196 protein-coding genes, 1 tRNA gene, 4 pseudogenes, 1 riboswitch and 1 other annotated feature (1 of these 203 cut by a window edge) are annotated in these 230,686 nt (G+C 49.8%); of the genes and pseudogenes, 82 read left to right on the forward strand and 119 right to left on the reverse strand.

The genetic code is table 11. The features are described 5' to 3' along the window. The first annotated feature begins 53 nt into the window (after positions 1-53). Positions 54-1,487 carry an aldehyde dehydrogenase gene (gene aldA, locus NYE92_RS06310; protein ID WP_014605480.1) on the forward strand — a complete coding sequence of 478 codons (1,434 nt, stop codon included), beginning with the start codon at positions 54-56 and terminating at the stop codon, positions 1,485-1,487. 219 nt (positions 1,488-1,706) lie between these two features. Here aldA and NYE92_RS06315 read toward each other — a convergent pair whose 3' ends face one another. From NYE92_RS06315 to NYE92_RS06335, 5 genes are all read right to left on the reverse strand, one after another. After that, entirely contained in the window at positions 1,707-1,928 is a 222-nt protein-coding gene (locus NYE92_RS06315; RefSeq protein WP_013026323.1) for a SymE family type I addiction module toxin, read from the reverse strand. Positions 1,929-2,230: 302 nt separating this feature from the next. Further along, on the reverse strand, positions 2,231-3,061 hold the full coding sequence (locus tag NYE92_RS06320; RefSeq protein WP_013026324.1) for a hypothetical protein: 831 nt from the start codon (positions 3,059-3,061) through the stop codon (positions 2,231-2,233). Positions 3,062-3,096: 35 nt separating this feature from the next. Next, a complete protein-coding gene (locus NYE92_RS06325; protein WP_013026325.1) occupies positions 3,097-3,579 on the reverse strand; it encodes a type VI secretion system tube protein Hcp in 483 nt (160 codons plus the stop codon). 30 nt (positions 3,580-3,609) lie between these two features. Further along, the gene (locus NYE92_RS06330) at positions 3,610-4,092 is read right to left on the reverse strand and encodes a type VI secretion system tube protein Hcp (RefSeq protein ID WP_013026326.1); all 483 of its coding nucleotides are present in this window, start codon (positions 4,090-4,092) and stop codon (positions 3,610-3,612) included. Positions 4,093-4,572: 480 nt separating this feature from the next. Further along, complete coding sequence (locus tag NYE92_RS06335) at positions 4,573-5,595, reverse strand: LLM class flavin-dependent oxidoreductase (protein WP_014594042.1); 1,023 nt, start codon at positions 5,593-5,595, stop codon at positions 4,573-4,575. A 269-nt stretch (positions 5,596-5,864) separates the two neighbouring features. Between NYE92_RS06335 and NYE92_RS06340 the strand changes: the two genes are divergently transcribed. Together NYE92_RS06340 and NYE92_RS06345 are read left to right on the forward strand one after the other, a co-directional pair. Then, on the forward strand, positions 5,865-6,779 hold the full coding sequence (locus NYE92_RS06340; protein WP_259018757.1) for a ketopantoate reductase family protein: 915 nt from the start codon (positions 5,865-5,867) through the stop codon (positions 6,777-6,779). A gap of 92 nt (positions 6,780-6,871) precedes the next feature. After that, positions 6,872-7,930, forward strand: a complete 1,059-nt coding sequence (locus NYE92_RS06345; protein ID WP_014594044.1) for a LacI family DNA-binding transcriptional regulator — start codon at positions 6,872-6,874, stop codon at positions 7,928-7,930. A 100-nt stretch (positions 7,931-8,030) separates the two neighbouring features. Here the strand turns inward: NYE92_RS06345 and tmaR are convergent, their stop codons facing one another. The 3 genes from tmaR to dacD form a co-directional block, all read right to left on the reverse strand. Continuing rightward, entirely contained in the window at positions 8,031-8,357 is a 327-nt protein-coding gene (gene tmaR / locus NYE92_RS06350; RefSeq protein WP_013026330.1) for a PTS system regulator TmaR, read from the reverse strand. Positions 8,358-8,517: 160 nt separating this feature from the next. Beyond that, positions 8,518-9,573, reverse strand: a complete 1,056-nt coding sequence (locus NYE92_RS06355) for an FUSC family protein (protein WP_024471873.1) — start codon at positions 9,571-9,573, stop codon at positions 8,518-8,520. A gap of 213 nt (positions 9,574-9,786) precedes the next feature. After that, on the reverse strand, positions 9,787-10,944 hold the full coding sequence (gene dacD / locus NYE92_RS06360) for a serine-type D-Ala-D-Ala carboxypeptidase DacD (RefSeq protein WP_014605477.1): 1,158 nt from the start codon (positions 10,942-10,944) through the stop codon (positions 9,787-9,789). A gap of 198 nt (positions 10,945-11,142) precedes the next feature. On the opposite strand from dacD, the gene sbcB reads away from it, so the two are divergent. After that, complete coding sequence (gene sbcB / locus NYE92_RS06365) at positions 11,143-12,564, forward strand: exodeoxyribonuclease I (RefSeq protein ID WP_013026333.1); 1,422 nt, start codon at positions 11,143-11,145, stop codon at positions 12,562-12,564. Positions 12,565-12,611: 47 nt separating this feature from the next. On the opposite strand, the gene NYE92_RS06370 is transcribed toward sbcB, so the two are convergent. From NYE92_RS06370 to ltnD, 5 genes are all read right to left on the reverse strand, one after another. Continuing rightward, positions 12,612-13,967, reverse strand: coding sequence for a GntP family transporter (locus tag NYE92_RS06370; protein WP_014594048.1), 1,356 nt, complete (start codon positions 13,965-13,967; stop codon positions 12,612-12,614). 128 nt (positions 13,968-14,095) lie between these two features. Then, positions 14,096-14,881 (reverse strand): HPr family phosphocarrier protein, encoded by a 786-nt coding sequence (locus NYE92_RS06375; protein WP_110015408.1) that lies wholly within the window; start codon positions 14,879-14,881, stop codon positions 14,096-14,098. Beyond that, positions 14,881-15,507 (reverse strand): aldolase, encoded by a 627-nt coding sequence (locus tag NYE92_RS06380; RefSeq protein ID WP_014605475.1) that lies wholly within the window; start codon positions 15,505-15,507, stop codon positions 14,881-14,883. Before NYE92_RS06380 ends, NYE92_RS06375 begins: the two co-directional genes overlap by 1 nt. Beyond that, positions 15,500-16,762: a 3-oxo-tetronate kinase gene (gene otnK / locus NYE92_RS06385; protein WP_013026337.1), complete on the reverse strand. Its 1,263-nt coding sequence runs from the start codon at positions 16,760-16,762 to the stop codon at positions 15,500-15,502. The genes NYE92_RS06380 and otnK overlap by 8 nt, the downstream gene beginning before the upstream one ends. After that, positions 16,762-17,667, reverse strand: coding sequence for an L-threonate dehydrogenase (ltnD, locus tag NYE92_RS06390; RefSeq protein WP_013026338.1), 906 nt, complete (start codon positions 17,665-17,667; stop codon positions 16,762-16,764). The genes otnK and ltnD overlap by 1 nt, the downstream gene beginning before the upstream one ends. Before the next feature lie 264 nt (positions 17,668-17,931). Between ltnD and ygbI the strand changes: the two genes are divergently transcribed. After that, positions 17,932-18,702: a DNA-binding transcriptional repressor YgbI gene (gene ygbI, locus NYE92_RS06395; protein WP_022623379.1), complete on the forward strand. Its 771-nt coding sequence runs from the start codon at positions 17,932-17,934 to the stop codon at positions 18,700-18,702. Between the two features lie 50 nt (positions 18,703-18,752). On the opposite strand, the gene NYE92_RS06400 is transcribed toward ygbI, so the two are convergent. Both NYE92_RS06400 and NYE92_RS06405 read right to left on the reverse strand, forming a co-directional pair. Further along, the gene (locus tag NYE92_RS06400) at positions 18,753-20,111 is read right to left on the reverse strand and encodes an APC family permease (protein WP_013026340.1); all 1,359 of its coding nucleotides are present in this window, start codon (positions 20,109-20,111) and stop codon (positions 18,753-18,755) included. Positions 20,112-20,483: 372 nt separating this feature from the next. Then, positions 20,484-21,899 (reverse strand): glutamine synthetase family protein, encoded by a 1,416-nt coding sequence (locus NYE92_RS06405; RefSeq protein WP_015699960.1) that lies wholly within the window; start codon positions 21,897-21,899, stop codon positions 20,484-20,486. Between the two features lie 212 nt (positions 21,900-22,111). Between NYE92_RS06405 and puuD the strand changes: the two genes are divergently transcribed. From puuD to NYE92_RS06420, 3 genes are read left to right on the forward strand one after another with little or no spacing between them, the layout of a single operon-like run. Continuing rightward, a complete protein-coding gene (gene puuD / locus NYE92_RS06410) occupies positions 22,112-22,873 on the forward strand; it encodes a gamma-glutamyl-gamma-aminobutyrate hydrolase (RefSeq protein ID WP_013026342.1) in 762 nt (253 codons plus the stop codon). Next, positions 22,870-23,427, forward strand: a complete 558-nt coding sequence (puuR, locus tag NYE92_RS06415; RefSeq protein WP_110015410.1) for an HTH-type transcriptional regulator PuuR — start codon at positions 22,870-22,872, stop codon at positions 23,425-23,427. Before puuD ends, puuR begins: the two co-directional genes overlap by 4 nt. Positions 23,428-23,454: 27 nt before the next feature. Continuing rightward, positions 23,455-24,732 (forward strand): FAD-binding oxidoreductase, encoded by a 1,278-nt coding sequence (locus NYE92_RS06420; protein WP_013026344.1) that lies wholly within the window; start codon positions 23,455-23,457, stop codon positions 24,730-24,732. A 33-nt stretch (positions 24,733-24,765) separates the two neighbouring features. On the opposite strand, the gene NYE92_RS06425 is transcribed toward NYE92_RS06420, so the two are convergent. Then, positions 24,766-25,593, reverse strand: coding sequence for an SDR family oxidoreductase (locus NYE92_RS06425; protein WP_110015411.1), 828 nt, complete (start codon positions 25,591-25,593; stop codon positions 24,766-24,768). A gap of 179 nt (positions 25,594-25,772) precedes the next feature. On the opposite strand from NYE92_RS06425, the gene hisL reads away from it, so the two are divergent. From hisL to NYE92_RS06495, 14 genes are all read left to right on the forward strand, one after another. Beyond that, on the forward strand, positions 25,773-25,820 hold the full coding sequence (gene hisL / locus NYE92_RS06430) for a his operon leader peptide (RefSeq protein WP_100396937.1): 48 nt from the start codon (positions 25,773-25,775) through the stop codon (positions 25,818-25,820). Continuing rightward, positions 25,796-25,916, forward strand: a sequence feature (His leader region). It overlaps the preceding gene by 25 nt. A gap of 52 nt (positions 25,917-25,968) precedes the next feature. Further along, positions 25,969-26,868, forward strand: coding sequence for an ATP phosphoribosyltransferase (gene hisG / locus NYE92_RS06435; RefSeq protein WP_013026346.1), 900 nt, complete (start codon positions 25,969-25,971; stop codon positions 26,866-26,868). A 3-nt stretch (positions 26,869-26,871) separates the two neighbouring features. Next, positions 26,872-28,179 (forward strand): histidinol dehydrogenase, encoded by a 1,308-nt coding sequence (gene hisD, locus NYE92_RS06440; RefSeq protein WP_110015412.1) that lies wholly within the window; start codon positions 26,872-26,874, stop codon positions 28,177-28,179. Further along, entirely contained in the window at positions 28,176-29,246 is a 1,071-nt protein-coding gene (hisC, locus tag NYE92_RS06445) for a histidinol-phosphate transaminase (protein ID WP_013026348.1), read from the forward strand. Before hisD ends, hisC begins: the two co-directional genes overlap by 4 nt. Positions 29,247-29,248: 2 nt before the next feature. Continuing rightward, a complete protein-coding gene (hisB, locus tag NYE92_RS06450) occupies positions 29,249-30,316 on the forward strand; it encodes a bifunctional histidinol-phosphatase/imidazoleglycerol-phosphate dehydratase HisB (protein WP_014594058.1) in 1,068 nt (355 codons plus the stop codon). Further along, a complete protein-coding gene (hisH, locus tag NYE92_RS06455; RefSeq protein ID WP_014594059.1) occupies positions 30,316-30,906 on the forward strand; it encodes an imidazole glycerol phosphate synthase subunit HisH in 591 nt (196 codons plus the stop codon). Before hisB ends, hisH begins: the two co-directional genes overlap by 1 nt. After that, positions 30,906-31,643: a 1-(5-phosphoribosyl)-5-[(5-phosphoribosylamino)methylideneamino]imidazole-4-carboxamide isomerase gene (gene hisA, locus NYE92_RS06460; RefSeq protein ID WP_014594060.1), complete on the forward strand. Its 738-nt coding sequence runs from the start codon at positions 30,906-30,908 to the stop codon at positions 31,641-31,643. The genes hisH and hisA overlap by 1 nt, the downstream gene beginning before the upstream one ends. Beyond that, positions 31,625-32,401 (forward strand): imidazole glycerol phosphate synthase subunit HisF, encoded by a 777-nt coding sequence (hisF, locus tag NYE92_RS06465; protein ID WP_259018761.1) that lies wholly within the window; start codon positions 31,625-31,627, stop codon positions 32,399-32,401. Before hisA ends, hisF begins: the two co-directional genes overlap by 19 nt. Beyond that, positions 32,395-33,006, forward strand: a complete 612-nt coding sequence (gene hisIE, locus NYE92_RS06470; RefSeq protein ID WP_013026354.1) for a bifunctional phosphoribosyl-AMP cyclohydrolase/phosphoribosyl-ATP diphosphatase HisIE — start codon at positions 32,395-32,397, stop codon at positions 33,004-33,006. The genes hisF and hisIE overlap by 7 nt, the downstream gene beginning before the upstream one ends. Positions 33,007-33,119: 113 nt before the next feature. Next, entirely contained in the window at positions 33,120-34,436 is a 1,317-nt protein-coding gene (locus NYE92_RS06475) for a type II toxin-antitoxin system HipA family toxin (RefSeq protein ID WP_014605470.1), read from the forward strand. Further along, complete coding sequence (locus NYE92_RS06480; RefSeq protein WP_014594063.1) at positions 34,433-34,768, forward strand: helix-turn-helix domain-containing protein; 336 nt, start codon at positions 34,433-34,435, stop codon at positions 34,766-34,768. Before NYE92_RS06475 ends, NYE92_RS06480 begins: the two co-directional genes overlap by 4 nt. Continuing rightward, a complete protein-coding gene (locus tag NYE92_RS06485; protein ID WP_014605469.1) occupies positions 34,755-35,231 on the forward strand; it encodes a YbaK/prolyl-tRNA synthetase associated domain-containing protein in 477 nt (158 codons plus the stop codon). The genes NYE92_RS06480 and NYE92_RS06485 overlap by 14 nt, the downstream gene beginning before the upstream one ends. Before the next feature lie 66 nt (positions 35,232-35,297). After that, on the forward strand, positions 35,298-36,095 hold the full coding sequence (locus NYE92_RS06490) for an ABC transporter substrate-binding protein (RefSeq protein WP_014605468.1): 798 nt from the start codon (positions 35,298-35,300) through the stop codon (positions 36,093-36,095). 104 nt (positions 36,096-36,199) lie between these two features. After that, positions 36,200-37,495, forward strand: coding sequence for a succinylglutamate desuccinylase/aspartoacylase family protein (locus tag NYE92_RS06495; RefSeq protein ID WP_259018762.1), 1,296 nt, complete (start codon positions 36,200-36,202; stop codon positions 37,493-37,495). Positions 37,496-37,629: 134 nt separating this feature from the next. Here NYE92_RS06495 and wzzB read toward each other — a convergent pair whose 3' ends face one another. The 28 genes from wzzB to wbaP form a co-directional block, all read right to left on the reverse strand. Further along, entirely contained in the window at positions 37,630-38,592 is a 963-nt protein-coding gene (gene wzzB / locus NYE92_RS06500) for an LPS O-antigen chain length determinant protein WzzB (RefSeq protein ID WP_259018763.1), read from the reverse strand. A gap of 154 nt (positions 38,593-38,746) precedes the next feature. Continuing rightward, positions 38,747-40,156 (reverse strand): NADP-dependent phosphogluconate dehydrogenase, encoded by a 1,410-nt coding sequence (gene gndA, locus NYE92_RS06505; protein ID WP_064374036.1) that lies wholly within the window; start codon positions 40,154-40,156, stop codon positions 38,747-38,749. A 135-nt stretch (positions 40,157-40,291) separates the two neighbouring features. Then, positions 40,292-41,959 carry an LTA synthase family protein gene (locus NYE92_RS06510; protein ID WP_146206688.1) on the reverse strand — a complete coding sequence of 556 codons (1,668 nt, stop codon included), beginning with the start codon at positions 41,957-41,959 and terminating at the stop codon, positions 40,292-40,294. After that, entirely contained in the window at positions 41,922-43,019 is a 1,098-nt protein-coding gene (locus NYE92_RS06515; RefSeq protein WP_259018764.1) for a glycosyltransferase family 4 protein, read from the reverse strand. Before NYE92_RS06515 ends, NYE92_RS06510 begins: the two co-directional genes overlap by 38 nt. After that, positions 43,019-43,771 (reverse strand): glycosyltransferase, encoded by a 753-nt coding sequence (locus NYE92_RS06520; protein ID WP_078828791.1) that lies wholly within the window; start codon positions 43,769-43,771, stop codon positions 43,019-43,021. Before NYE92_RS06520 ends, NYE92_RS06515 begins: the two co-directional genes overlap by 1 nt. Next, a complete protein-coding gene (locus NYE92_RS06525) occupies positions 43,768-44,616 on the reverse strand; it encodes a glycosyltransferase (RefSeq protein ID WP_064374044.1) in 849 nt (282 codons plus the stop codon). The genes NYE92_RS06520 and NYE92_RS06525 overlap by 4 nt, the downstream gene beginning before the upstream one ends. Beyond that, entirely contained in the window at positions 44,617-45,657 is a 1,041-nt protein-coding gene (locus tag NYE92_RS06530) for an EpsG family protein (protein WP_064374045.1), read from the reverse strand. Between the two features lie 10 nt (positions 45,658-45,667). Beyond that, positions 45,668-46,534: a glycosyltransferase family 2 protein gene (locus NYE92_RS06535; RefSeq protein WP_064374047.1), complete on the reverse strand. Its 867-nt coding sequence runs from the start codon at positions 46,532-46,534 to the stop codon at positions 45,668-45,670. Next, the gene (locus NYE92_RS06540) at positions 46,524-48,050 is read right to left on the reverse strand and encodes a lipopolysaccharide biosynthesis protein (protein ID WP_064374048.1); all 1,527 of its coding nucleotides are present in this window, start codon (positions 48,048-48,050) and stop codon (positions 46,524-46,526) included. The genes NYE92_RS06535 and NYE92_RS06540 overlap by 11 nt, the downstream gene beginning before the upstream one ends. A gap of 68 nt (positions 48,051-48,118) precedes the next feature. Then, on the reverse strand, positions 48,119-48,667 hold the full coding sequence (gene rfbC, locus NYE92_RS06545) for a dTDP-4-dehydrorhamnose 3,5-epimerase (RefSeq protein WP_064374050.1): 549 nt from the start codon (positions 48,665-48,667) through the stop codon (positions 48,119-48,121). A gap of 3 nt (positions 48,668-48,670) precedes the next feature. After that, positions 48,671-49,549 carry a glucose-1-phosphate thymidylyltransferase RfbA gene (rfbA, locus tag NYE92_RS06550; RefSeq protein WP_064374051.1) on the reverse strand — a complete coding sequence of 293 codons (879 nt, stop codon included), beginning with the start codon at positions 49,547-49,549 and terminating at the stop codon, positions 48,671-48,673. A 45-nt stretch (positions 49,550-49,594) separates the two neighbouring features. After that, the gene (gene rfbD / locus NYE92_RS06555) at positions 49,595-50,491 is read right to left on the reverse strand and encodes a dTDP-4-dehydrorhamnose reductase (protein ID WP_064374053.1); all 897 of its coding nucleotides are present in this window, start codon (positions 50,489-50,491) and stop codon (positions 49,595-49,597) included. Next, entirely contained in the window at positions 50,491-51,576 is a 1,086-nt protein-coding gene (rfbB, locus tag NYE92_RS06560) for a dTDP-glucose 4,6-dehydratase (RefSeq protein ID WP_064374055.1), read from the reverse strand. Before rfbB ends, rfbD begins: the two co-directional genes overlap by 1 nt. Before the next feature lie 142 nt (positions 51,577-51,718). Further along, positions 51,719-52,795, reverse strand: coding sequence for a UDP-N-acetylglucosamine--undecaprenyl-phosphate N-acetylglucosaminephosphotransferase (gene wecA / locus NYE92_RS06565; protein ID WP_064374057.1), 1,077 nt, complete (start codon positions 52,793-52,795; stop codon positions 51,719-51,721). A gap of 510 nt (positions 52,796-53,305) precedes the next feature. Beyond that, positions 53,306-54,319, reverse strand: coding sequence for a UDP-glucose 4-epimerase GalE (galE, locus tag NYE92_RS06570; protein WP_022623396.1), 1,014 nt, complete (start codon positions 54,317-54,319; stop codon positions 53,306-53,308). A gap of 45 nt (positions 54,320-54,364) precedes the next feature. Continuing rightward, positions 54,365-55,261: a UTP--glucose-1-phosphate uridylyltransferase GalF gene (gene galF / locus NYE92_RS06575; protein WP_014594076.1), complete on the reverse strand. Its 897-nt coding sequence runs from the start codon at positions 55,259-55,261 to the stop codon at positions 54,365-54,367. A gap of 267 nt (positions 55,262-55,528) precedes the next feature. Then, positions 55,529-56,869, reverse strand: coding sequence for a lipopolysaccharide biosynthesis protein (locus tag NYE92_RS06580; RefSeq protein WP_013026374.1), 1,341 nt, complete (start codon positions 56,867-56,869; stop codon positions 55,529-55,531). Next, positions 56,866-58,089 (reverse strand): glycosyltransferase, encoded by a 1,224-nt coding sequence (locus NYE92_RS06585; protein WP_014594078.1) that lies wholly within the window; start codon positions 58,087-58,089, stop codon positions 56,866-56,868. Before NYE92_RS06585 ends, NYE92_RS06580 begins: the two co-directional genes overlap by 4 nt. 4 nt (positions 58,090-58,093) lie before the next feature. Beyond that, entirely contained in the window at positions 58,094-59,356 is a 1,263-nt protein-coding gene (gene wcaK, locus NYE92_RS06590; RefSeq protein WP_013026376.1) for a colanic acid biosynthesis pyruvyl transferase WcaK, read from the reverse strand. Positions 59,357-59,506: 150 nt separating this feature from the next. After that, a complete protein-coding gene (locus tag NYE92_RS06595; protein ID WP_029570273.1) occupies positions 59,507-61,717 on the reverse strand; it encodes a phage tailspike protein in 2,211 nt (736 codons plus the stop codon). Positions 61,718-61,803: 86 nt separating this feature from the next. Next, positions 61,804-62,838: a glycosyltransferase family 4 protein gene (locus NYE92_RS06600; protein WP_014605451.1), complete on the reverse strand. Its 1,035-nt coding sequence runs from the start codon at positions 62,836-62,838 to the stop codon at positions 61,804-61,806. Positions 62,839-62,883: 45 nt separating this feature from the next. Then, the gene (locus NYE92_RS06605; protein ID WP_014605450.1) at positions 62,884-63,636 is read right to left on the reverse strand and encodes a glycosyltransferase family 2 protein; all 753 of its coding nucleotides are present in this window, start codon (positions 63,634-63,636) and stop codon (positions 62,884-62,886) included. A gap of 81 nt (positions 63,637-63,717) precedes the next feature. Next, entirely contained in the window at positions 63,718-64,635 is a 918-nt protein-coding gene (locus NYE92_RS06610; protein WP_014605449.1) for a glycosyltransferase family 2 protein, read from the reverse strand. A 129-nt stretch (positions 64,636-64,764) separates the two neighbouring features. Next, positions 64,765-65,901, reverse strand: coding sequence for an EpsG family protein (locus NYE92_RS06615; protein WP_014594082.1), 1,137 nt, complete (start codon positions 65,899-65,901; stop codon positions 64,765-64,767). Between the two features lie 255 nt (positions 65,902-66,156). Further along, the gene (gene wzc, locus NYE92_RS06620) at positions 66,157-68,334 is read right to left on the reverse strand and encodes a tyrosine-protein kinase Wzc (RefSeq protein WP_014594083.1); all 2,178 of its coding nucleotides are present in this window, start codon (positions 68,332-68,334) and stop codon (positions 66,157-66,159) included. Positions 68,335-68,346: 12 nt separating this feature from the next. Beyond that, positions 68,347-68,781 carry a protein-tyrosine-phosphatase gene (locus NYE92_RS06625; RefSeq protein ID WP_013026383.1) on the reverse strand — a complete coding sequence of 145 codons (435 nt, stop codon included), beginning with the start codon at positions 68,779-68,781 and terminating at the stop codon, positions 68,347-68,349. A gap of 9 nt (positions 68,782-68,790) precedes the next feature. Then, a complete protein-coding gene (locus tag NYE92_RS06630) occupies positions 68,791-69,930 on the reverse strand; it encodes a polysaccharide export protein (RefSeq protein ID WP_013026384.1) in 1,140 nt (379 codons plus the stop codon). 274 nt (positions 69,931-70,204) lie between these two features. Beyond that, the gene (gene wbaP / locus NYE92_RS06635) at positions 70,205-71,638 is read right to left on the reverse strand and encodes an undecaprenyl-phosphate galactose phosphotransferase WbaP (protein WP_013026385.1); all 1,434 of its coding nucleotides are present in this window, start codon (positions 71,636-71,638) and stop codon (positions 70,205-70,207) included. A 777-nt stretch (positions 71,639-72,415) separates the two neighbouring features. On the opposite strand from wbaP, the gene NYE92_RS06640 reads away from it, so the two are divergent. Next, positions 72,416-73,993 carry a TerC family protein gene (locus NYE92_RS06640; protein ID WP_014605448.1) on the forward strand — a complete coding sequence of 526 codons (1,578 nt, stop codon included), beginning with the start codon at positions 72,416-72,418 and terminating at the stop codon, positions 73,991-73,993. Here the strand turns inward: NYE92_RS06640 and asmA are convergent. The 3 genes from asmA to udk form a co-directional block, all read right to left on the reverse strand. After that, the gene (gene asmA, locus NYE92_RS06645) at positions 73,990-75,813 is read right to left on the reverse strand and encodes an outer membrane assembly protein AsmA (RefSeq protein ID WP_259018767.1); all 1,824 of its coding nucleotides are present in this window, start codon (positions 75,811-75,813) and stop codon (positions 73,990-73,992) included. The two genes, NYE92_RS06640 and asmA, sit on opposite strands and share 4 nt — an antisense overlap. 14 nt (positions 75,814-75,827) lie before the next feature. Then, complete coding sequence (dcd, locus tag NYE92_RS06650) at positions 75,828-76,409, reverse strand: dCTP deaminase (protein ID WP_013026388.1); 582 nt, start codon at positions 76,407-76,409, stop codon at positions 75,828-75,830. An 84-nt stretch (positions 76,410-76,493) separates the two neighbouring features. Beyond that, positions 76,494-77,135, reverse strand: coding sequence for a uridine kinase (gene udk / locus NYE92_RS06655; RefSeq protein WP_013026389.1), 642 nt, complete (start codon positions 77,133-77,135; stop codon positions 76,494-76,496). 280 nt (positions 77,136-77,415) lie between these two features. Between udk and NYE92_RS06660 the strand changes: the two genes are divergently transcribed. From NYE92_RS06660 to yegQ, 10 genes are all read left to right on the forward strand, one after another. Next, entirely contained in the window at positions 77,416-78,030 is a 615-nt protein-coding gene (locus NYE92_RS06660) for a phosphatase PAP2 family protein (RefSeq protein ID WP_013026390.1), read from the forward strand. 163 nt (positions 78,031-78,193) lie between these two features. Further along, the gene (locus NYE92_RS06665) at positions 78,194-81,532 is read left to right on the forward strand and encodes a diguanylate cyclase (RefSeq protein ID WP_259018768.1); all 3,339 of its coding nucleotides are present in this window, start codon (positions 78,194-78,196) and stop codon (positions 81,530-81,532) included. A 76-nt stretch (positions 81,533-81,608) separates the two neighbouring features. Beyond that, the gene (gene yegD / locus NYE92_RS06670) at positions 81,609-82,961 is read left to right on the forward strand and encodes a molecular chaperone (RefSeq protein WP_029568990.1); all 1,353 of its coding nucleotides are present in this window, start codon (positions 81,609-81,611) and stop codon (positions 82,959-82,961) included. A gap of 401 nt (positions 82,962-83,362) precedes the next feature. Continuing rightward, on the forward strand, positions 83,363-84,595 hold the full coding sequence (locus tag NYE92_RS06675; protein WP_013026394.1) for an MdtA/MuxA family multidrug efflux RND transporter periplasmic adaptor subunit: 1,233 nt from the start codon (positions 83,363-83,365) through the stop codon (positions 84,593-84,595). Continuing rightward, entirely contained in the window at positions 84,595-87,717 is a 3,123-nt protein-coding gene (locus NYE92_RS06680; protein WP_029568992.1) for an MdtB/MuxB family multidrug efflux RND transporter permease subunit, read from the forward strand. Before NYE92_RS06675 ends, NYE92_RS06680 begins: the two co-directional genes overlap by 1 nt. Continuing rightward, positions 87,714-90,791, forward strand: coding sequence for a multidrug efflux RND transporter permease subunit MdtC (mdtC, locus tag NYE92_RS06685; protein WP_013026396.1), 3,078 nt, complete (start codon positions 87,714-87,716; stop codon positions 90,789-90,791). Before NYE92_RS06680 ends, mdtC begins: the two co-directional genes overlap by 4 nt. A 12-nt stretch (positions 90,792-90,803) precedes the next feature. Continuing rightward, a complete protein-coding gene (locus NYE92_RS06690) occupies positions 90,804-92,204 on the forward strand; it encodes an MFS transporter (RefSeq protein ID WP_013026397.1) in 1,401 nt (466 codons plus the stop codon). Further along, on the forward strand, positions 92,201-93,589 hold the full coding sequence (baeS, locus tag NYE92_RS06695) for a two-component system sensor histidine kinase BaeS (protein WP_014594091.1): 1,389 nt from the start codon (positions 92,201-92,203) through the stop codon (positions 93,587-93,589). Before NYE92_RS06690 ends, baeS begins: the two co-directional genes overlap by 4 nt. 6 nt (positions 93,590-93,595) lie before the next feature. Continuing rightward, positions 93,596-94,303, forward strand: coding sequence for a two-component system response regulator BaeR (gene baeR / locus NYE92_RS06700; RefSeq protein WP_013026399.1), 708 nt, complete (start codon positions 93,596-93,598; stop codon positions 94,301-94,303). Between the two features lie 116 nt (positions 94,304-94,419). Further along, on the forward strand, positions 94,420-95,796 hold the full coding sequence (gene yegQ, locus NYE92_RS06705) for a tRNA 5-hydroxyuridine modification protein YegQ (RefSeq protein WP_029568993.1): 1,377 nt from the start codon (positions 94,420-94,422) through the stop codon (positions 95,794-95,796). 38 nt (positions 95,797-95,834) lie between these two features. Here yegQ and NYE92_RS06710 read toward each other — a convergent pair whose 3' ends face one another. Then, positions 95,835-95,966, reverse strand: a complete 132-nt coding sequence (locus tag NYE92_RS06710) for a hypothetical protein (RefSeq protein ID WP_019106532.1) — start codon at positions 95,964-95,966, stop codon at positions 95,835-95,837. A 60-nt stretch (positions 95,967-96,026) separates the two neighbouring features. Here NYE92_RS06710 and yegS point away from each other — a divergent pair, with 60 nt between their 5' ends. From yegS to NYE92_RS06725, 3 genes are all read left to right on the forward strand, one after another. Next, complete coding sequence (gene yegS / locus NYE92_RS06715; RefSeq protein WP_029568994.1) at positions 96,027-96,929, forward strand: lipid kinase YegS; 903 nt, start codon at positions 96,027-96,029, stop codon at positions 96,927-96,929. A 156-nt stretch (positions 96,930-97,085) separates the two neighbouring features. Beyond that, complete coding sequence (locus NYE92_RS06720) at positions 97,086-98,552, forward strand: mannitol dehydrogenase family protein (RefSeq protein WP_029568995.1); 1,467 nt, start codon at positions 97,086-97,088, stop codon at positions 98,550-98,552. A 43-nt stretch (positions 98,553-98,595) separates the two neighbouring features. Further along, on the forward strand, positions 98,596-99,282 hold the full coding sequence (locus tag NYE92_RS06725; RefSeq protein ID WP_013026403.1) for a GntR family transcriptional regulator: 687 nt from the start codon (positions 98,596-98,598) through the stop codon (positions 99,280-99,282). A gap of 34 nt (positions 99,283-99,316) precedes the next feature. On the opposite strand, the gene thiD is transcribed toward NYE92_RS06725, so the two are convergent. After that, a complete protein-coding gene (thiD, locus tag NYE92_RS06730; RefSeq protein ID WP_210449607.1) occupies positions 99,317-100,117 on the reverse strand; it encodes a bifunctional hydroxymethylpyrimidine kinase/phosphomethylpyrimidine kinase in 801 nt (266 codons plus the stop codon). Beyond that, positions 100,104-100,904, reverse strand: coding sequence for a hydroxyethylthiazole kinase (gene thiM / locus NYE92_RS06735; RefSeq protein ID WP_259018770.1), 801 nt, complete (start codon positions 100,902-100,904; stop codon positions 100,104-100,106). The genes thiD and thiM overlap by 14 nt, the downstream gene beginning before the upstream one ends. A gap of 31 nt (positions 100,905-100,935) precedes the next feature. Continuing rightward, positions 100,936-101,032, reverse strand: a riboswitch (TPP riboswitch). Between the two features lie 151 nt (positions 101,033-101,183). On the opposite strand from thiM, the gene NYE92_RS06740 reads away from it, so the two are divergent. The 4 genes from NYE92_RS06740 (at position 101,184) to NYE92_RS06755 (ending at position 104,361) form a co-directional block, all read left to right on the forward strand. Then, positions 101,184-102,254 (forward strand): lysozyme inhibitor LprI family protein, encoded by a 1,071-nt coding sequence (locus NYE92_RS06740; RefSeq protein ID WP_029568998.1) that lies wholly within the window; start codon positions 101,184-101,186, stop codon positions 102,252-102,254. An 89-nt stretch (positions 102,255-102,343) separates the two neighbouring features. Next, on the forward strand, positions 102,344-102,799 hold the full coding sequence (locus NYE92_RS06745; RefSeq protein ID WP_237734433.1) for a hypothetical protein: 456 nt from the start codon (positions 102,344-102,346) through the stop codon (positions 102,797-102,799). A 312-nt stretch (positions 102,800-103,111) separates the two neighbouring features. Beyond that, complete coding sequence (locus NYE92_RS06750; protein WP_014605434.1) at positions 103,112-103,309, forward strand: hypothetical protein; 198 nt, start codon at positions 103,112-103,114, stop codon at positions 103,307-103,309. 92 nt (positions 103,310-103,401) lie between these two features. Further along, a complete protein-coding gene (locus NYE92_RS06755) occupies positions 103,402-104,361 on the forward strand; it encodes an AEC family transporter (RefSeq protein ID WP_029568999.1) in 960 nt (319 codons plus the stop codon). Between the two features lie 47 nt (positions 104,362-104,408). Here NYE92_RS06755 and ahpF read toward each other — a convergent pair whose 3' ends face one another. Further along, positions 104,409-105,977 carry an alkyl hydroperoxide reductase subunit F gene (ahpF, locus tag NYE92_RS06760; RefSeq protein ID WP_013026407.1) on the reverse strand — a complete coding sequence of 523 codons (1,569 nt, stop codon included), beginning with the start codon at positions 105,975-105,977 and terminating at the stop codon, positions 104,409-104,411. Positions 105,978-106,048: 71 nt separating this feature from the next. Continuing rightward, positions 106,049-106,612, reverse strand: coding sequence for an alkyl hydroperoxide reductase subunit C (ahpC, locus tag NYE92_RS06765; protein ID WP_013026408.1), 564 nt, complete (start codon positions 106,610-106,612; stop codon positions 106,049-106,051). A gap of 322 nt (positions 106,613-106,934) precedes the next feature. Between ahpC and NYE92_RS06770 the strand changes: the two genes are divergently transcribed. Then, complete coding sequence (locus NYE92_RS06770) at positions 106,935-107,402, forward strand: GNAT family N-acetyltransferase (protein ID WP_409035017.1); 468 nt, start codon at positions 106,935-106,937, stop codon at positions 107,400-107,402. Here NYE92_RS06770 and apbC read toward each other — a convergent pair. Then, positions 107,399-108,511 (reverse strand): iron-sulfur cluster carrier protein ApbC, encoded by a 1,113-nt coding sequence (gene apbC, locus NYE92_RS06775; protein ID WP_014605431.1) that lies wholly within the window; start codon positions 108,509-108,511, stop codon positions 107,399-107,401. The two genes, NYE92_RS06770 and apbC, sit on opposite strands and share 4 nt — an antisense overlap. A 176-nt stretch (positions 108,512-108,687) precedes the next feature. On the opposite strand from apbC, the gene metG reads away from it, so the two are divergent. The 6 genes from metG (at position 108,688) to sanA (ending at position 115,646) form a co-directional block, all read left to right on the forward strand. Then, a complete protein-coding gene (gene metG, locus NYE92_RS06780; protein ID WP_013026412.1) occupies positions 108,688-110,721 on the forward strand; it encodes a methionine--tRNA ligase in 2,034 nt (677 codons plus the stop codon). A gap of 118 nt (positions 110,722-110,839) precedes the next feature. Then, the gene (locus tag NYE92_RS06785; protein WP_015699913.1) at positions 110,840-111,232 is read left to right on the forward strand and encodes a CidA/LrgA family protein; all 393 of its coding nucleotides are present in this window, start codon (positions 110,840-110,842) and stop codon (positions 111,230-111,232) included. Then, complete coding sequence (locus NYE92_RS06790; RefSeq protein ID WP_014594105.1) at positions 111,225-111,917, forward strand: CidB/LrgB family autolysis modulator; 693 nt, start codon at positions 111,225-111,227, stop codon at positions 111,915-111,917. Before NYE92_RS06785 ends, NYE92_RS06790 begins: the two co-directional genes overlap by 8 nt. 119 nt (positions 111,918-112,036) lie before the next feature. Beyond that, positions 112,037-112,927 carry a cytidine deaminase gene (cdd, locus tag NYE92_RS06795; RefSeq protein ID WP_029569001.1) on the forward strand — a complete coding sequence of 297 codons (891 nt, stop codon included), beginning with the start codon at positions 112,037-112,039 and terminating at the stop codon, positions 112,925-112,927. Between the two features lie 168 nt (positions 112,928-113,095). Then, positions 113,096-114,793, forward strand: coding sequence for an NAD-dependent malic enzyme (locus NYE92_RS06800; RefSeq protein ID WP_014594107.1), 1,698 nt, complete (start codon positions 113,096-113,098; stop codon positions 114,791-114,793). A gap of 133 nt (positions 114,794-114,926) precedes the next feature. Further along, entirely contained in the window at positions 114,927-115,646 is a 720-nt protein-coding gene (sanA, locus tag NYE92_RS06805) for an outer membrane permeability protein SanA (protein ID WP_014594108.1), read from the forward strand. Between the two features lie 262 nt (positions 115,647-115,908). Here the strand turns inward: sanA and mglC are convergent, their stop codons facing one another. From mglC to NYE92_RS06840, 7 genes are all read right to left on the reverse strand, one after another. Next, positions 115,909-116,919 carry a galactose/methyl galactoside ABC transporter permease MglC gene (mglC, locus tag NYE92_RS06810; RefSeq protein WP_013026418.1) on the reverse strand — a complete coding sequence of 337 codons (1,011 nt, stop codon included), beginning with the start codon at positions 116,917-116,919 and terminating at the stop codon, positions 115,909-115,911. A 19-nt stretch (positions 116,920-116,938) separates the two neighbouring features. Continuing rightward, positions 116,939-118,459, reverse strand: coding sequence for a galactose/methyl galactoside ABC transporter ATP-binding protein MglA (mglA, locus tag NYE92_RS06815; RefSeq protein WP_014605428.1), 1,521 nt, complete (start codon positions 118,457-118,459; stop codon positions 116,939-116,941). A gap of 70 nt (positions 118,460-118,529) precedes the next feature. Then, a complete protein-coding gene (gene mglB / locus NYE92_RS06820) occupies positions 118,530-119,525 on the reverse strand; it encodes a galactose/glucose ABC transporter substrate-binding protein MglB (RefSeq protein ID WP_013026420.1) in 996 nt (331 codons plus the stop codon). A 320-nt stretch (positions 119,526-119,845) separates the two neighbouring features. Beyond that, entirely contained in the window at positions 119,846-120,886 is a 1,041-nt protein-coding gene (gene galS / locus NYE92_RS06825) for an HTH-type transcriptional regulator GalS (protein ID WP_013026421.1), read from the reverse strand. 142 nt (positions 120,887-121,028) lie between these two features. Then, entirely contained in the window at positions 121,029-122,189 is a 1,161-nt protein-coding gene (gene yeiB / locus NYE92_RS06830) for a DUF418 domain-containing protein YeiB (protein WP_019106544.1), read from the reverse strand. Positions 122,190-122,239: 50 nt separating this feature from the next. Next, positions 122,240-122,905, reverse strand: a complete 666-nt coding sequence (gene folE, locus NYE92_RS06835) for a GTP cyclohydrolase I FolE (protein ID WP_259018773.1) — start codon at positions 122,903-122,905, stop codon at positions 122,240-122,242. Positions 122,906-123,030: 125 nt separating this feature from the next. After that, positions 123,031-124,158 (reverse strand): YbfB/YjiJ family MFS transporter, encoded by a 1,128-nt coding sequence (locus NYE92_RS06840; protein WP_022623415.1) that lies wholly within the window; start codon positions 124,156-124,158, stop codon positions 123,031-123,033. Positions 124,159-124,264: 106 nt separating this feature from the next. Between NYE92_RS06840 and ptrR the strand changes: the two genes are divergently transcribed. From ptrR to fghA, 3 genes are all read left to right on the forward strand, one after another. After that, the gene (ptrR, locus tag NYE92_RS06845; protein WP_013026425.1) at positions 124,265-125,176 is read left to right on the forward strand and encodes a putrescine utilization regulator PtrR; all 912 of its coding nucleotides are present in this window, start codon (positions 124,265-124,267) and stop codon (positions 125,174-125,176) included. 78 nt (positions 125,177-125,254) lie between these two features. Then, positions 125,255-126,379 carry an S-(hydroxymethyl)glutathione dehydrogenase/class III alcohol dehydrogenase gene (locus tag NYE92_RS06850; RefSeq protein WP_015699906.1) on the forward strand — a complete coding sequence of 375 codons (1,125 nt, stop codon included), beginning with the start codon at positions 125,255-125,257 and terminating at the stop codon, positions 126,377-126,379. Between the two features lie 15 nt (positions 126,380-126,394). Then, complete coding sequence (gene fghA, locus NYE92_RS06855) at positions 126,395-127,240, forward strand: S-formylglutathione hydrolase (RefSeq protein WP_078828798.1); 846 nt, start codon at positions 126,395-126,397, stop codon at positions 127,238-127,240. A 36-nt stretch (positions 127,241-127,276) separates the two neighbouring features. Here fghA and NYE92_RS06860 read toward each other — a convergent pair whose 3' ends face one another. The 5 genes from NYE92_RS06860 to NYE92_RS06880 form a co-directional block, all read right to left on the reverse strand. Further along, the gene (locus tag NYE92_RS06860; RefSeq protein WP_014605425.1) at positions 127,277-128,068 is read right to left on the reverse strand and encodes an ABC transporter ATP-binding protein; all 792 of its coding nucleotides are present in this window, start codon (positions 128,066-128,068) and stop codon (positions 127,277-127,279) included. Then, positions 128,065-129,141 carry an iron ABC transporter permease gene (locus tag NYE92_RS06865; RefSeq protein WP_259018774.1) on the reverse strand — a complete coding sequence of 359 codons (1,077 nt, stop codon included), beginning with the start codon at positions 129,139-129,141 and terminating at the stop codon, positions 128,065-128,067. The genes NYE92_RS06860 and NYE92_RS06865 overlap by 4 nt, the downstream gene beginning before the upstream one ends. Before the next feature lie 142 nt (positions 129,142-129,283). Continuing rightward, positions 129,284-130,750, reverse strand: a complete 1,467-nt coding sequence (locus tag NYE92_RS06870) for an amino acid permease (protein WP_014605424.1) — start codon at positions 130,748-130,750, stop codon at positions 129,284-129,286. A 183-nt stretch (positions 130,751-130,933) separates the two neighbouring features. Further along, a complete protein-coding gene (gene yieE / locus NYE92_RS06875) occupies positions 130,934-131,800 on the reverse strand; it encodes a DNA-binding transcriptional regulator YeiE (protein ID WP_014594115.1) in 867 nt (288 codons plus the stop codon). 14 nt (positions 131,801-131,814) lie between these two features. Then, entirely contained in the window at positions 131,815-132,180 is a 366-nt protein-coding gene (locus NYE92_RS06880; protein WP_013026432.1) for a YkvA family protein, read from the reverse strand. Positions 132,181-132,282: 102 nt separating this feature from the next. Here NYE92_RS06880 and NYE92_RS06885 point away from each other — a divergent pair, with 102 nt between their 5' ends. From NYE92_RS06885 to nfo, 3 genes are all read left to right on the forward strand, one after another. After that, positions 132,283-133,335 (forward strand): YeiH family protein, encoded by a 1,053-nt coding sequence (locus NYE92_RS06885; protein WP_013026433.1) that lies wholly within the window; start codon positions 132,283-132,285, stop codon positions 133,333-133,335. Positions 133,336-133,513: 178 nt separating this feature from the next. Beyond that, on the forward strand, positions 133,514-134,407 hold the full coding sequence (locus NYE92_RS06890) for an Rpn family recombination-promoting nuclease/putative transposase (protein WP_078828800.1): 894 nt from the start codon (positions 133,514-133,516) through the stop codon (positions 134,405-134,407). 247 nt (positions 134,408-134,654) lie between these two features. Beyond that, a complete protein-coding gene (nfo, locus tag NYE92_RS06895) occupies positions 134,655-135,497 on the forward strand; it encodes a deoxyribonuclease IV (protein WP_078828801.1) in 843 nt (280 codons plus the stop codon). Positions 135,498-135,542: 45 nt separating this feature from the next. Here the strand turns inward: nfo and fruA are convergent, their stop codons facing one another. From fruA to NYE92_RS06925, 6 genes are all read right to left on the reverse strand, one after another. Then, the gene (fruA, locus tag NYE92_RS06900; RefSeq protein WP_064374081.1) at positions 135,543-137,237 is read right to left on the reverse strand and encodes a PTS fructose transporter subunit IIBC; all 1,695 of its coding nucleotides are present in this window, start codon (positions 137,235-137,237) and stop codon (positions 135,543-135,545) included. Between the two features lie 16 nt (positions 137,238-137,253). Continuing rightward, the gene (fruK, locus tag NYE92_RS06905; protein ID WP_013026437.1) at positions 137,254-138,192 is read right to left on the reverse strand and encodes a 1-phosphofructokinase; all 939 of its coding nucleotides are present in this window, start codon (positions 138,190-138,192) and stop codon (positions 137,254-137,256) included. Continuing rightward, on the reverse strand, positions 138,189-139,319 hold the full coding sequence (fruB, locus tag NYE92_RS06910) for a fused PTS fructose transporter subunit IIA/HPr protein (RefSeq protein WP_078828802.1): 1,131 nt from the start codon (positions 139,317-139,319) through the stop codon (positions 138,189-138,191). The genes fruK and fruB overlap by 4 nt, the downstream gene beginning before the upstream one ends. Positions 139,320-139,713: 394 nt before the next feature. After that, on the reverse strand, positions 139,714-141,000 hold the full coding sequence (locus tag NYE92_RS06915) for an anaerobic C4-dicarboxylate transporter family protein (protein WP_028715355.1): 1,287 nt from the start codon (positions 140,998-141,000) through the stop codon (positions 139,714-139,716). Between the two features lie 315 nt (positions 141,001-141,315). After that, positions 141,316-142,245 carry a dihydrodipicolinate synthase family protein gene (locus tag NYE92_RS06920; protein WP_013026440.1) on the reverse strand — a complete coding sequence of 310 codons (930 nt, stop codon included), beginning with the start codon at positions 142,243-142,245 and terminating at the stop codon, positions 141,316-141,318. Positions 142,246-142,492: 247 nt separating this feature from the next. Beyond that, positions 142,493-143,524 carry a LacI family DNA-binding transcriptional regulator gene (locus tag NYE92_RS06925; RefSeq protein ID WP_028715356.1) on the reverse strand — a complete coding sequence of 344 codons (1,032 nt, stop codon included), beginning with the start codon at positions 143,522-143,524 and terminating at the stop codon, positions 142,493-142,495. A gap of 474 nt (positions 143,525-143,998) precedes the next feature. On the opposite strand from NYE92_RS06925, the gene NYE92_RS06930 reads away from it, so the two are divergent. Next, a complete protein-coding gene (locus NYE92_RS06930; protein ID WP_028715357.1) occupies positions 143,999-145,381 on the forward strand; it encodes an MFS transporter in 1,383 nt (460 codons plus the stop codon). Positions 145,382-145,551: 170 nt separating this feature from the next. Here NYE92_RS06930 and NYE92_RS06935 read toward each other — a convergent pair whose 3' ends face one another. Then, positions 145,552-145,806: a YkgJ family cysteine cluster protein gene (locus NYE92_RS06935; RefSeq protein ID WP_014605415.1), complete on the reverse strand. Its 255-nt coding sequence runs from the start codon at positions 145,804-145,806 to the stop codon at positions 145,552-145,554. A gap of 284 nt (positions 145,807-146,090) precedes the next feature. Here NYE92_RS06935 and yeiP point away from each other — a divergent pair, with 284 nt between their 5' ends. The 9 genes from yeiP (at position 146,091) to yejF (ending at position 156,923) form a co-directional block, all read left to right on the forward strand. Further along, a complete protein-coding gene (gene yeiP / locus NYE92_RS06940) occupies positions 146,091-146,663 on the forward strand; it encodes an elongation factor P-like protein YeiP (protein ID WP_014594125.1) in 573 nt (190 codons plus the stop codon). Positions 146,664-146,740: 77 nt separating this feature from the next. Continuing rightward, the gene (locus NYE92_RS06945) at positions 146,741-147,718 is read left to right on the forward strand and encodes a GTP-binding protein (RefSeq protein ID WP_259018777.1); all 978 of its coding nucleotides are present in this window, start codon (positions 146,741-146,743) and stop codon (positions 147,716-147,718) included. Between the two features lie 41 nt (positions 147,719-147,759). Next, complete coding sequence (locus tag NYE92_RS06950) at positions 147,760-148,461, forward strand: phosphatase PAP2 family protein (protein WP_014594127.1); 702 nt, start codon at positions 147,760-147,762, stop codon at positions 148,459-148,461. Between the two features lie 516 nt (positions 148,462-148,977). Continuing rightward, entirely contained in the window at positions 148,978-149,547 is a 570-nt protein-coding gene (gene mepS, locus NYE92_RS06955; protein ID WP_013026447.1) for a bifunctional murein DD-endopeptidase/murein LD-carboxypeptidase, read from the forward strand. 206 nt (positions 149,548-149,753) lie between these two features. Continuing rightward, positions 149,754-151,316, forward strand: a complete 1,563-nt coding sequence (locus NYE92_RS06960) for a cyclic di-GMP phosphodiesterase (RefSeq protein ID WP_014605412.1) — start codon at positions 149,754-149,756, stop codon at positions 151,314-151,316. Positions 151,317-151,381: 65 nt separating this feature from the next. Then, a complete protein-coding gene (locus NYE92_RS06965; RefSeq protein ID WP_028715361.1) occupies positions 151,382-153,190 on the forward strand; it encodes an extracellular solute-binding protein in 1,809 nt (602 codons plus the stop codon). Positions 153,191-153,201: 11 nt separating this feature from the next. Then, positions 153,202-154,296: a microcin C ABC transporter permease YejB gene (locus NYE92_RS06970; RefSeq protein WP_015699894.1), complete on the forward strand. Its 1,095-nt coding sequence runs from the start codon at positions 153,202-153,204 to the stop codon at positions 154,294-154,296. Continuing rightward, a complete protein-coding gene (locus NYE92_RS06975) occupies positions 154,296-155,318 on the forward strand; it encodes an ABC transporter permease (protein ID WP_014605409.1) in 1,023 nt (340 codons plus the stop codon). The genes NYE92_RS06970 and NYE92_RS06975 overlap by 1 nt, the downstream gene beginning before the upstream one ends. Continuing rightward, positions 155,319-156,923 (forward strand): microcin C ABC transporter ATP-binding protein YejF, encoded by a 1,605-nt coding sequence (gene yejF, locus NYE92_RS06980; protein ID WP_064374095.1) that lies wholly within the window; start codon positions 155,319-155,321, stop codon positions 156,921-156,923. It abuts the gene before it with no gap. Here yejF and NYE92_RS06985 read toward each other — a convergent pair. From NYE92_RS06985 to rsuA, 3 genes are all read right to left on the reverse strand, one after another. Further along, positions 156,910-157,230 carry a hypothetical protein gene (locus NYE92_RS06985; RefSeq protein WP_013026453.1) on the reverse strand — a complete coding sequence of 107 codons (321 nt, stop codon included), beginning with the start codon at positions 157,228-157,230 and terminating at the stop codon, positions 156,910-156,912. The two genes, yejF and NYE92_RS06985, sit on opposite strands and share 14 nt — an antisense overlap. 265 nt (positions 157,231-157,495) lie before the next feature. Beyond that, positions 157,496-158,692, reverse strand: a complete 1,197-nt coding sequence (locus tag NYE92_RS06990) for a Bcr/CflA family multidrug efflux MFS transporter (protein WP_013026454.1) — start codon at positions 158,690-158,692, stop codon at positions 157,496-157,498. An 11-nt stretch (positions 158,693-158,703) separates the two neighbouring features. Further along, the gene (gene rsuA / locus NYE92_RS06995) at positions 158,704-159,423 is read right to left on the reverse strand and encodes a 16S rRNA pseudouridine(516) synthase RsuA (RefSeq protein WP_013026455.1); all 720 of its coding nucleotides are present in this window, start codon (positions 159,421-159,423) and stop codon (positions 158,704-158,706) included. Positions 159,424-159,578: 155 nt separating this feature from the next. On the opposite strand from rsuA, the gene NYE92_RS07000 reads away from it, so the two are divergent. Further along, positions 159,579-161,333 (forward strand): DEAD/DEAH box helicase, encoded by a 1,755-nt coding sequence (locus NYE92_RS07000; RefSeq protein ID WP_028715363.1) that lies wholly within the window; start codon positions 159,579-159,581, stop codon positions 161,331-161,333. Positions 161,334-161,464: 131 nt separating this feature from the next. Beyond that, a complete protein-coding gene (gene rplY / locus NYE92_RS07005) occupies positions 161,465-161,749 on the forward strand; it encodes a 50S ribosomal protein L25 (protein WP_013026457.1) in 285 nt (94 codons plus the stop codon). Positions 161,750-161,841: 92 nt separating this feature from the next. Here the strand turns inward: rplY and yejK are convergent, their stop codons facing one another. Beyond that, positions 161,842-162,846: a nucleoid-associated protein YejK gene (gene yejK, locus NYE92_RS07010; RefSeq protein ID WP_014594136.1), complete on the reverse strand. Its 1,005-nt coding sequence runs from the start codon at positions 162,844-162,846 to the stop codon at positions 161,842-161,844. A gap of 158 nt (positions 162,847-163,004) precedes the next feature. On the opposite strand from yejK, the gene NYE92_RS07015 reads away from it, so the two are divergent. The 6 genes and pseudogenes from NYE92_RS07015 to NYE92_RS07040 form a co-directional block, all read left to right on the forward strand. Beyond that, complete coding sequence (locus NYE92_RS07015) at positions 163,005-163,229, forward strand: YejL family protein (RefSeq protein WP_013026459.1); 225 nt, start codon at positions 163,005-163,007, stop codon at positions 163,227-163,229. Positions 163,230-163,251: 22 nt separating this feature from the next. Further along, a complete protein-coding gene (gene yejM, locus NYE92_RS07020) occupies positions 163,252-165,006 on the forward strand; it encodes an LPS biosynthesis-modulating metalloenzyme YejM (protein WP_028715364.1) in 1,755 nt (584 codons plus the stop codon). A gap of 73 nt (positions 165,007-165,079) precedes the next feature. Continuing rightward, positions 165,080-165,156 (forward strand) — tRNA-Pro (locus NYE92_RS07025). Positions 165,157-165,370: 214 nt separating this feature from the next. Beyond that, a complete protein-coding gene (locus NYE92_RS07030; RefSeq protein WP_089528696.1) occupies positions 165,371-166,603 on the forward strand; it encodes an integrase domain-containing protein in 1,233 nt (410 codons plus the stop codon). Positions 166,604-166,660: 57 nt separating this feature from the next. After that, a complete protein-coding gene (locus NYE92_RS07035; RefSeq protein WP_089528695.1) occupies positions 166,661-167,071 on the forward strand; it encodes a hypothetical protein in 411 nt (136 codons plus the stop codon). Between the two features lie 193 nt (positions 167,072-167,264). Further along, positions 167,265-167,398, forward strand: a pseudogene (locus tag NYE92_RS07040) (integrase); the annotation flags it as partial. A gap of 275 nt (positions 167,399-167,673) precedes the next feature. Here NYE92_RS07040 and NYE92_RS07045 read toward each other — a convergent pair. Further along, on the reverse strand, positions 167,674-168,393 hold the full coding sequence (locus tag NYE92_RS07045; RefSeq protein ID WP_259018778.1) for a hypothetical protein: 720 nt from the start codon (positions 168,391-168,393) through the stop codon (positions 167,674-167,676). A gap of 1,450 nt (positions 168,394-169,843) precedes the next feature. Between NYE92_RS07045 and NYE92_RS07050 the strand changes: the two genes are divergently transcribed. The 5 genes from NYE92_RS07050 to NYE92_RS07070 all read left to right on the forward strand — a co-directional run bounded on the left by NYE92_RS07050 (position 169,844) and on the right by NYE92_RS07070 (position 178,881). Next, positions 169,844-175,366 (forward strand): DUF3320 domain-containing protein, encoded by a 5,523-nt coding sequence (locus tag NYE92_RS07050; RefSeq protein ID WP_259018779.1) that lies wholly within the window; start codon positions 169,844-169,846, stop codon positions 175,364-175,366. Positions 175,367-175,440: 74 nt separating this feature from the next. Continuing rightward, complete coding sequence (locus tag NYE92_RS07055; protein ID WP_089528693.1) at positions 175,441-175,986, forward strand: hypothetical protein; 546 nt, start codon at positions 175,441-175,443, stop codon at positions 175,984-175,986. A gap of 434 nt (positions 175,987-176,420) precedes the next feature. Further along, the gene (locus tag NYE92_RS07060; RefSeq protein WP_116219785.1) at positions 176,421-176,807 is read left to right on the forward strand and encodes a hypothetical protein; all 387 of its coding nucleotides are present in this window, start codon (positions 176,421-176,423) and stop codon (positions 176,805-176,807) included. Then, positions 176,776-178,017, forward strand: coding sequence for a relaxase/mobilization nuclease domain-containing protein (locus tag NYE92_RS07065; RefSeq protein ID WP_246874091.1), 1,242 nt, complete (start codon positions 176,776-176,778; stop codon positions 178,015-178,017). The genes NYE92_RS07060 and NYE92_RS07065 overlap by 32 nt, the downstream gene beginning before the upstream one ends. Before the next feature lie 222 nt (positions 178,018-178,239). Continuing rightward, entirely contained in the window at positions 178,240-178,881 is a 642-nt protein-coding gene (locus NYE92_RS07070; RefSeq protein WP_158151133.1) for a DUF4755 domain-containing protein, read from the forward strand. Between the two features lie 164 nt (positions 178,882-179,045). Here the strand turns inward: NYE92_RS07070 and NYE92_RS07075 are convergent. The 25 genes and pseudogenes from NYE92_RS07075 to NYE92_RS07195 form a co-directional block, all read right to left on the reverse strand. Next, positions 179,046-180,250: pseudogene (locus tag NYE92_RS07075) on the reverse strand (IS3 family transposase). Between the two features lie 172 nt (positions 180,251-180,422). Continuing rightward, positions 180,423-180,680 (reverse strand): annotated as a pseudogene (locus tag NYE92_RS07080) (transposase); the annotation flags it as partial. Between the two features lie 145 nt (positions 180,681-180,825). After that, positions 180,826-181,740 carry an acetyl-CoA carboxylase, carboxyltransferase subunit beta gene (accD, locus tag NYE92_RS07085; protein ID WP_116219623.1) on the reverse strand — a complete coding sequence of 305 codons (915 nt, stop codon included), beginning with the start codon at positions 181,738-181,740 and terminating at the stop codon, positions 180,826-180,828. Positions 181,741-182,024: 284 nt separating this feature from the next. Beyond that, positions 182,025-182,906, reverse strand: a complete 882-nt coding sequence (locus tag NYE92_RS07090) for a hypothetical protein (RefSeq protein ID WP_147301580.1) — start codon at positions 182,904-182,906, stop codon at positions 182,025-182,027. Between the two features lie 169 nt (positions 182,907-183,075). Next, entirely contained in the window at positions 183,076-183,795 is a 720-nt protein-coding gene (locus tag NYE92_RS07095) for a 4'-phosphopantetheinyl transferase (RefSeq protein WP_158151130.1), read from the reverse strand. Between the two features lie 79 nt (positions 183,796-183,874). Further along, the gene (locus NYE92_RS07100; RefSeq protein WP_116219620.1) at positions 183,875-185,083 is read right to left on the reverse strand and encodes an MFS transporter; all 1,209 of its coding nucleotides are present in this window, start codon (positions 185,081-185,083) and stop codon (positions 183,875-183,877) included. A gap of 71 nt (positions 185,084-185,154) precedes the next feature. After that, positions 185,155-186,879, reverse strand: a complete 1,725-nt coding sequence (locus NYE92_RS07105; RefSeq protein WP_116219619.1) for an AMP-binding protein — start codon at positions 186,877-186,879, stop codon at positions 185,155-185,157. 22 nt (positions 186,880-186,901) lie between these two features. Continuing rightward, a complete protein-coding gene (locus tag NYE92_RS07110) occupies positions 186,902-189,799 on the reverse strand; it encodes a beta-ketoacyl synthase N-terminal-like domain-containing protein (protein ID WP_116219618.1) in 2,898 nt (965 codons plus the stop codon). Continuing rightward, the gene (locus NYE92_RS07115) at positions 189,796-190,110 is read right to left on the reverse strand and encodes a Dabb family protein (RefSeq protein WP_116219617.1); all 315 of its coding nucleotides are present in this window, start codon (positions 190,108-190,110) and stop codon (positions 189,796-189,798) included. Before NYE92_RS07115 ends, NYE92_RS07110 begins: the two co-directional genes overlap by 4 nt. After that, positions 190,103-192,736, reverse strand: a complete 2,634-nt coding sequence (locus NYE92_RS07120) for a beta-ketoacyl synthase N-terminal-like domain-containing protein (protein ID WP_116219616.1) — start codon at positions 192,734-192,736, stop codon at positions 190,103-190,105. Before NYE92_RS07120 ends, NYE92_RS07115 begins: the two co-directional genes overlap by 8 nt. A gap of 57 nt (positions 192,737-192,793) precedes the next feature. Further along, the gene (locus NYE92_RS07125) at positions 192,794-193,201 is read right to left on the reverse strand and encodes an ester cyclase (RefSeq protein WP_116219615.1); all 408 of its coding nucleotides are present in this window, start codon (positions 193,199-193,201) and stop codon (positions 192,794-192,796) included. Positions 193,202-193,399: 198 nt separating this feature from the next. Beyond that, positions 193,400-195,088 carry a non-ribosomal peptide synthetase gene (locus NYE92_RS07130; protein ID WP_181901410.1) on the reverse strand — a complete coding sequence of 563 codons (1,689 nt, stop codon included), beginning with the start codon at positions 195,086-195,088 and terminating at the stop codon, positions 193,400-193,402. A gap of 201 nt (positions 195,089-195,289) precedes the next feature. Further along, on the reverse strand, positions 195,290-196,858 hold the full coding sequence (locus tag NYE92_RS07135) for an AMP-binding protein (protein ID WP_210483653.1): 1,569 nt from the start codon (positions 196,856-196,858) through the stop codon (positions 195,290-195,292). After that, positions 196,851-197,114: a hypothetical protein gene (locus NYE92_RS07140; protein WP_116219612.1), complete on the reverse strand. Its 264-nt coding sequence runs from the start codon at positions 197,112-197,114 to the stop codon at positions 196,851-196,853. Before NYE92_RS07140 ends, NYE92_RS07135 begins: the two co-directional genes overlap by 8 nt. A 99-nt stretch (positions 197,115-197,213) precedes the next feature. Then, a complete protein-coding gene (locus NYE92_RS07145) occupies positions 197,214-198,839 on the reverse strand; it encodes a phenylalanine aminomutase (D-beta-phenylalanine forming) (RefSeq protein ID WP_116219611.1) in 1,626 nt (541 codons plus the stop codon). Between the two features lie 277 nt (positions 198,840-199,116). Continuing rightward, a complete protein-coding gene (locus NYE92_RS07150; protein ID WP_116219610.1) occupies positions 199,117-199,512 on the reverse strand; it encodes a hypothetical protein in 396 nt (131 codons plus the stop codon). Next, entirely contained in the window at positions 199,497-200,339 is an 843-nt protein-coding gene (locus tag NYE92_RS07155; RefSeq protein ID WP_158151120.1) for a transglutaminase domain-containing protein, read from the reverse strand. Before NYE92_RS07155 ends, NYE92_RS07150 begins: the two co-directional genes overlap by 16 nt. A gap of 1 nt (position 200,340) precedes the next feature. Beyond that, positions 200,341-200,673, reverse strand: a complete 333-nt coding sequence (locus NYE92_RS07160; protein WP_259018785.1) for a hypothetical protein — start codon at positions 200,671-200,673, stop codon at positions 200,341-200,343. A 129-nt stretch (positions 200,674-200,802) separates the two neighbouring features. After that, positions 200,803-203,007, reverse strand: coding sequence for a beta-ketoacyl-[acyl-carrier-protein] synthase family protein (locus tag NYE92_RS07165; protein ID WP_259018786.1), 2,205 nt, complete (start codon positions 203,005-203,007; stop codon positions 200,803-200,805). A gap of 18 nt (positions 203,008-203,025) precedes the next feature. Then, positions 203,026-203,775 carry an SDR family oxidoreductase gene (locus tag NYE92_RS07170; RefSeq protein WP_158151116.1) on the reverse strand — a complete coding sequence of 250 codons (750 nt, stop codon included), beginning with the start codon at positions 203,773-203,775 and terminating at the stop codon, positions 203,026-203,028. Continuing rightward, on the reverse strand, positions 203,768-204,436 hold the full coding sequence (locus NYE92_RS07175; RefSeq protein WP_210483647.1) for a hypothetical protein: 669 nt from the start codon (positions 204,434-204,436) through the stop codon (positions 203,768-203,770). Before NYE92_RS07175 ends, NYE92_RS07170 begins: the two co-directional genes overlap by 8 nt. A 106-nt stretch (positions 204,437-204,542) precedes the next feature. Then, positions 204,543-204,827 carry an acyl carrier protein gene (locus tag NYE92_RS07180; RefSeq protein ID WP_116219604.1) on the reverse strand — a complete coding sequence of 95 codons (285 nt, stop codon included), beginning with the start codon at positions 204,825-204,827 and terminating at the stop codon, positions 204,543-204,545. A gap of 1,221 nt (positions 204,828-206,048) precedes the next feature. Next, positions 206,049-206,267, reverse strand: a complete 219-nt coding sequence (locus NYE92_RS07185) for a hypothetical protein (protein WP_116219603.1) — start codon at positions 206,265-206,267, stop codon at positions 206,049-206,051. A gap of 51 nt (positions 206,268-206,318) precedes the next feature. Continuing rightward, positions 206,319-206,456 (reverse strand): hypothetical protein, encoded by a 138-nt coding sequence (locus NYE92_RS07190; protein WP_158151111.1) that lies wholly within the window; start codon positions 206,454-206,456, stop codon positions 206,319-206,321. Positions 206,457-206,514: 58 nt separating this feature from the next. Next, complete coding sequence (locus NYE92_RS07195) at positions 206,515-207,420, reverse strand: LysR family transcriptional regulator (RefSeq protein WP_116219602.1); 906 nt, start codon at positions 207,418-207,420, stop codon at positions 206,515-206,517. 159 nt (positions 207,421-207,579) lie between these two features. On the opposite strand from NYE92_RS07195, the pseudogene NYE92_RS07200 reads away from it, so the two are divergent. Beyond that, positions 207,580-208,307 (forward strand): annotated as a pseudogene (locus tag NYE92_RS07200) (transposase); the annotation flags it as partial. 549 nt (positions 208,308-208,856) lie between these two features. Here NYE92_RS07200 and NYE92_RS07205 read toward each other — a convergent pair. Beyond that, positions 208,857-209,120: a hypothetical protein gene (locus NYE92_RS07205; RefSeq protein ID WP_116219601.1), complete on the reverse strand. Its 264-nt coding sequence runs from the start codon at positions 209,118-209,120 to the stop codon at positions 208,857-208,859. Between the two features lie 86 nt (positions 209,121-209,206). Then, on the reverse strand, positions 209,207-210,022 hold the full coding sequence (locus NYE92_RS07210) for a serine protease (protein ID WP_116219600.1): 816 nt from the start codon (positions 210,020-210,022) through the stop codon (positions 209,207-209,209). Between the two features lie 88 nt (positions 210,023-210,110). Here NYE92_RS07210 and NYE92_RS07215 point away from each other — a divergent pair, with 88 nt between their 5' ends. After that, positions 210,111-210,425, forward strand: a complete 315-nt coding sequence (locus NYE92_RS07215; protein WP_116219599.1) for a hypothetical protein — start codon at positions 210,111-210,113, stop codon at positions 210,423-210,425. 1 nt (position 210,426) lies between these two features. Here NYE92_RS07215 and NYE92_RS07220 read toward each other — a convergent pair whose 3' ends face one another. Then, a complete protein-coding gene (locus NYE92_RS07220; RefSeq protein WP_116219598.1) occupies positions 210,427-211,215 on the reverse strand; it encodes a DUF4225 domain-containing protein in 789 nt (262 codons plus the stop codon). An 82-nt stretch (positions 211,216-211,297) separates the two neighbouring features. On the opposite strand from NYE92_RS07220, the gene NYE92_RS07225 reads away from it, so the two are divergent. From NYE92_RS07225 to NYE92_RS07235, 3 genes are all read left to right on the forward strand, one after another. Further along, entirely contained in the window at positions 211,298-211,780 is a 483-nt protein-coding gene (locus tag NYE92_RS07225; RefSeq protein ID WP_259018788.1) for a type VI secretion system tube protein Hcp, read from the forward strand. Positions 211,781-211,867: 87 nt separating this feature from the next. Beyond that, entirely contained in the window at positions 211,868-212,674 is an 807-nt protein-coding gene (locus NYE92_RS07230; protein ID WP_259018790.1) for a hypothetical protein, read from the forward strand. A 10-nt stretch (positions 212,675-212,684) separates the two neighbouring features. After that, positions 212,685-213,143, forward strand: coding sequence for a hypothetical protein (locus tag NYE92_RS07235; RefSeq protein ID WP_259018792.1), 459 nt, complete (start codon positions 212,685-212,687; stop codon positions 213,141-213,143). 74 nt (positions 213,144-213,217) lie between these two features. Here the strand turns inward: NYE92_RS07235 and NYE92_RS07240 are convergent, their stop codons facing one another. From NYE92_RS07240 to NYE92_RS07280, 9 genes are all read right to left on the reverse strand, one after another. Then, positions 213,218-216,385, reverse strand: a complete 3,168-nt coding sequence (locus tag NYE92_RS07240) for an SIR2 family protein (RefSeq protein ID WP_259018793.1) — start codon at positions 216,383-216,385, stop codon at positions 213,218-213,220. Positions 216,386-216,724: 339 nt separating this feature from the next. After that, positions 216,725-217,144, reverse strand: a complete 420-nt coding sequence (locus NYE92_RS07245) for a hypothetical protein (protein ID WP_259018795.1) — start codon at positions 217,142-217,144, stop codon at positions 216,725-216,727. Between the two features lie 95 nt (positions 217,145-217,239). Further along, the gene (locus NYE92_RS07250) at positions 217,240-217,659 is read right to left on the reverse strand and encodes a hypothetical protein (RefSeq protein ID WP_083069128.1); all 420 of its coding nucleotides are present in this window, start codon (positions 217,657-217,659) and stop codon (positions 217,240-217,242) included. Positions 217,660-217,671: 12 nt separating this feature from the next. After that, the gene (locus tag NYE92_RS07255; protein WP_259018797.1) at positions 217,672-219,501 is read right to left on the reverse strand and encodes an integrase; all 1,830 of its coding nucleotides are present in this window, start codon (positions 219,499-219,501) and stop codon (positions 217,672-217,674) included. Then, complete coding sequence (locus tag NYE92_RS07260) at positions 219,494-221,014, reverse strand: site-specific integrase (RefSeq protein WP_259018798.1); 1,521 nt, start codon at positions 221,012-221,014, stop codon at positions 219,494-219,496. Before NYE92_RS07260 ends, NYE92_RS07255 begins: the two co-directional genes overlap by 8 nt. After that, complete coding sequence (locus tag NYE92_RS07265) at positions 221,007-222,224, reverse strand: site-specific integrase (RefSeq protein WP_259018799.1); 1,218 nt, start codon at positions 222,222-222,224, stop codon at positions 221,007-221,009. Before NYE92_RS07265 ends, NYE92_RS07260 begins: the two co-directional genes overlap by 8 nt. 906 nt (positions 222,225-223,130) lie before the next feature. Then, positions 223,131-223,454 carry a hypothetical protein gene (locus NYE92_RS07270; RefSeq protein WP_161610883.1) on the reverse strand — a complete coding sequence of 108 codons (324 nt, stop codon included), beginning with the start codon at positions 223,452-223,454 and terminating at the stop codon, positions 223,131-223,133. Between the two features lie 12 nt (positions 223,455-223,466). Continuing rightward, positions 223,467-223,673 (reverse strand): AlpA family transcriptional regulator, encoded by a 207-nt coding sequence (locus tag NYE92_RS07275; protein ID WP_090959286.1) that lies wholly within the window; start codon positions 223,671-223,673, stop codon positions 223,467-223,469. Positions 223,674-223,772: 99 nt separating this feature from the next. Continuing rightward, on the reverse strand, positions 223,773-224,627 hold the full coding sequence (locus NYE92_RS07280; protein WP_259018800.1) for a DUF6387 family protein: 855 nt from the start codon (positions 224,625-224,627) through the stop codon (positions 223,773-223,775). Between the two features lie 78 nt (positions 224,628-224,705). On the opposite strand from NYE92_RS07280, the gene NYE92_RS07285 reads away from it, so the two are divergent. Beyond that, positions 224,706-225,830: a DUF4062 domain-containing protein gene (locus NYE92_RS07285; RefSeq protein ID WP_089528009.1), complete on the forward strand. Its 1,125-nt coding sequence runs from the start codon at positions 224,706-224,708 to the stop codon at positions 225,828-225,830. A gap of 201 nt (positions 225,831-226,031) precedes the next feature. Here the strand turns inward: NYE92_RS07285 and NYE92_RS07290 are convergent, their stop codons facing one another. The 5 genes from NYE92_RS07290 to NYE92_RS07310 form a co-directional block, all read right to left on the reverse strand. Beyond that, positions 226,032-226,238 (reverse strand): hypothetical protein, encoded by a 207-nt coding sequence (locus NYE92_RS07290; protein WP_029570305.1) that lies wholly within the window; start codon positions 226,236-226,238, stop codon positions 226,032-226,034. 96 nt (positions 226,239-226,334) lie between these two features. Continuing rightward, positions 226,335-227,363, reverse strand: a complete 1,029-nt coding sequence (locus tag NYE92_RS07295) for a DUF2891 domain-containing protein (protein ID WP_042678205.1) — start codon at positions 227,361-227,363, stop codon at positions 226,335-226,337. 222 nt (positions 227,364-227,585) lie between these two features. Beyond that, entirely contained in the window at positions 227,586-229,043 is a 1,458-nt protein-coding gene (tldD, locus tag NYE92_RS07300; protein ID WP_013026463.1) for a metalloprotease TldD, read from the reverse strand. 17 nt (positions 229,044-229,060) lie between these two features. Continuing rightward, positions 229,061-230,410: a TldD/PmbA family protein gene (locus NYE92_RS07305; RefSeq protein ID WP_259018802.1), complete on the reverse strand. Its 1,350-nt coding sequence runs from the start codon at positions 230,408-230,410 to the stop codon at positions 229,061-229,063. Between the two features lie 26 nt (positions 230,411-230,436). Further along, positions 230,437-230,686, reverse strand: the end of a protein-coding gene (locus NYE92_RS07310; protein ID WP_259018803.1) for a co-chaperone YbbN. Its footprint extends 1,007 nt past the window's final position; 250 of the gene's 1,257 nt are visible here — the last part of the coding sequence; its start codon lies off the right edge, out of view — the gene reads right to left on this strand; it ends in the stop codon at positions 230,437-230,439.

A 230,686-nucleotide genomic window follows, 5' to 3' on the forward strand; every position in this document is an offset into this window, starting at 1 on the left:
TGTTTCACTCTGTTTTCACATAACGTTAACGAGTTAAAAGCGGAGCCCTGCATATGACAACACATCATCAACATTTCATTAATGGTGTTTTTGTGCCTAATCACAGCGATAAGTGGATTGAAGTGATTAATCCTGCTACCGAAGCGCTACTGTCACGCATTCCTCAAGGCACGCGTCAGGACGCCGCAGACGCTATCGCCGCTGCCGATGCCGCGCAGCCGGGCTGGGAAGCCTTACCGGCCGTGGAGCGCGGCAGCTGGCTGCGTAAAATTGCCACAGCCATTCGTCAGCGTGAACCCGAACTCAGCGCCACTATCGTGGCAGAAGGCGGTAAAACCCAGGGGCTGGCAAAAACCGAAGTGCTGTTTACCGCTGATTACCTGGACTACATGTCCGAATGGGCGCGACGCTACGAAGGTGAGATTGTGAACAGCGATCGTCCTAATGAAAATATTTTCGTCTTTAAAAAAGCGATTGGCGTTACTACCGGCATCTTACCGTGGAACTTCCCGTTTTTTTTGATTGCGCGTAAAGCGGCGCCGGCACTGATTACCGGCAATACGATTGCGATAAAACCGAGTGAGTTGACGCCCAATAACGCGGCCCTGTTTGCACAGATCGTTGCGGATATCGGCCTGCCAAAAGGTGTGTTCAATGTTGTTTACGGCTACGGCCCTGAGATCGGTCAGGAGCTGGCTGGCAACGAAAAAGTGGGGTTGGTAAGCCTGACGGGCAGCGTTAATGCCGGGATTGCCGCCATGGAAGCGGCAGCAAAAAACGTTACCAAAGTCTCTCTGGAGCTGGGGGGTAAAGCGCCGGCCATTGTGATGGATGACGCCGACCTCGATCTGGCTGTGAAGGCGATTGTCAGCTCACGCGTCATTAATACGGGTCAGGTCTGCAACTGCGCAGAGCGGGTTTATGTGCAGGAAGGGATTTATGACCGCTTTATCAGCGCACTGACAGAGGCGATGCAACACGTGACGTTTGGCAATCCGGCTGAAAAAAACGATATCGATATGGGGCCGCTGATCACCGCCGCCGCGCTGGCGCGGGTTGAGCAAAAAGTTGCCAGGGCAGTAGAAGAAGGCGGCAGGGTTGTGTTGGGCGGTAAACGGGCGGGTCGCGAGGGCTTTTACTTCGAGCCCACGATTATTACCGGCGTGCGCCAAGAGATGGAGATTATGCGTGAGGAAATTTTTGGCCCGGTGCTTCCTGTAATGACCTTTAAAACGCTCGAAGAAGCTATCGCACTGGCCAATGACTGTGAGTACGGCCTGACTTCCTCAATCTACACTCAGAACCTGACCACCACAATGACCGCCCTGCGTCAGCTGAAGTTTGGTGAAACCTACGTTAACCGTGAGAATTTTGAAGCCATGCAGGGATTCCATGCCGGCTGGCGTAAATCTGGCATCGGCGGTGCTGATGGTCGTCATGGGCTCGAGGAATATCTGCAAACGCATGTTGTGTATTTGCAGTGTTAACGACGGCGGTTTGCGGCCCTGCCGGGTCGCACCCTGAGGAGGTTAAACGGATGGCATTTCCTTATTGGCAACTGAATTCACGCGGTGAAGGAAACCGCGTTATCTGCTTGTTCTGCCAATAAAGTAGGCCAGGCGGTTTTATGCTCACCTGACCTGAATTCAAGGGGCAACCCGCAACGCTGCCTTTGAGAAGTGAGCAATCAATCACACCTTTCCGTTTTATGACTTATCGACCCGCAGCACAATGCATCCTTCGCTAATTTCTGCCGAGACCCGCGTGCCGGTATCAAATCCGGCTTCACGCAACCATTTGCCGCTGATATTCAGCGCAGGCGTGCTGGTGTCGCCAAAATTAGGTACGTAGCCGACTTTGTACCGGCGCTGAGTTTTTGAAATCGCGGAAGACGGTTTCTGAACAAGATTAAGCGTGGTAACAGACATTGAATAATCTCCCTTATTTGATGATGGTGTATTTACACAATGCGCCAGCCATGGCTGTAAAAAATTAAAAGCATATCTGTTAAAAATTTATGCTGGCTGTCTGGCCAGTAGCGTTTTTAGCGTCCCGTTATCTGCTTTTACAAAGCAGATAAAACATAGCGCCTAAAGTAGATGATAACAAGCCAGGTGCTGGAACCCGGCTCGCACAATTTGACTTATGCCCCTTTTATCAAGGATCATTCATCCGGGTTGCCGAAGCGTTAAAATGCACCATCTGGAGGTTTAGATTGACGGGCGCGGAATTAGGGAATATCCATCGCAGTCAGGTAGCCATATTCAATCTTTGTTAAAGTCAATTGCTCATTCTGATTAAAAAACAGCTTCACAAAATTCGCACTATCACCAATGAGCTCGACGCGCTGATACTCTGTAAAAGTAAATTGATTTAAAATATACGACATTCTTTCACGGTGTGCTGCTGGAATAGGGTTTTTAGATATGACCTCCCCTGCAAAAGTCGGCTCTGTGTCTTTGGAGGGTTTAAAATTATGTTTTTTCAACTTTGCCTTCTGAGAAAAAGCAACGAGCGCATCATGCGCGCTGTTAAAATTGTCTGCCAGATTTTTCAAATGCGCAGCTAATTGATTAATTGACAGGGTGCGGTTATTTGAATGGTACGATAAACCAATTCCGCCAAGACTCGCCACAGCAGGGACGATACTTCGTCCAACGATGCTAAATAAACCTGCAGTTGAGGTCCAAAAGATTGCCAATAAGGTGGCTGAACTTAACGCAACGGCTCCCATTGAAGTGGTATTATAATGCTGTACAGGAATGCCGAGTATGCGATTGTTAATATGCTTTATCTCACCATTCGGCCGCCGCCCTGTAGCCTGCTCTGTGGGAGGATTTTTAAAACGACTGTTACTGTTATTTTTATAATCGTTCAACGCACTGGCAATAACACTGGTTTCTCTTTTAGAAAGACTGGCAATTTCCATCGGCTCAAGCGAACTCATCAGAATCAATGATTCTTTGAGAATTTCAGAGGGTAAAAAGCTGCCTGAAGTATCAGAATTTAAACTGGGATTCGTCGTGAGTCCCTCAATCACATGTATGCCTGGAAATGCCATAATAACCTCTTTTTAAGATGTAACAGTTCCTTTGATTAGCTTTCTTTATTTTGCTTGATATCCCAACCCATCTGCACAGAAGCGGCTTTCGTTCCCTGAGAAGCCTGTTCCCAGTATTCCAGCGCAACCTTGCTGGCTTGAAAGGAATACTGCATACCCAGCGTGGACGCGTGACCAATGCCGGTAAAGTCAGTCTGCGTAACCAGCACATCTTCAAGCGTGATGCGAGTATATTCCACTTCCTGCCCGCCTGCCTTGCAAACAGACAGCTGAATTTTTGGCAGATGTTTACCACTTGCACAATATTTCACTAACGCCGGTGTGGCCTTATCGATCAATGCCTCAACGCTTAAATCGCGATAATTCACTTTTCCCGCACCGCCACCACCGCCAACGGACATATTACCTGGTTGCTGCGCGCCCCAGTTAAATGACAGAACATCTATCCATTTTTTATGGTTTGCATTTTGCGACTCACCTTCAATTCCATCTATTTTCAAAAAGATATCAATAGCCATTTTTCACCTTTATTTTAAGGGCGGATTAACTCAGCTCTCTTTATTTTGTTTAATATCCCAACCAGCTTTGCTTTCCGCCCCTTTGGTACCGCTGGCACTTTGTTCCCAGTAGCTGGTAGACACTTTGGATGCCTGAAAGGCGTAGTCCACCACAATGGTGTCACCTTGCCCTACTCCGTTAAAATCCGTTGCCGTAACCAGTACATCTTCCAGCACAATCTTCGTGTACTCAATTTGGTTGCCACCGGCTTTGCAAACCGACAGTTCTACCTTTGAAACATGCTTTCCGCTGGAGCAGTATTTAAGAATGGCAGCAGTGGATTTGTCGATTAACGCTTTAACACGCAGATCGTTGAAATTCACTTTTCCTGAGCCGCCACCGCCACCTACCGCCATATTACCGGGTTGCGAAGCCCCCCAGTTAAATGAGAGCACGTCGGTCCATCCTTTATGATTGCTGTCCTGTGATTCTCCAGTAGTCCCTTCAACTTTCAAATAAATATCAATCGCCATTAATTTTTTCCGATTACGCTGTGATAATGATGAAACGGGTGTTGCAATCCGTTATATTCGGCAGGTTCAGACAGAATTTAGAGCCATTTGCATTAAGAAACAGGCAGCAGCATATCAATGCTGTTGCATCGTGCTAACAGAAATAGTAACGCCTGAGAATTTTCTCAGTAAATATGAATATGTCAGGTAACCAGAATACAGTTAACCTTGAAGGTCTTTATACATTAATAAAATTAACACAACTTCATGTCAATTAATTTACAACTAACAATGTATTATTGAGATAAATCTGAAATCTGATGTTTTCAGCGGCTGATAGTTTCAGAGGTTAATAACACTAAACATCTCGCTGCACTGGCCAGCAATATTATCGGCGGGGAATGTGAGAAATATTACAGTAGAAGAGGCATTATTATTTTAGTAAAAACCCCACGCAGCGATGACTGTGTGGGGTTGTTAATCTGGCAAGATCAAGCAGGCTTAACGCCAGCCCAGCTCCGGCGCCACGTACTTCAGAATCGATTCAATGACGTGTGCGTTGTAGTCCACGCCCAACTGATTCGGTACAGTGAGCAGCAGTGTATCCGCTTCAGCAATCGCCTCATCCTCTGCCAACAGTTTGATCAGTTTTTCCGGCTCGGCGGCATAGCTGCGACCAAAGATGGCACGGGTTTTCTCATCCAGAAAACCGACTGAATCCTGATCCTGTCCACTGCGGCCAAAGTAAGCCCGATCCATATCGTTCACCAGCGCAAAAATACTGCGACTGACGGATACCCGTGGCTTACGCGAGTGCCCCGCCGCTTTCCATGCTTCACGGTAGGCGCGGATCTGTTTTGCCTGCTGGATGTGGAACGGCTCGCCGGTTTCGTCATCTTTCAGCGTCGAGCTTTGCAGGTTCATGCCCATCTTCGCCGCCCATACTGACGTGGCGTTGGAGCCCGAACCCCACCAGATGCGATCGCGCAGGCCTTCAGACAGCGGCTCAAGACGCAGCAGGCCCGGTGGATTCGGGAACATCGGCTGTGGATTCGGTTTGGCAAAACCTTCGCCACGCAGCGCATCCAGGAAAACTTCTGTGTGGCGACGGCCCATGTCCGCATCCGTCTCGCCTTCCTGCGGCGCATAACCAAAGTACCGCCAGCCCTCAATCACCTGCTCTGGCGAGCCGCGGCTCAGGCCCAACTGCAGGCGACCGTTGGAAATCAGATCGGCAGCGCTGGCATCCTCCACCATATAGAGCGGATTTTCATAGCGCATATCGATAACGCCAGTACCTATTTCAATTTTTTTGGTGCGAGCGCCGACCGCTGCCAGCAGTGGAAACGGCGAGCTAAGTTGGCGGGCGAAGTGATGCACACGGAAATAGGCACCATCGGCCCCGAGTTCTTCTGCCGCTACCGCTAAATCTATAGACTGCAGCAACACGTCCTGAGCAGAACGCGTGGCGGACTGCGATGATGGCGTCCAGTGGCCGAATGAGAGAAAACCAATCTTTTTCATCTGTAACGTCTCCTGACGAAAGAACAATGCTTTCGCGTGATAAACCTCAATGAAATAAGGTTACGCCAGCCGCGCCGTGACGGATAGTGAATATCCTTAAGCGCTACATTCAAGAATTTTGACATAGCTTGCGCTGACCTGACTGCGGTCAGTGCACTATTCTGTGTGGGTGCAGATTGTAATAATGCTTGCGGGCAGATTGGGTTTTAACACATAACGTAAATCACTGCCCTGCATCTGGGCAGATGCGTTCAATGGAGGAAGAAGGGATGCGTATTTTGATTGTAGGTGCGGGGGCAACCGGCGGCTATTTTGGCGCGCGGCTGATACAGGCCGGGCAGAATGTGACCTTCCTGGTCCGTGAAGGCCGTTTTAATCAGTTACAACAAACCGGCCTGGTGTTGCAAACCCGCTCAGGGCATGAAACGCTTGAACCCCAGTTGGTTACCGCCGCCAGGCTTGACGCGCATTATGACTTAATCATCTTAACGGTTAAAAGTACCGGCCTGGCGCAGGCGATTCACGACATCCAGCCGGCTGTTGGGCCACAAACCCTGATCATGCCGATTCTGAATGGCATGCGACATATTGACACCTTGCTCACCCACTTCGGTGCCGATCGGGTGATCGGTGGCTTGTGCAAAATCAACGCCACGTTGAACGATAAAGGCCATGTGGTGCAGTTGACGCCCTTACACCAGATCTATTACGGCGCACTGGATGGCAACAACGATGACCGACTGCAGCAGGTCGATGCCGCGCTACGTGGTAGTGCCGTGGAAACGTTTTTTTCCGACAATATTATCGGTGAGTTATGGGAAAAATGGCTGCTGTTAAGCACGCTCGGCGCGGTGTGTTGTCTGGCGCGGGGGAACACGCAACAGATACTGGCCCAGGCCGGTGGCGAGATGCTGCTTCAGGGCATTTACAGCGAGGTGCTTCAGGTTATCTGCGCGGAGGGCTATCAGCCCCGCCCTGCCGTTACCGCAAAAATTTATGAATTGCTGAACGATCCGTCGACGCCGATGACCTCCTCCATGTATCGTGATTTGACCCAGGGTTTTGCTATTGAAGCCGATACGATCATTGGCGACCTGCTACGACGAGCCAGCCATCATAGTATGACTGTGCCACTGTTGAATGCGGTGAATGTTAACCTGCAAATCTATCAACAGAACCGTTAAACACGGATGTGATGGGAAAGCAGCCGCGTCGTCGCAGGACGCGCGAGTAACGGAATTTTGTTACACTCGCTGCCTCATCTTTTGGAGGAATAATGACGTCCCGCTCTGTGACCCTTGATGATGTTGCCCAACTGGCTGGCGTTTCCTATCAAACGGTTTCTCGCGTGCTTAACCGCTCTGAGCAGGTTTCCCCCCGCACCCGTGAAAAAGTTGAAGCGGCGATGCAGCAGCTTAACTATGTGCCCAATCGGGTCGCACAGCAGCTGGCGGGAAAAGCGACCCGAACCTTAGGCCTTGCAACCAGTAACCTGGCCCTGATGGCCCCGGCGCAGATTGCTTCGGCCATTCAGCAGCGCGCCGCCAGCGCCGGTTATCACCTGGTGATCGCGATGGACAGTGAGGATAATGCGGAAGCGACAGTGAATGAACTGATGGCCCAGCGCGTGGATGCGGTGCTGATCAATATGCCGTTAGAGGCGGCCGAGGCGGAAAAAATCCGCGTGATGTGCGGTAAAAAGCCGGTACTGTTTCTGGATGCCGATCCCCATGCTCTCGTATCTCATTGCCAGTATTCAAACGAACAAGGGGCGCGTGCCGCCGTTGCACATCTGATTGCGCTCGGGCACCGGCAAATTGGCCTGCTGAATGGCCCGGTGCGCTCAGTGTCGGCTCGTCAGCGCGAAGCGGTCTGGCGTCAGGCGCTGGCAGAGCATCAGTTATCTCCCTGCTGCGTCCTGCGCGGCGACTGGAGCGCCAAATCCGGCTATCAGGCGATGCTGGCGCAACTCCCGAATGCCCTGCCCCAGGCGCTTTTAGTGGCGAATGATGAGATGGCGCTGGGCGCGATGCGGGCGCTACATCAGCACGGCGTGGCGATTCCGGGCGATATTTCTCTTGTCGGCTACGATGACACGGCAGAAAGCGCCTGGTACCAGCCGCCACTGACCACCATTCGCCAGGATCTTCAGCAGCTCGGCACCCATAGCGTGGATCAGGTGCTGGCCGAACTGCGGGGTGAAGCGGTGGCGTCACGTACCCTGGAGCCGATGCTGGTGATCAGAGAAACCACCGCAGCGCCCGCCAGCCAAAACCTGGACTTATCGGATCTGGCGCGTCAACTCCAGCAGATTGCACGTAAGCTGACCCGCTAAGTCTTCACCGACGTCTCTCAGCCATAAAAAAAGCCCGCCCAACCTGAAGGTTGCGCGGGCCGGTTATCAGCAGCGAAGGGTTTCCGTTATTCGCGCACCCTTACGGCGCTTTGGTTTCACCCACGCCCATGGTCTTGAGCTTTTTAGACAGCTCACGGCGCTCTTTCGAGAGGTCGGCGTTTTTGATGATGTATTCATCCACGCGATCTTCATAGTCCGCACGCATGCTGGCGATGATTTCCTGAATCGCTTCCACGCTCATGCCGGGTTTAATGTATTCGCTCAGGTTGTCCAGCAGCAGAACACGCTTTTGGTTGTCACGAATTTTCTTCTCATTATCGACAATTTCACGCTGCAGTTTGTTCTTGCGGCGAAACGTACGGACAAACTCAAGTACGTCCTGAAATGATTGCTTGGCATTTTCCATGATGGCACCTTTCTTTAAGCCTGCTAAAGCAGGGAGAGAGTCAAAACGATCAGCTTAGCGGCTAGCCAGCCTTAAGGGCAATTCTCACAGCTAAATTCGGACTGGCTCTTATCTTAGCGCAAAAAAACCGGGTTTCGCATTAAGTCATTGTCTGAGGTGATTATTTACGCAGCGCCAGACGCAGTAAGTCCGTCATGCGCTCCAGCTGCTTCGCCAGCTCCAGACTCAACCAGACATAGCCATAAATTGGCGTTTCCTCCAGACGGTCACTGCCGCTGGCGATCAACTGCTTAAGTTCATTGACGATTTCCGTTAACTCATGGTTGGCCGCGATGATGTCATAGGTTTCCCCTTTCACCGCCATCTCCGACAACGTTCGTAGCGCGTTTTCCGTCATCTGCTGGGTACGGCGCAGCGTCGGCGCATTCAGCATAATCAAATGGCTTTCCCGCGATGCCCACCAGGCATTAATTTGCATCTCAATGGTGTACACCATATTACGGTTTATGGTCTGAATCGCTTCAAATACCGATTTAGGAATACGCGTTTCTTTGCTGGACGGCTCCAGCAGCGCGCGCATTTTGATGACGCTGGAGAGCAACTTCCCAAAGGGCTTATTCAGTCGCGGCTTTTCCACCAGGTTAGCGGAAAACCCTGCATGATAGATTTTTGCCATCTCGCCCAGCGTATCCGAAAGCTGTATACGCCAGTGAATGTAGGCGCGCTGTGCCCAGACAGCGGTAAATATCAGCGCCAGCAGCGAGCCTAAAATCACATCGCCGCCACGCCACATGGCGACGGTGAAATCCCCCATTGGTGCGCCGACCACTACGCAGAGCGTGATGCCAATCAACAGCGCCATATAGGGATGCTTTCCCAGGGTCAGATAGCCGCTGATAAACATAATCAGCGCGCACCAGGCCAGCATGCCCGGTAGCGAAATCATCTCCAGCTTGAGCGCAATCAATCCCGAAATTGACCCGGCAATCGTGCCGCCAATGCGCTGAATGGCGCGGGGAAACACATTGCCCCACGTGGAAATCGGCCCCATCACCACCACCAGCGTAATCAGCGGCCAGGTGCCTTCGGGAATGCCGGTCATCCGCACAAACAAAAAGGCAAAAAGAAACGCCACCGCGATGCGCAAGCCGTGCACGCTACGGTAATGGCGATATAACCAGAATTCCAGATTAGAGATGGGCTTATCAGAGCGCAAGATAGCTGTCCGCGGGTAAAGAGGTGATTCTACGCGATGCACCGTGTGAGTCCTGGCGCGCCGTCAATATTTTAGTCAATACGTGACACATTGGGCCATTATCACCAACCTGTGGCGGTAAATCAGCAAAATAAAACGTTCAGGTGGCAATAGGGTCCTGCGATGCGAGCCCTCGCGGCACCTGCCCGGCAGGCAGGTGCGCGTGGCCTGAGATTAAAACTTACGTTTCAGATAGTCGGAGAGGCGGCTAAACATGCCGGCTTCGTTAACGGCACTGAGCGCCACCAGCGGATAACTGGCAATCTGCTTGTCTTTATCCATAACCTGAATCTCACCAATGTTCTCATTGGCTTTCAGCGGTGCTTCCAGATCGCTACGGTTAATCACGTATTTGGCTTTCACGTTCGGAATTTCACTGCGCGGGAGCGACAGGTAAACATCATTTGCCGTGCCCACCTCAACCTGATGCGGATTGCCGTACCACACGTGTTCGCTGCCGATCTTCTTGCCCGCATGGAACAGTTGGACCGTGTCGAACGTATTCTGGCCCCAGACCAGCAGTTTACGCGCCTGCTCTTCGCGCCCTTTCGCGCTTTTACCGCCCATCACCACGGCAATCAGGCGATGCTGACCGACCACATTTGAGGCGATGATATTAAATCCTGCGGTTTCGGTATGACCTGTTTTCAGACCATCCACGTGAAGACTGTTATCCCACAGCAGACCATTGCGGTTGTTCTGAGTGATGCCATTCCAGGTCAGGGTTTTCTCACGGTACATGGCATAGAAATCCGGCTCGCCGTCGATGATGGCGCGAGACAGCTTTGCCATGTCCAGCGCACTGGAGAACTGTCCTGGCGCATCCAGACCGTGGACGGTTTCGAAATGGGTATTGGTCAGGCCCAGTTTCTCTACGTAATGATTCATCAACTTCACAAAGTTGTCCTGGCTGCCCGCGACATAATCGGCCAGCGCCACGCAGGCATCGTTACCCGAATCGATAATGACACCGCGGCTTAAGTCGCGCACGCTCAGCTTATCGCCCGGTTTCAGGAACATGAGCGATGAACCTTTAAAGACCGGATTGCCTGCGGCCCAGGCGTCTTTCCCCACGGTGACCATATCGTCGCGCGTAATTTTCTTTTGATCGATGGCGCGGTCAACGACATAGCCCGTCATTAACTTGGTCAGGCTGGCCGGATTGCGGCGTTCGTCGGGATTGCCCGCCGTAAGCACCTGCCCCGTGGTGGCATCCATTAGCACCCATGATGCGGCATCGATCGCTGGTGGCGTCACGGGAAACGGCATATCGTCGGCCTGTGCCAGCGAAGCCCAAAAAACAGTTACGGTAATTAACAGACGCCTTTTCAACACTTCATCCTTAGTTGCACAAATAAAACAGACGGGAACAGCCGGACGTTTTACGGCAAAAGCCTTAAGAAGGTTTAATTAAATTGAAAAAAAATATGAACTGCCGGGTGCCACCACGCAGCTTTGGTCAGTACGGTTGTGCTGGCGAGCGCAGAAGACTATCCTGAACGTTGATTTTTTTGCAGACAGGACAGCGACGTGCCCGCCTCTGAATTCACTTTCTTATTCCATGATTACGAAACCTTCGGCACCAGTCCGTCACGGGATCGTCCGGCGCAGTTTGCCGGGTTACGTACCGACAGCAACTTTAATCCGGTTGGCGAGCCAGAGGTGTTTTACTGCCGTCCGCCGGACGACTATCTGCCCCAGCCTGAAGCGGTAATGATTACCGGTATTACGCCGCAAATTGCCGCCTCGCGGGGCGTCAGCGAGGCCGAGTTTGCCGCCCGCATTCATGCCCTGTTCACCGCCGAACAAACCTGCGTGGTGGGCTACAACAACGTGCGCTTCGACGATGAAGTGACACGCAATATTTTCTACCGCAACTTCTACGATCCCTATGGCTGGAGCTGGCAAAACGGTAACTCTCGCTGGGATTTGCTGGACGTGATGCGTGCCTGCTATGCGCTGCGGCCCGAAGGCATCAACTGGCCCGAAAATGAAGACGGTTTTCCCAGCTTCCGGCTGGAGCACCTGACCAAAGCCAACGGCGTAGCCCATGAAAACGCCCACGATGCGATGTCGGATGTCTATGCCACACTCGCCATGGCGAAACTGGTGAAAGAGAAACAGCCTAAGCTGTTCGAGTTTTTGTTTACGCATCGCAACAAAAACAAACTCATGACCCTGATCGATATTCCACAGATGAAGCCGCTGGTGCACGTTTCCGGCATGTTTGGCGCAGCACGCGGCAATACCAGTTGGGTGGTGCCGCTTGCCTGGCATCCGGATAACCGCAATGCGCTAATCGTGGTCGACCTGGCCGGGGATATGACGCCGCTTTTGACACTGGATGCCGACAGCCTGCGCGAACGTCTCTACACGCGCAAAAGCGAGTTGGGCGATCAATCAGCCATTCCCGTTAAGCTGGTGCACATCAATAAGTGCCCCGTGCTGGCTCCGGCGAATACCCTGCGGCCTGAAGATGCCGGGCGGTTGGGCATCGATCGCAAGTCTTGTCTGGATAATCTGGCGACGCTGCGTCAGCATCCTGAAATACGTGAAAAGCTGGTGGCGATATTTGCCGATGCGGAACCCTTTACGCCGTCGGATGATGTGGATACCCAGCTCTACGATGGCTTCTTTAGCGATGCCGATCGGGCGGGCATGAACATTATTCGCCAGACGGCGCCGGCTAACCTGCCCGCGCTGGATCTGACGTTTGACAGTCCGCGCGTGGCGAAGCTGCTGTTTCGTTATCGGGCGCGGAACTTCCCCGGCACCCTGGATGATGCTGAACAACAGCGCTGGCTGCAGCACCGTCGCGAAGTACTGAATCCGGATAAGGTGCAGTCGTTTTTGATGGAGCTGGAATCGCTGGCCAGCCTGCATGAAAGCGATCAGGAAAAGCTGGCCCAGTTAAAAGCGCTGTATCTGTATGCGCAGGAACTGGTGTCCTGACGCTCAGACTGGCCGGGAAACGCGAATCGCCTTTCCCGGCCAACATATCAAATCACAAACCACAGCGCCCACGTCAGAACAAAACCGGTCATCCCCATCAGGGTTGTCAGTACCGTCCAGGTTTTTAATCCATCCGCTACCGACAGGCCCAGATAGCGCGTCACCACCCAGAAGCCCGCATCGTTGACATGAGACAGTCCTAGCCCGCCGAAGCACACTGCCAGCGTGACCAGAACACGGTGCATATCATCAATGCCGGTCACGGCCTGCGTCAGTAGTCCGCTGGTGGTAAGAATCGCGACGGTAGCCGACCCCTGCGAGGCGCGCAGCGCCAGCGACAGAATAAAGGCCGCGGGGATTAATGGCAGGTGCAGCGTTTCCAGCGCTAGCGCCAGCGCTTTACCGACGCCGGACTCCACCAGCACCTTCCCAAAGGCCCCACCCGCGCCCGCCACCAGAATCACGCTCGCCGATCCGGGGATGGCCCGGCCGGTCAGATCTTCCAGCTTATCTTTGCTCCAGCCACGGCGGATGCCCAGTAGCCAGGCGGCCAGGCCCAACGCAATCAGCAGCGCTATGGGCGGTGTGCCAATCACCGTCATGATTTTACCTGGCAGGCTGTCCTGCGCCAGCAGCGAGTGAGACAGCGTACCTAATACAATCAGCACAATTGGCACCACGATCAAACCGCTGATGGTCAGCGCACCCGGCGGTGCAGGTTCATTTTTCTTCTGCGCGCCTTCCGGCTTCGCCATCTGCAGCTGCTCCAGCACCTCGACCGACAGATGATACTGGCGACGGTTCATCACCTTTGCGACGTAATAACCTAAAATGCCGACCGGCACCGAGACCAGAATCCCCAACATCATCAGCCAGCCCATATCGGTGTGCAAAATGGCCGCAGCGGCCGCGGCACCCGGATGGGTAGGCAGCGCCACGTGTACCGTTAACATCACACCGGCCATTGGCAGGCCAAACTTCAGGGGAGAAACCCGCGCCACTTTGGTAAAGCCGTAGATCAGCGGGATAACAATGATAAAACCCACTTCAAAAAACACCGGGATGCCCAGAATAAAGGCGGCCATGGTCAGTGCAGCAACAGTGCGTTTCAGGCCCAGCGTTTTGCTGAAGCGCTGGGCCAGCGACTCGGCGCCGCCCGAAGCTTCGATAATCGCCCCGAGCATGGCTCCCAGCACGATAATGATGGTGATGTGCCCCAGCAGTCCACCCATACCGCTGATGATGGTTTCCATGATTTTTTCAGCCGGAATACCGGTGGCGATCGCCACCAGCAGGCTGACAATCAACAGGGCGACAAAGGGATGGACTTTGGCTTTAATGACCAGCAACAGCAAAATCACAATGCTGGCGGTCGCAATGGCTAACAGCAACGCAGTCGTCATAGTAAACCTCTGGAATAGTTATCTTTTTTAGCGTTTTTTGGCTACAGCTCTACCTGGTGCTGGTCCGTTTTAAAGACGACCAGAACTGCACCGCTGCCGCAGCACCGGTGTGATTTTTTAACCTTAACTCAGCGGTGTTTCGCCCAGGGCGCCAGCCAGCTCAGCCCTTCCACGGTGTCCCCGCGCGGGAAATATTCGCAGCCGATCCAGCCCTCGTAACCCACCTCATCAAGCAGGCTGAACAGCCAGGGATAGTTGATCTCGCCCTCGTCAGGTTCATGACGACTGGGCGCGGCGGCGATTTGCACATGCTGATAACGCCCGGCGTAGTGGCGAATGAGGTGGCTGAGATTGCCGTCCACCATCTGGGCATGGAACAGATCCAGTTGGGTAAAGACGTTGGGACGATCGATGAGCTCAACCATCTCCAGCGTCTGATACTGGCTGGCATAGAGATAATGGGGTTTAGTGGTGGGATTTAACGCTTCGATTAACAACCGGATGTTGTGTGGGGCGAAGCGTTCTGCTGCATAACGCATATTACCGATGAACGTCTCAACATACTGCTGGCGATCGGCACCGGAAGGGACGGTTGCCGCCATGATGTGCACCTGTGGGCAATCCAGCGCCAGCGCGTAGTCCAGTGCCCTGTCGATATCGGCTCTTGCGTCCGCTTCCCGGCCGGGAATGGCTGAAACCCCCCATTCCCCTGCAGCCACGTTGCCCGGTGCGGTATTGAACAGCACCAGTTTAAGCCCGTTGTCATCGAGCAGCGTTTTCAGTTGCTCAGCCGGATAGTCGTAAGGAAACAGAAATTCAACCGCGTCAAAGCCCGCCTGTGCAGCGGCGGCAAAGCGCTGCAGGAAAGGCACCTCATTGAACTGGGTGGACAGGTTAGCTGCAAACGTTGGCATTATCGGCTCCTGAGTTCGGCGACTTCGTCGGCGGTAAGATAGCGAATGGCCCGGTCGCCCAGGGTAAACATCAGGCGTGCGGTTTCTTCCAACTCTTCGGTATTGTCCGCGGCTTCCTGCAGGGATTTGCCCACCACCACCGGACCATGGTTCGCCAGCAGGAAAGCACGGTAGCGCGGCGCCAGAAGAGCCAGATCTTCCGCCAGTCGCGCGTCGCCGGGTTTATAGTAGGGCACCACCGGCACATCGCCCACCCGCATTACCACGTAGGGCGTAAACGGGCGGATGCAGTTCTGGCTGTCCAGATTTTGCAGGCATGAGAGCGCGGTCAGGTAGTGACTGTGCAGGTGAACCACCGCCCGGCAGTCGGGGTTATTCAGGTAGAGCGCCCGGTGAAAGGCGATCTCTTTTGAGGGTTTATCCCCGGCTATCCACTCCCCCTGTAGCGTCACTTTAGACAGGCGCTGGGCATCCAGTTCGCCCAGGCAGGAGCCGGTGGGCGTCGCCAGCAGAGTGCCATCGTCCAGCAGCAGCGACAGATTACCGGCCGATCCGGTGGCATAACCGCGCTGGAAGAAAGATGCGCCCAGCCTGACCATCTCTTCACGGGCCTGTTGTTCAGTCATGGGAAAACTCCGTTTGTGCGCGGCGGAAAAACTGTTCATCACCAAAATTGCCTGACTTCAGCGCGAGTGACAACGGCTGCCCGATATCTCTCACCCAGGGCACGCCGGGCGAAATCACCGGACCAATATGGAATGCAGTCACGCCCAGGCTTTGGGCGACCACGCCAGAGGTTTCGCCGCCTGCGACGATAAAGCGCTGCCAGCCCCGGGACTTCAGCGTGCGAGCTATCTGGGCAAACAGCTGCTCCACCGCCTCACTGCTGCGCTGTGCGCCATAGTGCTGTTGAATCGACTGCAGCTGTTGCGCATCCGCGGTGGCATAGAGCATGGGTGCGAGGGGCTCATCAGCATGCTCTGCGACCCAGTCGCATAACGCCTCGGCGTACTTTTCGTCGCTGAGGCAGCGCGACACGCTGATCTCCTGGGCGGATGCCTGCTGGCGATAGGCATTGACCTGGCGGTTGGTCATTTGTGAGCAGGAGCCCGAGAGCACTACCGCCCGTTGGCCCTGTGGGTAACCCGCGCGCTGTGCTTGCGGGTCATCGCGGTGGGTCGTTGACCACTGGCGCGCCAGGCCAATCGCCAGCCCGGAGCCGCCCGTGACCAGCCGCATCGAGGTGAGTGCTTCGCCCTGGTTCAGCAGATGTTGCTCAGTAAGCGTATCAAGCACCGCGTAATTCACCCCCTGAGCACGCAGCTGCTCAAGTTGCCGTGATATCGCGCCTGCACCCTGCTCTATCGTGGTCGCAGAGATGAGCCCGGCTTTTCCCGTGCTCTGGCTCTCCATCAGCCGTAGCAGGTTACTGTCGGTCATTGGCGTGACCGGATGATGGCGCATGCCGGAATCCGACAGCAGCTGTTCACCCACAAACAGATAACCCTGATAAACGGTGCGCCCGTTCACCGGCAACGCCGGGCAGATCACCGTCAGCGTCTCATCCAGTGCGGCCATGAGCGCATCCGTCACCGGACCGATATTGCCCGCGGAGGTGCTGTCGAACGTGGAGCAGTATTTAAAATAAAAGCGCTCACAACCTTGCGCCTGCAGCCAGCGCAGCGCGTCAAGCGACTGGCTGACGGCCTGCGCGGGCGGGCAGGATCGCGATTTCAGGCTGACCACAATGGCCTGTGCATCCGGCACAGCGGCCTGTTTCGGGATGCCGTTAAACTGAAGGGTAGAAAGCCCGTTCTGTACCAGAAAGCTGGCAATGTCGGTTGCGCCGGTAAAATCGTCGGCAATGACCCCTAACCGCATCAGATTTCCCCCTCGCGTTGAGGCAGCGTAATGCCGCTGAAGATTTTAATGACCGCACTGTCATCCTCACGGCCATAACCGGCATTGCTGGCCTCGGTGAACATATTCAGTGCGGTGGAGGCCAGCGGCAGCGGGAAATGCAGGGCTTTCGCCGTCTCGGCGACCAGGTTGAGATCTTTGACAAAGATATCTACCGCGGATGTCGGTCGGTAGTCGCCATCGACGACATGGCGCATACGGTTTTCGAACATCCACGAGTTGCCGGCCGCATTGGTCACCACCTCATACATCGTCTCCAGCGGGATCCCGGCGCGGGCGGCCAGCGCCATGGCTTCGGCCCCGACGGCAATGTGCACGCCAGCCAGCAGCTGATGAATAATCTTGACCGTCGATCCCTGACCGATTTCCGTGCCGACGCGATAAACCTTCGCGGCCACCGCATCCAGTACCGGTTGCAGGGCAGCAAACGCCTCGTCGCTGCCGGACGCCATCACGGTCATCTCGCCGCTGGCGGCTTTGGCCGCCCCGCCGGATACCGGTGCATCCAGCATCAGGAGGTGATAGTCCGCCAGTTTTGCGGCGATCTGCTGTGCATCCTGCGCGGACAAGGTGGAAGAAACCATTACCGCCGTGCCTGGCTTCAGCCTGGCGGCCAGCCCCTGCTCGCCAAACAGGATCGTGTTAACCTGTTTGGCATTCACCACGAGCAGCAGCACAGCATCAAGCTGGCTGGCAAAGGCATGCGCCGACGTCTGAGCATCGCGCGCGCCCGCCTGACGCAGCGCATCCAGCGCCTGCGGATTCAGATCCACGCCCCAGGTTGACAGCCCGGCACGAATGCAGGACTGCGCGGCGCCCATTCCCATTGAGCCTAAGCCTATGACACAAATATGTGAAACTGGCATCGCTGGCCTCCATTGTTAATTTAAGTGAATTTTTGATTTCTGTTGTTAATAGTGCCAATAAACGACGCGCAAAAACGTGTCCTTATTCACATAAATTAACTCAAAGAGGCCACTGTAAAACATTTTTTCACATCACTCACCGCTTGCTATTCCCCCACCCGGGCAGTGAATGCGCGGTTTTTCAGGAAAAATAGAGTCAAAATTTCCATGTTTCTTCACATGACGATGCTCTACAATGTGAAAAAATGATAAAACGAGGTGGTTATGATTCCGGTTGAGCGTCATCAACAGATTCTGGCTCTGGTGGCAGAGCGCGGCGTAATGAGCATTAACGAGCTTACGGAGCGTTTTGGCGTGTCACATATGACCATTCGCCGGGATGTGCAAAAGCTGGAAGAACAGGGCGCGGTACTCTCGGTGTCGGGCGGTGTTCGTTCCGCTAACAGGCTGGCGAGCGAGCCCTCACATCTGACCAAAACGGCCCTGTTCAATGAAGAAAAAAAAGCCATTGGCAAGTTAGCCGCTCAGCTTATTCCGCCTGACAGCTGCATCTATCTGGATGCCGGCACCACCACGCTGGCGCTGGCGCGGGAAATTGCCGATCGGGAGGATCTGCTGGTCGTCACTAATGATTTTATGGTGACCAATCTGCTGATGGAGGCGAGTCGTTGTCGGGTGATTCACACCGGCGGTACGGTGTGCCGGGATAACCGCTCCTGCATTGGCGATGCGGCGGCACGCCACCTGCGTCAACTTGCGATAGATATCGCTTTTGTGTCCACCTCAAGCTGGGGGCTGCGCGGATTGTTTACACCGGATGAAGACAAGGTGGCGGTTAAACAGGCCGTGTGCGAGGTCAGCAGCAAACGCATCCTGCTCAGCGACAGCTCTAAGTACGATAAAATCGCGACGTGGCTGGCCTTACCATTGGAGAAGTTTGATGTGATCGTGACGGATGATCAATTGAATACCGCAGGACGAAATGCGTTACAGGCAGGAAGTTGGGAACTGATGATGGCCGGAAAAAACGAATAAGAACAGCCCTGCTCTGTCCCGTTATTGGGCACAGAGCAGGACCAGGGGGATTACACTTCTTCGCTAAACTGGGGAACCGGATTGCGGAAACTGCGGGTCACAAAGGCCAGGTAGAGAATACCAATGGCGGCCCAGATCAAGCCCAGAACCATCGAGCTCTGCTCCAGGTTAACCCACAGCGCACCAACGGTCAGCGCGCCCAGCATCGGCAGAACCAGATACTGGAAGTGATCTTTCAGGGTTTTGTTACGTTTTTCACGTACCCAGTACTGCGCAATCACCGACAGGTTAACGAAGGTAAACGCCACCAGCGCACCAAAGTTAATCAGCGCAGTCGCGGTAACCAGATCGAAGTTGATGGCCATCAGCGCGACGGCACCGACCAGAATCACGTTCAGTGACGGCGTGCGCCATTTCGGATGGATATAGCCGAAGAAACGCTCCGGGAATACGCCATCACGGCCCATTACGTACATCAGACGCGATACGCCCGCGTGCGCCGCCATGCCGGAAGCCAGTACGGTGACCACGGAGAAGATCAGGATACCGACCTGCAACGCTTTGCCCGCGACGTAGAGCATGATCTCCGGCTGTGAGGAGTCCGGCTCTTTAAAGCGCGAGATGTCTGGGAAGTACAGCTGCAGGAAGTAGGAGGCCACGATAAACATCAGGCCACCAATCAGCGCGGTCAGGAAAATCGCACGCGGAATGGTACGTTCTGCATCTTTCGTTTCTTCCGACAGCGAACTGATGCCGTCAAAACCCAGGAAAGAGAAACACAGGATGGTCGCTCCCGTAATCATCGGCACCACGTGGGCGTTTTCCGACCAGAACGGTTTGCTGCTTACCACTGTTCCTGCACCTTCACCGTGCGCCACACCGTAGATCACCATGGCAGTAATACCGACCATCACCACAACCTGCAGGATCACGATCACGCTGTTGAAGTTGGCGACGGTTTTGATTCCCTTAAGGTTGGAGAGCGTCATAAAGCCCACCAGCAGCACCACGAAAATCCACGAGGGGATACCTGGTACCAGGGTTTCAAAATAGTTTTTTGCCAGCAGGATGTTGATCATCGGCATGAACAGGTAGTCCAGCAGCGATGACCAGCCCACCATAAAACCGACGTGCGGACTGATTGCCTTTTGAGCGTAGGTATAAGCGGAGCCCGCAGATGGGAAGCGGCGTACCAGCTTACCGTAACTCACGGCAGTGAACAGAATCGCAATCAGGGCGAAAGCATAGGCGGTGGCAACGTGACCATCGGTCAGGCCCGACACAATACCAAAGGTATCGAACAGGGTCATAGGCTGCATGTAGGCTAAGCCCATCATGACGACCGGAAGTAAAGTCAGCGTTTTTTTCAGTTGGGCACGTTGTGGTGCAGCAGAGGTATTAAGCGACATGCTTCAGTCCTCCTTGCGCAGCAACCTGACTGGGTTGATTCACAAGGATACTGCGCATTAAGCGACAGGGAGTAAGGTTTGCGGCAGCGGCGCCGTAGTCATCACGAAAACGTGTACCAGCCTGCGCTGGCAGTGTGTTAAACAACCCCATCTTTACATCCTCAATCTCACGCGGGTGCGTGTTTTCAGTGTTTATCTATCCGGGTACGCGCCCGGCCTCGTTTGTGTCAGTGAAAATTCACTCTGTTGTAACATGCAAAAAAATAACCGACGCGGTGAGCGTCGGTTATGTTCTGAATTTGCAGGAGGCGTATTTTGCCCCAACCCAACGCATTATTTCAAGACGTTGTCGCAGAGAATGCAAAAAATTAATCAGGCATTCTTTAACATCCAGTCGATTTCTGTGGCAGTGATTAACCTTTCAAACTGCATTAGCTCATAATTTTTACAGCTAAACCACACTTTGGCAAATTTCTCACCCAGTAATTTTTGTAAAGGATAGCTGCTTTCAAACTCGGTAAGGGCATCACTTTGACGGATGGGTAACGCTAACCCTTCCGCCTCGTGACCATTGCCTTTAACCGGCTGCGGCAAAGGCAGTTGCGTATCCAGACCGTGCAACATGCCAGCTAAAATCGCGGACATCACCAGATAGGGGTTAGCATCCGCTCCCGCCACTCGATACTCGATTCGGCGGCTTTCAAGATCCCCACAGGGAATGCGCAACGCCACCGTGCGGTTGTTATGGCCCCACGAGGCCTGCAACGGCACGTACGCCTCCGGGACAAAACGGCGGAAGGCATTGACGTTAGGGGCTAGCAACGCCATGGAGGCCGGCATTAAATCGATCATACCGGCCAGGGTTCGCTTCAGCAGCGGAGAGTCGCTGCCGTCGTCGCAGGCAAAGGCGTTGTGATCGGCCGCGTCCAGCATACTGATGTGTACGTGCATCCCACTGCCCGCATAGTCTTCATAGGGCTTCGCCATAAAGGTAGCGGTCATACCGTGATTCTCAGCCACCTGCCGGATAAGGCGCTTAAGCTGAATGGCATGATCGCAGGCGCTCAGGACATCCCGGGTGTGATGCAGGTTAATTTCAAACTGCCCCGGTGACGCTTCCGCCAGCGCGCCGTCGGCAGGAATGCCCTGCAGGCGGGCCAGGGTATCGATATCCCGTAAGACTTCAGAGAAGTGATCAAGATTGTCCAGGGAATAGACCTGGCTCTGCATATTGCGATCGTCGCTGCCCGGTGCGCAGGGCGGCTGAATAAAACCTTCCGCGTCGCGCTTTTTATCGACCAGATAGAACTCCAGCTCTACCGCTACCACCGGAAACAGTCCACGGTTACGCAGCTGTTGCCACAGCCGGTTCAGGACATTTCGGGGTTCAACGTCAAAGGGAGTGCCATCTTGGTTGCACATGGTTAGCAGCAGTTGTGCAATGTGTTGCGGATCGGCGGCGGAGGGAACGAGCGTGCCGGGAACAGGAAGGCAAAGATTATCGGGCTCACCGAGGGATTGTCCCAGTCCGGCCTCTTCAACGGTGTTGCCAAGAATATCCATGGCAAAGACCGAGGCGGGAAAGTAGCAGCCCTTTTCCAGCTTAGCCAGCGCGGAGACGGGAATACGCTTACCGCGAAAAACACCATTTAAATCATTAAGTAAAATATCAACGTACTGGGTTTCAGGGTGGCGCTCCAGCCAGTTTTTAACCTCTTGCTGGAACGCGCTGGTTCGTCTCTCTTCACTGTGCAACGTGAAGTCTTCTACTTCTACCAGGTTAGTCATGATTTCATCCGCCTTTAACCACAAAATGGGAGTGCGTAATGCTCAAAAAAACCGCCACACCTCTAACATAGCGCTAACACAAAAAGTGTGCAAATGTAACAAATCTGTTTGAAGATCCGGCAGTGGGTTGCTAGATTGACAAAATATTGCACACTTAACCATCAGATATGCCCTTTTCGTCAAATATTTCGAACAGCTGTTGAGGGGGAAAGATGGGCATTATTTTTGACAAGCCGTTGATCGGCGTAGTGATGTGTCAGACGCATCATCACGGGCATCCGGTTCAGTCGGTGCACAATAAATATCTTGATGCCGTCGTTACCGCCGGTGGCGTGCCGCTTGCGCTGCCTCATCAGCTTATGGCTGCCCCTCATCTATCAGAAAACGCTATGGCTGCGCTGGACGGAATTTTACTGACCGGCAGCCCCAGCAACCTTGAACCCTGGCTGTATGGTGAAGCAGGCGAAGAACCCGACGCGGATGTCGGACGGGACAGGCTGGCCTTTAATCTGATCACACACGCCGTGGGTAAGCAACTCCCGCTCTTTGGCATCTGCCGCGGCATGCAGGAGCTGGTGGTAGCCAACGGCGGCGCACTTTACCGTCATCTTAATCAGCATCCACAGTTTCAGCGCCATCACGACGATGACGCTGCCCCGCTGTCGCAACAGTACGCACCTGCCCATGATGTGAATATTGAACCCGGAGGGCTACTGGCCGCGCTGCTCGGCCCGGCGCCGTTAATCGTGAATTCCGTTCATCATCAGGGGATACGCGAAACCGGGCCACAGCTGCGCATTGAAGCCCGGGCGCCAGATGGCCTGATTGAGGCGGTCAGCCTCAGCCGGCATCCTTTTGCGTTGGCAGTACAGTGGCATCCCGAGTGGCAGTTGAAACCCGCAACGCCGTCCTTTGCGCTGTTTAACGGCTTTATTCAGGCCGCGCGTCATTATCAACGGGAAAAGCAGCAATGAATGATGCGAATCAGGCTCCCGGACGTCGGCTGTCGCAAATTCGCCAGGCGATGGGATTATCTCAACGGCGCGTCGCTGAACTGGCTGGCCTGACGCACAGTGCCATCAGCACCATTGAGCAGGACAAGGTCAGCCCGGCGGTCAGCACGCTACAAAAACTGTTGAAAGTTTATGGTCTGTCACTGTCGGAATTTTTCTCCGAACCTCACAGCCAGGATGCGCCCAACGTGGTTGTCCGGCCCGAGGATCTGCTGGAGATCGGCAGCCGGGGCGTTTCACTGAAGCTGATTGATAACGGCACCCCAAAGCGCGCCCTGGGCATGCTGCTGGAGACCTATCTTCCCGGTGCCAGTACCGGGGAAAAACTGCACCACGCGGGCGAAGAAACCGGTACGCTGCTGGAAGGTCAGATCGTTCTGGAGATAAACGGCCAGCAATTTCACCTGTCTGCCGGTGAGAGTTACGTCATTGATACGGGCCTGCCGCACAGCTTTACCAACTTTGCCGATGTGCCCTGCCGCATCGTCAGTGCCCATACGCCCGCCAATTTTTGATGGGGGCCGTCTGCCAAGGAGCTAAATATGAATTATGTGGAAAATTACTACACCGCAACAATGAATCCACATGCGCCCTGGCCAGTATTACAGGAAAGCATTCAGTGTGACGTCTGCATTATCGGCGCGGGCTTTACTGGCCTGTCAGCCGGTTTGTTTTTAACCGAGGCGGGCTATGATGTGGTACTGCTTGAAGCCGCACGGGTCGGTTTTGGTGCCAGCGGTCGCAACGGCGGACAGGCAGTGAACTCCTACAGCCGGGATGTAGATGTGATTGAACAGCGTTATGGCAAAGACACCGCGAAAATGCTGGGCAGCATGATGTTTGAAGGCGGGGATATTATCCGCGATCGTATCGATCGTTATGCGATCGCCTGCGACTACCGCCCGGGTGGCATTTTTGCCGCCTTTAATTCTCGTCAGATGGCGCATCTGGCGAAACAAAAAGCTGCCTGGGCGCGCTATGGCAATCATGAGCTGGAACTGCTGGACGAACGGGGCATTCGGCGGGAAGTCGCGACAGAACGCTATGTCGGCGGATTACTCGACAAACGTGGTGCGCATCTGCATCCACTGAATCTGGCGCTGGGCGAAGCCGAAGCGATTCGTCGTCACGGCGGACGCATTTATGAGCATTCTGCTGCGTTAAGCGTTGACTATGGTGCGCCAAACCGGGTGAAAACAGCACAAGGTGAAGTGCGTGCCACTTTTCTGATCTTCGCGGGTAACGCCTATTTACCTTCGGAGCTGGAACCACGCCTGAGCCGGAAAAGCATGCCGTGCGGCTCGCAGATTATCGCGACCGAACCGCTGTCGCGCGATCGGGCGCTTGCGCTGTTACCCAATAACTATTCGGTCGAGGACTGTAACTATCTGCTGGATTATTTCCGCCTGACCGCAGATAACCGCCTGCTATACGGCGGCGGCGTCGTTTACGGCGCGCGGGAACCTGGCGACGTGGAGAAAATGATCCGTCCCAAGATGCTGCGCACCTTTCCGCAGTTGCACAACGTAAAAATTGATTTCGCCTGGAGCGGCAATTTTTTGCTGACGCTGTCGCGCATGCCGCAGTTTGGTCGGCTGGAAAACAACGTTTATTTTATGCAGGGCGACAGCGGTCACGGCGTCACCTGTACTCACCTTTCCGGCAAGCTTATCAGCGAAGTGCTGCGCGGCGATGCGGAGCGCTTCGACGCCTTTGCGAAGCTTCCGCATCTGCCCTTCCCTGGCGGACGGCGGTTTAAAGTGCCACTGACGGCGATGGGCGCCGCATGGTATGCGCTGCGCGACAGGCTCGGCGTGTAAATACCGGGTTGCGCGTGCAGGGCAGCGCCAGCGTTATTCCAGCGGCATTTTTTGGGGATCGTCGTAGCGGTACTCAAAACCCAGCTCATGACAGATACGCGAACCGTCTATCAGCTTACCGCTGTCGTCACTCGCCTCGGCGGCGAAAGTCGGCGGCGTCATGCCGAGCTGGCGTGACACGCCGGGATAAAAGTGCGCGCGGGACGGATGTTTCAGAGAGCACAGGTTAAAGGTCCGGCCGCCCCTGGGCGTTTGCAGCAGCAGCATGATCGCTTCCACCACATCATCAAGGTGAACCAGATTGACCCCGTGGGAACCGTTGGGTAGCGCCTGCTTACCGGCCAAAAAACGTCCCGGATGACGCTTAGGCCCCACCAGCCCCGCCAGACGCAGAACATCCACGCTGGTACCGGGCAGATCGTGCAGCCAGTTTTCCAGATCCACCAGCGTTTTGCCCGCTGTAGTTTCCGGCTGCAGCAGGCTTTTTTCCGTTTTGATCCCCGAACTGCCGCCGTACACGGAGGTTGAGCTGGTGAAAATAATGCGCGGTACGCTATGGGCCAACGCCGTGTCTACCACGTTTTGTACCCCCTGGACGTAGGCGTCCCCGCCCTCTGCCGTGCGACTGGCGGGTAAGGTAACGACCAGGGCGTCAACGTCGAACAGCACATCCAGATCTTCAGCATCGCAGATAAGGTCGGGCGTCAGTTCCAGTTGAAACGCGTCTAACCCGCAGCGACGGGCCGCTTCAACGCCATCCGGCGTGGTTTTGCTGCCGGTCACCTGCCAGCCTCGGGCGCTCAACGCCATGGCTAACGGCATGCCCAGCCAACCCAGTCCTACTATTGCGACCTTTTTCATGTTGTCTCCTGCTGCAGACTCAAAGATTCTTCCATCTTAAGCTCCCCCTGAGTTGCAAACCAGTTCAAAGTGTTTCGGCGCTTTGCGAATATCAACATTAAAAAAGAGTTGCCAATTTCAACTATCTTCGTTAGGTTAATTCCACACAAATGAATAAGATTTCATTAATCGAGAATTTTATGACACGCGTTCAGTTCAACCATCATCACCACCATCACCCTGACTAGTCTTTCAGGCGATGTGTGCTGGAAGACGTCTAGGATCTTCCAGTGGTGCGAACGCAAGAGAACCCCCGGAAGATCGTCTTCCGGGGGTTTTTTTATGGGCTGACGCAAATCAATCATTCAGGACAGGTCAATCAAGGGGACAGGAACAATGTTAGACAATAGCCGTTTACGCATAGCTATGCAGAAATCAGGTCGATTAAGCGATGATTCACGCGAGCTCCTGGCGCGCTGTGGTATCAAAATTAATCTTCAGCAACAGCGTCTGATCGCCTTTGCGGAAAATATGCCTATTGATATCCTGCGGGTGCGCGATGACGATATTCCGGGACTGGTGATGGACGGCGTAGTGGATCTGGGCATTATCGGCGAGAACGTGCTGGAAGAAGAGATGCTGGACCGCCGCGCGCAGGGCGAAGACCCGCGTTACTTCACGCTACGTCGCCTGGATTTTGGCGGCTGCCGCCTGTCGCTGGCAATGCCGGTTGATGACGAATATACCGGCCCACAGTGCCTGAATAACGCCCGTATCGCCACCTCCTATCCTCACCTGTTAAAGCAGTACCTCGACAAGCAAGGCATCAATTTTAAATCCTGTTTATTAAACGGCTCGGTCGAAGTGGCCCCGCGTGCCGGTCTGGCCGACGCCATCTGTGATCTGGTGTCCACCGGCGCGACGCTGGAAGCGAACGGCCTGCGCGAAGTCGAAGTCATCTATCGCTCGAAAGCCGTGCTGATTCAGCGCGACGGCGAGATGCCAGCGGCCAAGCAGGAGCTGATTGATAAAATGATGACCCGTATTCAGGGCGTGATTAAAGCGCGCGAATCCAAATACATCATGCTGCACGCGCCGAGTGAGCGTCTGGAAGACGTGATCAGCCTGTTGCCTGGCGCCGAGCGCCCTACCGTTCTGCCGCTGGCGGGCGATGTCAGCCGCGTGGCGATGCACATGGTAAGCAGTGAAACGCTGTTCTGGGAAACCATGGAAAAACTCAAAGCGCTGGGTGCCAGTTCAATTCTGGTGTTGCCAATCGAAAAAATGCTGGAGTAAACGATGAGCAGAATCATGACGCCCGTGAACTGGGAAGCCTGCAGCAGCGAGGCGCAGCAGGCGCTGTTGGCACGCCCTGCGCTCGCCTCGTCTGAGAGCATCAGCCAGATCGTGCGCGATGTGTTGGTCAGAGTGAAAGAGGAAGGCGATGCGGCTTTACGAGAATTCAGCGCGCGCTTTGACAAGATTGAAACAGACGACCTGCGCGTTACGCCACAGCAGATGCAGGCGGCCAGCGATCGCCTTGGTGACGAGCTGAAACAGGCGATGGCCGTGGCCATTGGCAATATTGAAACCTTTCACCGTGCGCAGATCCTGCCGCCGGTGGATGTGGAAACGCAGCCCGGCGTGCGCTGTCAGCAAATTACGCGCCCGATGAAATCGGTGGGCTTGTATATTCCGGGCGGTTCTGCCCCGCTGTTTTCTACCGTTCTAATGCTGGCTACCCCGGCGCGGATTGCGGGCTGTGGTCGCGTGGTACTGTGCTCGCCCCCGCCGATTGCTGATGAAATTCTCTACGCGGCCAAACTTTGCGGTGTGGAAGAAGTGTTCCAGGTGGGTGGATCACAGGCGATTGCCGCCCTGGCCTTTGGCACCGAAAGCATCCCTAAGGTAGATAAAATTTTTGGTCCGGGCAACGCGTGGGTTACCGAAGCCAAACGTCAGGTCAGCCAGTGCCTTGATGGCGCGGCGATTGATATGCCCGCTGGCCCGTCGGAAGTGCTGGTGATTGCCGATGAAGGTGCCACACCGGCCTTCGTTGCCTCTGATCTGCTGTCGCAGGCGGAACACGGCCCTGACTCGCAGGTGATTTTACTGACGCCTTCGCTGGCGCTGGCCGAGCGCGTCGCCGAGGCGGTGGAGGATCAGCTGGCCCAGTTGCCACGTGCGGCGACAGCCCGCCAGGCACTGGAAAGCAGCCGCCTGATCGTCGCCCGGGATATGCAGCAATGCATTGCGATCTCCAACCGCTATGGTCCGGAGCACCTGATTCTGCAAACCCGCACGCCACGGGATCTGGTGGAACAGATTACCAGCGCCGGTTCGGTTTTCCTGGGCGACTGGTCACCGGAATCCGCAGGAGATTATGCTTCGGGCACCAACCACGTGCTGCCGACCTATGGCTACACCGCGACATGCTCCAGCCTGGGCCTGGCCGACTTTCAGAAACGCATGACGGTACAGGAGCTGACGCCGCAGGGCTTCCTGAACCTGGCGGCGACCATCGAAACCCTGGCGGCCGCTGAACAGCTGCACGCCCACAAAAATGCCGTCACGTTGCGCGTTGCCGCACTCAAGGAGCAAGCATGAGTCAGGAAATTGAACAGCTGGCACGCGCCAACGTGCGTGCGCTGACGCCCTATCAGTCAGCTCGCCGCCTGGGGGGCAATGGCGATGTCTGGCTGAATGCCAACGAATTCCCGCTGCCGGTGCCCTTCGAGCTGTCGCAGCAAACCCTGAATCGCTACCCGGAGTGCCAGCCGAAACAGGTTATCACCCGCTATGCGGCCTATGCCGGGCTTACGCCAGAGCAGGTACTGGTCAGCCGTGGCGCAGATGAAGGCATTGAGCTGCTGATGCGTGCCTTCTGCGAGCCGGGCAAAGATGCCATTCTTTTCTGCCCGCCGACCTACGGCATGTACAGCGTCAGTGCCGAAACCATCGGCATTGAATACCGTACCGTTCCGGCGCGGGAAGACTGGCAGTTAAACCTGCCCGCCATCGCCGAACAGCTGGACGGCGTGAAAGTCGTTTATATGTGCAGCCCGAATAATCCCACCGGTAATCTGATCGACCAGGACGCTATCCGTCAGCTGCTGGCTATGACCGCCGGAAAAGCCCTGGTGGTGGCGGATGAAGCCTATATTGAATTCTGTCCCGAGGCGACGCTGGCGGGCTGGTTAAAGGATTACCCGCACCTGGTGATCCTGCGTACGTTATCAAAAGCCTTCGCGCTAGCGGGCCTGCGCTGTGGCTTTACGCTGGCCAATAAGACGGTTATCGATCTGCTGATGAAAGTTATTGCGCCCTATCCGCTTGCCACCCCGGTCGCCGACGTGGCAGGCCAGGCACTGAGCGAAGAAGGCATTGCCCTGATGCGTCAGCACGTAGCCGAGCTGAATGCCAATCGCAGCTGGCTGTTTGAACAGTTACCGCGGATTCGCGCGGTCGAGCAGGTATTTCCCAGCGAAACCAACTATATTTTGGTGCGCTTTACTGACTCGCCCAGGGTATTTAAAACCTTGTGGGATCAGGGCATTATTTTGCGTGACCAAAACAAGAACCCCGGCCTTGCAGGCTGTCTGCGTATCTCTGTAGGAACCCGAACAGAGTGCGAGCGCCTGATCGCCGCGCTGCAAGCCTTATCTCTGGAGTAAGCATGAGTCAGAAGACCCTTTTTATTGACCGCGACGGCACGATTATCTCTGAACCTCCGCAGGATTTTCAGGTAGATCGGATGGATAAGCTGGCGTTCGAACCTGATGTTGTCCCCGCCTTACTGGCATTACAGGACGCGGGCTATCAGCTGGTCATGATCACCAATCAGGACGGCCTGGGCACGGACAGTTTTCCTCAGGCCGATTTTGATGGCCCGCATAATCTGATGATGCAGATTCTGGCTTCCCAGGGCATTCGCTTTAGCGATATTTTGATCTGTCCCCATAAGCCAGAAGATGACTGCGACTGCCGCAAGCCAAAAACCAAAATGGTGGAAGCCTGGCTGGCAGAGGGCGCTCTCGACACGGCTCAGAGCTATGTGATTGGCGACCGTCAGACCGATATTCAGCTGGCCGAGAATATGGGCATTCAGGGTATTCGCTATGGTGCAGAAGGTCAGGACTGGAAGGCCATTCAGCAGCAGCTGACGCAACGCGATCGTTACGCACTGGTGCAGCGCAACACCAAAGAAACCCAGGTTCGCGTTGAACTGTGGCTGGATCGCGAAGGCGGCAGCAAGATTAACACCGGTGTGGGCTTCTTTGACCACATGCTGGATCAGATTGCGGTGCACGGCGGCTTTCGCATGAATATCGAAGTGAAAGGCGATCTGTATATCGACGACCACCACACGGTTGAAGATACCGGTCTGGCGCTGGGCGAGGCATTGCTGAAAGCCCTGGGCGACAAGCGCGGCATTGGCCGTTTTGGTTTTGTGCTGCCAATGGACGAGTGCCTGGCGCGCTGCGCGCTGGATATCTCTGGTCGTCCACATATCGAATTCAAAGCCGAATTCAGCTACCAGCGCGTGGGCGACCTCAGCACGGAGATGGTGGAACATTTCTTCAGTTCGCTGTCCTACGCCATGATGAGTACCCTGCATCTCAAGACGAAAGGTAAAAACGACCATCACCGCGTAGAGAGCTTGTTCAAAGCCTTTGGCCGCACGCTGCGCCAGGCCATTCGCGTTGAGGGAAATACCCTGCCGAGCTCGAAAGGAGTGCTCTGATGAACGTGGTGATCCTGGATACGGGCTGTGCCAACCTGTCGTCGGTAAAATGGGCTGTTGAGCGTCTGGGCTACGCGCCGGAAGTCAGCCGTCATCCTGACGTGGTGCTGCGCGCCGATAAGCTGTTTTTGCCGGGCGTGGGCACCGCGCAGGCCGCGATGAACCAGCTGCAGGAGCGCGAGCTGATTGAGCTGGTCAAGGCCTGTACGCAACCGGTATTGGGTATTTGTCTGGGTATGCAACTGCTGGGCAGCCACAGTGAAGAGAACGGTGGCGTGCCGACGCTGGGCATTATCGACCATCCTGTCTCGCTGATGGATACACAGGGATTACCGCTTCCCCACATGGGCTGGAACCAGATTACCGCTCAGGCGGGCAATCATCTGTTTCGCGGCATCGACGAAGGCAGCTATTTCTATTTCGTCCACAGCTATGCCATGCCGGTGAATGCCAGCACGATTGCCCAGTGCCACTATGGCCAGGCCTTTACCGCCGCAGTGCAGAAAGATAACTTCTTTGGCGTGCAGTTCCACCCGGAACGCTCTGGCAAAGTGGGCGCACAGTTGCTGAAAAACTTCCTGGAGATGTGATGATTATCCCCGCTTTAGATTTAATCGATGGCAAGGTCGTGCGCCTCCATCAGGGTGATTATGCGCAACAGCGTGATTACGGCAGCGATCCGCTGCCCCGGTTGCAGGACTACGCCGGCCAGGGGGCAACGGTATTGCACCTTGTTGATCTGACCGGTGCCAAAGATCCGGCTAAACGCCAGATTGCCTTACTGAAGAAGCTGCTCAACGGCGTTGAGGCGGTCGTGCAGGTTGGCGGCGGTATCCGTAACCGGGATGACGTAAAAGCGTTGCTGGATGCCGGTGCCAGCCGGGTGGTGGTCGGTTCGACTGCCGTCAAACAGCCTGAGGAAGTCAAAGCCTGGTTTAACGAATTTGGTCCGGACGCCATCGTGCTGGCGCTGGACGTCCGCATTGATGCGGCGAACCGCAAAGAGGTCGCCATCAGCGGCTGGCAGGAAGCGTCCGGTATCACGCTGGAAGAGGTCATCGAACAGTTTCAGCCCGTTGGCCTGAAGCATGTTCTGTGCACAGATATTTCCCGTGACGGTACGCTCAGCGGTTCTAACGTCGACCTGTATAAAGAAGTGACCGCACGTTTTCCGCAGATCGCGTTTCAGTCTTCGGGCGGTATTGGTGAACTCAGTGATATTGCCGCCTTACGCGGTAGCGGCGTTCAGGGCGTGATTGTCGGACGTGCGCTGCTGGAAGGCAAATTTACAGTTTCGGAGGCAATAGCATGCTGGCAAAACGGATAATTCCCTGTCTTGATGTACGCGATGGTCAGGTGGTTAAGGGCGTTCAGTTTCGCAACCATGAAATTATTGGCGACATCGTGCCGCTGGCGCAGCGATATGCGGAAGAAGGTGCCGATGAACTGGTGTTTTATGATATCACCGCCTCTTCGGACGACCGCGTCGTAGACAAAAGCTGGGTTTCACGCGTGGCGGAGGTTATCGACATTCCTTTCTGTGTGGCCGGCGGCATTAAAACCCCGGAAGATGCGGCCCAGATTCTGGAGTTTGGCGCGGATAAAATCTCCATTAACTCCCCTGCTCTGGCCGATCCTTCGTTGATTACCCGCCTGGCTGACCGCTTTGGCGTGCAGTGCATTGTGGTGGGCATTGATACCTGGTTCGATGATGCCAGCGGTAAATATCACGTTAACCAGTATACGGGCGATGAATCCCGGACGCGCGTCACCCAATGGGAAACGCTGGACTGGGTACAGGAAGTGCAAAAGCTGGGCGCAGGCGAAATTGTCCTGAATATGATGAATCAGGACGGCGTACGCAACGGCTATGACCTGGTGCAGCTCAAGAAAGTCCGTGACGTGTGCAAGGTGCCGCTGATTGCTTCTGGCGGAGCCGGTACCATGGCCCACTTCCTTGAGGCCTTTGAGCAGGCCAACGTTGACGGAGCCCTTGCGGCCTCGGTGTTTCACAAACAGATTATTAATATCGGCGAGCTGAAACGCTTTCTGATCGACAACGGTGTGGAGATTCGCGCGTGTTAACTGAACAACAGCTGTCCCGGTTAGACTGGGAAAAGACCCAAGGCATGATGCCGGTTATCGTCCAGCACAACGTGTCGGGTGAAGTTCTGATGCACGGTTATATGAATCAGGATGCGCTGAATAAAACCCTGCAGGACGGTAACGTGACGTTTTTCTCACGCACCAAAAACCGCTTGTGGACCAAGGGGGAAACCTCAGGCCACTTTTTGCAGGTCGTCAGCATCACGCCGGACTGCGACAACGACACGTTGCTGGTGCTGGCGAACCCGATTGGCCCAACCTGCCACTTAGGCACCTCCAGCTGCTTCTCGCCTGCTGCACCGGACTGGACGTTCCTTTATCAGCTGGAACAACTGCTGGCCTCGCGCAAAAGTGCCGATCCGGACAGCTCTTACACCGCGAAACTCTATGCCAGCGGCACCAAGCGCATCGCGCAGAAAGTCGGTGAAGAAGGCGTTGAAACCGCACTGGCGGCGACGGTGAACGATCGCGAAGAGCTGACTAACGAAGCCTCGGATCTGATCTATCATCTGCTGGTTCTGCTACAGGACCAGGATTTAGATCTCAGCACGATCATCAGTAATCTGCGCGCCCGTCATAAATAACGGTGCAATATACTGCTCAGAATTCCACTTTTATGCGGATTCTGAGCAGTATCCTTCTCAAAAAATTAATTAAACGCTATTATTGAGCATAATGTTGCTCAACAGGAGTTGTCATGCTCACACTCCAGCTGTTTATTAAGGGCCGCTGGCATGATGCTGCCCAGCTCAATATCCAACATCCCCACCAGGGACGTGAAAGTCCCGCTTTACTCGCCTATAACTTTGACTACGCTGTTGAATATCTTGATCGGAATGATTATGCCAGCTGCAGTCTGAATTACCCGGTCATGCTTATTGGCAGCTATGCGGCTCGTCCGTGGTTTACCTTTCTGGATGACATTATGCCTGCAGGTGCCAGTAGACGTTACTGGATTCAGCAGCTTGGGTTACAGGGAAAGTCTGCCGCTGAGCAGGATTTCTGGTTGCTGAAATCTGGCACAATTGCACCAGTGGGAAACCAGCGCATCAAAGAGTCGATACCCGCGTTACCCGCGCAAAGTCAGCTACGTGACCGACGTTTTCCGTCTGAATGGGCCATCGAACGTGACAGTGATTTTCTGGCGTACGCTCAGCAAATGGGTGCAGCCAGCGGTGGAGCGACCGGGGCTGGCGGTGAAGCGCCAAAACTCTTATTGCGCTATACGCCACAGGATGAGGTATGGATAGATACTTGGCAGGATGATGTACACAATCAGGATGTGCATTATCTGGTGAAGTATCCGCGCGGTGCGCGCAGCGCGATCGATTGCGACATACTTCGCGCCGAATACCACTACTATCATGAATTAGCGTCGATGGGTTTCGACACCATTCCCTGTGAAAAAATGAAGTTGTGTGAAGGTAGCCGTTATCCTTCCTTATGGTTACCCCGCTTTGATGTGTCTTACATCGCGGGCGAAAAAGTGATGTATGGTCTGGAATCTGTCTATTCAATAATGCGAAAACCGCCAGGCAGCTATCTCAATCATTTTGAGGTAATTAGCACGCTGATTACACACCTTAATCCTGACAGACGCGCGCAAGAGGCGTTCGTCATTGAGTGGGTAAAACGTGACATGCTGAATATTGCGTTTGGCAATTCTGATAATCATGGTCGTAACAGCGCGATTCTGAAAAAGGATACCGGCATGTGGCTTGCACCCATCTATGATTTTGCGCCGATGAAAGCGGATCCTGAAGGCGTGGTACGCACGACGCAATGGGGGGCGCCTTTTGAGGAGGGGGGACAATATCAATGGCAACAGATTGCTGCCGCATTGGATGACCTGGTGCCATCGGACAGATTACTGGCTGAGCTGGCCGTACTGGCCCGACAGCTTATCGGACTCAAAGAGCGTCTGCTTCAGCGAGGTATACCAGCATCAATTCTGACTATGCCGGCTCTTGGCTTTGATTATCTGGATCAGCGTATTGAAGGCTGGCAACTATGAAGAAAACGCTGTCACCGTTTGAACGTGAGGCAATGCTGCTAAACCTTCTTCAGCAGTTTCTTGAAGAAAAATTGTCACAGGGTGAACTCCTGATGCAGCTTCGCAAAAACGTGCTGGGATTTTCACAGGAACGCTATGCAGCGCTGGCAGGGATTAGCCGCCGGACACTATCAGATATCGAGCAGGACAGAGAAAATACGACCCTGAGTACGCTCAACCGGGCCTTAAGACCGCTGGGTCTGAAAACTGGCGTGCTACCGCGTCAACCACATATGCTGCAGACACTGATGCTGCAACTCACTGCTCAGGAAGAGAACCGTGACTACTCATGAAAAATTAATTGCCCTACTCGACCAAAATCGCGCACGTTATCGCCTGATGCAGCACGAAGCGACCGGCAAATGTGAAGCGGTGGCAACGATTCGTGGCACGGAAATCGGTCAGGGTGCAAAGGCGTTGGTGTGCCATGTGAAAGGCAATGGGATCAAACAGCATGTTCTGGCGGTACTGCCCGCCGACCAGCAGGCCGATCTCAGTAAAGTGGCCTTAGCGGTGGGAGGACGTCGGGCATCCCTTGCCTCGCCTGCGGAGGTCGATGCGCTGACGGGCTGTGTATTTGGTGCGATTCCCCCGTTCAGTTTTCATCCTGATTTGCTGCCGATAGTCGATCCGCTGCTGTTTGAACGTTACGATGAGATTGCGTTTAATGCGGGCGTGCTGGACCACTCAGTGATCCTGAACATCAAGGATTACCGTGCACTTTGTGGGGCTAACACTGTGAAAATCATCCTCTAATTGCCATCATCCCGGTCGAAAGGTACTCTGCGTAATACAACATTACGACAACAGAAGATCTGAACTATGGCAACGAAAACCCTCAAAATTCGCCTGCGCGCTGCGCTGGCACTGGCCGTGCTTGCTGGTTGCGCATTCGGCGCACAGGCAAAAATCGAACAGGTCCGCTTCGCCGTCGATCCCACCTATCCGCCTTTCGAATCAAAAACCCCGCAGGGCAAACTGGTAGGGTTCGATATCGACTTAGGCAACGCCCTGTGTGCACAAATGCAGGCGAAGTGCGTGTGGGTGGAAAGTCAGTTCGACGGCATGATCCCGGCACTTAAAGCCCGTAAATTCGATGCCATCCTGTCTGACATGGGCATTACAGAAGAGCGTTTGAAGCAAATAGACTTTACCCAGCCGCTTTACGATACCCACGCTCAGCTTATCGCACGCAAAGGGTCTGGCCTGTTACCGACGCCAGAGTCGCTGAAAGGGAAAACGGTGGGTGTTGAACAGGGCACGGTGCAGGAACGTTATGCCCGCGCAAAATGGCAGCCGCATGGCGTGACTGTGGTGCCTTACGGCGATCAGGCTCAGGTGGAAAGCGATTTAGTGGCCGGACGCCTTGACGCGGTCTTTACCGACGCGGCGCAGGCCGCCAATGGTTTTCTGAAACAGCCGCAGGGCAAAGATTTTGCGCTGGCAGGCCCGATTGTTCAGGATCCGATTATTGGACCGGGCACGGCGATTGGTCTGCGTAAAGGGGATGCCGAGCTGAAGACCGCGCTGGATACAGCCTTTGATGAAATTAAGAAAAATGGCACCTTTGATAAGATTCAGAAGCGCTATTTCTCAACCGATATTTCGATTCAGAAGTAACGTCATGGCGGGCTTTTTCGCTCTCCTGCCTGTGCAGGGCTATACTCAATGACTTTATGGGCGGCCCTTGTCGCCCTGAACCGACAAAAGGACATTAACACGGTATGTACCAACAACATCACCCCTTGTTAAGCGCCTCTCTCGGCACCCAGCGTGAAATTATCAGTTTTCATTTTGGCGATGACGCTACGCGACAGGTTTATATCCAGGCTGCCTTACATGGCGATGAAATACCTGGCATGGCGGTTGCGTGGTACCTGAAACAACGTCTGCAAACGCTGGAGTCAGCCGGACGGTTAAAAGCCTCTTTCACCCTGATCCCGGTTTCAAATCCTCTTGCGCTAGGCCAGTACTGGCATGGCACCCATTTGGGACGCTTCCATACGCAGACTGGACAAGACTTTAACCGTAAGTTTCCATCACTCGGCACCACGCTGGCTAACGATCTGGCTGGCGTACTGACGCCAAACGAAACCCAAAACAAGCGACTGATTCGTGATGCAATCGATCGCTACTACCGCGATACCGTACCGAAAACGGAGCTGGAAGCGCAGCGGTTCACGCTCATGCGCATGGCGAGCCAGGCGGATTTAATGATCGATCTACACTGCGACTGGGAAGCCCTGCCGCACCTCTATACCACACCGCACGCATGGCCTGCGGTCGAACCGCTGGCACGCTGGTTAGGTAGTGAAGTTCAGTTGCTGGCACAAGTTTCCGGCGGGGAGCCATTTGATGAAGCCTGTTGTGAGCCCTGGCTGACGCTGGCAGAGCGTTTTGCCGAACAGTTCCCCATGCCGCAGGGTTTATTACCCGTAACCCTTGAACTCCGTGGCGTACGTGACGTGTCGCCAGAGCAAGCGGAACAGGATGCCGATGCGATTATCAGCGCGCTACAGGAATCGGGCTACATTACAGCCGATGAGGCGGCCGTTTCTGTCGAGGTCGCGGCACCGGTGATTGGCGGCGATGAGCTGGTATCCGTCGCCAGCGGAGGCGAAGATTTAGTCGGCGTTGATGAGAGCGGTACAGGACTCGGTGCTCCAGGTCTTGCTCAGGTTGCCGATGAAAGCAGGATTATTAAGCAGCGTCACACCGAGGGTACATCCGCCTCATCACCTGCGCTGAAAAATCCGCCCACCCCGCTTGCCGGTTGCGAATACGTTCACTCGCCCGTCTCGGGACTGATTCTGCATCGCAAACCGCTGGGTGCGCTTATCAGGCCAGGTGAAGTGGTCGCGGAGATTGTCGATCCGGTAACAGACCATATCACGCCACTGGTGGCGGAGTTCGGTGGGATACTTTATGCCCGGCATTGGGCCAGGTTTGCCACGGCAGGGATGCTGGTGTTGAGGCTGGCGGGAGAGAAGTCGGTGCGGAGTGGGGATTTGTTGGTTTAAAATGGCATTTAATCATAATAGAATGCGTAATTATCTTCTTTTAGATTAGATCATTGATAAACGAAGTTATATGGCTCAAGCCTGAGCACAGAAAATAAAAGGTTGGTCAAAATACAGGCCAACCTTTCAAATTTCTACAGGCCCCGATTACGATAAATAATGAGTGAATTACGCCCAATAACTATAAATGATCCTAGAAGCGCGCCAATTATAAATGCAAGAATCAAAGCTAAGCCTTTTTTAGGACTAACGCGTTTAAGTGGTAAGTCAGGCTGCGAGATGTAACGAAAAGACTGTAGGTTATCAACCTCAATTTTTAAATGCGTGACAGCAAGTAAAGCACGTTGCGCGTCATAATATTCTTTGCTGAAATCTAATGGTTTGGAGTTTTCATTCTCTACCATAGCTTTAAGTGCATCACTCCCCAATAAATATAAAGTATCATCAGAAAGAAACTCTGCCTGATTAACTTGTAACTTACCTACATTAGATGCATCGGCGATTTTCAAAGCCTGTTTTATGACATCAAGACGGTGCTCTTTTTGGTTCAATGCAACTTGCTTATAAGTATCTAAGGTATTGGTGAGCTCACGTGTTTTAACGCTTAAATTTCTTTTAATATCATCGCCATAGTCTTTAACAACCTCATCGTTGACCTGGGAAATATATTGAGTCAGTTGCATTTGGGCTTCTCTTGCGCTTTGTCCGACAAATGAAATGCTTACCGCGTCGTCACTACCCTTGACGGGCGTTAAAGTCAACGTTAGAGGCTTTTCAAGGTTAGCGAGAGCCCCAGCTAACGCGCTCATTGAAGCAGTAAAACGATTAAACATTTGAGTTTGGAGCCCAGTGAGCGAAGGTTTATCCTGCGGAGAGTCAGCATAAACGATACTCAATGCAGCATTGTAATTCGCGACCTGCCCAGCGGCAGGAAGAGTTACCGTCGATGTAGAAACCCACTTTTCTTTCACGACGTTGATGTAAACCAAACCAATTAAAACAGAAATAATAACGGTAACAATGATTACAACCTTACCGCGCCATAGCTGTAAGACTAAATCAAATAAATCAATATCGGAATCAGGCTGCTCTTTCACGTACCCACCATGTAAGGATGAATGCTCGTCGTTTGTATTGCTTTTATTAGTCATAAATTCATTAATTCAGCTCGAATTACCTTTAATTGTGAGTCAAAGAGCCAGAGTGACAATAATTAAAAAGCCTCCCTTAGAAAAGAGGCTTTATTATATTTTATTCGAGCCACTCCGTATGGAACACACCTTCTTTATCGATGCGTTTATAAGTATGCGCACCAAAGAAGTCGCGTTGTGCCTGAATTAAATTAGCAGGCAGAACTGCTGAGCGATAGCTGTCATAATACGCAACTGCTGACGAGAAGGTTGGTGTCGGGATTCCGTTCTGAACGGCAAAAGCAACAACATCACGTAGTGCCTGTTGATATTCATCAGCAATTTTCTTGAAGTAAGGCGCTAAAAGTAAATTAGCAATATTCACATCCGCGGAATAAGCATCAGTAATTTTCTGAAGGAATTGAGCGCGGATAATACAACCTGCACGGAAAATTTTGGCAATTTCACCATACTGCAGATCCCAGTTATATTGATCTGATGCAGCCTTTAGTTGAGAGAAGCCTTGTGCATAAGAAACAATTTTACCCAAATACAAAGCTTGACGAACTTTTTCAATAAATTCAGCTTTATCTCCGGTGAAGTTTTTGGCTACTGGCCCACTTAAAACTTTAGAAGCAGCGACACGTTGAGATTTAAGAGAAGAAAGGTAACGAGCAAATACAGATTCTGTGATTAATGATAACGGCTCACCGAGGTCGAGAGAACTCTGGCTCGTCCACTTGCCTGTCCCCTTATTAGCTGCTTCATCTAAAATGACATCAACTAAATAATTACCATCTTCATCTTTTTTGGTGAAAATATCTTTAGTAATGTCTATGAGATAGCTGCTTAACTCACCATTATTCCATTCCGTAAAGGTATAGGCTAACTCTTCATTTGTTAAGTTGAGTGCACCTTTTAACAGAGAGTAGGCTTCTGCGATTAACTGCATATCACCATATTCAATGCCATTATGAACCATTTTAACGTAATGGCCTGCGCCATCAGAACCAATATAAGTCACACAGGCTTCACCATCTTCGGCACGCGCTGCGATTTTATTAAGAATAGGCGCAACAAGTTCGTAAGCTTCTTTTTGACCACCGGGCATAATCGAGGGACCTTTAAGCGCCCCCTCTTCTCCACCAGATACACCTGTACCAATAAAATTAAATCCTTTATCGGAGAGTTCTTTATTTCTACGAATAGTATCTTTATAGAAAGTATTGCCACCATCTATTAAAATATCACCTTTATCAAGATGTGGTGTCAGAGATGCAATAGTCTTATCAGTAGCTTCTCCAGCTTGCACCATTAATAAGATACGACGAGGCTTCTCAAGAGAATCGACGAAATCCTCAACAGAATAAAATGGAGCTAATTTTTTGCCTGGATTTTCAGCAATTACTTCATCAGTTTTTTCACGCGAACGATTGAAAACTGAAACAGTATAACCGCGGCTCTCAATATTGAGAGCCAAATTACGGCCCATGACAGCCATACCTACAACACCGATTTGTTGTTTGGACATTTTTTACTCCTTTCAGATTTATCGTTGCGACTCAATATGCATAAGCACAGATTAGCATATTCTCGTAGAAAAAAACGACTAAATTTAGTGTAGCACAGCACGCAAAAACTTTAGATTCAAATAACTGTTAAAAATTTAACCACTAATAGTATAATATTCAGAGATATCTTTATTTATCGATTCTGGATTAACCTCATAAATACCATCAGGATTTTTATTAATTATATAAATATCGTCGCCAATAGCAGATATATGCTGAAAAGGGGTATGACAATTATTATCAAATAATGAGCAGCCAATAAAATAATTTGCGTGATTTTTGATACCAAGCATGTTCAGAATCGTTGGGGTTAAAGAAAGACTATTTTTACCGGTACCATCTATTACAGTACGTTGCAAACCAGCGCCAATAATAATCAAGGGGATTTTATCCACAAAATAGTTTGTATCAACGTCAAAACTTTTTTTAAATTCTGGTGCAGGAAAAGAAGCATGATCAGCAGTAATAACTAATATCGTATCATTGTAATATTTAGACTTTTTAAAGTAATTAATAAACTCTCCAAGCTGATAATCATAATTATAAAATTTATTATAGATTTTATTGTTTCCATCTTTATAGCGTACATCTGGACTATCCATTCCGTGATGAGTTCCTGATGGATATACGCCAATAAAAAAAGGTGTGTCTGTGCTATAATTCTCAAGAAGTTGCTTTAATGATTCAAAGACTTTTTTATCAGACATCCTGTCTCCCTGCTTCCATCCAAAATCTTCCATTCCATAAACTTTTCGAAAAGGCATCGATTTTAGCAAGGCATTAAGATTGCTATCGTTTTCTGTCGAAGCGAGGAAAAAAGTATTGAAATCATTTTCGTTTAGAATAGAGGGTAGAGAAATAAGCCTTCCGAAATAGTTTGTTTCTACCTCTTTATGACTGATCTGAAAAAAACCACCAACTTTATTATTTGTTCCATCTCTGTATTGATATGCGGATGTGAGCTGACCACGCAGCCCACGGAATGTAGCAGCAGTATGATTATAATAATTTTTTACTATAACGCCTTCATCATAGAGTTTATCGATATTTGGAGTAAGATGGAGATCTAAAGTGTTCTCACGATCAATAACACGTGAAGAAAAGCCTTCTGTAAAAATAATAATAACATTTTTAGGTTTACTTTCGATAAAACTAATATGATGCGAGCTCTCATAAACATTAAATTTTAAATACTTCTTTGCAATATCAGGGTAATTATATGATGGTTTGTAGGTTAATTGCTTATAAAAACCATGCAAAGCTGAAGAAAAATTAGAGATAGCACCATCAGTAAAGAACAATGGGATGAAGAGGATAATAAAATGAACTGAAAATTTTGTTTTTCGTGGAATCAAACAGGTCAATGAAACAAGACAATACGTAAATGTAACAAGAAGCGTTTCAATAAACTGAGATTGCCCTATCGCCCTGAACTCCGATAGATTATCCAACGTCAGTGTTGAAACAAAATCCCCAGTCGATCTCAAGGAGGACACCTGAAGACCCAATGTTAAGCCATAAAAAAGACTGATAACAACACGAACAGGGCTGCCTAAAGCTCTGCAGGCAAAACTAAATAAAAGAATTTCGAAATAAATATTTAATTCTACATCTGTATCAAGATTAATTTTGTTTAGTAATAGGTAAGTTAATATTATTAGACCAATGGAATGTAAAAATAAAAAAAATTTATTTTTATTCATTTTCTTTATATTATCTATAAAATTATTTTCTTTCGAAGTAAACTTTGGAATATTCTGCAACCATTCGCTCTTTAGTGAAAGTATCAAGAGTATGTTTTCTTGCCTGATTGCCTAATCTTTTTACTTCATCTGGATGATTGATTAAATACAGCATCTTTTCAGCAAGTTCTTCAGGTCCGTTTTTATAAAGCTGACCTGTAATGTTGTCGAGCACCACTTCTGGTATACCCTCAACGCCATGCGCAATAGAGGGTATTTGAAAAAGTGCAGCTTCAGTAAAAACTAAACCAAAAGCTTCCCACAGCGAAGGCTGGCAAAGTACATCAACGTCATTAAAAAAAACACTTTTGTTAGTAATCCATCCCGGCATCAAAATTTTATCTTCAAGATTGTAATTAGTAATTAATGTTTTGCACTCAGAAAAAAGTTCACCATTACCTGCCAATGTGAATCTAATGTTATTATTGACATGAAATTTATTAACGAGAAGGTTAACTGCTTCAATAAATTCTAATGGGTTTTTCTGTGTGTCCAGGCGGCCTAAAAATGCAAAATGCAAACCACATTCGTTATGAAAATATTTTGTCTCACATTGATAATCTTGGATACTTACGCCATTGTAAATTAAATGACTCTTAACTAAAGGATAGTATGATATGTATTTCTTATTAACGGTAATATTTACATCACCGAATAATGTAGAAAAGTTTTCTAATAAATAATAAAAAATACGTTTAGGTAATACTTCATATTTATGAAACGCCACCCCATGAACCGTATGAATTATTTTATTGATTCCCGCAAATTTTGCAGCTATTCGAGCTACAATTCCAGGTTTAGTTGAATTGGTGTGTACAATATCAAAATTGTATTTCTTAAAGACTTTGTAGAGCGCAATAAAACTTTTTAAATCATCCAGCCCAATATTTCTCTTTATTGAAGGAACAATGATTATTTCTACGCCAGCATTTCTGAACGACTCCACAAACTGTTCTGTTGGATTTTCGCCGCAAATAACATACTTTTCTAAACCACTTTTTTCTAAGCCACAAAGAATATCTAAAGAAATTTGTTGAACACCAGACATTTTTGGTATTACTTGAACATGAGCTATCTTCATCAATTATTCTCATTAACTCTTTTAAAAATTTTTCTAAGAATTGCTTTAATCGTCCTGATTCGATAGCTAACTTTGAAGGATAAACTTGCGCCACTTTTAAAACCCGTCGTTGTCACTGTCGCACTGTGCCTGCGATAGTGAATGAGTGGTTTATCGGTAAATTCGATTTTTCCATATAAAATAGCCGTTAAACCAATCCAAAGGTCATGACCGAGACTTTCAAAGGGAAATGGAAAGGCCTTTTCAACTAATTTTCTGTTAAATGACATACAGCAACCATGGAAAGAACTTTTAAATAATGTTCTAAAAAAACTCGAGCTCGGCTTTATGTATTTAAAATAAGAATCAGCAATTATTTTTTTTTGTTCATCAATAATTTTGCAATTGCAAACCACTAGTCTAGGTTCATTGGCTTTTAAGAACTCGATCGTATTCTCTATGCGCCCTTCAATCCAGATATCATCCTGATCTGACAAATAAATATAGTCACCTTTGGCATTTTTTAACGCATTTTGCACATTTAATGAAACTTTATAAAGTGTATCACGCTGATCATCGCGTTTACTTCTGTAATTTTGAAAAATTTTAATACGTTTATCTCCGATGCTATTAATTTTACTAATTGTCGAATCAGTAGAATTATCATCTGAGATAACTATTTCATCATTGATGTCTAGTTGAGCCAAGATACTCCTGACCTGTTCCTCAATAAATGCTTCACCATTGAACGTTGGGATGCAAACAGAAATCATTTTTGGCCTCGAACATAAAAGCGGGAAAAATAGAGAATAAATTGTCTTTCTTTCGTTCTCAAAGTAAGTTTGATCGCTCTATTCAAAACCATAAAAAAATAAATAGCATCATCAATAAAATTATTTCTATGGCAATTTCTTGCACACTTACAATAGATTTTGAATCTATTTAATAAAGAATTAGTATCAGGTTCATCATTGGAAAGATCCTGTATAACTAATAAAGGCATGACATAGAAACAGTCTACATTTCTTTTTAACTTTTCGATAAATTGAAAATCGCTAAAGTCTAGAAATACTTTTTCTACATATCCACCACATTGAATGGCAGATGATGTATTCAGCATCATGCCACTGTTAATAGGAGAATAGCGATCAAGTGGATAAATTCCCGGTTCAATTTCTTTTAGAACAAATCCCCGATGTAGTGAATATCTTAATGGTGAACATAGTTCACCTTTTGAAGTTTTAAGCCTTGGGGCAACTAGTTTAATATGCGGATTATTCTTTATAGCTTTAACGTATTCCACAACTGATTCTGGAGGGAATTTCGTGTCTTGATCGAGTAGTAATACATACTCATAATTAAGCTCTTTAGCTTTTGATAGTCCTTTATTATAAGCTGCGCTCACACCTGAATTAGAATAATCGGTGATATAATATACTTTCCTGCCACGATAGCTTTCTATTACTTCATTGTTGCCTTCGCGTGCAGGGGAATTGTCATATACAAAGAGCTCAGAAATTAATCCCTCTACATCAGAGTCAAGTATACTATTAATACTGTCTGAATGACTCAAGCCTATTTTATAAAGAACGACAATTGGGAGGAATTTTATGTCCATTTAAAATTGATATCCAGAAATAATTTGATTGTGATATAAGTTTAAAGAAAGAATACAAGCGCTGTATAAGATCACTAAAAGCTTTGCAAGATTCTTTTGCTGACATCTGTAAACGATCATTGGTAGTAATACTATTTCAGCCACGGCAAATATTTCACTCATTCTTATCGCAAAGGCTGGAATAGCTGAAAATAAAACTAAGCAAATGGGTGACAAAGCATATATTTTCAGAAACAAAACAAATCTTTCATCTCCGCTAAACTTTTTATAAGAAGCAAAAACAAAAATAAGAATAAATATACGGAGCAATTGCATTATCGAAAAAACGTTAACTGGTTGTATCATTCCCTGCTGCGTTTGATAATTATATATTCTCAACTTCTCCTGAATAACAGGCACAGGTAAATATCCTAGCAACTCAACGGGGTTAATTTTCCATAGTATCGAGAAATAGCAAAGCCCTATTGAACACAGAATAATATAAATGTATTTGCTACTGATTTTTTTACTATTAAATTTTAGTGCGATAAGCATTACAACCATAGAAAAATGAAAACAACAGGCTGCAATGATGTAATAAATGAACTTTCTTTTATTACCTTCCACCAAAAACTTTAGCGCAAAGAAGCCTATTGCCACTCCAACGCCAATTCTTATTTGTGTCATCTCATGTAAAAAATAAAAATTACTGTAATACACAAGTAATGACAAGAATATATAAGGTGAAAACTGCTTTATATATTTCACTTTATAAAAAAGCGCTGCGAAACAGAATACTATAAAAATCAATTCATATGAATTTGTCAATAAATATGAGACCCAACTCATCAAATAAAACGTTGGTTCTATAGTATAAGGCTCACCATCTATAATGTACTCGTAAATGCTTATATAGGTTTTATAATCTCGGTCGACATCAACACCACGAAAAGCCGCCAATATAAAAAGAGTGGTAATGAAAAAAAAATAAATTTTTTTATTTTGATTATTTAATAGACTAAATAATGCCAACCCAAAAAAAATACATAAATATATTGCCATTATCAACCTGCTAATGATTATCGAATTTTCTTTGGCCTTTACAGAATAGATATTTTGCCAGATAAAATCTTCGCCTGATGCCCCAGAAAACTTTCATCGGTTTTGCCAAAATTTTATTATATAGCCTGACATTAAAACCAACACTTTCAATTTGGTTTTTCTTAATATCAGCGCCCATTAACGTGAAGCATTTAATTTTATCTTCCACATTTTTACTGCTATTCTCTTTATAAGTCTTCCACCCGTGGTGTACGGCTCTTAGCGTACGTGGCGTTCGACAAGAATAGAGTTCTGGTCTGAGATATCGTATATGGTCAGGATAAAGCCCAAAACTATTTATTGACCAATCCCATCGATATAATGCTGCAGTAGTATCAACCGGAGAAATAAATAATTCGCCGATTTTTCGTTTCTCATCGTAAAGCGCTTTCTCTTGTGAAAGGATATTTTCAAAATACATATCGTTTTCAATATCAGCCCAGTCCAGCGACATTCCTAGCTTGCCAATACATTTGTATTGTTCCATATATTTCACCAGAACTGTAAGCCAGCACTCTTTATTTTCATTCAATGATGGGAATTCAATGTCACCATCAGTTAACAAAAAATAGTTTGAACTATGGCTGTCTTTTATTTTTTTCAGGTGCTCGTTAACACCCAAAACCCATAGATTGTTTTTGTTTTTGAGAGTTTTTATATTCTTGTATGCAGCATATTTGTCAAGCAGCGCATTTTGAATAGGTGAATTCGAACTGTTATCAATTACATAAATAAAATAAGGGTATAAGGTATTATTGATTATACTTTCAATACATAACTCAAGAAACTCATCATCATTCCTGGTCATGATTACTATCGGTAAGGCATTATCGTCCATATCGCGCTCTTAACTGGCTTTTGATTAGCCCTCTTAAATCGGGACTCAAAACTGCAAATAATAACGTACATGGGGCGCCTATTATTACAGTGAAAACACAACATTTAAAGAGTAAACTTATGACTCCCTCGACTGGAATGGGATAAACTTTTGCGTAAGATACAAATATGCAACAGAAAAAAACAGCAGTAATTGCTGGCACCCATGAGAGAAAGTAGTCTTTGAAAAACGTATTTAAATCTAACTTGAACCCGTACTTATATAAATAGTACGGCCTGACAATCATTATAATTAGTACATTTGAAAATATGGTGCCTATTATTACTCCATTAATCCCCATGTATTTAATTAAGATTAAAGAGATTATTAGGTTTGCCACACCTTCTATTAGTGGTAAGTGTATATCTGACATGTATCCATACGAAACCTTAAAAATATCAACTGCACTTCTGGATATCAGGAAAAAACAATTTACACTTATTAAAAGGACAGTTCCATTAGCGAGTAAAACTGACTTTCCTAGCCAAAGTGTTATGACATCATTGACCACAAAATAAAATACAATACTCACTACCGAAGCACATAAGAAAAAAAACACATTTACTTGAAGAAATTTTTTGTAAGTTGCTTCTCCCCCTTTATCATGTAAATAATTACCCAATGCCGTACTCAATGGTGCACTCACTGTCGTGATAAGAAACGATAACGCCTGGATAATCATGATATACGAGGAATAAGATGTTACATACTTCAGTCCTAGAAAAAATGAAACCAAAAGGTAGTCAGTATTAAAAATCAACACACCGGAAATTTTATGGATAAATGTTTTTTTCAGTTCTGTAAAAACTTCTTTTCTAAAAATTGTTGTTTCTTCTTTATTTTTTATGGGTTTTAAATGATATTGTTTTTTTACGATGCTTTTAAAGAGAAGTAATTGCAGGATATTAGAAGTTAATTCAATAATACTAAAAACGATTATCCCATACCCTAGTTTTAGAGACAGAATTTGAAGAGAAAAACTTATTACCCTTCCTAAGCCATTGATAACTCTTACATAATGTAATTTTTGGTCGGCTGAAAGTAATATTGATTCCGAACTGTAGCTATAAGATAGCGTCGTTGCTAATACAAAAAGCACCCAAGGTATATAAAGCTCAAGATACTGTAACTTATCTTTGACTATTAATGGGAGGAAAAAGGCTATAGCGAAGCCAATTATCAATACAAGAAGCTGTATTTTTTTATAGAGATCTCGGATGGTTGAAATAATTATTGAAAGTTCCGTATTGTCTTTCTTGTGTAAAGGTTTAAATAAAAGATACGTTGATGCAGTCCCAAGTCCTAGTTCAGCTAAATTTATAAAGCCTAACAATTGGTTGATTAGCAAATAAAAACCTGTAAGTTCACTTCCTAACTCATCAAGAAATACTTTCCTCACAAAAAAAGTCATGACCATTATGAGCACTGAAAAGAAAAGCCCATATTTGAATGATTTTATTACGTTTTCTCTTCTCATTATATGCTCATTGAAAAAGCCAGTTTTTAACTGGCTTTTTGCTTCGCTATTATCAATCTTTTATAAAGTTAGTTATTAAATATTTCGCGAAATGACTTCGCTTTTTCGTCTTTTACAGAAAGTTTGTAATGACAATCAATTACCGGCCATTCTATGTTTAGATCTGTATCGTTATAAAGAATACTGTTTTCTGCTTCTGGATGATAATAATTTGTTGTTTTGTAAAGAAACTCAGCATGGTCACTCATTACGGCAAAACCGTGAGCAAAGCCTTCAGGAATCCAGAGCTGCCGTTTATTTTCAGCTGACAAGATAATGCCGAACCACTGCCCGAATGTTGTCGATCCTTTTCTGATATCAACAGCTACATCAAAAACTTCACCTGCAACACACCGCACCAGTTTTCCTTGAGCATAAGGAGCATTTTGAAAATGTAGGCCGCGGAGAACACCTTTCGTCGATTTTGAATGGTTATCCTGTACAAAGTTTATTTTTTTGCCTACAGCCTCTTCAAATGAGCGTTGATTAAAACTCTCAAAGAAAAAACCACGTTCATCACCAAACACTTTTGGCTCAACAATAAGTACATCTGGTAAGGATGTTGTTGCAATCTTCATCAATCAATTACCTTTGATCATATTAAGCAAATATTTACCATATTTGTTTTTTGCGAGTGGCTCAGCTAAATTTTTAACCTGTGCAGCATCAATAAATCCTTTTCTGTAAGCTATTTCTTCTGGGCAGGAAACTTTTAAACCCTGTCGCTCTTCAATAGTTTGAATGAAATTGCTGGCTTCAATTAAACTTTGATGAGTACCCGTATCAAGCCATGCAAACCCTCTTCCCATCATCGCTACAGATAATGTTCCTTTTTCAAGGTACAGTCGGTTGATATCGGTAATTTCCAACTCTCCACGTGAGGAGGGTTTAAGGTTTTTGGCCATCTGGACAACATCATTATCATAAAAATACAAACCTGTTACAGCATAGTTGCTCTTTGGCACCTCAGGCTTTTCTTCCAGACTAATGGCTTTACCGTTTTTATCAAACTCTATAACGCCATATCGCTCAGGATCATTAACATGATAAGCAAAAACTGTTGCACCACTCTCTTGTCCGATTGCCGTTTCCATTAATTTGGGTAAATCATGCCCATAAAAAATATTATCACCCAGAATCAAAGCACAGCTATCGCCACCAATAAATTCTTCCCCAAGTATAAACGCTTGTGCTAACCCATCCGGGCTGGGTTGGACTTTATACTCCAGTTTAATTCCCCATTGGCTCCCATCACCCAGAAGCTGTTCAAAACGAGGCGTATCTTGTGGCGTGCTAATAATTAATATATCGCGAATGCCCGCTAACATTAATGTTGAAAGTGGGTAATAAATCATCGGCTTGTCATAAATAGGTAAAAGTTGCTTACTGACAGCCATTGTGACCGGATACAGACGGGTACCTGATCCGCCCGCAAGAATAATTCCTTTACGCTTCGCCATTCATTTATCTCTTTAAGCAAAAATGCCTGTTACAGGCATTACTTTTTAACGTTCTGAGGTTAATATTTCCGTAAGCATACGCCTGACACCAACATGCCATTCAGGAAGTGTCAATTTAAAAACAGTTTGAAATAATGTATTTTCTAAACGTGAATTTTGAGGCCGTTTTGCAGGTGTTGGATATGCACTTGTAGGAACAGCATTAACTTTTTCAACCTTCAGTGGGATACCAAGCCGACGAGCTTCGTCAAATACATATGTAGCATATAGATACCAGTTCGTGGTACCACTAGCTGAAAGGTGATAAATACCTGCAACCTGGGGTTTTTCCAGTGCTACGCGCAATGCATGTGCTGTACAATCTGCCAGAAGCTCTGCACCTGTAGGTGCCCCGAACTGGTCGTCAATAACAGATAGCACACTTTTCTCTTTAGCCATTTCCAGCATTTTTTTGGCAAAGTTACTACCTTTTGCTGCATAGACCCAGCTTGTTCTAAAAATCAAATGCCTGGTACACTCAGATATCAGATTTTTTTCACCTAGAAGCTTACTTTTACCATAGGTATTTACAGGTTCGGCAATATCCGACTCAGACCATGGCTTTTCACCTAGACCCGAAAACACATAGTCTGTTGAATAGTGCACTACCCATGCTTTGAGCTTCTGCGCTTCTCTTGCTATTACTTCTATACTCTGGGCGTTTAAAAGATAAGCCTCTTCTTTTTGAGATTCAGCTTTATCCACTGCAGTGTAAGCAGCAGCATTGACGATTATAGCGGGCTTTATTTGACGAATGGTCTCAGCAATTTTGTCAAGTTTACTTAAATCCCCACAATAATCTTCAGCATGCCGGTCGAGCGCAATTACATTGCCGAGTGGTGCTAATGAACGTTGCAGTTCCCATCCAAGCTGACCTGACTTACCAAAAAGCAGGATGTTCATTACTGACGTTCTCCATAATTTTCATCAATCCAGCTTTTATAGGCACCGCTTTTGACATTTTCAATCCAAAGACTATTTGTCAAATACCAGTTGACCGTTTTTCTAATACCACTCTCGAATGTTTCTTGCGGCTTCCAGCCCAGTTCTCTAGCAATTTTAGTAGAATCAATAGCATAACGACGGTCATGTCCGGGCCGGTCTTTTACATAAGTAATTTGTTCACGGTAGGAAACATCTTTAGGCACTATTTCATCTAATAAATCACAAATAGTTAGCACCACATCGAGATTTTTTTTCTCATTATGACCACCAATATTGTAGGTTTCTCCAATTTTTCCGGTTGTGACAACCGTGTAGAGTGCCCTTGCGTGATCTTCAACATACAGCCAGTCACGAATCTGATCACCTTTGCCATAAACAGGTAATGATTTACCTTCAAGCGCATTAAGTATGACAAGAGGGATGAGTTTTTCTGGGAAATGATAGGGACCGTAATTGTTTGAACAATTTGTAATGAGCGAGGGCAAACCATAGGTACGTGACCATGCTCTGACTAAGTGATCGCTGGATGCTTTTGATGCAGAGTAAGGGCTGCTTGGCGCATAAGAGGTGTCTTCTGTAAATAAAGACAGCGATGACGACTCTTCTACTTCATCTGGATGAGGCAGGTCACCATACACTTCATCCGTTGAAATATGGTGAAAGCGAAAAGCATTTTTCTTCGACTCATCAAGCTTGAGCCAATATTGACGTGTTGCTTCCAGTAAAGTGTATGTACCTACAATATTGGTTTCTATGAATGCTGCAGGTCCAGATATTGAACGATCAACATGACTCTCTGCAGCCAAGTGCATAATTGCATCGGGTTGATGACGTTCCAGTACAGAAGCTATTTGGCCTGAATTACAGATGTTTGCATGTTCAAAGCTGTAACGTTCACTGTTCTCAACATCTTTAAGTGACTCAAGATTACCTGCGTAGGTCAGTGCGTCAACGTTTACAACGCTATCTTTCGTATTTTCGATTATATGACGAACTACCGCGGATCCAATAAAACCTGCACCACCAGTCACTAAAATTTTCACAATTGCTGTCCAGAATAGTATTTCACATTTCGCATTCAAACCCGACGCCGGAACGGGAGAGTCATAATGCAATTCAATTTGGGTGTAAAATTTACCTTTGCTTCAGCACGCACTGATGCAACCAGCCAGAATAAACGCAGCGTCAGAATTTATCCGCCAACGCTTCGTTTTCATTCTGATTTGAGAGCTTAATTGAGTTTATTCTATGAAACCTTGCTGACTTATTGATGGCCGCATTAAAGGTGAAGAACAGACCAATGAATGCCAGCAATTGCCAACAATCACCTATTCCCATGCTTTCCGATACAATCCCAATCATTGCAAGCATAGTGGCACAGGAGACCATGACAGTAAGTGCACCACGGCCGGTCAGACCTCCTCTCATCAACAAATGGTGAAGGTGCTCTCTGTCAGGCCTGAAAGGGCTGCAACCACGTCGGATACGTGAACTCATTACTCGGACCATGTCCATCAAAGGAACCGCTATTAGCCAGAGCGCTGTTACAGGCCGCATCACTGCCTCACTTCCCTGAGTCGCGATCATAAGTAACCAAATTACTGTAAATCCAATAAGTGTACTTCCTGCATCCCCCATGAAGACTTTAAATTTCTTACCCCATGGAATACCTAGATTCAATAAAATATAAGGCAGGCAGGCCGCCATCAGGCATGTGCACCATAATGCAAGCTTAGGATTACCTCCCAGTTCAAAGACGATACCAAGCGCGCCAAATGTCACACATGACAAAGCTCCTAACAGGCCATCAATACCATCAACCATGTTAAACGCATTAATGGCCCCGATGACGGCAAAGAGTGTAAATGCATAACCAAACATACCCAGCACTAACTGAAATCCAAATAAAATATTACCGAGTGAGTACAGGTAGTAGCCATTCCACATCATGATGCACGCCATCAAAGCCTGAATCAGTATACGAGGAATAACAGGCAGATCGAAACGGTCGTCAATCACACCAACAGTTAACAGCACGGTGGCACAGAACATATAAATGGTAAAGTCAGGTAGCCAGCCAGGCTGCATGACATAAAGTATCCATAGTGATAAGTAGACCGAAACGCCGCCAACTAAGGGAATGTGTCCTTTATGCTGCTTTCGGTCGTTAGGCTTATCGACCAGTCCGACCTTGCGAGCGACCTTGCGCGCAATGAAGAGCAACGCAAATGCACTTAGAAAAACACAAACGATCTCTTGCATGTATGCACCACTGCTAAGTTGTCATATTTTAACCACGCTACCGCCCCTGGCTATCGCAACCACCTGCGTAAACGTAGCTTTAGCCATCGTTAAGCATAGACTGCATTACATAATGGCGTTGTCTTGCCGGGTTAATAATTTCGGAACCCGGGCTAACTGATAAAAAACCTTACGATTCTCGTACTATCCTGGCTTCTAGACAAGGTTTAAAAGGCCACTTTTTGACAATTTTGTAATTACTCCCGCTCCGAGGTTACAAATTTGTGCATTTAATCTACAAAGTTGCTTTTTCAGTTATAAAGTGAGTGAAACGTGAAACCCGTAGCCCATTGATTAAATGTATAGATAACGTCCAATCATCATAAATTTTCACTTAACTTTATGTGATTATTTTTTAGACAAATATCATTCAGACAGATGTTACTTTGGGGGCACAAAAAAACCCCATATTTTCAATTGCTTCTTCAGCGATTGAACGATACGAGGCTTTTTTTGGTAATCGTTCGGTTTTTAACGAAACCCTTCCGGATTCTTCGACTGCCAGTTCCACGTATCGCGCATCATCGCATCGATACCACGCGAAACCCGCCAGTCCAGTTCCTGGTTGGCCAGCGACGCATCCGCCCAGAATGCCGGAAGATCACCGTCACGACGCGGCTTGATTTCAAACGGAATGGGCTTGCCTGAGGCTTGCTCAAACGCCTTGATCATTTCCAGCACAGAGAAGCCTTTCCCACCACCCAGGTTATAGGCTTTATAGCCTTCAATTTTATCGAGGTGGTCCAGCGCTTTCAAGTGGCCTTCAGCAAGGTCAACGACATGGATGTAGTCACGCAGACAGGTGCCGTCTGGCGTATCGTAGTCACCACCAAACACGCCGAGTTTATCCAGACGACCTATAGCGACCTGGGCAATGTAAGGCAGCAGATTGTTAGGGATACCGGTTGGGTCTTCGCCAATCTCGCCCGACTCATGCGCACCGACCGGGTTAAAATAACGCAGCGCAATGGTTTTGAACTTCGGCTCAGCTTTGGCGAAATCCCGAATGATAAATTCGACCATTAGCTTAGAGGTGCCATATGGGCTGGTTGTGCCGCCAATCGGTGTGGTTTCCACGTAAGGCACCGGGGCATTGGCACCATAAACGGTAGCGGAAGAACTAAAAATGAAGTTCCAGACGCCCGCGTTGCGCATCTCTTCAAGCAGTACGACCGTACCGGATACGTTATTTTCGTAGTATTCCAGAGGCATACGCGTGGATTCACCCACCGCTTTAAGAGCGGCGAAGTGAATCACGGCAGAAATGCTGTGGGAGGCAAACAGGTCACGCAGGCAGGCGCGGTCAAGAACGTCGCCTTCGATAAACGTTGCTTTCTTGCCGGCGAGTTTCTCAACCCGATTGATGGCCTCACGCGAGGCATTGCACAGATTATCCAGTACCACCACATCATCACCGCGCTCAAGCAGTGCCAGCACTGTGTGGGAGCCGATATAACCTGCCCCGCCCGTTACCAAAATAGCCATCTCTTCTCCCTTTCTGCCGCGTTAGCCGCGGCGAATGATAGTTGATTACTTCGCCAGAATTTTCTCGATCGCTTCGCGGAAGTCGCGGCCCTGTGCGTTATTGCGCAGACCGTAGGAGACAAATGCCTGCATGTAACCCATTTTACGTCCGCAGTCGAAACTGTGACCCGTCATGAGTGAGACATCGACCGTTTTTTTCTTACTCAGGCTGGCGATAGCATCCGTTAACTGAATACGGCCCCATGCGCCCGGTTCGGTACGCTCCAGCTCAGCCCAGATATCGGCTGAAAGCACGTAGCGTCCCACCGCTGCCAGGTCTGAGTTTAACTCGGCCGGGTGCTCAGGTTTCTCAACGAAGTCAGTAATCGTGCTGACATCACCTGGGTTTTCCAGCGGCTGCTCAGTCGTGATCACTGAGTATTCAGACAGATCGTAGTCGGTGAGGTGTTTTGCCAGCACCTGGCTGTGACCGGTCTCTTCAAAACGCGCAACCATCGCCGCCAGATTATATCGTAAATGGTCAGCGGTGGAATCGTCCAACAGCACGTCAGGCAGGACAACCACAAAAGGATTGTCGCCGATCATAGGACGCGCGCAGAGAATAGAATGCCCCAGGCCCAGTGGCTGCGCCTGACGTACGTTCATGATGGTCACGCCCGGCGGGCAGATTGACTGGACTTCACTCAGCAGTTGGCGTTTAACGCGTGCTTCCAGCAGGGCTTCGAGTTCATAGGTGGTATCGAAGTGGTTTTCTACCGCATTCTTGGACGCATGGGTGACCAGCACAATCTCTTTGATCCCTGCTGCAACACACTCATCAATGATGTATTGAATCATTGGCTTGTCCACGACAGGCAGCATCTCTTTCGGAATGGCTTTAGTCGCCGGAAGCATATGCATACCGAGACCCGCAACCGGGATTACTGCTTTAAGCTTGGTCATAGTTATTCCATCTAATGAAGTGAAGACATGCGTCAATTATGCCGGATGGACCGGAAAAGGAAGTATAATCTTTATCTGAAAAGCCGACACTAACTCGCTGTGAAATCTTACAAATTCGGGATTTTACCTAGAGTAAACATCCCCATAAACTGAGTTAACACAAACAGTAAAGGCCGACCACATGAGCGGCAGAGAAATTGACGTCGCCGTTTTTGGTGCCAGCCATAAAAAGAAACGGGCGACCTGAGTCGCCCGTTGTTATTGGCATCACAGCCACTGTTCAAACCATTCTGGCATCACGAAAAGGTCAAAGTGATTTACCAGCAGCATCAGCCCCACAAACAGGACCGATACAGATACCCACTGTCGGGCATAAGGGATGAAGCGAATACCAATGACTGGCTTGATAAAGAACGGATGCGCCAGCGCTGAAATCAGCACCTGTGAGATCGACAACGTCAGCGCGACGTAGAGCACGTTTGGCCAGATAAAGGTGGTCGCAAGCACGGCCATGACGACCAGGCTGGCCACGATGTTCCAGTAGAACTCCACGTTGGTTCGGCCATTCGCCTGTGAAATGGCGCCGGTCAGTCCACCCATCGGACGCAGCATGCCAAACAGCAGCATCAGCGGGATAAGATGATAAACCTGCTCGTGAGACGCACCATACAGGATGCGTACGATGACCGGAGACAAGATACCGATAGCAAGGTACATGGCACTGCTGAAGAGCATAATCACCAGCGTGCCTTTCAGGAACAGCTTCTTCAACTGCTCGGGATCCTGCTGTTTTTCCGCGAAGCGCGGTAGCGCCAGACGGTTAATCACCGGCGAAACCAACTTCAGGGGCTGTAGCACCAGCTCTTTCGCCAGAGAATAGACGCCGAGCATTTCTGCCCCCATCACTTTACCTACCACCAGCGCATCGGCCTGAGTACGAAGCTGGTTAATGGTCTGCGAACCCAGTTGATAGATACCGTAACGAATCGCACTAAAGAAAGTCTGTTTATCGAACTCCCATGTGGGACGCCATGACTTCTCACCCAGCGCGATCATGCACAGGATGCGGGTAAAGGCGTTAATAAACAGCCCCAGAATCGCGGCGGCCACCGTCAGCGAGGTAAACTCCAGCATCGCCACCACGCACAGGAAGGCAAACAGTTTGGTGCCCATTTCGATCTTCGCCAGCGACACCATGCGTTTGGTTTTAATGTAGTGGGCCTGATATTGCGAAAGATGCCCCAGCACCAGAAAGTTCAGGCTGGTCAGCATAATCAACCCTACCAGTTCCGGCAGATGATAGAACCAGGCAACAGGCCAGGCAATCAGCAGCATGACAACGCCGGTACATAAGCTGAGCGAGACGTTGACCCAATAGATGGTGCTCTGTTCGCGTCGGGTAATATTCTGGCGATGGACCAGATAACTGCTCATGCCCATGTCCTGCAGCACGCCCGCCACCGCTAAAATAGCGTTGATGATCGCCAACAGCCCCAGCTCATGGGTTTCGAGTTTACGGGCGAGAATACTCAGTTGAGCAACCTGTAATACCGCAGAGAAACAGGTACTGCCAAACAACCAAATCGCCTGTGACTTTATTCCACTCAAACCATTTGCTCCAGAATCTGTGCCAGCTCGCGATACGCGATGTGCTGATTAAACTCGGTTTCAACTTTATGTCTGGCTGCGGCAACAACCGGTGCCACGTCCACCGCGCCTTCTGACAATTTCAGCAGCGTCTCGGCCAGCGCCTCGGCGTCATCTTCCTTCACTAACCAGCCAGAAACGTTATTTTCGATCAGTTCCGGAATGCCGCTGTGGAAGGTGGAGACCACTGGCAGCCCTACCGCCATCGCCTCCATCAGCGCAACCGGAATGCCTTCCATGTCGCCATCTGCGGCCGTTTTAGAGGGCAGCAGAAAGATATCGGCTTCGTTGAGGGCCTGACGGATCTCTTCCTGAGGTTTGAAACCCGGCATCGTTACGCAGTCGTCCATCTCTTCGCGCGCAATAAAGTCACGCATCATCTGATCCTGATCGCCATTGCCAATGATGGTGTACTGGAACTGGCCACCGCGCTGTTTCAGAATGGCGCTGGCTTTCACCGCCACATCCAGTCCTTTCTTTTCGGTCAAACGGGCAACGGAAACAATGCGCAACGGCGTATGGAAGGCATCACGCGGCTGGAAATTGAATTTTTCAGGTTCAATTCCCATGCGGGTAACGTGAATTTTTTCAGGCGGGCAGCCCATTTCAATCAGCTTGTTCTGCCAAAGATGGCTGATGGGCAACATCAGCTCACTCTGCTGAAACAGATTACGGTAATCCTGCTTATGCTCGTCGAGGATGTGACGACGAGAGATATCCGCCCCGTGAAACACCGTTGCCTGTTTGCCTTTCAGGATACCCAGTTCACGCAGTTTATTCGCCAGCGCCCCGGCATAGCCGAAATGCACCAGGAAAACATCCGCGACATAGGTCTGACGCGCATTGGCAACGATCGCCGGCAGCAGCAGCTTACTGGACTGTGCGCCATAGCGGCGCACGTTTAGGGAACGGAGTAACGACACTTTGGTGATTTTGGGCAGAACCAGTTTCAGCCGCTGTCCCAGCTTGTCCGTCAGGGAAATTTTTTCTTCGGGTAACAGGTAATGCGTCTTTGCCGCCAGACCATATTCGTCAAATGCGCCGTGGCGGTTGACCAGGTCTCCCGGAAATACCGAGATAATCTCAACGTCGTAACCGGCATCAATAAAATGAGTGACCTGGTTGAGAACAAAGGTTTCAGAGGCAACCGGGAAACGCATCGTGAAAAAAGTCAGTTTCATCACATCATCCTATTACGTTTAGAATCTCTTCAGTGATTCTGTTACCTACTTCCCTTTCATGCGCCACGGCGGTTTCGACGTTTTGCTTGATCGTGTCGTAGTCGGCCAGGATAGCCTGAACTTTATCAATCAGCGAACCGTCCATCAGGCTCTGAACATCGGTAGCCATTTGCGGCAGACCTAGCTGATTCATGACGCCCATGGATTTGTGTTCATAGTTGATGGCGACCGCTGGCGTACCAAAGTTCATTGAGATGATGGCAGAGTGCAGACGGGTTCCGATGGTCAGGTGACACTCGCTGAGGAGGACACCTAATTCGAGGTCATTAAATTCATCCATTACAACGTGGTAGTGCTCTGGCTGCTCAACGCGATCGCGCAAAGTGAGCGCCACCATACGGTCATCTTTGGCGTAGCTGTCGATGCCCGTACAGGTAGATAAGGCGACGACCTGATAACCGCTGGCGATCATGGCGTTGATCACGCGACCAAAGGCGGCTTCGTATTCCTGCTGCGTGACGCCCAGACGCTTATCAAACGGCGCCAGTTCACGGACCGTAATCGCGATGGTTTTGCGGGTGCGAATCACGCTCTGCCAGTGCTGCAGACTGTGGCTGGGGTTTTCAACGTGACGGGCACGTACCAGGAAGGCCGTATCCACACCGGGCATCACCTTTGAGCTGGTCACGCCATCGCGCTTCATCAGGTCAAGGCTAACGGACTCACGCAAGATAAGGCGGTCAACCCGGTCAAACACGAAGTTGGCCAGTTGATTAGTGCGGGCGTTCTGGAAAGGTCCAACGGAGTGGCCAATCAGGTAAAGCGGCTTCTTAGCCAGCAGCGCGCAGAGCGCATGGTCAAACTGAGTCACGCCATACAGATCGACAAAGAATGAACCGCCCACCTGAATGACCGCATCGTACTGCGCCAGACTTTCCGTGAAGGCTTTGAGGTGTGGCGGCACGGAGAAGGATTTGTAGGGTCCACCCTTGCCCAGATGCGCCATCATGATATTCGGCATCAGTCGGTTAGCGACTTTGCGTTTAACAGAGCCAATCAGGCCCTTACCCGAGGAGTTGTTGTGCAGGAATAGCTTATCCTGCTGAATATGTTGCTGAAGCAGATAACCGGAGCTGGTTGGATAACGGCTTATCACATCAATATCCACATCGTTGCGCGCGGCCTGAATTGAATCAATCAGTCCACGCAGAATCGCGCCATCCCCACGATTCCCACAGGTATGGTTACCCACCAATAAAATCTTCATAAAAACTCCGAATAATTTTTTCTAATTCTACCAACCGCCCAGTTCCGAAACGGGCAAAATGAATAGGGAGAAAAACAGCAAATAAAAATCCTGCACCAACATCCCAGATGCTGTTGGTGTTGGCTGCCGTATCAGGGCAGCCCTCTCTGACTACGATTTAATCGCAAAATACGGTAAGGCGACCTGCTTACCGTTAATAACGACAGACACGAATCCTTCAGGTTTGCTGGTATCCACCTTGTCATCAGACAACGCGCGTGAGGCCAGCAATAAATCCCCCTGCTCATTCGCGCCCACGCCCGCTTTACCGTTATGCAGGCTAAAGCGCTGCGGCGCGGCATGACTGCCGCTGTCCGGCGCAGCCTGGGTCATTTTGGCATCGACCCGCGCACAGCGGCCGGTGACAAAGCGATCTTTCGCCGTGCTCTTGATCATCACCGCTGCCGAAGGCGTCCAGCCTGCCAGCCTGATGAAAACCTGCGTGTCGGTATCGGTTTTAGCGACGTAGCGCACATCCACCACCGGGCTGCTGCCTTCCGCCGACCAGCTGGCTTCAGCATGGTCTTTCTTGCGTTGAACGTGAATAACCGCCCGGCCGCCGGTGTTTTTCCCACTGATGAGGTTCATCAGCGGCTCACCGTCCGTGCCGTTATTGAACTGCGACTGTCCAAAAATTTCGATTTCCCACGAGTCGCCAACGGTGGGGGAATACAGATTGCCCAGTTCAAACCACACGGCCTGATTGGTGTTGTTTTCCAACAGCCAGCGTGAGGTCAGATAGTTATATTTCAGGCTGCCATCGATCGCGACGCCGTAGGACTCAACGCGGGTCGATCCCATTTCCCAGGCGCTTAGCCAACGATCGCCCTGCTCTGAGTTGTCAATCCAGCTGCCGGATTGCAGGTTGGTCTGACGCGTATTCAGGCGGGAGTGCCAGGCAATCAGCGGGTTCTTGCAGTCCTCAAGGCTTAAGGCATCGATAATCCATTGACCGTTTGAGATATCGCCGGGATTATCACAGTGCTCAATCCAGCCGTTGTGAATCAGCGACTGGCTGCAGCGCGGCAGGTTGAGAACTTTGCCGCCTTTACAGTGCTGGGCGTTAAAGTTTGACAGCTCAATCGCGGTACTGTGGTCCCAGTTCCCCTTTTTCTGACCAGACCAGCCGGCCTGAATCACGTCGCCCGTACAGGCTGAGGCGTACCACTGATCAATCTTACAATCCAGCGTATCCAGCAGGCTGAGCGCGGTGCCGCCAACCTGGTTGAAGCGCAGGCAGGCCCCACGGAAAAACTGTCCGCCCGGGCAGGTATTACGGAACAATCCCTGCTTATTGGGATGCGTATCCGTATTGCCATTAAAAATCAGGTTAGAGATTTCCACCCAGCGGGCGCTGACCTCGAAAACAAACGGCGATTTGCCGTCGGAGACGATGCTGGTCGCCGGGAAATACCCAAAGTTGACCATCGCACCGGAGATGCGGAAGAAACGGCGCTGCTCCTCACCGAAGTTACAGGCGGAAACGAAGAACGTGCCCGCAGGGAACTGTACGCAGATAGGCTGATCGCTCTGCTGCGACCACTGGTACATCGCTTTAATCGCGGGCGCACTGTCGGTTTTGCCGTCGGCGATAGCGCCAAAGTCAAACAGCGAGAGTCGGTTATAGTCATCGACTACGCGACGCCAGTGAAAGCCGTCGCCGCTGAAAATCACCCCCTGATCGTCCTGCGCCGGCTGGAAACTGCCGACGAATTCGCCGCCCCCCACTTCCAGGCCGGGGTGCCAGCTTTTGAGCTTGATCTTCGCGCCTTCAAACAGCGGTCGCGTCTTACGCAGATCGTCCACCGAGGGAATCTCACCGATTAGCTGATAACCCGCAGGCTGTGCCAGACGCTGACTAAAGGCAGCCTGGCCCGGCTGGCTGACATCCGGGATGTTAAAGACCATCTGCCCGTTGCTGTCTTCCAGCGCCATAGAGTGAGACGGATTCGCGATCAGCGCCGCATTATCCTTTACAAACTGGTCAAAATTTCCCTTATTCAGAGTAATCGGCTGGGTGATTTGTGCCAGCTTGCCGCTGGCATCGCGCAGGAACACGGGGATCTGGTTACCCGCCTGGCTGGCATCACTTCCCGACTTACCGATCCACAGTTTTCCCTGGAAGTTTTGCCAGAACTGCGGCGGCATCGCGTAGACATTTTCAGGCGTCAGAATCGGAACATCGCCTTTGGGTACCGCGCTTGCATCAACCGACTTGAGCGCCAGGCCAGTGTTTTTGGCCGCGTAGCTGGAAAAGGTGCTCACGGAGAGCGCGCCGACAAGGGCGGAGGCTGCGGTTTGCAAGACTTCTCTTCTTTTCATGCAATTAATCCCGTCGTCATGAAGGCCGTAAACTCAGCCATAAAAGGTGTCCCATGAGGCACATCAAAAGTGAGCGTCTTCAGCCCTTACACCAACGCCAGCCAGCTTTGTTTAATCTGTTTACCGTCAAACTTCAGCGCGGTTTGCTGGGTTTTTTCGCTCATGGCATAGAACAGTGCATCGTCGCTGGCCAGTTGTTCCATCCGCGCCAGAAATTCGCTTTTCTTGTTCATCGGCACCAGGAAACCGTCTTCGCCGTGATTAATAATCTCCTGTGGACCTGTCGGACAGTCATAGGCCACCACCGGCAGTGACCAGGATTTGGCTTCCAGCAGCACCAGCGGCAAACCTTCGTAACGGGAGGTCATCAGCGCCATATCGCTGTCGCGGTAGTAATCGTTGATATTGCTGACCTTACCGACGAACTTCACGCTGGAGGTAATGCCCAGCACGGCTGCCTGATCCTGTAATTGCTGGCGCAGTTCACCGTCGCCGGCAATCACCAGCGTCCAGTCAGGATGTGCTCTGGAAAAGTCACGCCAGATATCCAGTAACAGGTCGAACCCTTTCTGATTGTCCAGACGTCCCACCGCCAGCGCCTGACGATGGCGCGTGGTACGGTGCCAGGATTTGTACACCACCGGATTAGGAATGGCCTGACTGGGGATGTGCCAGCGCTGAAAGACCTGATGATCTTTATCCGTCAGGACAATGACGCGGTCGTAGAAGCGCAGTAGCAGGAACTTGAGAAACTTAATGGGTTTACTGAAGGAGTTGATGGCAACGTGCTCACAGGCATAGGCCTTGAAGCGCTTCTTTTTCAGCGTCATCAGGTTCCAGAAAGCAAACATCACGCTCAGACGGCCCATGCTGATTAAAAACACGGTGTCGAAGCCTTCCTGCTGAATACGCGCCACGGCACGTTTGATGGGGTTACTTTCACCTTCGAAGCTGACGATCTGCTTGACCTTGTCGAAAGGGTAAAAGGGTTCGCCGTGCCCCTCCAGTGAGTAGATGGTGACCTCATGCGCATCACCAAGACATTCCGACATAAAGTTACAGATATTTTCGGTGCCCGCATACGAGTAAGCGTCTTTGATCACCAGGACGATTTTTTTCATGAAACGTTATCCACCTCAAATTTATACACAATCCTGCCGATCGGCTTAACGGTGTTTCAGGCTAAACAGCACACCATTCACCATATACCAGGCGTAATAGTAATAGATTTTTAACGGATTGTTTTTATAGATAATTCTTAATAGTTCGAGGTGCCATTTGGCGGCTTTGTTTTTATTACGCGATAGGGAGTTCCCTAACTCGTAATAATTCACCAGAATACTCTGAATTACGCGGGCCTGTTTGTAGCGATTAAAGAGTTCGTAGAGGAAAAGGAAGTCTTCGTGACCTTTTCGCTCAAATAAAATCCCGCCTGGCGGACGGCGGAAACAGACGGATGAGAAGCACACCCGATACTGCTTTTTGACATAGCTGTCCTGCTTAAGGTAAGGCTTTGTATAGCGAATATCGTGGTCAGCTTTGCGGGTTTTGTAATGGTATTCCGTGATGACCAGATTGTCCCCATCAGCGATAGCCTGCATCTGCTGGCGAAGCTTATCGCTGTGCCATTCGTCATCGCTGTCAAGAAAAGCGATCACCTCTTCTTGCGAAGCACGTAATCCCACATTGCGGGTTTCGGCCGCGCCCATATTGACCGCATTGTCGAGAATCGTAATACGCGGGTCCTGGCACTGCTCGCGCACCCACGCGAGTGAATCATCGGTGGATTTATCGTTGATCAGATACAGGTGCCAGTCCTGATAGGTTTGATTGATGACGGACTGTACAGCGCGTAATACCGTCTCGCGGGCATTATACATAGGCATGACAATGCCGACGGTACCAGAGTGATTATTCATTTTCATACCTGAATAAATAAAATAGACGGGGCCACCAGATAACGTTCCGGTAGCGTTAAAACGTCACGACATTCAATAGAATCAGGAGAGTGCCTTTTCGCCACCGAACCGCGCTTTCAGTTTGTCTTTCACGCGGTTCAGGAAGTAAGTGCGATTATCTTTATTGGTGAGCAGGAAGTAGCGCGCGAAGCTGACGCTCGCCATCAGCGAGTTACCGTCCATTTTGTAGCGCAGGGGCAGCTTGAATGCTTTGTAGGTGTGAATATCTCGTGCGGTAAGGTGCGGTTTCATCGTATCCAGCCAGAACAGGGAGTACTTGACCGATTCACCTTTGTGTTTGGAGCCAAACTTCGTCACCAGGTGGTAGTTGGCCAGCGGGGCGGCGATCATTTCAAACCGGTAACCCATGCGGTCGGCACGGATGCAGAAGTCATAGTCCTGATGGCGGATAAAACGCGCATCGAACTGAATTTTAGCGGCATCTTCACGCTTCAGCACGATGGTGCTGGTTTGAATAAAGCCATAACAGCCAAACAGATACTCTGCGACAGTTTCGTTTTTTGCCGGAGGCTGCATCGGCATAACCTTCAGGAACGCACCGTCCTGATAGATGTTTACCTGGCTGAAGATAATGGTATTGTGCTGACCCTGCGCCTCCAGCTCCGCAATCTTTTCACTGACCTGCAGAAGCTTGTCGGCATGCCACTCGTCATCGGCATCCAGAAAACTAACATAGTCGCCCGTTGCCAGCTCAATGCCTTTGTTACGCGCGCCGGCACCGTTGAGTTTCACCTCAGACAAGACCAGATTGATGTCCAGGTCCTGATAGCGCTCACTGCGCACCACTTCCGCCAGCGCGGCGGCATCGGCAGATTTGTCATCCACGATGATGACTTCGAAATGGCGATACGTTTGTGCTTTAACGCAATCCAGCGTCGTGACAATCGATTCTGACGCGTTATAAGCCGGAATTACGATGGAGAAACGAATGTCCTTCATTGCCAGCACCTCATTAAAGTATTCAAAAATAAACAATTCAATCGACAAACGCCGAAGAAAAACCTGTGTTGTTACAGGCGACCGCCCCGCGAAGTGAAGCCGTTCACTGGGGGCGCGCCGCCGGGTCCGTTACCGAATCAGCCAGAACTCCTGGGCCACTTCGTACCCTACAACCGCCTGCTTGGTTGAGATGGTGTTGTAGTAGAGGTAATAGAGCAGGAAGAAAAACAGCATGCCAAACAGCGCCGGCTTCCAGACGCGTCTGGCCTGATAGATAAGCGAGGTCAGAATGATGGGTTCAACCTGTTGCAAATAGTTGGAAAGACGCGAACCTGACGGGAAGTTATACAGGAAGATGCGGATCGCCCCGCCGATAGCAAAACTTAAAATCAGCAAGTAGTTCAGACGATACTGGGCATAGTTTTCGCGCTTCAGTTCTTCAGTCAGCATGAAATAGAAGAAAATAAACACCAGCATGATGTTCTTCAGGTTCGAGACTGACAGGATGCTGCCATCCATTGCATAGGAGGGATCGTTGTTATAGCCCGATGCCCTTTCCCCCAGCGATCCGAGGTGTCCGGCAATCAGGGCGATGAAGCTTGAACCCCCGACGACCGAGAGCGGCAGGCTGACAACGATGATCACCACCGGCCACCAGCGCCAGTCACGAATAAACAGGAAAGGCACCAGCGTTATCACCATAACGGCGGTGTTGTGACTCATGAACGACAGGATAAAAAAGGTAAAGGCCCACCAGTAACGCTTCAGGTAGATCGTCCACAGCACGCCGAGGAACAGGGCGGAGCTTAAGCCAAAACGTATCTGATTGATGTCTTTGTTAATAAAGATGTGCGCCGAATACAGCGCCAGCGCCAGTACCGGATAAGGCGACATCTTTCTGAAAAAGAAGGCGTTAATGGATACCGCAATCGCACAGAAGACGAACAGAAACACGCTGGCGTTATGCGAAAACAGACTCGTTATCCACGCCATCGCAAAAATCAGCGGTTCGTAGCGGAAAAACGCGACGGTATTGAAAAAACCGTTGATCTGAATACGCCGTACAAAGTCCTCAAAGAAACTGCGGTACTGGAAGTCATCCATGCCGGTGCCGAGGCCACGAATCCCCCCGAATACGATCAGAATAATGGCCGCAAAGCACAGCAGCCAGGTCAAAATATAATTTGTGCGTTCGTCTTTTTTCACCAGGATTTCGAACAGCGAAATCAGCAGCAAAAACCCTGATATATACCAATATGGAGCCATGGTGTGATTCCTTAAATCCACAAGTTCTCATGCCAACAGTGGCCAGTGCTGATTACCTTCCGGGTTGATCTCTCAGCAGGTCTGCGCCGACATCGCGACAGACAAAAGCGTGTTGATGATGAATTCTGATGATTGACGTTAGATCGTCGCTTATTGTGCGTTGTATCCAGAATCACCTGTGCAAATCGTTACGTGTCGTTATCTTGAGCCAGGGATCAAAAGGGGCGGTCAAACCCGCCCCTTTTCTTTCAGCTCTTAGCTTTTCGTTGGTTTACCGTACTCGTAGTCGTAGTAGTCATAACCATAACCGTACGAGTTAGCCGCTTTACGTACCACGGCGTTCAGGATAACCCCTTTGATTTCGATACCGTTCTGCGCGAAACGTTTGAAGCTGACATCCACTTCTTTTGTGGTGTTGGTTTCAAAACGCGCCACCATCAGCGAGGTACCGGCCAGCTTACCGATGATGGACGCATCCGTTACGGCCAGAATCGGCGGTGTATCAATCAGGACTAAATCATAGTTTTTGCTTGCCCACTCCAGCAGCTCACCCATGCGGCGGTGCATCAACAGCTCTGACGGGTTCGGTGGAACCTGTCCGCGCGGCAGGAAATCAAAACCGTATGGCCCTTGCTGAATCATGGTCGGCGTAAACTCGGTTTTGCCAGACAGGACGTTAGACAGACCGGATTTATTGTCCGCCCCCAGCAGTTCGTGGGTGTAACCGCGGCGCATGTCACCATCGATAAACAACACCTTCTGACCGGCCTTGGCCACCAGGGTAGCAAGGTTAACGCAGATAAAGGTTTTACCAATACCCGGGCTGGCGCCGGTGATCATCAGAATGTTGTTTTTCGCTTCCATCATGGCGAAGTGCAGGCTGGTACGCAGGCTACGAATCGCTTCAATAGAGAGGTCGGTTGGATTACCCAGAGCCAACAGCGTCTCATGCGGATCGGTTTTGCCTTTGTGACCGCGACGCGCCAGTGCTTCGGTATCCTTCTTACGCTGCCACTCAGAGAGCGGTACGCTGGCATAGACGTTCATGCCCAGCTCTTCCAGCTGTTCCGGGTTCTCGATTCCGTGATGCAACAGCGCTTTAAGCAGAACCACACCGACGGACACCATCAGCCCCAGAATCAGGCTGGCTGCGATGATCAGCAGCTTTTTCGGCGCAACCGGCGAGTTTGCCGTGGCGGCCTGATCGATGATGCGAACATCACCCACGGTGCTGGCCTTACTGATGCTCAGCTCTTGCTGACGATTCAGTAACTGCATGTAGATTTCCTGGCCTGACTGCACATCGCGGGTCAGACGCAGAATCTCCTGCTGAGTTTTCGGCATCTGCGCAATTTTCTTGTTCAGCTGCGCCTGCTCATCTTCCAGCGTTTTACGCTTTTCCAACAGGGCCCGATAGGTAGGGTGATCTTTGGTGAACAGCTGCGAAACTTCGGCTTCGCGGAACGTCAGCTCGTTAAGCTGGCTCTGCACGCTAACGGATGAATCCAGCGCAGATTTGGCTTCAAGCGACAGGTCAACAGACTCGTTCTCACGGCGGAAGGCGTTAAGTTTGTCTTCCGCCTGATCCAGTTTGCCACGCACTTCCGGCAGTTGCTGTTTCAGGAACTCCAGGCTTTTCTCGGCCTGTTCGGATTTACGCTGCACGTTCTGTAACAGGTAGTTATTCACGATCTGGTTCAGAACTTTGCTGATCTGCTCCTGATCTTCACCCACGTACTGCAGTCCCAGTACGCCGGTGTCTTTCCCTTTGTCTGCAACGGTCAGGTTAGACAGGATGCTGTTAATTGCCTGCAGATCGTTGAGTTTGGTGACGGTAAACGTGGTCCCCGGCTCCGCATTGATATCGCTGACCAGCATGCTCACATCGCCGTGTTTTTCGAACTGCCCTACTTTGCCTTTGAACAGCTCATCGCCATCGGCAGAAACGGTATAGCTGTCTTTACCCGTAACCTCGAGCTCAACACTGCGCTTCTCGATCGTACGCGGAATCTCCAGACGGGAGATCGCGACATTGCCAGGCTTGTTGCCCATCAGGCGCGACAGACCTTTGCCGATAACCGGGAAATAGTTCTGTGAAACCACTGCATCCAGGCCAAGATCCTGAACGGTTTTTCCCAGCACCATGCGTGATTCAAGAATCTGTATTTCGGTATCCGATGCTGGCGTCGTGGGCATCAGCGTCTGTAATTCATTCAGGACGGTGCTGGTATTCTTCTGCTCCACCTGAACCATGGCATCGGCGCTGTAAATAGGCGTCGCAAACAGTGTGTAGAGCGTTGCTACCAGCATGAAAAAAGCGGTGACAGCGACGATAACCCAGCGGTGATCAATAAGCTGTCCCACAAGATGCGCCAGATCCCACCCATTCGATTCCTCGCGCGGCGCGGTCATGACTTTGTTTTTTATATTCATGGATAATCCCAACTATCGGCTTAGTACGCTGACCCATTTCTGAGTGGCGTGTTCCAGTAACCCGTAAACCTCTTCAAAGGCCTCACGGCTTTTTCTGTACGGATCCGCAATTTCCTTCTGATTGAGCCAGTGCCCAAGCAGCATCGTTTTGCCGCGTGCAGCCGGATCGATGCGGTTTACCTGTTCAATGTGGCGCTTTTCCATCACCAGAATCAGGTCATACTCCCGGCACAGGCTGGCCGTTAGCTGCTGAGCCTCATGACCTTCCAGCGATAAGCCTTTTTCGGCTGCCACCTCCGTCGCCGTTTTATCCGCCGCGTGCCCAACCAGGGCGCCGAGTCCGGCGGAGGCCACAGGCAGGTGCGGCAGCGCGCGTTTGAACAGGCGCTCTCCCGTAGGAGAGCGGCAGATGTTGCCTACGCAGACGACTAACACGGACTTAATCATGGCGAAACCTTAGTTCGACCAGTTGCGGATGCGCTGTGCAGCCTGCGTCGCATCGTTAACACCGGCTATGGTTGGTATCAACTGCGATATCACGCGGTTCCAACGCGTCAGCGGCGTCGATGTCACGTAGACGATATCGTAAGGTTCAAGTTGGAATTCGGTACCCATCACCATGGATGCCGCATCTTTGGTATTCAGCTGGTAGATATTGGCGATTTTGCTGCGATCGGAGCCGCGCGTCGGTCGGATAACAAAGACCCCGGTCGCGTCGGACGTGGTTTGATCCATGCCTGCCGCATTACCCAGCGCTTCAGCCAGGGTCATACCGCTGCGGTCCATTTTCAGGGTGGCCTGCTGTTTCACTTCGCCCATGACAAACACTTTCAGGTCGTCGTTACGCGGCACATACAGGATGTCACCCGGATAAAGCAGGTGATTCTGGCTCAGATCGCCGTTCTGCATCAGGGCCTGCAGTGACACGCGCTGCTCACGGCCGTTGTGGGTCAGGATAACGTTGCGCCAGTCTGCGTCCGCCGCTAAGCCGCCCGCTGCGTTAATCGCATCCAGGATAGTCAGCGGTACGTTGGTGATAGGCTGCTGGCCTGAGGTCGTCACGGCACCGGTCACGTAAGTCTTCTGTGACTTAAACGAGGCAATGCTGACGTCAACCTGAGGGCTTTCGATGTACTGCGCCAGACGACGCGCCACTTCATTTCGCACGTCACCTACGGTACGGCCGGCAACACGGACGCGGCCGATGTAAGGATAGAAAATCGTGCCGTCGGAATGGACCCAGTTACCGGTGTCACTGGCGCTACGGTACTGACCGGCAGGCGTGGTGAGTTCGGGGTGATCCCACACGGTGACGGTGAGAACATCACCAATGCCGATGCGGTATTCGTAGTTCTGAATTTCGGTTTGTAACGACGGATTAGCCTGTGCCACAAGTGGCTTAGGACGCATTTTCTCCACCAGGCCTGGCGTTAACGGATAAACGTTAACGTACTTGTCGATGTCAAAATTGCTGTCCTGCTGCTCAATGACATCTTTTCCCGAAGTGGATAAATTTTGCCCCGGCACGACAGTACACCCGGCCATAAAAGTTGCAGATACCAGAACAGGTATCATCTTCATTTTCATTGTAATCATTTAGATCTTCGCTATCAGTTAATGTTTGATAGAGGCGAATACGCCGCTGTGTAAGCGCTCGAAAAAAAGTAGGCTATCCTGACTCAGGCCCTGAACATGTCGTTCATTATTCTTAGCTCCTGTCTTGTACCCATCACGCGCTTTACCCGGAACGGAATAAAGCAAAGCAGAACATTTCGGTTTATCAATGCCGTACCGCTTTTTTTTAGAGAAATCTGCCCGCCGGAACCTGAAGTGGCACTTCGGCGCGCGGCTGACAGAGGCTCTTTTGCGGCTAGTAAGCACCATCACGTTTCAAAACCACACCCACGGTTTTGAACAAAATTGCAATGTCGTTCCACAGCGACCAGTTTTTTACATACCATGAGTCGAAGTAGACGCGCGTTTCATAATCCACATCGTTACGGCCGCTCACCTGCCACAATCCGGTCATACCCGGTTTTGCCATCAGGTAGTAATCGACATCGCCCGCATAACGCGCCAGTTCGTCTTCAATAACCGGGCGCGGCCCGACCAGGCTCATGTCGCCGCGTACGACGTTCCACAACTGCGGCAGCTCATCAAGGCTGGTTTTACGAATAAAGTGACCGACTTTAGTAATACGGGGATCGTTTTTGAGTTTAAAATCTTTATCCCATTCAGCACGGGCAACTGGATCGGTTCGCAAGACTTCCTCAAGCACTTCTTTCGAGTTGATCACCATTGAACGGAACTTAAGGCATTTAAATTTACGCCCGTTCAGGCCGACGCGTTCGTGACCATAAATAGGCGGCCCGCCATCACGTCCCACCAGGAATCCCAGCACCAGCAGCGCCGGTAACAGCATCAAAATGATGGAGAGTGCCCCGAAGATATCGAACGTGCGCTTCAGGAAGCGTGAGGTACGTTTGGCCAGGTTATTCTGAACACGCAGGATCATGACTTCATGGCTGAAGATATAAGCCATGTCAGTGCCGTACAGCGGCACCCCACGTAAGGTAGGAATCACTGAAACAGAGCGGCAGTTATGCATCGCCAGCGATTTCAGCCACATGTCACGATACTGACTTTGCTCAAACTCAACCGCCACAATGAACTGGGTTTCACTGTTAGTGAGCCTCCACAGCGCCTGCTCGTCGCGCAGCACCGGAATACCCGAAATCAGCTCTTGCGGGCAGGATCCGTCCACGTCATAGAAGGCAATAACCTCAAAGCCCATAACCTCTTCGCTTTGCAGAGCCTCCCACGCTTCCTGGGCATTTTTATTGCTGCCAATAATGATGGTCTGCTTCTTCCACAGGCCGTATTTATTCAGCAGGCGTTTGGACAGTGCGCGGCACACCGGCATTGCCACCAGGGCGATAAGCCACGTTAACAGCCAGACAAAGCGCGACATCTGCCATTGAGACAGGGCCGTGATCGACAGTTCAATGACGGAAAAAATGAGAATGGTACGAAAAATTTCTTTTAATTCGAACCAAAACGGTTTGCGGTAGGTGTAATGGCGCAGTCTGACCCAAAACCAGCCCACGCAAATTACTGACAGACAGATGTGTGTAGCAACTTTTAAATTAAATTCCCGATCAGACATATCCGATAACAGTGAAGGAGATGTCATATTAATTAGCATCATCGCGATAAATAATGCCGCGTTGAAACATATTAAATCAGAACAAGCCAATAATAATTTGGTGATAAGACTTTTAAACGTAAATTCATTATCGCGCATATTTAACTCTTTATTTTATTTCCTTAACCCACCACACCAGACGCTTAAGTAACCAGCATTGTCTCTTAAGCCCGAGCGTTTCTGAGGGGAGCTCCTGCGGCATTTACGCCATTGTCATTGACTATGAAACCAATAATACCGTGCACAATACCAACAGATTACTCTGACTTTATCAGCAATGTGCTGATTAAATATCAAACCGAAGCGGTGACGCAGACACGCTACCGCCCTTGGCTGTCGCTGCCAATACCGCCCTGATAACCTCTGTTTCTCCCTGCGCCGCGCGCGATTGCGAACAAAGCGTCCTTGTGCAGAATGCGTTGACATTCTGCTGCGTACCGAGGCGGTTGATTGCGCAAATTACAGATTCGGGCGCAGGCGTTGTCTAACTCGTTGCTATACTAGTTATTACTGGCATGTTTACAAGTAGACCCCGCCATCCCCGGACTATTTTAGGAAAAAGACTACCAGTAATAAGTATTGAAGCCGCTCATTTTCAGCTTTCAGGTAGGAAAAAATCAGATTTATTCCATGTTCGCACCAGGAATAATCGCATAAGAAATTCCTCTGAATGAGAAATACGGTGACATTAATCTGCAACCTTTATGCGCTACCTTCACCGCCGCATTAATCAATCTGCTGAAGAATTATCCTGTAATTAATGTATGGGCTATTCAATTAAATCGTAAAGACCCTGTAAGCTCGATATTTGTCCCAAGGCCATCTCTCCACTATCATCAGACAAAGCTTATTTTTAGACATTCAGGTGAATAAAGCATGCTGGAGGTATTGGCCGATCCCTCGCTATGGGCAGGATTAGTAACGCTAATCGTTCTTGAACTGGTACTGGGTATCGATAACCTGGTCTTTATCGCTATTCTGGTCGAGAAGCTGCCGGCAGCCGCACGCGACCGCGCGCGGGTGATTGGCCTGCTGATGGCGCTGGTGTGCCGACTGCTGCTGTTAGCCTCCCTGTCCTGGTTGGTCACGCTGACGCAGCCATTGATTACGCTGGCTAATCACGCTTTCAGCGCGCGCGACCTGCTGCTGCTGTTTGGCGGACTGTTTTTGCTGTTCAAAGCGACAACCGAATTGAACGAACGGCTCGAAGGCCAGGACGAGGAGAACGCTCAACAAAAAGGCGGCGCTAAATTCTGGCCTGTCGTGGCGCAGATCGTGGTGCTGGACGCAATTTTTTCGCTGGATGCGGTGATTACTGCCGTCGGTATGGTAAACGACCTGCCGGTCATGATGGTGGCGGTTACCGTGGCGATTTTATTGATGCTGCTCGCCAGTAAACCCCTTACCCGTTTCGTCAACAGTCACCCGACCATCGTTATTCTGTGCCTGAGCTTTTTACTGATGATTGGCTTTAGTCTGGTGGCTGAAGGCTTTGGCTTTGTTATTCCTAAAGGCTATCTCTATGCGGCGATCGGTTTCTCCGTGCTAATCGAAGCCCTGAACCAGCTGGCACAGTTTAACCGGCGCAAGGTGCTGTCGGCGGGTCGTCCGTTACGCCAGCGCACTGCCGAAGCGGTATTACGTCTGTTACGCGGCGAAGCCGAACAGGCGGAACTGGATGCAAAAACCTCGTCAATGATTGCCGATGGAGAGGCTGTCGCGCTGTTTAATCGCCAGGAGCGCGTGATGATCGCCAGAGTGATGGGGCTTGGGCAGCGTCATGTCAACACCATCATGACGACGCGTCACGATGTTCAGCACATTGATTTAAGCGACGATCCGGCGGAGATCATGGCTAACCTTGATCGTAATCAGCATACGCGCATCGTTATTACGGACAACAGCAAAGAGCCGCTCGGCATTGTGCATGTTAACGATCTGCTCCATCAGTCACTGCATCACCACTCCCTTGATTTACGCAGCCTGATTCGTCAGCCCCTGGTGTTCCACGAGCACATCACCTTGTTACAAGCGCTGGAGCTGTTTCGTCAGGGTCACACACATTTTGCATTTGTGGTCGATGAGTTTGGTTCGGTAGAGGGCGTGGTCACGTTGAGCGACTTAATGGAAACCATTGCGGGAAATCTGCCAAATGAAGCAGGCGAAACCGATGCCCGCTATGATATCCAGCCTAATGGGTCGGGTGGCTGGATTGCCAATGGCCAAATGCCGCTGGAGGATCTGGCGATGTACGTGACGTTACCGCTGGATGAGAAGCGTAATTATCATACGCTGGCCGGATTAGTGATGGATCGCCTGCAGAATATTCCCCAGGAAGGTGAAGAGATCCTCCTGGGGGATTACCGCTTACGTACTCTGCAGGTTGAACAGCACCGGGTTCAGAAGGTTGAAATTCTGCCGCAGCCTGACATGCAACAGCATGCCGCGCCTTAAGGGCGCGCCGAGTCTGGCTGCGTGGCGTTATTTCCTTTTAATTGCTGACGATTAAGCCACTGATTCAGGCGCGATTTCGCCTCATTCTGCAGCTTCTCGCGCAGCATATCGTCAACCGGCAGCGTATATTGCGGATTCTCCCAGCTGCCGTAAAGACGAAACGGGATCACCTGATCGGATAAGGCCGCAACCAGTTTTTCATCCCCGTGCCAGCCGCTCAGCGTCAGGCCCAATGTAACGTCTAACTGCTGCTGCACCATGTTGACGCTCCCATCGCCACGTAACGTCAGCTGCTTGCTTTCGCCGCTGAGATGGTTAAAGGACAGGAGGCCGTTCTTCAGCGCAAGCTGACCGCTGATGTGATCGATTCCCTGTCCCAATACCTGATCGTCGCTGCTGACGCGATCGCTCACGCGCGCCACCGCGCGACGGACCATCTGCTGTAAGTCAATTTGCGCCAGTTTCAGATGGCTCACACGGACATCCGCCTTGCCCTGCCAGCTCTGTTTCGCGTCCTCAAGGGTGAGGTTATCACCGGCCAACTCGCCGTTAAGATCAAGAGTTCCCTGCAGCGACTGAGGCAGGGCCAACGCCTTCAGTAATGGCTGAAGATCAACCTGACTCAACACGGGTTTGAAACTGACGTGCGTAACGGGCTGACGAATATCAATGCTGCCGGGAACGGAGAAACGCCCCTGCCCCACCGTTCCTGACAAGGTATTAAATGTCATCAGTCCCTGTTGGTTGACCGCATCCACAGCCAGTTTTGAGAGCGTAAGACCTCGCCAGACCGCGCTGTCCGCCTGCAGTTTTATGTCCAGATCGATATCGTTGAGCGGCGAGTCCGCATTGGTGGGTTCGCGCTGGTCTGCAATCACTGGCGCAGGGGCAATCTGGCTGCTTTGTCCACTTACCTGCTGAGTTAACGAAGAGATAAAAAGCAGGTTATCCATATCCAGTGAGGTCGCATGAAGATCCAGTGACAGCTTTTGCTGAGCCGTAAGATCGCCCTGCGCGCTGCCGCTGAGAACACTGTCGTTGGCGTTAAGCTTAAGATCGGACAGGGCAACGGTATTTCTGTCGCCATTCCAGTTTCCCTGGAAGCTCAGCGTACCTTTAATGCCCTGCGGTGGCAGGCTGGCCCCGGACAACGCGTAATCCAGTTGTTCGAGCTGACCACTGAGCTGATGGGGATACTGCGATTTATCAAATTGCCCCTTCAGATTGATCATCGCCGTGCGCTGGTTGCGCGTCAGGCTGGTGCTGAGACTGACTGTTGCCAGGCTCGACTGATCCTGCTCCATATTCAGGTTGAGATTACGGAAGGTGAACGCATCGCCGCCGGGCTGTTGCCAGATAAACAGGCTGTCCATGAGCTGGAGTTTGCCGATATCGAAAGACCATCGGTCTGAAGACGCAGGCTCGCTGTTGTGCGGACCGCGCGGGGCATTTTGCGGTACCTGCGCCGTGCTGTCTGGCGTGACCCGCACCACCGCGTTTTTCAGCATCACCTGGCTCACGCTCAGCTGATGTGATAGCAAGGGCAGAAGATTCACATCCAGCCGCATATTGTCTGCAGAGACCACGGGCTGAGCTGCACCGGGCGCGGTCAGGCTCATGCGCCCGGCCAGAATGCTGAGTTTAGGCCAGACGTGCCAACGCAAATCGCCATTGATAGTGAGTTGATAACCGCTGCGCTGTTCGACCTGTTGCACCATATAGCTGCGAAAGTCGTTGGGGTTGACCAGCATAACCAGGGCTGTTAATCCCGCTACGACCACCACCAGTAAGATGGCCAGCGTGGTTATCACTCTTCTCATCACATCCTCATGAATTAATCTTTGTCGATACGACTGGCATCAGCACCCTGCTGGCCACGATATTTAGCATTTTCACGGCGATTATAAGGACGCGCGGCAGGTCCCGAAAGCGGTTCAAAGCTGAGCGCACCAATCAGCATTCCCGGGCGCAGTGCCAGAGGCAGTTTGCCAGAATTATAGAACTCCAGCACGATACGGCCCTGCCAGCCCGGATCGATACGATGCGCGGTCACGTGGACCATCAGGCCCAGGCGGGCAAGCGAGGAGCGCCCGTCCAGCCAGCCAACCAGATCGTCGGGAATGGTCACAGATTCCAGCGTTACCGCCAGGGCCAGCTCGCCGGGATGCAGAAAGAATGCCTCGCCCTCGGGGAGAACGATCTCATCACTCATCACGCGATCCAGGGCCGCGCTCACTTCGTGCTTCGGCCCGCTCAGATCAATAAACGCGGCGGTATGTCCGCTGAATGTCCGGAACTGATTGCCTAAACGTACGTCGACCGTTGCACCGTTGATCCGTTCCACCGGTGGCCGTGGCGTGATCGCCAGTTTCCCGCTATCCAGCCAGGCTTCAATATCGCGGTCGCATAATCTCATTACGGTAACTCCATGAAGTAAGTGTAGCGAACAGGCGGCATCTGTGCTTTTAACCTGCTCGCGTCACGTCCTTTGAGACGTAAACTACTCGAAGAACTGGTTAATTTTGGCTTTAAGAATATCAATAGCAATACGGTTTTTACCACCGCGCGGCACAATGATATCTGCGTACTGTTTAGAGGGTTCAATGAACTGCAAAAACATGGGGCGGACCGTTTTCTGATACTGACTCATGACGGAATCCATTGAACGCCCCCGTTCATTGACATCACGTTTCATACGTCGCATCAGGCAAATGTCGAGCGGCGTGTCCACGAAGATGGAGAAGTTCAGTTCCTGGCGCAGACGCGCATCGGTTAACAGGAGAATGCCTTCAAGAATAATGACTTTTTTAGGCTTAATTTGCAGCGTTTCCTGAGTACGCGTGTGCTCAACATAGCTGTAAACGGGCAACTCAATGTCCTGCCCTGCCTTTACCGCACGTAAGTGCTGCAATAACAAATCATGATCCATCGCGCTGGGATGGTCATAATTGGTTTTAACCCTCTCTTCCATGGTGAGGTGACTTTGATCTTTGTAATAGGCATCTTCAGGGATAACGCCGATGTGCTCATCGCCGACCTGGTCGCGAATTTCACGATAGAGCGTACTGGCGATTAAACTTTTACCGGATGCAGATGCACCTGCAATGCCAACGATCACGCACTGATGGGACTTGTCAGTCATACTTTTAAAAACCTGATACTGGAGCCAGAAACTGTACGCAAACTGCGCACCCAGTTAATGGGGCTGAACGGAGAGGGTGAGTTGGCGCTCAGTATAGGGATTTCGGCCTTTTGATGCCAGAGAAATGGCACCGCCCCCCTTTTCAGACTTTCCCCTTTTAACCTGAATGGTTTCACCGATAAACTAGCCGCTTCACACAGAACAACGCCGCACAGCACCTGTCGGGCTCGGTATGGCCGATGAATAAGGGCATTTTGCCCAAGAAGAAGAAAGGAAGATTATGCTCTGGAAGACCCTCACCTATTTTGGTGACAGCATGTTATTGATTCCCACGGCGGTGATTATTGCCCTGATTTTACCGTGGAAAAGCGATAACCGTCGCGCCCTGTGGTACTGGCTTCTGGCCTTTGGCCTGGCCGGGCTGGTGGTCAGCGTGTCAAAAATACTGTTTCTTGGCTTTGGTATTGGCAGCGCACGCTTTAACTTCACGGGATTTAGCGGCCACAGCGCGATGTCAGCAACCCTGTGGCCGGTTATGCTTTGGTTAATTTCAGGGCGCTGCTCAAGCCTGTGGCGCGGCCTGGCGATTGGCGTGGGCTATGTGATTCCCTTAATGGTTGGCGTTTCGCGCCTGGTTATCCATGCGCATTCCGTCAGCGAGGTCATTACCGGTCTGCTGCTGGGCTTTACGCTGAGTACCGCGTTTTTACTTTCCCAGCGCGAGACGGCACTTAAAGGGTTCAGCTTGCCGCAAATCGCCGCTGCGCTGCTGGTGCCGGTTCTGCTGCTGGGTCACGGTCGGATTGCCACCACACAACAGTTCCTGGCGCAGTTTTCTGCCCGTCTGGCTGGCATGGAAAAACCTTACACCCGGGCCGATCTTTTCCGGGAATAATGCACATGGTGGCTCGTGCTTCCGCGAGCCATTCAATCCAACGAATAACGCAATTTAATGATTTCCCCCCTGTTTTTTCTATCAAATGTGCTAGCATTCTTCGAATGACAATGGCGATGCAGCGCATGCCATTGCACTATTTTGCCCTCTGCTGGATCGATTAATGATCGTTGAGACACTGGCCTCGTCAGATAAATCACCTAAAAAGTGGCTAAACGCCTGCTGGCTTGGCCTGGCTTCCTTCGTCCTGACGCTATTTTGCCTTGAGCTGATTGTGGTTAGCGGTAAAATTTCACCGCTCTGGTTCTCGACGGCACTGATGACCATCGTGGTGTTTCGCAGCACGTCTCGCCAGCTCCCCCTGTTACTCATCGCCTGCCTTATCGGTACGGCACTGGCGAATGCCTTCATTATCGGTCCCGCCCTCTCTAATTTAAAATTTGCCCTACTTAATCTGCTGCAGGCCATACTGGGCGGGCTGTTATTGCGCGCGTTGCTTGACCGTGAGGCGCCGCTGGTTTCGCTCAATGACTGGATCCGCTTAGTTATCGCTACCGGCCTGATTTCGCCCCTGATTGGCGGCTTACTCGCGCTGTGGATACTGCAGGTTGGAGAGCAGGCCTCATTTGCCTTCTTTTACACCTGGGTCATTTCGGAAATTATCGGCATGTTAGCGCTCGGGCCGGTTTTACTGTTGCTGACCTGGCCGCTGTCGCAGAATGGCCTGAAACGCGCGTCTCTGGTGGAGACGCTCATCACGCTGGCCCTGACGCTTACCGCCAGCTACCTGTCACTGCGGTTTTTACCCTGGCCTTTTACTTTTATTTTAGTAGTGCTGTTCTGGTGTGCCGTGCGGTTGCCGAAGGTGGAAGCCTTTGTGCTGTTTTTTGTTAACGCCAGCTTTATGGCACTGCTGCTGTCACTGGGCTGGATTAACGTCACGCCAACGGCCGCCAGCACCTATGCGGTGATAAGCAGCTGGCTTCCGTTTTTGATGGTCTTAATTCCTTGTCATATCATGGCATTAGTGATGGATGCCTTTCGGCATGAGAAGCGCCATATCAGTGAGAGCGAAACCCGTTTCCGTCATGCCATGGAGTATTCCGCGATTGGCATGGCGCTGGTTTCTGCTGAAGGCCGATGGCTTCAGGTTAATAAATCCCTGTGTGACACGCTGGGCTATCCGGAACATGAACTGACTCAACTGACGTTCCAGCAAATCACTCATCCGGATGATCTTTACGACGTCCAGGGCCGACTGGAAAAGCTGCTGCAGGGCGAGATTTACTCTTATACGCTGGAAAAACGTTATTTCCGCAAAGACGGCGAAATCGTCTGGGTACGGCTAACGCTTTCCCTGGTGCGCGATCAGGCGCAGCAACCACTCTATTTTATCGCGCAGATTATTGATATTTCTGAGCTGAAACAGAGTGAGCAGGTGAACAAACGCCTGATGGAACGCATTACCCTTGCGAATGAGGCGGGCGGCATCGGCGTATGGGAATGGAATCTGACCAGCGGCGAAGTTCTGTGGGATAAACGCATGTATGCGCTGTTTGGCATGAAGCCCCATGAACTGCCCAGCTACGATCTGTGGGTCACGCTGGTTCATCCCGACGATCGCGAACGTTGTGTGCTCACCATTCAGGGTGCCATTGAGAAAAGCAGTTCCTTCCAGATGGAGTACCGGGTGGTACGGGAGGACGGTCAGCACTGGATCCGTTCTCAGGCAAACCGCCTGCTCAGTAAAGAAGGCCGTATCGAACGCATTTTGGGTATCTCTCAGGACATCACCTCATTACGGAACCTGAATGAGGCGCTGTTTCAGGAAAAAGAGCGCATGATGATCACGCTCGACTCGATCGGAGAGGCCGTTATCAGTACCGATCAGGACATGTGCGTGACCTTTATGAACCCGGTCGCGGAAAAAATGACAGGCTGGTCACAAGAGGCGGCGGCGGGCAAACCGGTAAACGAACTGCTGCATATCACGCACGGTCGTCATGGCCCTGAAGTCGATAATCTGCTGCTGTGCCATGTGCCGTCTGAAAAAACCGCGCCCTATCTCTCTGAGGAGTGGGTGCTGCACACGCTCAATGGCGAGCATATTGATATTCATTACAGTATAACGCCGCTGAAATCTGAATCAGGTACCGAGCGTGGAGCGGTGATGGTGATACAGGACGTCAGTGAGTCACGTAAAGTGATGAAGCGTCTGAGCTACAGCGCACTGCACGATACGCTAACCCGGTTACCTAATCGTGCCAGCTTTGAACTGCAGCTTAAGCGGTTACTGTCCGACGCCGTCGAGCATCAGAATCAGCACGTTCTGGTCTTTATCGATCTGGATAAATTTAAGGCGGTGAACGACAGCGCAGGCCACGCAGCCGGGGACGCCCTGTTGAGCGAACTGTCGGATTTAATGCGCCATCGCCTGCGCGGGAGCGATTTCCTGGCCCGCCTGGGCGGGGATGAATTTGCCGTGTTGATGCCCGAATGTTCGTTGGATCAGGCTCGCGACGTGGTGCAGGACATCGTTCGCGCGGTCGGTGACTACTGTTTTGAATGGCTGGGGCGCGCCTATCAGGTCGGTGCCAGCGCAGGCATAACCCAAATCAACGCGCAGAACTGTCAGAGTAGCGATGTGCTGTCTCAGGCAGATATTGCCTGTTACAACGCCAAGCGGAGTGGGCGGGGTCGGTATAAGGTGTATGAGCAGCATGCGCTGGCGCTCATGGGAAGCCATCACTCCGTGGATCTCGCGACCCTGGATGCCTTACAAGTGGACATGCAGGTATGGGCCGTTGCGCCGCCTGGCAAGCCGCATTCCGCCAGCGTCTGGCTGGTTGAGGTTCAGCTATTTTCGCCAGAAGGGTTACTCATTGATGAGCATCTGCTACGTAATAACCTGACTGACGATATGCTGAAACGCCGGCTTGAAGACAATATTGTTAATGCCTTCTTCCGCCAGCAGATTGCAACGATGAGCCAAAAAGGTATCGCACTGATTTTGCCTCTCGATGTGCACGCACTGTACGATCCGGCTTTCGTTGACAATCTCTGCCTGCGCTTCGCCGAATCCGGTCTTGCCCGCAGCCATAGCGGGATTGCGCTTAACGCCTCCAGCGTGCTTTCCAGCGGCGATGGCCTGATCGGTGCATTGATGAAACTGCGCCAGGCGGGCTGCCGCATCGTGTTGCAGCATTTCGGCCGCAATCTGGATGCCTTTAACCAGTTGACCGGTAAAGTGGTGGACTGCCTGATCCTGTCCCCGGAACTGGTGGCTAACCTGCACAACAATTTGATGGATGAGATGCTAATCTCCATTATTCAGAGCCAGACCAGCCAGCGTGATATCACCCTGCTTGCCGGCCCGGTGTCCGTTCCCGCGGTGCTCACCACGCTGATCAGCCTTGAAGTGGACGGCGTTTGGGGCAGTGCCGTTGCGGAACGCCAGCCAATGAGCAGACTTGCGGAAGCCCCCCTTTTCGCTATTCGCTAATTCTGCCGCTCACCGCTTGCCACGACCGATCAGCTGCGCTAAAGTCGCCCCCTTTTTTCCGGCCTGGGGGCGAAAAATGTTCATTGGATTTGATTACGGTACGGCTAACTGCTCAATTGCAGTCAGTGAAAAAGGCGCGCCGCGTTTGTTAGCGCTGGAGAATGGCCAACGCCTGCTGCCGTCCATGATTTGCTCCCCAACGCGTGAAGCGGTGACGGAATGGCTTTACCGCCATCATCAGGTTGCAACACCGGAACAGGAAAGCACCGCGCTGCTGCAGCGGGCGCTGCGCTACAATCGTGAAGAAGATATTGATGTCTTACCCGATAGCGTGCAGTTTGGCCTGACCGCACTTCAGCATTACATGGTCGATCCAGAAGATGTCTGGTTTGTTAAATCCCCCAAATCCTTTCTGGGCGCAACCGGCCTGAAACCGCAGCAGATTGCCTTTTTTGAGGATCTGGTGTGCGCCATGATGCTGCACATTCGCCAGCAGGGTGAAGCGCAGACCCAGCAGCCTATCGACCAGGCGGTCATCGGCCGTCCGGTCAACTTTCAGGGATTAGGCAGCGAAGACGCGAATCAACAGGCACAGGGCATTCTGCTTCGCGCGGCCAAACGCGCCGGCTTTCGGGATGTTGAATTTCAGTTCGAGCCGGTCGCGGCGGGCCTGGATTTTGAAGCGACACTGGAAAAAGAGACCCGCGTACTGGTTGTCGATATTGGCGGGGGCACCACCGACTGCTCAATGCTGCTGATGGGCCCGCAATGGCGCAACCTGTCAGACCGGCGTGAAAGCCTGCTGGGTCACAGCGGCTGCCGCGTTGGCGGTAACGATTTAGATATTATGCTGGCGTTTAAAGCCCTGATGCCCCTGCTCGGCGCGGGCGGCAACACCCAAAAAGGCACCGCCCTGCCTGCCCTGCCCTGGTGGAATGCGGTGGCGGTGAACGACGTGCCGGCACAAAGCGATTTCTACAGCGCCGCCTGCGGCAAGCTGCTGCGTGATTTAGTGCGCGATGCAGAAAATCCTGCCGCCGTGGCTCACCTGCTTAAAGTCTGGCAACAGAAGCTGAGTTATCGCCTGGTCCGTACGGCGGAAGAGAGCAAGATCGCGCTGTCTGAGCGCCCTGCGTTTGCGGCGTCACTGGATTTTGTTACCTCCGGCTTACAGGCCGAGATCAGCGTCGCGACCCTGCAGGAGGCGATCGGCCAGCCGCTGGAGAAGATTCTGGAGCAGGTTCATCTGGCGCTGGCGACCAGCCATATCAAACCCGAGGTGATTTATCTCACCGGCGGCAGTGCCCGTTCCCCACTTTTGCGCGCGGCGCTCCAGCAGGCCCTGCCAGACACACCGATAGCGGGAGGAGACGACTTTGCCTCAGTGACCGCTGGCCTGGCGCGCTGGGCAGAGGTTATGTTTGCCTGACCTACCGGCACAGGCGGAACCGTCCTGTGCCAGCCATGCCTTTTGCCCGCCTCCCTGCGGGCAAAAGGCAGGCGGATGCCCCCGCGCATCACTATCGCCTGGCGAACATTGCCTCTCTGACGTTTACCCGTGTTGCCCTTCATCAAATTTCAACGTGTTATTTCCTGACAACAGCGGCTCATCACCCGTTATCCTGTGGCAAACTTTATGAAACGCATTCTGTTGACGGACGGCAATTAAACGGCCACGTCTGTTCAGAAAAAGAACATAATTACGCTGTGCTGACAGATATCCTTAATTCCTTCAAATTTTTACCGTCAGGGACGACTACAATTCGTGGTTTGCAGGCTACCGTTTAAGCCCGCGCCCTGGAAAGACATGGCTGGAGAGCAACAACAACAATGAACAACCGATACCCTGTTATGAAAAAAGGTCTGATTGTGCTGGTGGTCATTGCCGTAGCCGCAGGCGGCTATTACTGGTGGAAACATCCGGCACAGCCCAGCAGCGACGGTGACCTGTCTGGTCAGTCAGCACATGGCAAAAGAGGCAATGGCGCGCACAAACCGCTGGCTCCCGTTCAGGCGGCCAGCGCGGTGACAGAAAGTGTGCCGCAATACCTTAACGGGTTAGGCACCGTGACGGCCGCCAATACCGTGACGGTCCGCAGCAGGGTTGATGGAAACCTGATGTCCATCCACTTCACGGAAGGTCAGCAGGTCAAAGCCGGGCAGTTGTTAGCGGAGATTGACCCGCGCCCCTATCAGGTTGCGCTCATGCAGGCGCAGGGCCAGTTGGCACGCGATCAGGCAACTCTGGCTAACGCACGCCGCGATTTAGCCCGTTATCAAAAACTGGCGAAAACGTCGCTGGTGTCTCAGCAGGATCTGGACACGCAGAACGCCCTGGTCAGTGAAACCCTGGGCACCATCAAAGCCGACGAAGGCAGTGTTGCCAGCGCCCAACTGAATCTGACTTACAGCCGCATCACCTCGCCGATTGATGGCCGTGTAGGCCTGAAGCAGGTTGATATTGGCAACTACATTACCAGCGGTGATACCAATGGCTTAGTGGTGATTACGCAAACGCACCCGGTGGACGTGGTGTTCAGCGTCGCTGAGAATAATATTAGTCAGATCATGCAGGCGCAGAAAAGTGGTGAACCCTTGCTGGTAGAAGCCTGGGATCGCAGCAATCAACATTTAATCACCCGCGGTAAGCTGCTCAGTCTGGATAACCAGATCGACGCCACGACCGGTACGATCAAAATCAAAGCGCGCTTTGATAATCAGGATGACCTGCTCTTCCCGAACCAGTTCGTCAACGCCCGGCTGAAGGTGAATACCTTGCAGGATGCAGTGGTTATTCCTGCCGCCGCGCTGCAAATGGGCAATGAAGGCCACTTTGTCTGGGTGATCAACAATGAAGACAAGGTCAGTAAGAAAAGCGTAACCGCCGGACTGCAGGACAGCCAAAAAGTAGTGATCAGCGCCGGACTCAACGCAGGCGACCGCGTCGTTACCGACGGGCTGGACCGCCTGACGGAAGGGGCAAAAGTCGAAGTGGTTGCCGCGCAGAGTCGCGCCACAAAAGAGACCCGTGCCAGCTTGCCGTCAAAAGGGGAATCTGAGTAATGCAGGTTATGCCTCCTGACCACAGCGGAGGGCCGTCACGCCAGTTTATCCTGCGTCCGGTCGCAACGACCTTACTGATGATCGCCATTCTTCTGGCTGGGATTTTGGGTTACCGCTTTTTGCCGGTCTCCGCCCTGCCGGAAGTGGACTATCCCACCATTCAGGTCGTTACCCTCTATCCCGGGGCCAGCCCGGATGTGGTGACCTCTTCGATTACCGCGCCCCTTGAACGTCAGTTCGGCCAGATGTCCGGACTCAAGCAGATGGCATCACAAAGTTCTGGCGGCGCCTCCATCGTTACTCTGCAGTTTCAGCTGACCCTGCCGCTCGACGTGGCAGAGCAGGAAGTGCAGGCGGCGATCAACTCCGCCAGCAACCTGCTGCCCAACGATCTGCCTAACCCGCCGGTTTACAGCAAAGTGAACCCGGCCGATCCGCCGATCATGACCCTGGCCGTCACCACCACCAGCATGCCGTTAACCCAGGTGCAGGATATGGTGGAAACGCGCGTGGCACAGAAAATATCCCAGGTCACGGGCGTTGGTCTGGTCACGCTGACGGGCGGTCAACGTCCCGCCGTGCGCGTGAAAATGAACACCCAGGCGCTGGCCGCTATGGGGCTGACCAGTGAAGCGGTACGTACGGCCATCACGAATGCTAACGTTAACTCCGCGAAAGGCAGCCTGGATGGCCCTACCCGCTCGGTCACCCTTTCCGCCAATGATCAGATGAAATCCGTGGAGGATTATCGCCAGCTGATCGTCAGTTATAAAAATGGCGCCCCGGTGCGGCTGGCCGACGTGGCGACCATCGATCAGGGCGCAGAAAACAGCTGGCTGGGGGCCTGGTCTAATCGTGAACCGGCTATCGTGCTGAATGTGCAGCGCCAACCCGGTGCCAACATTATCGCCACGGCCGATAACATTCGTGCCATGCTGCCGTCGCTGATTGCCAGCCTGCCTAAATCCGTAGACGTGAAGCTGGTGACAGACCGCACCACCAATATTCGCGCGTCGGTCATTGACACACAGCATGAACTGATGCTGGCGATGGGGCTGGTGGTGATGATCATCTACCTGTTTCTTCGCAACGTCCCTGCAACCATTATTCCGGCCGTGGCGGTGCCGCTGTCGCTGATCGGCACCTTCGCCGCGATGTACTTCCTGGGGTTTTCGATCAACAACCTGACGCTGATGGCGCTCACCATCGCCACAGGCTTTGTGGTGGATGATGCCATCGTCGTGATCGAGAACATCTCACGCTATATCGAGAAAGGCGAAAAACCCATGACCGCCGCCCTGAAGGGCGCCGGCGAAATCGGCTTTACCATTATCTCGCTGACCTTTTCACTGATTGCGGTATTGATCCCGTTACTGTTTATGGGCGATGTGATTGGTCGTCTGTTCCGGGAGTTTGCGGTCACGCTGGCGGTGGCGATTCTGATTTCGGCCGTGGTGTCGCTCACCCTGACGCCGATGATGTGTGCACGCATGCTCAGCGCCGAATCACTGCGCAGGCAGAACCGCTTTTCCCGCGCCAGCGAAGCGATGTTTGATCGTATCATCGCGGTTTACGGCCGGGGGCTGAGCCGGGTGCTCAATCATCCCTGGCTGACGCTGTCCGTGGCGCTGGGAACCCTGCTGCTTACCGTGCTGTTATGGATCGCCATTCCCAAAGGGTTTTTCCCGCAGCAGGACAACGGCATTATTCAGGGCACCCTGCAGGCCCCGCAGTCGGTGTCCTATGCCAGTATGGCGGAACGCACCCGCGACGTCGCCTCGGTGATTATGAAAGATCCGGCGGTGCAAAGTCTCACCTCGTTTGTGGGCGTGGACGGCACCAATCCATCCCTTAACAGTGCCCGGTTGCAGATAAACCTTAAACCGCTGGATGCGCGCAGCGAACGTATTCCTGAGATTCAGCAACGCCTGCAACAGCAAGTCAACAAAATCCCCGGCGTGACGTTATGGCTGCAGGCGGTTCAGGATTTGACAATCGATACCCAGGCCAGCCGAACGCCCTATCAGTTCACGCTGCAGTCCGGGTCGCTGGACTCACTCAGCACCTGGGTGCCTGCGCTGGTAAGTGCCTTGCAGAAACTGCCCGCGCTGCGCGATGTCAGCAGCGACTGGCAGGATCAGGGCCTGGAAGCCTATATCAAGGTCGATCGCGACAGCGCCAGCCGGTTGGGCATAAGCATGGCAGATGTGGACAATGCGCTCTACGACGCCTTTGGTCAGCGGCTGATCTCCACCATTTATACCCAGGCAAATCAGTACCGCGTGGTGCTGGAACAGGACAACAGCGCGATCCAGGGCCTGCCAAGTCTGGATGGCATTCGCCTGACCAGTACCGATGGCGGCAGCGTTCCCCTTAATGCTATCGCCAGTATTGAGCAGCGCCATGCGCCCTTAACGATCAACCACCTGAGCCAGTTTCCGTCTGCCACTTTCTCGTTTGATGTGGCAAAAGGCTACTCTCTGGAAGACGCAACAAAAGCCATCATCCAGGCCGAGGAACAGCTTGGCATGCCGTCAGAGGTGATGACCCAGTTCCAGGGCAGCACGCTGGCCTTTGAGGCCGCATTGACCAGCACGGTATGGCTGATTGTGGCGGCGGTCGTGGCGATGTACATCGTCCTGGGCGTCCTGTATGAGAGTTTTATCCATCCCATTACCATTCTTTCAACGCTACCTACTGCGGGCGTAGGTGCGCTGCTGGCCCTGATGATAAGCGGTAACGAGCTGGATATTGTGGCGATCATCGGCATCATTTTGCTGATTGGTATCGTGAAAAAGAACGCCATCATGATGATTGACTTCGCCCTGGCCGCCGAGCGGGAACAGGGCATGAAGCCCTATGACGCCATTTACCAGGCCTGTTTGCTGCGCTTCCGCCCCATTCTGATGACCACCCTGGCGGCGCTGCTGGGGGCGTTACCGCTAATGCTCAGCACCGGCGTTGGCGCAGAATTACGGCAACCGCTGGGGATTGCCATGGTCGGCGGCCTGATACTGAGCCAGGTTCTGACCCTGTTTACCACACCGGTGATTTATCTGCTGTTTGACCGTCTGGCGCACAATCTGCGTCGCCGCATCGGTCACACGGAGGAACCGTCGTGAAGTTCTTTGCGCTGTTCATCCATCGGCCGGTAGCCACCACGCTGCTCACGCTGGCGATTGCGCTGGCGGGGATACTGGGGTTCCGCCTGCTGCCGGTCGCGCCGCTGCCGCAGGTGGATTTTCCGGTCATAATGGTGTCGGCTTCTCTGCCCGGAGCCTCGCCGGAAACCATGGCCTCCTCGGTTGCCACGCCGCTGGAGCGCTCGCTGGGCCGCATCGCGGGCGTGAGTGAGATGACCTCCACCAGCTCCCTGGGATCGACCCGCATCATTATGGTTTTCGATTTCGATCGTGACATCAACGGCGCGGCGCGGGATGTGCAGGCGGCGATCAATGCCGCGCAGAGTCTGCTTCCCACGGGAATGCCTTCGCGCCCGACCTACCGCAAAGCGAACCCGTCTGATGCACCGATCATGATCATGACGCTGACCTCAGATCTGTACAGCCCGGCTCAGCTTTACGATTACGCGTCCACACAGCTGGCGCAGAAGCTGTCGCAGATTAACGGCGTGGGCGATGTGACCGTGGGCGGCAGCTCTTTGCCCGCGGTGCGCGTGGCGTTGAATCCGCAGGCGCTGTTTAACCAGGGCGTTTCGCTGGATGCAGTACGGCAGACGATTTCCAACGCCAACCAGCGCCGCCCTCAGGGCGCGGTGGAAGACGGCCAGCAGCGCTGGCAGCTGCGCACTAACGATGCGCTACAAACTGCCAGTGAATATCAGCCGCTGGTGGTGCACTACAACAACGGCGCGGCGGTGCGCCTGTCGGATGTTGCGACGGTGCAGGATTCAGTCCAGGACGTGCGCAACGCCGGGATGTCGCGCGGTAAACCGGCAGTGTTACTGGTGATACGAAAAACCGCCGATGCGAACGTGATTGAAACGGTGGATCGCATTCGTGCCGAACTGCCCGAACTGCACGAGATCATTCCGGCTGCCATCAACCTTGAGGTGGCTCAGGACCGCTCCCCTACCATCCGCGCCTCTCTTGAGGAAGTGGAGCAGTCGCTGATGATTGCCGTTGCGTTGGTCATTCTGGTGGTGTTCGTGTTTTTACGCTCCGGCCGCGCCACGCTGATCCCCGCCGTTGCCGTGCCGGTATCCCTGATCGGCACCTTCGCCGCAATGTATTTGTGCGGCTTTAGCCTGAATAACCTGTCGCTGATGGCCCTGACGATCGCCACGGGTTTTGTGGTGGATGATGCGATTGTGGTGCTGGAAAACATCGCCCGCCATGTGGAAGCCGGGATGAAACCGATGGCGGCCGCACTGAAAGGGGTGCGTGAAGTCGGCTTTACCGTGCTGTCGATGAGCCTCTCCTTAATCGCGGTCTTCCTGCCGCTGCTCATGACAGGCGGATTGATTGGTCGCTTTTTTGCCGAATTCTCAATCACCCTGTCGGTCGCCATTCTGATTTCCCTGTTTGTCTCGGTCACGCTCACGCCAATGATGTGTGCTTATCTGCTCAAACCCCACGCGCCGCGCAGTCAACCGCAGCGACGGGGCGTTGGACGGCTGCTGCTGGCGGTTCAGCGCGGTTATGCCCGCTCGCTGACCGTTGTGCTCAATCATGCCCGCTGGGTGCTGCTCCTGCTGGTGGGCACCGTGGCTCTGACGGTATGGCTGTTTATCAGTATTCCCAAAACCTTCCTGCCCGAGCAGGACACCGGCCGCCTGTCTGGCTTTATTTCGGCTGACCAAAGTATTTCGTTCCAGGCGATGCGCGGCAAGCTGGAAGATTTCATGAAAATTGTTGGCGCCGATCCGGACGTTTCCAGCGTGGTAGGCTTTACCGGCGGCATGCGCACCAACATGGGGTTGATGTTTATTTCTCTGAAACCCCTGTCTGAACGGAAAGACACGGCGCAGGCGGTGATTGCCCGCCTGCGTGCCAAACTGGCGAACGAACCCGGTGCCAATCTGTATCTTAATGCGGTGCAGGATATCCGGGTGGGCGGTCGCGAAGCCAATGCCAGCTATCAGTACTCGCTGCTGTCAGACGACCTTGCTGCGCTGCGCACCTGGGAACCTAAAATCCGTCAGGCCTTTACTGCCCTGCCGGAACTGGCTGACGTCAACTCCGACCAACAGGATAAGGGCAGTGAAATGGCCCTGACCTATGACCGCGCCAGCATGGCCCGGCTGGGGATCAACGTTTCAGAAGCCAACGCCCTGTTAAATGATGCCTTTGGGCAGCGGCAGATTTCCACTATTTATCAGCCGCTGAACCAGTACAAGGTCGTCATGGAAGTGGATCCCCGTTACACCCAGGACATTAGCGCCCTGAATCAGATGTTTGTGATCAACAGCGAGGGCAAACCGATTCCGCTCGCCTGGTTCGCCAAATGGCAACCGGCTAACGCACCTTTGTCGGTCAACCACGAGGGGCTGTCAGCCGCATCGACCATTTCCTTTAACCTGCCAGAAGGCGTGTCGCTGTCGCAGGCGTCGGAGGCCATTGAGCGCACCATGACCGCACTGGGCGTACCCTCCAGCGTGCGTGGCAGCTTCGCTGGTACCGCGCAGGCTTTCCAGCAGTCACAGAGCAGCCAGCTGTGGCTGATGCTGGCCGCCATTGCGGCGGTCTACATTGTGCTGGGCATTCTTTATGAAAGCTATGTGCACCCGTTAACCATTCTTTCCACGCTGCCTTCGGCGGGCGTCGGTGCGCTGCTGGCGCTGGCGCTGTTTGATACGCCGTTCAGCCTGATTGCCCTGATCGGTATTCTGTTATTAATCGGGATCGTGAAAAAGAACGCCATCATGATGGTGGACTTTGCTCTTGAGGCAGAGCGCAACGGTAACCTGAGTCCGCGCGATGCCATTTTTCAGGCCTGCCTGCTGCGTTTTCGCCCTATTTTAATGACTACCCTAGCAGCGTTGTTTGGCGCACTCCCGCTGGTGCTGACCAGCGGAGATGGCGCGGAACTGCGCCAGCCGTTAGGCATTACCATTGCGGGTGGCCTGATCATGAGTCAGTTGCTCACCCTGTATACCACGCCGGTGGTGTACTTAATGATGGATAAACTGCGCCGTAAAAAGCGCACCCAGACGATCAATGCCACTCAGCATTAAGGGGTCACTATCATGCAGAGCGTAACTGTCCGCTGGCAGTTATGGATTGTCGCCTTTGGCTTCTTTATGCAGGCGCTGGATACCACGATCGTCAACACGGCGATCCCGTCAATGGCTCAGGATCTGGGCGTGAGCCCGCTGCATATGCATTCCGTCATTGTCGCGTATGTGTTAACGGTGGCGGTGACGCTGCCGCTGAGCGGCTGGCTGGCCGATCGGTTTGGCGTCAGAAATATCTTCTTTAGCGCCATCGTTCTGTTTAGCCTGGGGTCGCTGATGTGCGGGTTATCGAACACGCTGGATCAGCTGCTCGTCGCGCGGGTACTGCAGGGCATCGGCGGCGCCATGATGGTGCCGGTGGGTCGCCTGACGGTGATGCGCATTGTGCCGCGCGATCAATATATGTCTGCAATGACATTCGTCACCCTGCCCGGCCAGGTGGGTCCGCTACTGGGTCCGGCGCTTGGCGGAGTGCTGGTGGAATATGCCAGCTGGCACTGGATTTTCCTGATTAACATCCCGGTTGGTGTGATCGGCGCCATCGCCACCTTAAAGCTGTTACCCAACTACGCCATGCCGCCACGACGCTTCGATTTTCTGGGTTTTATCCTGCTGGCAGTCGGTATGGCAACCCTGACGCTGGCCCTTGATGGTCAGCGCAGCAGCGGCGGCTCTGCGTTGTTGCTGGCGGCGATGATTCTGACAGGAATGGGGTCACTGCTGTTTTACCTGTTACATGCGCGCCATAACGACGATGCGCTGTTTAGCCTGAAGCTGTTTGATAATCGGGTGTTCTCTATTGGCTTACTCGGTAGCCTGGCGGGCCGCATCGGCAGCGGAATGTTGCCGTTTATGACGCCGCTTTTTTTACAGATCGGCATGGGTTTCAGCCCGTTTCATGCCGGTTTGATGATGATTGCGATGGTGCTGGGGAATATGGGCATGAAACGCATCGTGGTCCGTATCGTTAACCTGTTTGGCTACCGCAACGTGCTGGTGGGATCGACGGTGGGCCTGGCGCTGGTGGTCTTACTGTTTCCGCTGGTGGCGATGCTGGGCTGGACGGCCATGTTGCCGCTGGTGTTGTTTCTGCAGGGCATGGTGAATGCCATTCGCTTCTCCTCAATGAATACGCTGACGCTAAAGGAGCTGCCGGACGAACTGGCCTCCAGCGGCAACAGTCTGTTATCCATGATCATGCAGCTATCCATGAGTATCGGCGTTACCGTTGCGGGCCTGCTGCTGGGCGCCTTCGGCCAGTCGGCGCTGGGGCACCACGGGCTAAGCCATCAGGCCTTTATCTACGTTTATCTCTGTATGGCCCTGATTATTATTCTGCCTGCGTTGGTGTTCTGGCGCGTTCCGAAAGAAGAGAGTAAAAGCGTCGATCTGCGGCGCCGGAGAAGTGAATGAGATCGTTTCTGCGCGTTGGCATTGGTGCCAAGCTGTTTATGGCTATTTTCTCCACCTGCATGCTGGTGCTGATCACCATGCACTGGGGCGTCAGGCTGAGTTTTGAGCATGGCTTCGTCGACTACATTAAACGTGGTAACGAACAGCGACTGAATTTGCTGGGTGCAGCGCTGGCCGATCAGTACGAGCAGCATGGCAACTGGGACTTTCTGCGTAATAATGACCGACTGATTTTTACCATGCTGCGATCGCTGGAACAAAATCCCGACAGCAGTAATCAGCTTCCGCCGCACGGCTGGCGAACCCAGTTCTGGGTGCTCGATCAGCAGTACAAAGTGATGGTAGGCCCACGTTCACAGGTGCCGCCAGAAGGTATACGTCATAACATCACCACCAGCAACGGCAAAATCGTGGGCTGGATAATCAGCTCCCCGCCTGAACGCCTGACGCGCAGTACCGATATTAATTTTGATCAGCAACAGCGACGAACCAGTTGGTATATCGTTGGCCTCTCTACCCTGCTTGCCGCGCTGGTGACCTGGCTGATGGCTCGGGGCCTACTGGCGCCGGTCAAAAGGCTGGTGGACGGCACGCATCATCTTGCCGAAGGGAATTTAGCCACCCGGGTTGAGGTCAGCAGTCAGGATGAGCTGGGTCAGTTGGCCCATGACTTTAACCTGTTAGCCCGTTCGCTGGAAAAAAATGAAAGTATGCGCCGGGCATTTATGGCCGATATCTCCCATGAGTTACGCACGCCGCTGGCTATTTTACGCGGTGAACTGGAAGCCATGCAGGATGGCGTTCGTAAGCTGACGCCCGACGCCATTACCTCATTGCAAAGTGAGGTTGCCCTGTTAACCAAGCTGGTTGACGATTTACATCAGCTTTCTCTTTCTGACGTCGGCGCGCTGGCCTACCGCAAGCAGGCGACGGATCTGGTGCAGCTTATTGAGGTCAGCGCAGGCAACTTTACTGAGCGCTACCGGGCTCATGAGTTAACGCTGCATCTGGACATGCCTGAAGAAGCCCCTTTCTTTGGCGATCCCGATCGCCTGATGCAGTTGTTTATCAACCTGCTGGAAAACAGCCTGCGTTACACCGATGCCGGTGGCGAGGTCCGGGTACGTCTTTGGTATGACGCGCCCGACTGGCGAGTCATCATTGAAGACAGCGCACCCGGGGTGGATGGCGAGCAGCAGGCCAAAATTTTTGAGCGTTTTTTCCGTACCGAAGGTTCACGCAATCGCGCCAGCGGCGGCTCGGGGCTGGGCCTGGCTATCTGTAAAAACATCGTTGATGCGCATGGCGGCACGATAACCGCGACGCACGCTGATTTAGGTGGACTGAAAATCGCGCTACAATTGCGTTATGTTCCTCCCGTTTAGAAGACTATGAATCAGGAAAACGCATATCCGCTGATCCTTGTGGTTGAAGATGAACCCAAGCTGGCACAACTGATGATTGATTATTTACAGGCATCTAACTACCGGACTCATCACCTGGCGCACGGCAATGAAGTACTGGATTATGTTAACCAGACGCCGCCCGATCTTATCCTGCTGGATTTGATGCTGCCAGGTAAAGACGGGCTGACGCTGTGCCGTGAAATCCGGCGCGACTCTGAACTGCCGATTATTATGGTGACCGCGCGTACGGAAGAGATCGATCGCCTGCTCGGCCTTGAAATTGGCGCAGACGACTATGTCTGTAAGCCGTTCAGCCCGCGGGAAGTGGTTGCGCGCGTCAAAACCATTTTGCGTCGCGTCAAACGCTCGCCAGAAGACGCGCCGGTCGCATCGCTGCTGAAAGTGCACGAAAGCCGCTTTCAGGCCAGCTGGCGCGATGAGCCGCTCGATTTAACCCCCGCTGAATTTCGTTTGTTAAAAACGCTGTCCCTTGAGCCGGGGAAAGTCTTTTCCCGTGAGCAACTGTTAAACCATCTTTATGATGATTATCGCGTGGTCACCGACCGCACCATCGACAGCCATATCAAGAACCTGCGCAGAAAGCTGGAAAATCTGGACAGCGAGCAGCCTTTCATCCGCGCCGTGTACGGCATGGGCTATCGCTGGGAAGCCGATATCTGTCATTTGATTTAGATTGATTCAGATCAATTTACTTCCTTTTTCTCACTGCCTACAATTCCGCATCTTTTGCAGGGTTTAGCCCTGCACGTGCCGTCCAGGCGGCATGCTGACCTGATATCAGTGAGTTCATCATGAAACCAGAATTGCTTTCTCCAGCCGGGACGCTGAAGAATATGCGTTACGCCTTTGCCTACGGCGCGGACGCCGTGTATGCCGGCCAGCCGCGCTACAGCCTGCGCGTGCGTAACAACGAATTCAGCCATGAAAACCTGGCGAAGGGCATTAATGAAGCCCATGAACTGGGTAAAAAGTTTTACGTCGTTGTGAATATTGCCCCGCATAACGCCAAGCTGAAAACCTTTATCCGCGACTTAAAGCCGGTGATTGAGATGCAGCCGGACGCGTTGATTATGTCCGATCCCGGATTAATCATGCTGGTGCGTGAGGCGTTTCCGTCCATGCCCATTCACTTATCCGTTCAGGCCAATGCCGTTAACTGGGCAACGGTGAAGTTCTGGCAGCAGATGGGGCTAAGTCGGGTGATTTTGTCACGTGAACTGTCACTGGAAGAGATCGCCGAGATTCGCCAGCAGGTGCCTGAAATGGAGCTGGAAGTGTTCGTACACGGTGCGCTGTGTATGGCCTATTCCGGGCGCTGCCTGCTTTCCGGTTACATGAATAAGCGCGATCCTAACCAGGGAACCTGCACCAATGCCTGCCGCTGGGAATACCAGTTGCAGGAGGCCAGGCAGGATGAGGTGGGGAATATTGTTGAAATCCATCAGCCGGTTACCGTGCAGGACGTCACGCCAACCCTGGGCATCGGCCAACCCAGCGACAAGGTATTTCTGCTGGAAGAGAAGATGAAACCCGGTGAGATGATGAGTGCCTTTGAGGATGAGCACGGCACCTACATTATGAATTCGAAAGACTTGCGTGCCGTGGCGCATGTTGAACGGCTCAGCCAGATGGGCGTTCACTCATTAAAAATTGAAGGCCGGACCAAATCCTACTATTACTGCGCTCGCACCGCTCAGGTCTATCGCAAAGCCATTGACGATGCCGCCGAGGGCAAACCCTTTAATCCCGCTCTGCTGGAAACGCTGGAGGGCCTGGCGCATCGCGGCTACACCGAAGGCTTTTTACGCCGTCATACCCATGACAGCTACCAGAATTACCAGAACGGCTATTCCATCTCGGAACGTCAGCAGTTTGTCGGCGAATTCAGCGGCGAGCTGCGTGATGGCTGGGCGGAAGTGGTGGTGAAAAATAAATTTGCCCTGCACGACAGCCTGGAGATCATGACGCCCGCCGGCAACCTGATTTGTACGCTGGATGCCCTGCAAAACAGCCGGGGCGAGCCGACGGAGGTGGCGCCGGGAGACGGACATCGCGTCTGGATGAAGGTGCCGCCTGATGTTGACCTGCAATTTGCGTTGCTGCTGCGCAACTTTACTGCGGGTCAGGATACACGCGATCCGCACGCCACGTGCGTGCCAGCTTGACACATTTTGACAAAAGCAAGAGTAGGATCACAGACGGCTTAATTTTGCTGTTCTATAGTGCTGCCTGCTACCAATGAGTAACAATTATCAGCAGCTGTAACTGGATCCACCTCATTCACCCGCCCGGCTCCCCCGTGCGGGTTTTCTTTTTTCTCCTTTTCGCCAATCATTTTTCTTCTCCGGCTATGCTATAACCACTCACTACGCTTTAGATCTCCAAGGAACAGATAATGGACAAACAATCGCTTACGCTGCTGATCCTGAACGGTAAAGGCGCAGGCAATGATGATCTACGTGAAGCGGTCACTAAGCTGCGCGATGAGGGCTACAACATTGCCGTGCGCGTGACGTATGAAAAAGGCGACGGCGAGCGCTACGTCGAAGAAGCCCTGGAATTACAGGCTGAAACCGTGGTGGCAGGCGGCGGCGATGGCACCGTCAATGAAATCGCCACCGCCCTGGCGTCCGTCAACGTCGCCGACCGTCCTGTCTTAGGCATTATTCCCCTGGGGACGGCCAACGATTTTGCGACCAGCGTCGGCATTCCTGAAGAAATCGAGCCTGCGCTGCGTCTGGCGATTCAGGGCAAAGGCTACGATATCGACCTGGCCCGGGTGAATCAGCATCACTACTTTATCAACATGGCGACCGGCGGCTTCGGTACACGTATTACCACTGAAACGCCGGAAAAACTCAAATCAGCCCTGGGTGGCGTCTCCTACTTCATTCACGGGCTGATGCGCATGGACACGCTCAAGCCCGACAGCTGTGAAATCACCGGACCTGATTTTAGCTGGCAGGGCGATGCGCTGGTCATTGGCATTGGTAACGGCCGTCAGGCTGGCGGCGGTCAACGTTTGTGTCCCGCTGCGTTGATCAACGACGGCCTGCTCGACATCAGCGTGGTCACCGCGCAGGAGTTACTGCCTACCCTGCTGCACTCACTGACCGGCGGCGATGAGGACAATCCCAGCATTATTTCCACCCGTCTATCGTCCCTGACGATCCGCTCATCGCATGAGATGACGTTTAATCTGGATGGCGAACCGCTGTCCGGACAGGAGTTTACGATTGATGTTATGCCAGGTGCGCTAAGCTGTCGCCTGCCACCGCAGTGCGCGTTGCTGAGCTAAGTTAACCGGGAGTGAAGACTCCCGGCTTAGATGTAAACAGTTCGTGATTGCATTCACAATTTCGTCACGCCAACTTGTATGGTAGTCGCGGGGCGCGTAATTTTTCATCCTTACCGCCGGAATGGCCTGTCGCTCCCTCCGCCACAAGGATGCATGATGCTGCAAATTGACCACCTTCCCGCTGATGTTAAGCGCCCCGCCTACGACCGTAGCCAGCTTAAAACCCGAATGATACACATCGGGTTTGGTGCCTTTCATCGCGCCCATCAGGCGTTATGTAGCGATAAGCTGGCTGAGCTGGGCAGCGACTGGGGTTACTGCGAGGTGAATTTGAACAGCGGCGCTCTTATTCAGGCGCTGCGGGAACAGGACCTGCTCTACACGCTGACAGAGAAGAGCGACGATGCTGTAGAAACCCGCGTAATCGGCATTATCACGTCCGCATTGCATGGCAAAACGGACGGTATCGAGGCCGTCATTGAGGCGCTGTGTCAGCCTGACGTGGCGATTGTATCAATGACCGTGACAGAGAAAGGCTACTGTTATCTGCCCGCCAGCGGCGACCTTGACGTTCAGCACGCGGATATTCAGCACGATCTGGCGCAGCCGGACCAGCCGCACTCTCTGCCGGGTCTGATTGTCGCGGCAATCCGCCGCCGCCGTGAACGGGGAGTCGCGCCATTTAGCGTGATGTCCTGCGACAATATGCCAGAAAACGGCCGCGTAACCCGTAATGTCGTGATGCAGCTGGCCCGGCACTACGATGCCTCCCTGGCTGACTATATCCAACAGAACCTCACCTTTCCCTCCACCATGGTGGATCGTATCGTGCCCGCCATGAATGACGCGGCATTTGACGCCCTGCAACAGCGCATCGGTTCACGGGATCCGGTCGCCGTTGAAGCTGAACCTTTTTTCCAGTGGGTGATCGAGGACCATTTTGTCAGCGGCCGACCGGACTGGGATAAAGCGGGCGCTCAACTGGTGCAGGATGTTCTGCCGTTTGAGCAGATGAAGTTGCGCATGCTCAATGGCAGCCATTCGTTTTTAGCTTACCTTGGCTATCTTGCCGGTTACGAACACATCAGCGACTGTATGGCTGATGACGCGTTTCGCGCAGCGGCACGGGCGCTGATGGTCAATGAGCAGGCACCTACGCTGACCATTCAGGATGTCGATTTATCCGCCTATGCCGATGCGCTTATCGCCCGCTTTGCCAATCGGGCGATTAAGCATCGGACTTATCAGATTGCGACCGACGGGACCCAGAAGCTGCCCCAGCGCTTTCTCGACAGCCTGCGTTGGCATCTGGACCACGGCACGCCGTGTCCCTTGCTGCTGCTGGGCATCGCGGCCTGGATGCGCTATGTCAGCGCAGTGGACGAAAAAGGCGAGCCCATCGAGATCCGCGATCCGCTGAACGCACAACTGGCCACTTGCGTAGCGGAAAGTGATGACGGTGAAGCTCGCGTGCGGGCGTTACTCAACATCAGCAGGGTATTTGGCGACGATCTTGCTAAAAACGATGCGCTGGTGAAACAACTTACCGCCTGTTACCTGCAGCTTGCCGCTCAGGGAGCCCGTGCCAGCGTCCAGCAGGCCATTGCCGGTCCTGAGGTCTGATGTGATCGCCTGATGCCAGGCCGAAGATAAAACGGACAGCGATATGACACTTTCTTACACCATTACCACCAGCGAACCGGTGAATCAGCAGGTTTACCGCTATCTGCGCCGCGATATCGTGACGTGCGTAATTCAGCCGGGCGCACTGCTCTCGGAAAAAGAGGTTTCCGCCCGGTTCAACCTCTCACGTCAGCCGGTGCGGGAAGCCTTTATCAAGCTCGCGGAAGCCGGTCTGGTTCAGATCCTGCCGCAGCGCGGCACCTTTGTGCGCAGGATCTCGGCTAAACGGGTCGAAGATGGTCGTTTCATTCGTGAGGCCGTGGAGATTGCCGTGGTCCGTCGCGCTGCTGAGGAAATCGCAGAGTCAGGGCTGATGGCGCTGGAGCATAACCTGCAGTTGCAACGCATCACCGCTGCCCGTGGCGATAGCCAGATGTTCTTAAGCCTGGACGATGAGTTTCATCGCCTCATCGCTGAGAGCATCGGCTGTCCACTGGCGTGGGAAACGGTTGAAAACATCAAAGCCACCATGGACCGGGTACGCTATTTAACCCTGAATGACGTTGCACCCGCCGAAACCCTGATAGAACAGCATGATGCTATTTTTGCGGCGCTGAAGGCAAACGATCCCGGCAAGGCTGAGGCGGCGTTGCGCCATCATTTGCAGGCCATGATGTTTTCGATCACCCCAGTCATCAAGCAAAACAGCGCCTGGTTTGAAGAGGATTAACGCCTTGCCAGTCTGCAAGGCGAATCACGATGGGCTACCACCACTGATGGAAATGGTGCACCGGCCCAATCCCGTTGCCCACTTCCAGCGAATCTGCCGCCAGTAATGCCTGCTGCAGCCAGGCTTTCGCTTCACTGATCGTCGCTTCCCAGCTGTCATGCCGGGGACGTAAGGCCGCGAGCGCGGCGGACAGCGTACAGCCAGTGCCGTGCGTATGACGCGTGTTTACCCGCACGCTGCTAAAGCGCTGACGCCCTGCCCGGGTTAGCAGCCAGTCCGGGCTTTCATCACCATCGAGATGACCGCCTTTCATCAGCACTGCCTGGCAACCCAGCGCCAGTAGCGCTTCGCCCTGGGTGAGCATCTCATCTTCCTTGAGGGCAACCTGGCATCCCAGCAGTGCAGCGGCTTCGGGCAGGTTTGGCGTAATCAATGACACCTGTGGCAATAAACGATCTCGCACACAGGCAATCGCATCCGGATTCAGCAGGGCATCGCCGCTTTTAGCCACCATCACCGTATCCAGCACCACAAAGGGAATTTCCCGCTGCTGCAGGCCATGGGCCACCCGCTCGACAATTTCTGTTTCAGACAGCATGCCAATCTTCGCACTGTCGATGCGCACATCATCCAGCACCGAGTCCAACTGGGCGGTCACAAACTCTGGCGCAACACGGTATACCGACTGCACGCCGCAGGTATTCTGCGCCACCAGCGCCGTGATCACACTGGTACCGTACGCGCCAAGTGCAGAGAAGGTTTTCAGATCGGCCTGGATACCGGCCCCGCCGCTGGGATCGGTCCCCGCAATCGTCAGGGCATTAATGCGTTTCATCAGGTGCCTCCAGCGTCCAGAGTGCATCCAGGAAAGCAGGCGCAAAGCTACCCGGTCCATCTGCATCCTGCGCGGCCTTTTCTCCAGCCAGCGCCATCACCCGACAGGCGCAGGCGATGTTGATCAGTCGGTCACCTGGCAAACAGGCAAAGGCCGCAACCACCGCTGAAAGCGCACAGCCGGTGCCGACCACCCGCGTCATTAACGGCGAGCCGCCCGTAATCGCCCAGGTTCGCTGTCCATCGGTGACATAGTCTACTTCGCCGGTTACGACGACACAGGTATCAAAAGCTTTTGCCAGCTGTTGGGCAGCCTGCAGCGCGGCTTCGGCCGAATGCAGGCTGTCAACACCGCGTCCGCCTTCTGCCTGCTGCGCCAGTGCCAGAATCTCTGAGGCATTGCCGCGAACCACTGCAGGCGACTGCGCGAGTAGCTGCTTGCAAAACGCGGTGCGCAGCGTCAGCGCGCCGACCGCCACCGGATCCAGTGTCCATGGCGTGCCCGCCTGGTTTGCTGCAAGCACCGCAGCCTGCATCGCTTGCTTACGATCGTGGGTTAGCGTACCGACATTGATAAGCAGCGCATCGGCAAGCGCGCTAAACTGCGCCGCTTCTTCAGCGTCGATGACCATGGCCGGAGAGGCATTAAGGGCGAGTAAAACGTTAGCCGTTAGCGTTTGCACCACATCGTTGGTCATACAGTGCACCAGCGGTGACTGAAGGCGAAACTGTTGCAGAATGGGCGCGCATTGCGCATCAGAAAGGTGTTGCGGTTGATGTGTCATCATAACTCCCAACCGGCGGACAAGAAGGCGAATGCGGTCAGGCATCAGACTTCCCTACGCTGGCATTATCCAGATCAGGTAATACGGGTTTTTCTCAGCCTTCACAAAGAAGGGCACCCCGAGTCGTCAGGTAAATTCACTTTACCCGTCATCAGCATAAGGTTGAGTCACTGGCAAAGCAACCTTGCCCGCATCAAATCAGATCGTTTAATCCGGGTTTATATTCAACACGCCTTCTTGGGCTTATTCTCGAGATAACAATTATTTACTCAGAGTATCCTGATGAAAACTGGCTTCAGCCTGGTCGCATATTTTATAAAACTGGCGTTACTCATGTCAGGATTGATGCTGGCATTTCAGGCGAGTGCCGCCCCCAGTTTTTCATGTGCGCATCCCAGCGCAATCGAAAAGGTGATTTGTCAGAGCCAGACGTTATCGGCAAAAGATCGGTTAATGGCGCATTTTTTTGATCTCGCGAAAAAAAACGCCACGGCCGGACCTTCGGGGCTCATTACCGCACAACGGCAATGGTTAAAAAACCTGACTAAAATGTGTCTCACTGACCCTCAAGAAAAACGCATTGAAGGATACTACGATCAACGGCTTTTTGAACTCGCTGTCATGGTTCTTTATACCCATCATGGCGAAGCCATTAAGCAAATCCGTAAAACAAATCCCGAGTTAGTGAACATATACGAAGCGATTTATCAGTTTACTTCTCTTCCAGCAGGTTCAACCAGGCATAATAAGGTCACCGAACTCATTCGACCCGCTTTCGAAGTAACAGATAACCACATATTCGAAGATAAAATTCCTGATGCAGAAAGCGCAGCAGAAAATACCAACAACTTCGGCATGTTTCTCTGGCTCATTGCCGAAAATAATCCAGAATCACTTATTATCCCCTGCGAGGCATTTTTACGGCATCCACAAAATATCGTCTGGCTGGAACCGCTGGCCGGTGGTGCAATTGACAGCCGAACCCCCATCAGTGACTGCGAACAAACTCAACCCACACTGCCGTTGTTTAAGCAATTTATTCATCTGGCGGAAGATGCCACCCCTGTTAGCACAGGGACCATTCGTTTTACAATTTATGCCATTACACGGGCGGAAATTTCAGCCACGTTAAGTCACAGCATGAAGTTTTTAAAGTCCATCCAATACGGAAAAAATAGCTTATCTGACGACGCACAGCAGTTTATCAAGCAGCATACTGAAGACTACCAGAATAGCCTTATTGAGCTGACACACTACTACCAACATGCGTTTAACATGCCGGCGGATACGGCGAATAGCGAAGCCAGACGTTCAATCACGATCCTGCTAAATAACATTACCGATGATGAGTAATAAAAAATGCAAAAAGACGATGAATCGCCATCTAATATCAAAGGCTTAATTAGCTTACCGCTGATTGTGTGATTGCACTCCTGATGATTATGGCTTATACATCTGTGTCTTCTGGTACATTTATCTTTTCTTTAATAGGGGGCACTTTAATATTAATAAGTTGGGCAATGTGGTTAATATGCGAACTTGTTACATCTATTTGGGAACGCCGTTGGAAAGATGTCGCGAAAGTTATTTCCCTGCCATTCATTTTCGCTGGCTTAGTGTTCCTTTCTGTCACAGAATTTAACTATATCAAGTTATTTTTGATTTACCCTAGTTATTATCCCCTTTTTGATATTGCACAATACTACACTCATCAGCCAGTCATCATAAAATGGGATGAGTTTAATGAGGGATTTACCGATCTCATCTATGTACCTGAAAGTCAGTGGCAAGCCGAGTGCATTTTTGGCCGCTGTTCAAAAAAACGTGATCCCGAGCTTAGTATCGTTACCCAACCGTTGATTGGCCACTTCTATCTTCAGGATACGTTATGGCGTTAACGCCTGTTCAACTGATCAGGGTCGTCATCACCTTATGGTTTCTCTCTGCAAAGCTTTGCGTTGATATGAAAAATTCTTCGCAACCTTTTGCATGATCTGGATCAACTCCCTTCCCTACAAAAAAAGGCTTAATGCTGCGGGCTAAAAATTCTCAAGTAATAGCAGTAGAGTTATTAACACTATTAAGTAATATTTTTCACCATTATTACATCGCCCGGAAGTTAACAAGCCTGCCTACAACATCGCAACAATAAGTATTCAAATAATATAGTTAAAAATTACCAGAACACTTCATCCTTTACAGGAAGCATGATGCGATTCTTAGCGCTTATTCCTCATCGTCACCGATGGACCGACATTAGCATCACCCGTCAGGGTGCGGTTTCTCCTTCTGGCCGATATTATTATTCCACCTATCTTTCTGCCCGCTGCCAACGTTGCGATACGGTTATCCATCGGGTTTATTACCGCGATATCAGTGATGATCAGGCGCGTCGCTGGCTGGGATGATCTGGCTGACCGCGCGCCCTGTTTTGCCAGGTTACGTGCTTGAAGCAATTTGATAGTCTTGCGGTTACTGAGTCACTGGATTGCTTACACTTATGCCATTCCTGCTGGATACACTAGGACACCAGATCTACCTTTCCGCCCCGTTGTTTATCCTGATTTTTCTGGGATTCTGCCTTATCCGGTTTGGCAGATGGCCCGTTACCGTCAGCGAAAGCATGAACCGTTTTGTGTTCAATGTCGCCCTGCCCTGCATGCTGTTTCGCATCATGAGTGACTTTTATAACAGTCCACCGGTCGATGTACGCCTGCTGCTGGCGTTTTTTGGCAGTTGCCTGTTGGTCTTCATTGTGGGACGGATTGTCGCATCGCGCCTGTTTCAGTTGGATGGCGTAGCCGGATCGGTTTTTGCCCTGGGCGGCGTGTTCTCGAACAACGTGATGCTGGGGATTCCGGTTGCTACCGTCCTGCTTGGTCAAGCGGCACTCCCCTCCGTCGCGCTGGTGCTGGTGTTTAACAGCCTGATTCTCTGGACCTTGCTGACGGTATCGGTGGAGTGGTCCAAACAGGGCAGTTTCTCACTGGGGGGTTTTAAACGAACCTTGATCAGCGTGCTGAAAAACCCATTAATCATTGGTATTTTGTCCGGCACGACCTGGAGTCTGCTACAGCGGCCGCTTCCCGTTATTGCCGCTGAACCCCTACGCATGCTGGCATCGATTGCCGCGCCTCTGTCCCTGATTACCCTTGGCATGAGCCTGGCGCACTACCGGATTCGGGAAGGCTTAAAAGAGAGTTACACCATCTGTGCGTTGAAACTGATTCTGCAACCGCTGTGCGTCTGGGCTATTGCCTGGCTGACCGGGTTACCCGCGCTGGAAAGCAAAGTGGTGGTGCTGCTGGGATCCATGGCGGTGGGCGTGAACGTCTATCTGATGTCGCAGAAATTTAATGTGATAACCGGACCGACGGCCGCGAGCATGCTGTTTTCCACGCTTTTTGCTGCCATTACTACACCGTTATGGATGATGCTGATGACGCTGGCCGGATATTAAAAAGCCCCGCAACACAGGTTACAGGGCTTTCGTCTTGCGCGTAAAACTTAGTGCGCAGGCTGGGTGCGAATCAGGTAATCAAACGCGCTCAGTGAGGCTTTTGATCCTTCACCGCTGGCGATGATGATCTGCTTATAAGGAACGGTGGTGCAGTCCCCTGCGGCGAAAACGCCTTTCAGGCTGGTTTCGCATTTCGCATCGATCATGATTTCGCCCATCTTGTTGCGCTCAACCGCGCCTTCAAGCCAGTTGGTGTTAGGCAGCAGACCGATCTGCACGAAAATGCCCGACAGCGCCAGCTCATGAGTAGTCTGGTTAGTGCGATCCAGATATTGCAGGCCCGTCACCTTACTGCCATCGCCTTTCACTTCCGTGGTTTGTGCATTCAGAATCACATCCACGTTTTTCAGGCTGCGCAGTTTGTCCTGCAGCACTTTATCTGCACGCATTTCACTGGCGAACTCCAGCAGCGTCACGTGTTCAACAATGCCCGCCAGATCGATTGCGGCTTCTACGCCGGAGTTACCACCGCCAATGACCGCCGTGCGTTTGCCTTTAAACAGCGGGCCGTCGCAGTGTGGGCAGTACGTCACGCCTTTGGTGCGGTATTGCTCTTCGCCAGGCACGCCCATGTTGCGCCAGCGCGCACCGGTGGCAAGAATGATACTGCGCGATTTCAGCACCGCGCCGGAGGCCGTTTCAATAGCGTGCAGGCCACCTTTCACCGCAGACGGAATCAGTTTAATCGCGCTCTGGCTGTCAATAATGTCAACGTTGTAATCATCCACGTGAGCGCGCAGGGCGCCGGCCAGTTTGGCCCCTTCCGTTTTCTGTACGGAAATGTAGTTTTCAATATCGACTGTATCCAACACCTGTCCACCAAAGCGCTCGCCCAGTAACGCGGTGCGAATCCCTTTACGTGCGGAGTAGATAGCCGCGGCGGCGCCCGCCGGACCGCTGCCCACGATCAGAACCTCGTAAGCCTCACGCTTGTTCAGCTCTTCTGCGGCACGCTTATCTGCATTGGTGTCGACTTTGCTGACGATCTCCGCCAGGCTCATGCGGCCCTGACCGAATTCTTTGCCATTCAGATAGACAGCGGGCACGCCCATCACATTGCGTTCCTGAATTTCATTCTGGAACAGGCCACCGTCAATGGCGGTGTGACTGATGCGTGGGTTTAACACCGCCATCAGGTTTAATGCCTGCACCACATCCGGACAGTTGTGGCACGACAGTGAATAATAGGTTTCGAAATGGAAATCCCCATCCAGCGCCGCAATCTGGTCGAGCAGGCTTTGCGCTTCTTTAGAGGGATGCCCACCGGTCTGTAGCAGTGCCAGTACCAGTGAGGTAAATTCATGACCCAGCGGCGAACCGGCAAAACGCGGCCCCTGATCAGCGCCTGGGTTAGTAATTAAAAACGAGGGCTTACGCACCTGACGATCGTTCTCTTCACGAAAGCTGACCTTGTCTGACAGGCTCGCGATATCGACCAACAAATTGCGAATCTCCGTTGATTTCGCGCCATCATCCAGCGTCGCAATCAACTCCACAGGCTTGGTGAGTTTCTCAAGATAGGCTTTGAGCTGTGTTTTTAAATTGGTATCAAGCATAGTGAGTTCCTGGTCAAAAAATCGGGTGCCGCAGCACCCGATGAGAAAATGATCGACGTATCGATGCGAAATTAGATTTTGCCAACCAGGTCCAGAGACGGTGCCAGAGTGGCATCACCTTCTTTCCATTTCGCCGGGCACACTTCACCTGGGTGAGACGCCACGTACTGTGCCGCTTTCACTTTGCGCAGCAGATCAGACGCGTCACGGCCGATACCTTCAGCAGTGATTTCTACTGCCTGGATCACGCCCTGTGGATCAACGATAAACGTACCACGATCCGCCAGACCTTCGTCTTCGCGCATGATGTCGAAGTTGCGGGTCAGCGCGCCAGTTGGGTCACCAATCATCGCATATTTGATTTTCGCGATGGTGTCGGAAGAACCGTGCCAGGCTTTGTGGGTAAAGTGGGTATCGGTAGACACGGAATAGATGTCCACGCCCATTTTCTGGAACTCTTCGTAGTGATCCGCTACGTCGCCCAGTTCGGTTGGGCAAACGAAAGTGAAGTCAGCAGGATAGAAGAAGAAAACACTCCATTTACCTTCAACGTCTTTCTCGGTTACATCAATGAATTCGCCGTTTTTGAATGCGCTGTTTTTGAACGGCTTAATTTTGGTATTGATAATGGACATGTGATGGCCTCCTTTAGAATATGTGATGCAGATTACAAATTTTTCGGGCCAACATCTAATAAGCCCTCGTTATCAATAAAATAAACGAAAGCTATCAAACGCCGATCGTCTTGATCTTTCAGGGAAAAAACCGACTTTACGGCGGCAACGCTCGCTGCGAAATCACGTTTTACTTGCTTATGCGTGAAATCCAGCGCCTGAAATTCACCACCCGTTCCTGTCTCCCCGAAAGGCACCGCCCAGCAGTGTACAGTGAAAGAGATGACATTTGTTCTGCTTTTGCTTTTTTGGCAATCCCTGCCATGTTTGTTAAAAAGGATTAATGGAGCGCGATGTGCATATTCGACTGTTTACTGAGGCCGACCGCCCTTTTTTGCGAACCTTGTATCTGGCGGCGCGCCGCCATAACTGGGACTGGATTGAAAACGAGGACTGGCAGCTTGAAGATTTCGATCAGATCATCCCCGGCGAGACGGTTCTGGTTGCAGAACTGGACGGTCATCGGGTGGGGTTTGCCGGGCTGATGGAAAACGATAATTTTCTGCACAGCCTGTATGTCGATCCGGCTTATCAGGGCCGTGGCGTAGGCAGCGCGCTGCTTAATGAGGTTCAGGGGCGCTTCACCTCAACGGGCGCGCTAAAGTGCCTGGAAATGAACAAAGCCGCACAAACATTTTATTTGCAGCGCGGCTGGAAAATCATTTCTCAGGGTGAGAGCGAACAGGGGAATTATGTGCTGATGCACTATCCTCAGCCATCGCTCTACACCAGCGAGGCCAGCGGGCTTTAAAGCGCGCGAAACGCGATATCGCCCGGAATCACCTCGCCCTGCCAGTAGAGCTGAGCCGCCACCCGGCCGGCAAGCTGGCGATAAAGTGCCGCGAACTCGCTGTGTGGACGACGGATCACAGTGGGTTCGCCATCGTCGAGGTCTTCACGCAGGTGAATATGCAACGGTAGCTGCGCCAGCAGCCGGGTACCATAGTCATCCACCAGCCGTTGCGCGCCGCCGGTGCCAAAGATTGGCTCGTGATGGCCGCACTCGCTGCAAATATGAATACTCATATTTTCCACAACGCCCAGTACCGGCACGTTCACCTTCTCAAACATTACCATCCCCTTACGCGCGTCGATAAGCGCAATATCCTGCGGCGTGGTGACCACCAGCGCGCCGGTGACCGGTACGCTTTGCGCCAGCGTAAGCTGAATGTCGCCGGTGCCCGGCGGCATATCCAGCACCAGATAATCCAGCTCTGGCCACTGGGTTTCGGTAAGCAGCTGCATGAGCGCTTTACTGGCCATCGGGCCGCGCCAGACCATCGCATTATCATCTGTTACCAGATAACCGATGGAGTTGGTTGCCAGCCCGTGCGACATAACAGGGGCCATATGCTTACCGTCTGGTGACGTTGGCCGCTCTTTTTCACACCCCAGCATGTTGGGCACGGACGGGCCATAAATGTCGGCGTCCAGAATGCCTACGCGTGCCCCTTCTGCGATTAACGCCAGGGCCAGATTAACTGCCGTGCTCGATTTACCCACGCCGCCTTTGCCAGAGCTGACGGCAATAATGTTCTTCACGCCGTTAACGCCGGGATGATTTTTAACCCGCTTCAGGGTGGCGATATCATGACTGAGACGCCAGTCGATAGCCTGGGCGCCACTGAGGCGCAGCAGCTCAGCACTGGTTTCTGCTTTCACCTCTTCAAACGCCCCGTTCCAGGCGAACGGCATCAGCAGTTCAATGTGCAGCGTGCCGTCCAGCAGGGCCACGTGGTGTAACGCCTTGAGAGCAATGAGGTTACGTTGAAGCGTCGGATGTTCAAGGCTGCTCAGTACGCCGGCCACAACGGCGCGTAAAGCTTCTGGTGTATGCGGTTCCCGGGATTGCGCTGTCATCCCCACTCCTTTTTCTGCTAGGCCTGCGCTGTGTTTCAGCGATGTACTAACAATACTATCAGATGCCGATCGTTTCGCGGGCTGTCGCGCACGGGAAATCCCTTATGTTTACGCGGCTGTGCCCATCGGTTACCATCTAAGCCCGTTTTTTTACTTAACTGAAAGCTACGCAAACTATGACTCAAGTCGCTAAAAAAATTCTGGTAACCTGCGCCCTGCCTTACGCAAACGGCTCAATTCATCTCGGCCACATGCTCGAGCATATCCAGGCGGACATTTGGGTGCGTTATCAGCGAATGCGTGGCAATCAGGTTTATTTCATCTGCGCCGATGACGCTCACGGTACGCCGATCATGCTGAAAGCCCAGCAGTTGGGTATTGCGCCGGAGCAGATGATTGCTGAAATGAAGCAGGAGCATGAAACAGATTTCGCCGGTTTCAACATCAGCTATGACAATTACCATTCCACGCATGGCGATGAGAACCGTGAGCTCGCCGGGCTGATTTACGGCCGCCTGAAAGAGAACGGTTTCATTAAAAACCGGACCATCTCTCAGCTGTACGATCCGGAAAAAGGCATGTTCCTGCCTGACCGTTTTGTTAAGGGAACCTGCCCAAAATGTAAGTCACCTGACCAGTACGGCGATAACTGCGAAGTGTGCAGCGCGACCTACAGCCCGACTGAACTGATCGATCCGAAATCTGTGGTGTCGGGTGCAACACCCGTGCTGCGTGATTCCGAGCATTTCTTCTTCGATCTCCCCTCGTTCAGTGAGATGTTGCGTGCCTGGACCCGTTCTGGCGCACTGCAGGAGCAGGTCGCGAACAAAATGCAGGAGTGGTTCGAATCCGGTCTACAACAGTGGGATATCTCGCGCGATGCGCCATATTTTGGCTTCGAAATCCCTGGCGCGCCGGGCAAATATTTCTACGTCTGGCTGGATGCGCCTATCGGCTACATGGGATCCTTTAAGAACCTGTGTGATAAACGTGGCGATATTAACTTTGACGAATTCTGGCAGCAGGATTCCACCACGGAGCTGTATCACTTCATCGGTAAAGACATTGTCTACTTCCACAGCCTGTTCTGGCCGGCCATGCTGGAAGGCAGCGGTTTCCGCAAGCCGACTAACCTGTTCGTGCACGGCTACGTCACCGTCAACGGTGCAAAAATGTCGAAGTCGCGTGGAACCTTTATCAAAGCCAGCACCTGGTTACAGCACCTGGATGCCGACAGCCTGCGCTACTACTATGCGGCCAAGCTCTCTTCGCGCATTGATGACATCGACCTGAATCTGGAAGATTTTGTTCAGCGCGTTAACGCCGATATCGTTAACAAAGTAGTGAACCTGGCCTCACGTAATGCCGGTTTTATCACCAAACGCTTTGACGGCAAGCTGTCAGCTGAGCTGGCCGATCCGGCGCTGTATCAAACCTTCCTGGACGCATCTGAGAAGATTGGTGAGGCCTGGGCCAGCCGTGAATTTGGCCGTGCCATTCGTGAAATCATGGCGCTGGCCGATCTGGCTAACCGCTATGTGGATGAGCAGGCGCCGTGGGTGGTGGCGAAGCAGGAAGGCCGCGATGCAGACCTGCAGGCCATTTGCTCGATGGGCATTAACCTGTTCCGGGTGCTGATGACCTGGCTGAAACCGGTCATGCCGTCGCTGAGCGCGCGCGCCGAAGCGTTCCTGAACACTGAGCTGCACTGGGATGCCATTCAGCAACCGCTGCTGAACCATCAGGTTGCGCCGTTCAAGGCCCTGTATGGCCGAATCGAAATGGCGAAGGTCGACGGCCTGATTGAGGCGTCAAAAGCGGATGCGGCAGACGCCAATAAACCCGCGGCGACCGGCCCGCTGGCCGATGCGCCGATTGGCGATACCATTACCATTGATGATTTTGCCAAAGTCGATATGCGCGTGGCGCTGATTGAGAAAGCGGAATTCGTCGAAGGCTCGGACAAGCTGCTGCGTCTTGAACTGGATCTGGGCGGCGAGAAGCGCCAGATTTTCTCCGGTATTCGTGCGGCCTATCCCGATCCGGCGGTACTGGTTGGCAAAATGACCATTATCGTGGCCAACCTTGCGCCGCGTAAAATGCGGTTTGGCGTGTCAGAAGGCATGGTGCTGTCTGCCGGTCCCGGCGGCAAAGATCTGTTTGTCCTGTCCGTAGACAGCGGCGCGGTGCCCGGCATGCCGGTGAAATAGTCCGTTGGCCATCCTCTGCGGTTTACCGCCGGGGATGGCGCTTCAGCCACACCGCTGATTGCTGGCGGGCCTGACCGTTAGTGCGTATGATAAACCCCGTTAAAAACAGGAGCCTGTCATGCACACCGTGCTAACGATGAGTTGGCGTTATCTGCGCGCTTTTATCATTATCTATCTTTGCTTATATGCCGGAAACGGCGTGGCCCTGCTGCTGCCCATCACCCTGCCCGGCAGCATTATTGGCATGCTGATTCTGTTTGCGCTGCTTGCATCGCAAATCCTGCCCGTGCGTTGGGTCAAACCGGGTTGCCATCTGATTATTCGCTATATGGCGCTGCTGTTTGTGCCCATCAGCGTTGGCGTCATGAATTACACCGATATTCTTACCGCGCAGTTCGGTCCTGTTGTGGTCTCCTGTCTTGTCAGTACCTTCGCTGTCCTGGCCATTGTAGGGGTAAGCGCGCATAAGCTGCATTCGCGCCCCGTGATCAAAGGGGGCAACGATGAGTGATATCTGGTGGTCATTGCCCCTCACTGTCGGGGCTTTTTTGCTGGCGCGCAAGCTGGCGGCAACGCTGAAAATTCCCTTGCTGAACCCGCTTCTGGTCTCCATGGCGGTGATTATTCCCCTTCTGCTGTTACTGCACATGCCTTATGCCCGCTACTTCGCAGGCAGCGAGATACTGAATCAACTGTTGCAGCCCGCCGTCGTGGCCCTGGCACTGCCGCTGTATGAGCAGATGCATCAAATTCGCGCCCGCTGGAAATCCATTATTGGCGTCTGCGTGATCGGCAGCCTGACGGCGATGATTTCAGGCACCGCCATCGCGCTGTGGATGGGCGCCACACCAGAAATCGCCGCCACGATTTTGCCGAAATCAGTTACCACGCCGATCGCCATGGCGGTTTCAGCCTCACTGCACGGCATTCCCGCCATCAGCGCAATTTGTGTCCTGATTGCGGGCGTGCTGGGCGCCGTGTTTGGTCATATGTTGCTTAATCTGCTGGGGGTGAAAAGCAAAGCCGCACGCGGGCTGGCGATTGGCAATGCCTCGCATGCGTTGGGAACGGCCAGGGCAGCGGAACTTGATTTTCAGGAAGGTGCCTTCAGCTCGCTGGCGCTGGTGATCTGCGGCATCATCACGTCGTTGCTCGCCCCCTTTATTTTCCCGCTGCTGCTGCACTGGTTTGGCTAAAACTTTGCGAGAGATCTCGCAAAGTTGAAAACTGTAAGACATGTTGCATTGTCAGAGAGACAGAGATCACATATAAACCGATGTCTGGCACATTGCCCTGATGATTGAATGAGGCTTCCATGCATCCACGTTTCCACTCTGCCTTTGAAGTACTTCCAGCCACTCTGCAAACCGCGCTGCGTCCGGTGCTGAGCGAGCCGGGATTTGACGCGATGCTGCAGGCCGATCAGGTCACCTTGTTGCAAGAGCAAACTCAACTGGATGCCGATGCGCTGGCGCTGGCGCTGCTGCCGGTTGCCGCTGCCTGCGCGGTTGCCACGCTTTCACATTTTAACGTCGGCGCGATTGCGCGCGGCGTCAGCGGCAACTGGTATTTCGGCGCCAATATGGAATTTGCCGGCGCGACCATGCAGCAAACCGTTCATGCTGAACAGAGCGCCGTCACCCATGCCTGGCTGCGCGGTGAATCTCGTCTGGAGACCATTACAGTCAATTACACCCCCTGCGGTCACTGTCGCCAGTTTATGAATGAACTTAACAGCGGCACAGATATTCTCATTAGCCTGCCGCAGCGCGCGGTGCATACGTTGGCGCACTATCTGCCTGACGCATTCGGCCCAGGCGATCTGAATATCACCGAACGCCTGATGGATGATGTGGACCAGGGTTATGTTGCAACGGGCGATGCGCTGTCTCAGGCCGCCGTCAAGGCGGCTAATCGCAGCCATGCGCCTTACAGTCGGGCGTTCAGCGGAGTGGCGTTACAGACCGCCTCCGGCCGGATTTTCAGCGGACGCTATGCAGAAAACGCCGCCTTCAATCCCAGCCTGCCGCCTTTGCAGGCCGCGCTGATTCTACTGAATATGGCGGGGGAATCCTGCCACGATATTCAGGCCGCCGCATTAGCCCAGACGCCGCAGCCAGCCCTGGATCAGTTCTCTGCAACTCAGGCCACCCTGCACGCCCTGGGTTGCGATAACCTGACGCACCTTACGCTGGCAAAAGCGTAAGGTGAGGCACGGTTTTAAACAGTTTCTAAATCTTTTATTTACAAAAGCTGTACATCGGCCAGAAATTTCATAGGATCTGGCGCCAGGTCTTCGTCATCACAATAAAACTGGCGTCACCCTACTCTTTGATTATTGCGCCAGGAAAACTTGCAACCGGAGCATGACTGCATGGAACTCGAATACGAAAGTAAACGCCCGCTATATATTCCTTATGCTGGCCCTATATTGCTGGAATTTCCGCTGCTGAATAAAGGCAGTGCCTTCAGCATCGAAGAGCGCAATGAATTTAACCTCAATGGCTTACTGCCAGAAGCGGTAGAATCCATCGAAGAGCAGGCAAAACGCGCATGGCGTCAGTTTCAGGACTTCAAAAACAACAACGATAAACATGTCTACCTGCGCAACATTCAGGATACCAACGAAACGCTGTTTTATCGTCTGCTGGACAACCATCTCGAAGAGATGATGCCGATTATCTACACGCCAACCGTCGGTGCCGCCTGCGAACACTTCTCAGAAATTTATCGCCGCGCGCGTGGCGTGTTCATCTCCTATCCCAACCGTGCGCACATCGAAGACATGCTGCAAAACGCCACCAAACAAAATGTGAAAGTGATTGTGGTCACTGACGGTGAGCGCATCCTTGGCCTGGGCGATCAGGGCATCGGTGGCATGGGCATTCCAATCGGTAAGCTGTCCCTGTACACCGCCTGTGGCGGCATCAGCCCCGCTTATACCCTGCCGGTGGTGCTGGATGTGGGCACCAATAACCAGCAGCTGCTTAACGATCCGCTGTACATGGGCTGGCGCCATCCCCGTATCACGGGCGAAGAATATGACGAGTTTGTAAACGAGTTTATTCAGGCCGTGAAACGCCGCTGGCCAAAAGTGCTGTTGCAGTTCGAAGATTTTGCACAGAAAAACGCCATGCCGCTGCTGGAGCGCTATCGTGACGAAGTGTGCTGCTTCAATGATGACATTCAGGGTACTGCTGCGGTCACCGTTGGCACCCTGATTGCCGCGAGCCGTGCAGCAGGCAGCCGCCTGTGCGAGCAGAAGGTTGTCTTCCTGGGCGCGGGTTCAGCCGGTTGTGGTATTGCCGAACAGATCATCGCACAGATGAAATCGGAGGGTCTGAGCGACGACGAAGCCCGTCGTCGCGTCATGATGGTGGATCGCTTTGGTTTGCTGACCGACAAACTGCCTAACCTGCTCGATTTCCAGAGCAAGCTGGTGCAGAAAAGCGACAACCTGAAAGACTGGGATACCTCAAATGATGCGATCTCACTGCTGGACGTGGTGCGTAACGCACAGCCAGACATCTTAATCGGTGTGTCAGGTCAGCCTGGGCTGTTCACAGAAGAGATCATCCGTGAGATGCACAAGCACTGCAAACGTCCAATCGTGATGCCGCTTTCTAACCCAACGTCTCGCGTTGAGGCCACGCCGGCAGACATTATTGCCTGGACCGATGGTGCCGCCCTGGTCGCTACCGGTAGTCCGTTCTCACCGGTTTCGTGGAACGGTAAGACCTACCCGATCGCGCAGTGTAATAACTCCTACATCTTCCCTGGCATTGGCCTGGGCGTGATTGCGTCTGGCGCATCGCGTGTCACCGATACCATGCTGATGACGGCCAGCCGTGCTCTTGCGGATTGTTCACCGCTGGTGAACGATGGTGAAGGCCCGGTTCTGCCTGAAATTAAAGATATTCAGGGCGTGTCGAAGATTATCGCGATGGAAGTGGGCAAAGCTGCCCAGCTCGCGGGCGTCGCGGTGGTGACTTCAGAAGACGTGCTCTCACAGTCTATCGCCAATAATTTCTGGCTGCCTCAATACCGCCACTACCGCCGTACCTCTATCTAAAAACACGGCGCTGGATCCCTGCGGATCCAGCGCTGCTTAAATTTACACCAGCCAGACGGGGTAAACTTGCTTAGCGGGTGACGCTCAAGTAGCCTTGTCCCACCCAAACTTCGGATCTCGAGTGCTCAGGCGCATGTTGAAACGCGTTTTCATTGCTCTGCTTTTCATCATCTTAACGATGGTGGCGACGGCGCTCGGCCTGGACCGCTGGATCAGCTGGAAAACGGCACCCTATATCTATGACAACCTTGCTTCCCTGCCCCACCGTCAGGTCGGGGTGGTACTGGGCACGGCCAAATATTATCGCACCGGCGTGATTAACCAGTATTACCTGTACCGCATGCAGGGCGCGCTTAACGCCTATAACAGTGGAAAGGTGAACTACCTGCTGCTGAGCGGGGACAATGCGCAGCAAAGCTACAACGAACCCATGACTATGCGGCGCGATCTCATCAAAGGTGGCGTCGATCCTGCTGATATTGTGCTGGACTATGCGGGCTTCCGTACGCTGGATTCTATCGTCCGTACGCGTAAGGTATTCGATACCAACGACTTTATTATCATTACCCAACGTTTTCACTGCGAACGGGCGCTGTTTATTGCCCTGCACCTGGGGATTCAGGCGCAGTGCTATGCGGTTCCGTCTCCTAAAAATATGCTCAGCGTACGAATGCGTGAAGTCGGTGCGCGGCTGGGTGCGCTGGCCGATCTGTTTTTACTGAAGCGCGAACCGCGTTTCCTTGGCCCGCTGGTGCCGATCCCGGCTGTACATGAAGTTCCTGAAGATGCACAGAGCTATCCTGCCGTGACGCCGGAACAGCTTCTGGAACTGGAACAGAAACGCCGTCAGTAATTTACCCCGTTTACCCGCGTTTCAGTAACAGATGAGCCCGGAATGGCTTATGGCTCCCCCACCTTACCTGCCTGATGCGGCTGTCAGAAATGAAACGGGAAGGCTGCGGCGACGTCCGCCAGCCAATTCAGGGTTGCGCACCGTGACGTTGAGCCGATGCCATGAAAGAAACAGCGCCCCGACGATGGGCGACCCCCACAACACCGCGTAAAAGGGCGCAAAAAAAGCGGCCCTGAGGCCGCTTACATCATTGCCACTGCTGTTATTTTTTACGCGAGTACTTCAACGAGTCGAGCGCCACAGCGAAGATAATGATGCCGCCCTTAATGATGTACTGCCAGTAAGGGTTGATACCGATATAGGTCAAACCGTAGTTGATGACGGTGAAGATCAGCACCCCGGTCACCACACCGGCCACCGTACCGACACCACCGGCAAAGGACACGCCACCGACTACGCAGGCTGCGATAGCATCCAGTTCATACATGAAACCGAGGTTATTCGTGGCTGAGCCGATACGACCCGCTTCCAGCATACCGCCGAAGGCATAAAACACGCCTGACAAGGCATAAATCAGGATCAGGTTCAGGTTAACGTTCACACCTGACACTTTTGCCGCTTCCGGGTTACCCCCGATAGCAAAAATGTTTTTACCAAAGCGCGTTTTGTTCCACAGAATCCAGACAAACACGACAGCAATCGCTGCATAGAAGGTGATGTAAGACAGTTTGAAATCACCGAAACGAAGGAAGCCTTGTGTGAAAGTTGAGAAGCCATCATAGAAGCCCGCAATCGGTGAGGCCCCAACGAAGTCGTAATACAGTGAGTTAATGCCATAAACGATGATCATGGTACCCAACGTAGTGATAAAAGGCGTCACTTTCAGATAGGCAATAATGACACCATTCACCAGACCAATAACGGCACCAATCACACAAACAATCAGGATAACGACCGGAATCGGCACGGTTTCCAGATGCGGAAACACTTTGTTGACGTTATCCATGGATTGCAGCAATGAGGCGGCCACAATGGCGGCCAGCCCCACCTGACGCCCGGCAGACAGGTCAGTACCCTGGGTCACAATCAGCCCCGCCACGCCCAGCGCGATAATAATACGCACCGAAGACTGGGTCAGAATGTTACTCAGGTTCATTAAACTTAAAAATGTCGGATCCTGGAAAATAATAACAGCCAGTAGTACCAGCAGTACGACATAAATGCCGCCCTCTTTCAGCCAGGTTAGCGCATTCTTTTTTGTAGTCGCTTTCATGTTAACAGCCCTTACTTCATTAAAGGTGTAATGACGCTAAACGCAATATTTCGTTCTGCGTGGTCGTTTTCGTATCAACAATGCCGGCGACCAGACCGTTACTCATTACCAGAATACGATCGGTGATGCCCAGCAACTCTGGCATTTCGGAAGAGATAATAATGATGCCCTTTTCCTTCTTCGCCAACTCAGCCATCAGCTGATAAATTTCGAATTTGGCCCCCACATCAATACCGCGCGTGGGTTCATCAAGCATTAAGATTTCAGGCTGAGTCAGCAACCAGCGACCAATAATGACCTTCTGTTGGTTACCACCAGAAAGTGAACCAATTTGCGTATGATGCCCTGGCGTTTTTACCCGCATAGCGTCGATAACCCATTGGGTATCGCTTTTCATGCGTTTATTATCCAGCAGACCAATACTGTTCTTATATTTTTTGATATTGGATATCAGGGAATTAAATCCAATATCCAGAAAAGCGTAAATACCGGTAGAACGACGCTCTTCAGTTACCAGCGCAAAACCATGGTTAATGGCTTCATTGGCGGTATGATTGTTAATCGTTTTACCATGCAGTTTAATTGTGCCGCCCGATTTTTCGCGAATGCCAAACAGCGTTTCAACGATATCGGTACGTTTTGCACCCACTAACCCGGCAATGCCGAGTATCTCCCCTTTACGTAAATCAAAAGAAATATCGCGAATTGAGGGCTGACGCAGCGACGTCAGATTGCGCACCTCCAGAATGGTTTCACCCGGAACATTGGTGCGATCCGGGAAGCGCTGACTGAGAGAGCGCCCAACCATCATGGAGATGATCTTATCCATATCCAGCCCTTCAAGCGGCTGAGTCACAATCCACTGGCCATCACGCAGGATGGTAATTTCATCGCACAGCTGGAAAATTTCTTCCATTTTATGCGAGATGTAAACAATTCCGCAGCCGCGATCTTTGAGCTTACGAATAATCGTGAACAGATGATTAACTTCTTTTTCGGTTAACGAAGAAGTCGGTTCATCCATGATCACGATTTTGGCGTCATAGGAAAATGCTTTGGCAATCTCAATCATCTGCATTTGCGAGACGGAGAGATGGGCGACTTTATCACGCGGATCGATATTAATATCCAGCTCGTCGAAAATCGCTTTGGTATCACGGTACATTTTGTCCTGATCGACAAAAACGCCTTTGCGTGGATAACGCCCAAGCCACATGTTGTCCATCACGGTACGCTGTAATACCAGGTTTAATTCCTGGTGCACCATCGACACGCCGTTTTCCAGCGCTTCTTTGGAGCTTTTGTAATCTATTTCCTGCCCTTGAAAAAGAATGCTGCCTGTATCTTTTTTATAGATACCAAATAAACACTTTAACAATGTCGATTTACCAGCGCCGTTTTCACCCATTAGTGCATGAACGGAGTGAGGCCGCACTTTTAAATTAACGTTGTCGAGAGCTTTCACGCCGGGAAATGATTTACTGACGTTGGTCATTTCCAGCAGATATTCGCGCTGCGCGGTCGTATTATCACTGGCCATAATTTACCTGGCTACAAAACGGTGATGACATAAAAAAGGCGCAGCAGCTGCCGCGCCCGTCTGCAAAGAGTTATTTCTGGAACTGAGACAGGTTTTCCTGATCAACCGGTACATAAGGTACGCGTACGATCTTATCAACCATCTTGAAGTTGGTGCCTGCCGTCGCCGGTTTGCCATCTGCAAGGTTCTTGGCCATGTCGATGGTGGCTTTCGCCTGGTTTTCCGCGTCATTCAGCACGGTACCGGCCATTGCGCCTGACTTAACCAGCGCCAGTGCTTCAGGTAACGCATCCACACCGAAGACCGGGATGGAAGACATGTTGTGTGCTTTCAGCGCTTCTACGGCACCCATTGCCATGGCATCGTTGTTGGCGATAACCACTTCGATTTTCTTGGCGTTAGGACCTGACAGCCAGGCGTCCATCTTATCTTTCGCCTGAGCGGTATCCCACATTGCCGTATCCATCGCTAACTGCTGGGTTTTAACACCGTCTTTGTTCAGCGTATCGATAACGTATTTGGTACGCGCTTCCGCATCCGGATGACCCGGCTCGCCTTTCAGCAGAACGAACTGAATCACACCATCTTTATTCAGGTCCCAGGCCGGGGTTGCTTTCCAGTGCTTCTCAATCAGTTTGCCCTGAATCACACCCGACTCTTTTGAGTCAGTACCCACGTAGTAAGCTTTGTCATAGCTGGCCAGCACTTTCGCGTTTGGCTCTTTGTTGAAGAACACCACGGGAATGTCGTTAGCACGGGCTTTCTGGACAACCACCGCGGCCGCGGCCGGATCGACCAGGTTAATTGCCAGCGCTTTCACGCCTTTTGCCATCAGCACGTCAATTTGATCGTTCTGTTTAGACTGGTCGTTCTGCGAGTCATTCATCAGCAGCTGAATACCGCCCAGCGTCTTGGCTTCTTTCTCGATATCTTTACGTACCATCGACATGAAGTTGTCGTCGTATTTGTAAATGGTTACGCCGATACGCGTGTCAGCGGCATGCGCCGTTGCACCAAACATCATGCTGGCAACCAGTGCTGTGAGCGTGAAAACCTTCTTATTCATGGTATCTCCGGTTTTTTTGCAGGGTCTTTTTTTGTTCTGCCGCGCAGATGGCGTTAGAACATCAGGTAGAATTATTCGGCGAGGCAGGATGCGCTCTCTATCAGGCTGAGCCACTGCTGTGCCATGCAAAACTCAACTTCCGTGACTTCCGTGTAGGCTACTGCATCCATAGTGCGTGTCATGAACCATGTAAACCGGCGACCAGGCCGGTGCCCTCAACAGGAGAGTGGCGTTACATAATGTTTCAGTACTGTAAGACGCTGCCATCATAGTGATAGCAATGTTAATTAACTGTGAATACAATCACAGATTGAAAACGGTTACATCGTGGAATCGCCTGAATTAGTGACGGACTCCACAATTTGCTTTTGCGCTACGGAATGGCGGCGTACCAGCGTCGGCATAAAGATGTGTTTTGCACTGCTGTCGATACAGCCCGCGGCCCCCTGAAGCGCCAGTTCGGTGGCAAGTTTTGCCATTGAAACAATGGGATAGCGAACGGTGGTCAGTTGCGGATCGGTGTATCGGGAAATCGGAATATCGTCGAAGCCCACTACGGAAAAATGCTGAGGGACCTGAATTCCGTTGTCTTTAAGGGCCGTAAGCGCGCCTGCCGCCATGCTGTCGTTATAGGCGAATATGGCGCTCAAATTGAGATTACGCCCCAGCAGTTCTACCATTGCGGCTTCGCCGCCCTGCATGTCGGGTTCGGCGCTGGCTATCCAGCTTTCCTGCGGACGAATCCCCTGCTCTGCCAGGGCCTGCAGCCAGCCTTCACGCCGCTGTGTAACGTCTTCAATGGGATGACTGGAACACAAATAGCCAATGCGGCAATGCCCCTGTTGCAGCAGCATTCTTGAGGCCATCAATGCGCCCGTTACATTATCAAGGCTGACACAGCGATGCTCGAAACCCGGCACGCTACGGTTAATCACCACCATACCGGGCACCTGGCTCATAAAATCGGCCAGTTCGGCGTCTGAAAGCGTTTTCGCGTGCACCACCAGCGCATTGCAGCGTTGGCGTATCAACACTTCAATGGCGTGGCGTTCTTTTTCTTCATGGTGCCAGGAGTTACTGATCAGAACATGCTTGTGCACGCGCTGTGCCACGGTATCGACCGCCTTCACCAGCGCGCCGAAAAAGGGGTCGGAAACATCCATAACCACCACCCCGATGGTATCACTCACCTGGGTAGCCAGCGCCTGAGCGTTGGCGTTTGGGCGATAGCCCAGAGCGTCAACCGCCTGTAACACGACGTCACGTGTTTCAGCGGTGACCGCGCTGCTGTTATTTAGTACGCGCGAAACGGTGGCCACTGACACACCGGCCTGACGCGCAACATCACGAATCGTTATCATGCAGCACTTCCAGAGAGATAAGGCATTACGCCAGTTACAACACCGGCGCTATTTTGTCAGGGAAGATCGCCACACAGCGTGAATTACGTCACATCAATGAAAACGGTTACATACAATTCTGTAACCTTTGTGATGGCGGTCATTATCTTTCAGAGGGGGAAGTGGACGGTGCGCCTGCGGCAATCAGCGTCAGACGACGCCAGATCCATTCGAGAGGGCCCTGCGGGAAGTAACGCAGCCACAGCACGGAAAACAGCAGGTTAACGCACCAGATGACTGGCACCAGCATCACCAGCTGCAGGCGTGAGAAATGCATAAACTCGCCGAAGCGATAAAAGAGCGTGGTACAGATCAGGGATTGCAACAGGTAGTTGCTGAGCGCCATTCGACCTACGCAACGAATGGCATAGCTCAGCCGCCAGCGCTGGACCGAAGACCAAAAGCCGAAACACAATGCCGTATAGCCGAGGCTGATGAGCGGACTGGCCAGATCGCGCGGCAGTTGCAGATAAAACGCGCTCCAGCGGTAGTCCCAGTTAACCCACCACTGTGCGGCAACGCCCGCCGCCGCCATCAGCAAACCCAGCGGCAGCAACAGCGCGGCAACGCGTCGGTAGTGCTGTAGCGGAAAGGTTCCTTTCAGCCATCCGCTGCGCACCAGCGCCGCCCCCAGCATCATCAGTCCCGCCAGTTGCCAGCCGTACTGGGCCACCAGCGCCATCAATCCCGAAGAAAGGTGATCTAAACGAATCTGCACGGCGGCCAGACCGCCCGTGAGCTTCCAGAACTGCTCGTACTGGATCTCTGCAGCGCCCGGGAGCCATGAGGGCGACGGTTCAGGGCTGGAGATCAAGCCAAATACCAGCAACACGGCGCATCCCATCAGATAGAGCAGAATTCCGGTGTTAATTAACCCCCGGGTAGAGGGAACATCGCGCAGCATACGCCAGATAACCAGCCCGATAATGCCGTAATCCAGCAAGATATCGCCTTCCCAGATAAATACGCTGTGAATCAATCCCAGCATCACTAACAGGGATAAACGGGCAGTCAGCCAGCGGCTACCGCGTGACAGCTGCATCTGCAGGCCTGCCCCGAACAGCAGAGCGAAAAGCGTCAGGAATTTAAGCTGGGCAAAGACATCGGAAATAGCCCACGTCCAGGCATCAAAAAGGGTGATGCTGCCCTGCCAGGCAGGATTAAGGTAGGCAGCAGAAGGTAAACCAAAGCCAATAATATTTAACAACAGAATGCCGAGAATGGCACAGCCCCGAATAAAATCCAGCACGAGGTAGCGTTGCATGTGGGATCCTGATGTCTCAGGCGGGCGACCGTCGCGCCCGCCCGTCAGCTTTAGTTATGACGCACCGCGCGCAGGAATTCCTGACGGGTATTTTGACTGGATTTAAACAGCCCACCCAGCGAGGTCGTGGTCGTGGCGCTGGTGGCATCCTTCACGCCGCGCGCTTTCACACAGTAGTGCACGGCATCGATCGAAACGGCAACGTTATTCGTTCCCAACAGCGTTTGCAGCGCCAGCAGGACCTGCTGTGTTAAACGCTCCTGCACCTGAGGCCGCTGCGCGAAGAACTGCACGATGCGGTTGATCTTGGATAAGCCGATCACCTTATCTTTAGGGATATACGCGACGGTGGCTTTCCCGTCGATAATCACAAAATGATGTTCGCAGGTGCTGGTCAGCGTAATGTCGCGAACCGTCACCATCTCATCCACTTTCATCTTGTTTTCGATGAGCGTGATTTTGGGGAAGTTGGCATAATCGAGACCGGAAAAGATCTCATCGACATACATTTTGGCGATGCGATGCGGGGTTTCCATCAGGCTGTCATCTTCAAGATCCAGATTCAGCAGCTGCATGATTTCCGTCATATGGCCTGCAATCAGGCTCTTACGCGTTTCATCGTCTATTTCACGCGTGGGTGCGCGCAGCGGCGTTTCCAGCCCACGCGCCAGCAGCGCTTCGTGGACCAGTGCAGCTTCCTGACTCAAGGTGCTCATCTTACTCTTCTCCGGCAGGTGTTGCGCCCGCCGTCTGTTGCCAGCGGGTCATATTTCTGAGTGCGTATTGTGAAACTTTCTGTGCAGGGAATCCAGCAATCAATCCGATTGGAGATGAAAGCTTTTCACGCGTCCCGCCGCCAGACCAGAAGCCCTGCGACGATCAGACTGGCCCCCGCCACCCACAGTGCGGGTTCGAGACGATGAAGAAACAGCGTTGACAGCGAGGAGAGCATAGGCCCTGCCAGTTGCCCAACTGCGTAGCCGGTTGTCAGCAAGCCGGCCATATAACGCATATGCTGTGGTGCCAGTTCACGAGCACAGAGCAAAGACAGCTGTACCACACACAGAAAGCCGCCCCCGACCAGCAGCGCGCCGATAAGCAGCCCGCTGAACCCCGGCAGCAATGCGGCCGCCAGCACACCCAGCGCCTGTGCCCACAGGGTCACCGCCAGGCGGGCATGACTGCTCCCCGTCTTGCGCGTGACAATGCCCAGAACAATACCGATGACCGCCGCACCGCCGAATATCGGCCAGACAAACTGTGCCATGGCACTGCCTGGAAAACGCACTGCAGCCATTTGTGAAAGAAATGTCGCGGGGAGAATATAGCCAAATCCCGCCAGGCTGTAACTCAGGACCAGCCGCCGGAGGTTACGGGTCAGCACCAGCGATGGCGGTGCCTGCTCCGGACGATGTAGCTCACCCTTGCGCGGCAGATTTCGGCTAATGAGCGCCACCAATACCGCCGCCAGCGCGGCATAAACCCACCAGGCCAGCGCCGCTGAGACCTGATATCTGTGCAAGCTCACCGCGAGCAGACCGCTGATAAAAATGCCTGCACCCGGTCCGGCAAAGACGGCTGCCGACAGCCCCGGACGACCATACTGATGCAACTGCTCGTTGCTCCACGCCGCCGCCAGCACCAGGGCGCATCCACTGGCCCAGCCGATGGCAAAGCGAATAACGCCATGCCACCACGGCCCGTCGGCAAAGGCCGACAGAGCCGTCAGCACCACGGCGCCCCACGTTCCGAGTTGCAGACGCAACGCGACCTTATGGCGTGCGCGCATGGCATCGAAAGACCCGCACAGGTAGCCCAGATAGTTTAACGCCGCCACCAGGCTGGCGCTGGTCAGCGTTAACTGGTGCGCCTGAATCATCAGGGGAACCTGCGGGGTAAAGGCAAAGCGCCCGATTCCCATTACAACAAACAACGTCAAAAATGCACTTATTGCCACGCGAAACGCCATCTGCCACCTCAGTTTTTTACACAGAAACTTGCTTATAGCATGAACGATGCTTACACTCACAAAAAGTGAATAATCTTAAGCAACTTGTTTACAGGAAGAGAACACTATGGATTTAGTTCAGTTACGTATGTTCTGTTCCGTGGCAGAAAGCGGTTCCCTGGCCCGTGCTGCGGAACAGCTGCATCGGGTTCCCTCCAACCTCACGACGCGTCTGCGTCAGCTGGAAGAGGAGCTGGGTGTCGATCTGTTTATTCGCGAAAAACAGCGCATTCGCCTGTCGCCCATGGGCCATAATTTCCTTAACTACGCCCAGCGTATTCTGGCCCTGAGTGATGAAGCATTAAATATGACCCGAGCGGGTAAACCCGGCGGGAATTTTGCACTTGGCTCGATGGAAAGTACCGCCGCGACGCGCCTGCCTGGCCTTCTGGCTGCCTTCCATCAGCGTTTTCCTGCTGTCGCCTTATCGCTGATTACAGGCACCTCAGGGGAAATTATTGATCGAGTACGTGAAGGTACGCTGGCCGCGGCCCTGGTCGATGGCCCGGTTCAGCACGACGATCTGAATGGCTGTATTGCCTTTCGCGAGGAGATGGTCTTGATCACCGATCTTGATCATATCCCGGTAACCTGCGCGCGCGACACGCAAGATGATACCCTGTTTGCCTTTCGCAACAGCTGTTCTTACCGGGTTAAACTTGAAGCCTGGTACCGCGACAGCCAGGCCGCGCCTCACAGCGTGATGGAAATTCAGTCTTACCATGCCATGCTGGCCTGTGTCGCAGGCGGCGCGGGCGTGGCTATGATTCCCGCGTCGGTGCTGAAACAGATGCCAGACCGCGCCCGTGTTCAGGTACACAGCCTGCCGGCGGAATATCGCAACACCGCCACCTGGCTGATGTGGCGACGCGATGCCTTCACGCCCAACGTTGAGGCGCTGAAGTATCTTATTATTGAACAATTTCACGATCGTCCGCTCAATGACGAGCTGATGCATCCATTGCAGGCAGCGGAATAGAGTTTCCGCGCTATTTTTAACTTATCACGACCATCCAGACGCCACATCGCGTCACAATCTGACTGGAAGAGGGATTGCATGAACATGATCAAAACCCGTGCCGCCGTAGCCTGGGCCGCAGGCGAACCGCTAAAAATCGAAGAAGTGGATCTTATGCCGCCGCAGAAAGGGGAAGTGCTGGTACGTATCGTCGCCACCGGCGTCTGCCATACGGATGCGTATACGCTGTCCGGCAGCGATCCTGAAGGCGTGTTCCCGGCGATTCTGGGTCACGAAGGCGGTGGCGTTGTTGAAGCGGTCGGCGAAGGCGTGACCAGCGTTGAAGTGGGCGATCACGTGATCCCGCTTTACACGCCAGAATGTGGTCAATGTAAGTTCTGCCTGTCCGGTAAAACGAATCTGTGTCAGGCCATCCGCACCACGCAGGGCAAAGGTCTGATGCCTGACGGTACCACGCGTTTCTTTAAAGACGGCAAGCCGATTTTCCACTACATGGGCACTTCAACCTTCTCTGAATATACCGTCGTGCCTGAAATCTCCCTGGCGAAAATCAGTAAAGAAGCGCCACTGGAAGAAGTGTGCCTGCTGGGTTGTGGCGTAACCACCGGTATGGGCGCAGTGATGAACACCGCCAAGGTTAAAGAAGGCGATACCGTTGCCATCTTTGGGCTGGGCGGCATTGGTCTGTCGGCGATTATCGGCGCGAAAATGGCCAAAGCGGGCCGCATTATTGGTGTTGATATCAACACCAGTAAGTTTGATCTGGCGCGTAAGCTGGGTGCCACCGATCTGATTAACCCGAAAGACTATGACAAGCCGATTCAGGACGTGATTGTTGAACTCACCGACGGCGGCGTGGATTATTCCTTTGAATGTATCGGTAACGTCAATGTGATGCGCTCTGCTCTGGAGTGCTGCCACAAGGGCTGGGGCGAGTCGGTGATCATCGGCGTTGCAGGCGCAGGTCAGGAGATTTCAACGCGTCCATTCCAGCTGGTAACCGGCCGCGTCTGGCGTGGCTCTGCTTTCGGTGGCGTGAAAGGCCGTTCACAACTTCCCGGTATCGTGCAGGATTATCTTGATGGGAAATTCGCGCTGAACGATTTCATTACCCATACCATGCCGCTTGAAGAGATTAATGACGCCTTTGATTTAATGCATGAAGGGAAATCGATCCGCTCCGTCGTGCATTTTAACAAGTAACCGGGGGCGCTATCTATGACATCTACTCTGGAGCTGCTGGAAGAGCATCGTATTTTTGGCGGCTGGCAGCAGCGCTGGCGTCATCAGTCTCAGGTGCTTCATTGCCCGATGACGTTCAGTATCTATTTGCCGAGTCCGCGCGGTGATTCCCCGCCGCCGGTGGTGTGGTTTTTGGCGGGCCTGACCTGCAACGACGAGAACTTCACCACCAAGGCTGGCGCACAGCGTGTCGCTGCCGAGCTGGGCCTGGTGTTAATCATGCCGGACACCAGCCCACGCGGTGAGCAGGTTGCGAATGACGAAGGCTATGACCTGGGCCAGGGCGCAGGTTTTTACCTCAACGCCACGCAACAGCCCTGGGCGGATCATTACCGTATGTTCGACTACCTGAGTGACGAGCTGCCTGAGCTGGTTGCCGATAACTTTAAGGTCAGTGAACGTCAGTCGATAATGGGCCACTCCATGGGCGGACACGGTGCGCTGATGCTGGCATTACGTCTGGGAAACCGCTTTGCGTCGGCTTCCGCCTTTGCGCCCATCGTTAACCCTTGTGAGGTTCCCTGGGGCCAGAAAGCATTCACGGCCTATCTGGGGGACGATCGCCAGGCCTGGCTCGCCTACGACAGCTGCCAGCTGATGCGGGAGGTTCAGCATCGTCTGCCGTTGTTGATCGATCAGGGCGACAGCGATCAGTTCCTGGCGGATCAACTGCAGCCGGAGCGCTTAGAAGCGATCGCGCAGGAAATGGGCTTCCCGTTGACCCTGCGCATCCAGCCTGGCTACGATCACAGCTACTTCTTCATTGCCAGCTTTATCGAAGATCACCTGCGCTTCCATGCGCAACACCTGCTGGTAGGGTGATCTCACACAGGGGATTGCCAGTGCAATCCCCTGATTTCAAGACAGTCCTTCCTGTACCAGCCCGTCAATCATGACCTGCGGTGTACCGCGTGAACAGTGCTCAATGCGGCCCTGTACGCCGTAAACCTGCGCCAGGGTTGCTGGGGTGATAACGCTATCCGGCGTGCCTTCGGCAATTAACCTGCCCGCTTTAAGCATCACCGCATGCTTAGCGTGGCGTAAGGCAATATTGATATCGTGCACCACCACCACCGTGACCATATTGCGCAGCGCGGTTTCACGCCGTACCAAATCCATCACGTGGAACTGGTAGTTTAAATCCAGCGCGCTGAGCGGTTCATCCAGCAGCAGCAGCGCAGGCCGACGAATCAGCGACTGCGCCAGGCCCACTAACTGTTTCTGTCCACCGGAGAGCTGGTCAAGGTAACGCATGGCCAGATGCGCAATGCCCAGTTGCTCCAGCAGCGCCATCACGTCCGCCTCGCTGGCGGCGCTATGTAAACCACTGGAGGCGCGCTGTGCCACGATAATGGACTCCAGCACGTGCAGATGAACGCCAGCCGGCAGCGACTGGGGCAGATACACGACCTGTCTGGCACGCTGGGCGAAAGGCTGGGTCATCAGGTCTTCCCCGTTGAGCCACAGCTCGCCCTGCCCTTTATTCAGTCCGGCCAGCGCACGCAGCAGCGTAGATTTGCCACAGCCGTTCGGTCCTAGCAGAACCGTAATTTCCCCACGCGGCAGGCGCGCCACATTCAGGTTTTCAATGACCTGGCGTTTGGGATAACCGGTCGTGAAGCCGCGCAGGCTTAATCCTTGCTCCCTCATACTGTCCCCCGGTGACGCAGAATAATACTCAGGAAGAACGGTACGCCAATCAGCGAAGTCACAATGCCCACCGGCACGATGGCGCCGGGAATAAGGTTTTTCGACGCCACAGAAGCCAGCGACAACACCAGGGCACCGGTCAGCGCGCTGGCCGGCAAATAGAAGCGATGATCTTCACCAAACATCATGCGGGAAATATGCGGTGCCACCAGCCCAATAAAGCCAATCGGTCCGACGAAGGCGACGGCCAGCGCGGACAGTACGCTGATACGGAGCAGCGTGGCCAGGCGTAAACGACGAACATCAATACCAAAACTGATCGCCCTGTCTTCACCCAGGCGCAATGCGGTGAGTTTCCAGCTGCTGAGCATAGAGAAGGGAACCAGCAGCGCAAAGGCCGCACTCAGTACGCCCAGCTTTTCCCAGGAGGCGCGCGCCAGGCTGCCCATGGTCCAGAACACCAGCCCCTGTAACGTATCTTCGCTGGCAATAAACTGCATCATTGAAACCAGGGCGTTAAAAGTAAACACCAGGGCGATACCAAACAGCACCACACCGGACGATGACACCTGGGTCCATCGCGTAATGCCATCCAGCATCAACGCGGCAAACAGGGCAAACAGAAAGGCGTTGGCCGAGATAAACCACTGCCCGGAGATGCCCGGGATCCCTACGCCCAGAATAATCGCCAGTGCTGCACCAAACGCCGCCGCAGAAGACACGCCCAGCGTGAACGGACTGGCGAGCGGATTATTCAGGATCGTTTGCATTTCGGCGCCGGCGAGGCCCAGCGCCAGGCCAACAACAATCGCCATCAAGGCATAAGGCAGGCGAATATCCCAGACGATTACGCGGGTACCTGCATCGACGCTCTCAGGAGAGAGCAGCGTGTGCCACAACACGGACAAAGAGAGCCCTGCCGGACCGAGCGTAAAATCAAGAACGAGTGAGGCGAGTATCGCTATCTGCAGCGCACCCAGCCAAAAGATTCGGCGGCGCACAACCTGATGATAGTTTTTTAATGTGTGCTGATGGTCCACTTCAGCACCGATCAACGAGGATTCCGTTGTCATGATTCAACCCAGTAATGGCTCCAGAATTAAAAACGCAGCCACAATAGTGCAGGTGATAATAATTATCAATTCATGGAATGTTAACAGTGATGACGTAAGCTTAAAAAAACGCCCGGTGTTCACCGGGCGCTTCCAGGCATTGCTAGTCTTTATAGACGGGAAATTCCATCTCAGTATATTTGACGATCCGACCGCCCCGCACCAGCCTGTAACCCAGCCAGATCAGCAGGAACAGCGGCAGACCGATATAGGTAGCCGCCACGCCGTACCAGTCAATTTTATCCTGCAGGAACGCCTGATAATTCTGGCCCAGAGTGATAATCAGACAAAGGACAAAAGCAAAAATCGGTCCAACGGGAAAAAAGCCGGAACGATATGGCAGCGCAGTAAGATCGTGGCCCTGCGCAACGTAACCCCGACGGAAACGGTAGTGGCTGATTGCAATACCGAGCCAGGCGATAAAGCCGGTCATGCCTGAGGTATTCAACAGCCAGAGATAGACTTCCTGATTGCCAAATTTCGAGGTTAAAAAGCACAGACCAGCCACCACCGTGGTCGCCCACAGGGCATTACGGGGGACGCCACCTTTTGACAGGCGGGCAAAGATACGCGGTGCTTTGCCTTCGCGTGCAAGGTTATAAAGCATGCGCGTTGAGGCGTACATTCCGGAGTTACCCGCGGACAATACCGCCGTTAAAATGACCGCGTTCATCACCGCCGCCGCTGACAGCAGACCGGCATTTTTGAACACCAGCGTAAACGGACTGACGCTGATATCTTTAATATCATTGTGTAACAGCTGCGGATCGGTATAAGGCAAAATCAGGCTGATGATCAGGATAGCCAGCACATAGAAGAGCAGGATACGCCAGAACACCTGACGTACCGCGCGAGGAATATTCTTCGCCGGATCTTCTGATTCGCCCGCCGCAATACCGATGAGTTCAGTGCCCTGGAAGGAGAAGCCGACAATCATCGCCACGCCGATCATCGCGGCGAAACCGCCCGCAAATGGCGCGTCACCGACCTGCCAGTTATGCCAGCCCGCATTTTCAGCGCCGCGCATAATCCCGACAATCATCAGTACGCCAACCACGATAAAGATCACCACGGTGACAACCTTGATCAGCGAAAACCAGTACTCCGTTTCGCCGAAGCCTTTCACCGAGATGTAGTTGATCAGGAACATCAGGCTCAGGAACAGAGCGCTCCAGATCCATCCTGGCGTGTCCGGGAACCAGTAATTCATCACCAGTTGGGAAGCCACCAGGTCAACGGCAATCGTAACCGCCCAGTTGTACCAGTAGTTCCAGCCAAGGGCAAAACCAAAGCCTTCTTCGACGTATTTCGCACCGTAGGTAGCAAAAGAACCGGATACCGGCATAAATGCCGCCAGTTCACCCAGGCTGGTCATGAGGAAATAAACCATCAAACCAATCAGGGCATAGGAGAGTAACGCGCCGCCTGGACCGGCCTGAGAGATGGTGGCACCTGATGCCACAAAGAGGCCTGTACCGATTGAACCGCCAATGGCGATCATGGTGAGGTGACGCGCTTTTAGATCGCGTCGTAACGCAGGTTGTTGTGTTGTTTTTGTGTCATTATGCATGTGTAAACATTACGCTGGGTAAAAATAAGGCGCGATTGTAGCAGCAAAGGCCGCACTGTATAGCGAATGCTGCGTTGATATAAGTTACCTTCATGATAGGCGGCAGATTATTAGCGGCAGCGCCTGTCTCCCTGAATTTCAAGGGGTTGAACCGCTTATTTCATCATCAGCCTCCCCCTGCGGTTATTCCCGACAGTAGGACAAAAACCGTGACAGCGCCTTTGAGATATGTTTTTGCCGGTGATGAATACGGTAAAGCGTACGCGTCAAATTGGGCAAAGGCGTATTCAGCTCAATGAGCGTTCCGGCACTGAGCTGGTCGGCAATAACCCGGCGGGATAAACAGCTAATGCCCATGCCGTGACGCACGGCATGTTTGATCGCTTCGGAGTTGCCCAGTTCCATGCCCAGTTGGAAGGTCGGCAGATGAGACAGCAGCAGGTAATCAACGATTTCGCGCGTCCCTGAACCCCGTTCGCGAAGAATCCAGGTGGCCTCCGCCAGCGATGCCAGCGTCACCGGCTGCTGTAAAATGGCAGCATCCGGCGCGGCAAACACCACCAGCTCATCGTCAAGCCAGGGCTCGCTTACCAGTTCCGTCATATGACAGGGACCTTCGATTAACCCGACATCAACCCTGAATTCAGACACGGCCATGATCACGTCCTGGCTGTTTCCCACGCTCAGCTCTAAAGGTAAGGTCGGGAAATCACGGCGGTAGCCGGCAATCATCCCCGGCAACAGGTAATTCCCGATTGTGCTACTGGCATAAATTCGGATAGCCCCGTTATCTTCTTTAAACAGCTGTTCGATTTCCGTCGCCTGTTCAAGCAGGCCCACGGCCCGCGGGTAAAGTAACCGGCCGTGTTCATTCACTACCAGTCGCTTACCTACACGGTCGAAAAGCTGAACGCCAAGCTGGTTTTCCAGATCGGCGAGTGCCGCACTGACGGCTGACTGGGACAAGGCCAGCACCTGAGAAGCCTGCGTGGTGGAGCCGCTTTTCAGCACTTCGGTAAAAACGTCGATTTGTCGCAGTGTAATGTGCATGGAGACTCCTGAATCTAACGCTGTAAGAGGTAAACCATCAGGGCTATCCACAGCAGAAAAACCACACCCAGCACACCGAACAGGGTTTTACCGCGTGCACGCTGCTGCCGGGCACGCTCTGCGCTGCTGGCGCGCACTTCCGTGGGTAACATTTTCAGCAGCAACATGACGCCGGTGGGAATGATCACTGCATCATCGAGTAGCCCGACGACCGGGATGACATCAGGGATCACATCAATGGGGCTGATGCCGTACGCCATGAGTCCCACGGCCGCGCCTTTACACCACAGCGGCGTTCGGGGATCGCGGCAGGCATAGGCGAGCGTTAAAACATCCCTTTTGATGAGCGTGATGAAGCGCCCCAGTCGTGCGAACAGCATATATCCTGCCTTATCACTTATAGCGGTAGATTATAAATATATAATCAATTTCACTTTTAACAAACCTGGCGTGATGATGCGTGCTCAACCAGGAGCGTAATCATGGCCGACATCAGCATTTCAAAATCTCACACTGTGCAGCAATGGCTGCCAGGCCTGTTGCTATGCGGTACCCTTGCCAGCGTTACGGCGCTGCTGGCGCAGGTACCTGCCGTCTCGCATCTGGGGCTGGGTTCGTTAACTCTGGCCATTATGCTGGGCATCATTATCGGCAACAGTGTTTATTCCCCCATGGCCGGTCAGTGCGACGCTGGCGTACTGCTGGCCAAACAAAAACTGCTCCGGCTGGGCGTGATACTGTTCGGATTTCGCATCACCTTACAACAAATCACGGATGTCGGCCTGAGCGGCGTCGTTATTGATGTACTGACCCTGAGCAGCACGTTTTTTATAACCTGCCTGCTGGGCAGGCGCCTGCTCAGGCTCGATCGTGACACCGTGTGGTTAATCGGTGCGGGGAGCAGCATCTGCGGTGCCGCTGCCGTACTGGCCACAGAGCCAGTCGTGAAAGCGGCCCCCTCAAAGGTGGCGGTGGCGGTGGCAACGGTCGTGCTGTTTGGCACCCTGGCGATCTTTGTTTATCCCTTGCTGTGGCCATGGGTTCATCATCTTTTCCCTGCCGTCAGTCTGACACAGTTTGGTGTTTTCACCGGTTCGACGATCCACGAAGTGGCCCAGGTGGTCGCCGCCGGGCACAGCATTGCGCCCGAAACCGAGAGCAGCGCAGTCATTGCGAAAATGCTCCGGGTGATGATGCTGGCTCCGTTTTTACTGTTGCTGAGCGGTGTACTGCGACGTGAACAGACAGCACAGCATAGCGCACAGCCGGTCACCTTTCCGTGGTTTGCTTTAATGTTTGTTGCTGTCGCTCTGTTCAACTCTCTGCACTGGTTGCCGGCCGGGTGGGTTAACACATTAAATACCCTCGGCGGGATCCTGCTGACCATGGCAATGGCAGCGTTGGGCTTAACTACCCGCTTTACTGCCCTGCGCGCTGCCGGATTTAAGCCTGTGCTGTTAGGAGCACTGGTATTTGTCTGGCTGATTGTGGGTGGCGGTACTATTAATCTGCTGGTCCAGCACCTCATGGCGTAAGCACGCAGCCCTCTCCCTTCCTGACCGGCCCGTGACGGGGCCGGTTATGGCGGCCACTTCCCCTTCACTGCCCCACACGCGGAGATTTGCGAGACGCGCCGTACATTACTGCGCCGTCATTAGGCGAACGCCCCGGTCTGCCCTATTTTAGGCGGGTCATTTTTTCGAGCCGGGACGGATGAAGATAAAAACCACCACGCCAACGCCTCACGATGCCCTGTTCAGGCAGTTTCTGACACAGCCCGATATTGCGCAGGATTTTATGGCGATCCACCTGCCAGAACCGTTACGCGCCCTTTGCGACCTGTCCACCCTTAAACTGGAATCGGGTTCGTTTGTCGAAGACGATCTGCGTCAGTATTTCAGCGACGTGCTCTACAGCCTTAAAACCGCATCCGGGGAAGGCTACATCCACGTGCTTATCGAGCATCAGTCCGGTCCGGATCAACATATGGCCTTCAGGTTGATGCGCTATGCGGTTGCCGCCATGCACCGCCACCTGCAGGCCGGGCATAAAACACTGCCGTTGGTTATCCCAATGTTGTTCTATACCGGTAAACGCAGCCCGTATCCTTATTCCCTCTGTTGGCTCGATGAATTTGCCCGACCGGACATTGCGGGCGCACTGTACACCACGGCTTTCCCTTTGGTTGATGTGACGATTATCCCTGACGAGGAGATTGCACACCATCGCAGCATGGCCGCCTTAACCTTACTGCAAAAGCATATCCACCAGCGAAACCTGACAGCCCTGATTGACAGCCTGGTCAGTCTTCTTCTACATAAACATCTCTCTTCATCGCTGGTGATATCGCTGGTAAACTACATGATACAGGTGGGCGAAGCTTCAGATGCGCAAACCTTTGTTCATAAGCTGGCACAGCGGGTGCCGCAACACGGAGAGGCTCTGATGACCATTGCAGAACAGCTGGAACAAAAAGGCATTGAAAAAGGCAGGAAGGAAGAAGCGCTGAAGATTGCCCGGACCATGTTAAATAACGGCCTTGATCGCCCGACCGTGATTAAAATGACCGGCCTGACAGAAGACGAATTGGCGAAACTCCGCCACTGATCCGCTGCGTTGCCTTCTTCTGACAGACAAGGTCGATTCGGCACCGGCCGGTTTCGCCTCACGCCCGGCCCCTTTTCTGAGACTTTTCGCGTATTCGGGTGAAAACAGCGAGCCCTTTGTGGCACGGCTGTATTCCTGATAATGCCTCCTCCTGACCTCGCTAAAAATTTCCTGCGCACCGCGCTTTGCCACAGCGCCATCGTGTATCATGCCGTTCAATCTGAGTTAAATCCTTCAGGAGAACGGCATGAAGTATATTGGCGCGCACGTCAGCGCATCGGGTGGTGTGGATCAGGCGGTCCTCCGCGCCCACGAACTGGAAGCCACGGCTTTTGCGCTGTTCACGAAGAACCAGCGTCAGTGGAAAGCCGCCCCGCTGTCAGACGAAACCATCGCCGCCTTCCGCGCTGCCTGTGAGAAATACCATTTTGAACCGGGCCAGATTCTGCCGCACGACAGCTATCTGATAAACCTGGGGCATCCGGTCATGGACGCGTTGCAAAAATCGCGCGATGCGTTCGTAGATGAAATGCAGCGCGCGGAACAGCTGGGGCTGACGCTACTGAATTTTCATCCGGGCAGTCATTTACAGCAAATTGATGAGCTGACCTGCTTAAAGCGCATCGCCGAGTCAATTAACATCGCCCTGGATCAAACCCACAGCGTGACCGCCGTTATCGAAAATACCGCCGGTCAGGGCAGCAACCTGGGGTTCCGCTTTGAACATCTGGCGACCATTATTGAACACGTCGAAGATAAGTCGCGCGTCGGCGTTTGCATCGATACCTGCCATGCCTTCGCGGGCGGATACGATCTGTGCAGTGAAGCCGCCTGCACGGAGACCTTTGCCGAATTTGAGCGCGTGGTGGGTTTTAACTATCTTCGCGGGATGCACCTGAATGATGCCAAAAGTACGCTGGGCAGCCGGGTTGACCGTCATCACAGCCTGGGTGAGGGGAATATCGGTAAAACCGTCTTTAGCTGGATGATGAAGGATTCGCGGTTCGATGGTATTCCGCTGATTCTGGAAACCATTAATCCCGATATCTGGAAAGATGAAATTGCCTGGCTTAAGTCAGAACAACGTTAAGAAATAAGACAAAGGAGCCTTGCGGCTCCTTTGTCGTCTTACCTGTCAGGCTTTCGCCAGCTCTTCTTCCGGGCGCTTCAGTACTGCATAGCCTAATCCGGCAATCGCGGTACCAATCAAAATCGCCATCAGATAACCCACGACCGGCGTAATCGCCCCCGGGATTAACAGGACGAACAGGCCACCGTGCGGTGCCATCAGCTTGGCACCAATCGCCATGGAAACGGCACCGGTTACTGCGCCACCGACGATACAGCATGGCAGGACGCGCATCGGGTCACGGGCCGCAAACGGAATCGCACCTTCTGAAATAAAGCACAGACCCAGAACCAGCGCGGCTTTACCGCCTTCCTGCTGACCTTTGTTAAATTTACGACGCGCAACCAGCGTCGCCAGCCCCATCGCCAGCGGTGGCACCATACCGGCAGCCATAATCGCGGCCATAGGTGCGTAGGTTTGTGAACTTAGCAGGCCGACGCCAAATGCGTAAGCAACTTTGTTAACAGGACCACCCATATCGGTACACATCATGCCACCCAGGATAGCGCCCAGCAGGATTGCATTCGCGGTACCCATGTTAGCCAGCCAGCTGGTCAAACCGCTCATGATGCCCGCGACCGGTTTACCTACCACGTAGATCATCAGCAAGCCGGTGATCAGGCTGGCAAACAGCGGAATAATCAGGATAGGTTTTAGCGCTTCCATACTCTGTGGCAACTTCACCTTACCGCTGATCAGTTTGGCCGCATAACCCGCAATAAAACCGGCGATGATGCCGCCAAGGAAGCCCGCGTTGATGCTGGTGGCGATCATACCGCCAATCAGGCCAGGCGTCAGACCAGGACGATCCGCGATTGAGAAGGCAATAAAGCCCGCAAGAACCGGAACCATCAGTGCAAAGGCACTCCCGCCACCGATTTGCATCAGGGCAGCGGCCAGCGTACCGGGCTCTTTAAAGGCCGTGATACCAAACGCAAAAGACAGCGCGATACTCAAGCCACCCGCCACCACCATGGGCAGCATGTAGGAGACGCCGGTCAACAGGTGACGGTAAGCCCCCGCGCCGCCCTCTTTTTTCTCTTCCTGAGAACTGTTTTGCGCGCCAGAAGGTTTATAAGGCTTCGCTTCTGCCACGGCTTTATCCAGCTCCTGCGCGGTCTTTTTCAGTGCCAGACCGGTTGAGGTGCGGTACATCGGTTTACCCGCAAACTTAGCCAGATCCACTTCGATATCCGCGGCCACGATAACCAGATCGGCTGCGGCAACTTCTTCAGGGGTGATCGCGTTACCGGCCCCTACAGAGCCACGGGTTTCAACTTTAACCCACCAGCCGCGTTTGGTCGCTTCCGCCTGGATTGCCTCGGCCGCCATAAAGGTATGCGCAACGCCCGTTGGGCAAGCGGTCACAGCAACCACACGTTTTGGCCCATTCGCTGGCACAGCGGTAACGGCAGCAGGTGCTGCCACGCTGGCTTGCCAGGGTTTCGCTTCGGCTTTGGCACGATTCAGGAACAGTTCCGGTTCACTGACTGCCTGCTGCACATCGCCCAGCCACACGGATTTCCCCGTCAGCGCGGCATCCTCTGGTACTGTTTTACCGGTGACGATCACCAGTTCGGCCTCGGCCGGGTTTTCGGTTAGCGTTATACCAGCCTGAGCAGCCGCAGCGGCCAGACGTTGTTTTGCCATGTAGGCAGAAGCCAGTCCTGTTGAAGGATCTTTTATCAGCAGCGTTTTCACTATCGCTCTCCTGCTGTCAGTTAACGGGTTGTAAGTCGACACGCGCCATCATTGCGGCCAACTGGGTACGATCGGTCACGCCGACGTTGCTCTGGCTGACAGCCATTGCGGCTACCGCAGTAGCCAGACGTAACGTATGTTCACTGGATTCACGCATTAACAGGCCATAAATCAGGCCACCTACCATGGAGTCACCTGCGCCAACGGTGCTGACAACTTCGCACACCGGCGGTTTAGCTATCCATTCACCTGAGGCATTGACCCAAAGTGCGCCTTCAGCACCCAGAGAAATCACCACATGTGCAATGCCCTGCTCACGCAACTCGTGCGCTGCGTCAATCACGTCCTGAAGTGCAGGTAGCTTGCGCCCTGCCCAAATCTCAAGCTCGCGACGATTAGGTTTAACCAGCCAGGGGGCGGCTTTCAGGCCCGCCACCAGGGCTTCGCGGCTACTGTCAAAGATGATGCAGGGACAGTGCGTACGCAGTTCAGTCATCCAGCGGGTAAAGGCATCAGGATCGACCCCCTCCGGCAGGCTGCCACTCACGCACACCATGTCGAACTGGCCCAGCCAGGTTAATGAGTCGCTGGTAAAGCGATCCCAGTCCTGAGCCGTCACCTGAAAACCGGAAAAGTTAAGATCGGTCACATCACCGGTTTGCTCAGTCAGCTTGACGTTAATGCGCGTGCGGCCATTCACGACCTGAAAACGGTTGGCGATCCCCAGTTCACTAAAGAGCTGCTGAAAACCATCCTGATTGTCTTTACCCAGAAAGCCACCAACGGTTACGTCGATACCCAGATCTTTCAGCACTTTCGCCACATTGATGCCTTTCCCGGCAGCATGTAAGCCAGTGGTTTTCACCAGGTTCACTTCACCACGTTCAATTTCTGGCGTATAACCGACCAGGTCGTACGCAGGATTCAACGTGATGGTTGCAACACGTCTGGTCATGCCGCCCCCTCACCTAAGCCACTGTTGATGGCTTCTTCGATAGCCGTCAGCGCCTGTTGGGCATCTTCCCCACTGGCAGTAAAACGCAGGCGATGACCTTTTTTCACACCCAGCGCAACGACTTTCATCAGGCTGCGTCCGTTTGCAGGTTTACCGCTGCCATCAAGGTTGGTAATCGTAATGTCGCTGTTGAACTGTTTAATCACGCTCACCAGGGCGGTCCCCGGACGCGCATGTAAGCCATGCTCGTTGCGAATAGTAAATTCAGCCGTCAGTTGGTCTGCCTGCTCGTCAACTTCGCTGGTTAGCAGGGCATAAACACCTGCCGCATCGGCTTTCAGCAAACGGTCGGCTTTGTTGCCATGCAGCAGTGCGCTCAGGTAACCCAGTACCTCTAGCGGGCGGTCATCGACGGCGGCCACGCTGACTAGAATTGCCACGGATTCACCTTCATGTTCAAAGGCTGTCGCCGCGCGGCTGACGGCCACACCGCTTTGCAGATTACCTTTGCCGCTGTCGCTTAACCAGATGCCCTGCCCCAGACTCAGCGGTTTACTGGAAACCACCTCAGCAACATAGCTGGCATCAACCACACCCGCAGCCTGTAAGCGGCCGGCATTGACGGCCTGCAGCGTTATCAGGTCACGTGCGCTGACATCCAGGGAAATTAATGAAGTATCGAAGCTGAATTCAGCTGACTGCTTCTCACCCATCAGCAGCGCACGCAGATCTTCAGCAGAGGCCGTTTTAAGCTGTTCGGCGATGCTGTCGTCACTCAGTACGTGCGTCAGCTGGCGCAGCAACGTCAGATGTTCATCAGATTTCGCGGCAATACCAATCGCGACATAGGCCGTTTGATCGTCGCCCCAGGCAATTCCCTGAGGAAACTGAAAGACCTGAACGCCGGTTTTCAGCACCAGATCGCGCGTGTCGGTGGTGCCATGAGGAATGGCGATGCCATTACCCAAAAAGGTTGAGGTTTGCTGCTCACGCGCCAGCATGCCGTTGACATAACCTTCCGCCACGTTACCCGCAGCGGTAAGTGCCGCCGCAACCTGACGAATCGCATCTTCTTTATTTTGGGCGCTGGCTCCGGTATGGATGGCCTGCAATTCGAGCTGGAACATAATTCTCCTCGCTTGCTGATTGAATCGTTTCAGCTCAATGGTGTTGAATCTTGCTGTTTGACCTGGTGAAGGTTGTCACAGCAACGCTGAAACGTTTCAGGGATTGTTATTCAGCTTGGCTTTGCAGGCAAGAAAATGCGTAAACGGCATAACAGATCTTTGACATTACGCACAATTCAGAGAGGTTACGGAATTTTCTTAAAAATAGTGCTGAAGCCTGGACGACATGAGGCCGAGTTTTTGAGCGTGATTTCAGCAGCGTCAGCAGACGCTGCAAACAGGGTAACGTTAACCTCTAAGAGGCACGTTGCCAGACAGTGATAATCCACCAGCACGGGCTTCACAGCATGGCGGCAAAGGGGCTTAGCCTTTTACGCTCATGATGTCCTTAAGGTTAGAACAGCCTTGCTAAACCTGCTGCAAAAAGCATCGACAGACCGGTAGCCAGCAGGCCAGGCAGGATAAATGGGTGATCGATTATCCTTCGGCCAAGGCGGGTGGATCCCGTATCATCCAGCGCAACGGCGGCCAGCAATGTGGGATAGTTCGGTAAGATAAACAGGGACGCGGTAGCGGGAAAACAGATAACAAGCGTGGCGGGCGCAATGCCCATACTTAAGGCCATCGGAAATAAAATTTTGGTCGATGCCGCCTGAGAATAGAGAAAACATGATGCCAGTACGATAATCAACGCCAGTAACCATGTGGAATCCAGAAAATAGCTCGCCACCCTATCCTGCAACCACAGACGATTGCTCTCCATAAATGTGGAACCCAGCCAGGCCACACCCAGTATGCATATACAAGACGTCATTCCGGTTTTAAACACCGACGATCCCGGAATTGTATGCACATTCACCCGACAGAACATGACGATAGCCATCGCCACCGTTAGCATTACGGCAATCCGTGCCTGCCCGCTATTGAGAACGGGGCGGGTAATGATCTCCATTTTAGGGCTGCTGATAATGGCATAAATCAGCACTGTCACCAGGCCGACAATAAAAATCAGTACTGAACGTCTGCCGTGGAGAGCGGAATGCGAATGCTGTACGGTGTTTACCGCATCATCCTGATGCTCAAGCTGGTCTGTGTGACGTAAGCGATCCCACCACAGGTAAAACAAGGCGGAACAGAAAAGCGCCATGAAGGTGGCGGGAATGGTCACGGCAATCAGTTCAATATAGCCCCAACCATGCGGTCCCTGTTCCAGAATCCCAGAGAGAAAAATCACGGCTGCAGAAATGGGCGAGGCCACAATGCCCAGTAAGGATGCGGCAACGGAAAGCGCTAATGCGCGGGTTGGACGAAGGTGATTATCTCTGGCCACAGCCACAATCACGGGCATACAGGCAAAAGAGACCTGCCCGGTACTGGCCATCATGGTCAGTAACCAGGTTGAGAGCGGTGCCGTAATCACCAACAACCGCGGATAGCGACGTAAGGCACGTTCTGTCAGTTGCACCAGATAATCAATGCCGCCTGCCTGTTGCATGGCCGATATGGCGACGATCACCACCATAATAAATACCATTACCAGCATGGGCAGATCGCCAGGCGTGGCACCCAGCGCGCACAACATGATTACACCCGCCCCACCTGCAAACCCCACACCGATACCGCCAATACGCATTCCCAAAAACAGAAAAAAAAGCACTGTCATAAACTGTAGTAGTAGCATGATCCCATTCCTTCTGACTGCGGTTTACACCGTTCCAGCCCACACTCAAGGCCGGTACAGGCTTCCTTTCACTCCGCAAGGTTGCAACGGGTTATTTGTCGGTATGTCCTACAGAGAAATGGCACGCGGCTAAATAACCGTTTTCTGCGTATCAGGTGCACTGAGGGTGTAAATTCTTTTCGCGATGATGCCTTTTTTCTCTGGCTGGCTGCCGGTCAGTAAACCGGGTTATCCCAGAGATACGTTGAATAGCCTTAGGCCTCGACGACAGGCAGTTCCCACATGAAGGCGCCCTGCCTGCCAGACTCGCCCGTTTTATTTCACCCGGCCCAGCTCAGCAGAACGCATTGCGGCATGAATCTCTTCGGCCGCTCCGTCACCCAGCGGTAACAGCGGTGAACGGACAGTGGCATGTTCCAGAATGCCACGCGCAACCAGCGCATGTTTGAGTGCGACAGTGCCTTCCATATGTGAGCCACGATGGTAAACCGCTTTAGTCACAGGCATCAGTCGATCATGTAAAGCACGTGCTTTCTTATAGTCCTGCGCTTTACCTGCGTTAATCATTTCAATCAGCGGCTCAGGGGCAATATTGCCGTAGCCCACCAGGAAGCCATCAACATCAAAAATGGTATGCAGCAGATATTCATCGTGGCAGGTCAGAATCTGTAGATCAGGACGTTCACGGCGGATGACGGGAATTTCAGTATCCCACCGCCGCATATTACGTACGCCATTTTTCATCGCAAACACGCCGGGTTGCGCGGAAATATCCAGCAGCGTTTTCAGGTTATAGGTGGCTTTGGTCACATCCGGGTACTGGAATAAAATAAGCGGTAAACCACTCTCTTCATACACGACGCGGTAGCGATCCTGGGGTGCGCCGTCCTGGTACCCAAAACGCAACCAGCCGTGTGAGGGATAGAGCAAACCGGCAGCCGCACCGGCCTCGACAGCGCGTTTTGCCTCACGCGCCGCGACTTCGGTGCCTTCCCCGGTAATACCGGCAATAACGGGGATTTTGCCTTCGACCGATTTTACAAATGCCCGAATCACGTCGGCCTGTTCATCCTGCGTCAGAAAGGTGCCCTCGCCAGCATGACCCAGGACCACCAGCCCCTTTACGCCGTCGATACTTCCCAGCCAACTGCCCAGACGTTGAATCGCGTCAAAATCCACTTGCCCTTCGCGCGTGAATGGGGTGACAGGCGCAGGGGTTAAACCTCTTAGGTCGATATTAATCATGATTAACTCCTTGATGTGAAATACTTTTAGTCACAGGTTCAGTCAAAGTGACCACAATATGAAAACGTTACTGCAATCGTTTTCACATAAGATAAATTGGCAATCTAATTTCATCGCGTCAACCAGCGGCGATTGATAAATGAGGCAGTTATCACAAAACGCTTTGGGAGACGAAGAGAGTTTGCGATCGGGATCCCAGCGGGTTAATGACCACATTACATTCGCAATGCGGTCATTAAAGGAACGATTACTGATGAGGAGAAGACGTGGATTTTCGCGGAATTAACGTAGGAATAATGGTCGATAAATGGGGTTCATGCCTGCCATGGATAAGCATATCTACAGCATTACCGGCAATATGTTCCAGCGGTGTTCGCACTGAGGTCAATGCGACAGGCAAGCGGCTGACCAGGGGGATATCGTTGTATCCGACCAGTGACAGGTCTTTGCCGATGGTCATGCCTGCACGATGCGCCGCAGCCATGACCCCAATCGCAATCTCATCATTGACGGCAAAAATTGCGGTTGGCCGCGAGGTATGGTTCAACATTGACGACCCCACATCTTCGCCTGACTTGATATTAAAGTCAGACGAACGGCACCATTCTGGCCGAACAGGCAAACCGGCTTCACTCATTGCCCGTTCAAAACCTTTACGACGATTCAACGCATTGGACGCAAAATCCGGTCCACCAATCATCCCGATTTTTTTATGGCCTAAATCGATCAGATGACGCGCTGCAAGGTAGCCACCCATTTCGTCATCGCCAACGGAAGAGGGACTTACGCCATCCGTACGCAATACCAGCACGTGCGGTATTTCGCGCTCCCGCAGGGTCTGGGGAAGCGGATCGCCCAGACGACAGGTTGAAAGAATCAGGCCGTCAACGCGTCTGTCCAGTAGGGATTCTGCGGACGCTTTTTCCTGTTGCGGATCGTCACCACAGGTCGCCACGATGGCAAAATAGCCGCGTCGTGAAGCTGCTGTCGCGATAGCCTCAAACAGCATCGCCGTCACCGCATCCGTCATACGCGGAACCAGAACGCCAAGCGTGCCGGTATCGCCCCTGCGCAGGCTGGAGGCAACATAATCACGCCGATAGCCAAGTTCACGGGCAACCTGGCGAACCTTTTCAGCTGACGCGCTTTTTGACTGCGGAAGCCTCTCATCCAGAATTCGCGATACGGTGGAGATGCTTACGCCCGCGGCATTAGCAACATCACGCATCGTTATCAGCCTTTTATCCGACTGTTCCTTTTCCTGGCTTTCCTGATCCATATATCACTCCGAGGATTAATGTGGGTGGCAAAGATCCCTCTGCAGACGGCAATACTATACAACAGACGCTATAACAACGGGATACGCCCTTAACATGCACTGCGTGGGGGCCGCATTTCTCTTTGTCGTCACGCCTGAAGAATACGATTTTCAACGCTTAGGCTCTCATTGTTCTCCCCAGCCTGAGCATCCCCGTAAAGGCTATTGAAGAGAGTATGACCTGTTTCACGCTTTTTCGATTGCCTGAGAGCGGAATGTGAACACGTTAACAATTAATCAAGCCGCTTAATTGACGCAGCGGGATATTAAACCAACGATAATTCATGTGAAAACGATTGCATTAACGTTTTCACACTATCCATTTTGCACAGGTTTTATGCAACTACCGTCAGTGAGTGGCTGCAAATGCATGGCTCAGGAACGCGCGTCGTCTTGCATGTTTGCCCCATATCCATCACGCAACAGGGTGTAACTATGTCAACTCAGGTTATCGCTTGCCACGCTCATCCCGCCGACGCATCAGTATTACTGGCACGGCTTGAGCGATTGCCCATCACACGCCGGTTAATGGCGATTCGTGTTGTGGTAGGGCTGTCCACTTTTTTTGATGCCTATACCATTATTGCCATCGCGTTTGCCCTGCCACAACTGACGCAGGAATGGGGGCTTACGCCGACGTTCGTCGGTCTGATCATTGCAGCCAGCTATATTGGGCAACTGGTGGGAGCGCTCTTTTTTGGTACGCTGGCAGAAAAAATTGGCAGGATTGGTGTTTTACGTATCACCATCGTGATGTTTGTGATTATGGATGCCGCCTGCCTGTTCGCCTGGAACGGTTGGTCAATTCTGATCATTCGTTTTTTGCAGGGACTGGGCATTGGTGCTGAGGTTCCCGTTGCCAGTGCCTATATCAACGAATTTGTCGGTGCAAAGAAGCGGGGTCGGTTTTTTCTGCTTTATGAAGTGATCTTTCCAGTCGGCATGATGTGTGCTGGCCTTATCGGATTCTTTCTGGTGCCCATTTATGGCTGGAAAATCATGTTTCTTATTGGCCTGATCCCTTCAGCTCTGGCGGCGCCTTTGCGTTGGTTTATGCCAGAGTCTCCGCGCTGGTTAGTCTCTAAAGGCCGCCATCAACAGGCTGAAAAAGTCGTTCAGTTGTTTGAAGCAGAAGCCCTTCGTCGTGGTATGTCATTACCCGAGCCTGTAATAAAACCCGTACCGGTGATGCCCGCCTCGTCCAGCGGCGTAAAGGCGCTGTTTTCAGGTATCTACAAATCCCGCACGTTTATGCTGTGGGGATTGTGGCTCACGGTTTATACCGTTAACAACGGCATGATTACCTGGTTTCCTACTATGTACAGAACCTTGTTTCATCTGCCATTAGAAACCAGCCTGGCCTATGGATGGATTACCTCTACCTGTGGCGTTATTGCCTCTGTCATTTGTGCCTTTAAGATCGATCAAGTAGGCCGTAAGCGCTGGTACACCTGGGCATTTATGCTGGCCATTATTCCGCTCATCGTGCTGTGTGTACTGGGTGCCAATACGCCATGGCAGATACTGATATTGGGCAGCATGGCCTATGCTATTTTGCAAACAATTGCCTTTTCACTTTATCTCTATTCGGCCGAACTGTATCCGACCAGACTTCGCGCGACAGGTACTGCCTTTTCCAGCGCCTGGCTGCGCGCCGGGTCGTCTGTTGGGCCACTAATGGTGGGTTTCATTGTATCGGGATTTGGTATCCGGTTTGTTTTCATTGCGTTCGCCGTGATTGCCCTAATCGGCGGAATGATTACCCTGCTCTTCGCCATTGAAACCAAAGGGAAATCGCTTGAAGAGTTATCGCCTTGAACGGGCAACATCACGTCGGGTCAGATACATCGCTATCGGGGGCTTTCCTGTAAAACCCGATCCGCCACGGAAAGCGCAGGCAGAGCAGCGTTAACAGGCGGACGTTGGCATAAGTCGAGGGCAAAAAGCAATGCAGGGTGACACGCTAAGGATCGGCAGACCGCTACGCATTAGGGCGCGGTGCTCTGCTCAAGGTGAATCAGGTAATCCATCGCGTCATGGCGATTACTGCCGCACATGTCAGCCGAGGGCTGAAGCCCGGCGCAAACTTTTGGTCGCAGGGGAGAACCAAAAATTTTGCACAGATTATTCTCCGCAAGTTGGACGCACCGGGTATTCGCGGGCTTGCCGTGCGGCATACCGGGAATGGGCGAGGAGATGCTGGGGGCGATACAACAGGCGCCACAGCCTGTACGACATTCCATGGTTTACGTCCTGGATAGGGGTAAACCGCGCACGATAGCAGAAGGGGCTCGCGCCCGAAATCACCTTTACAGAAAAAAGCGCTTAACCACTAAGAAGATAAGACAGGGTCAGGGGCTCAAATGGCCCGTGTCATGCCAGAACCCATGAAATATCGCTGTCCTGGTTGCCCTATCCGACGCGCCCTGCTGTTGCCCCCGACCACAAAATTTTTCGCGCTATCTTGCCTGTTCACGATCGCGCGAGTAACGTTGCGCGCACTATTACTCTGCAAGTGAGAACAGCAATGCCAAAGGCGAATGAAATCAAAAAAGGAATGGCCGTTACCCACAATGGAAAACTGCTGCTGGTAAAGGATATTGATGTCCAGAGCCCCAGCGCGCGCGGTGCGGCAACGCTTTATAAAATGCGTTTTACCGATGTTCGCACCGGTATGAAGGTGGAAGAACGCTTTAAGGGCGACGAGATCATTGAGGCCATATCCCTGAGCCGCCGCAGCGTTACCTTCTCCTATATTGATGGTGATGAATACGTCTTTATGGACGACGAAGATTACACGCCCTATTCCTTTAAAAAAGCGCAAATAGAAGAAGAGCTGCTGTTCATCCCGGAAGGTGGCATTCCCGGCATTCAGGTACTCACGATGGATGGCCAGGTGCTGGCGCTTGAGCTGCCACAAACGGTGGACATGGATATTGTGGATACTTCACCCGGTATTAAAGGCGCATCGGCCAGTGCCCGCACTAAGCCGGCGGGAATGTCTACCGGTTTGATCATTCAGGTTCCCGAGTACCTCAGCAACGGCGATCGCATTCGCATCCATGTTGCCGAGCGTCGCTATATGGGACGTGCCGACTGATAACGCGCGCTGTACGCCGGGTTGGCAGGTAGTGTTATATTATAACATCGTCCTCTTTCTCTACAGGAGTCACTGGCATGACACGCGTTAACCTTCTCACCGGATTTTTAGGCAGCGGAAAAACCACCACGCTGATTCATCTGCTGGCGCACAAGCCCCAGAATGAAAACTGGGCTGTGCTGGTCAATGAATTCGGTGAGATTGGTATTGATGGCGCGTTACTGGCCAACCGTGGCGCGACGTTAAAGGAGATCCCCGGCGGCTGCATGTGTTGCGTTAATGGGCTGCCCATGCAGGTCGGGCTAAACAGGCTGCTTCAACAAAACAAGCCCGACCGCCTGCTGATTGAGCCCACGGGCCTGGGCCATCCACGCCAGCTGCTACAGATGCTGACGTCGTCTGTTTATCAACCCTGGATCGAACTGCAGGCCACGCTAACCCTGCTGGACGCACGCCAGCTCGCCGACGTGCGTGTAACGGAAAATGAAAACTTTCGCGATCAGCTGGCCGCGGCCGACATTATTGTCGGCAATAAACGCGACTGCTGGTGCGAGGCCGATCGGCAGCGCCTCCAGGCGTGGCTTGCCGCCCATCAGGACGATCGTGAATTTGTTACTGCCGAGTTCGGTCAGATTCCCCTGGCGTTACTTGACAGTCCGCGCGGGAAACCGCGCGCCCTTCCGCATCCGGTCCACCATCATCACGCTGCGGCCCCGGGCAGCGGTATCGCAGCCTTGCGACTCGACGGGCGCGCGTCATGGCGTCGGGCGGTGAATGAGGGTCAGGGTTATGTCGCCTGCGGCTGGATTTTTGACCACGAAACGGTGTTTGATAGCCTTCCTTTGCTGGAATGGGCGCGGCTTGCCCCCGTCGATCGGGTTAAAGGCGTGCTGCGCATCCCCGAAGGATGCGTCAGCATTAACCGTCAGGGAGAAGACGTGCATGTTGAAATTCTCGCCGCAACCCCACCTGACAGTCGCATTGAGATGATTCATTCCTCATCTGCCGACTGGAATAGTTTACAATCTGCTTTGTTGAGGTTTCGTTTAAGCTGACAGGATTAAGGTCGGCGGTTATTTTTTACTAGGGCAGAATTATGCACGCAACACGCCTTGTCACCATCCTGTTGCTTAACGCACTGGGACTGGTGCTGTTTTTTTCATGGTATTTACCGCCCCATCACGGGTTTTGGTTTGATATCGATAAAGGGATTTTCTTCGCGTTTAATAATGAAATGGTGGATCACCCAGGGTTTGCCCTGCTGGTCGCCATCACTAACTTTCGCGGTTTTGACGCCGTGTCGTTGCTGGCGATGGGGTTACTCTATCTGTGGCTGTGGCGGCGGGAAACGCCTGCGGGCCGCCGTCGTATGTTTGCCATTGGCATTACGATGTTGCTGACAGCGGTCGTTTTGAACCAGGCGGGCCATTTGATCCCAGAAAAACACGCCAGCCCGACGCTGTTCTTTGAGAACGTTCACCGCGTCAGTGAGTTAACGGGTATCCCAGCCAAAGATGCGTCAAGCGACAGTTTTCCAGGCGATCATGGCATGATGCTCATTATCTTTGCGGCATTCATGTGGCGTTATTTCGGCTTACGTACGTTTTTAGTGGGTGTTGTCATTGTGGGGCTGTTCTCGCTGCCACGCGTCATGGCAGGCGCGCACTGGTTTAGCGATATTGCAGTCGGATCGCTTTCCGTGGCGTTAGTGGGATTAAGCTGGTGGCTATTAACGCCGGCAAGTGATTATCTGGTTAATTGGTTTTATCACAAATTACCGGGTAAAAATAAACCCTAATAGTAATTAATTAGCGAGGGCGGAATAATGATTAAATTATAACCCGCCCTCACTTATAAAAAACCCATGGAAATAATTAGCAAGCTAACCAAAAAAGACATCCGAACCCGATGATAATGCAGGACTTCTCTTCAGCCTTCGACGACAGTTACTCTGCAGACCTTCTCCCAGCCCGCACTAAGCCTGGAATTAGCGCCAGATCACCCCTTTTCTCCTGTTATCACCTTGAATAACTGTTGATAAAGTGAACAAGTTATTTAAGTTTGATAAGTATCAAAAAAACCTATCAGAATTTGATTAAAAGCGCTCGCCACGGCCTCTGGAATCGGTTAATCTCGGTCGCAGTGAGAAAAGAAGACGCGGTATTAAGCATTCTTTAATAGATAAAATGTGGTGATTTACACATTTTTATAATTAAAGCATTGTCTTGTTCTGACTGGCTTATTAATCTCATTCCGTTTTGTCATCTGGCTGGCGACAATCTTGTCGTAAGGACTTCGAAGGAAAACCCGAATAATGGTCAAGTCTCAACCAATACTGAGATATATCTGGCGGATTGCGCCCGCTCTGGCGCTGGCAACTCTCCTCTCAGCTTGTAGCAGTACCCATAACACCGTTAAAAACGAGAATCATGAAGTTAACAACCAGAATGGTTTTTTACTTCAAGCGTCTCAGGATGAGTTCGAAGAGATGGTGCGCAACGTTGATGTTAAGACGCGCATCATGGATCAATACGCGAGCTGGAAAGGTGTTCGTTACCGTCTTGGCGGTGATACCAAACGTGGTATTGATTGTTCCGCTTTCGTTCAGCGTACGTTCCGCGAACAGTTTGGTCTGGATCTTCCTCGCTCAACGTCCGAACAGCAGGGAACGGGAAAAGAGATTTCTCGCAGCAGACTGCGACCGGGTGACTTAGTTCTGTTCCGTGCTGGCTCAACGGGCCGTCATGTCGGTATCTACCTCGGCAATGACAACTTTGTTCATGCTTCGACCAGCAGCGGTGTCATGATCTCCAGCCTTAATGAAGATTACTGGAAAAAACGTTATCGCGAAGCGCGGCGGGTCTTAAGTCGCAACCCGAGCTAATGCCGCTCCCGAATGTCCTCTCAGCCAGAGAAAAACAGAACGCTGCCCAGGCAGCGTTTTTTTTTAATCCCTCGAATCCCCCTAAAAATACTTGTTTATCAAAATAATAACGAGACATTATTAACAGACTCGTTATATTCTCAGACGCAAATATTCGGGCGATTGCGCACCAGTACGTTTTATATTTTGATCAGGGGAAGCACTTCATGCCATTGTCGCGGGCGCTGATACGCCAGGCAACTTATCCTCGTCAAATCGCGTGGAATAGCGCGATTATTGGCAGTCTGTTTTTTTTGTTGTTAACCTCTGTTTTGCTCATCGAAACCCAACATCGTCGGGAAAGCCAACATAAACAGTTGCTCATCGACAGTAGTAACGACTTTCAACGTAGCGTCCAGACGCTTATTTCGGACACGCTTTCCCCCCTGCTTCCGTTCGTTCAGTCAGAATGCTATATCGGTAATCATGAGTTAACCGCGCGAGCCGCGTTTGCCGGCGACATACGCGCCATTATTTTAGTTAAAGACGGCAACGCGTTTTGCTCTTCCGCAACCGGAAGCTTTTTTCAGCCGCTTAGCGCGCTCTCAGCCCGAACGGATAGCACACGTGACAGGGACATTCGGTTGTTGCCGGGTACGCCGATGCAGCCGACAAAGCCGGTGCTGGCCATCTGGATTAAGCAGCCCGGCACCCTTCAGTCCGGCATTTTTACGACATTGAATCTGAGCCTGGCAACGTATCAGCTAAAAGCGTCTTCTTACCCCGAAATCACCGGGATTGCCTTACTCGCCCATAAAACTGCCATGACCAGTTGGCAGCCAACGCTGGTACGAAATCGTCAACTCCCGCCGCCGCTAATGCAAACGCCCCTGGAAGGCCTTCCTTTCCAGTTTGCTCTCTACGGTTCAACGCTGTCAGCAAGTGACTATCAGACCATCATGCTGAGCAGCCTGCTGATTTCATTAATCGCCAGCTGTGCCTTTTGGTTTTTGCTGACCCGCTTTCAGCGGCCTGGCAAAGAGATCACCCTGGGTATCCGACGAGGGGAATTTCATGTCGAGTATCAGCCTCTAGTTTCGGCCCAGGATGGCAAATCTTATAGTATGGAGGCACTGCTACGCTGGACACATCCTTCGGGTGAAACGGTCCCACCCGATATTTTTATCAGCTATGCTGAAGCACAACGCCAAATCGTCCCCCTGACCCGACACCTGTTTGAACTGGTCGCCCGCGATGCACATCAACTCCGTGATAGCCTGCCCAAAGGAACCTGCATCAGCGTAAATATTTCCCCTCTGCATCTCAGCGCCTGCAGTTTTCGTGACGATGTCCTGTACTGGCAGGACAATATGCCTCACGATCATTTTCTGTATGTTTTTGAAATTACCGAGCGCGCAGTCGTCGAGAACGCGAATGCGGCCGAACTGTTTCACTGGCTACAACAGCGAGGCATTAAAATCGCGGTTGATGATTTTGGGACCGGGCACAGTGCATTAATCTATCTTGAGAAGTACCATTTTGATTACCTAAAAATCGATCGTGGATTTGTGCAAAGTATCGGAACGGAAACGATCACTTCGCCGGTGCTGGATACGGTGTTACAACTGGCTAAACGGCTCAATCTGATGAGCGTGGCCGAGGGCGTTGAAACCGACGAACAGGCCAGTTGGTTGATCGACCGCGGCGTCACCTATTTACAGGGCTATTTTTATAGCCGTCCGTTACGCCCGGAGCAGATCAAAGACTATTTTCAGCGTCAAAACAGGTAACCCATGCTTTAATTGCCGTAGATTATCGCTACGGTGCAAGACACTCACAGGAGAGAACATCCCTTATGCAGCTCCGCTTCGCCCTTCTGCTGCTGTGTAGCTTGCTTACCCTTCCGCTGCACGCTTCCCCGGTTCAGACCAGCTACGCGTTTGCTCAGGTTGGAACGCCAAAGTATGCGCAAGACTTCAGTCACTACGACTATGTGAATCCTGCCGCGCCCAAGGGCGGCAAGATCGTCTTGTCCGTCATTGGCACTTACGACAATTTCAACCGCTATGCCTCACGTGGCAATCCCGGTGCCGGTACCGGGCCCCTGTATGACAGCTTATTCACGACGTCGGACGATGAAACCAGCAGTTATTACCCCCTCATTGCGGAATCTGCTCGTCATCCCGTGGATTTCAGCTGGATGGACGTTACCCTTAATCCCCGCGCCCGGTTCCAGGATGGTTCACCCATTACGGCGGAGGATGTGGCCTTTACCTTCCAAAAGTTTATGACTGAAGGGGTTCCGCAGTTTCGGATATTTTATCGCGGCGTCACGGTCACCGCCCTCAACCGCCAGACCGTGCGTATTAGGTTACCGGCCCCGGATAAAGACCTGATGCTGGGATTGCTGACGCTACCGGTGATCTCCCAAACCTTTTGGCAGACGAGAAAATTTAACGAGCCGCTCAGCCAGCCCCCCTTGTCGAGTGGGCCTTATCGCATCAGTAAGTGGAAGCTGGGCCAGTTTATTGAATTCAGTCGCGTAAACGATTACTGGGCGGCGGATTTGCCGGTTAACCGTGGCCGGTTCAATTTTGATGTAATGCGTTACGACTATTACCTGGACGACAACGTGGCATTTGAGGCATTCAAAGCCGGGGCCTTTGATCTGCGGGAAGAGACGTCGGCAAAGAAATGGGCCACGCAGTATCTGGGGCGTCATTTCGACGATCGACAGATCGTGAAAGAAACCACACCGAATACCGCCTCAATTGATACGCGCTGGCTGGCGCTGAATAATGAAAAAGCCCTGTTTAGCGATCGTCGGGTCCGGCAGGCGATGGCGCTGGCTTTCGATTTTGAATGGATGAATAAAACGCTTTTCTATCAGGCTTTTAAGCGCACAGACAGCTATTTTCAGAATACCCACTATGCCGCACGGGGCCTGCCCGATGCCGCGCAGCTGCGCATTCTGACGCCGTTCGCAGCACAGTTACCGCCTGAAGTCTTCAGTGAAACCTATGTGCCGCCACAAACTGACGGCAGCGGCTACGATCGCACCAACCTGCTCAAGGCAATGTCCCTGCTGAATAAGGCGGGCTGGCACATCAGGAATCAGCGCCTGATTAATGATAAAACCGGGCAGCCCTTTAGCGCAGAGCTGCTGCTGCCCGCAGGCGCAAACAGTGAATGGGCGCTTCCTTATCAACATAATCTGGCGCGGCTGGGTATCACGTTAACGCTACGCCAGATTGACAGCTCGCAGTACCTGCGCCGCCTGCGCAGCGGTGATTATGATATGGTCAGTAATATTTATCATGCGATGCCAACCCCCTCACGCAGTCTGCAGGCCAACTGGCAATCGGACTATATTCAGTCCTCCTGGAACACGGCCAGGGTCAAGGACCCCGTTGTCGATAGCGTTGTGAAACAGATCATCGCCCATCAGGACGATGCGGACGCCTTGCTGCCGTTGGGCCGGGCGCTGGACCGTATTTTACTGTGGAATGCGTATATGATCCCGATGTGGTACAACGCCGAGCAGCGACTTGCCTTTTGGGACAAATTTTCCCATCCTGCGGTTAAACCTGCCTACAGCACAGGTCTGGATAACTGGTGGTATGACGTGAATAAAGCCGGGCGACTGCCGGCCGACAAACGCTGAGGAGAGGCAGGTTGGCAAGTTACTTTTTACGTAGACTGTTACTGATTATTCCTACCTTGTGGGCCATCATTACGCTCAACTTTTTTATTGTACAAATTGCGCCAGGCGGCCCGGTCGATCAGGCGCTGGCGAATATCCAGTTTGGCCAGACCAGCGGGCTGCCTGGTGCGGGCAGCGGTGAAGGCGGTGGCACCCAGGCCAGCCTGCATCGCGTCACGCCAGGGGATAATCAATACCGCGGCGCGCGCGGCCTGGACCCGGAGGTCATCGCAGAAATTGAGCGACGTTACGGCTTCGATAAACCTATCGGGGAGCGCTATCTCACCATGCTGTGGAACTATCTGCGCTTTGACTTTGGCGACAGCCTGTTTCGCAGTGCTTCCGTATTGCAGTTAATCAAACAGAGCCTGCCCGTCTCTGTCAGCCTTGGCCTGTGGAGTACCTTAATTATCTACCTGGTCTCCATCCCGCTGGGCATTAGAAAGGCGGTGCGTAACGGCAGTACCTTTGATGTCTGGAGCAGCACCTTCATCATTATTGGCTACTCCATTCCGGCGTTTCTGTTTGGCATTATGTTGATTGTTCTGTTTGCCGGCGGCAGCTATTTTGACTGGTTTCCCCTGCGCGGTCTGACGTCTCCACAGTTTGATTCGCTGCCCTGGTACGCCAGGGTAACCGATTATCTCTGGCACATTGCGCTACCGGTACTGGCGACGGTGATTGGCGGTTTTGCCACCTTAACTATGCTGACCAAAAATGCATTTCTGGATGAGATTCGCAAACAGTATGTGGTCACCGCCCGGGCTAAAGGCCTCTCAGAGCGGCGCATTCTCTACCATCATGTGTTTCGCAACGCGATGCTGCTGGTGATCGCCAGCTTTCCCGCCACCTTTATCAGCATGTTTTTTACCAGTTCGGTATTGATTGAGGTGATGTTCTCTCTTAATGGCCTGGGCCTGCTGGGTTTTGATGCGACGATCCAGCGCGATTATCCCGTGATGTTTGGCACCCTGTATATTTTCACCCTGATAGGTTTGCTGATGAATATCCTGAGTGATTTGACCTATACCCTGGTGGATCCCCGTATTGATTTTGAGGGCCGGTGATGCGTCTTTCTCCCTTGAATCAGCAGCGCTGGCAGCGCTTTCGTCATCACCGCCGTGGCTACTGGTCGCTGTGGATTTTTCTGTCTGTCTTTATGCTTTCCCTGTGCGCGGAATTCATTGCCAATGATAAACCGCTGCTGGTGCATTATCAGCAGCGCTGGTACGCTCCGCTGTTTTTTAACTATAGCGAAAGCGATTATGGTGGCCCGTTTGCCACGGCAGCGGATTATCAGGATCCCTGGTTGCAACAGCGCATTGAAAATCACGGCTGGGCGCTTTGGGCACCCATCCGTTTCGGTGCCAACAGTATTAATTTCGCTTCTCAGGTGCCCTTCCCTTCGCCGCCCTCCCGGCAGAACTGGCTGGGCACGGATGCCAACGGCGGCGATGTTATGGCGCGTCTGTTATATGGTCTGCGCATTTCACTCCTGTTTGGGGTGCTGCTGACGCTGTTTTCCAGCGTGATTGGGATCGTCATCGGTGCCATACAAGGCTACTTTGGCGGCAAGGTGGACCTGATAGGTCAACGCCTGATTGAGGTCTGGTCCGGGATGCCCTCGCTGTTTTTGCTGATCTTACTTTCCAGCGTGATTCAGCCCAGCTTCTGGTGGCTGCTGCTGGTTACCGTGCTGTTTGGCTGGATGAGTTTGGTCAGCGTCGTACGTGCCGAGTTTCTGCGTACCCGTAACTTTGACTATATTCGGGCCGCGCAGGCGCTGGGCGTCAGTGACGGACGTATTATGCTGCGTCATATCCTGCCCAACGCCATGGTGGCAACCCTGACCTTTCTGCCTTTTATCCTGTGTGGCTCTATCACCACCTTAACCTCGCTCGATTTTCTCGGGTTTGGTCTGCCCATCGGCTCTCCCTCTCTGGGAGAGCTGCTGCTGCAGGGGAAAAATAACCTGCAGGCCCCCTGGCTGGGTTTATCGGGCTTTTTTACGCTGGCGATTCTGCTGTCGCTGCTCATTTTCATTGGCGAAGCCGTGCGCGACGCCTTTGATCCCAGTAAAGGAGTCTGAATGAGCACCCCGCTGCTTGCTGTTAACCATCTCTCCGTCGCCTTTCGTCAGGGCAAACAGCTGTATCAGGTGGTGGACGATGTCTCGCTGCGTATAGAGGCAGGAGAAACCCTGGCCCTGGTGGGCGAATCCGGTTCCGGAAAAAGCGTTACCGCCCTGTCGATCATGCGGCTGCTGCACGCGTCCGCCGTCGCCTATCCTCAGGGCGAAATTCTGCTGGCAGGCGAAGACCTGCTCAAGGCGTCGGCGCAACGACTCCGCGGCCTGCGGGGTAATCAGATGGCGATGATTTTTCAGGAACCCATGGTGTCACTCAACCCTTTGCACAGTATTGAAAAGCAGCTATATGAAGTGCTTTCTCTACATCGCGGCATGCGACGCGAGCCCGCGCGAGCGGAAATCCTGCGCTGCCTCGATCGCGTGGGTATTCGCCAGCCGGCCTCCCGCCTGAACGCTTTTCCACATCAGCTCTCCGGGGGCGAGCGCCAGCGTGTGATGATCGCGATGGCCCTGCTGACCCAGCCGAGGCTGCTGATTGCCGATGAACCGACCACCGCGCTTGATGTCACCGTTCAGGCGCAGATCCTTGGCCTGCTGCGCGAACTGCAACAGGAACTGAATATGGGCATGCTGTTTATTACCCATAACCTGAAGATTGTTCGCCAACTGGCAGACAGCGTCAGCGTGATGCGCTCTGGTCGGGTGGTTGAGCATAACGCCGGCCAGCGCCTGCTAACACAGCCTCAGCACGCCTACACGAAACAGTTGCTGGCGGCCGATCCGGAAGGTCGTGCCGTGCCGCTCCCTGCGGATACGCCGGTTATTCTTAAGGTGGACAACCTGCGCGTCAGTTTTCCCCTGCGTCAGGGCCTGTTTAAACGTAAAACAGGCGAAAAAATTGCAGTAGAGAATCTTAGCTTTAGCCTGAAACGAGGCGAAAGTCTGGGGTTGGTAGGCGAGTCAGGCTCAGGAAAAAGCACCACCGGTATGGCGTTGTTGCGTCTTATTGCCGCTCAGGGGGAGGTCTGGTTTGACAATCAGCCGCTGCATCAGCTGTCGAGAAAAGCGCTGTTGCCGCTGCGTCGCCGCATTCAGGTCGTTTTTCAGGATCCTAATTCTGCGCTGAATCCCCGAATGACGGTTCAGCAGATCGTTGCCGAAGGTCTGGCTGTGCATTATCCACACCTGAGTGCCGCACAACAGGACGAACGGGTTAAAGCGGTCATGACCGAGGTCGGGCTGGACGCGGAAAGCCGCCATCGCTATCCAACTGCGTTTTCCGGCGGTCAGCGTCAGCGAATCGCTATTGCGCGCGCCCTGATTCTTGAACCGGAGCTGCTGATACTGGATGAGCCAACCTCCTCACTCGACCGCTCCGTACAAAAACAGATTCTGACGCTGCTACGGGGATTACAGCAGCAGCGTCAGCTGAGTTATCTGTTTATCAGTCACGATTTGGAAGTGGTGCGCTCGCTCTGCCATCAGCTCATCGTACTGCGTCAGGGCGAGGTCGTTGAACAAGGCGACTGTGAGACACTCTTTGCCACACCTGCACAGGCTTATACCCGCGAGCTGCTCGGCTCCGTTTCGCTCAGTGACCGATGAAGGTTTCCGCAATCGCCACGCCCTGATTTTTCAGGCAGCAGTTCGTGGCGCTCTCATCACAACGGCGGATAAAAAGGCAGGGCTGCCCTTCGCACTCGGCGATTTTGCCGTCAACCTGAATGGCGGCCAGCATGTCTTTCAGTTCCCGCAGAATCTCCCATGCCGGAACACCATCATGGCTTATCAGCCGGAGCGCAATAACGTCATGCTCTTCTGAGCCCGCATCGTCGGTTTCAATCACGGCATGACGATCGCTAATCCAGCGAAACCGCTGCGGCAGGCGATGCACAACCGAAAGTTGCAACATAATGATCCCTATCTCCAGAGAATGAAGCGCAATTCACAACCAATGATGTCAGCCTGCAGAGTGGGTAAAGTCTGCTTAACGCGCCGATCCGCAATCGCCCGGTAGAGCAAATTTGCGAGTTAAATCTCACTTTGGGCTATATGTACCGCGTTTAATGATAACTAACAATCATTTTAGTCCCAATACGATTACTTTATTTGCTATTTTTTTTCACAAATAAGAAACATTTTTGACTAAGCGGAAAAAGAGGATGGCAGACGCCCGCTTAGCGAGCGACGGTACGCGGACGTGAGGCGTAGAGAAATAACGAAACGGAGATTGTCGCGCACAGTGCAATGGTTCCCACCATGGGCCAGGCACTGTTGAAGCTGAACAGGGAGAGCAGCGCCCCCGCCAGCGCACCCACGCCAAAACGCAAGGTGCCCGCCAGAGAAGAGGCCGTACCGGCCATATGCGGAAACTCATCAAGGATAACCGCCATAGCATTTGACGACACCATCGACACGCAGCCGATGAACATTGCAATGCCTAATACCAGCGGCAGGAACCCCAGATCGAAAGCGCTGACGATCAACAGCCAGATGCCCATAGCAAACTGCACCAACAATCCGAAGCGAAACAGGACCACGGGGCCAAAACGGCGCACTGCCCGGCTGTTAATCAGCGTCATGATGAACAAAAACACAATATTCAGACCGAAGTAGTAGCCAAAACTCTGCGGTGAAATGTGATTCAGTTCGATGTAAACAAAGGGGCCAGCGTTGAGAAAGGTAAACAGCCCCGCAAACGAGAATCCGCTCGATAACATATAGCTGAACGCGCGCTTGTGGCGAAACAGGATAACGAAGTTACCTAGCGTGGTGCGCAGGTGAAAGCGCTGTCGCTGCTCAGGTTTAAGGGTTTCGCGAATCTGGGTTGCCACCAGCACAGTGGTGATAACCGCCGCTATCGACAGCGTCCAGAAAATGGCGTGCCAGCTCCAGACTAACAGCAGCCAGCCGCCGATGATGGGCGCCAGCAGCGGTGCGATGGTGGTAATCAACATGACGAACGACATCATGCGTGAGAAGTCTTCTTTCGAGTAACTGTCACGCATCAACGCATTGATCACGACGCTGGCCGCCGCTGCCGCCAGACCGTGTAAAAAACGCATCGCAATCAGTTGTTCAATCGACTGCGAAAGTGCGCAGGCTGCCGCTGCGCAGGCAAATATCAGGGTGCCGAGCGTAATCACCGGCTTGCGGCCATAGCTGTCGGCGAGCGGACCGTAGATCAACTGACCGATGGCAAAACCCAGGATATAAAGATTGAGCGTCATCTGAACGCTACCGGCGGACACGGCAAACTGGCGCGCAATTTGTGGCATTGCAGGCAGATACATATCTATCGACAGCGGCATCAACATCGCTAACAGGCCGAGGATGACGACCAGCCCCATTGGCGAATTCTTTTCCTTACGCACCAGGTTTCTCGCTATTTTTGTTTAAGTTCATCCGGTAAGCCAATGCTGGCTATCTCTTCTTCCGTTAACGGGCGGTATTCACCCGGTTCCAGCGCCTCGTCCAGCACAATCTCACCAATGCGCTCGCGGTGCAGGCCAACGACCCGGTTACCCACGGCTGCAAACATGCGTTTGACCTGGTGATAGCGGCCTTCGCTCAAGGTCAGCAGCACTTCCGTGGGGGTGATGACCTCAAGCTGAGCGGGTTTAGTCAGGCTTTTTTCATTATGCAGCTGCACCCCGGCGCTGAACTGTGCGGCCGTGTCATCGCTCACCGGCGCTTCCAGCGTTACCCGATAAGTTTTCTCACAATGGTGGCGCGGTGAGGTAATGCGATGTGACCACTGACCGTCGTCCGTCAGCAGGACTAAACCGGTGGTATCAATATCCAGCCGACCTGCGGCATGCAGCTTAAACGCCATCGGTTCTTCAATGAAATAGACGATGGTGGGATGATCGGGATCGTCCGTTGAGCAGACATAGCCCTGAGGTTTGTTCAGCATAAAGTAGCGCGGCCCGGTCTGCATCTGCAATACATTGCCGTCATACTCAACCTCATGATCGGGCTGGAGTTTGAAAGCGGTGTCGCGCACCACATCACCGTTAACGGTAACACGTTGACCACGGATTTCACGTGCGGCGATGGCACGGCTGATTTCCAGTTGCTGAGAGATGAATTTGTCGAGTCGCATGAATTCGTTTTGCCTGTTACTGCGGAGGGAAACTAAAACGGCATTTTTAACCGTTGAAAAAGTAGGGGAAGTATAGCCTGATCTGCGCCTCGCTGACAGCGCGTTTATTGTGGATTCGTGGCATAATTGCGGCAGGTTTTACAAAAGTGAACAGCATGTCTTTTACCTTACGCCCTTATCAACAGGAAGCGGTCGATGCCACCCTCGCCCACTTCCGTCGTCATCCTGAACCTGCCGTGATCGTTCTGCCCACCGGGGCCGGAAAAAGCCTGGTGATCGCCGAGCTGGCGCGCCTGGCTCGAGGTCGGGTGCTGGTGCTGGCGCACGTTAAAGAGCTGGTGGCGCAAAATCACAGCAAGTATCAGGCTTACGGACTTGAGGCTGACATCTTTGCGGCAGGATTGCAGCGCAAAGAAAGCCAGCGGAAAGTCGTGTTCGGTAGCGTCCAGTCTGTTGCACGTAATCTCAGCCTGTTTGACCGCGCCTTTTCGCTGGTGATTGTTGATGAGTGCCACCGCATTGGTGATGACAAAGCGAGCCAGTATCAGCAAATTTTCAATCACCTGCGCCAGCATAATCCTCAGTTGCGTCTGCTCGGCCTGACCGCAACACCGTTTCGCCTGGGCAAAGGCTGGATCTACCGTTTTCATTATCACGGTATGGTTCGGGGCGACGAGCAGGCCCTGTTTCGCGACTGCATCTATGAACTGCCCCTGCGCTATATGATCAAGCATCAGTTTCTGGTGCCGCCGGAACGGCTGGATATGCCGGTGGTTCAGTATGATTTCAGCCGCCTCACCGCTCAGGCAAATGGTCTGTTCAACGAAGCCGACCTGAATCGGGAACTCAAACAGCAGCAGCGGGTGACGCCCCATATTATCCAGCAGATTGTGGAATTTGCCGAGGATCGCCACGGCGTGATGATTTTTGCCGCCACCGTCGAACACGCGCGCGAAATTTTGGGCCTGCTGCCTGAAAACAGCGCGCTGGTGTCGGCAGAAACTCACGCGAAAGATCGGGATGCGCTAATCGCGGCGTTTAAAGCCCAGCAGCTTAAGTTTCTGGTCAACGTTGCGGTGCTAACCACCGGCTTCGATGCGCCGCATGTGGATCTGATCGCGATCCTGCGCCCTACCGAGTCAGTCAGCCTGTATCAACAGATTGTCGGGCGCGGTCTGCGCCTGTCGCCCGGCAAAAAAGACTGCCTGATTCTGGACTATGCCGGTAATCCTCACGATCTGTTTACGCCTGAAGTGGGCGCACCGAAAGGGAAAAGTGACAATCAGCCCGTGCAGGTATTTTGCCCGGCCTGCGGCTTCGCCAATACCTTCTGGGGCAAGGCCACGAGCGATGGCATGGTGATTGAGCACTTTGGCCGACGTTGTCAGGGCGTACTGGAAGACGACGACGGCGGGCGCGAGCAGTGTGACTACCGCTTTCGGTTTAAGAACTGCCCGGCGTGCAACGCGGAAAACGACATCGCCGCGCGCCGCTGCCGCGAATGCGACAAGATTCTGGTCGATCCTGACGATATGCTTAAAGCCGCGCTGAAGCTGAAAGATGCGCGCGTTCTGCGCTGCGGCGGCATGACGCTGGAACAGGGCCGCGACGACAAAGGCGAATGGTTGAAAGCCACCTATTTCGATGAAGACGGCACCAGCGTCAGTGAGCGGTTTCGTCTGCAAACGCCCGCACAGCGCAAGGCGTTTGAGCACCTGTTTATGCGCCCGCATCAGCGCGCGCCCGGCGTGCCGCTGGGCTGGCAAACCGCCGCCGATGTGCTGGCCCTGCAGCCTCTTCTGCGCCATCCCGATTTTGTGGTGGCCCGTGCCAAAGGCCAGTTCTGGCAGATTCGCGAAAAGCTGTTTGACTACCAGGGGCGCTTTCGCCGCGCTAACGAACTGCGCTAAGCCTTATTAGCGTTTGCCCCTGTAGGGGATTACCGCTATAATGCCGCCCGCTTTTGCATGTGCATAAGCGGTGTTGAATAACCCTTCTGTTACTGGGTCGCCTGTAGCAGAAATCATAAAGAGACGTATTAATGTTCACTATCAATGCAGTAGAACGTAAAGAGCAGGGTAAGGGTGCGAGCCGCCGCCTGCGCGCAGCAAACCGCTTCCCGGCCATCATTTATGGTGGTTCAGAAGCCGCTGTTGCTATCGACCTCGACCACGACCAGGTGATGAACCTGCAAACCAAGCCAGGCTTCTACGAAGAAGTGCTGACTCTGGTGGTTGACGGTAAAGAAACCAAAGTTAAAGTGCAGGCTGTTCAGCGTCATCCGTTCAAGCCAAAACTGCACCACATCGACTTCGTTCGCGCTTAATCGCCGAATGCGTTGAAAGTAGAAGGGCCGGTTGCGAAACCGGCCCTTTTATTTTGCCTGTTATCCGCCAGAACGCCGGATCGGGCAGATGCTTATTTACTGCTGGTGCGGCGTTGCAGCTGCTCACGCAGGTTAGGCGGTGTTCCTTTGATGGTCAGCGTATCGGTGACCGGATCCCAGAAAATGCGCTCGCCAAGCAACAGGGCATCGAAGTTCAGGGTCAGCCCCCCACCGCTACCGGCAAACTTGGTTAACTGACGTAACGTACTGCGATCTGCCGGGAAATGCTCTTCCAAGTCATAGCCCTGCTCCTGAGTAAAGGCTTCAAACGTCTTTTCACCCAGTGGCGGCAGCTCACCTGATAACGCTTTCAGCGCGATCTCTTCCCCAGCCTGAAGCTGTTCATTACAGTAGCTGTAAACCTGCTGACGGTAGTTTTGTCGTTCATTCTTATCCAGATTCGACTCGTCACAATAGTCATCTACCGCCTGTAACAGCCCCCGGTTCTGCGCCTTGGCATCCAGTCCGACTTCCGCCCCCAGAAAATCCATGAAGAAATCAGAAACTTTTCGCCCTACCCGTCCACGCAGGAAGGTGAGGTAGCGCGTCGATTCAGGGCTGGTTTCCCACTCGGTAAGATCGATTCGTGCCACAATATCGGCGTGATTGATATCCAGATAGTGGGTACTGCTGATATCCATCTGTTCGTTGACGCGCATACTCGACTGGCTGTTTAACACCGCCACCAGCAAGTATTCTACCGCCAGATAGCGGTACTGGATAAACAGCACTACGCCGCCTTCGGCGAAAGGATATTTTGCCAGTTCATCACGCAGGCGTCCGGTAGCAGCCCGGCTAAAAGCGAGAAAATCATCGTTACCCTTGCGGCAGTTGCGCAGTGCATCTGCCAGTTCGCTTTCAGCATTAAACAGCCCGTAAGCTTTACTTTTTGCACTGTATACACGGTGCAGCTCTTCCACCATCGCCTCGACGGTATTGGTGGCCGGCAGTAACGAATCACGAAGCACCAGCTCTAACTGATTTTCATCACGTTTGATTAACTGGTGCAAGGCAATCTGGTCGATATCCAGACTCATGGTAAACTCTCCTAATAGCACAGGCGCGTATTCAAACACCGCCAGCAGCAGCTTTCAACTCCATGCACAACCCGAACACCGCGCTTTCGATAAATTTGCGGAAAAAAGTGCGCTGTTCCGGTACTATATCGCCTTTTGAGACGAGATAAGTTTTCGCTATGCCACAATCATCCCGTTACAGCGACCAACGCGTTGAACAACTCCTCGCGGAAATGGCGCAGGTTTTGCAAAAAGACCAGGCGCCAACCGACCTTTCCCTGATGGTACTGGGGAACATGGTAACCAATCTGATCAACAGCGATGTTGCTCCCGCGCAACGCCGCTCTCTGGCCCGTTCTTTTGCTGATGCCCTGCAGGCGTCGGTAGACGACAGCGCCCATTAATTCGCTAATCTGACGTCAAACTATGGTAACCAACCGACAGCGCTACCGCGAAAAAGTCTCCCAGATGATTAGCTGGGGACACTGGTTTGCCCTGTTCAATATCTTTTTCGCGCTCATTCTGGGTAGCCGCTATCTGTTGGTTGCCGACTGGCCTGCTTCACTGGCTGGGCGCATTTATGCGTACAGCAGCTGGATTGGTCACTTCAGCTTTATTGTATTTGCCGTTTATCTGCTGATTATCTTCCCGCTGACGTTTGTGGTGATGTCGCAACGTCTGATGCGGGTGATTTCGACGGTGGTCGCGACCGCCGGTTTGACACTGCTGATGGTCGACAGCGCCGTCTTTAACCGTTTCCATTTACACCTTAATCCGGTGGTGTGGGAACTGGTGATTAACCCCGATCAAAGTGAGATGGCGCGCGACTGGCAGCTGATGTTTATCGGCGTGCCGCTCATTTTTCTGGTGGAGATTCTGTTTGCCACCTGGAGCTGGCAGAAGCTGCGTAGCCTAAACCGCCGTTCGTTTGGTAAGCCGCTGGCCGCCCTTTTTATCAGCGCCTTTTTTGCCAGTCATTTGATGTATATCTGGGCGGACGCTAATTTTTATCGCCCGATCACGATGCAACGTGCGAATCTGCCCCTTTCTTATCCGATGACCGCCCGTCGCTTTCTTGAGCGTCACGGCTTGCTGGATGCGCAGGAATATCAGCGCCGTCTGGTGCAGCAAGGCGATCCTGAGGCTGCGGCAGTGCAGTATCCGCTCAGCGATATCACCTTTGCGGACAAAGGCTCACGCGATAACCTGTTGGTCATTACGGTGGATGGTCTGAACAATGCCAGTGCCGATAACGCCCTGCCGGCGTTGAACCAGTTTGCCAGCCAGAACGTGCGCTTTACCCAGCATTTCAGCGCCGGGGACAACGCAGAAAAAGGCCTGTTTGGCCTGTTCTACGGCATCTCCCCGAGTTATATGAACGGTGTTCTGGCACAGCGGACGCCGTCTGCCCTGCTTACTGCACTGAGCACCCAGGGCTATCAGTTTGGCCTGTTCTCGTCAGAGGGTTTTAGTCAGCCGCTATATCGTCAGGCGCTGCTGTCCGACTACTCTCTGCCCCCCAGCGAGGAGCAGCCCAATGCCAGCACCGTTTCACAATGGCAAAGCTGGCTGAGTGCCCAAAAAGGCGATGGTACGCCCTGGTTCTCCTGGGTGGCGCTGAACGGCCCAACGGTAAGCGGTGATAACGACAAAGCACGTCAGCGAAGCTATATGCGGCAGGCTCCTGCCCTCAATGAACAGATTCAGGCCATCCTTACCACACTGCAACAACGTGACTTACTGAAAAACACCGTGGTGGTCATTACCGCTCAGCATGGTGTGGCGCTGGATGGCAATCCGGACAACGAAGGCAATCGCCAGACCTTGCAGGTGCCACTGGTTATTCACTGGCCGGACACGCCCGCGCAGACGGTGACTCGGCTTTCCGATCATCAGGACGTGATGGTGACCCTGATGCAGCGCCTGCTGCATGTGCGCACTAATCCGGTCAACTATGCTCAAGGCGAAGATCTGTTTGCTGCTCAGCGTCGTCATGACTGGGTCACCAGTAGCGAAGATAATAAGCTGGTCATTACCACGCCTAAAATCACGTTGGTGCTGAACAATAACGGCAGCTACCGTGCTTACGACGCCAGTGGAAATGTACTGAAAGATCACAAACCGGAACTCGCGCTCTTGTTGCAGGTGCTCACAGAAGAGAAACGTTTTATCGCTAACTGATTAATAATGAGGCAGTTAGTTGCCTGATCGCTTGCATTCGTGCAGAGAATCAGTAGACTAGCTTTCCAAAGTTCGGCACGTAGCGCAGCCTGGTAGCGCACTGTCATGGGGTGTCAGGGGTCGGAGGTTCAAATCCTCTCGTGCCGACCAAATTATCCCAACGTTTTGTCTGGTGAAGTCCAGAGAGAACCATAAAAAACAGTTTAAACAGTAGGTTGTTGAAACCTGCTGTTTTTCTGTTGTCTAGTGAAATCCTGATTGATACAGTGGAATCCACCTGATTTAGGCATACCCATGGGCATACGTTTTTAAGACTGCCTTTTGATATGCCTAAGCCTTCCGAGGAACAGAATGGAGACTGCCCATGGCAAGACAGACCAAGCCCTTAAACAATACCGAAGTGAAGAACGCCAAAGCTGCTGGGCGAGCATTGGTTCTTTATGACGGGGATGGTCTGGAACTGCAGGTTACTCCCGGAGGCTCAAAACTCTGGCGGTTTCGTTATTACAAACCCTTCACTCGTAAACGGGCCATGATTAGCTTTGGTTCATACCCTTCCGTTTCGCTTTCTGAAGCCCGCCAAAATCGTGAATCAGCCCGCGCTCTTCTCAGCAAAGACGTCGACCCTCAAGAGCACAAAAAAGCAGAGCAACTTCGTCAGAAGAGTGTGAGTGAAAGTACGTTTGAAAAAGTTGCAGCTGAGTGGTTTAAGACCAAAGAGGCAGCAGGATTAACAACTCACACTCTTAACGATATCTGGCGTTCAATGAGTAAATATGTGTTCCCACATATTGGCTCTATGCCTATTTCCAGCATTACAGCCCAACAGTTTATTGGATCCCTTAGCCCAACTCATGCTGCAGGCAGACTCGAAACTGTTAAAAGGTTGAGTCAGCGTATTAATGAGGTTATGGATTACGCTTTGAACTCTGGCTTAGTCACTTCAAACCCAGCGGCAAAAATCGGTAAGACGTTCCATAAGCCAAAAGTAAAACATCGCCCCGCCCTCTTACCTGAACAGCTACCTCTGCTTATGAAGAAGCTCGCATTTGCGAGCATTGGCAGACAGACGCGCTGTCTTATCGAATGGCAGCTCCTTACAATGACACGACCGGCAGAAGCTGCGATGACACGCTGGGATGAGATCAACTTCGAGACAAAGGAATGGCACATTCCTGCTGGTCGCATGAAGATGAAACGTATGCATATTGTACCGCTGTCTGAGCAGGCTCTTGCTGTGCTAGAAGTTATGAAGCCAATCAGCCAGCACAGACAACACGTTTTTCCCGGTTACCGTAACCCTCTTGAACCAATGAACAGTCAGACAGCAAACATGGCGTTAAAGCGCATGGGCTTCAAAGATATCCTTGTAGCGCATGGTATGAGATCCATAGCTTCAACTGTTCTCAACGAGAAGGGATTTCAACCTGACGTCATTGAAGCTGCACTCGCTCACATTGATACCAATGAGGTCAGGAGAGCTTACAACCGTTCTCAGTATCTTGATCAACGAAAAGAAATGATGGCTTGGTGGGGAAAGCATGTTGATTTTGCGGCAAGCGGGTGCCTAAGCGTCACAGCTCTTTTTGAATATTAAAGAAATAATTAATTATGAAAGTTATTAGCTAAAATCGAGTTTAGGAAGAAAAATATCATGGATACTTTTATAAAAATTTTGGAAAAATTTAGTACACGCCCAATACTCTACGTTTTTGGAGGGTTATCGACATGCTCAATTTTTCAAAAAACAACAGCATTACAAGAACCTTCGACAACGAATATATCAAAATTACTTGCTGGAATGGTAATCGCGTGTTTAATATTCCTTACAATTGAAAAGTTAATCAATAAATTCAATGAGACTCTTCAATCAAACGATACCGCCGACATAGGCCCTATTTTAGGCTCTGCAGCGCTTGCTGTTTATTTAGTATTCACGCTTCATTACCTTGGCAACTCTATTAACCCTCTAAACACCACCTTATTGATAAAACCAGGATTTATTTATTCCACCACTTTATTACTATTCTCATTAGAGATGTTTAAACTAAACCGATTCGGATAGAATAGCGGTGATATAAAAGCCTCAAATTCGTCTATTCTATTAATTATGTCCAACTAACCCATTTGCATGAAAAGCTATCATGTAAACATTATCACAATAGGATTCGGGTGAGAGTTTACAGCTCGCGGCATGAGTTCTATAGAAAGAACAGCAGCAGAATACGGCAAGTTAAAAATTGAATCTGCTGAAGTTAAGAGACGCCGTAGAGAAACAAATAAGCCATCAAGAGCGAAATAGCGTTTGGGAAACTTACATCCATAAACCAGAATGTTTAGAAGAGCGAAACTCATTTTGCAATGGTGGGCTGACTATCTGGATAGCCTGTAGGGTGAGAACGCTAACGCCATAAAAACTTTCTAAAAAGCCATGTATTAATTTCTAAAATCACTTGGGTTAAAATGGGGATAACCCTAATGATTCGAACATTCTGATTAGCATCATATTTCATTATCACTTTATGTGTTCTATTGAAACAACACTCCTTAAAACATATTTAATACCAAGCAGTTAAAATTCAGTGTATTGTTAAAAACACTAATATTTTATATATTAGTGTTAAAATAAAAGCATCTTACATCATGCAAGATAAAGACTCAGAAGAATTACTGATCGTTTGAATTTTTTTGACGATGTGCACGGAAGCGTTCTTCAAAAAAAACAATTATACCAGGATAGTGCTTCCTATTAAGCGAGTAATTCTTATTACCTAATTTAGGGAAAACATAAGCATAGTTAGCATTTTTCACAGGGTTCTCAGAAAAAATATGATGGCTGCTTAACCAATCGTTGACAGCTTTCTCTACTTTTACAGGACATACCTCATTATCACCAACCTCTTCGTTAAGAACTTCATTTACTGGTATATAGGGAACAATAAATGTTACAGCAAATCGACGATACGCTTCCTTTTTACTCAAGTATCCAGAATCCTCCCAAGCCCTTCGCATCGCACGAGCAATATAAGTATTGCCATCGGAACGAGACCCAATAGACTGCACAGTTTGCTTTGCTTCAATTGCAAAACTACTGTTTGGGGACTGAACAAACAAATCACAACGACCATGGCGCAGAGACCCGCTATCAACCCCAGGTACAAGAGTGCGGTAACGCTTCATCGTAGAAAACTCTTCCAAAGCGAGCCAATTTTTCAGCGTCCATGCGGCACCAGCTAAAACACTTAGCGAAGCCCTTTCATTATACCACCATGGGTTATCATACTCATTAGTTGAGGTATAACGTATGATGGCATTAATCCAAGCATTTAGAAGGTTTTGTAACTCATCATCACTTTTATAAACCTGAATTGCTTCAATAGTTTTCACTTATTTTAAGCCTTGCATCTAAAAATAAACGATATTTTTTTATTTAAAAAACCAAAATCGATATGAAATATTATTTATATGGTTAACAAAAGGTCAATAAGCAACCACCTCTTCTTGTGAAATTTGAAATGCAAGCTTTATGGCTTAACTGACCACTAAACGTGAAAGTTGTGTGCAGTCACCTCAGCTAAAAAATAAAATCGGGATACTCATATACTGGGGAAGGTCTCCAGGAAGATTACCAAAATAATTTTCAGGAAGAGCATTTTTATTAATGCAACTAAGATAACTGGATTCAATGCGATAAAAAAATTGATTTTAACGATTTCTCTCTAACCACTACATTTACATATTAATAGGCATAACTCACTCCTGAACGAAAAAAATCAACCTAACAAAAGAACATAAATTTCATCAATAAATAATAAGTTAGGCCTTGGTTAAAAAATCCACATAATCATCTAAATTTTTATTATACTTTAAACAAAAAAAGCCCCGCAAGGCTTTTAATTGTTACTAGTTAGAAATTACTAAGGTTTGGAATTTTTACTAGGTTTTACCTTTGGGTTGTTTCCCGGAGTTTTTTTGTTATCACGTTGACGCTGATCAGGTTGTCCTGTTGAATCAGCAATTCGTTTCGGACCAGGCTTAAGTGCCATAGAAATTCTCCTGTGAATGTTTGAAAGGGAATCCTCCTGTTCAAAATATGATCAATAGTTGGCTGTATCAAGAAATCTTTTGACAAACTGATAGGGATTTGATCAAGGTCTAATTTTTAAGAGTTCATAGCAAGATGAACATAGATACAACTAATGCTAAATCTCGTTCTGACCGAGATACTATCTGAGTGTCGTATTGCCTGGCTTGAATGGAGGTTTACACTCGAATCCAGCCGGGTTTAGACACATAATCTGAGTAGTGAATAAACATTACTGGAGTCATACGTAACTCGCTTCAAGCACTATTAACAGTATTTAAAAGTCGCCTCTCGAAATTCTGTAATAAAATTAGATACTTGTGAAGATTAACTTTAGTTATATCTGGAAACCAGTTCCTGGTATCCACTTAAAGCATTCAATAAATTACCTAATAATATATCTGTACCAACATTAGGGATAAAATTTTATAATCCTAACTAAAGCTTTTTCACAACTTTATGCTGTGTGGGTATAAATTACCTGTAACTTGACTACCTATTTTCTGACCTTTAAAGCACCAAAGCATCAATCTTACTTATGTCAAACTCCTTTAACCTTAGCTACGACTTGTACGGTATTTTTTAAGTGAATGATTTTTAAGAGTTAAAAAATACAACTCAATATTAATTAGAAAATTCTTAATTTTTATATCAAAACACTCTAATATGTATAGAAAAATTTTAGTTACTTAGCTATAAAGTGATAATGCACTGATAAGCAAGGTAAAATCCTCAATTCAAAGGTTATGCGTAATGGACGAAATCGAAGGCTCACTTTACAAAAACTCAAATCTGTCACTCAGTCAGAAACTTGAAAAGTCGCGAGCAGAGTTACTCGATCTAACAGCTAGAAATCGTTTACTTAACATACCAAAATCAAAGACTACAAAATTTTTGGAAGTAGTTAATGAAAGATCTGACATTTTGTTCAAGATGCTTTTTGAAGAAGGCAAGCCGTTTACTTTTCTTCATGGTCGAGAAGATAAAAAGACAGATGAAAACAATGAGAACAGTGAGACAGACTCAGAGTCCGAAGATATTATTTTCTTAGATGACTCCGAAACCAACCACAATGATACAAAACTCCAGACCAAGCTCACGCCAAAAACATTACAAAAAAAGCTATTAGATTTATATTATGACTCAAAAACCCTTGAAGAAGAACAAGGCGTAAATATCCTGTTTCTGTCTCTAGGATCGCTTAAATGGATAGATCCTAATAATAAAGCAAACATACGCCATGCCCCTATTTTATTATTACCAGTTGAATTAATGCGAGCTAAAGCAGGAGAACGCTTTAAAATTAAAGCTAGGGATGAGGACATTGTTAGCAACCTGTCACTTGAAACATTCCTCAGCCGTGTTCACCAAATAACCCTACCTCCCCTGAGTATCGATGAGGATTTTTCTTTAACGAATTATTTCGCAGAGATAAAACAAGCTATATCATTGAAAGAAGGTTGGGAAGTATTAGAAAATGAAGTCAATCTAGGTCTGTTTTCCTATGCAAAATTTATGATGTATACAGATTTAGATCCTGATAACTGGCCTTCTGATTCAAAAATCACAGATCAGGAATCAATAAAATGTCTTTTAGAAACAGGCTTCTCTGGTGGAGAGTTAATCTCTGACGACATTGTAATTGACTCTGTTATTCCTCCCCGAGAAATGCTTCATATTTTGGACAGTGATAGCTCACAGACTCTTGCCATTCACGAAGTACGTAATGGTAAAAGCTTGGTTATTCAGGGTCCCCCAGGGACTGGTAAATCTCAAACAATCGCTAACATCATAGCTTCAGCAGTCGCAGACGGTAAAAAAGTATTGTTTGTAGCTGAAAAGATGGCGGCCCTTGAAGTAGTTAAGCGCAGACTTGATCAGGCGGGTGTTGGAGATGCTTGTTTAGAGCTACATAGCAATAAAACCAACAAAAGAGCATTCCTTGAAGAACTGAAGCGAGTCTGGGAACTTGGTTCACCTCGAGGAGAATTCCCAGATACATTAGTCAATAATCTCACAGAAAGCCGAGATATCCTCAACAATCACCCCGCAAGGATTCATAAAACGTACATGCCATCAGGCTTAACGCCATATAAGGTTATGGCGCAACTGGTACGTCTCAGACAATCAGGTTTTGACCCTAACGATTATAAGCTAAGCGGGTATAAATCATGGAGTAGCGACGATTTCTCCAAAAGACATGCACTTATTGATGAATTAATTGAGAGGATAAGTGATATTGGCATTCCTGATTCGCACCCATGGAATGGTATCGATAGAACTGAGATACTTCCTAGTGAAGTTGAAAGACTCACTGCCTCATTAACGAACCTGAAGTCTGAACTTTCAGATTCTATTGAAGAGTCTATCAATCTTTCTAAACTTACCAATGAAGCCTATCATATAGGCTCATTAAAAGAGTTACATGAATTCATTCTAATAGCTGAATTAATTAACTCAGCGCCTAATTTATCACCTGAATCATTAAGTTCGCCATTATGGGCCACTTCTAAAGATGAGACAAAGACGTTAATTGAAACTGGATTCTCATTTAAAGAGCTCTACAGCAAGCTTGAAAAAGAATTACATGCAGATAAATTCAACACCGAGGTCGCCAGCCTTTCAGAAGATTATCGTAAATTACCTGTAGATGTTAATATTAATGCTTTTACTACTGCCTATAGACTGAAGACACTTACACCTAGAATCTTAAAAGAGTCTTCAAGATTGCAGCAGGAGTTGGGTTCTAAAATCGGATTCTCGAATTTAAGTGAGATTGAAAGTCTAATTGAGCTGGGTGAAAGTATTACTCAAGCTCCAAATGTGAGTCCAGAAGCATTCATTGCCACAGTCTGGGAAGGTGGTATTGAAAAAGCGGCAAGTCTGGTTGCAGATATTAAACAACTTAGTATTTATAAAGAAAAAATCAATCTCATCTTTGTTGAAAAGGCGTGGGAAACAGATGTAGAAAGCACACGAAACAGCCTTGAAAACAACACTGGCGTTTTTAAATTCCTTAATAGCGAATGGCGAAAGTCGAAAAAGCTTACCCTTTCATTGATAAATGATAAAGGTTTGACGATCCCTCAGCAGGTTGAGTACCTCGATCTGTTGATAAAAGCACAGAAATTAAGAAAATCCATCATTGATTTGAATGAGTTCGGACAGTCTGCATTTGGTTCAGACTGGCGAGGAGAGAATAGCGATAGTGAATTGCTGAAATCACTTGTCGAATGGATGCGTACCTTACGTGGTATCAACTCTGAAGCCCGAATAATTGCAAGTCGCCTCTCCAACAAAGACGCCTTAGCATATCAAGTGAGTCAGCTTAAAAAACTCACCCATGAAGTTTTAGATGAAAGTCGTATTCTTTGGGATTCATTGGGAGCCACGCCAGAAGAGTATTTTGATAACTATTATTCCGTTAAAAGCATTCCACTGGAATCACTCCTTGTAAAGTCTGATATGCTAAGCACTATGGACTCCGCGTATAAAAATGTTTTCGTCAAAAATGAATCCTCTATTTCTGAACGTATTGAATTGTTGAGTTTGTTATCAAGCGCCCAGCAAAAAATGAATATCATTCATACTTTCGATAATTTGGCTCAATCAACCATGTATCCATTATGGTTGAAAGAAAACAGTGACTGGGATCTGTTACTTCAATCTCATTCCTGGATTGAATCAAATGACGACTTAAGAATCTTAGCGTCTAAAATAGATGACAGACAGGGTTTAGTTCATAAATCAAGAAGTTTGAGTGAGTCTATTCAAGCGCAGTTTGCCAAACTCACATCAGTGATTACTTCTCTTAAATCTTCCTATGAATCAATTTTAAAAAATGAAAATGTTCATGAAATACCATTTAATCTAGTCTATGACAAGATTACTCTTTGGATAGATAATTCTGAACAACTTTCAAAATGGGTTGCCTGGCAAAACCGTGTAGAGCTGGCGAAAACATTTGGTATTTATCCATTAATCTCCGATTTGAGTAGTGGAGTTCTTTCCTCCGAACGTTTACTAGGTACTTTTGACAGGACTTATTTCGACTCAATTCTGTCTTTAATGGTCGAAGATGAGCCAGAACTGGCTCGTTTTGATGGTGATTTGCATTCAAGAAGAGTAGCAAGCTTCGCTGAGATGGATCTGCGAAGAATTAAAGCTTCGAGTTTTGAAGTCGTAAGAGCTCACCACAGAGCAATTCCCTCTAAAGTTGGCGTAGGCCCTGTGGGTGTACTGCGGGGTGAGATGGCACGCAAACGCGGTCATATGGCGATTCGACAGCTCATGACAAAAGCTGGTGCAGCTATTCAGGCCTTAAAGCCAGTTATGATGATGAGCCCTCTTTCAGTTGCCCAGTTTTTAGTGCCAGGTAAGCAGTCGTTTGATTTACTGGTAATGGATGAAGCCAGTCAGATCCAACCTGTAGATGCATTAGGCGCTATTGCACGAAGTAAGCAGATGGTCGTTGTAGGAGACGAACGTCAGTTACCTCCAACTTCTTTCTTCGCCAAAATGACAGGTTCCGCAGATGAGCAGGATGATGACGAGTCAGCACAAGTGGCGGACATTGAGAGCATACTTGGACTTTTTGTTGCCAGAGGGTTGCCTCAAAAAATGCTTCGCTGGCATTACAGAAGTCGTCACCAGTCATTGATTGCTGTGTCGAATAGCCAGTTTTATGAAAACAAGCTTTTTATAGTTCCCAGCCCCTATACACAAGAAGCAGGTATGGGCCTACGTTTCCATAAAGTTGAAGATGGCGTATTCGAATCTGGAAGCAACGCAAACGAAGCAAAACGCGTAGCAACAGCAATTCTTGAACATGCAAGAAGCCACCCTCATCTATCTTTAGGTGTTGCTACCTTTTCTGTTACCCAGAGAAAGCGCATTCAGGACGAGCTTGAAGTGCTTCGCAGGCTGAACCCTGAGTTCGAGGATTTTTTCTATGCGCACCCAAGTGAACCGTTTTTTGTTAAAAACCTCGAGAATATCCAAGGCGACGAGCGAGACGTTATTATCATTTCTGTTGGATATGCCAGAAATCAACAAAACTTCATGGCAATGAAATTCGGGCCTCTTGGTTCAGAGGGTGGTGAAAGACGTTTGAACGTTCTTATTAGTCGAGCCAAGAGACGTTGCGAAGTTTATGCATCGATCACTGACGAAGATATAGTTCTTGAAAGAGCTAAAGGCAGAGGTGTATTTGCTTTTAAACTTTTCCTGCAGTATGCAAGAACAGGACGCCTGTCAGTTGCAGAACAAAGTGGCCGTTCAATGGACAGTGTGTTCGAAGAACAGGTTGCAAATGCTCTGCAAAAAGAAGGCTTCCAGGTCCACCCTCAAGTTGGCATTGCAGGCTTCTTTATTGATTTAGCCATTGCCGACCCTGATATGCCGGGCCGCTACCTTATCGGGATTGAGTGCGATGGTATGACTTACCACTCTTCCCGATCTTCGAGAGAAAGAGATCGTCTGCGTCAGGCAGTGCTTGAGGATCATGGTTGGATCATTCACAGGATTTGGAGCACGGATTGGTTTCAACGCCCCGAAGAGCAACTACAGAAAACTCTCTCTGCTATTCAGGCGGCTAAGAAAGAGCTCGAAAATCGTTCTGAAACTTCTCTATCTCGGTCAAGAGCTGTACCTGTCGAGATAGTGACAGTAGAAAGAGAGACTGTCACAGAGATTGGTCTAGAGACAATTGAAGGCAGTTTCAATGAAGCTGTGCCATATGTTGAGGCGGTTCCTGACGTTGACACAAGATTCCCGATTCATGAGACACCAGTTGGCGTGCTCGCCAAGATAGTTGAGCAAATTGTTCTTGTTGAAGCTCCAATACATGTGAATGAAGTAATCACTCGTATCAGGTCTGCATGGGGACTACAACGTGCAGGAGCTCGTATTGAGGCTTGTGTTAATAATGCTATAAGCCTCGCTATTAAGAACACTAGAACTTATTCCAATGGTGATTTTTTGTTAATAAAAGAAGGAGAATTGTTGATTAGAGATCGCCAATTTGTTACCTCTCAAACGCTGCGAAAACCCGAATATATTTCGCTCGAAGAAATTTCCACTGGGATAACAAAGACTATATCTCATGGTTTCGGCGCTACTAATGACGAGATCATAATTGCCATTTCAAAAATGTTGGGTTATAAGTCAACAAGCTCAATATTAAAAAATAGAATCACACTTTCAATCGAAGCCCTTAAGAAAAATGGGATTATTCACTGTAATGACAACTTAATTATAATTACAACCAACAACTGAAAATAAATTAAATATAATGACATCTTAAACTAAGATGTCATTTGAAATTCAGATATCATTAAGGAATTAAAACAATGAAAACTAACAAAAAATTGAGTCATTACGTTGCTAAAGACTTATTAAAATTTTTACTAACATTATTCATTGCATTTTCATTGGTTTATCTCATCTTAAGTTTATACCTATCTCCGCAAGTTAAGTCAGGAGTGCGCGAGTGTAAATTAGAAGGAACACCAGCAATCTCTATATGCATTTTAGTAACTTCAGTTATGATTGGAGCATGGTTTTACTGGAAGGGAAAGTCCGTTAAGGCACTAAATGACCTTTTATTATTCTTATCGGCTGCAATCGCAAGTTATTATTATTTTTTTGATTTTAATAAATATGAAACCATCAAAGAACATAGTTTTTTATGTTCCAACATAGGTTATCTATGCTGGCAACTTTTATTAGTGAATTGTTCTTTTGCTAAAGCATGGATCTCATTAATTGAGTTTTTCCAAGAAAGAGCTTTACTTTTCAAAAGTAATGACAGTGTAAACATTCAGACTGATAAAGAACTATTTTTCTATAATATTGCGATTTCCATTATTAAAAAAATTAGCAGAAAAAATAATTAATTTGTAGAATAAAAACATAAATAGTAGAGCGCACATTATGACATCCACAACACCTATAGCATAATGTGCTGCATTAAATAATACTACCCAATAATTAGCTTCATCAGTAATTGTTGAGATCCAAAAGCCTCCCCATGAAAAAACATGTATAAAAACCAAGCTTATTATGAGCCATCCATTTCCTTTAATATAATCACGCATTAGACATCTCTCTTTCATCATTTTATATACATCTATCATCTTTATTTACATTGTCAATTGATACTAAATGTTTTTTTAAGCAAGGGCTAACTCAGCGAAGCTGAGTAGCCTTGCTTTTTCTGCCCTTCGGTTGAAAAAGGGAAGTCAAAACCTACATCGTTGACATAATTCATCTATCGGTTATAAATAGAACAGGCATAAGGAATATGCTTATTTTTAGAAATGGAGATTATATGAAAGATATATACCGCCCTCCCCTTGCAGAAAATCTACGTATTCATTGCGTCAGCGTCAGACTCAATAACTCAGAGCTAAATATTTTGGATCAAGAGCGTAAGCAACACGCTAAGGGCGAGTGGCTTCGCATGTGCCTTTTAAATACCCAACCTCCTGTCGTTCCAGAGATCAACAGAGCGGCATGGAAAATATTTGGCGAGATAAATCACAGGCTCAATGAGATTGTTAACCACCTTAACGCAAAGCAGTCATGTAACCCTCTTACAAAGACTGAACTGTTCGCCGTAAAGCGGCAAATTAGTGAGCTTCGTTCTCGCCTCCTTACCGCTGATCTATGGAGTATCCCCTCTAATGAAGGGCATGCAGAAGATCAAGCGAGGTAAGAGCTTCGCAGGAGTTGTTCTATATGCGTTGAAGCCAGGAAAGCACCATAAAACCGATCCGGTTGTTATCGGCAGGAACATGTTGGGCGATTCGGCAACAGATCTGATTGCTGAATTCTGCGCTTCTGCTTCACTTCGCTCTGACGTTGCCAAACCGGTTTGGCACAACTCGCTTCGCCTACCTATTGGTGAATCACTCACGACAAAACAATGGGTGTCATTTGCTGACGACTACATGAATCGCATGGGGTTCAGTGAGACGCACCTACGCTGCTATATAATACATGACGATGAGGCCGGCCAACACATTCATATCATTGCGAGCAGAGTGGATCTTATTGGAGGGAAGCTTTACCTGGGCAGGAATGAAAATCTAATCAGCACGCGAGTAATTCAGGAGCTTGAGATAGCGCATGAACTGACTAAAACAAAAGGTCCCTCGCCTTCACATAGCCCTTCCCTATCCAGTAAGCGTAAAAGGCTATCACGAAATGAGGAACAGAAGGAGAAGCGTGAAGGTCAGCCAACGCCCAAGACGTTCTTACAGAACACTATCGACGAGATCCTTACCAATGCCAATGATATCTCGGGCTTCGTTGAAGCGCTTGCTGAGAACGGTATAGCGACAATACCCAACATTTCCTCCACGGACCGCATGAATGGTTTCTCATTCGAATACTCCGGGATCGCCTTCAAAGCTTCCCAACTGGGAAAGTCTTACTCATGGGCCAACCTGCAAAAGAAGCTTCTCTACGAACCCGAACGTGACAATCCTCTGCTCTTAACTTTGAAAGCTTCGGCTATGGGAGGTGATGAGACGAGTGATTCAGTTATAGAAGCTGCTAAGGTAGCTATTACACCGTCATTACCAGCTGCTTTGGAATTCGAAGGTACGCCTCCTCCTGTGTATGAACATAGAGCTAGAGCGTCAGAGACAACTGAAGCGCAGACACTGCTCGACATGACGCGTAAGCCAAGCGAGCAAACCAGAATCGCTGACTTCTTCATGACAAGGGTATTGAGCTGGCTACTGAGCATTCCTTACCTGGCCACTTTCATAGACCTGCTCAAAAAGGCAGGTAAGACGTTTCTCCACCAAAAATCCTCATTTGCGACAATTCATACAGTCCTCTTAGCTGAGCCTGAGTTATCTGAGCCATTAGCCAGCAGCGAAATACTGACTGAACGCGCAGCAGTGCCCTTTCGATAAACTCCTGCCTCAACAAAATTTTCAAGCCTAAGTCCTTATTTGAGCAAATAATTGATCGTTTTTACAGATCGATAAACTATATATGATAGTTATAAACTATCAAAATAAGATCATCGATCGGTACAAGTGATTTGCTTAAGTTTTGAACTCGTTCAAAAATGCGTCGTAAAAGCAGTTACCAATCAGCTAGTTATGAATCACATAACGTTAAAGGTATATAAAATGGATACAGCGGCTTTGAATGGTCAGAAAGTACGTAAACCTTCGTTCTTTCGTTCTATCAGGTTATGGATTGTTGTACTGGTGATTGTGTGGATACTGACTGATTCAAATCCAAAAGACACTGCAGGGTTCCTGTTCATGTGGACATTACCTGCCTTCTTCTTACTCCTTACGGCATATGTGTCATACACACATAAAAGGGCAAACGCCTCCACAGTCGACCTGCTGAACGTCAATGACAATGGATTGTGGAGCCATCAATTCCAGGGCAGCAAAATGACGATTGATACGAATCGTGAGTTGCTAACTCTCGAGGCTGGTAAGCGTAAAAAGGCTTACAAGTTCAGTGAAGTCAAAGGCTGGAGATACCACCTGGCTAATGGAGGGGAAATCGTAGCTCTTGATTTAGTCGGTATGGCAGGAGCTAAAGGTCAAAACAACCTAACCCGCCTTAAAAACTTCGAGAACTCAGGGTTCTTCATTGAAGTCAAAGACATCGAAATCCCAGAGTGGCAAATCAAATTTCACCCACGGAAAGGTCGGTTCCACCATGAACGAGGGATCCGGGATACAGAAATGCAGTTGAAGCAATGGTGCGAAATTTTCGACCAGACACTCAACAAATCCACAGAAACACACTGACCAACAAGTTCAAATAAGGGATTAAGAAATGAATAAACTTTCAACAGTAGCAGTCCTGTCCTTGGCGGTTTTACTTACAGGCTACGATAGCGAACCCTCGTCTTCTGAGATCCAAAAGGCTATGCAGGATGGATTTGACCCTATATATCCAGACGTTTTTGCTCTTATGATTGTGATAACTTCCTGCGTATATATTCCCGTGGTGAGCGATGTCCCAGTGCACTATGCGGATGATGTTCGTTGTAATGGCTGAACGCCACCGCCAGATTCATCACCGCAGCCTGGCTGTCCGGTTTCGGCATGATGCTGATGTAATCCCGCTTTATCGTCTTCACGAAGCTCTCTGCTATGCCGTTGCTCTCCGGACTACGCACTCTTGTCGTGCAGGGTTCCAGGCCCAGCATCCGGGCGAACGCCCGCGTTTCATGTGCCCTGTAGTCCGAACCATTGTCCGTCAGCCATTCCAGTGGCTCTGTTGGCAACTGCCTTCCGAAGCGTTTTTCTACCGCACCCAGCATGACATCCTGCACGGTTTCTTTGTCATAGCCACCTGTGCCTGCGGCCCAGTCGATGATCTCCCGGTCACAACAATCCTGCGCGAAGGTTACCCGCAACTTTTCGCCATTATCGCAGCGGAACTCAAAGCCGTCTGAACACCAGCGTCGGTTGCTCTGAGCCACTGCCACGCGTCCTTTACGGGCACGCTTCCGGTGGTTATCCGCAGGTTTTCGCTCAAGAAGCAGATGGTGAGTACTCATAATGCGGTACACCCGTTTTGCATTAACTACAGGCTGCCCGTCACGCTCAGATTCTCGTCGCAACAGTGCCCATACCCGTCGATAACCGTACGTGGGCAGGCTGGCCACAGCCGTATTTATCCGGGACAACACCGCGTTATCGTCAAAACGGGGTTGTTGCCGGTGATCCTGCCAGTCAGACAACCGGCGAACCCTGATACTCAGCTGCGCACGCGACACGCCAATACTTCGGCAGACGTCGGTTATTCGTCGTCCCCGGGCAACAAGGGCGCATGCGCAATCCATTTTTTTGCCCGACCGAACTTCACGGCCTCTTTAAGTATTTCAGCTTCCATCGTCTTTTTGCCCAGAAGGCGCTGTAGTTCACGGATTTGCTTATTAGCGGCAGCAAGTTCAGAAGCAGGCACAACTTCTTCACCTGAAGCCACGGCAGTTAGCGAGCCGTCTTCGTATTGCCTGCGCCATTTGAAAATCTGGTTGGCATTGATGCCATGCAGGCGGGCGACATGAGACACGGTCATACCGGGTTACATTGTCTGCTGAATAATGGCTATTTTTTCCGACGGTGTACGGCGGCGACGCCGCTCAGGTCCTGATAACACTTCAACCATCTTATTATTCTGACTGGTGTTAAACATAGGTCTAAGACTACCTCTTATTTTAAGAGAGGCGAAGTGTCTGGTGATCTATGGGGCTAATCTACCGCAGGGCAAAGCATATTTGCCTTTCGCTGGCTCCGTAGCGTGCCTGCAGATCCCGGACCCAGTCGCGCCAGCGTTAGTTTTTTGGCAACACATCCTGCAGCATGGCCCTGTCGAGGCTCAGATCGGCACCCCGCTTTTTCAGCCTGAGATTCTCTTCCTCAGGCTGCTGCATGTGCTTGAGTTCAGATGGGGAAATCACACCGTATTGCTTGCGCCACGTATGGAACGTGGCATCGGAGATACTCAGCTTGCGACAGACCTCCAGTACTGATGTACCCAGTTCAGCCTGCCTGAGGGCAAAGACAATCTGTTCTTCAGTGAATCGTGACTTTTTCATCGGCTCAACCTCCGCTCGGGGGGAGTATTAGTCATGCCAGAATTCTGTTTCTGAATGGAGCAGGATGTTGAATCAGGGTCACTAATCAGAACGGAGCATTGCAATAAAAAAAAGGGCAGTGCCTGATGGCCCTGCCCTCGAATTATCATGCATTAAGTTCCTGATCAGGTGACGTCGGTGCTACAACGTCTTCGTGCGGCATATCTGGATTAGGCGCAGGAAGATTCAGCAGCTTGGCCAGGATGCTGGCAAGTTTAAAGCGCATTTCAGGACGGCGAACAATCATGTCGATGGCGCCTTTCTCAATCAAAAATTCGCTGCGCTGGAACCCCGGCGGTAATTTTTCACGCACGGTCTGTTCAATAACGCGAGGCCCGGCGAAGCCGATGAGCGCTTTCGGTTCGGCGATGTTGAGGTCGCCGAGCATCCCAAGACTTGCAGAAACCCCGCCAAGGGTTGGGTTAGTCAACACCGAGATATAGGGTAGCCCCCGCTCCTGCATCTTCGCCAGCGCCGCAGAGGTTTTCGCCATCTGCATTAGCGACAGCAGCGATTCCTGCATACGCGCACCGCCGGATGCGGTAAAGCATACCAGCGGGCAGTTTTTTTCCAACGCTTTATCGACAGCCAGAACGAAACGCGCACCAACCACAGAGCCCATCGAGCCAGCCATAAAGGAGAATTCAAATACCGCCCCGACCACTGGCATGCCGAACAGCGTGCCTTCCATCACCACCAACGCATCTTTCTCGTCGGTTTCTTTCTGCGCTGAACTCAGGCGATCTTTGTACTTTTTGGCGTCACGAAACTTTAGCACGTCTTTCGGCTCAATCTCGCCCCCCAGCTCCACTGCCGTTCCTTTGTCCAAGAAACTATGCAGACGAGCGCGTGCTCCGATACGCATATGATGATCGCACTTAGGGCAAACCGTCAGGTTACGCTCCAGTTCTGCGCGATACAGAACCTGACCACAGCTGTCGCACTTGGTCCATATCCCTTCCGGGATATTAGTCTTGCGGGTGGAGATAATGTTGCTCTTAATTCGTTCAATCCAACTCATTGATGACCTTTTTCCTGAACCTAGTCGATGTATGTTTTGCCATGAGCGGCATACAGTGCTTCTATCCGCTTTGAGACTATGAAATGTTGCACATTAAAACATATGAGACAGAAACTAAAACATAAGAGAAAGAAACATGGGACAAAAAAGTGGTCCGATCTCTCCCGGTCCGCTACCTGACTCTGCTCGTGGAACCATTCTGGCCTGTCTGGCTACTGCTGCTCCAACCTCCAGGACAGAGGGTAAAACAGATGACCCATTCAGTTGGAATAATGGTAACGCACTTATACCTCAAATATCTCTTCCTCTCTTCTGAAGACACTCTTCCTCACCGCAGTTCGTGGCCGGTAGCGAATAAGATTGGATTCATCGTAAGCGATGAGGCAACCGGGCGAGGCCATCATTTCATCCGCAATCTCATCCAGATATTGCAGCAACTCTGCGCTGAGATGGTCCGACTGATACGGGGTCAGAACATAATCATAAACCGATAATAAAAGATTGTTCATCATTGCCAGGTCATTCACAAATATCCGAGCCACCTCTTCTATTACCTGTTTTCTTCCTTGCCTGTCATTAATACCACGGTACATAGTGAAATCCAGCTCACCTTTTCTTAGATAATACCATACCTGGTGAATAGGTTGAGACAGCGTGTTATCTACATTACAAAAATTCACACTTACCGAAATCTGATTGTGATCCAGTACTTCCTGGTTCATTGAGGGATCACCCAATAACCAGGCTTCCTTGTCCTCACACCAATATTCAATCAGAATTTGCTCTGGGTAAATATCCTGACTGAAGTAGGTACAATAGGCGTACCGTAATCTGGAAGGGATTTTTTTGTACCTCATCATGTCAAGCGCCACGATGGCCAGGGTCAAACAGTGCCCGACGAGCTTATTTTCAAAGGGGATTGGATTAATAATGGATGTCACACCAGCATCAGACAATCTGTCCAGTATGATTTCAGGCTGAGTGATATCAATGTCGTTGTACCTTTCAGGGCTAATTTTATATTTATTAATCCCTTTATAATGCTCTACTATATTCCTTGCCACCTTAAATATTTCACTCACAGAGCTGGAAATATGCTGGTAGTAATCATCATGTTTTGTTGGCCTGCGTTCAGTATACAACGCCTTAATATCTTCAGAATTCAAAATCATTTCCTTTTCTCTCTGTTTTTACAATGACTTTCTCTAACGTCATGCTTAACATTCATAAAAGAAACACTTCCCGTGTCAGATAAAAAATCAGATCGTCTGTAAAGTCATTCAGATATAACGAAAGGATCGGTCAAAGGGGCCTGTCCGGTCGGGAAACGCCAGGTCAAAGGGCTGGCGGGGTGCATTCAGCAATCACTGTAACAACGGTATGATCAAAAAACCTGAACCATCCAGTAAAATGAGAACCCGCACTATACTCTCCACTCCACGCGCAGGTGAGCTCAATCTGAAACTGTGCCGATTCTTCACATATCCACGTCAGCCTTGCGGAACTGAAATTCTGAAACAGCAACGTGTGGGGGAAAAGCGCTTTATATAACGCTTCTTTAGCTGAAAAAATCAGAGTGACCAGTTGCGGATGCGTAAGAGTGCTCCCCCCCAGGATAACGTCATTCCATTCGGCTTCAGACACGATGGCACGTGTTAATCTGGTACATTGATCGGCCGTGAATATTGTTTCTGTATCAATGCCCACAGCCTGGTAGTGCTCCTGATGACAGACAGCCGACACCGCTAATGCCCGCGTGTGAGAAATGGACCCACGGTAACCGGAAGGCCACTGAGGAAGTCGATGCTTCCCGATGGGAAGAGCGAGTGTTTTGCAGCCAAGGAACTGGAGCGCACGTCTGGCAGCTAGGCGACCGGCAAAGTACTCGGCCTTTCTTTTTTTCACTGCTCCGGTTAGCAGCGCCGGGCATTCCACATCAAAATCATGGAAGAGTGACTGCTCGAAATACCTGAGTTCGAAGGCATTGAACCAAAGCACCATATGCCTGAACTGCGGAAGCACCACCCTTTTACTGAGGCTTAAAAATGGAAGCATGTGTCAATTTCCTGAGCAATAAATCACCTGCATTGAGCAAACCCGACCCGTACCAATATGTCAGGTTTGCCCTGTTGGCTTATGGCGTGGCCGTTGACAGCTTTTGATGCTTGAGTAGTTGCTTTAAGACCAGTGGCTGCACGAGCGTAAGGGCTAACGCACAGGCGGCCAATATCTCAAGGTTGAGCAGCTTTTGTTGCTCTTCTACCAAGATACATGACGAGAGGATGGCAGCTAAGCCACTAAATACATGCTGGCAGATGCTTTGAAGAGACATAAAAGCTGCTCGTGTGCTGGGGGCTGGAACGGTGGTATTGACTGTGGCGGCAACGATGGTTCGCGTTGCCGTCAACGCAGTGAATGCCGTAAAAACAATTACCGTGGGTAAGACAGAAGAATGCATAAATCCGTCGAAAATCACCGCAAAAATTCCGATGGCAAGCCCAATCGCCACGGTAAGCGGCCCTATTTTGTCAACCATGCGACCACATATTTGTAGCGTAATCACACTGACTCCTCCCCCGATCAGGTAATACAGACTTAAATCGTCGCGGGCGACACCAGCGTTGAGTTGCATCCAAACGGCCAGATTTGGTAACAAAAGGAAGGTACTTAATACGGCCAGGCCCAGCGATGAAATTGCCAGCACAACCCGCCGATTAGAAATTAATGCCCGTAGAGACACATCAGGTGGCACGAACGCCGTTTCCTGAAGATGCCCTTTCAGGCCTGGCAGTAATACAAACACCATCACGGCCACAAGCATTCCTGAAACACCGACAACATGAAAAGGCATTGACCAGTCATACATAGTTGCCAGCTTGAGGCCCAAAGGCACGCCAGCAATCGCAGCAATAGAAAAAGCCCCCATCACAGTAGCCATGGCGCGCCCACGACGCTCTGCAGGGACACAGTCCGTTAAAATGGCCAGAGAGATAGCGACTAATGGGCCAGCAAAAAAACCGGCAAGAATGCGTGCAAACATCAGGCTGTTCATATTCCAGGTATGCGCGCATATCAGGGTAGCTGCTGACAATCCAGTCAACATGACTAACAGCACCCGTTTACGATCGAACCTGTCAATATACTTCGCCACCAGCAGTGAAGAGACAGCAGCAGCTAAGGTGTATGCCCCCCCAAGATAACCCATATTTGCTGCCGACATATGTAACGCACCTGCAAGATCGGCTCCGAGAGGCATAACGATCATAAAATCTACAGCATTAATAAATTGAATAAGTGCCATCAACCAGATGACTTTTTTCTCATGCATGAGAGAGTCCTTCATGTACGTCTCCACTTTTCAGACTTACTAACCGCTGGAATGCGCCACTAAGTTTGAAAATACTTAGATTAAAATTATATGCACTCAAGTTCATTTATCAGCTTATCGAAACATGGCCGTTCAAAGATTTCATGCAGCTGTAAATTGGGGTATAACTCAAGCATATCGAGGTGCAGAGAGATGGCCTGCATTGACGTTAACCCCAGTTCAAAGAAGTTGTCATCTTTTGACATCCGGGTGATGTCTATATACTGACCCAGGATTTTACCCGCAGGATGGGATGCCAGAGCGGAGGGTTCGCCCACTGACGAGGAGCCACTGGCTGTGGGCACCTGACTCAAAAGAGTGCGGCTCATCTCTTCAAGCCTGTTCCCGTCGACTTTACCGCTCAGCGTGTAAGGTAAGGCCGGAATAGTGAAAATATGATGAGGTATCAAATAGTAATTTAACTTTGACTGAAGAAATGCCCTTATTGCTGCCTCAGTCACCTCCGTACACTCCACCCAGCCTATCAGTTTTGAGGAATCAGATAGATCGTCATGAAGGCAAATGACCGCAGAACCTGAGACGCCCGCTATTGCTTCAAAGGTATCCGTTATTTCCGTTGGTTCAACCCGATACCCATTGATTTTGATAAACCCACCTTCTCTGTGAAGAAAATTGACGATACCTTCGTTATCCACATAACCAATATCATTGGTGTCATACATCCGTTGATTGACACCCCTTATACACAATTCTGTGAATTTACTCGCCGTCAACTCAGGGTTATTAAAGTACCCCATTGCCAGGCCATCCCCGGAAATATAAATACGCCCCGGCTCACCCTGTGCGCACTCTTGCTGATGCTCGTTCAATATCAGGATCTCGGTGTTACGTATTGCTTGACCAATACGCGTATCCCCTGCTTGTCGAATGACATGCGCACCCGACCAGACGGTGGTTTCTGTGGGTCCATACACATTGCACAGCCAGTCACTGCGTGCAAACAACGCTGAAGACAGCTGTGGAGACAGCGCCTCGCCACCCACTAATACTTTTTGGAAGTGCCACCCCTGCTCGAGATAACCTAACAACCCTTTAAACAATGAAGGCGTGGCCTGGTACACGGAAGGTGACCAACGTATGACTTGTGCTGCAATCTGTTGTGGCGAGTAGATCTCTTGATCTGTCAGCAAGATTAAGGTTCCCCCACTCACCAGAGGGACTGAGTATTCCAGGAAGAAAATATCAAAGGCAATCGACGTTGAAGATAACCATGTTTGCCCGGGCTTGAATGCTAATAAATGGCAAAAGTACTCAATGAGGTTAGCACACCCAATATGGCTGACCATCACCGCTTTGGGCGCACCGGTTGAGCCAGACGTATATATTCGATAGGCCTCTTGTGAGGCGTGTATAAGGTTTTTGTATTCGAAAGGGGCACTGGTATTTAACAGACCAATGACGTCTATTGTTTTTTGGCACTCAGTTATCTTCACGTTACTGATATACAGGTAACGCGCTTGAGAGAGGATATGTTCAATTTTATTGTATGTGGTTCTGGGGTCTACAGGAATATAAGGCATTCCAAGGTAATGGCACGCTAATATCGTGACGATTAGAGATTCATCTCTCCGTAAACACAGTACCACGCCCTCGACGTCGTCATCGATTTCAGACTGGATACCGGCAGCAACTCGCTTTGCCTGATATTGAAGTTGAGAGTACGTGATTGAACGATGACCAGATATGAGTGCGATATTCGCGGGGAATAATGCCGCAATAGATTCAAACTTTTCGATAAATGTAGAATTCATACTTTTTCGTCTAATGTAGGTTTCATCGATTAAACAAGGCACGGTCTATATTAGATACAAACATAGACATCAGGCTTGATACCATTTCACGCGGGTAATTCGCTTGATTAAAGATCATCTCGATTGCGATCCTCTCTTGCTCAGGCACGAGATTGACCGTCAAATTTCCATATACTGGCTGGTAGCGCACTGGATATTCAGAAAGCGTGAACTGCCGATATTTTAAAATATTGCCTTTGTTTTGGTTCTGATACATAAAAAGAATATCATAAACCCCCTGGCCGTTTTTCCCTGTCTGGGACGAAATTCTCTCCAGCGGCACGTGAGCATGAGGCAGGCTGTTTTTGAGTGCGCTGTCAGTCTCATTCAGGATTTCTTTGAACTGTGCCGACTCACAATTAACGACAACTGGAATATTATTCATTCGACAGTCAATTACTGCTCTGTCCGCTTCCGAGCGATTGGCCAGCGTCATTCCTGTGCAGATAACGGTAGCATTCAGGAATTCTGATAAGGTTGTATTGAACAGAGCATAGATCACGACAAAGAGGGGTTTCTTATGGATCCTGGCAATATCCAGTATTCCTGAAACCTGTTCCGGTGAAAGGCAAGAGACCACCGACCCGTTGATCAATTCCTTCGCCATGATCGGTCGAGCGGGGTCGACCGGTAATGACGTTTGCGGAGCGTTACGCAGAGAGTCTTGCCAGAACGCCAGGCTGGCATTGGAAATTTCAGGCTCTCTGCGCTGAGGAATACGGATTCTGTCTAAGGGCGCGTTTTCTTCACCGGACAAGACTTCCAGTAAATTGTGCAAGCCCGTCCCATCAATCGCAATGTGATGAAAATTCAACACCAGCAGCGTTCTGGCGCCATGTCGAAGCGTCGTTACCCGGCAAAGCGGCCCCTTATCGAGATCAAACCGTTGCTCATACACGGCCTGCAATCGCATTTCCAGAGAGGCTTCTTCAGACACTTCCACCAGCGCCGTTTCAATGACCTGTGCACGTTTGGCCGCCAGTGCAATACCCTCTTTGGTAATATGGTACTGATGAATGAACTGAGGGAGCTGCGCAAGAATTTCATCCAATGTTTGCGTGAAGGATTCAATCGGAAATGCCTTCGTAACCTCGACACAAATTGGAACGTTATATTGACTACTATTGCCTCGCTGAAGCTTTTCCAGCAAATAAAAACGTTGTTGATAAGGTGACAACAAACCCTGTGGGTGAAGAGGAGCAATCACCGGCTGGCGATCCTCCTTAGGACTGGCGCACAACAATGGATCCATGGCAATCGCGTTCGCGAGGGCCTCGGGCGTCGAATGCTTGTAGAGGGTTTCTGTCGTGACATCAATGCCGAGTTCTGATTTGAATAACGCAAGTAGCTCAACGGCCGTCACAGAGTCGCCATACAGATCGAAGTAATCACTGTCTGGGTAAATATCATCCTCCCCAAGCACTCGCTGATAGAAAGACAAGACCTGGGGCAACAGGGAGGAGAACGTAAACGGCGTCTGTTCTCCAGCGGGATCGTGCCTTGAGGTCTGTTTCTCACCGCAGGCATCTTTTGCCGGGGCCGGCTGAGAGAAGAATGAATACACGCAGCCCTGTGCCGCCTTATGGCTCGGTTTATCCAGCATGTGGGAAGTTGCGTTGCCGTAGCTTTCAATCACAATGTGCGCATTGGTCCCCCCCACGCCCATCGAGCTTATAGCGGCCAGAGAGGGCTTATCAGGATCCAATGAAATATTGTCCGCCGTAAACAATAAATTCTGCTTCTCCGACTCGCGGAGTAATTCATTGAGCTGAGACAGGTTGGACGTCCCAGGATAAACGCCTTGCTTGAGTGCCAGAACAGACTTAATCAGGGAAGCGATGCCCGAGGCCCAGAAAAGATGGCCAATGTTACCTTTGACCGATCCCACGACCACCGGGGATAGCGTGTTTTCCTCAGGGAAACTTTCCATTAACTGGCTAAGGGCCTGAACTTCCATTGGATCACCCACGACAGTTCCTGTTGCATGGCATTCTATAAACTGCAGCTGGCGAGGAGTAATGGCCGAATTTTGATAGATTTTAGACAGCAATTGCGACTGGCCCTTGACCGAGGGGGCGGCATAACTGGCCTTGTTCCTTCCATCATTATTACTCAATGCATTCGAAATCACAGCATGGATAATGTCCCCGCTCTTTTCGGCATCCTGAAGTCGCCTGAGGATCACGACCCCCCCACCATCCGAGGGAACGGTGCCATCTGCACTATGGTCAAAAGGCCGACACATGCCGGTTTGAGAATAAATGGACCCGGGTTCGTACTTGTAGCCTTCCTCCAAAGGATAGGAGATATGCACTCCGCCACAAATCACGGCATCACAACGCTCTGTTTGCAGCATCCAGCAAGCTTCAACAATCGCGGTCATTGACGAAGAACAGGCGGATTGCAGATTGAAACACGGGCCCTGAAAGTTAAATATATGGGCGACACGGGTAGCCATAAAATCGGTACCCTTATTGAGGTTAAGCAGCAGCGCATTAGGCGCTTCAGTCTGCCCTTCTGCGACGCTATTTTGCAGTTGATCATGATAGGTATGATTGCTGCCCTGCGTCGCTATCACCGCAACGGTTCCGAGTGCGCCTGGGTCGTGATATTCGCCATCAAGCAAGGCCGAGTCGACAAGTTCGATAAACTTTCTCAGCTGCGGATCCATAACTAACGCTTCCTTTTCAGAAAGACGATAGCGCTGCGCATCAAATGTTTCCGGATTCGGGCACTGCCCCTTCGATCTGACGTATCCTTCCTGATCGATATATGACTGATAGGACACCCGTCCCTGGCACAGATTGTCCCAGAACGCGTGGTAGTCGCTGGCTTCTGGAAACAGTCCCGCCATTCCTGTAATTGCGATCTTTTCTTTCATCTCTTTTCCTCGGCCACCACCATATCGAAGACAATCGCCTCTAAAATGGCAGAGTTAAGTCTTTCGTTAATAAAGGTTTGATGGTGATCGTTAATTTGATAGGCATCTCTGTCTTTTTTCGAGCTAAATTCCATAACGAATGCATACTCAAATCCTGAATGATATGCATTGTCACCATCATTTATTCCATAGCTATATTTTATGATGCCGGGGATTTTATCTTTCAACTCACCTAGCTGGTGAAGCAGTTCCAGAGCCTCTGTTTTAGAAACAGACGTCTGGAATTTAAATAAAATAATATGCTTATACATGCTGTTCTAAAAACTCCAGAATGAAATCTAAAACGTCATCAACATTTGATTCGGTGACTAATCCAACATGGTCAGTGTTGATTTTCCTGACTATCATTAAATCGCTTACTGGCCAGTTATTGTTGGCCTTTTTCAACGACTCAAATGCACTGGCGAGCATCTTGTTTTTTACCTCTACAAGAGAAGCGGTCGCCACGACATTGAGCAGGGGCACGCTGATCCCAGAATACGCAAATGCCTTAACCATATTTCTTTCAATATCAAATAATGATTTGAGATTATCCCTTGCTCTTTCATCTCCGCTAATCGAATTTGAAAAATAGCTGAGATCCATAAAACAGGAGAGATAGTCATCCGTAAAGAGCACTGAGCTATCCGGAGAGTACAGAACAGAATCCAGCAATACGTTGCCTTTGATTTCTATCTTCCCTCTTAATAATTCCGTTATTTTAATAGCCAGCAGCCCACCGAGTGACCAGCCGCCAATAAAGACTGGAGCAGTGCTATCTTTCACACTTTCGAAAATATCAGACGCATACTTTTCAGCGAGTTTATCTATTGAGCTAATTTTTTTTTCATTATAGAGATTATAAGAGTCGACTCCGAGCACTTCGATGTCACCAGCAATTTTTTTGGACAGACTTTTGTACATCTCCACGCCTGAAATCGATGCGTGAATTAATATAAGCGTTGCTCGTTTCTCGCCCGGCGGAACACACAGCGTTTTTATCAGCGAAGAGGCTGTTTTAGTACTGGCCAGTCTATTCAGTTCTTTCAGTTGGTCATTGAAAATATCGTATTTCTCAACCCATTCCATGGTCAAAGTCAGACCGAGGGTGGTATTAATATCAGTGACCAATGACAGCGCGAGGATAGAGTGCCCCCCCAGGTCAACGAAGCTGTCTTCTTTGTTTATTGATTCCAGCATAAAATTATCCAGCCAAATCTCACGCAGTGCCTCTTCGCAGCTAACCACATTGTCTCTGGTGGCTTCCCGCGGAACGTCGTCCACCTGGGTTTGCGGTTGAGGGGTGGACTGGAGCGTGACGACGTGCCTGGCATCAATTTCGCTCACATTAAGCGCGATCGCTTTCCCCTTATACTCTTTCAGACAAACGTCAAGGGGCTGACCGACAACGTTTGATCGCAATGTAGCGGCAATTTGCTGTTCAAGATCGCTCAGAGATGCAACAGCAAAGGTTGTAATACAGCTTTTCCCCACAGAGCGTCTTGTCAGGGTGTAGGCCACATCGTTAAGCGAATGAGAGATGTTTTTTAATTCCTCCCGGAGCTGGCACAACAAGTGCTGCAGGCGTCCACTGGTATTTGCGCCAATCATGACGACGACTGTCTGCGGCTTCTCTTCCACCATCAATGAAGTGCACTCTTCCCCACGAATGACTAGCGCACAGTTGGTTCCGCCGATCCCTAAAGAGTTAACCAGGCCTGTTAAATTATCCTTTCGATGGCTTTTTTCAGGGATGTAAAAAGGCGTCCGCTCAAAGGATATATTCGGGTTAAGCGATGAGAAATTGGCTGCTGGATAGAGCTTATTATTCCACACTTGCAGTACAGCCTTTAACAGGCCAGCATGACCGGCAACGACATCCAAATGGCCAATATTGGCTTTAACTGATGACAGTGCCGTGCTATTTTCAGCTGGCTCATCACTCATGAAAACTTTTCTCAGTGCCGCGACTTCGAGCACATCCCCAATCCTGGTGCCCGACCCGTGACCTTCAACAAAGTTGATGTCCTGCACCCTTAGCGCCGATTTGGCGAGCACGTTTTGGATGTTTCTGGCAATACCACTGGTTGAAGGCGCGGTATAACTCGATTTGGCTCTTCCGTCATTGTTAATGCTGCTCGCGGTAAGCACACCGTATATCCTGTCTTTGTCGCTGCGAGCCTTATCCAGAGATTTCAGCACAAATACGACACAGCCAAACCCGGGAACCATGCCATCTGCCGTCTGAGAATAAGAGGATAAAACACCGCTTTCCGACAGATTCATCCCCGGCTGGAACTGATACCCGGAATGAAGAGGATAAGGGAGGCTGGCTCCGCCTGCGATCGCCACATCACAGTCTCCGGTTGCGATCCCTTGCATCGCCATGTGGACAGAGAGTAAGCCGCTTGAGCATGCTGACTGTACCCCTACAGCCGGACCTTTCAGATCAAAAAGGTATGCGCATCGCAATGACTGCTGTTCCTTATTCGAGCCAATCTCGATCTCGAAAGGATCGTACTTATCCAATGCTAACTGGCTGCCTGAAAGAAAAGAGGGGTAATGGCTGTCGGAAGATGTGGAATAGACACCGGCGTTCAATGCGCAGCGGGTAGGGTTATAACCAGCATGTTCCAATGCCCGCCACGCACATTGAATAAACATACGCTGTTGAGGTTCAATGATGTAACTGTCCCGCAGTGACATCCCGAACAGGTCGTAGTCAAACTGATCGGCTCCCTGCACATAGCCCGCCCGGCTGACCCAACCTTCACGAGGGGTGACACAGGAGAGAGGGTCGGACAACGCATCCTGACCGGATTCCAGCAACGCGTCCAGCTCTTCCATATTACTTGCGCTAGGCAAGAGAAAAGAGAAGCCAGTAATCGCTATATCCATTTTAAATTACCTGTTGTCATAGGCATAGAATGAACACTCTATGCCTGGGTTATCGGGTTATGCTGACGGCTGTTTTAGCCAGATTTCGCTGTACATTTCGTCATCGACCATGAACCACAGTTCTGCGACTTTCCCATCAACAAATCGTTTTTCTACCATGATCTCAATATCACGGGCTTGCTCTTCACCTTTTAACGTAGCCCGGCGATTAAGGCGAGCATAGGTGCGGTCACCGGCAGCAAAGACCGACTCGACAGAAGTTAAGATCGACGCATGTTTAGCAACAAACTCCCCCATTCCCCCTTTCATCTGTTCAATGTGCAGCGTTTTACCTTTTAAATGACACTTCGCACCCTCATGGTAATAACTGTTCACGACAGGGCAATTGCCCGTATCAAAAACATCCGTATACAATGATTTTACAATTTCAATGTTTTTTAATTCGTTTTCACTATACTCAGTCATAATGTCGCTCCATTAATATAAAGCCCAGTACTGGCTGTTATTTGCAAGGTTGATAAATAGTAAGCTAAAGTCGTTTACTGGATAATGAATAATCCATGAGATGACTTTTTTGATTAAAAATTAAAATGCAGCAATACCTATAAAAAACGTTCACTCATTCGACATACTTTTCCGGTAGCGAAAAAGTAAAAATAGATTCTAAGCATTGACCTTGTTGTTGACTAAATCATCCACGCCTTGCAATGTGCCAGCGCTATAAAGATCAAGAAGATTTATTTTAATATCAAATTTTTTATTCAATTCGTAACTAAACGTGAGCATAGATATTGAATCAAACCCAAGTTCAAATAAACCAGCATCAAGCATTTCAACCGGCTTATCCAGCACCTGTTCAGCAACACTCTTCACCGAGCATTCGGTGGAATCATTTTGACGCATTTCAAGATAGTTTATCGTCTGATTAATCAGTGACTTCGTATCGAGTTTGCCATTCTTTGTGAGCGGCCATTGCGTGTTTTCGATTAAAAAATCAGGAAAAGAAAAGGAACTCAATTGAGCGCGTAGCCGGGTAGCAATCGTATCGAGATCGGCCGTTTCATCATGTATTTCGATCAAAGAAACAAGATGGCTATTCCAAATAAAACACAGTGCTTTGACAATAGAGCGATCGTTTTCTAATGTCTTTTCAATGTCATCTAATTCAACCCGATGCCCATTCAATTTAACCTGACGGTCCTGCCGACCCAAAAAATAAAATTCGCACTCTGATGTGCATTCGACAATGTCCCCGGTATCGTAATATCGGGTGCCGTCAATAATCATAAACACCTTGTCGGTTTCAACAGGATTATCGTGGTAACCCAGCGAGAGACCTCTTCCCGTTACATGGAGCCTCCCAATACCCAATTTATGGTATTCACCGGTGTGTTCATCGAAAAGAAGGTGTTCACTTCCTCTTACCAGCTTTCCTGTCGGGACCCGTTTCTCACGTTTCAGTTTGTGAAGGTCTAACAGAGCAACGGTAGTGAAAACGGTGTTTTCCGTCGGCCCATAACCGTTGTATAGCTGCGTATTAGGCGAACGTTCCAAAAAGGACACCGCAGCGTTAAAATTTACTTTATCTCCACCGACGATCAAATGTCTGAGACGTGCTAATGCGCGGCAATCTCCGGATAACATATGGCTCCTGAAGAGACCGGCCGTCATCCACATGCAGGTTATTCCGTAGCGATCAATGGCATGAAGAAGGCGTGCCTCATCCAATACCACCATCTTATCCAGCAGCACCAGGGTGCCGCCAGAGAGCAAGGGGGTAAAAATTTCGAACGTGGATGCATCAAAGGAGAGTGATGAATAAGATGCCACAACGTCTTCATCACTCAAGGAAATGAAAGAAGGACGATGAAGTAAATTGAGCACAGAACTCGCTCTGACCTGAACGCCTTTAGGTTCCCCCGTAGAACCTGATGTGTACATGACTGACATCACCCCTTGCTCAAGAGCACGATGAAGTACCTGCGCATGTCCATGATGCGTCAGGGGGTGTGAGACAACCTGCCCAGTATCAAAACACACATCATTAATCACCCGAATCAGAGGGAATTTCGTCGCGATTTTAGTCAAAAACGAACGAGGCCGATCGCCATCAACCGGTATAAATGTTACACCACAGTCTATAGCGGCTAGCATCAGTATGATGGCTTTAAGTTTATCTTTAACATTTATAATGACTGCAGTATCACTGCATGAAATAGCCTGATTGCAGATTTCAATGCGTCGTTCTAACTCCTGATACGAACAGACCATCTCATTGAACACGATAGCGTTTTTATGACTAAAACGCCCTCTTATCGTGCGAAGCACATTTTTCAAGTCATTATCTTGCACAGATTCACCTCTCCGTGTTTTTTGACCATTTGTCATGTATTAAAGTCTTTTACGTCTCCTGAATGTTTTATTTTCGTAAGCAGGAAACTGATAAGAAGCAGATACTCAGGCGAAAACACCCGCCACTCAGCGTCACGTACTGACATGAAATAAGGATGCTTTCCGAAAGACAAAACAACACTGAGCCGATTGAAAGTTGATTTATTTAATATGCAATGAGATGATTTTCTTATCGTTTATACATCCTTTGGAGCGGACAAACGCTGAGTGGACAGAATCTTTGACCTTACTCCTGTCTAACTTTGCGCTCCTCAGTTTAGGGAGTGAATCGAAAATGGCGAAGACATTTGGGATCATGTATTTCGGCAGCCGCTTTCCTAACAAAGAAATACATTCTTCCGGATTCAGTAATGACGTACTCTCGTACGAAAGAACCAAATAATCTTTATTGTTATTCGTGTACTTATGTAGAAACAGTTCTCCAACATTCAATACTTTCTTAATGTTTTCTGCAACATCCTGCAGATGGACTCTGAACCCATTGAGTTTTACCTCATCATCCGATCGTCCAAGAAAGTAAAAAACGCCCTTATCATCAACTTTGACAACATCATTGGTAGAATAGTATTGCTCACCGTCAACAAGTACGAATGGGTTATCAACCTCTAGCGGATTAATATAACCTTTCATGACTTGCTTGCCAGATATCAATAGTTTTCCTTCACCGGCATTTGATAAACCGTAGCGGGTTTTGAGCAAGTATCTGGTGCCATCAAATGGCTTGCCGATACTGATATCGCCAGCTAACGAATCCAAGGTGATCTCTGAAGAAAAGCAGCACATGGTACCTTCTGTAGGGCCGTAGGCGTTAATAACTTTAAGATCCGGGATGTGTTGCAGCAATGTTTTTATGGACTGCCCGTGAGGTTTTTCTGCACCAAACAGGATGAGATTCAGAGAATGAAGCTTATCAAACCCTGTCGCCTCTTGAAGCTGTGGCAACAATATTTCCAGCACTGAAGGAACACAGCTCAACCGGGTAATCTGATATTTTTCAATGATGCCAGAAAAAATTGCCGGTATGAAAGGCGCCTTGTACAAGTATACCGAGTGCCCATACAAAGCCGGCACTATGCTGTCAAGTATCGTCATGTCGAAATACAGTGGACCAATTGACAAATAGTTTTCTGATTGTTCACTGACGTACCGGGGATACAGTGCCGCTAAGAAAAAATTCAGGTTTTCATGTGTAATTTGCACCCCTTTAGGCTTCCCAGTTGAGCCGGAAGTAAAGATGATGTAAGCAACGGTATCGCTATCAATTTCCGTCACATTCTCTTCACCGTGGAAATCAACGTCGGTTAATTCGCTGACAGATCCATTAGAAACCACACACCCATGAGGAATTAACAATTTTTGTCTAAAAGCGCTCTCCTGACCTATATAGTTGTCCTCCGCTACCACCATATCTGGTTGAAGATCCGAGATAATCATCGCCAACCGACTGTCTGGAAGGTTTTTATCTAACGGGCAAAAAGTGACGCCTTTCAATAAACACGCAAAGAAAAAGGCATATTCTGAAAATGACTTATCCAAAAATGAGGCAACTCTTTTGCCCTGAATTATTTTAGCCGATTCAAAATAATTTATTATCGTTACCACCTCCAGATACAGTTCTGAAAACGTTATTTCCCTTTCATAGTTATAATAGACAACATCATTATTATCCTGAAATCGCCTTATCATCGACAATAGATTACTTTTAGTCATCCTGGGCCTTTTTATTGATTGCAGAGTACACCCATGAGACGACTCCATTCAGCGTGTCCAAAACCTTTTCATCGCCAATATTACTGCCAAATGACAGGCCGTAAAATTTATTTATTTTGTAAACAAACTGAAGGATATCTACCGAATCAAGAATTTCTCTCAGTTTAACTTCTGCATCTATCTCTACGCTATCATCGTAATGATTTAGTAATTTAATTTCATTTTTAAGCGTTGTTTCAATTTCAGATTTTTGCATATACCACTATCCATTATTATTCATTTTATGAACCCTCACCAATATCGGCGACGCGACTTAGCCCTCCGGGATAAGTCGCACTGGTCCCCGCACCCATCATTAAATATCGCGATTTCTGGTTAACACGTTTTGTGCAATGGACTCGATATAATCGGAGATGGTTTCGTCTTTTTCTAAATAAGGTACAAGCGTGCGAGTTTTGTCATAAAGAGCACGCGTTCGTTTCGACAGGCCAGCCGTTCCCCGAATGTCGACGGCCTGACAGGCACATAGTAATTCGAATGAGAAAACATATTTCAGATTCTTTAGCTGTTCTTTAACACGGCGAGCGGCAACAAGCCCGAAGGAGACAATATCCTGAAAATCTCCGGTGGTGCTAAGCGACTGAATTGAAATTGGCATACAGGAAGCTCTGGATTCAGCGGTAATCGATGCTGTCATGAATTGTCCTCCCATAAGTCCCAAACGTAACCCCGCATTTTCAGCACAAAGAAATGGAGGTAAACCATTGCTGTTGGACTTATCCATAAACCGGTCAATTCGACGGTTGGCGAGGTTCATCATCGTCACCAGCGCAATATTCAGGTGATCCATAGCCATGGAGACATATTGACCATGGAAGTGTCCATTATGGAATACCTCTTCAGTGGTCTGGTCAATTAATGGATTGTCATTGGAAGAATTCAACTCGTTAGTCAACGTTTGTTTAATATTCTTCAGAGTATCCGCAACGGGCCCAAGAATCTGAGGTGTACAGCGGATTGAATACGCGTCCTCAATCTGATGGCTACTCGCTTTGACTAATCCATCCATTTCCTCAGCAATCAGCTTTTCGACTTCATGTTCGTTCACGGCCAGCGAAGAGTCGGCCAGTGTTTCCCATATGGTAGTCGCCACTTCCAGCTGCCCTTGATGCGGCTTCATGCGGTGTACGGCCGGCTCAAACGGTTTAGTTTTACCGTGCAGCCCTTCAATTGACAACGAGGTTACTGTAAGGTAAGTGTCGAATAACTGTCTTACTTCGTCATAGAGCAAAACCCCTAAGCCCACCATGGCTGACGTGCCATTGATCAGAGCCAGTCCTTCTTTAAAGCTGAGTTCCATTGGTGAGATCCCCGCTTTTTCAAGCGCCATTGCCCCACTCATCTGCTCGCCTTGGTAGCGTGCTTTCCATTGACCAGTGCAAACCAGCGCAATGGCTGCCAGTGGGCCCAAATCGCCACTGGTTCCAAGCGAACCTTTTTCAGGGATGCAGGGAACGATTCCCTGGTTATAAATTTCGATTAGTTTTTTGAAGTTAACGATCGAAATGGCCGAGTTGCCACGTGACAATGAGACGATTCGCGCCAGCATGGTCGCCCGAACCGTTGTATCGTCGAAATATCTTCCCACATTGGTTGCAACAGCATTAATTAAGTTGTTCTGTAGCTCACTGGCTTTCGCAATAGGAACGATATAGTTAACGAATCCCCCCATGCTCGTATTCACACCGTAAATGACTCTTTCATCCGACACCATGCTCTCCAGGATGTCGCGCGACCTTGTCACTCTATTAACAACTTCATCATCGAGAGTGACAGGTTGGTGATCTCTCGCCGCGCGTGCAATCTCTTCCAGAGAAATATCTTTACCCGATGAGATGTGGAAATGCATTTTTTCAATCTGAGATAATGTTTCATTACGAGAAACAACGGATTGACGACCGTTTTCGTTTACAAAACTCATTATAACCACCGATTAATTTTAATTCGCATTAGCCGCCTGAACGGTTAAATATAAATTTGTCTTTTACAAACTTTCATATGAGTGACGACCGATTAAAACTGACAGACTCGTTACATCAAATGAATGTTCAACTTAGCCTTAACGCATTTATCTATTAAGAAAAATGCAGATAAACCATATATGGTAAAGTATTACCGACTTTGAAACTTGTATTTCATTTAATAGCTATCCATTGAGGATATGCAGACTAATGATATATCTGCTCACAGACTCAGTTTCAATCTGAGTTCGCAAGTAAAATGTGACATGAAAGGAGCGAATGATTGGTACTGGTGAATGCTTCGCAGTGGTACAGGTATTTTGAATCAAGACGACTGAGCAACTTTGTTACTAAGATATAGCTGGATCTGATATCACTGGCATACTGAATATTCAGGTTATCTAAACCAACTAAATAGCCACTATAATCAGGATCCAGTTTATTTTTTATGTGGATACCCGCTGCCTGAGCTAATGATTCGACAATAAGTGGCCATGAATTTTGACAATAGTGCTTATAGGTCTTCTCTGCATTAAAATCCGCCCGAGCCGTCATTTCATACTCAGACATACCCTCAACGGTAGAAATAAAAGAAAAAGGTTGAGCATGAGCCCCTTTCACAAACTCTGGCATGGCTTATAATCTCTTTGGTAAGGATGGAAGTTAATGAATCCTGAGAAGTCAGGATTAATACTTTTCATCTCTTTTCTACTTTCATCAATATTTTCAACGATTTCATCTACTCGTTGGGGGTCTTTCACATACTGCTTGAAATCAAAGTAGTCCCAGTAAAATAGCTCCACCTTATGTAAAGCCAGCACGTCCTGTAGCGTCCTCCATACGAATCGCTCAAGGCCAAGGATCTTTCTGTACGAATGATGATGAATGGCCTCAAGATTTAAATCACCGCGCCGATATTTTTTCCATAGATCAGTAAAGAGGTTGGATTTGATTCTCGGAATATTATCAAACTCGAAATCGATAAAGGATTGAGTCTGGTTTTTTTCAATAATCTCGAGCGTAATCGTTGGATCCAGAATTTGCCATTTTTGATTTGAAGAGCACCAGTACTCAAGGACGATGTGTTCCGCATAGGAGTTGGGTTCAAAATATTCACACAGGCAGAATCGATATCGCGCCGGAATCGACAACTCACGCAGGATACCAAGACATAACAGTGAAATCGTTTGGCAATTGCCAATGATTTTCTTTTCAAAAAGATTCTCTGTTGTTAAATCCAGCCCACGTCTCGTCGCTTCCTGCAAAACTTCTTTGACAGTGCGCAGTTCGAAGTCTTTATGCCGGGACAGAGGGATCTTGTAAGCATTAACACCGCTTTGATGCTCGATAAGATTACGACAACTTCTGGCAATACTTAGCAGTGAGCTGTCATTCATATCGAGATGAGGCGCCGCATCGCCTAATGCCGTAATATCTGATTGAGTTGAATAATCGATCATATCATTGCGCTTTAATGTAACTGACTTTAAGTATTTTACCTGCATCGTTTTTGACAGTGCAAACAACCTTATCCACACGGTCGTTGACTTTCACAATAACTTTTTCGTTTGGCAGGACCGTCTTGTAAAATCGTGCATTATCAATTGCGGAAATATCATCCACGCCTGTTTTTAGCAGATGGTCATAGATAGTATCTAATAATAGTACGCCCGGAACTATAGGATTAGTAGGAAAATGCCCCTCAAAAAAAACACAGTCGCTGTGAAATAACATTGAGAATATTCCATTTGAGGCTGTGTCAATAACAGCCCCATGCGTATTTTTGTGGCTCATAATACACTTCCTCTCAAGGACATTTGATATTTGCTAAGAAACAGAATGTTAATGAAAAGGCGACGGAACGCTTCACTTTTCTCAATGGAACGAAATATACGCACTGCCTCCCCTTTTCTTTATTAAACGCTATTTCGTCTGATTGTCATGGCTTGAGATTATGCATGCACCCACATTAGAGGACAAATCAATCGCTATTACCATTACGTGACACTTGGCGCCTGTCGAAATCATCTCAGTTGCGTCAACAATATGCGTCATAAAGCCGGATGAGAGTCTATTATCTTTATTACTTTCCACAGCAAGATGAGGGTGGTATTGGCTCAATACCTGTTTGACCCCATCGACAATGCTACTGTCCATCAACGCATTTGATACGAGGCAATGATCTATTTCATTAAAACTTATACAGGCTTCTTCAAGGGACTCGAGGATAAGCCGCTCCAGCAGGCGATGGAACCGTTTATCATTCCTAAGCACTAGCCCGTTCCATGATGAATGAAGCATGCTGCGAATCCATGCTGCGGGCGCGTAATCACTGCTGGAAAGTTGCTGCCTGCCAGAAAGGAGAAGGGCCGCACTTCCTTTAGACATTACATAGTCTGCTCCGGCAAAAACGTGATCGACAAGATCTTCCTGAACCGGTGTCACATCGTCACTTGAACAGGCAATCATAAAGTCCTGCCTACCCTTTCTAAGAAGATCCACAGTATATTCGAACGCCGCTGTCGGGCTACACACTACTGTTGAATGACCAATTAACTTGTGTGCAATAGAGACCTGACCACAGGTTGCGCTCACAATATGTCCCGGAAAGTGACGCGCACTTGCATACCTGGGATCACCATCATAAATCGACGTAAGGTAACTTTCCAGACAGCGTTGTGGGCGCAGTGAGTTGCCAGTAATGACCCCTGCACGGGCATTACTGTTTAAGACCTGCTCAAAACCCTTCACCACATCACCTACTGACTCGATACAGTATTTAATTTCTGGTGAGTCGCGTTTAAACCTCTTATTTTGCAGATGAAGTTGACACTCTTCTCTCACAACTCCAGTTTTGGCACCAATAATCGTTTTTACCATCCCGTCATTCGCACTTGCTTTCACAATAGGTATGGCTGACCGGGTATATTTGACCGGCCGTTCATTCGCTCGTTTAGTCACAATAACGGAACTGTTACTGCCACCAAATCCAAAACTGTTTGCCAGGACGGTACGGACTTTTTCGGCCGGGTAATCCCTGTAGTTGAGGTTTATGGGACTGCACCCTGCCCGCAGTTCTCTCAGGTTGTTATTTTCTGGCGTGATGCCCCTATCCAGCAGGGACAAAACACTGATCAACTCTATGATGCCAGAAGCGCCTAACGTGTGGCCGTAAAATGGCTTCATGACACTGACTGGCACATCAAGACCAAATAGTTTCTCGTAAGCTTTTGACTCAGGAATATCATTTGCGCCGGTACCGGTAGCATGTGCTGAAATCAAATCGACGTCATTTCTGCTCAGGCCTGCATCCATTAATGCAGCATCGATGGCCTGTGCAGCACCCGCTCCATTCGGCTCTGGAGATGTTTCGTGATACGCATCGCTGGAAGCCCCGTAACCAGTGACTAACCACTTATTATTAACGCTATCTTTGCTTTTGGTGAGTATAAGTATGCCCGCGCCTTCACCTAAATTAATTCCTTTAGGTTCAGAAAATGGCGCACATCGGCCTTCATTCAACGCACTCAGGCTGTTGAAACCAGCTACGACGGGAAGATCGATACAGTCAGAACCACCACAGATCACCAAATCCGCTTTATCGGTATGAAGGAGATCTGTCGCTATCCCTATTGCCGTTAGGCTCGACGAGCAGGCGGAAGAGATAACAATTTTCTTCCCTTGTATATTGTAACGAGCAGCAATCGCGTTGCCACAATGCGATAACATTGAAGACATCAGTTCGCTATACGATACGCAGTCCTGCTCATTGTTTAGCACTTTATTGAACATTTTTGAGTAGCTATCAGTGCCGGAATTATAGCTGCCTAAAACGACAGAGACGCGACGCATATCGTATTCAGCCAGGGTGATTCCTGAGTTTTTGATAGCGGCTTCCGTGGCTCTCAGCGCGAAAATGGAGGCATTATTCACCCAGCCTTGCTTTCCGAAAGATTCCGTGCTTTTTTTATCAAAGACGGACACCGTAGCATTCTTAATTCCCAATTCATTGTATTCAGAGTTGTTAATTAACCGATGATGATCAGAGCAAAAACGAGTTAACTCGTCTAAATCATTAACAGGTGGGGTATAGATCCCCATACCTGAAACTACAATTGAATATTTCATTATCTCGCCTTATTAACTCTAACAAAACTTCCCACCATCTATATGGAGTACCTGACCAGTCATGTAATGACAGATATCGCTGCACAATAATTGAACGATTGAACTCACGTCTTTTACAGAGCCTGTTCGCTTTAATGCTGATACCTGTAGAACATGGGAATAGGTGCTTTCAGGAAGATTCTGAGTCATATCAGTCTCGATGTAGCCTGGTGCAACGGCATTCACAAATATATTGTAACTGCCGAGCGTTCTTGCACATAAGCGAGTAAATCCATTCACTCCTGCTTTTGTCACGCTATAGGCGACCTGGCCTGCATTCCCACATAAAGAGGTGTTAGATGATATGTTAACAATTCGTCCGGGTTCATCATTACTGGTCGACTTTTTCAAAGAAGGTACCGCCGCCAGCGTCATGTTCATCACGCCTTGAAGGTTGGTCGATAACACAGCTTTGTTCTCTGCTTCGTCGCAATTGACGAATTGTTTACTCAGCGTTACTCCGGCATTATTAACCAGAATATTAATCGTCCCGTACTCACGTTCAACTGCTTCGACGACTGACTGACACATGTGAAAGTCCTGGACATCTAACTTATGAACGGAACAAGTTACATTGCTGTCTTCCAGCATCTGCCTGACCTGTTCTGCGCTTTGGGCATCGCGTGTATACGTTAATGCTATGTGGGTATTTTCTGAGGCGAGATCTCTGCAAATCTCTCGTCCGATACCTCTTCCTCCTCCAGTAATGAGGACGACCTTCTTAGACATAGTCAACCACTCCATTTCCTAACCGTATAGTCGCCCCATTAATTGGGAAGTTATTTTCAATCATCGATAAAATGAATTTAGAAACATCTGAATAGCAATTTGACTTATATTTCAACGCATAGTTTTTTAAAAGATCCTTACCCTGCCTGTTGAGACTTAGCTCCTTTAATTCAGGCTGAATAACTAGCGAGTTGAAAACCATATTGTACCGCGAATATTCTTTTGCCAGGGATTTAGACATTGATATTACGGATTGATTGTATGTGGGTGAGCTATCATTAGTATCCAGATAACCAAACGAATCATCTTTTAATAAAAAGAAAAACCTGGAGCTATCTAATTTCATGTTAGTCAATACTATCTGCTTCAAAACTCGCATTAAATAGTTTATATCATCAACTAATTTTCCTGAGAAGAATTCATTACTGTTATGGCTGGCATCACCATTAAAAATGGACCTTAGCCATTCCTCTTCATTAAACCTTAAATCAACAATGATGTTTTCATATACGAGGCTATGTGTTTCCAGTTTCTTTATCAGGTCTTCCTTCACATCATCACTATCATTCAATGAAAACAAATCGAGGCCGTTTTCAGTGAGATTATCTTTTAAGCAATCAACGATTGCTGATTGATAATTATTTAAAATCAGTGTTTTCATGTTATCGGGCACTATCTGCGGTTTAAACAATCAGCCCACATGGCGCTTAGGGCGTGGAATAGTATTCATTTTCAACTAACTTGAATAATTTTCTGTAGAATTACTCTCATCGAGCAGCACATTTATCAAAAACTAATTCAGCCAGAGTCAACGGAGATTGACAGTGTTTTTCCATCAATTCATGGGTGATTTCCCCAAGATCAATACTGTATTCTTTTTGGATGCCAACAAAAATGTCCAGAACATCGACAGAATCTAAAGCCAAACCTTCTTCAGTCAATAGAGGGGTGTCATCTTTAATGTCTGACAATTCATGTCCCCACTCACTTAGTTCGAGATCTTCAAAGATAATCTTTTCTTTAATATGGTTGATTACTTCATTTATATTCATATTTATCCTCAGTCTTTTAGGTAAATAGAACGTTTACCTATTCTTTAAGCAATTAGTAAATCCATCAATTCAATGTGCGTCTACTATGAAGTGTAATATTTCTGTCACCTCACAGAGTAATTGGTATGATTGAACGAAGATTTTTCAGGGGTGGTAACTTTATATTTTTGCGACGTAGCTTATTTTTCTACAGATACTCGAAAAATTCACGACCAACATGAGAAAGTTAAAGAATTACACACTGGAGGATGCAAAGCGAACGGCTTCTTTACGGCGGACGAACTGGGTCCAGTTTCCTTCGGTCAATGACCTGTTATTCTCTTTACGACGATCCTTTTTGAGTTTCCTCAACAGACTTCGGTTAGCAACATCACGCAAATCCGTACCGGAATGGTTCAATGGAGGAGAAGACAATTTACTGAACAATATCTTCTTTTCCGCAACGACCTTACTCTCAGGAATGTTCCAATTGTAACAGCAAGAGCGATCGGCGCATTGGACTAACGCAGCATATAAATACTTATTGTCAACGGAGCCAAAATATTTAATTCGAAGAATGCGTGAAGACGGGGAAATCTCACTACCGGGCTCAATGGGGATATCTGGTGTAATTGATGTCAGATAGACGATTCGTAGGACCATGCTAACGCACTCCCTGCTAGAAATTCATGTATATGCAGCATACATAGGGGCACCTGGCAGTGCCCATGCCGCTTCTTTGGTTTTAGGTCTCGAAACGGTCGCGACCGGGATATACCGTTTTTTCCCGTCCCTTTCGGTAACGGTCTGCGCCTTCGGTGATAGCGCCGTATTTAGTTAGGGCATGTTTAACTTCCCCCCTGCGCCCCTCTCGGCGCTTTGGGACTACAACTCGCGTTAAAAGCGTATCAACGCAGGTTGCCAGTTGCAATTCGGTTTTCTACATTTTGCAGATCTAACTACATGTACAGCATCGCTATTTAACACTAATTACTCAGCTAAATTTATATACACATTATATATACGGATATTTTAGCAAAATTTAAAAACACATTTCAAAATTGATATTAGATATATAAGAAATCACAGTACACTTATCCGGCCTCGTTTGCGCCTGACCAGGCCAAGGATTTTTACAGCCTGTAATCCTTTAACACAGAAAAGGGTCTACCGCTACTCTGTTCGCTAGCAACGGGAGGCAAACGCCTCCCGTTTCCGCGCTCTACTCATCATCGCTAATGATCATCTGGCTGATTTTAACGCCAATAGCTCTGTCGCTGTGCTGGCCTGAATGCACTGCATCACATCAGTTGAAAGATTCAAATTTTCGCTGATGAGCAGTACCTGCTGCTCTTTAGCATTAAAAATAACTGCTATTTTATTTAAATCCCATTTAGGATGGGGATTAACAGATTTATCAGATCGACCTGGATATTTATTCTCTTCCCGCCAGCTTTGCATCTTCCGTCCCTGCACTAATATGTCCCTTTCGGCAAGCAGTACTGCGTATTGTTAACTTAACTGTTTGCCTTTTGAAGAACACAGGTCACCAGTACTGGCTGAAGATGCAATTCCGGCATAAATATATTGTACCCCTGCAATGTTCAGGCCAGTCACATTACCACCGATAATCAGGATGTCTTGTTCCATAACCTGATACACCTGTGACCGATATTTTATGCGGCGTATAACAAAACATTTAGCCAAGCTAAACAATTGATTTTTTTTTATCAGGGTATAACTCTTGGTTAATCACTCTGAGCTGATTACGTAACTGTATGCAAAGGTAATCGACAAATTTATGCGTGACAGGGCTGAGAGAGACATCAGCGCGGCGCAGCAGGTAGAGGTCAATTTTCATTGGCGGTGAAATCGGATGGATCATCTCCGGGGTCAGATTATGGCGGGCGGTGAAAATGTCGGTGATACTGCATCCTACTCCACGTTTGACAAACTCTGTCGCCATGTAGCAGGTTTCCACATTCAACCGTGTCGTGGAAAAATCACGGCGAGTGGCGATGAAGGTAGAAAGTGTGTCGGGACCCGGAGAAATCCAGCGCTGCTGATCGATGTTTTCAATCTCGACTGCACCCTGCCGATAATCTTTGTCAACATAAACTAGTGGTACTTCGGCTATCAGCGTGGCCATGATTTCACCCTGCTGAACAGGCTGTAGAGTTAGGGCAAGATCGATTTCACGCAGGTCCAGTTTTTTGACCAGTGTCTCAGTATGTTCGGTAGTTAATGTCATTACCAGATTGCTGTTCTGTTGGTAGAAATCAGAGGCGAGTTCCGGTACCAGGCTTAAACCCAAGCAGGGTAAACAGCCCAAGGTGAATTTCGCACGAGGATCGCGGGCCAGGTTATCAGCCAATAAACGCAGGTTATCTAAATCCTGATAGATACTCTGGGCTTTTTCGAAAAGTGCGAGCGCTTCGCTGCTGGGTAATAGCTTGCCGCGCACCCGCTGAAAAAGCTTGAAGCCGAGCACCTGTTCCGCACTTTTCAGCGACTTGCTGGCAGCCGGCTGAGAGATGTTCAATGCTTCTGCCGCACGTGAAAGCGATCCGCATGTCATCACGGCGTAAAAGATTTCCAGATGGCGAAATTTCATAGACTATTAACTCAGGGTTATGGACCACGAAAAAAAACCATTTTATAACAAAAATATTACCTTTATGTAGCCCCCTGAAATGTAAGCATCCCGGTAAAACGAACCATTCACTTTTAGAGATCTTCCGACATACTGATTATGTCCTCTGAGGAGATCGCCATGCGTAAAGCCCGATTCACCGACCACCAGATCATTGCCGTTCTGAAGTCCTTCGAAGCCGGACGTACCGTCAAGGATGTCTGCCGTGAAGCCGGGATCTCTGAGGCTTCGTACTACAACTGGAAAGCGAAGTTTGGCGGGATGGAAGCCTCTGATATCAAAAAGATGAAAGACCTTGAGGATGAAAACCGTCGCCTCAAACAGATGTTTGCGGACCTGAGTCTCGAGTGCCGTGCACTGAAAGACGTTATTGAAAAAAAGCTTTAAAACCAGCGATAAAGCGGGAGCTCGTCAGCTATCTGACGGCCCAATTCGCCATGAGCATCCGCCAGTCCTGCAGGACATTATCGCTGAGCAGGACGGTCTATGTTTACCAGCCCGATACCCGGCGCGATGAACCAGTGATCCAGGTGCTGACTGAGCTGGCAGAGCGCTACCCACGATATGGTTTTAAGAAGTTGTTCCAGTTGCTGCGCAGGCAGGGTAACACCTGGAATCATAAACGTGTTCACCGGATTTACTACCTGCTGAAACTGAATTTTCGCCGTAAGGGAAAACAGCGCCTGCCGGTGCTTAATCCGGCTCCGCTGGCGACTCCGGAAGCGCTTAACCAGAGCTGGTCAATCAATTTTATGCACGATGTCCTGGTGTGCGGCAGACGCTTCCGGACCTTCAACGTAGTGGATGATTTTAACCGCGAAGCACTGGCGATCGAAATTGACCTGAATAACCTGAAACCGGAAGAGTACCGGCTGATGGCCGAAAAACAGGAAACTTCAAAAAGTGCGTGGAACTAAAACGGGTGTGCTTACATTAGCACCAGGGAACCATACAAAAAAAATAAAAAACCAGAAGCCTTTCACAGGCCTGTCCGGTTTGTATAGAGATTAGGTAATGAGTTACAATCAGACTATTGTAAGACAAATGAATGACGCTCATTATGAACAAAATGTAACTCGAAGAAATGCCTGTAAAAGAAGGGCTTACACCAAAGCAAGTCTCTGTGATACGTCAGCATGCTGAGAAAGACGGTTATCCTTATCCTTGGCTCCTTTCACAGTTAAAGAAAAGATTCATAGTTGCAATGATATTAATAGCAATCCTTCTCACTGGACTCATTTATATCATTCGCAGTGGTACAAAAGAAAACCTTGTTTCGTATTCAATCACGCTTATAGCAGGCTTCACAATTCTTTATTCCTTTGAAGCTTGCATACAAAGCATTTAAATTTTTGAGAAAGCACTCTCATGTTTTATAAAGTCGATAATAAACATTTTCATTTTTTCAATCGAAGAATCGCACCGCCTATTGCAATACATTCACCACTAGAGACATCTATATAATATTTTATTGGATTAGGCATACTTTCCATCATCCACGGAAGTTCTTCAGAAAACTTCAAGTCAGAGGTTGAAATAAGCCAAACAGATTTACCATTTAGCGACGTTCTCTCGGTCTCATGAAAGCGTTCATCCCAACCAGAATCATTTTTAATTGCATATTCTTTTGCAATTCTAATGGCTTCTTTTTCTGTTATCATATCTGAACTACCCTTCAATGCTATGTTATAAGATATCCCGTTTTATACTAGGGGATATCTTGATACACAACAAATATTCAAATTATCTAAACAATCGCATTTTCTAAATATGAATTAATTTCATCAGCAAAGTCGATAAATGTTGATCCAACTAAAAAATCACCTCTTTTAGGTCTATGTTCTTTAAATATACCTACAGCTTTAAGAGCTATATCTCCACTCTTTTTATTAATAATCATCTGTGCAATTACACTTCCGCTCATACCTGCAAGAGAAGTAATTGTTTTATTTGTACTTGCATCTTCAAAAATAACATTCCTTTCTTTACCATCAGCAACAAAATGGAAGTAAATATCTTCGCTTTCTCTTTCATACAAAAAATTATGAAAATTTATATTTAGGGGATACAAGCCTTTCTCTGGACGCATTTTATGCAGTTTGTTAGCTTTTGATGGATATCCAATGATAATAAATGAGGATGTTTTCTCATATCTTTCATTATCGCATTGATTGTCGAAAACCATGCTTTGAGGTATCTCTTTCATTATTTTTTCAGGTATAGGAATAATGGCGTAATCTTGTTTGTCATTGAAGTAAACCTCTAAATGCTCAAATTTAAACTTCTTCCCATCAATTGAAATGAAAGAAAAATCACTCTTTTGCATATCTTTTACTACGTGGGAGGCAGTAACAATGCATGGCATATTACCTCTTAACAGGCAGAGGAAACCACTGCCAATCAGAAAAGCCTCTTGTTTACGATGTGGTTGAGTAATAAAAAATGAAACAAGTGCGCTTAGCCATTTAGAAGATAATTCAGTGGATTTATTTTCCTCAACCCACATTGGGGACCAGTGAATAATAGAAGGATAAGGATAAATTAATTTCGAGTCTTCTAACATTTTCATCTCCTTTGTATAGATTTTTTTGCTGGTATTAACTAGGTAAAATGAGTTATGATCGATATAAACACACAGTCTTGGTGGATTTATGAACATCTTTGAACTTGAAAAAAAGCTTGCTGAAAAAGGTTTTAATGCAAAAGATATTTCAGCTCTAAGAATGCAAGCCGAAAAAAGTGGGACTACGTATCCAGCTTTGCTTAAAGAACTTAGTATTCGTTTTATAGTCGCCTCAATACTTGTTATCATCCTCGCTATTGTTTGGGTATATACGCTTGCATACAAAGATAACCTCGCAATCATCTCTTACTCAATAACAATGCTAATCATAGCCCCGATTTTCTACATTTTTACCCCAATGAAATTAGGCTACAAAGCATTTCGATATTCGAGAAACAAATGATTTATTTTTTATTATCGTATATTGATTTTAAAGCCGAATAGTCATTATATATTTCCACTCCTAATTCAAAGCGGCTCATATCTTTGATACCCCTAACGAAGTCGGAGTTCACGTAGTAGAAAAGTCGAAATGTTTCAGGTTTTCTTATCAGCCTAAACATGCCATAGGCAGAGAGAGCAAGATCCATACTACTGTAAGCAATTTCACCTGTTTTTTGATCAAAGCCTAAGAACTTGGCTGCTCCAATGTAACCATCTTTTAAGAATCCCTGGGCGTCTTTTTTTCCTGTAATAACATTCATTACCCCCTCCTGTACGCCATTCACTCCATGTAGTGTGAGCATCGCACCAAATCCAACACCTATTATATTCCCGGTTGCAGCTGAAGCGGCCATGACTCCAAACCCTGCCACTACCTGTAACCCACTCAGCACGACCCCTACACCATTGATTACATATCCCCAGGAATCACCTTGCTGAACGAACTTCACTGAAGCATGCAATGCTGCCTGGCCAGTCCGAAGAAGCTGATCTTGTCTCATGAGATTACGATGTTCTTCTTTCAGATTTTGTATACATTGCTGGCATTCTTCATCTGGGGCACCTGAACGGATAGTATCCATTTGTGCATTAACAAAAATCTTCACTTCATCCTGAAACTGAATCCTGTTGTAACCATCAGACAGGTGAATCAAAGAGACGTGATTTGTCGTACTAAGTAGCTGGTTTGCCTCAGCATGAGCCATAGTCAGAAAGTAATCCTTGAATCGGTCTGGTTTCCAGTAGTCCATGGCTGTGCCTTTATGTCATTATACGTATCGTTAAGTTTATTTAATCAGATTCCCCATCACAGGGAAAGCAAAAGGACCAGCTATGAGTACAGATCTCTTCTTAAAAATTGATGGCATTACAGGTGAATCACAGGACAGTAACCATAAAGGCTGGATTGCTATTGAATCTTTCACATGGGGCGCGAACCAGCCAGGGAACATGACAGTTGGAGGCGGAGGTGGTGCAGGAAAGGTTCAGTATCGTGATCTCTCAGTTCAGACGCTCATAGACAAAGCTACTCCAGCAATCATGCGCTATGTATCTAACGGCAAGCATATTGGCAAGGTAGAGCTTTCGATATGTAAGGCCGGAGGGAGTCAAATCGAGTATTGCCGCATTACGCTTGAAGACGTTCTTAGCACCAATGTGATTTTCAATGGCACTACAAATCGTGATTTGATCGGTGTCTCATATCAGTTCCAGGCTTCAAAAGTTAAAACTCAGTATTGGGAGCAATCTGCAAGCGGTGGCAAGGGTGCTGAAACACAGTCAGGTTGGGACATCAAAGGTAATAAAGAAATCTGAATCAAAACTGTTTTAAGATCTCTTCTTAGAAATTGTATTACTTAAGTTAAATTTTAATCTATTCTACAAAAATATAAGGTCCTTATCATGCTTGACGGCTTAGCTTATATACCTCCTGTATTAAAAACAGCAAATGCTATTTTTACATCCAGAAAAATGATTTTATCCAAAGTTAGTAGTTGTATTGGATTCGCTATGAGTTCGAAAATAATTGTAACAGGAATGGCAGGTGCAGGAAAATCTTATCTTTTCGAATCTTTAGTGCAAGAATACAAGGGAAAAAAAATGAAAAGACCTGGCCAATCAGTAAAAGGAGAAGATCATTTTTTATATCTAGGCAACGGCTTAATGCCCAAAAAAATAACTATTATTCCGGGGCAAAACATGGCTGTTTCAACAGAATTGCAAAAGGAAAAAATTGATAAAAACGATAACCTTCAAGGAGTTATACATGTAATGGATTTTGGATATAATACTCCTCGTGATACATTTACAGTAAACAACTACGAAGCAAAGGGGATTTATACTTTTGAAGCACTAAGAGAGTACAATTTAACTTCAGAAATTAATTACCTAAGCGATTTAATCGATAGATTCGAAAAACTAATAGTCAAACCTAAATGGTTTTGCTTAGTCCTTGCAAAAACAGACTTATACAAATCATCAGATGCAATTAAGTTTTATCAAAGCAATAATAAATTTAATGAAATACTTGCTAAAATCAACAGGATCTTTTCTTCAGACCGCATTGCATTATTTTTACCTACGTGTAGTGATATATCATCTTTATCTTACGGAAGAAAACGTATAAACCCTATTTATGTTAAAAACCATACAGAGTCACTCAATATGCTTATTGCTGTAATTTCAACAATAGAAATGATCGACTACTAAGGAGATAACGATGAATAAAAATGAGCTGCCTAATGATTTTTCTAATCACCAAAGTAAATTTAAGCAATCCTTCACAGAGCTATCAACGCTTATTGACATGGCAGTTTCTATGCAGAGTGATATTACAAAGCAGAAAAAGGAAATGAGTAAAATGATTTTTACTTTATCCATTTTAGTATACCTATCATTTATGTTTCTATTTGTTTTTAATTTCTACAAGTTAGACTCTTTTCGTTCAGAAACTTCTTTGGGTGTTATCACTATTACGTTAACTTTTATAATAGGTGTAGCTTCATTCTCGCTATATAGAATAAAAAACATAATGAGAGAAATCAAAATTGAAAGAGCTGCAATGCAAGAATTAATGGAAGTAATCTTTAACTTTAGAAAAGTAATTCCAAGAAGTACAATTAATGTAGTGGAAATGACAATATTGGATTTAAAACTAAAAAGACTTAGGTTTTATTGAAACTCATGAAAATGTAACACTAACCTTAATTTTAGCGTTAGTGTTACATATAATTTAATCCTTACTGAAAGGGACTATTCAATCAGATTTTCTTGAATAGTATTTCTTAAAACCTTAATCCTAACGCGCGCGTATTTTATTAAATCATTCAAGTAATCGTCATTCAGTTTCATTTCAATAACATTAAGAAGGTCTGCATATTTTTGCTCTGACTCATGATCGTTTTTTAAACGCCAAACAAACGAACTGTATCTAAATAATTTAATTAAACTTTCATTGTCTTTTCTGTCTACAAAAACTGCCCATAAAATTCTATGTGTTTTTTGAAGAAGAATATCAATTCTTTGTGAATAAAAATAAGAATAAGCAATACAAAGTATATTAATGTCTGCGTCTTTGATGCAATCAACCATATTCCTGTCAAGATAAGAAATATTCCTCTCAACTATCACATTGTAAGTAGAATATGTATCATTTAAATTCATTAAAGCAGAGTTTAATAACTTGTCATTTTCTTCATGGTCATCCTGATACCTTGATATTAAAATAGCTGCCTGACTTTTAACCACCTTAAAACCATATCGTTCTGATTTCCTTAATACTTTTTTTAGTTGTTGAATTCTGGAAACGTCAGATGAATTTTTTGCCAAAATTAGTTCAGCATGAACAAATGTAGAAGAATTTGTAGCACTCGATTTTTTGACTTCTTCTGCATAAGTTGTAGCTTCTGCTTCATAACCGGTCATGTTATCGTAAGCTAAAGCAATTTGTAACTTGCAAAATGCTATTTCCTGATCCTTAAATAAACTTGGCTGTTTTAATGCAAGTAACATTTCATCGACCGATTCTTTTTTATAGCTAAGCATTCTTAACCCTTTAGCTAAAGAATAATGCAATCTCCCAAGTTGGATTATTTCAGAAGAATCTTTCATTAGTGCTTTAATTTCTGTAGCTGAAAATATTAGATCTTTATAACGCTCATTATTCTCTAAGAACTGAAAAAATGCCAAAGCTAAATTAAAGGTAGCCTTAATTTCTCTACGCATATCTTTTTCAACTGCGTGCCTGAGGTATGCAGATATAAGTATATGCGCATTACCAGGCCCGGATTTACTAACATCTTGTAAATACCTCAAAGAAGACTGATTGAACTTAATATCACCACTTATCCACATATCACCAAAAGTTAGGTCAAGATATTTTCTAACAATTGAATGGTACTCGTCGTTTTCAATCCCCTGCCTTATATAAATGCCAACTAAAGGATTTATAACATGAACAGGTTCTTTTTCTTTTAATCCTTTTTCACTTAATACTATTATTTTTTCCGACGTAGTTGTAAGACCACAAGCAGAAATATCTAGAAAATCTGATATAGAAAAAGGTGAATTACCATTAAATCTTTTAAGTCTAGAGTAGGTATCTCCATATTGAAGAATAGAAAGTATTTTCAACAGCTCATAATGTCTTGTTGAATTTTTCTTTGTGATAAAACTTAATAATGACTCCTTCAGGTGAGGTGGAATTGGATCATCATCTTTAAATTCATCAAGATCTATTTTTTGGTTATACTCATCTTCCAAAAGACTCTCAATACCAACAACTTTTAACTGCCGCATTATATTATTCAACCGGGTAGGCAAACCCGATGATAATCGGACTATTGAATCAAAATAAGATTGCGCTAAAAATTCCTTTTCGCCATCAGGATGTTCCATAATATAAGATTTTACGTCAGGCTCTGATAATGGCTTTAGCGCAATTATTGGAAATTCCAATTTTGCTAAAGAAGCATCCCCACTATTTATAATTAAAACGTTCGGTATAAAGTCTAGTAGAAGGTTAATGAGCTTAAGATAATTATTGAAAATATGCTGCTTATCAAGAGAAGTTACATCTTCAAATAGTATTACAATATCATTCCATTCAGAGGCTATAACTACAAATGTATGTAGGCTATGACCAAACCTATCTTTAAACCTTCTATCTATATCATCTATGCTTTCGCAGCCTTCAATATTTACATTAAAAATTCTCTTTGAATATATAGGACTGAATTCATTTTCTTTTAAAGAATATAGAAAACCATTCCTTTCCATACCCCAATCTGCAATAATTGAAGCTACACGATGAGTTTTTATGTCATCTGCAAATTGAGACTGCTCTACGAGTCTGATGTTTCGGTGGGCAGGATAGCGTTTTAACGGCATTTGTTCGAAAACAGAACTGCTATCAATACTTTCCCCTGCCATACTTTTCTTTATTTCAGTAATTACAGTATCAAAAGCATTTTTCTTATTAGAGCTTTCATGCAAAACAACTGCAGAATTAGTAGCTGAATTAGAATTTTCACGAATCAAAGTTTCTTTAAGTTTGCTGAGGAAATAGTTGCACTCAATACCATAGTATGGTCTGAACCGCCCACGCTGATATATACTCCTGACCCCATTGAATAATTTTTCATATTTCCGTTCTACTATTTGCTCGTTGCTCTCAAAAAAAGCCCAAATTACATCTGCATTTACACTGTTGTCATAAGCTATGTCCTGAAGAGCTTCTACAAAAATGTCGTCCCAACCGCCATAGGCAATCACTACGAGAGTTGTATCTTTTAATAATCTTGATAAGGAAGACTTTAATTGGGGTCGTTTGCTTGAGAGTTGTTTAGGAGTGTGTAGCGTATCAGCCCCCTCCCAAAATCCATGTAGATGGATAACTGGAATACTGCGTGGTATATTTTCATTGAAAAACTCTAACCCACCATCACTATGGAGGATTTTGCTCATGGGAGTTACACCATGTTTTTTTAATCCTTCTTCTATTAATGGATCAAAATTTGTGGTTATTACACTTGTGATATTCACACATTGTGATGATATAATTTCACATAAACTATCCAATCCCTTTGGAATGTACCAACTCTCATTATCTTTATCATAAGCATTTAAGACAGCATTTTTAATAATATTATTCACTTCATCTTGATTTATATAGTTTTTTACAAAATCAAATCCATGTTGATAACGTTCAATAGTATTTGTTATTTTTAATTCTTCAAATTGCTCATATAGATTTTCTTTTTTTAAAGTTAGCTCAATCATTTCAACAATTTCTGATACAGTTGATACACCTAGCCTATTTGGTCCTTCTGCTGCTGATATAGGAGATCCAAGTAGAATTGTTAGAGGCTTTTTGGTTCTTGCAACAGCACTCATTAATGCTTTTTCAGATGCAACCTGCATAGGCTTTCACTCCCTTTGATAGAGATTCTAATGTAGAAATCATTTACATTTATTATATCTTAACGTCGATTAGTATAAATTTTATTTTCATGATTCACTTCACAAATCGCCATGACAAACTAACTTTGTGGGAAAATAAAAGTAACGGATTTAATCATTTAACTACAGCTTATTGAAGCATATTTCAAAATCACCAGCTTTAATATAGTTTAATTTTAGGTTTACAACCTTATTTAAATATATTTTTTAAATCCAACGTTCTACTCATTCAATTAAGGAGGCTTATTGAGAATCAAGCCCATAATTAAAAATTTAATCAACAGGTATATAACATAACTTTTAGATTCTCTTTTTTTTTCTCTTCCTTCTGGCAGTAACAACCTGATTCAGGAGTACAGCTTTCTCATACTTTACCCTTTCCTCACGATGAATATTTTCAGCCTCTTCTTCATTATCAATGGCATAGTGAATCATAAAGCGAAAGAAAAAAGTGATCTCGTGCTCATAACCAAGATGCTGAATGATTCTGGAAGAACTCGATTTTAGAGCGTTTGAAAGCATAGATATGATAGTAAAACGATCAGCGTGATCTGTTGTAGATTGTGGAAGGTAGTACTTAATGTAGTAACCGACACAGAACAGCCAGATATAGCGAATTATCTTGTCCTGTGCAAAACCTGATGTTTTTAATCTCTCAATGAACATTTGCAAAAGCAAAAGTAGCTTTTCTTCTCTTGAAAGAGCGTCTGTCTTTTTCATAGATTGCATCCTTGCAAAAATGATCAACCATCCCTTGGTTGTATATACAAGATAACATATAATTTAAATTGCGCAATATCTGCGCAACTAAATATTTAATCAGCATTCGTCTCCCTGTCTATCTTGGGCAGACCATTATTAAGTTGTTCAAAACTGATTCCGTGATTTATAGCATTAAACTGCCATACAACAAACCTTTCTTCCAGACTCCTGAGCTCTTCCGCCAGTACTTTATTTTTGAATTCGAGATTACTGATACGCTGTGAGGCCATTTTTAAATTAGCTGGCCGTTTTTCTTCATCGTTTCCAGACTTAATATTTTCCTTCTTAATATTGAAAGCCATGACAATATCTTTGTGAAGTCCCAGTGACTGACGGGTTGGTCGCTTACCAATCAGAGGTTCAAGCCTGTCACAAAGATATTCCCATGAAAGCTTACCTGACTTCTCACTGTCCCAACCTGCTATTGTGTTTTTAATTATGCTGATGTCTTTATTATCCAGATGTTTAGCCATATGATTCTCCTTTTAATTATGATTTATCCTTTCATTTCCAATCAGTTCATTTCTGCTCGCGCCTGTGAGATTTTTCATATGTGTAAAATCATCACCCTCCAGTCTTACCAGCGCCCCGTCCTCAAGATTTTTGCTTTTGAGTAACGCTATCAAATCCAGAAGTCTTGCTTGGGTTTTTTCGTGATAGGCCACCCACTTGTCAGCCCCGTATTCCTCTTCCATATCAACCTTTGCCTTTTCAAGAAGCTGCTCGGTGTATGCCGCAGTAGCTTCCAGCTTGCCTAGCGAGTCTTTGTCCCCTTTCACGCACGTATGATCGCTGCAATTGATACAGTCCCTGAACTTCGTACACGGAGAGATTACGTAGTCATGAGTGCAGTAGCCGAACTCTGTCACGTGAATGGCTGCATGGCCTGTTTTTTTAACATCAATACGCCATGAAGGGTTTGCTATAGCTCGTGGGGTGGTGTTTTCTGGTTTAATGCCAATATTCTGCACATTATGCTTAACTGACTCCCGAACCTTCTCTTCCTGGCTGACGTGGTTATAGGTTCTGTTTTGTGTTTCCCTCACTCGTCCTGACCACTTGGCTAGTTCAAAATCTCCAAGCCCACCCCGTTGTGCAATCGTATTAAGTAAGTGTCTTGCCTGGTGACTTTTGAGTGAAAGGTTATTCCCCTTTGACCCTTTGTAGCCGTGCCTGTCAAAAATCGTAGAAATGCAGTGCGTCCTGCGATACTCAGTGCTCCCCAGATTGGCGCTGACAAGTGTGGCAGTTGGTCTGAAAAGACTTCTTTGTGTTTTTATGCTTGTGCTGAGCTGATACCGGAACAGAAGACATAGTGCGTTGCTGTATCGAATGTTCTTTTCTTTATCGTACCAGGGGAAGTCTGGGTAAAGCTCACGGCCCTGACCAGAAATCTCAATCTCTCTGGCATATGTCCGGGCGTTTTCTGAAAGAGTCCTCAGCCTCCTGATAGCTATCTCAGCAACCGGAACCATGACTTCTGGTATCCACTTCACATTTCCACCAAAGCCTTTTTCTGAATAGAATCTCAGCCCGTACCTCAGCTTTCCTTCCCTGTCCGCCTCACGGATTTCACAATCCGCAGGGAGCGTCAGGATTTCGGTTACTCTGGAAGGCGCACACATAAGCAACGCAAAGACAGAGCTTATGAACACGTCCATTTCTGAAAGCTGATCGTCTGGAAGTGCGAAGATTTCAGCGATAGCATTCAATGACTCTTCGTCAGGTAACTTTGCCTCACGGGCCTCTTGTGCAGTTTTAGTGAGCCTGTGGCTTGCTTCCGGCGCTTTTAGCGGGCTCTTCCATAGAAGTGACTGCGTGACCAGGAATTCTTTTTCTCTGAGAAATGAAACCAGTCCTTCCAGTACTCTGCCGGAGGCGTGCGCTACTGCTTTGGTGTATGTGCTTTTTAAGGTAACAACGCACTGGTCCAGAACTGTGAGGTTAACGTACTGAATATGACTCCGCCCATTGACCTGCAAGAGGGCAGTCTCAAGTGTTCTGAAAACGATATTCAGACGCTGATTGATTTTCTTGCCTCCATTCATGTAGTGGTAAAGGACATAGCTTTTAGCGAACTCAATAAAATTCTTGTCTAATGGCTCATTTACAATAACAGAGTTTTTTTTGACGCCTTTGACAGGGGTTTTAGTGAAAAGGAAAATTTTTGACCAGTTAACCTCCTCCCAGCTCACAAGGTCGTTTTTATTGAGAGTGAACCGACAGTAGCTCACAAAATCATCTATTTTCTGCGCGCAATATTTTTCCCTGCGCGTTTCGAGCACTCTTAACTTATCATTTTTAATATCATCCATTTAACACCTCCGGGTTTAATTTGATTTCTTTGCACTTATTTATCACCTCTGATACTGCAATAATTGTTCTGTCCAGTATCTGTGTAGTCACAGGATCAGACACTATGCACTGAATCCTGTTACGCTCATCGAGTAAATATTCGAGTAATTTTTCATGCGGCCCTTCAACAAAAGGTCTGAAATGCATGCAGGTGTAACAGGGAATGGGCACACATGCTGTGCAGGATTTGCAACTGGCGCATTGCCCTGACTTTTCACCAGTATTGATTCTGATGTTGCCGCCGGGATATTTATCCTCACTTTTGTTAATCAGCACTCCCTGAAACATCTTTGCGTAGTAGCCAAGCTCAGCGGAAACGGCATCTTCGATTTTATTTAAACTATCTGGACCTGACTGAACATAAACGCCTGTATACATTAAAGTGGAATGATCAAGTAATTCGCCTATGACGACTTCTCCGTAGCCCTCTCTTGCGAGCCGTGTACCTAACGTATAGCGAAACCGCCGGGCATTTATATTTATTACTTCACCCGTCCTTTCCGAGATTACATTCTCTGTTGTAGCTATTCTTTTGAGCGTTTGAGTACACTTTATCGCATAGGCATGAAGTCTGTCTGAGGAAAGAATCTCATGTAGATTCTCACAATCAACAATCGCTTCAAGCCTTTCCTGACAGGCAAACAATGGTAATTCTGATATCTCTCTTTCAGAGAGCTTTCTGCCAAACTGCTTGCTAAAATCCTCAGAAACAATACGAGCCTGCTCTTTAAATATGTTGAATAATTCATTTGTAATTCTGAATCGCCTGAATGATGCTCTGTATTTTTCACCTTGCTTTATTCTGGGGATATTTATATAGCATTCGTTTATTGCTCTTTCCTTTATGATATCTTTCGTTTTTATCTGTGTGATTTGTAAACTTCTTCTTCCCGTATGAATGGTAATTAAGGCCATTGCCAGATCAGAATAAGATATCGTATCCTTCTGGTATGCACGTGAGACAGCATCGTAAAAGTTATCAAACTCCATGTCTGTCAGGGGGCCCTGATAAGGATCTCGTCTTTTAACCACCTCCCCCTTTTTATTGTCTTTTATCGTCCAGTTATCAACGAGGTCTACACAATTTTTGGTAATCCCCTCAAAACCTAGTTCATACCATTTTTTGATTAGGATTCTGAGACAAATGAGATCCTGATTCGAGAACTTATCACTTGATTTTGTTGTTAGCATTACAGCTTCGTCAATTGAATCAAAGCTCATAAACGAAATGAACTTCATGAAAACCCTGTTAATTTGCTTAACAGAACCGGGGCTGATTTCTTCTGCGAAATATTTCAGTGTATTCACATAACCGAACCTGAGATTATCTGACAACCTTTTAGTGACCTCACCCACATTCAATTTTATATTTCTACTTAACTCCCAGAATTCGTCATCCAATCCAAATGTGTAACTTTCATTTTTTGCATGAAAGATATCTCGTTGCGCATTCTTAAACCCTAATTTATTCATAGGAGACCCCGCTGCGCTTTTTAAAGATATTATCCTGAAGTTGCAAGGCTGCTTTTACTGATTCATTAACAATAAATCGTCTGTTGTAGATTTGTGCTGTTCCAGAACCCGGCTCCCACCCCATATGGTCTGAACGCATTTTCTCTTGCATCTCTTCACTCACATACTCAGTGCTTTCATCCATTAGTTTCGAAAACAGATAGTTCCAGGTGTGTCTGAACTTATGTCCGGTTAACTGGCTTAAACCTGAGTCAATGCTTCTCAGTCTGTAAATGATCTTATGGTAAGAAGGAACGGACAGAGGATCGCCACGTGTCTCACCTTCTTTGTGCGTAATAAAAAGGTATCCGTGCTTTTTCTTTCTGATATTGGCTTTTCTTTCGCCTGTAATATATGAATGGAGAAGTCTGGTAAGTTCGTCAGACATGGGTAAATTTCTTTCAAGCGTTTTTACGAGGGGCTGATTGACTCTTGTGTCCTCAATACTGTCAGCCCTTCGTCTTATGAAAAGCATTTGCGCTGCAAAATCAATATCTTCTACTCTCAGGTTCAATAACTCCCCACACCTTATCCCTAGCGAATGTAATATCGTGACTATAAGCTGATTTCTCTGGCGAACTTTTTTGTCGAATGGATTAAATTCACATTGAGGATTAATAACAGAATGAAGCATATCCAGGTCTTCTTCTTCAATTGTTTTATAGACATTGCCTTCTGAATTCCTGTATTTTATCTTCGGCCTTCTGGCTTTTATTTTTTTCACAAAGCAGGAAATTTTCCTGTAGCCATCATCTATATTCTTGATTGTTAGCTGACACAACCATTCGAGATATTTCGCTATTGTCGTAAGCCGTATGTACTTTGTCGCACTGCATACTCCAGGATGATGATCTTTGATATTAATCACTTTCGCAGTTCTCATCCTCTTTCCGACAAAATCCCGCAGAAGATCAATTTCGTTGTTATCCAGGAATCTGGCTGTTTGAATTCGCTCTTCAATGTCTATATTGCGTATAAAAAGAAACCGATAAAAAAGTGCGATACACCCTGCCTGAGTCTCAATTGTCTTTATCGATTCACTACTGTTTCTCAGTTGTGTAGTAATAAATAAACATGGATAAAATACCGGGATACCTGTTTTCTTGTTTTTTATAATGCAGTAGCGCTCACCATTTTTCATTTTAAACGTTTTAATACCAAATCTTTCCATAAACTCTCCTTTTTTTTCAGTTAAATTCTTTGCAAAACAGGTATAGGTTAAATATTCAAAAACAATGACCTACAATAATTTTGCAAGAATATTTTATTAATATACCGCTTAATAACTGTCAATAAAGGATGGTCCTAAATATTCTTTCCAAATGTTAATAAGGTATATATTAGGTTTATTCTATTTACCTGATACCTTAAAAACACTCTGTGCAGCTTGATACAACTAACTTCGCTTTATTTCCGTAAAGAATTTTGCAAAATTTAAGCTGTTTTGGCTTTTAATTCTTTCCATTTCATCGACAACTTTCACGGCATTAATTTTTAATAACACAACTATTTAATTAGTCAATACTTGATTTTACTTTATCATTTGTTATATATAAATAAAAACCAGGAAGAGCCTATGATTGATATTAAAAATAACTTATAAATTATGTGGGTATATTTCCCTGAGAATGAAAACGAGATCCTGCAAGAATTAAATGAATCATCTGCCTTCGAGTTTTACGATCGCTGCCTGTTAGAGTTATCAGCAAGTGAGTTCCTTGATTTCTTCCAATATTTATCAGACTACAAAATCGATAATAATCTTGATGATAAACATTCAATATCTCATCTCATTAGCTATGGATTTGGTCAGAAATTCACTCTCGACGTAGAACCGCAATTCGAAAAATTTATGTCTATTCAATCACGTGTTGCCAATCTTAGAAGCGAACATTTAACTCAAAGAATTAAAAATGAACAGGAAGTGTTGGATTCGAAGATTGAACCACTATCAGAAACCATAAAAAAGCCAGACAGATTGTAATTCATATATATGAAGGGCCATGCATATGATACATGGTCCCATACCTATTACTGCTATATTAACCCTATACAAATAAGATTTTTTTTAAAAATCTTACAACTTAAAATCCTTAAATTCATGTTCAGATTTAAACAAAAGGATCATTTTTGCCAAATTTTCAACATCTGCTTTCTGTTTAAATAAAGTCATCCATATTGAAAAGACCGCGTACTGTATTTTAAACTCAAGTTCAAAAATAGCAGATACCGCCCCCTTTATATTCCCTGAGAGATATTCTCCCAACCAGAAAGCAATGCTTTTAGAAAATTCATCATTACACATAGCTACAACTTCGTCATGTTCGAATTTTTCATCAAATGCTTGTTTATTCATGTCCGCGAAATATTTATTGGTGCTGATAAAATCGTTCAGTTTCATAATAAAGCCCTCTTAAATGGTTTCGCTTCGTGATTTAGAAATTAACATTTCAATCCATTCATCAATTTCACCCTCAATAAATGCCACCGCACGAGAGCCAATCTTGATAGGTTGAGGAAACTGCTTTTGATTGATCAACTCGTAGATCCAAGAACGACTAAAACCAGTCCTCTCAATCACAGCAGGTAAACGCATTAGTTTCGTATTTTGTGTTTTCATGTTGCTCTCCTCGGTGCAGTTTCGACGAGAGCAAATGTAAGGGAGATATGGAGAGGAGGGTTAGTGCGACTCAAGACAACAGAACCGCTGAAGGATAGGTCAGTTAGAATCCGAGAGTTTCATAACCTCCGAAACTCTCATGTTTTTCAGGTGTAGGTTTCGATTTATGAAGAAGTTGAACTGCCTAATGAAATCTATGGTCGCAGCTTTCATCGCAAGGGGTCTGTCTGCGTCTTTGATATGGTAGTGCAGACGAATAACTGCCTCATCATCTTCGTCTGTGTACAAAAGTCTCGACAGCCTGTCGTCTGAAAGGCGTAGGTCATTCATTTTTGCCCACAGAAGCACGTCGAGCATTGCTATGAGCCGATAAGAGATAACCTTCTTAATTGTGCCGTAGCCGAAGCGCACAGATCTTGACTCGTCAGCTTCAATCCCCTTCACGCGTCTCCATTGCGGAAGAGCTGATTTGATAGACTCTGCAATTTCATCGTCTGTACCACTGGCAAGGTCGATTTCTAAAAGGACGGTGCTTTCACATATCGCTGACATAACCGTAGATACATATGCTTCATGGTGGGGAAGGTTTACGCAGTACTCGTCACTACCTTGCTCCCAAGAGAACAGATTGACCCGGAGACCAGTTACACTAAGTTGAGCAAGTCTGGTTATATCAGTAATGAAGACGTGAGGAACGCTTTGAAGAGTTTGATCATCTTGCATGTAGTTAAGCTGTTCGGGCTCGAAGAGGAAAGGCTTCCCATTGAAGATCTGTCTCATGTATCCACCAAGACCGACCTTTTCCTCTTCAGTCGGCCATGGCTTAAAAAGAAGGGCTCTTGCCCATAACTCGTGGTATAGCGCATTGAGCGTTGTATCTTCAAAACTTTTATAGTTTTCTATGTTCAGCCAAGCTTTAACTGCTCTTGTATCCTCAGCAGACCAATTTTTCATAATTTTCCTATTTGGTAATAAAGGTCGACTCACGATTAATGCCTATACTTATTAATAACCTGTCTGCTGAGAATTCATATGAATATTTTCATAAGTTCGTTGATATCGGGTTTTGAAGATAAAAGAAAAGCTGTCAAGGATGCCATTTGTGTTCTTGGGCATAAACCACTTATGGCAGAGGATTTTGGGGCTAGAGCAAATTCGCCACAAATCACTTGTCTTAACGGTGTTCGTGAATCTGACGCTGTAATTTTGATTTTAGGCTCTCGATATGGAGCGATACAACAGTCAGGCCTATCAGCAACCCACGAGGAAGTCATCGAAGCTCGTAATACCAAGCCCTTGATTATCTTCATCGAAAGTGAAATCAGCGAAGCGGAACCTGAACAGGATAAACTGATAAAGGAAGTAAGTACTTGGGAAAAAGGCCTTTTTAGAGGGGAATTTTCTTCAGCTGAAGATCTAAAAGCTAAAGCTCTTAAAGCAATTCATGACCTTGTACTTGCCCGTGCAGTAGCACCTCTTGATCCTGTGGGCCTTAAAACTAGAGCAGTTGAGAATCTGCCGCGCAGTAACCAAACTTTTTCACAAAGCGCAATCAATCTGGATATCTCAATTGCTGCCGGCCCTGATTCAACCATTATCCGTCCTGCTCAAATGGACTCTAAAGAGCTCGAGGATAAGTTATCAAAAGAAGCTCTTTTCGGCAGGCATGCTATCTTCAACAAGCAATTTGGCACCAATGTATCGCTTGAAAATGGAGCGCTGTGTATATGTCAGACGCTAAACCGGGATCTTAAGAATCTTGTAAAGCTACATTCTAATGGCGATCTACTGATCTCATTACCTTTGGCTTCACCTTCAGGAGGCCTTCCCGCCATCATCGAAGAACAGGTAACTGAGCAGCTCTCAAAAGCTTTAGATTATGCTTTATGGATCTACTCTGACATCGATCCTACACAACGATTAACTCATCTCGTGCCTGCACTAAGCATATCAGGTGGCTCCTCAGCCTCATGGAAAACTCAGGCTGAGTACCTGGCTAGTCCCAATACTATGTATTCATCATTCTCAATGGGACAAGATAAAGCTCCGGTCTTCTTGAACCCAGCTCATGTTGGAAGACAGGCATTTACCTTAGATAAGCTTTTATATGTCGAAGATTTCATAGCCCTCTTACGTCGACAATGGAAAAGTAAGTAATTTTCATAAGCACATGTTTTAGGCATATGCATAGGCATATTTAACATATATATCAGTTTTAAATACCTTTAAATGCATAATGTTAGTTTAACTTTTCAAATCCTCTCGTGCCGACCAAATTATCCCTTAAAAAACCAACCTTTACGGTTGGTTTTTTATTGCCTGCGATTGGTGAGGGTAAAACAATGGTAAAACCAGCCATCATTTTGCTGTGATCAGATAGCAGAAGCGCGTGGCATGAGACAACGCCGCTTCGCACATCATCGTCCAGTACATTTCTGCCCTCGTGCCCCAAAAACGTCCCACGCCCGCACCCAGCAAAAGCGCAGGCTCTAGCGTCAAGATGCCAAACGGCGTCAACGTCTTTGCCGCAAACGGACCGCGCTTTGTCATTGAAAACAGCGTCATGACAAATTCCCTGCGATATCTACAGGACCACCGGTTTACTGCTACGTATCATGTTATCGTAACCTCAGGATGCCGGAGAGGATCTCAAACGCGAGATCACGTTTGATGATGAGCCTGGCCGTCAACAGGCGACGCCAAAGCCAGCAGTGCAAAGCTGGCAAGCCAGTGGCCGCCGCTGTAATGGCTGCCCACCACGTGAGGGAGACTGGCTGTCAGATGCCGCTCGGCTGCGGCCTGAAGCAACGAGACAGCGGGATGAGCGTTTGGCAATGCAACAGCAAGATGCCTAAAGCACCAGGCTCTGCTGAGATTCAATCCGTCAAGATGTGTGATGGTGGGATCGGTACGATCGCTGACCTCTGCAGGCTGCATCAGCGCGGTCTTACTGGCGATATCAGGTAGAAATGCATCGAACCAGTTGGCGAAGTTAACGGTGACTTTACTCATTAACATGGCTTCCGTTAATGCACCAGAAAGGTATTCGTCCCCACCGGGTTCATAATGTGCTGGATAATCAGTGTCCTCGCGGTAAAAACGTTCTGCGACATTAACGATGACGTTTTCCAGCAAGCTGTCCTCTAAAGTGCGTGCGTAATCCAGTGCTAACATCAGCGCGAAGGCAGAATTGGTATGGGTCCCGACCCGAATAGCGTAGGTCAGCTTACTGAAGTAGTCGATAAAGCGACTGCGAATGTCCTGCGTCAGTGGCTCAAGCCTCTGATACCACTGCGCAGCCTGCGGCAAGGCAGATTTTTTCAGCTCCCCGGATAAGCCAAGCAACCATGCATAACCGTAAGGACGTTCGAACGCCGTGCGAAACGGTACGGTAAAATAAGCACGTTCCTGCGCGATATTTTCTTCAGTAAAATGCGCATGAAAAACAGCAATGATTTCATCACGGCATGACAACGTGGGATAAAGGCTCAGGGCACGGAGCAACAGCCAGTAACCGTGTACCGCAGAGTGCCAGTCGTAGCAGCCATAGAAAACCGGATGCAGTACACGTGGCGACAAGGCATCACTGTCATCAAGCATTAAGTGTACAAGATGACTGGGATATTCCTGGCGCAAATAGGTTAATGGCATCCGGGCAAACGCATCAGTCCAGGATGGCGTTAATTTCATCATCATTCCTTACCCGAGAAAGCGTTAACCGTCTCAAGATTCCCCTTACCGCCAGTCAGTGACGGCAGGTTCATTTTTGGCTTAAAACACATGATCGCTGCGGGCTCTGGCGCGTCCGCAGCGCGCGCAAACGCTGGCATCGACATTTGAACAGCGATCAGCCCACCCGTAGCGTCCGTCAAAGCGACAAGCGCCACAGACCGGTTTCGTCGGATGATGACCTCATCGCTGGCGCGTACCGCCAACGATCAGGTTATCCACTTTAAGCGTGGGTTGCCCTACGCCCACTGGAACATTTTGTCCCGATTTCCCGCAGGTGGCGACGCCACGATCCAGGGCCAGATCGTTGCCAACCATGCTGATCTGCTGCAGCGTTTCCGGTCCCTTTCCGGTCAGCGTGGCGCCTTTAACCGGTGTTGTAATTTTGCCGTCTTCGATCAGGTAGGCCAGCGCGCTTTGAAAGCTGTATTGGCCACTGACGATATCCACCTGTCCGCTGCCCAGGTTGGCCAGATATAATCCACGTTTAACAGACGCAATGATCTCCTCAGGTTCATACTGGCCATTACGCATAAAGGTGTTTGTCATGCGCGGCATAGGAAGATACGCGTAGGACTGACGTCGGCCATTGCCAGTGGGGGGAAGTTTCATCAGACGGGCACTCAGGCTGTCATGCATATAACCTTGCAGAATACCGTCTTCAATCAATGAGGTGCACTGCGTCGGGTGCCCCTCATCATCTGTATTGAGCGAACCCCGGCGCCCCTGTAGCGTGCCGTCATCGACGATATTCACCCCAGGTGGTGCAACTCTCTCTCCGATGCGCCCTGCGTAAACTGAGGTACCCAGCCGGTTATAGTCACCTTCAAAGCCATGCCCCATCGCTTCATGCAACAACATGCCGGGCCATCCGGCGGCAATGACAACAGGCATTCCGCCGGACGGGGCCGCAACCGCCTCTAAATTTATCAGTGCCGAATCCACCATCGTGCGTAAAGTCTGTTGCAGCACCTGATCGTTGAACATGTTGAAATCGCCGCGCCCACCTATGCCGGTCGTGGCCGACTCACGGACGCCCCGCTGCTCGACGATGACGCTGACCTGCAACAGCAGCATCGGACGAATATCTGCAGCCTGATAAAAATCATGGCGCAGGACATAGTTAACCGAATGGGACAATCGAAGGCTGGCCGTGACCTGAATCACCCGTGGGTCAAGCGCACGAGTCATTTGGTTGATTTTTTCCAGCAGACTGATTTTCTCTGCCGCCTCCCATGCCACTAAGGGATCGCGGGAGCCGATATGCGTTGACTCGGGCCGGGCTTTAACAGGTTCAGGCAGGGCGAGACAGCAATGCTTAGCGATGGTCCGCACCGATCGCGCGGCTTCGCGCAAATGTTTGAGATCAAGATGCTGAGAATAAGCGAAGGCGGTCTGATCGTACTCTACCGCACGCAGGCCGAACCCCTGATCGACATCAAACGATCCAAAGTTCACCACGCCATTTTCCATTGCCCAACTTTCATGGCGAAGACTCTGCACATATAAATCGGCGTAATCGACCCGATGGACGAGAATCCGTCCCATGATGTCCTGTAGCAGGGCATCGCTCAGGCCGTAGGGTTCCAGCAATTGCTGTTTGGCCTGTACCAGGCGAGTGGTTGTGCCTGTTTGACTCATAGTAAAACTCCTTTGGCTCAGCGTCCTGCCACCTGAAGGTTATCAATTAATACAGACCCGGAAGTCAGTGCGCCCTGGGTTATCACGTCAGTCCCGATAGCCACAATGTTGCGGAACATTTCGGCCAGGTTACCCGCCACCGTAACGCCATCAACGGCGTACCGTATTTGCCCGCCTTCAGCCCAAAAACCCCGCAGGCTTCGCGAGTAATCACCGTTAATCAACCGTGGCCCGCCGCCGCTGAAACTGGTCACGATCAGCCCGGTATGAAGTTTTTTTACCATCGCGTCGAAATCATCGCCCTTCTGCGTCAGGCTGCTGGTCAGAGACAGGTTTCCCGGCCCCCAGCCATTCCCGGTCGGAGCCATATCAAGATGGCGCGCGGCATAAGCCGAGAGGAAAAAACCCGCCAGAATCCCCTGATTAACGATCTTGCGGGTTGTGCCGCCGATACCGTCGCCGTCGAATGACCGGCTGGCGAGCCCCTGCGGCGCGAAGGGATCTTCAGTGACGCTGACGTGGTCGCTGAAAACCGTCTCGCCCAGTCTGTCAGCGAGGAAGCTGTTACGGTGATACAGCACGCTACCGCTGTTCGCCTGAACCAGATGGTCAAGCAAAGACAGCGCACATTTAGCGTCAAACAAGACCGGACAGCGCTGGCTGCCCTGAAGCGGGGCAGTATCCAGCGCCGCTATCGCGCCATTTCCAGCCCGGCGTCCGATCTCTTCCGGTGCCATGAGTGACTGGGCGTGGCGGGCAACCGAGAAATGGAAATCCAGCAGGCTGCGATTCTGCTTACGGGCCAGCGCGCGGGCTGCCATCAGGTGATTGCTCTGGCGTTCGCTGCAGCTAAATCCATGACTGTTCATGATGAAGCAGTCCGAGTGCCCGGTGTGCACGGTAACACCGTCGCTAATGACGTCGTCACCCGCTGAAACAATCCCGGCCTCTATGCGCTGTGCCAGTGCTGTCGCATCGACTTCGTCGAGGTTCCAGGGATGCCAGAGGTCCAGTTCGTCCGATGCACGGCAAAGAAAGCGTGCCTCCGCCAGTCCGGCGAAACGATCTTCGCCGGTGTAACCTGCAATACGGCATGCGGCCTGCACCGTTTCACGCAGGCTTGCAGACGAATAGTTCGTTGAGCTGGTCGTTCCCTGATGATGACCTCGGTAAACGGTGAGAAACAGGCTGGATTGACTGGCGCGGGTGCGCGTTTTTAACCGGCCCTGACGCATTTCAAGTAGCAGTCCTGTGCTTTCGTTAAACATCACCTGCGCATCGGAAGCCCCTTCCTGCAAGGCCATCCTGATAACGCTGTCAGCCAGGTCAGACAGCTGAACCCGGCTGTGCGCCAACGTATTTGCCATAGCGGCCCCCTGTTTATGCATCATTATTAAAGGTCCGGTGCCGCGGCAAGCAGGCGATTCAAAACCGTCTGCGATGCTGTGCTTATTGGCAGCGCAAGCTGCAACAGGTTTTGATGAAGCGCGTTTTCTTTACTAATAAATTCACCATTTAGCGACTTCCATTCATCTCTGAGCTGGGCGATCTCCCCCTGAGTGAGCTTGCCCGTCGGCGTTTGACGCTCTTTCGCCATAAACCATCCCATTCGCTTCTCTGGTGTGGCGCGATCGTCGTCGCTC

Source organism: Pantoea sp. B566, from assembly GCF_024793925.1.
Taxonomy (GTDB): Bacteria; Pseudomonadota; Gammaproteobacteria; order Enterobacterales; family Enterobacteriaceae; genus Pantoea; species Pantoea ananatis.

Excerpts from the sequence above, each read along its gene's own strand:
- aldA (WP_014605480.1), top strand. The coding sequence starts at position 54 with ATGACAACACATCATCAACATTTCATTAATGGTGTTTTTGTGCCTAAT.
- NYE92_RS06315 (WP_013026323.1), bottom strand. The coding sequence starts at position 1,928 with ATGTCTGTTACCACGCTTAATCTTGTTCAGAAACCGTCTTCCGCGATT.
- NYE92_RS06320 (WP_013026324.1), bottom strand. The coding sequence starts at position 3,061 with ATGGCATTTCCAGGCATACATGTGATTGAGGGACTCACGACGAATCCC.
- NYE92_RS06325 (WP_013026325.1), bottom strand. The coding sequence starts at position 3,579 with ATGGCTATTGATATCTTTTTGAAAATAGATGGAATTGAAGGTGAGTCG.
- NYE92_RS06330 (WP_013026326.1), bottom strand. The coding sequence starts at position 4,092 with ATGGCGATTGATATTTATTTGAAAGTTGAAGGGACTACTGGAGAATCA.
- NYE92_RS06335 (WP_014594042.1), bottom strand. The coding sequence starts at position 5,595 with ATGAAAAAGATTGGTTTTCTCTCATTCGGCCACTGGACGCCATCATCG.
- NYE92_RS06340 (WP_259018757.1), top strand. The coding sequence starts at position 5,865 with ATGCGTATTTTGATTGTAGGTGCGGGGGCAACCGGCGGCTATTTTGGC.
- NYE92_RS06345 (WP_014594044.1), top strand. The coding sequence starts at position 6,872 with ATGACGTCCCGCTCTGTGACCCTTGATGATGTTGCCCAACTGGCTGGC.
- tmaR (WP_013026330.1), bottom strand. The coding sequence starts at position 8,357 with ATGGAAAATGCCAAGCAATCATTTCAGGACGTACTTGAGTTTGTCCGT.
- NYE92_RS06370 (WP_014594048.1), bottom strand. The coding sequence starts at position 13,967 with ATGACGACTGCGTTGCTGTTAGCCATTGCGACCGCCAGCATTGTGATT.
- NYE92_RS06375 (WP_110015408.1), bottom strand. The coding sequence starts at position 14,881 with ATGCCAACGTTTGCAGCTAACCTGTCCACCCAGTTCAATGAGGTGCCT.
- NYE92_RS06380 (WP_014605475.1), bottom strand. The coding sequence starts at position 15,507 with ATGACTGAACAACAGGCCCGTGAAGAGATGGTCAGGCTGGGCGCATCT.
- otnK (WP_013026337.1), bottom strand. The coding sequence starts at position 16,762 with ATGCGGTTAGGGGTCATTGCCGACGATTTTACCGGCGCAACCGACATT.
- ltnD (WP_013026338.1), bottom strand. The coding sequence starts at position 17,667 with ATGCCAGTTTCACATATTTGTGTCATAGGCTTAGGCTCAATGGGAATG.
- ygbI (WP_022623379.1), top strand. The coding sequence starts at position 17,932 with ATGATTCCGGTTGAGCGTCATCAACAGATTCTGGCTCTGGTGGCAGAG.
- NYE92_RS06400 (WP_013026340.1), bottom strand. The coding sequence starts at position 20,111 with ATGTCGCTTAATACCTCTGCTGCACCACAACGTGCCCAACTGAAAAAA.
- NYE92_RS06405 (WP_015699960.1), bottom strand. The coding sequence starts at position 21,899 with ATGACTAACCTGGTAGAAGTAGAAGACTTCACGTTGCACAGTGAAGAG.
- puuD (WP_013026342.1), top strand. The coding sequence starts at position 22,112 with ATGGGCATTATTTTTGACAAGCCGTTGATCGGCGTAGTGATGTGTCAG.
- puuR (WP_110015410.1), top strand. The coding sequence starts at position 22,870 with ATGAATGATGCGAATCAGGCTCCCGGACGTCGGCTGTCGCAAATTCGC.
- NYE92_RS06420 (WP_013026344.1), top strand. The coding sequence starts at position 23,455 with ATGAATTATGTGGAAAATTACTACACCGCAACAATGAATCCACATGCG.
- NYE92_RS06425 (WP_110015411.1), bottom strand. The coding sequence starts at position 25,593 with ATGAAAAAGGTCGCAATAGTAGGACTGGGTTGGCTGGGCATGCCGTTA.
- hisG (WP_013026346.1), top strand. The coding sequence starts at position 25,969 with ATGTTAGACAATAGCCGTTTACGCATAGCTATGCAGAAATCAGGTCGA.
- hisD (WP_110015412.1), top strand. The coding sequence starts at position 26,872 with ATGAGCAGAATCATGACGCCCGTGAACTGGGAAGCCTGCAGCAGCGAG.
- hisC (WP_013026348.1), top strand. The coding sequence starts at position 28,176 with ATGAGTCAGGAAATTGAACAGCTGGCACGCGCCAACGTGCGTGCGCTG.
- hisB (WP_014594058.1), top strand. The coding sequence starts at position 29,249 with ATGAGTCAGAAGACCCTTTTTATTGACCGCGACGGCACGATTATCTCT.
- hisH (WP_014594059.1), top strand. The coding sequence starts at position 30,316 with ATGAACGTGGTGATCCTGGATACGGGCTGTGCCAACCTGTCGTCGGTA.
- hisA (WP_014594060.1), top strand. The coding sequence starts at position 30,906 with ATGATTATCCCCGCTTTAGATTTAATCGATGGCAAGGTCGTGCGCCTC.
- hisF (WP_259018761.1), top strand. The coding sequence starts at position 31,625 with ATGCTGGCAAAACGGATAATTCCCTGTCTTGATGTACGCGATGGTCAG.
- NYE92_RS06475 (WP_014605470.1), top strand. The coding sequence starts at position 33,120 with ATGCTCACACTCCAGCTGTTTATTAAGGGCCGCTGGCATGATGCTGCC.
- NYE92_RS06480 (WP_014594063.1), top strand. The coding sequence starts at position 34,433 with ATGAAGAAAACGCTGTCACCGTTTGAACGTGAGGCAATGCTGCTAAAC.
- NYE92_RS06490 (WP_014605468.1), top strand. The coding sequence starts at position 35,298 with ATGGCAACGAAAACCCTCAAAATTCGCCTGCGCGCTGCGCTGGCACTG.
- NYE92_RS06495 (WP_259018762.1), top strand. The coding sequence starts at position 36,200 with ATGTACCAACAACATCACCCCTTGTTAAGCGCCTCTCTCGGCACCCAG.
- gndA (WP_064374036.1), bottom strand. The coding sequence starts at position 40,156 with ATGTCCAAACAACAAATCGGTGTTGTAGGTATGGCTGTCATGGGCCGT.
- NYE92_RS06515 (WP_259018764.1), bottom strand. The coding sequence starts at position 43,019 with ATGAAGATAGCTCATGTTCAAGTAATACCAAAAATGTCTGGTGTTCAA.
- NYE92_RS06520 (WP_078828791.1), bottom strand. The coding sequence starts at position 43,771 with ATGATTTCTGTTTGCATCCCAACGTTCAATGGTGAAGCATTTATTGAG.
- NYE92_RS06525 (WP_064374044.1), bottom strand. The coding sequence starts at position 44,616 with ATGGACATAAAATTCCTCCCAATTGTCGTTCTTTATAAAATAGGCTTG.
- NYE92_RS06530 (WP_064374045.1), bottom strand. The coding sequence starts at position 45,657 with ATGGCAATATATTTATGTATTTTTTTTGGGTTGGCATTATTTAGTCTA.
- NYE92_RS06535 (WP_064374047.1), bottom strand. The coding sequence starts at position 46,534 with ATGGACGATAATGCCTTACCGATAGTAATCATGACCAGGAATGATGAT.
- NYE92_RS06540 (WP_064374048.1), bottom strand. The coding sequence starts at position 48,050 with ATGAGAAGAGAAAACGTAATAAAATCATTCAAATATGGGCTTTTCTTT.
- rfbC (WP_064374050.1), bottom strand. The coding sequence starts at position 48,667 with ATGAAGATTGCAACAACATCCTTACCAGATGTACTTATTGTTGAGCCA.
- rfbA (WP_064374051.1), bottom strand. The coding sequence starts at position 49,549 with ATGGCGAAGCGTAAAGGAATTATTCTTGCGGGCGGATCAGGTACCCGT.
- rfbD (WP_064374053.1), bottom strand. The coding sequence starts at position 50,491 with ATGAACATCCTGCTTTTTGGTAAGTCAGGTCAGCTTGGATGGGAACTG.
- wecA (WP_064374057.1), bottom strand. The coding sequence starts at position 52,795 with ATGCAAGAGATCGTTTGTGTTTTTCTAAGTGCATTTGCGTTGCTCTTC.
- galE (WP_022623396.1), bottom strand. The coding sequence starts at position 54,319 with ATGGCTATTTTGGTAACGGGCGGGGCAGGTTATATCGGCTCCCACACA.
- galF (WP_014594076.1), bottom strand. The coding sequence starts at position 55,261 with ATGACCAAGCTTAAAGCAGTAATCCCGGTTGCGGGTCTCGGTATGCAT.
- NYE92_RS06585 (WP_014594078.1), bottom strand. The coding sequence starts at position 58,089 with ATGAAACTGACTTTTTTCACGATGCGTTTCCCGGTTGCCTCTGAAACC.
- wcaK (WP_013026376.1), bottom strand. The coding sequence starts at position 59,356 with ATGAAGATTTTATTGGTGGGTAACCATACCTGTGGGAATCGTGGGGAT.
- NYE92_RS06595 (WP_029570273.1), bottom strand. The coding sequence starts at position 61,717 with ATGAAAAGAAGAGAAGTCTTGCAAACCGCAGCCTCCGCCCTTGTCGGC.
- NYE92_RS06600 (WP_014605451.1), bottom strand. The coding sequence starts at position 62,838 with ATGAAAAAAATCGTCCTGGTGATCAAAGACGCTTACTCGTATGCGGGC.
- NYE92_RS06605 (WP_014605450.1), bottom strand. The coding sequence starts at position 63,636 with ATGAATAATCACTCTGGTACCGTCGGCATTGTCATGCCTATGTATAAT.
- NYE92_RS06610 (WP_014605449.1), bottom strand. The coding sequence starts at position 64,635 with ATGAAGGACATTCGTTTCTCCATCGTAATTCCGGCTTATAACGCGTCA.
- NYE92_RS06615 (WP_014594082.1), bottom strand. The coding sequence starts at position 65,901 with ATGGCTCCATATTGGTATATATCAGGGTTTTTGCTGCTGATTTCGCTG.
- wzc (WP_014594083.1), bottom strand. The coding sequence starts at position 68,334 with ATGAATATAAAAAACAAAGTCATGACCGCGCCGCGCGAGGAATCGAAT.
- NYE92_RS06625 (WP_013026383.1), bottom strand. The coding sequence starts at position 68,781 with ATGATTAAGTCCGTGTTAGTCGTCTGCGTAGGCAACATCTGCCGCTCT.
- NYE92_RS06630 (WP_013026384.1), bottom strand. The coding sequence starts at position 69,930 with ATGATTACAATGAAAATGAAGATGATACCTGTTCTGGTATCTGCAACT.
- wbaP (WP_013026385.1), bottom strand. The coding sequence starts at position 71,638 with ATGCGCGATAATGAATTTACGTTTAAAAGTCTTATCACCAAATTATTA.
- NYE92_RS06640 (WP_014605448.1), top strand. The coding sequence starts at position 72,416 with ATGCTGGAGGTATTGGCCGATCCCTCGCTATGGGCAGGATTAGTAACG.
- asmA (WP_259018767.1), bottom strand. The coding sequence starts at position 75,813 with ATGAGAAGAGTGATAACCACGCTGGCCATCTTACTGGTGGTGGTCGTA.
- dcd (WP_013026388.1), bottom strand. The coding sequence starts at position 76,409 with ATGAGATTATGCGACCGCGATATTGAAGCCTGGCTGGATAGCGGGAAA.
- udk (WP_013026389.1), bottom strand. The coding sequence starts at position 77,135 with ATGACTGACAAGTCCCATCAGTGCGTGATCGTTGGCATTGCAGGTGCA.
- NYE92_RS06660 (WP_013026390.1), top strand. The coding sequence starts at position 77,416 with ATGCTCTGGAAGACCCTCACCTATTTTGGTGACAGCATGTTATTGATT.
- NYE92_RS06665 (WP_259018768.1), top strand. The coding sequence starts at position 78,194 with ATGATCGTTGAGACACTGGCCTCGTCAGATAAATCACCTAAAAAGTGG.
- yegD (WP_029568990.1), top strand. The coding sequence starts at position 81,609 with ATGTTCATTGGATTTGATTACGGTACGGCTAACTGCTCAATTGCAGTC.
- NYE92_RS06675 (WP_013026394.1), top strand. The coding sequence starts at position 83,363 with ATGAACAACCGATACCCTGTTATGAAAAAAGGTCTGATTGTGCTGGTG.
- NYE92_RS06680 (WP_029568992.1), top strand. The coding sequence starts at position 84,595 with ATGCAGGTTATGCCTCCTGACCACAGCGGAGGGCCGTCACGCCAGTTT.
- NYE92_RS06690 (WP_013026397.1), top strand. The coding sequence starts at position 90,804 with ATGCAGAGCGTAACTGTCCGCTGGCAGTTATGGATTGTCGCCTTTGGC.
- baeS (WP_014594091.1), top strand. The coding sequence starts at position 92,201 with ATGAGATCGTTTCTGCGCGTTGGCATTGGTGCCAAGCTGTTTATGGCT.
- baeR (WP_013026399.1), top strand. The coding sequence starts at position 93,596 with ATGAATCAGGAAAACGCATATCCGCTGATCCTTGTGGTTGAAGATGAA.
- NYE92_RS06710 (WP_019106532.1), bottom strand. The coding sequence starts at position 95,966 with ATGATTGGCGAAAAGGAGAAAAAAGAAAACCCGCACGGGGGAGCCGGG.
- yegS (WP_029568994.1), top strand. The coding sequence starts at position 96,027 with ATGGACAAACAATCGCTTACGCTGCTGATCCTGAACGGTAAAGGCGCA.
- NYE92_RS06720 (WP_029568995.1), top strand. The coding sequence starts at position 97,086 with ATGCTGCAAATTGACCACCTTCCCGCTGATGTTAAGCGCCCCGCCTAC.
- NYE92_RS06725 (WP_013026403.1), top strand. The coding sequence starts at position 98,596 with ATGACACTTTCTTACACCATTACCACCAGCGAACCGGTGAATCAGCAG.
- thiD (WP_210449607.1), bottom strand. The coding sequence starts at position 100,117 with ATGAAACGCATTAATGCCCTGACGATTGCGGGGACCGATCCCAGCGGC.
- thiM (WP_259018770.1), bottom strand. The coding sequence starts at position 100,904 with ATGATGACACATCAACCGCAACACCTTTCTGATGCGCAATGCGCGCCC.
- NYE92_RS06740 (WP_029568998.1), top strand. The coding sequence starts at position 101,184 with ATGAAAACTGGCTTCAGCCTGGTCGCATATTTTATAAAACTGGCGTTA.
- NYE92_RS06745 (WP_237734433.1), top strand. The coding sequence starts at position 102,344 with ATGGCTTATACATCTGTGTCTTCTGGTACATTTATCTTTTCTTTAATA.
- NYE92_RS06750 (WP_014605434.1), top strand. The coding sequence starts at position 103,112 with ATGCGATTCTTAGCGCTTATTCCTCATCGTCACCGATGGACCGACATT.
- NYE92_RS06755 (WP_029568999.1), top strand. The coding sequence starts at position 103,402 with ATGCCATTCCTGCTGGATACACTAGGACACCAGATCTACCTTTCCGCC.
- ahpF (WP_013026407.1), bottom strand. The coding sequence starts at position 105,977 with ATGCTTGATACCAATTTAAAAACACAGCTCAAAGCCTATCTTGAGAAA.
- ahpC (WP_013026408.1), bottom strand. The coding sequence starts at position 106,612 with ATGTCCATTATCAATACCAAAATTAAGCCGTTCAAAAACAGCGCATTC.
- NYE92_RS06770 (WP_409035017.1), top strand. The coding sequence starts at position 106,935 with ATGGAGCGCGATGTGCATATTCGACTGTTTACTGAGGCCGACCGCCCT.
- apbC (WP_014605431.1), bottom strand. The coding sequence starts at position 108,511 with ATGACAGCGCAATCCCGGGAACCGCATACACCAGAAGCTTTACGCGCC.
- metG (WP_013026412.1), top strand. The coding sequence starts at position 108,688 with ATGACTCAAGTCGCTAAAAAAATTCTGGTAACCTGCGCCCTGCCTTAC.
- NYE92_RS06785 (WP_015699913.1), top strand. The coding sequence starts at position 110,840 with ATGCACACCGTGCTAACGATGAGTTGGCGTTATCTGCGCGCTTTTATC.
- NYE92_RS06790 (WP_014594105.1), top strand. The coding sequence starts at position 111,225 with ATGAGTGATATCTGGTGGTCATTGCCCCTCACTGTCGGGGCTTTTTTG.
- cdd (WP_029569001.1), top strand. The coding sequence starts at position 112,037 with ATGCATCCACGTTTCCACTCTGCCTTTGAAGTACTTCCAGCCACTCTG.
- NYE92_RS06800 (WP_014594107.1), top strand. The coding sequence starts at position 113,096 with ATGGAACTCGAATACGAAAGTAAACGCCCGCTATATATTCCTTATGCT.
- sanA (WP_014594108.1), top strand. The coding sequence starts at position 114,927 with ATGTTGAAACGCGTTTTCATTGCTCTGCTTTTCATCATCTTAACGATG.
- mglC (WP_013026418.1), bottom strand. The coding sequence starts at position 116,919 with ATGAAAGCGACTACAAAAAAGAATGCGCTAACCTGGCTGAAAGAGGGC.
- mglA (WP_014605428.1), bottom strand. The coding sequence starts at position 118,459 with ATGGCCAGTGATAATACGACCGCGCAGCGCGAATATCTGCTGGAAATG.
- mglB (WP_013026420.1), bottom strand. The coding sequence starts at position 119,525 with ATGAATAAGAAGGTTTTCACGCTCACAGCACTGGTTGCCAGCATGATG.
- galS (WP_013026421.1), bottom strand. The coding sequence starts at position 120,886 with ATGATAACGATTCGTGATGTTGCGCGTCAGGCCGGTGTGTCAGTGGCC.
- yeiB (WP_019106544.1), bottom strand. The coding sequence starts at position 122,189 with ATGCAACGCTACCTCGTGCTGGATTTTATTCGGGGCTGTGCCATTCTC.
- folE (WP_259018773.1), bottom strand. The coding sequence starts at position 122,905 with ATGAGCACCTTGAGTCAGGAAGCTGCACTGGTCCACGAAGCGCTGCTG.
- NYE92_RS06840 (WP_022623415.1), bottom strand. The coding sequence starts at position 124,158 with ATGGCGTTTCGCGTGGCAATAAGTGCATTTTTGACGTTGTTTGTTGTA.
- ptrR (WP_013026425.1), top strand. The coding sequence starts at position 124,265 with ATGGATTTAGTTCAGTTACGTATGTTCTGTTCCGTGGCAGAAAGCGGT.
- NYE92_RS06850 (WP_015699906.1), top strand. The coding sequence starts at position 125,255 with ATGAACATGATCAAAACCCGTGCCGCCGTAGCCTGGGCCGCAGGCGAA.
- fghA (WP_078828798.1), top strand. The coding sequence starts at position 126,395 with ATGACATCTACTCTGGAGCTGCTGGAAGAGCATCGTATTTTTGGCGGC.
- NYE92_RS06860 (WP_014605425.1), bottom strand. The coding sequence starts at position 128,068 with ATGAGGGAGCAAGGATTAAGCCTGCGCGGCTTCACGACCGGTTATCCC.
- NYE92_RS06865 (WP_259018774.1), bottom strand. The coding sequence starts at position 129,141 with ATGACAACGGAATCCTCGTTGATCGGTGCTGAAGTGGACCATCAGCAC.
- NYE92_RS06870 (WP_014605424.1), bottom strand. The coding sequence starts at position 130,750 with ATGCATAATGACACAAAAACAACACAACAACCTGCGTTACGACGCGAT.
- yieE (WP_014594115.1), bottom strand. The coding sequence starts at position 131,800 with ATGCACATTACACTGCGACAAATCGACGTTTTTACCGAAGTGCTGAAA.
- NYE92_RS06880 (WP_013026432.1), bottom strand. The coding sequence starts at position 132,180 with ATGCTGTTCGCACGACTGGGGCGCTTCATCACGCTCATCAAAAGGGAT.
- NYE92_RS06885 (WP_013026433.1), top strand. The coding sequence starts at position 132,283 with ATGGCCGACATCAGCATTTCAAAATCTCACACTGTGCAGCAATGGCTG.
- NYE92_RS06890 (WP_078828800.1), top strand. The coding sequence starts at position 133,514 with ATGAAGATAAAAACCACCACGCCAACGCCTCACGATGCCCTGTTCAGG.
- nfo (WP_078828801.1), top strand. The coding sequence starts at position 134,655 with ATGAAGTATATTGGCGCGCACGTCAGCGCATCGGGTGGTGTGGATCAG.
- fruK (WP_013026437.1), bottom strand. The coding sequence starts at position 138,192 with ATGACCAGACGTGTTGCAACCATCACGTTGAATCCTGCGTACGACCTG.
- fruB (WP_078828802.1), bottom strand. The coding sequence starts at position 139,319 with ATGTTCCAGCTCGAATTGCAGGCCATCCATACCGGAGCCAGCGCCCAA.
- NYE92_RS06915 (WP_028715355.1), bottom strand. The coding sequence starts at position 141,000 with ATGCTACTACTACAGTTTATGACAGTGCTTTTTTTTCTGTTTTTGGGA.
- NYE92_RS06920 (WP_013026440.1), bottom strand. The coding sequence starts at position 142,245 with ATGATTAATATCGACCTAAGAGGTTTAACCCCTGCGCCTGTCACCCCA.
- NYE92_RS06925 (WP_028715356.1), bottom strand. The coding sequence starts at position 143,524 with ATGGATCAGGAAAGCCAGGAAAAGGAACAGTCGGATAAAAGGCTGATA.
- NYE92_RS06930 (WP_028715357.1), top strand. The coding sequence starts at position 143,999 with ATGTCAACTCAGGTTATCGCTTGCCACGCTCATCCCGCCGACGCATCA.
- NYE92_RS06935 (WP_014605415.1), bottom strand. The coding sequence starts at position 145,806 with ATGGAATGTCGTACAGGCTGTGGCGCCTGTTGTATCGCCCCCAGCATC.
- yeiP (WP_014594125.1), top strand. The coding sequence starts at position 146,091 with ATGCCAAAGGCGAATGAAATCAAAAAAGGAATGGCCGTTACCCACAAT.
- NYE92_RS06945 (WP_259018777.1), top strand. The coding sequence starts at position 146,741 with ATGACACGCGTTAACCTTCTCACCGGATTTTTAGGCAGCGGAAAAACC.
- NYE92_RS06950 (WP_014594127.1), top strand. The coding sequence starts at position 147,760 with ATGCACGCAACACGCCTTGTCACCATCCTGTTGCTTAACGCACTGGGA.
- mepS (WP_013026447.1), top strand. The coding sequence starts at position 148,978 with ATGGTCAAGTCTCAACCAATACTGAGATATATCTGGCGGATTGCGCCC.
- NYE92_RS06960 (WP_014605412.1), top strand. The coding sequence starts at position 149,754 with ATGCCATTGTCGCGGGCGCTGATACGCCAGGCAACTTATCCTCGTCAA.
- NYE92_RS06965 (WP_028715361.1), top strand. The coding sequence starts at position 151,382 with ATGCAGCTCCGCTTCGCCCTTCTGCTGCTGTGTAGCTTGCTTACCCTT.
- NYE92_RS06975 (WP_014605409.1), top strand. The coding sequence starts at position 154,296 with ATGCGTCTTTCTCCCTTGAATCAGCAGCGCTGGCAGCGCTTTCGTCAT.
- yejF (WP_064374095.1), top strand. The coding sequence starts at position 155,319 with ATGAGCACCCCGCTGCTTGCTGTTAACCATCTCTCCGTCGCCTTTCGT.
- NYE92_RS06985 (WP_013026453.1), bottom strand. The coding sequence starts at position 157,230 with ATGTTGCAACTTTCGGTTGTGCATCGCCTGCCGCAGCGGTTTCGCTGG.
- rsuA (WP_013026455.1), bottom strand. The coding sequence starts at position 159,423 with ATGCGACTCGACAAATTCATCTCTCAGCAACTGGAAATCAGCCGTGCC.
- NYE92_RS07000 (WP_028715363.1), top strand. The coding sequence starts at position 159,579 with ATGTCTTTTACCTTACGCCCTTATCAACAGGAAGCGGTCGATGCCACC.
- rplY (WP_013026457.1), top strand. The coding sequence starts at position 161,465 with ATGTTCACTATCAATGCAGTAGAACGTAAAGAGCAGGGTAAGGGTGCG.
- yejK (WP_014594136.1), bottom strand. The coding sequence starts at position 162,846 with ATGAGTCTGGATATCGACCAGATTGCCTTGCACCAGTTAATCAAACGT.
- NYE92_RS07015 (WP_013026459.1), top strand. The coding sequence starts at position 163,005 with ATGCCACAATCATCCCGTTACAGCGACCAACGCGTTGAACAACTCCTC.
- yejM (WP_028715364.1), top strand. The coding sequence starts at position 163,252 with ATGGTAACCAACCGACAGCGCTACCGCGAAAAAGTCTCCCAGATGATT.
- NYE92_RS07030 (WP_089528696.1), top strand. The coding sequence starts at position 165,371 with ATGGCAAGACAGACCAAGCCCTTAAACAATACCGAAGTGAAGAACGCC.
- NYE92_RS07035 (WP_089528695.1), top strand. The coding sequence starts at position 166,661 with ATGGATACTTTTATAAAAATTTTGGAAAAATTTAGTACACGCCCAATA.
- NYE92_RS07050 (WP_259018779.1), top strand. The coding sequence starts at position 169,844 with ATGGACGAAATCGAAGGCTCACTTTACAAAAACTCAAATCTGTCACTC.
- NYE92_RS07055 (WP_089528693.1), top strand. The coding sequence starts at position 175,441 with ATGAAAACTAACAAAAAATTGAGTCATTACGTTGCTAAAGACTTATTA.
- NYE92_RS07060 (WP_116219785.1), top strand. The coding sequence starts at position 176,421 with ATGAAAGATATATACCGCCCTCCCCTTGCAGAAAATCTACGTATTCAT.
- NYE92_RS07065 (WP_246874091.1), top strand. The coding sequence starts at position 176,776 with ATGAAGGGCATGCAGAAGATCAAGCGAGGTAAGAGCTTCGCAGGAGTT.
- NYE92_RS07070 (WP_158151133.1), top strand. The coding sequence starts at position 178,240 with ATGGATACAGCGGCTTTGAATGGTCAGAAAGTACGTAAACCTTCGTTC.
- accD (WP_116219623.1), bottom strand. The coding sequence starts at position 181,740 with ATGAGTTGGATTGAACGAATTAAGAGCAACATTATCTCCACCCGCAAG.
- NYE92_RS07095 (WP_158151130.1), bottom strand. The coding sequence starts at position 183,795 with ATGCTTCCATTTTTAAGCCTCAGTAAAAGGGTGGTGCTTCCGCAGTTC.
- NYE92_RS07100 (WP_116219620.1), bottom strand. The coding sequence starts at position 185,083 with ATGAAGGACTCTCTCATGCATGAGAAAAAAGTCATCTGGTTGATGGCA.
- NYE92_RS07105 (WP_116219619.1), bottom strand. The coding sequence starts at position 186,879 with ATGAATTCTACATTTATCGAAAAGTTTGAATCTATTGCGGCATTATTC.
- NYE92_RS07110 (WP_116219618.1), bottom strand. The coding sequence starts at position 189,799 with ATGAAAGAAAAGATCGCAATTACAGGAATGGCGGGACTGTTTCCAGAA.
- NYE92_RS07115 (WP_116219617.1), bottom strand. The coding sequence starts at position 190,110 with ATGTATAAGCATATTATTTTATTTAAATTCCAGACGTCTGTTTCTAAA.
- NYE92_RS07120 (WP_116219616.1), bottom strand. The coding sequence starts at position 192,736 with ATGGATATAGCGATTACTGGCTTCTCTTTTCTCTTGCCTAGCGCAAGT.
- NYE92_RS07125 (WP_116219615.1), bottom strand. The coding sequence starts at position 193,201 with ATGACTGAGTATAGTGAAAACGAATTAAAAAACATTGAAATTGTAAAA.
- NYE92_RS07135 (WP_210483653.1), bottom strand. The coding sequence starts at position 196,858 with ATGACTAAAAGTAATCTATTGTCGATGATAAGGCGATTTCAGGATAAT.
- NYE92_RS07140 (WP_116219612.1), bottom strand. The coding sequence starts at position 197,114 with ATGCAAAAATCTGAAATTGAAACAACGCTTAAAAATGAAATTAAATTA.
- NYE92_RS07145 (WP_116219611.1), bottom strand. The coding sequence starts at position 198,839 with ATGAGTTTTGTAAACGAAAACGGTCGTCAATCCGTTGTTTCTCGTAAT.
- NYE92_RS07150 (WP_116219610.1), bottom strand. The coding sequence starts at position 199,512 with ATGCCAGAGTTTGTGAAAGGGGCTCATGCTCAACCTTTTTCTTTTATT.
- NYE92_RS07155 (WP_158151120.1), bottom strand. The coding sequence starts at position 200,339 with ATGATCGATTATTCAACTCAATCAGATATTACGGCATTAGGCGATGCG.
- NYE92_RS07160 (WP_259018785.1), bottom strand. The coding sequence starts at position 200,673 with ATGAGCCACAAAAATACGCATGGGGCTGTTATTGACACAGCCTCAAAT.
- NYE92_RS07165 (WP_259018786.1), bottom strand. The coding sequence starts at position 203,007 with ATGAAATATTCAATTGTAGTTTCAGGTATGGGGATCTATACCCCACCT.
- NYE92_RS07170 (WP_158151116.1), bottom strand. The coding sequence starts at position 203,775 with ATGTCTAAGAAGGTCGTCCTCATTACTGGAGGAGGAAGAGGTATCGGA.
- NYE92_RS07175 (WP_210483647.1), bottom strand. The coding sequence starts at position 204,436 with ATGAAAACACTGATTTTAAATAATTATCAATCAGCAATCGTTGATTGC.
- NYE92_RS07180 (WP_116219604.1), bottom strand. The coding sequence starts at position 204,827 with ATGAATATAAATGAAGTAATCAACCATATTAAAGAAAAGATTATCTTT.
- NYE92_RS07185 (WP_116219603.1), bottom strand. The coding sequence starts at position 206,267 with ATGCAAAGCTGGCGGGAAGAGAATAAATATCCAGGTCGATCTGATAAA.
- NYE92_RS07190 (WP_158151111.1), bottom strand. The coding sequence starts at position 206,456 with ATGGAACAAGACATCCTGATTATCGGTGGTAATGTGACTGGCCTGAAC.
- NYE92_RS07195 (WP_116219602.1), bottom strand. The coding sequence starts at position 207,420 with ATGAAATTTCGCCATCTGGAAATCTTTTACGCCGTGATGACATGCGGA.
- NYE92_RS07205 (WP_116219601.1), bottom strand. The coding sequence starts at position 209,120 with ATGATAACAGAAAAAGAAGCCATTAGAATTGCAAAAGAATATGCAATT.
- NYE92_RS07210 (WP_116219600.1), bottom strand. The coding sequence starts at position 210,022 with ATGTTAGAAGACTCGAAATTAATTTATCCTTATCCTTCTATTATTCAC.
- NYE92_RS07215 (WP_116219599.1), top strand. The coding sequence starts at position 210,111 with ATGAACATCTTTGAACTTGAAAAAAAGCTTGCTGAAAAAGGTTTTAAT.
- NYE92_RS07220 (WP_116219598.1), bottom strand. The coding sequence starts at position 211,215 with ATGGACTACTGGAAACCAGACCGATTCAAGGATTACTTTCTGACTATG.
- NYE92_RS07225 (WP_259018788.1), top strand. The coding sequence starts at position 211,298 with ATGAGTACAGATCTCTTCTTAAAAATTGATGGCATTACAGGTGAATCA.
- NYE92_RS07230 (WP_259018790.1), top strand. The coding sequence starts at position 211,868 with ATGCTTGACGGCTTAGCTTATATACCTCCTGTATTAAAAACAGCAAAT.
- NYE92_RS07235 (WP_259018792.1), top strand. The coding sequence starts at position 212,685 with ATGAATAAAAATGAGCTGCCTAATGATTTTTCTAATCACCAAAGTAAA.
- NYE92_RS07240 (WP_259018793.1), bottom strand. The coding sequence starts at position 216,385 with ATGCAGGTTGCATCTGAAAAAGCATTAATGAGTGCTGTTGCAAGAACC.
- NYE92_RS07245 (WP_259018795.1), bottom strand. The coding sequence starts at position 217,144 with ATGAAAAAGACAGACGCTCTTTCAAGAGAAGAAAAGCTACTTTTGCTT.
- NYE92_RS07250 (WP_083069128.1), bottom strand. The coding sequence starts at position 217,659 with ATGGCTAAACATCTGGATAATAAAGACATCAGCATAATTAAAAACACA.
- NYE92_RS07255 (WP_259018797.1), bottom strand. The coding sequence starts at position 219,501 with ATGGATGATATTAAAAATGATAAGTTAAGAGTGCTCGAAACGCGCAGG.
- NYE92_RS07260 (WP_259018798.1), bottom strand. The coding sequence starts at position 221,014 with ATGAATAAATTAGGGTTTAAGAATGCGCAACGAGATATCTTTCATGCA.
- NYE92_RS07265 (WP_259018799.1), bottom strand. The coding sequence starts at position 222,224 with ATGGAAAGATTTGGTATTAAAACGTTTAAAATGAAAAATGGTGAGCGC.
- NYE92_RS07270 (WP_161610883.1), bottom strand. The coding sequence starts at position 223,454 with ATGAAACTGAACGATTTTATCAGCACCAATAAATATTTCGCGGACATG.
- NYE92_RS07275 (WP_090959286.1), bottom strand. The coding sequence starts at position 223,673 with ATGAAAACACAAAATACGAAACTAATGCGTTTACCTGCTGTGATTGAG.
- NYE92_RS07280 (WP_259018800.1), bottom strand. The coding sequence starts at position 224,627 with ATGAAAAATTGGTCTGCTGAGGATACAAGAGCAGTTAAAGCTTGGCTG.
- NYE92_RS07285 (WP_089528009.1), top strand. The coding sequence starts at position 224,706 with ATGAATATTTTCATAAGTTCGTTGATATCGGGTTTTGAAGATAAAAGA.
- NYE92_RS07290 (WP_029570305.1), bottom strand. The coding sequence starts at position 226,238 with ATGACGCTGTTTTCAATGACAAAGCGCGGTCCGTTTGCGGCAAAGACG.
- NYE92_RS07295 (WP_042678205.1), bottom strand. The coding sequence starts at position 227,363 with ATGAAATTAACGCCATCCTGGACTGATGCGTTTGCCCGGATGCCATTA.
- tldD (WP_013026463.1), bottom strand. The coding sequence starts at position 229,043 with ATGAGTCAAACAGGCACAACCACTCGCCTGGTACAGGCCAAACAGCAA.
- NYE92_RS07305 (WP_259018802.1), bottom strand. The coding sequence starts at position 230,410 with ATGGCAAATACGTTGGCGCACAGCCGGGTTCAGCTGTCTGACCTGGCT.